Genomic DNA, 230,686 nt, shown 5'->3' with positions numbered 1-230,686 from the left:
AACAATGTCTGAGCGTTCAATCGCCCGCATTGCGCGCATGACGCTATATTTTTCAGTTGATTCGTATACTTTTCCACGTTTACGCATACCAGCTGTATCAATCATTAAGAACTTTTGACCTTCTTCAGATTCAAAATACGTATCGATTGCATCTCGCGTTGTTCCTTCAATATCTGAAACAATCACGCGATCTTCACCAAGAATAGCATTAATCAATGATGATTTACCGACATTTGGACGCCCGATTAAACTAAATTTAATTGTATCTTCGTCCTCTTCTTCTGAAGTGTTAGGAAAATGTTTAACTGCTTCGTCTAACACATCGCCAATGCCTAAACCATGACTACCAGAAACTGGGAAAGGATCCCCTAGTCCTAAAGCATAAAATTCATAAATATCATTACGCATTTCAGGATTGTCAACTTTATTAACAGCTAAGATCACTGGTTTATTACTACGATATAAAATTTTTGCTACTAACTCATCTGCATCAGTAATTCCTTCACGGCCACTAGCAACAAAGATAATCACATCTGCTTCATCAATCGCAATTTCTGCTTGGTGTTTGATTTGGTCCATAAATGGTTCGTCACCTAAATCAATCCCACCGGTATCAATAATACTAAATTCACGCCCTAACCATTCTCCAGTTGTATAAATACGGTCGCGTGTTACGCCAGGAGTATCTTCTACAATCGAGATACGCTCACCGGCAATGCGGTTAAAAATAGTCGATTTACCGACATTCGGTCTACCGACAATCGCAATAGTTGGATTTGCCATTTGATTCCCTCCTTGAGAATTTCAATCCTTACTAGTTTACCTAATCAAACCTTAAAGTGCAAGAAAAGTTTTAGTTTCTGCTGATTTTCTAACCAATTCAAGAAAAAATGAGTTTGACATAGCCGATCTGTTTACGGCTATGTCAAACTCATAAATTTCAAGAAGTAACGTGTTATTCCTCTTCTTTCGCATCAGATAAAGCGTCACCTAAAATATCGCCCATGGTAAAACCAGTATTTTCTTCAGGCAATTCATATTCCTGTTCTTCTTTTGGTTCTTCTTGAGACTCAGGTTTTGGTTCTAACGCTTTGATACTTAAAGCAATACGATGTTCCTCTGGATTAACTTCTAAAACTTTCACTTGTACTTGATCCCCTTCATGAAGAACTTCATGAGGCGTTGCAATATGCTTGTGAGAAATTTGAGAAATATGCACTAATCCTTCCACACCAGGGAAAACTTCCACAAAGGCACCGAAGCTTGTTAGGCGTTTTACTGTGCCATCTAAAACAGTCCCAGCGGCTGCTTTTGTTTCGATATCTGTCCATGGTCCAGGCAATGTTTCTTTGATAGATAAAGAAATACGTCCTTCTTCTGGATTAATTGAAAGAATTTTTACTTGAACGTCTTCGCCAACAGTTAACGCATCACTTGGTTTGCCCACATGCTGATGAGCAATTTCAGAAACATGAACTAAACCATCCACGCCACCTAAATCAATGAATGCGCCGAAATCTGTTAAACGAGCTACTTTCCCTTCAACAACGTCTCCGTCATGTAAAGAAGAAAGTAATTCTTCTTTTTTCGATTCTTTTTCAGCTTCAACAACTGCTTTATGTGAAAGAATTAAGCGGTTTTCTGAAGGTTCGATTTCAATAATTTTAAATGCTAGTGTTTGACCTTTATATTCAGAAAAATCTGCAACAAAATGATCTTCAACCATTGAGGCAGGAACAAATCCGCGAACACCAACATCAACAACCAAACCACCTTTAACAACATTTGTAACAGGTGCTTCGATTACTTTGCCCGCTTGGAAATCTTGTTCAATTTCTTCCCAAACTTTTTTAGCATCTAAACGGCGTTTTGACAGTAAATAACTGCCGTTTTCTTTATCTTTGCCAATTGATGTGATCACAACTAAATCTAACACATCACCGACTTTCACAAGTTCGTGTACATCTTCAACTGGTAAAGTCGATAATTCCTTTGCAGGAACAACGCCTTCAACGCCCGCTCCTTCAATGCCGACAACAACTTGTTTGTCTTCAATGGCTAAAACTTCGCCTTTAACAATATCGCCAACACTGACTTCTTGAACGCTGTTCATTGCATCTTCCATTGTTTCGTTGTTTGCTACTTGTTTGTCTTCAAAATCTGTCATGCCTCTTATCCTCCTATGCCAACAAAAATTCCAAAACTTAGCTATATATACTTACATAGTACGAGATTTTTGTAAAAAAATAAAGCGATTTCTTCTATTTTTCTTAAAATTCTTTAAAAAAGTTCAAAACCTTTTTGTTTAATCACATTTTGTATGGCGGCGACGACTTCTTCAATCGTCAACCCTGTTGTATCGATTTTCACAGCATCACTTGCTTGGACAAGGGGTGATACTTCTCTCGTTGAATCTAAATAATCCCGACGTTCAATCTCCGCCTTCAAGGTTTCAAAATCCGTCTCAATTCCTTTTTCTTGATTTTCTTTAAAACGACGTTCTGCACGTTCTTCAACGCTAGCCACCAAGAATATCTTTACTTCGGCCTTTGGTAGAACTGCAGTACCAATATCTCGACCATCCATGACAACTCCGCCAGCTTGACCAATTTTCTGTTGTAACGCCACCATTTCTTCTCTAACTTTTGCATGTTTTGAAACAGCTGAAACAGCATTCGTTACATCTGGCTGGCGAATCGCTTCGGTCACTTCATGACCGTCGATAAAAACACGTTGGCCATTCTCTGCTTGCTGAAAAGAAATAGTGTGGTTGACACAAAGCGCTACTAATGGTTCTTCCGCTTGAATGTCGATTTGATTTTGCAAGGCCAAATACGTAATCGCTCGGTACATGGCCCCCGTGTCACAATGCACATAATTCAATTGTTTTGCTAAAATTTTTGCAACTGTACTTTTGCCTGACGAAGCTGGTCCGTCAATAGCAATACTGATTTTCCCCATGAAAAAACTCCTTAACTGATATGCATCCTTTAAAATGCGCTTCTTCTTTTATATTAAAATCAGAAGAAAAGAACTTGGATTTAAACTGATGACGAGTTTCTAACGAAAAAGCAATAAGCCGAAATCCCTCGAAAGACGCAAACCATCTTTCGGAAATTTCTGCTTATTGGCATTCTCATGTAATCATCCGTCGCGGTTTAGCCCTTGAAAGTGCTGTCCAAACCTCTTTTTCTGGATTATTTAATACGTAATGGTTGTCCTGGATAAAACACAGATGTATCAATCCCAGGATTTAACGCTAAAATTTGTTCTAATGTCATTCCGTTACGTTCGGCAACTTGACGTGCCCCTTCGCCACTTTGAACGGTATCATAAACAGGTTGTTGGTTCTGCGCTTGTTGCTGTTGTTGATTTTGAGCTTCTTGTTGTTGTTGCTGCTCTTGTTGTTGCTGTTGCTGTTGTTGTGCTTGTTGGTCCTGTTGTTGCTGTGCAGCAGCATCAGAACTTGAAGGTGTTGTATTTTCAGCTGGTTGGCTGCTTGCTGGTTCTGAGCTTTCCACTGATTTTGACGTACTTTCTTTTTTCTTCTCTTTTGATGATGATTGGACTAATGAAGAAGATGGCTGGCTATTTTTACTAGCACTTTCGTTCGGTTTCTTGTCTTGCATCATCCATAAGAAAGTCCCAATTGGAATGGCAATAATTAATAATAGCAAAATAACTAAAACAGTTAGAAATAATGAATTTCCTCGTTGCTGTTGGCGTTTTGCTAAACGAGAACCACCACCATTTTGATCAGGTTCATAAATTGATTGTTCCCATGGCTCACGAGCTTGTTTTTTCTTTTTGTCCTTTTTACTCACTGCTAATTTCCTCCTAAACTTCTCTCGCTTGTTATTATATCATAGCTTTTGCCAACTGCCGACTAAAAAAATGAATTAATCACGTTCTTTAAATAATTTTAGAAATTTAGAACGCCAATCTTCTTCATTTTGATTGCTGGTCTTGTTCGATTTTACTATTGAATCTTGGTAAATGTCAAAGAATAACGCACAATTATCACAACAAGTTTCCGGTGATTGTTTTACAATTGGTTCTTGAAAATAGGTTTGAATCAACGTTCTTCGACAGGTTGTGGTTTCAATATACGTCAGCATCCCTCTTAATTGCGCTTGACGATCTTTTTCTTTCTCCTCTAAACGATGCTCTAGCTCTTCAAAAGAATAATCCTTGGCTAAATAGCCTTGAACCCATTTTTGTTGTAACTCGGTGGCATTTTCTAACAAACCTGCTTGTTCTTCTCCTTCAATCAGCGATTTTAAGGTCGCTCGATTCGCTCTTGTCTCTTCTAAGAAAAACCGATGAATAAATTCATCCCCTTTTTTATACAATAATAGCGCCCAACTTTTTTGACCATCACGTCCAGCTCGCCCGATTTCCTGCAGGTAATTTTCTAAGCTATCAGGCAAATCAAAATGAATCACTCCACGAACATCAGGTTTGTCGATTCCCATCCCAAAAGCATTCGTTGCACAAAGAATATCGATTTGATTATCAATAAATTGTTCTTGCAAGCGACTACGTTCACTAGCCTCCAAGCCCCCATGATAATAGGCCACCTTAAAACTGGTTTTCGCCTGAATAAGTTGACTAATTTGTTCTGTTTTGTTGCGCGTGGCGCAATAGATAATGATTTTACCAGCCGTTTTAGATAAGTAATCTAGTAACACTTCTTCTTTTTCTGACGTTTCCTTCACGAACAAGCCAATATTTTTTCGATTCACTGAAGAAAGAACTTCTTGATAGCTACCATGAGAAAATAATTGTTTTATAATTGCGTGCTGTACAACGGGTGTCGCCGTGGCAGTTAACGCCAAGGTCAAAGGAAAGTCTAGCTGTTTTTGGACCAGATCTAATTTACTATATTCAGGGCGAAAATCGACGCCCCACTGATAAACACAATGGGCTTCATCCACCACAAATAATGCAATTTTTTGGCGTTGTAACACACTAAGTACTTCTTGCTGCAAAAGCATTTCTGGGCTTAAAAACAGATAATCGTATTGGAACATTTTCGCTAAAATATAACGCTTTTCTGAATATTGTAACGTACTGTTTAAGGCAACCGCACCTTTAATTCCTTGTCTTTGTAATTGACGCACCTGATCTTCCATTAACGAAAGTAAAGGAGAAACAATTACCGTTAGTCCCTCTAACTTCTGGCCCACAAATTGATAACACAATGATTTACCGGTGCCTGTTGGCAAAACAGCCAATGTATTCATACCGTCAAGTAAGTTTGTAATCACTTCTTTTTGACCAGGCTTAAACGCTGCATAACCAAATCGAGTGAATAATTCTTGTTCTAATGTCAACAACACTCACTCCTTTTCTTGCCAAATTTGTTGGATTTGATATAAGCGGAAATCTAAATAAGAAAGCGTCTCTTCTTGCGCTCGCCAATCCCGATACACCCACAACCGCGGATCTTGTTCTATTTGAGCCAATTTTTGGAGCATTGCCTCCTTTTCAAGATAAACAGACGCCTGCAGCTGCCCTTGAATAGCCAACTCTAATAGATGATCATGAATGGTACTCAGTTTTATTTTTCGCTGCTCAGCAATTTCTTGAAGTGTCTTACCTTCCGTTAACAATCGTTGAGTTTCTTGCATACTTTGGTTTAGATTTTTTTCTAGATACGGCCATACAAGCGTTTGTAAAGCAGGATAGTTTCCTCCGTACATTATCAACTGCAGTAAATGATGAACCGCTTGCGTATGCCATAAACGCTGTTCAAGAACTGTCTTATGGCTTGTTAATTGCTGAGGAACTTTGCCAGTTTGCTGATAACCAGAAAGTTGCGCAACCAAATAGTCGCTTTCTGCTTCAGGTAGTAACTCAAACCCTCGCAACAGTTCTTCTTTGATTGATTGAATGCGCTGCTCTTTCTTGTCTTGTTGTAACCATCGTTTCAAATATAGTTGCGGAATCGGTGTTGATAAAAGTGGAATATACTGTTTTTCCTCAAATGATAAATACGAAGTCACTTGCACGGCAAATTGAATGAGTTGCCAACTTTCTCGATCACTTCTGCCAAAACGATAAAGATCAATTGCAGGATAATCCAGCAACGAAAAATGGTGCTCCTTTAAAAATAGTTGCCCTTCTTTTGTTAGTTGAATCTCATTTGTCTCTTTGTGATACTGAATTTGTTTCGCCTTCGAAAGTTTTTCAAGAAATTGAAAAAAGGCTTGTTCGGAAATCGTTGGCCACCAGCCAATGAACCGTAAACAATCATATAAAAAACCATAAATCAAAACAGAGCTAGTCCGTTTGCCTTTTAAAAGATGATACAAAGTTGATGCACGTACCTTGTATCCATGAGATAATAACGCTAAAATAAAAGTTGCTTCCATAGTAAACCTCTTTTAGATAGGATGTGTCACTGTTTATGCAATCACGTTTAGTTCCTGAAAAATGTATTGCTTGTGGACTTTGTCAAGTTTATGCGCCCAATATATTTGATTATGATGATCATGGGATTGTCCTTTTTAAAGACGAGCCGCATGCTCGACAACAATTTATTCCAGAAAACGAACGCGAGAATGTGTTAAAAGCGTACCGCAAATGTCCCACGCGTGCAATAGAAATAAGCAAAAATGAGTGCTAAATAATTTAGCACTCATTTTTGCTTAGAGTATTTTTTCGAGCCAAGCAAGTGTTTGTTCATCTATCGAAACAAACTGTAATTGTCCTTCTTTTAGCGGTTCTTTGACTAAATGAATTTGATCATTTAGGCCATTGATCCATTCATAACGAAGACCATTTTCTTTTGCTTTAGAATTTTTAGCTTCTAAATAATAATTGACATGGTAATTTTCTTTACCATCCAATTGTAGCGTATTAATGGTCACTTCAAAATCTGGTGAAACATCGGTCGATTTCTTTTCACGTAATCGTTCAAGTGCTTCAATAAAAGAAGGAAATTGAGGATTATTTTCCCCACCAACGAGATATTTTTTAGCAAATTCTGTACTATCCGTATGACTTTTCACTTGTTTGGCAAATGCTTGATAAAAGGTTTCTAGCGCTTTGCGGGCATCATAGTCGCTAGCTAACGGAAAATTCAATTGTAGCGTTGGATTATCGGAGAGCGCTTCGACAAAATCATTTTCACCAATCGTTTCTTTTGATGTTTGAATTTCTTCTCCATTAATCGTCTTTTTAAGTTGAATCGTCATCCCTTTGGACCAGAACAAAGGGCCAATCGTTTTGCTTCCATTCGTTAGCGTACCAACTTTCCGATCATTAATATAAATATCTGCGTCTGGCAGATTGCTCTCCACAACAAAATTCATTCGTTTAAAATCTAAAGGAATACTAGAAATATAATTTTCCTCTTCTAATAAACGATACTCTTCTGTGATAACAGGTTCACCGGTGCTATCTTTCACTGTGGCTGTAAAGGTATATTGTCCTGGCGCTAAGGGTCCCAACTCCTTTTGATAAGTGGTTGAGTCGGAAGTGCCCACTTCCCGCCCGTTCATTGCCAACGTAACACCGCGCTGATTCGTCGTTAACTGAACAGAAACAGGCGTTAAAATGAATTGATAACGGTGAAAGAAAAATGCTGTTTGACTTGTTTCACGAATAGTTAAACCATGTAGCTTTTTATCCTTTAATAGCGCTTTTTCTAATTTTTTTAGCTCAGTTGGATTTTTTTGATAATAAGTGATTAAAGGCTTAATGCTTTGCGGATTCACTTGAAATTCAGACTCGTTCGTCCTCATTTTTTTACTTAATTCTTGGGCATCACCATTCTCAATCGCTTCAATAAAATGAGAAATTTGTTGTTCCTTAGAAAAATAATGCGTCCCGAGAAAATAGCTACCCGCTCCAAGAACGATGAACACAAAAAGAAACACCCAGATCCAGCTTCTTTTTGATCTGAGAGGAGTAGATTCGTTCCCTTTATTCATTGATGGTTGTGCTTGGTTTTCCTCTTGATGCATTGATTCATTCATTAGCGGAGCGCCGCATTCTTCACAAAAGGACTCCGTATCACGATTCACATGACGACAATTTTTACACTTTTTCACTCAGGAAAACTCCTCTTTCTTTAATGATTTCTATCATACCAAGGGAAAGTTAAAATTACAATGCAGATGGTTTAGTATTTTTTAACAGAATGATGACAGATTATGACAACCTCTTTTCTTTTAGGCGTAAATTTTAAAAACCCACTGTCAAACATTGTTCAACAGCAGGTTTTTTATCATTTATTTTGTTAACGGTGTTTTTTTCTGAATAGTATGTTGTTTTTTTGATAGCCATGGCAATAACTTCGCATGTAGTACTAGAAAAACACCACTGACTAAGAGGCCTTTAATAAGGTTGAATGGCACAATACCAATCGCCACATAGCTTGCTAAAGATGTTCCTAAAAATTGTTGTGTGGTCACACCATATAATTGTAAGTAAATGGGTGTAATGACAAAATAATTCGCAATACTCATGAAAATTGTCAAGGCTAAGATCCCACTTACTAAGCCCACTATCCGATTTGTACGGATATTTTTCTTTTTACCAAAGAAATAAAAAATTGGCAAGGTGAAGATACTACTTGCTAAAAAGCTAGCGAAATCTCCCACCATATTTTGCGGTGCTAGTCCGGTTAAGAACAGGTGTAGCAACGAACGAACAAAAGCAGTAATTACTCCTGCTAACGGTCCGTACAAGAACATTCCGAGTAGAATCGGAATATCACTAAAATCGATTTTCAAAAAACTAAACGCCGGCATAATCGGAAATGCCACAAATTGTAATACTGTACCGATTGCGGCCAACATTGCAATGCTGACCATTTTTTGTACCTTGTTGTTCATCTGAAATCCTCCAATTAAGGACCCATCTTCAACGAACTTTTTGATTCGCTTCTTTGTCATACAAAAAAACCCTATTTTTCTGCAGGGAAAAATAGAGTAGGATTATCTGATGAAAAAGCGTCTCAAATAAGCCCTATCTTCTTTATCCAGACTATACTGTCGGTATTGGAATTACACCAATTCAATCGTTAAAAACGAGTCGTGGACTATAACCACCGGTCGGGAATTACACCCTGCCCCTGAAGACGAACCTTGTATTATATTTTTTTACTTACTTAGTGTAACCGATTTGAACAATGAATGCAACTAACTAAGCTTTTTTATTAAATTTCATTGATTGTTTCATTTCTCAAAAAAAAAACAATCCCTTCGCCATAAGCGCGAAGAGATCGAGTCATTTTATCTTATTTAGCTTGATTTAATAATTGACTGATTTCTTTTTTAGTTAAATCACGATATTGTCCTGGTCGCAAACCTTTTAAGGTCAACTCACCATAACGTTCACGTTTTAATTTTTGAACAGGGAAACCAACAGCTTGAAACATTTTCTTCACTTGATGATTACGTCCTTCATGAATCGTTAATTCCACGACACTGCTACCTGTTTTAATATCCGCTGAAAGAATTTGAAAATTGGCTGGTGCTGTGCGTTTGCCATCAATGCGAATGCCTTTGGCTAATGGCAATAGATCTCGTTTAGTTGGTACACCTTTAATTTTTGCTACGTAGACTTTATCTACTTCATGTTTAGGATGGGTTAATTTTTGTGAAAAACTTCCATCATTCGTTAAAAGTAACAACCCAGAAGTATCATAATCCAGACGACCGACTGGATAAATTCGCTCAGTAACATCTGTAAAATAATCCGTTACTACTTTACGGCCTTTATCGTCAGACACCGCAGAAATAACCCCTCTTGGTTTATAGAATAAATAATAACCATATTCTTCTTGATAAATTGGTACACCATCAACTTCAACGGTATCTTGTTTACTTACTTGTGTTCCTAATTCTTTGACCACTTGGCCGTTGACTTTTACGCGACCTTTGACAATTAATTCCTCTGCTTTGCGACGCGAAGTCACCCCAGCATGAGCAATTGCTTTTTGTAATCTTTCCATTGTTTAAGCTTCCTCGCCTTCTGTTGTTTCAGACATTGGGTTCGTTTCTTGATAACGATCAAAAAATAGATCCATTGGTAGTTCTTCTTCTAATTCATCTTCCATTTGTTGGATATCTGGTAATTCATCTAAACTTTTCAACCCAAAGTAATCCATAAAATACTTCGTTGTGCCATACAAAATTGCTCTACCAGGACCATCTACGCGGCCTTTTTCTTCTATCAACTGACGGGCAACTAACTTTTGGATAGAACCAGAAGTCTGTACGCCACGAATTTCATCAATTTCAATACGCGAAATTGGTTGCTTATAAGCAATAATGGATAATGTTTCTAGCGCCGCTTGTGATAAGGCGTTCGACATAGGCGATTGCGCATATTTTTTTAGTAATGAGGCATATTTTTTCTTAGTTGTTAAGACAAAATGATTGCCGACTTCTAAAATATTCAACGCCGATTTATTGTCAGAAGCATAATGTTCTTTCAATTTCGTTAATTCTTCATAGGTTTTTGCTGTTGACTTCTCTAATAAGTACGCAAGCTCTTCCAAGCCAATTCCTTCTTCGCCAACCACAAATAAAATTGCTTCAATTTGACTAACTAATGTCACTGTGTTTCCTCCACCTCTGTTGTATCTTCCTGCTGGGTTTCTGTATTAAATAACAAAATTTCACTATAATTATTTTCTTGTTCAGCATAAATCGCGCCCGTTTTCATTAATTCTAAAAGAGCCATGAATGTTGTCACAATTTCTTGTTTGGAATAAGAATCGAAGAAAGAATCAAACGACACTGCCTTCCCTTTCTGTACTTGACGCATACGCTCTGAAATAGCGGTGATTTTTTCTTCGATGGAAACATCGTCACTAGCAACAGTTGTTTCAACAGGCTGGCGATTTTTTTTCTTTTCTAACATGGCGTGAAAGGCTAGAAATAAATCAATTGTATTGATTTGATTAGGCGGTAGTGTTGTATCTTCCTCTTTATAATCATCCATATCCATTGGTTCTTTTGTATAATAGAGTTTACGTTCTTCTTCTTTTTCATGTAAAACAGTCGCTGCATATTTAAATTTCCGATACTCCAATAACTGAGCTACTAAAGCTTCCCGTGGGTCTTCCTCTTCAAAAAAATCTTCATCATCAATGATTTCAAGCTCTTGTTTTGGAAGCAACATCTGACTTTTAATAGCCATTAAGGTGGCAGCCATGACTAGATATTCTCCAGCGACTTCTAACTCTAAGGTTTGCATCGCATGAATATAAGACATGTATTGTTCAGTTACTGCTGTAATGGGAATGTCATAGATATCGATTTCTAATTTTTGAATTAAATGTAGTAGAAGATCCAGTGGTCCTTCAAAGACATCTAGTTTTAAATTAATTTCTTGCAAAAACGACACCTACTTTCTTTTCTCGACTTCCTAGTTTACCATAAATTTATTCGTTTGTGGGCATTCTCGCAAATTAAGCCCGAGGAAAATGTTCCTTATAAACATCTGCCATTCGTTGTTTGGTAATATGTGTATAAATTTGTGTCGTGGAGATATCTGCATGTCCTAATAATTCTTGCACGATTCTAAGGTCTGCGCCATTTTCCAACAAATGTGTCGCAAAACTATGCCGTAATGTATGCGGCGTAATATTTTTCTCTATCTGGGCTTCTCGGACAATCTGTTTTAAATTTTTCCAAATGCCCTGTCTAGATAACGGTTCGCCATGATGATTAACGAACAGGTGTGTTTCATTCGGATGGTTTTTAATCAATTGAGGTCTGGCTTCGTTCATATAGCGCTCAATCCATTGAATCGCATAATCGCCTAAAGGAATAATTCGTTCTTTGTCCCCTTTTCCGATTGTTTGCAATAAACCAATGGATAAATGCAGATCCCCTAATTTTATTTCAATTAGCTCACTAACTCGCAGGCCCGTTGCATACATCACTTCTAAAATAGCACGATTCCGCATACCTAGTGGTTTACTTGTATCAGGGGTTTCAATTAATCGAGTCACTTCGTCAACAGATAATGTACTTGGCAATTTTTGAACTTTCTTGGGGGAGTCAATATGTTGCATCGGATTATGTTCGCTTAAGCGTTCTTGACGTAAAAATTGATGAAATCCTCTCAAACTAGAAATCATCCGAATCACACTTGCTGAAGCTTGCTGTTCTTCGTGAAGGGATTGCAAAAATTCTGTAATCATGTAACGGTCAACTTCGTCCCAAGAATGCAGGCCTTGTTCTTGTAAAAAGGCTACGTATTTTTTTAAATCTCGTTCGTAACTCCGTCGTGTGTTATTTGATAAGCCCCGCTCTATTTGTAAATAGTGTAAATAATCGACTAATTGTTCTTCCATTATCCTTCCCTCATTTCTAGTACTATCCTATCAGATTATGCCCTAGATTGCATGGGTAAATTCCAACTTATTAAAAAAAATCAACTGACAACAAAAGACTTGTTCACTAAGTCGTTAACTTAAGAACAAGTCTTTTGTTGTTGCTACTATTAGTAAAGAATAAATTTGTTATTTTATATATTTATCTAGAAAAGCAGCTACTGTTTCCTTATATTTTTCTGGGTTTTTATTATAAGCTTTCGCATGCTCTGCTCCAGGCACGACATATTTTTCTTTAGGTCCTTGGGTTGCATTATAAACTTCGTCTAACATACTAAACGGCACAAACGTATCATTTTCACCATGAATAAAGAGCATTGGTAAATGATTCTTTTGTAATTGTTTAACAGCGCTTGCTTCCCCAAAGAAATAGCCAGCTCTAAGTTTCGTAATCCCGCTAGTAACATTAACTAATGGGAAACTTGGTAAATTGAAAAGCTCTTTCAATTGATATTGCAACTCCTGATTGACTGTAGAATAGCCACAATCTTCCACAATGGCTTTCACGTTATCTGGTAATTTTTCCCCGCTCGTCATCATGACTGTAGCAGCACCCATACTGACACCGTATAAAGTGATTTGTTCTTGCTGACCATTTTCGGTTAAAACTTTCTCAATCCATTGGACATAATCTTTACGATCGGGCCAGCCGAACCCAATATAATCTCCTTGACTTTTCCCGTGACCACGCGCATCTGGCGCTAACACATTGTAGCCCCAATCATGATACATTTTCGCAAAGACAGACATCGTTTCTGCCGAACCCATATAACCATGCGCCATAATAACGGTACGATTACTTTTTTTGTCGGCTGGTAAATAAATGGCCTTTAGACGTAGCCCATCTTCCGAAGTAATTGACCATTCTTGTCGATTTTTGTCATCTTTAAACCACGCGCCTTCAGGTGTCTGGACCACTTTTGACCCTGGGGTATTCTCATTTATAAAGTCTTTCTTTCCTGGAACTACTGCATAATTATAAAAATATAAGCCTGCCGCAATTAAACCAATTGCAATTACTACAATAAGCGCAATCAAAATTTTTAACCATCGATTCATCTACGTACTCCTTTTATTTAAACTGTATGATTCATTATAAGTTGTCGCCCTTTTTTTGACAACTACCATTCAAAGATTCAGCCATCTTTCTTTACCACTACAATGGGACAATTTTGTTGCGACAAAAAAAGCATAGCACAAAAATATTACCTTTTACGCTATGCTCCACTTATCTATTTATAGGAAACTAAAAATTATTTATTTTCAATAAGTTTAAAACTTGACCATGGTTTCAAAAATTCTAATAAGAAACGTTCGTCATCAGAAATACGACCAACCACATTTACACGGCCATCATTTTTCATTTCTTTTAAAGCAATTTGTGTTTCCCCTTTGTATTGTCCATAGCCAACGTTGTCAATCAAGACATCGCCTCGAACAATATCTCTCGTTGTATGAGCTGGGAAAGGACGATCTTTATAGTAAACACGTGTCATTGTTGAACGCAAAACGTAATCAGAACGATCTCCACGATAACTGTGTAAGTTATCGAACAATGCAATTCTTTCATCTTCTGTGATTTCTGGTTCTGTATCCACTTTGATCGAAGGATACGGTGCATGAAAGGCTTCTGCCATTGCTGCTAATTCTGCTTCTGAGGCATAAGCATTTCCGACAGAAATATCATCGATTAATCCTGTTAAAACTAAATGCTTAACTTGCGTTGCAATTTCTAAATCGCGGTGGTCTTCCAAAGAACATAACCCATCTTGTGTCGGCCATGGCCCAAATGTAGCATCGTGTGAGTTCACAAACGCCATCGTATTTAAATTATATTTTCTAAATTTTTCTGAACAATAAACAAAATGATCATAGCCTAAGCCTGTATAGCGATGTGGATAGAAATTATGTGAGCCTAGTAAATTTTCTGTATTTGGTGAGTAAGCCATAATATTATCTACATAACTTGTCCCTGAACTCATATTAATTTCAATTTTAATGCCATAAGGGTTTCTTGTCATATTCGCCTCTTCTTGCCCAGTAAAGCCAAGATCTAAACGAATACCGTAAGCGCCCATATCATGGAAAAATGATAAATCATCATAAGAGATGCCTAATTGTTCGAACAATGCAGGATTAATATCGACCATCACTTCCATACCTAATTGGTTGGCGTAATCTACGACTTTTTTAAACTCTGCTAATACCTTTTCCCGATCATCATTGATTTGCAATAAACTAGTAAAGACACGCTTAAAGCCGTATTTATGAGCCAAATCCAAATATGCTTTGTCCTTTTCAAATGTTGAACGTTCTGGATAAATTGAAATACCTAATTTTCCCATGTGATTGCCTCCTAAATTGTAAAACATAATAATGTATCTGCTTACATTGTAACAAAAAAAACAAAAGTGGTCTACACCTTTCCTATAGGAAATCTTATAAAAATTCCACTGGTTTGTTATCTTCTCTTTTGTTATGATAAAAAAGAACCTAATTGTCAGTGTGAAAGGAAGAGGAAAACAGATGAAACATAAGAAAATGCTTGCTGTTGCTTCAGTTGCAGCATTCACCTTGCTTTTAGCAGGCTGTAACACAACCAATAATAAAGGCACGACCGCAACGAGTGATTCTGTCGCTAAATCCAGTGAAAGCAAAACAAAGGATTCGGTCGACTTAAATTCACTAGATTTACCACAACTAGATGACAAAGTTGCCGAAGATCAAGACTTAGTCCAAATGGTTACTTCAATGGGAAATATTGAAATCAAACTATTTCCTAAACAGGCTCCAAAAACTGTTGAGAACTTTATGAAACATGCCAAAGATGGCTATTATGATGGCTTGACTTTCCACCGCGTCATCAATAACTTTATGATCCAAGGTGGCGATCCTAGCGGTGATGGAACTGGCGGAAACAGCATCTGGAATAAACCATTTGAAGATGAATTTTCAAACCAGTTATATAACATTCGTGGCGCATTATCAATGGCGAATGCAGGACCTAATACTAACGGCAGTCAGTTCTTTATTGTCCAAAATACAGATGATCAATCTGATGGTCTTTTATATGATGATTATCCAAAAGCAATCATTGATGCTTACAAAAAAGGCGGCTATCCTTCTCTTGATAAAAAACATACTGTTTTCGGTCAAGTAACCAAAGGAATGGATATTGTCGATAAAATTGCCAAAGTCGAAGTTGGTGCCAACGATAAACCAAAAACCGATGTTAAAATTGAAAAAATCAATATTCTTCAAGAAGCAAAAAAATAACAAAAAGTCAGAACGTATGCTGAAGATACGTTCTGACTTTTTGTTATTTTTGAATCGCTTGTAATGCCTTTTCTGGTACTTGGTCTTGATTGACCTCTTCATACGTATTGATGTGGGCCCCTTTATTTGAGACTTTTAGATAATGATCTGTTTTTAATTCATGGTCCGCTGTGAAAGTTATTTCTCGCGTTTTGCCTTCCTCATCTGCGGCTACTTGCGTATAACTAGCAATTCCATAGCCATTAACGCTATCGGCTTTCTTTGTTTTAACATACACATTTCCTTCTTTAACCAATGGATTTAATTGATCTAACACACCAGCTAATTCGCCAGAGTTCTTTTCTGCGTAAAACTTGGCCCCAAATAAACCACCACCAATAACAATTGCTGTCACCACTAAAAATTTAATAAATTTCATCACATAAATCCTCCCGAGTAATTATTCTCTGTTACTTCTTCCAAAGTATAACAAGATTTAAACAATCCTTCCTCGGGCGCAACGACCAGTTTTTTCTCAGACTTATGTCGTATTTTTGTTATTTTGAATAAATAACAAAACACTACTCTTCTATCAACAATTGACTTAATAATTGAATTTCTTGATTCTTAGTTAAGTCAATTGTCTTCATTGTAACCGCTGTGGCTAAACCTAAATAGATTACCACCATTTTAGGAAATAATTCGACAAATTTTCCTTTGTCCATTTGTACATATTTTTTATCCAATAATAAATGCTCTTCAAAAAAAGTTTGAAGCATTTGCTGCAATTCTTCTTCATAACCATGTGCTTTCATAAATAACGCCGTATAGATTTTTTGATGTTTTTGGGCAAATAATATAAAGTTCAGACCCAATGCAATCACTGGGTCTGAGGCACCGACATCTGCTTTATAAAATAATTGCATACGATGAAATAACGATTTAATTAAGGTTCGTTTTAAATCGTCCATGTTGACAAATTCTAAATAAATTGGCTGCGTAGAAATCCCCATAGCATCTGCAATATTTCTAGCAGTTAAATTAGAAAAACCTTTATCTACTAAAATTTTTTCAGCTACGTTTAAGATTTTTTCCTTTGTATATACCTTCGTTCTAACCATTTTCATACCCCTTTTCTCTTTTAGTTAACAATAACTTTATTATGTTCACACAAAAGAAAACCATTTTCATTATATATATAATATTTTACACTTTTTTATGCGTTTCTTTTCTCAAAATTTTCTATACATTTCAAAAAAATTGAGAATTTTCATCGCCTATAAACAAATAGGTCCAGAACAAAAGGTCATCACCTTTTGTTCTGGACACTAAACGGCTGCACTCTTTATTCTTCTATTTGTTTGCCTTGTTCTTTGGCAAGCTCATTTTTATCATAAGCTACAAAGAACGGATAGTAAATCAAGATGGCCACTAGAATTAAAACGATATTCAAAACAGCAGCACGCCAATCGCCGCCTGTCGCCATAAAGGCGCCAATTGGCCCTGGTAAGGTCCAAGGTGCGGTAAAGACAACTTCACTTACTAAACCTAATTTAGTGGCAAACCAAGCAATCGTTGCTAAAACCATTGGTGCAAAGATAAAAGGAATCATTAAAATCGGATTTAAGACAATCGGTACACCGAAAATAACTGGCTCATTAATATTAAAAATAGACGGTGCTAAAATAGCTTTTCCTAGTTTTGAACCATATTCTGATTTTGCCCGAAAGGCTAATAATATGGCTAAACCAATTGTGGCTCCGGCACCACCAATCCAAATGAACCATTGGTAAAAAGGTTCTGCCGCAATCCGAGGTAATGCTTCGCCAGCTGCTTTAGCAGTCGTGTTTTCCTCTAATAGTTGTAGCCATAGAGGACGCGCCAAAGATCCTACGATTGAAGCGCCGTGAATCCCAAAGAACCAGAAAAATGTGGTTAAAAAGACTAACAGCAAGACACTCAATAAAGAGTCTGCTGCTTGAACTAGTGGTCCCACCAAGTTCCCTACAAACGTGTGCCAATCAAAGCCTAAATAATAAGTGATTGAACCAATCAATAACATGACAATTAAAGTCGGAGTCAATGATTCAAATGAACGAGCAACAGCAGGTGGAACGTTATCAGGCATTGTAATTTTGAACTTAGACTTATCTGTTACTCGATAGATTTCGACAGCAATAATTGACGTCACAATCCCAACAAACATCCCTGCACCACCCAAATTAGCCATTGGTAAAACAAACCCAGAAACACCAGCTGCTTTACTGGCTTCTTCAGGAATCGCTACAGGTACTAATGTTAATAAAAAAGCAATCGTAGCCAAAATCCCTCCAGAGACTTGATCAAGATTATATGATTTCGCTAAACTAGCGCCAATGCCAAAAGTCGCATATAACGCCATAATGTACATTGTCATTCGGTAAGGCAATAAGATTGTAGCAGCATTACTTGTTAAAAATTGAGTAATGCCCCAAGATTCTGGTAACGGCGGAAACGCAATAATTAGAAAAAAAGAACCGACAATAATTAAAGGTAATGTCGCAATAATCCCATCCCGCACCGCACGTAAATGGCGCTGATTGGCAATTTTAGCCATTGGTCCAGCTAGATGATTTTCAATCCAAACAGTCAGTTTATCTAACATAAATAACACTCTCCTCTGTTTTTCTCTTAAAAAATAACTCCTTTAATCAGCCATAAATAAGAGATAAGCTCTAATAAAATAAGAGAAATTAAAAACAACCAAATAAAACGCTTACAAAAACCTGTTTTCGTTTCAATAAAATAATGACTATACGCTAACGCAAAAGCAATCCCAACAGGCAAAAAAATCATGGCACCAATATTAAACGGCAGACTGAAAGTCCATAATAAAACACTCGGCAACAGGACACCACATAAGAACCCCATACTAAAAAGAAAACCGGCACTTTTAACTGAAAACTTAGGAACCATTGCTTGATTGTTTTCCATTTCAATTTCGCTCCTTTCGTTTGTTATTTTGTTACATTTAAAATTATAAGCTATTAAAAATATTATTTCAATCTATTCGCTAATTTAATACTAATTTTAAAATAAAAAACCAGTTCACTGAGTGAACTGGTTTTATGCTTATTCGACAAATTCAAATTCAAAATTACCAATCCGAACAATGTCGCCATCTTTCGCGCCACGTGCTCGTAATGCCTCATCGACACCCATACCACGTAATTGACGTGCAAAACGCATTACTGTTTCATCATGATCGAAATTCGTCATTTCAAATAATTTTTCTAATTTTTCACCAGATAAAACCCATGAAGCATCTGGTTCACGATCAATCGTAAATTCTGGACCTTCTGGTTGGAAGCCATAACGAACGGTTTCTTCCTCTACCACTTCATCTTCATATAATGGGAATTCAGGCGTTACTTCCAACAAGTCAGCTGTTGCATTTAATAAAGGTTCAATACCTTTACGAGTAACCCCAGAGATTGGGAAAATAGGTAGCTCATCAGCATACTCATCGGTGCGTTCCTTCGCAAGTTGCTCTTTAAATTTCGCTAAATTCTCTTCTGCTTCAGGCATGTCCATTTTATTGGCAACAATAATTTGAGGTCGCTCCATCAAACGTAAATTGTGTGAAGCCAATTCTTTATTGATTGCCAAATAATCTTCATAAGGATCGCGTCCTTCCATGCCACTCATATCAATGACATGTAAAATAACACGCGTCCGTTCAATGTGGCGTAAGAACTGTGTTCCTAAGCCGACACCTTGAGAAGCTCCTTCAATTAAGCCTGGCAAATCTGCTGCAGCAAAGCTTCGACCATCACTAGTAGTCACCATCCCTAAGTTTGGAACTAACGTCGTAAAATGATAGGCACCAATTTTCGGACGAGCGGACGAGATAACAGAGAGTAATGTTGATTTTCCTACAGAAGGAAACCCAACTAACCCAACATCTGCTAAAACTTTTAATTCTAATTCGATTTTACGTTCTTGACCCGGTTCGCCGTTTTCGGCAATTTCTGGTGCAGGGTTTCTTGGGGAAGCAAAGCGAATATTCCCGCGACCACCGCGTCCGCCTTTTGCTACTACTAAGGTCTGACCATTCTCAATTAAATCCCCAATTAAAGCTCCAGTTTCTGCATCACGAACTGTTGTACCTGGTGGAACTTTGACAAGTAAATCTTCTGAACCACGACCGTGCATTCCTTTACTCATACCATTTTCTCCAGGTGTCGCCTTAAAATGACGATTAAACCGGAAATCCATTAATGTGCGTAATCCTTCTTCAACAACTAAAACAACGTCGCCACCGCGTCCGCCATCACCACCAGCGGGACCCCCGTCTGGTACATATTTTTCTCTACGGAAAGCAACCATTCCGTCGCCGCCTTTACCAGCTTTGACATCAATCGTCACTTGATCTAAAAACATGGACATATAATTTGTCCTCCTATTCTACTTCTACTATCTTTAATCACCTCAAAAAGCGTGATTCGAAAGTCTTTATTATTGTATCGGGAAAACAACCGTTTGTCTAGCAATTCTAGTTAGTTATCGTTGGAAAAAGCAAAATTTCTCATGAATCTTTCGCTTTCTTTTTGTCGCTTCGCTATCAGTCTTTTGACAAAAAAATTTTAGAGGTTCATACTATAGATAGTTGAAGAAAATCACTTTTTCAGCAAGGGTCCAAAGAAACACAAACATCTAAAGGAGGAATTTTTGTTATGACAGTCAAAGTAGGAATTAACGGTTTTGGAAGAATTGGTCGTTTAGCCTTTCGCCGAATAAAAGAAGTTTCTGATGATATTGAAGTTGTGGCTATCAATGATTTGACTAGCCCAACAATGTTGGCTCACTTATTACAATTTGACTCTACGCATGGCACCTATCCTGGCACCGTGACAGCCACTGAAAATGGCATTGTGGTTGACGGCGAAGAAACCCGTGTCTACGCAGAACCAGATGCAAGTAAAATCCCTTGGGTTAAAGAAAACGGAGTAGACATTGTGCTTGAATGTACAGGTTTTTATACCTCTGAAGAAAAAGCGCAAGCTCATTTAGATGCAGGTGTGAAACGTGTGGTTATCTCTGCTCCTGCAGGCGCAATGAAAACAATCGTTTATAACGTCAATGATGATACACTTGATGCCAACGATAAAATCATTTCTGCTGGTTCATGTACGACAAACTGTCTAGCACCGATGGCTTACTTCTTAAATAATGAATTTGGTATTGAAGTTGGTACCATGACAACTGTCCATGCCTACACATCAACACAAATGCTATTAGATGGCCCTGTTCGTGGCGGAAATCTTCGTGCGGCACGCTCTGCTGCAGACAATACTATTCCCCATTCAACTGGTGCTGCTAAAGCAATTGGCTTAGTTATTCCAGAACTTAATGGAAAATTACAAGGCCATGCCCAACGTGTTCCCGTTGTGGATGGATCCTTAACAGAATTAGTTAGCATTTTAAAAACAAAAGTAACAGCTGATCAAGTAAATGAAGCAATGAAAAAACACACCATTGATAACCCTTCTTTCGGTTATGATGATCGTGAAATTGTTTCTGGAGACATAATCGGCACGACAGAAGGTTCGATTTTTGACCCAACGCAAACAGAAGTAACGACAGCTGGCGATTTCCAATTAGTGAAAACTGTGGCTTGGTATGACAATGAATATGGTTTTACTTGCCAAATGATTCGCTTATTGGAAAAATTCGCTAATTTATAATTCCAATGAATAAAAAACTGCCTTGCATAAATTAATGCAAGGCAGTTTTTTTAATGTTTACTTTGACAACTTTGACAAATACCATGAAAAGTTAAGCGATGATCTTTGACTAAAAAATGATACCGACTTTCAACAATTTGCTCTACTTCACCAAGCAAGTCTTCTTCCACTTCCTCAATTGTGCCACATTCTAAGCATAACAAATGGTGGTGAAAGTGTTTGGCGCCTTCTTTTCTTAAATCATAGCGAGCTAAACCATCGTTAAAGCTCACTTTATCAACGACTTTTAAGTCTGTTAAAATTTCTAGCGTTCGATAGACTGTTGCTAGACCAATTTCCGGACTTTTTTGTTTTACCAAGAAGTAAATTTCTTCTGCTGATAAATGATCTTTTTCATTTTCCAATAATACAAGTACGGTTGCTTCCCGTTGTGGTGTTAATTTAAAGCCTGATTCATGTAATTGTTTTTTTGTCTTTTTTAAAGCAGCAGTCGAATCCATTATTACAGCTCCTTGTTTAGAATGATTACAAATTAAGAAACTTAATTTATCAATCAAATTAAAATAATTATAAAAGAAATAACTGTAATTTGCAAGATATTCTCAATTAGCTACCTTAATTTTTTTCTTTTGATTGTTCCAACGAGCCAATTAGAATTGTTTTACCATCTTCTTGTTTAATTAATTTTTGTTTCATTAAATGGCCTAAGGCGCGTTTAAATTGAGCTTTACTAATGCCAAAGGTTTGTTTAATTTCATCAGGGCTTGATTTATCGGTGAAAGGAATTTGGTGATCGTTTGCTCTTTCTAAGAAAGTTAGAATCATTAACGCATCATCGCTGATTACTTCATGACTTCTTGGTTTTAACGAAAGATTCAATACGCCGTCCGGCCGCACGCCAATCACACGCCCCACTACTTTTTCACCTAAACGTGGTTCCTGGAATCGTTCAGAAGGATGGATAAATCCAATGTATAAATCATCAGTTAAAATATACGTTCCTGCAAGTTTCAGACGATACACATGCCCAGTTAAGTTTTGGTTTTGCATTTCAGCATTCCCTCGTTTTGCCATGGCTTTAAAGACTTTTTCATCTGCTAATTCGCCCCAAATGCGGTCTTTACTGTCCACTTTTAAAGTAACCATTACTCGGTCTTCTTTTTTAGGCCAAAGTTCCCGCATAGTTGGTAATTCATCCAACGAAATAACGACATCTTTATCTGGTAAGCCAACATCCACAAAGACACCTAAATCACGTCTCGTTCCCGTGACAGTACCAAAGCCATAGCTACCAATGCGCACAGTAGGAATTGTAGTTGTCAGTGCTGGCTCTTGTTTTTGATTTAAATAACCAAACCCTTCTACAGCCTCTCCTATGGCATGCGTACCTTCTTCTTTTTTTAAACGGAATGTGATGCCATTTTTTTGAACAAAATAAAATTGTTCATTTTCATCGACCACAATGCCGGTAAATGTTGTTGCTAGTAATTCTCTCATTTATCATTAACTCCTCAAGGAAAATCAATCGAACAAAAGATTTCCGCTTTTGTTCGATTGTTTCTATTTTCTTTTATTGCCCTGCATTACGAGAAGCGTTCCCTTTGAACCAACCTGTTTTAGCATTGATTGTAACTAAATACATGTGAACATTTTTCTCTGTAGTGCCTTCTAATAATTTTGATTGATTGTTTGTTGCATAAAGATTGTAGTAACCTTCGCCATTCACAATTTTGGCAGGTTCTAAAGAATATCCGCCAGGAACCACATAGCCACGAGCAATCACTGTGTCTAAGACTTTTTCTTTCACACCTGGTGCCCATGTCCACGCTGGATTGCTACTATCAGCGATATCAGCAGCATCTGGCGCATAAAGCGGACTAGTGTAAACCCCGTCACTATTCGGCGCCGTGTAGCCATTCGCTTCTGTTTTTGCTGTTTCTTCCTTCTTAGCGTTCTCTTTTTTCGCGGCAGCAGCTTGTTTTGCTTGTTCTTCTGCTTGTTTTGCTTGCTCTGCGGCAGCTTGTTCTTCTGCAATTCTTTTCTGTTCTTCTTCAACCTTGGTTAACGCTTGGTCAGCTGTCGTGACTTGTTTGACCAGTTCTTTTTTCAGCTTATCACTTGTTACTTTACCTACTTCTGCCTTAGCAGCTTGATACGTGTCTCGATTCAGCTGATTGGTAGTTTTTCCATCTTTATAAATGACCTCAACCGCTTTTTTAGCTTTTTGTAATTGGTTGTATTGTTGGTTCGCTTGATCGATTGCTTGGTTCATCAATTGGTCAAATGGATCATTTCCTGTTAAATTCTTTACGGAAATTGGTTGATCAGCAGCTAAAATCGCCGGTTTCAACTCATTGCCATTGACAATCGGCGCCTCAAATAATTGGTTGATTTGTTGAATGGTTTGTTGCTTCTCTTTCAATGTTTGAATTTGTTTATTTAATTGAGAATACTCTTCTGAATCTTTAATTTCCGCGACTTGTTTTGAGAGTTTTTCTGGACTAACAGTCACCATATCGGGTTTAATAAAAACTTGCTCCTTCGTGGTATAAAAGGCTGCTAGTTCATCTTTCAGCGTATCTGTTTTCTTGGTTAGTGCCGCCGCCTCTTGCGCGGCAGCTTTTTGCGTTTGATCATGATACGCCCAAGCACTACCTCCAGCTAATAAAACAACCGCAAGCGCAACGAAAGCCACTTTTTTTGATGGTTTCTTCGGAGCAGGCGCTGGTTGAGCATTCCCAGTTTCATTCATCGGTGGTATCACACCTGAATCTGAAACTTTTTCCACGGTTGTATCAGCGTCGCTCGGTTCCTCTAGCGACGCTGCACTCGTTAACCCTTCTTCAGAATCTGAAATGGATTCAGTTGGTGTTTCGGCTTGGGTTAATACTGCCTCACCGCTGTTTTCTAACTCTTGGGTCTCTGCTGTTTCTTCTGATGGATTTTCAGACATTTCTGTATCTGCTCGATGCGCTTGAATATAAGCTTGCAAAGTTTCGTTTGGTGTTACATCTTGATCTTCTATCGGTGGTTGTGAAAAAATTTCTTCTTCAGAAGTAGTAGAGATAACTTCAGTTCCTGAAATCTCTGTTAAAGCTTCCTCTTCTGACTTCACCGTCTCAGATACCTCAGCTATTTCTGCTTCAACAGTAGTTGTTTCTTCTGTTGTTTCTTCTGTTGTTTCTTCTAAATTAACTGCTTCGTCCGTTGCTAGTTCTTCTTCTGTTGAATGAGTAGGCGTCTCTTCTGTCGCTGGTGTCGACTCCTCCACCAAATCATGAGTCTCCTCACTAGCCCCTTCTTGAAGCGATGTTTCTAGACCAGAAACATCCTCTGAATCAGAGACTATTAAGTTATCTTCTGTTGACTCTTCTTTTTTGTCATCATTACTTTCTTCTTCTGGTGATTCGCCAAACAGTTCCATCACATGGCCTAAGCTCATATCTTTTAACTCAGACCATTCAATATTCTCATTTAATTGATCTTCGTGTTGTTCATTTTCCTGTGTTTCAAAATCTATATTTGTTGAAGTCGTTTCCGCTTCTTCTTTATCAACTGTTGTGTCAGTTAGTGAATAGCCACATGTTGGGCAGGTCGTTAATTCTGCATCGAATTCGTTCCCGCACTTCGGACATTTTTTTGTCATTCTTCCGCCTCACATTCTGCTAATATTCCATTACTTCTAATTTACCACAACTTGCGCCTTCTTCCAATAACTAGCAATGACATTTAGAGACTTTTTAAAAATCAAAAGCGGCTCTTCTCGCATGCACGAAAAGAGCCGCTAAACGGTATGTTTATTCTAAAAAGTCTTTTAATTGTTTTGAACGAGAAGGATGTCTTAGTTTTCTTAACGCTTTTGCTTCAATTTGACGAATACGTTCACGAGTGACACCGAAAACTTTTCCGACTTCTTCTAGCGTACGTGTCCGACCATCATCTAAACCAAAACGTAAACGTAAAACATTTTCTTCACGGTCTGTTAAAGTATCCAGAACATCTTCTAGTTGTTCTTTTAACAATTCGTAAGCTGCATGTTCAGCAGGACTGGTAGCATCTTGGTCTTCAATGAAATCACCTAAATGTGAATCATCTTCTTCACCAATTGGTGTTTCTAAAGAGACTGGCTCTTGTGCGATTTTTAGGATTTCACGAACTTTTTCTGTTGGTAAATCCATTTCCGCACCAATTTCTTCTGGCGTTGGTTCTCTACCTAAATCTTGCAATAGTTGGCGTTGAATCCGAATCAATTTATTGATTGTTTCAACCATATGAACAGGAATTCGAATCGTTCTAGCTTGGTCCGCAATTGCCCGCGTAATCGCTTGACGAATCCACCAAGTAGCATACGTAGAGAATTTGAACCCTTTACGGTAGTCAAATTTTTCAACAGCTTTCATTAAGCCCATATTACCTTCTTGAATTAAATCCAAGAATTGCATACCACGACCTACATATCGTTTGGCAATTGAAACAACCAAACGTAAGTTGGCTTCTGCTAAACGTTGTTTTGCTTCTTGATCGCCTTCTTCAATTTTAAGTGCCAATTCAACTTCTTCTGCGGCAGTTAACAATTGAACGCGCCCAATTTCTTTTAGGTACATACGCACGGGATCATTAATTTTAACACCTGTTGGCGCAGATAAGTCTTCTGCTTGGGCCTTTTCCGCTTCTTTTTCATCTTTTTTCAAGCTATGTTCACTTGGGTCTCCATTTTCATCGACCACGCTGATACCAGCATCTTCAACTTTTTGGATCAATTTTTCCATAGCTTCTGCATCCAAAGTATACGGTGTGGCTAATTGATTCGCTAAATCATCATAAACCACTGTTCCTTTAGGCTTGTTTTCTTTGATAAATGCTGCCACTGCAGCTTCATATTTTTTACTTGTTTCTTTTTCCATGAAAGAAGGCCCCCTTCATTTTTCGGTTCACGCTTGAAATAACTGATAAATCACTGGGACTTATCAAAATAAAATGAACAAAACGCTTAGTTCTATTCATTATATTGCTTAAGTAAATGTTCGTTGAGCTTTAAGCTGTCGAGCCAATTGGATAATCTCCATTGTTAATTCGGCTTCAAGCTGTTGGTTGCCCACTCGTTTTGCTTCTTGCTGTTGAATCTTTTTCTGCTCAATTGCCTCTGCAATACTTGATAAGGCAATTACATGTAATAAATCGGCAACTTCTCGCTCAGAGCTTTCTTCCGATAAATTCTGATACGCAATTTCAATTGCTAATTGTTTGGTTTGATTATCTTGCAAGAAATTAATAAAATCGGCAATGTCGAAACTTTGATGCAGTGTCGCATAACTTTCTAGCAAGAAATATAATTCTTGGTATTCATCATGAGCGAATGAAAAATCTGGCAATTGTTGAATGGTTTGCCGTACTCCTTGTTCATTCATTAAACGAAATAATAAAGAACGTTCTGCTTTTTGAACTTGGGTTAACGGTAACTTGTTCTGGACGTGATTCTCTTCAAAAACAGGTTCTTCCATTGGTGGTGGCATCATTTCATCTTGATAAAATTGTTGCCTTTCTTGCCGTTGGACTGAACGTTGCTCTTGCTTCAATTGATTGAATTGTTCTTCTAAACTATGAACAGAAAGTTGAAATTCCTGAGCAATTTGGTTTAAATAACGATCACGTTCCAAGGGAGATTGAACATTGGTTAACTCCCGTAACAATTCGTTCACATAATCCAATTGTTCTTTTTCGTTATTCATGTTTCTAGTTAACCGATGATAGTTCATTTTAAAACTAAAAACTGTTTCTCGGCCATGATTGGCTAAATTTTGAAAAGCTTCTGCGCCATATTTCCGCACATATTCATCAGGATCCAGCTTTTCAGGGATGCTGACAATACTCAAGTCAAAATGACTGTTTTCTTGCAATAATTGAATCGCACGGTTTGTGGCTTGAACACCGGCATTATCGCCATCGTAACAAATAACTACTTCCTTAGCGACCCGTTCCAAACGCCGAATTTGTTCATTGGTCAAACTAGTCCCCATTGAAGCCACCCCACTTTTTACGCCTGATTGCCAAGCAGCGATAACATCCATGAATCCTTCAAAAAGCAAGACTGTATTTTCTTTACGAATTTCTTTTCTGGCTCTATCAAAGTTAAACAGCGTTTCTCGCTTATTAAAAAGTGTTGTTTCAGGACTATTCAAGTATTTAGGCATCTCATCCCCTGGAAAATCAGCTGTTTTTAACAAGCGACCAGAAAAGGCGATGACATTGCCTTGGGGATCATTAATTGGAAACATGATTCGTTGATAGAAACGATCCAAAAACGTACCGTTATCTCTTTGGACAAACAGCCCAGAAGGCTCAAAAAGAGTTTCATCCAGTTGTTCATTTTTAAAAACTTGACTTAAGAAATCACGTTTTTGCGGCGCAAATCCAATTTGAAAGGTCTCAATTAGTTCTTGTGTTAACCCCCGCTCTAATAAATAGTTTAATGCGGGTTCGCCAATTTTAGTATTCACTAAAATATGATGGTAAAGTTCTGCGGCTTTACTATGCAGTTGTAAAAAACTCCGTCTTTGTTGGTTTTCTGGGGTATCCGCTACTTCACGCGGCTCTGACCAATCAAAGTCCACAGATAAATGTTCCAAATCTGCAACACGTTTCACGGATTCTGGAAAACTAATGCCTTCAATTTCTTGCAAGAAATTAAAAACAGTTCCACCTTTCCCGCAGCCAAAACAGTGAAAAATTTGTTTGTCTTCTGCTACTGAAAATGAAGGGGAACGTTCTTCGTGAAACGGACATAAACCCATATAATTTTTACCGGATTTTTTTAACTGGACATACTGCCCAATAATATCTACTATATTCGTTCGGTGACGAACTTCCTCAATGACTTCCTGAGGAATGCGTTGTGCCATTGTCCTCACCTCCTAAGAATAGCATTGTGCTAACTCATGTGATTGACCGTTTAAAAAACGCACTGTCATTTCAGTGCGAATTCCAATGGACACATTTACACATGATTTATTGTATCACATAATCTCTGTTTTTCAAGTATCTTGTTTCAACTCAACAAAAAAAGAAAGTATCTAGGACAAAAGTCATCCTGACTCCTGCCCCAGACACTAACTCTTAAAATAATCAGTTAAACATCAAGCTTGCTCCGACTTCCTTCAAGATTTAAAGAAGAACTGCATTTCTGGAGACGAATGCTTTTAGCTCAACCTCTGCTTTTTATAAATCTTTAATTGTTTTTCCAGCACGTTTCATTTGTACGAAACCAATTGTTACACGCACTACAATATTAATGGCCATCATAATAAAGAAGAGACCCATTGTTTGCGAAGTTAAGAAACCAATTTCTAAAATGTTGTGGAATAACATAGCTGCTACATAAATACCAATAATGGTACTGAAAACCAAGAAAATGCGTAATGGATTTAAAGGCAGACATGCTCGAACAACAGCCATACAGCTAATTCCAACTAATAAATAATACATTAACGTCGTGGTGTCTAAAGAAGAAAATCCTTGATTTTGTCCAATCAGATAAACAGCAATGATATTCGCTACAACTAAAAGCGCATTAACAGACGCATTTTTCAAAGCCGTTGGTAAAAACTTCCCGACAACTTTTCGTTTGTCCCCTTCGAAAGATAAGAAGAAGGCTGGATATCCTTCAATTGCTAAATCAATCAAGGTCACTTGAATCGGAATGAACGGGAACGCAATGGCCGTTAAGGCACAAATGATTGAGAGAATAAACGAATAAATCGTTTTAATGAAGAAAACGCTGGAAACTCGGGTTACATTATTTACCACACGTCGTCCTTCAAACAAGACATCTGGTAACGTTGTAAAATCAGAATCTAGCAAAACTAGATTAGAAATTTGCCGAGTAGCGCCATCTCCCTCTGCCATGGCGATACTACAATCCGCTTCTCGTAACGCTAAAACATCGTTGACGCCATCGCCGGTCATCGCCACCACATGCTCTGTGTCTTTCAACTCACGCACAATGGTTCGTTTTTGCTGAGGCGATACACGTCCGAACACTGTGTATTGCTGAACCGCTTCTCGCACTTCTGCTTCTGTCGTTTTGGTCGACAAATCAATATAAGACTCATAACCGGGTAGCCCAGCACGACGAGCAATATTTGAAACAGTTACCGGATTATCACCAGAAATTACTTTTAAGTCGATTCCTTCTTCTTTTAGATAAGCCAGTGTTTCTTTGGCATTTTGGCGAATTGGATCATCAATTTCTAGAATCGCTAATGGCTCTAAATAAGGCATTTTGGTTTCGTTTAACGGTTGTTGTTCCGCAATGGCTAACATCAAGACGCGATAACCATTCTCTTGTGCTGTAAAAACAGCTTCTGGCAACCGACTATCGTCTACCAAACGCTCAGGAGCCCCTAAATAAACTGTCCCAATTTCTGGAAATTCAATAGCCCCCCATTTTCGTTCAGAAGAAAAAGCCAAGACTTCTTTTGCGCCAAATCGATTGGATACTTCATAATGATCACGAATTGCTTGCATTGTAATATTATTATCCGTACTTTCAGATAGGTAGCTTCCGATAATCTGTGGGAAGAGTTCTTCATATTTGTCATGCAAGATAATCGCCTTTTGCACTTTCATTTTACCTTCTGTAATCGTTCCAGTTTTATCTAAACACAAAGTGTCCACATGGGCCAATGTTTCAATTGAGTACATATCTTGTACTAGAATACGTTTTTTGGCTAACTTAATGACACCTGTTGTCAGCGCAATACTAATTAATAGTACTAATCCTTTTGGTAACATCCCTAACAAAGCAGCTGCAGAAGCAACAACAGATGTTTTAATGCCAGCATCTCTTAACCAAAAAGCTTCAACAAATAAAATAATCCCTAGAGGAATAATCACCCAACTTGTAAATTTAGAGACTTTACGAATCGAATTGACTAACTCTGATTGAATTGGTTTATGCACTTTGGCTTCTTGGGTGATTTTCACAGCATAGTTTTCGGCACCAACGTGGATAACACGGGCATAGGCTTGTCCGCTAACAATGAAACTTCCAGAAAGCAAGGTATCGCCGATTTCCTTTTCAATTAAATCTGATTCACCTGTTAACAACGCTTCATTCGCTTCGACTTTACCGTCAATAACTTCCATATCAGAAGGAACTTGTTCCCCTGCAGAGATAATAACAATATCTTCCATAACTAGTTCTTTTGTATCAATTTCTTGTTGTACGCCATTTCGAACAACATGAACATTTTCTTTTGCCACAATAGATAATTTTTGAACTAAATTACGGGCATGAATTTCTTGGAAAATCCCGATTGACATGTTCACAATAATAATCGCTAAGAAAGCCAGATTGGAATACGCTCCGACAAATAGTAAACAAACAGCGATTGCAAAGTTTAAAAAGTTGAATAACGTCATGACGTTATCAAAAATAATATCTTTTGTAGATTTCGCTACATTTTCCTCATAATTATTTTGAAGGCCTAACTCTTTCTGCTTGGCAACTTCTTCTGTACTTAACCCTTTTTTCAGGTCGACTTTATTCAACATCCAGCTCTTTCCCTACCTTTTCAATTAATCAGTTACATCCCTTCTAGTTTACTTGCATTTTCATGAAACTGCAAGAAAAGCCTAAAAAATTCCTGTAAGTTGAAAGAATTCTTTAGACTTTTCTCGTTTTAATTTAACTTTTCAATAAACCAACGATTCATTTTGACAATTTCCGCATAGAACATATTGCCACCATTTTGATAAAGGTAACCACCATTGTAAACTAACGCTTGCCAACGATAATAACGATATTTCGTATTTTGGTCATTCCCTAGCAACGGTGAAAGGACTTCTCTTGAATATTCTTCTGCTAACTCTGTCGTGTGTTTCCCGCCACGTTCTTTAACAAACTGAATATAATCCAGTCCATAATTATATGCTTGTACGCCTGTCCATTCATCACAGCCAGCTTCTTTTGCTTTCGCTAACGCTTCCGCGAGAAATTTGACGCCATGTGCGATACTTTCTTCTGGTGTTTCAATCACTTCTTGTTGTCCATAAACACTTTCACTGCTCTGCATAATATCGCCAGATTTTCCTTTAGATTCTGTATAGATAATCGCTAAAGCTAATGTTTTGTATTCAGGTATTTTATTTTTTTTGACTTCTGCTTCTACTTGTTTTTCAAAGGTCATTACCGTTTCAACATTTTGATGTATTTTATAGCCAAGATAGCCAAGACCAGCAACTAAACCAACAAACAAAAGTAGCATGATTTTATAAATTATTTTTCTTACTCTACGCATCGAATCATCCAAACTTTTTCTTTTAAGATACGTTCTATGTTACTTGAAATAACTGAAAAAAGCGAAGTTTTTGTTACTTCTTTAGTTTTATTTAATAAAAGTAACTTTTTTGTGAACAAACCGTAACTTCGCAAGATTGAACGTTTTCACCTAGAATAGAATAACAAGTAATTTTATCGAATTTCATCAAAAAAAGGGCTGCCTTACGGCTAGCCCTTTTTTACTTTTATTTTACGGTAACATTTCCGATTACATCATTCATTGAAGTCGTTTGACCTGCTTTTTGTAAATCGTATTGAGCAACGATGTCTTGATTTGTGAAAACAACAATTAAATCTGATTTTTTGCCAGCTTGTTCTAATGCGGCTAAATCAATGGTTGCAATTTTATCGCCTTGTTTTACAACTTGGCCTTCTTCAACATGTAATGTAAATGGTCCACCTTGTAACTCAACAGTATCTAGACCCATGTGTAATAATACTTCAATGCCTGAATCTGTTTGGATACCTAACGCATGTTTTGTTGGGAAAATGCTAGTAATTTTACCAGCAACGGGTGTTGAAACTTCGCCGTCTGTTGGTACGACAGCAAAACCGTCACCCATCATTTTTGCTGAGAAAACATCATCTGGTACTTCAGAAATAGGAATAACTTTCCCATTCGCTACAGAATATAATTCAGTTTCTTTTGTTGAAACCGGTGCTTTTTCTTCAACAACTGGTTGAGAAACAGGTGTTTCTTTGACTGGTGTTGCTGGCGCTTGGTGGTTATATAATCGTTGCATTTCGTCAGCAACAAATTGTACTTCCGTACCAACGATCACTTGGATATTGGTGTCATCAATGACTTTCACACCAGGAACCCCAGTTGCTTTAATTTTTGCTTGATCCACTTTGCCTGTATCTTTCACTGTTAAGCGTAAACGAGTTGTACAGTTATCAATAGAAGTTACATTAGCATCAGCGCCTAAACCATCATAAATACGACGAGCTAGAGAAGCAAATTTGTTGTCGCCTTCTGCAACATCTGGCGTTTCTTCGCCATCGCCTTCTTCACGTCCTGGTGTCATTAAGTTAAACTTAGTGATTGCAAAACGGAAACCGAAGTAGTAAATTGCTGCAAAGACAAGTCCTTGAACCACCAACATCATTGGATGATTCGCGACTGGGTTTTTCAAACTTAAGAAGAAGTCTACAAAACCTGCACTAAAGGCAAAGCCAGCTGTCCAATGCATAAACGCAGCGAATGCTAAAGAAATACCTGTAAAGACTGCATGTAAAACATATAAAGGCCAAGCAACGAACATAAATGAGAATTCTAAAGGTTCAGTTACGCCTGTAAAGAAAGCCGCAAAACCAGCAGCTAACATTAATGAAGCTGTAACTTTTTTCTTCTCAGGACGTGCACATTGATAAATAGCAAACGCGCCTGCTGGTAAACCAAACATCATTACTGGGAAGAAACCAGCTTGATACATCCCTGTTTGTCCTACAATTGCTTTACCAGTATCTAACGCTTGTTGACCAGCTAAAAAGTTCCCAATATCATTGATACCAGCAACATCAAACCAGAAAACAGAATTCAAGGCATGGTGTAAGCCTGTTGGAATTAATAGTCGGTTAAAGAAACCATACAAGCCAGCTCCTACGAAACCTAAGCTAGAGATTCCTTTACCAAAAGCAACTAATCCGTTATAAACAACTGGCCAGAAGAAGAATAAGACAGCTGAGATTGCTAACATCGAAATAGCTGACATAATAGGAACTAAACGTTTTCCACTAAAGAATGATAAAGCCATTGGCAATTTCACACCAGAGAAACGATTATACATTGCCGCAGCAACTAAACCAGCGACAATCCCGACAAAGACATTGTTGTCCATGCTGTTGAAGGCTGGGTTTACTTCAGCAATATCCTTGAAGCCTTTAATGGCTTGGATAGAAGCAGGCGCTAAAACAGTTTTTGGCACTAAATAAGCGACTAAACCAGCTAATGCTGCCGATCCATCTTTATCTTTTGACATTCCTAACGCTAAACCAACCGCAAATAATAATGCTAAGTTGTTTAAGATAGCCAAACCACCATTCATTAGAAAAGTTGTGGCTGGACTAGCGCCGATTGTTCCCACGATCCAGTTAGCAATACCGACTAATAAAGAAGCCGCCGGTAATACAGCAACTGGTAACATTAACGAACGTCCCATTCTTTGCATATACGCTTTCATTATACGTAACTCCTCACATAAACTATTTAATTTTTATTATTTGGTCATTCTTAATCGTTCAATGTGAATCGATAAATAACCAAGTTCTTCATTTGGTACTTGATAATGAAAATTTCTCATTAATAAGACTTGTACTTTTTTTGAGATTTCATAGCTTTCAGCATACTTTTTCTTTACGACTTCCAAAATTTCTTCATCTAAAACAGCGTATTGATTTTGTTGGAAGCGATGAATAAACAAACGTAAATGATTCACCAAACGTGAATAACTGAGACTATTTTTATCATCATGAATATCAATAGCCAATTCCTGCTCGATTAAATGAATAATTTCAGAAACGATTGTAACTTCACGGATACTTTTACTATTATCAGTACGCCCGCTGCGAGCACTATGGATATGAATTGCAATATACCCCGCTTCATCATAACTAAATGGAATCTCTAAGGTTTGTGTTAAATATTCTACAGCCCATTGAGCAATAGCAAATTCTTCACTATATAAAATCTCAATTTCACTTAAAAGCTTGTTCCGAACAATAATATTATTTTGAATATTTTCAGCTGCAAAAGCAATGTGATCACTCAACCCAATATTAATATGTTCATTCAACTTTTCACCCAATACCGTTTCAGCATGTTGGATAATTTCTTCACTCGCTAAAAAGTATTTGTCTTCAATTTGTGATAGCAGTACTTGAAGTTTTTTCAGTCCTTCTGGCTCCATCACAAACATCCGCTCCACCAATTGTCGAGATAAGACATCATTTTTAGTCTTATTAAACCCGACGCCTTTACCGACAGCTACTTTCTCCTGTCCTTCGTCAAGAACAAGTACAGCATTTTGATTTAGCACCTTTTTAATTTTCATAAATGACCCTCTTCTGCAGAAGTAATTCTAACATCTTCAGTGAAAACAACAAAAAAAGCATAGAACAATCCCGTTAAACATGTTGCGTAACCATTGTACACCACATTGTATTACGAAATTCTTCCATGCCTAGTATTATCTAGTCACATGAAAACGCTATTCATTTGTTAACAGTGCTTATTCTAACGAGTATCATTATTTTTGTCAACCTTTTTCAATTATTTTTTTATTAATTGTTGACTATTAACAAAAAAGAAGCTCTTATCGGGAAAAAAGTACCTTCAGCTAAAGGTACTTTTTTTCACTAATTTATTCTTTATAGGCATACTTATATGTGCTCGTTGCACCGAAGTTATGATACTGAATACCTTTGACACCTGGTCGTATAAGCTGACTACGAGCCTCTTGGTATAAAGGAATTAAAGCGGCATCTTCTTCCACCAATACTTTTTCAGCTTTAATTAATGTTTGCCAACGAGTTTCAGGATCATTTGCGTATTTAGTTGTTGACTCTTCAATTAGTTGATCAAACGTTGGGCTAGAATAGTTCATACGGTTACCACTAACTGAGCTTTCTAAGAAAGTCATTGGATCCTGATAATCGGGTCCCCACATGCCAACAGACAATTCATAATCCCCTTTTCTCATTAATTCAATCGCATTATTTAAAGGAACTGTTTTGACATTAATAGTGAGACCTGGCAACGTTTCTTGTAACTGGCCTTGGATAAATTCAGCAACTTTTCGGTCACTATCACCATCTCTTGAAAGAAGTTCAATGGCTACATCTCCGTTTAGCTCTGCTTTTGCTTTATCTAAATACTCTTTGGCTTTTTTGGCGTCTGTTTTGACAAGGGCGCCTGCTTCTTGACGAAAATCTTCATTCGTTTCTGGGTTATATACAAATTTTTCTGGAATGTACCCATAAATTTCTTTTGAACCATCTGCTAAAATATTGTCGACTAAACTTTTTTTATCCAAAGCATAAGCTAAAGCTTTGCGGACATTCTCATTTGCAAAAATGGATGGTTTTTCGTTTCTTTTTTGGTTTAAACGTAAGGAATAGACTTTTGATCGTTCGATTGCTTCATAGTCTGGGTTGTCTCGATTTTGTTTAGCAAAATCTCCTGTTAAGACAGCCACATCTAATTCACCTGATTCGTACAAATTGTAAACGGTATTTGTTTCTTTAAGAACTTCAAAATGAATCGTTTCTGATTTTACTTTTTCTTTATCGTAATAGTCGGGATTACGCACAAAATCCCACGACATCGCTGACTGATCCCAATTTTTCATTAAAAACGGACCATTAGATACAATCATTTCACTAGAAGTGCCATAGGCTTGTCCTTTTTCTTTCACGAATGCTTCGTTTTGTGGGAAAAATGGAGAAAATGCCAATAACGACGTAAAATATGGTACAGGCTTTTCTAAAGTAACCTCTAAAGTATAATCATCAAGCGCTTTGACACCCAATTCCTCTGGTGCTTTTTCCTCTTTTGTAATAGCTGTTCCGTTCAGAATCGTTCCTTCTAACAAGAAAAAGTAATTAGCTTGGTTTTTGGGATTCGCTAATTTACGCCAAGCAAAAACGAAATCATTGGCTGTTACAGCATCACCATTGGACCACTTGCCATCTTCTCTTAGTTTAATGGTATATCGTTTGCCATCCTCAGAAATTTCTGGCATCTCTTTAGCAGCAGCAGGTATTAGTTGATCTTTTTCATCCAATTGATATAACCCTTCAAAGACATTGGACTGTGCGTTAATACTGGCTTCATCTTGTGTAAAAATAGAATCCATTGAACCGATTTCCGAGTTCTCCATTAAATTTAAAACTTTTTTCGAGACACTGGTTTTATCAGTTGCTTTCTCGTCTATTTTTGTTTCTGCTGTTGTGCCACAACCTACCAAGACCGTACTAACAAATAACATAATCCCCATCATTTTTAACTTTTTCATACTATTCCCCCTATGTGTCAATCAAACGGCAACTCTTCCATGGAAAGCCGTTCTTGCGAAACTATCAAGCATGCGTAGGGCAAGCCCTCATTTTCGTACTCAAATTCTCCCCGCTGGTTGTCAATTGGGTCTGCACGCAATTGCATTTTTGACGGCTGAAAGTCTGCCTGGATCTCACTATTTGCGACCATTCTAAAAACATCTAAATTGCCGAAATAATGATTCCACCGCTGTCTATCCCCGTCTCGGTAAGCACCTCCGCCAAAAGACAAATCCGCAAAGAGCCAGCCGTACGGTTCTATATAAAATTGTGCCCAATCATGACAGCCTGTATAATGTGTAGAAACATATAATCCCGATTGCCATTTGGCTGGTATCCCTGCAATCCGACAAAGCGTGATAAACAAAATCGCTTGCACGCCGCAGTCACCTTTTAAATTAGTTGCAGCATACTCTGAAATATTGGAAATTGTAAAATATTCACGCATGAAAGAATAATGAATCTTTGTCGTCACAAAGTCATAAATCAAGCGTGCCTTTTTTAAGGGATTACTTTCATCGCCTACAATCTCATCTGCTAAATTTCTTAAATAAGGCGTGAATCGAATATGCGGTAACTGTTCCTCTAAATCAAAGCTTGGTTGCATTTTGTCTACGTTATTTTCTTCTAACTGTTGGTAAACCATCCGATTAACATAACAATATTCAACTGTAAACGTTTGATTTTCTTTTAAGATTGTTTCAAAACACAGTGTTCGTTGAGGCGCATCTTCTGCCGCAATATAGGTTGCTTCAGGTGACGTAGCTAGGATTTCAATTTCTGATTGTTGTTGACACGCTTTGGGCAGCGGCAAATGGACACGAACACGCTCACCTGGACGCTCAAATTCTTTTTTCACCTGAATGGTGGCTTTAATTGTTGTTCTCACTTTTCTACCACCGTTTTTTTGCATTTGTTCGATGTTCTCTTTTAGTTCTTTTTTGCGGAGAATTTCTAATTGATTGCTTTCTGCTTCCCGCAAACGTGCAACATATGCCGCATTTGTTTTAATTAAATTGGCCAAAAATCGAAGTTGGAAATACGGTTCACCATCAATATAAACCCAGTCCACTAATCCCGTTTCTTTTAAACGAATTAATTCCTCTGTTTGATAATCCTGAAAAGTGTCTCTCATCATTTGATCAGCTTTTGCAAAGCTATGAGGATACTCATTCATACGCATCATTTTAATGACATCTTTTTCAATTATCAAACGTTCTTTTAATGCCTGCGGAAGTTCTTTTGTCAACCAAAAATCAATGGCAATATCCGCACTTGCAAAATCGCCAAATTCTTTCACCCTTTGAATTTCCTCAGGCAAAGGGACACTAAGATACTTTAAATCATACTTCATTTGCTTTACTCCTTTTTTAATGAGAAATGCCTAATCCAGCTGCTTCTCCTAATTCCAATAATGGTTTTGCTTCTAAGGATACGCCCCCAGTTACGGGCGCAGTTTCTAAACCGAATGTCGCATCTAAATCTGCTCGTGTGATATTCTTTTGAGCAGCAGCTAAATGGGCAGCAGCCGTGATGCCAATGGTTGTTTCTTCCGCCATGCAACCAATCATGCATTCGATGCCTGCTGTTTCACAAATCTGATTAATTTTCAGCGCTTCATGAATGCCGCCACACTTCATTAATTTTATATTGATAACATCGACTGTGCCTTTTTTAACTAATTCCAACGCATCTTGAGCATCAAAACAGCTTTCATCAGCCATAATTGTCGTATTAACTTGTGAAGTAACGTATTTTAGACCTTCTAAATTGCGCCTTTTAACTGGCTGTTCCACTAATTCAATTTGATAATCTGCCAATTCTTGAATTGCTTTAACAGCATCTTTGGGCGTCCAAGCCTGATTTGCATCTAAGCGGAGCTTGATATCAAAGCCAACTGCTTCACGAATCGCTTTTACTCTTGCGATATCAGCTTCAATTCCTGTTCCGACTTTAATTTTTAATGTATCAAAACCTAGTTTGACTTTTTCGACGGCTTTTTGTGCCATCACATTTGGTTCATCAATACCTAGTGTAATATCCGTTATTACTTGGTTATCATAGCCGCCTAACAATTGATAAAGAGGCAGTTGAGCTTTCTGACCCATCAAATCATAACAAGCAATATCGATTGCTGCTTTTGCCGCTGGAGCGAAAGCAGATATTTTATCCATCACTTCATGAATTTTCTCAATATTAAAGGGGTTTAAGCCAATGATTGCTTGGCCAAATAATTCGATCGTTTCAATCGTGCCAGCCAACGTTTCACCGGTAATAAAAATGCCTGGCCCTCCTTCTCCATATCCAACTAATCCCTCTTCTGTTTCAATTTCCACAATTGCACTATCCGCTGATTCTATCGTCCCCAAAGCGATCGTAAATGTTTCTTTCAGTTTAATTTTCGATGCCCTAACATGTACCTGCTTAATTTTCATAAAATCCTCCCTTTGATATTTCCAATTGACTGAAAATTCAGTTTTTTAAAAATATCCAAAAATTAAATTTAGATTGTTATCGATCATTCTAAACTCATTGTTTTCTAATGTCAACAAAATAATGAGATTTCAATTAAAATAAAATGAATTTCTAATTTTATGAGCTTTTTTAATAAATCAGTAAATTCCATGACATGTGAGATACTTCTCATTTACAAACATTCTTAAAAAAGGTATGATAGTAAAGAGGCAACTTGCAAAGGAGTAGAAGACGAATGAGTGAACAACCTCAACAACGTTCAACCGAAGAAGTTGAAGCAATTAAAGAAGATATTTTAACTGCATTAGAAACAGTGATTGACCCTGAATTAGGCATCGATATTGTTAATTTAGGACTAATTTATGAAGTTGAATTTGCAGAAGAAACTGGTGATACTGTCATCAAAATGACCTTAACCACAATGGGTTGTCCGTTAGCAGATGTTTTAACAGAACAAATCCATGGTGTTTTAAAAGATATTCCTGAAGTGAATAATATCGAAGTAAAATTAGTCTGGTATCCTGCTTGGACAACGGATAAAATGAGCCGTTACGCACGAATTGCTTTGGGTATTCGCTAGTTATTTCGAGACTAATGATAAAAAACATATGAAAGAACCGATTGGTCCGTTCTTTCATATGTTTTTTTGTTTGTTTAATTTACTTATTTGAAAAAAACTACCTGATGCCATCAATACTTGGCTTTTTCCAAATTTTTGCTACTGGATGGAAGTCTAATAAAAACTGTAGCTGCGTTCCACCGAAGCCTGACGCTCCAGCAAACATGATATGAAAAGTGAGTCCTCTATCCATAATCAGATACCCTGTATCCTGCACGCCATTTCTTTCATAAAACTGATAACGTTTTTCTCTTTGGGCTTCATTCGCTGCATTTTTGCCAATTTCTTCACTCTCTAAAAGAACCCCCTTAGGATAACGTGTCTTCAATAACTCTAACACGGTTGAGCCTAATCGTTGGTTTCGGTGGTGCTGATCAATTGCAAAGAAAAAGACATAGGTTGCTTCAGGTGCAATTGGACTATTTAACAAAATCCCCACGTTCTCATCCGCCTCTTGAATAACAAACAAATGAAATTTTCCTGCTTGAGAAGACGTCAATAATTGATCAAATGGCAGTCTCTCTTCTTCTGGAAAAGCTTCTATGTAGGTTGCTTCCCAATAGGCTTGATTTTCTTGATTTAATAATGTGAATTGCATAAAAGCTCCTTTCTAAAATGATTGCTTCGTACTAATAACTTTTGTTACTTACATAAGACCGAAAAGGTATTTAAACATGCGACTGGTTAGCCCTATACGCAATTATTTTTTGATACTAATCTAGTAGTTTAATTGTTCTCTGTTTCTGAGTCAATAAAAGAGCACACGATTCGAGTCTTTCAACATTTAGCGAAAAGGCGATTCTTATTTCATTACAACCGATTCACTATTCGCTGCCCTCTTTTTTCTATTCGTTGATTTACTTGAACTAAATATTCATTTATCTCCTCTATATTCTGAGGTAAGATAAACGAGTCTTTTTTCAAATGATTTTTCCATAGCGCTACTGGTTGATACTGTTCATTTAAAAATGGTTGCATCTCATACGTATGAACGTAGCTTTCCCATGAATGAAATGAAGCTAAAAATATCGAAAGTTGTTCTAAGGAATAATCCCAATAATCTTTAAACGATAAGCTTCTTCCGCTGTTAAATCCTAGTGGAACTACTGTAATGTTTCCAATTGAATGGGTAAGTTCGGCAAAACGCTTTAATTGTGGGTCCTGATGAACTCGCTCAAAGTTAGTAAAATTGTCGAGAAGGAATTCATTCCATGTATATTTTTTGGGTACAGGATTTGGTAAATAGTCAGGAAAAGCTTGGTCAAAATAAGTTAAATATCGGTCCGAAATCACAGCCGATGTCCCGGAATCATGAGGCGGATACTTGCTATTTACTGCAAGCAAATTCTGTTCAGAAGGTTTTTCTAAATAGCTTTCTTGATTTTCCCCAATTACTTCCGCTGGTCTAAAGAAATTGGGATAAACAAGTTGTAACATAATTTTATACGTTGTCCAAAATGAGTTCATAATATCTTTGTGCTCGGTCGCCTTCCCAGTTAACTTTAAAAAAACATCCTCCACAACCTCGTACTTTTCAATATGGACATTCGATGTTCTAGCTTTTAAAATATTTTTAACTGGCTGCTGTTGGTCATACTCTTGACCCAAAAGCAACTTCTTTAAATCATCTTTCGCTGAAATTGTCTTAACTGTAATCTCCGCCACTTTGAATAACTCCCATCCTACGATTTTCTCTATATTCTTTTATATTATTATACTAGAAAAACGCTCCCTCCTGCCCTTTTTTAATCAACAAATCAGTAATTAGAAAACACCAACGAAACAGAAGTGCAACACTAGCATGCGAAAAAATGCGATCGGCAACTTATTTTTTAGACACTCTGTGTGTTTCGTATAGTCGAGGCTGGTTGCGTGTATTTTTTTCAAGAAAATTGAGAACAGCTATGGTATAGTCAAAACTACAATTATTTCAAACACGGAGCGACAGTTTATGGAAATGTACCAAGTAATTAGATATTTTTTAAATGAAATGGAGAAAAAGATTTGGCATGCCTTGTTAACATTAGTACTTTTTTGTCTTTATATTTCCATTTTTGATGTTCCTTTTACAATTAAAAATACATTCATCGGCAGACTACTTTTCCCGAAAGCTTTTATGAACGCAGGAAGTGCGAATCTGATTTTTTATTTGATTAGTTTTTTTGGTTTTTTATGGTCGATTTTCATTTTTGCTTATCTATTGAATAAGACACGCCTCAAATTATTAAATAAAACCTTTCCTTATCTTTTGGAAATATTAGAAGTCTGTATTTTGCCTTTAGTGATTCTTTTTGCTTACATTTATATTTATTTGCGGGTCCATGGCGAAGGTTTCAGCTATATACGAGAATCTCTTTTACAGCAAGAGTTAACTTATTCAATGAAATGGTTCCTTTGCCTTGGTAGTTTGGCGCCGTTATTTTTCTTTTTAAGCACTTTAAATTTAACTAAACGAGTCAGACAAAAAAAAGACATGGAATCATGAAAATCCATGTCTTTTTTAGTCGGATATTGTTTTTACCGCAGGACAGTTTTCTTCCAAAAATTCAAAAATACTACTGTAATAATTTTCAGGTTCGTAGACACTTGAAGATAAATGTGGTGCTTTAGCAACAATGAGGCCTTTTTTTATCCCCTGAGTTGCCGCTAAATTTTCTTCAAACATTGTCATTGGAACAAAGCGATCACCTGTACCGTGAATAAAGAATGTGGGCAACGTATTTTTGTGTAATTGTCTCACGGAAGAAGCGGTTTTCAATTGAAAGCCATAGTTATTTAATGCTAATTGATTAGCAATTGTTAAAATAGGAAAAGCGGGTAAATGAAAAGATTCATGTAGGACGTATTTAAATTCATCATAAACAGAAGTGTAGCCACAATCCACTATTAATCCGCGCACATTCGTTGGTAACTTTTCACCACTTGCCATCATGACAGTAGCCGCTCCCATGGAACCGCCCACTAAAATAATTTCTGCTTCCATATCAATGGCAAGAACTTCACTAAGCCAACTTAATAAATCTAACCGATCCAGCCATCCCATCCCAATTTTATTCCCTGAACTTTTCCCGTGCGCACGCAAATCGGGAACTAAAACATTGTAGCCTTCTTCTGCAAAACGTAATGCAGTATATGCCATATCGCGTTTTCCGTTTGAACGATAACCATGCACACAAATCGCCCAACGATGGTTATCTGGATAAGGAATAAAGCACCGTGCATACAATGTTTCATCTTTAATTTTCAACCAACGATCTTCAGCAAAAGACTCTGTCCAAAAAGCTTCGCCTTCTTGTTTTTGTTGTTCTTCTATTTTAGTATATCTTGTTTCTCGTTCTTGAAAATTATCAGGATTTAATAACCGATGCCCTTTTTTATGATACCAAGGGTTGTCTTTAAGCAACGCGATTTTCAAAAAATAATTGGCAATGTAAACAGAAAAAACAACGCCAATCATTGCAAAAATGATCAGTAACCCGAGGAGCCATTTCATCTGCAAATCACACCCTCTTCTAAAGTATTTCCTTCTTCATTTAATATACTATGGATTTTTCATTTCTGAAAGAAATCACCCTTACATTTTGTTATTTTTTGAAAAAAAGCAGCCGTCTCAAAAAGAGACGGCTACTTTTAATCTATCAACAATCCAACGTTGTCATATCTTCATATGTCTCACGGCGAGCAACTAATTTTGCTTGTCCATCTTCGACAAAAACCACCGCTGGTCGAGGATTTCGGTTGTAATTACTTGCCATTGAATAACCGTAAGCCCCCGTACTACTAATGGCCAATAAATCCCCTGCTTTAACTTCTGGCAATAAAATATCTCGAAGTAAGACATCTCCTGATTCGCAATATTTACCAACCACTGTGACTTTCTTGACTGAATCATGCCCCTCACGATTCGCTAGAAAACCATCATAAACTGCTTGATACAAAGCAGGCCGTATATTATCACCCATGCCACCATCTACGGAAACAAAATGACGAACACCAGGAACCTCTTTTTGCGCGCCAACTGTATATATCGTTGTGCCCGCTTCGGCAATTAAACTGCGGCCTGGTTCAATCCAAAGCTCAGGCAGTGGATACCCTAATTGTTCACAATGACCTTTCAAGGAATAAACAATTTTTTCAACAAATGTTGCTGGTGCTAATGGCTCATCTTGCTGCGTGTACTGCACACCAAAACCACCACCCATATTTAAAACACGTGCTGTAAATTGATGGACTTGCCGCCAGTCTTCTAAAATAGTGAACATTTTTTCAACAGCAGCTAAAAAGCCTTCCACAGCAAAAATTTGCGAGCCAATATGGCAATGGACCCCTTGCACATCAAAAGAGGGATTCGATAAAAGACGAACGAGCGCTTCTGTTGCCTGGCCACTTGCAACATCAAAACCAAATTTTGAATCTTCTTGACCTGTCAAAATGTAATCATGTGTTTCTGCATCCACGCCAGGACTCACTCGAAAAAGAACTTTTTGTGTTTGGTTTCGTGTAGCTAATAATTCTTCCAACAAGTCAATTTCGTAAAAATTATCAATGACAATTGTACCTATTTTGTTATCCAAAGCATAACGTAATTCTTCAGGGGTTTTATTATTTCCATGGAACTCAATTTCCGCTGGCTCCATGCCCCCTTTTAAAGCTGTGAATAGTTCTCCACCAGAGACAACATCGCAAGCAATATCTTCTTCCTTTAACACTTGATAAATAGCTAAACAACTAAATGCTTTACTTGCATAAACCACTTTATTTTTGATACCTAATTGATTTAACGTTTGTTTAAAACCACGTGCTTGTGCGCGAATATGAGCGACATCATAGACAAATAACGGCGTCCCGAATTTTTTCACCAACTTTACGATGTCACAACCACCGATTTCTAAATGATTTTCCCGATTCATTTTTGCTGTACCAAATAACATGTTTTCCCGCCCCTTCATTTTGTTTTATTAAAAATCATAGCATAAAACCCAGTAGCTTCCTATAATTTTCCACATTTTTCTCTGACTTTCTCCTGTTGCTTTTTTTAGCCAAATAGCCTACAATAATTGGCATACGAATAAAAAACCTTTATTATCAAGACTTTAATCTTTTAAATCAAAATTGGTATATACGAAAAAGAAAGAAGGCAGATGACTTGGCTACACTGAACCGCGATCAACAAATTGAAGAAATTATTAATTTGGAAGCAATTTTGAATTTACCGAAAGGAACAGAACATTTTGTCAGTGATTTACATGGTGAATTTGAAGCTTTTGACCATATTTTAAGAAATGGTTCTGGGCGAATCCGAGAAAAAGTTCAATTTTTATTTAAACAAGAATTAAATGCCCATCAGATGGACGAGCTTTGTTTTATTATCTACTATCCAGAAGAAAAATTAACACTTTTAGAAAATGAAAGCGCCCTCTCTTATGAATGGTGGCTATTAACGATTCGCCGTCTGGTTGAAATCGTCCGTTCTTCTTCGATGAAGTACACACGTTCTAAAGTTCGCAAAGCCCTTCCTGAAACCTATGGGTATATTCTCGAAGAATTGATTTATCAATATGATGAAACAACAACCAAAAACGGTTACTATCAACAAATTATTGAAAAAATTATTTTACTAGGTGAAGCCAAACGTTTCGTGACAGAATTAGCTTATCTAATCCAACGTCTGATTATTGATCACCTACATGTTATTGGTGATATCTATGATCGGGGGCCAGCACCAGATAAAATTATGGACCGATTAATGTCCTATCACTCCTTGGATATTCAACTAGGCAATCATGATATGATTTGGCTGGCTGCTTATAGTGGTTCACTGGCTTGTTTAGCCAATGTAGTACGTATTTGTGCTCGCTATGGAAATTTAGATTTGTTAGAAGAACGTTATGCTATCGATTTAACCGCCTTAAAAAAATTTAGTTTAGAAACGTATAAAGAAAATCCTGCTTTTGCACCCAAGAAAAATCCCTATCGTGCGTTAACTGAAGCTGAAAAACAAGTAGCGATGCGTGTGCAACAAGCCATTGCCATTATTCAAGAAAAACTAGAAGGCCAAATTATTGGTCGACGCCCTGATTTTAACTTGGCACATCGGCTACGCTTAGATAAGATTCAAGGGGAAACTATTACTTTTGACAAATGTCGTTATACATTAATTAACAGCTGTTTCCAAACCGTTTCTGAAGAGCAGCCTTACCAATTAACACGTGAGGAAAAACAGATAATTGATGATTTATTAACGCAATTTCAATCTTCACCGCGGTTAACAAAACACATGCACTTTCTAATGGAAAAAGCTTCTCTTTACCTTGTGTATAATCAAAATTTATTGATTCATGGCTGTCTGCCTCTGAATGCGGACGGTACTTTTCAAGCTTATACATTTAAAGGCCACTCCTATTCAGGAAAAGCTTTAGTTGACTTCTTTCAGGAAATGTTAGAAGAAGCTTATGCTCAGCCTGCTAGTACAGATGACTATGCAACAGATTGTTTATGGTATCTTTGGTGTGGCGAAGGTTCCTCATTATTTGGTAAACGAGCTATGAAAACCTTTGAGCGTTATTTTCTCGCTGAAAAAGAAACACATCATGAAGAAAAGAATCCTTACTACTCTTTGCGTGATACGGTTGAAGTTTGTGAAAGAATCCTAGATGAATTTGAAGTGACTGGTGAAAATCGACATATCATTAATGGCCATACACCAGTTAAACGAACAAAAGGCGAATCGCCAATCAAAGCAAATGGCACGCTTCTCGTAATTGACGGCGGCTTTTCAAAATCTTATCAGACAATTACTGGAATTGCTGGTTATACATTGTTGTACAACTCGTTTGGTTTACAACTGACCGCGCATAAATCTTTTTCTAGTAAAGAAACAGCCATTTTAAATAATCAAGACATTCATTCCATCAAACAAGTCATCGATCGTCCCTTACAGCGGCTATTGGTGAAAGATACCACTATCGGCAAAGAGCTATTAAAGCAATCGCAAGCACTCCAAAAACAAATGAAACAAAACCAGTAGTGCCGTTAAAAAGACGCTTGCGCTCTTATCCGAAAAATGATTAAATGGAGGAGTTGAGAAAAATATCTATTAGAGAAACGGAAAGGGTTTTACATTGAAGAAACAGCAACTCTCACTATACGGCACCATTTTCTTTCTTTGCTTTTTCCTAATTGTGGGCTTCTTCTTCTCAAGTCGTGGCGAAGATTATGCCAAAGAATCTGAACAAAAAGTTACAATTGATTCCGCCAAACATGAGAAGCATACGAAAGACAAGGAAGAAAATAATTCAGCAAATACAGTATTTTTTGATAAAATAAATGACCTGCTCGTCGCTTCTGTCAAAGAATTTGAAGGAACGGTCGGGATTAGTTATTTAGATTTGGAAACTGGCGAACAGCGTTCCGTGAATGGCCAACATGAATTTTATACAGCTAGTACTATTAAAGTGCCCCTGACGATGCTAGTCGCCGACACGGTTGCTTCTGGTCAAAAAAAATGGACAGACCTGATTCCCTATAACGCCGAAGAAGATTATGAAGAAGGAACTGGGATCATTGCCTATAATATCCAACCAGAATATCCATTAAAAACGTTACAAGAATATGCCATCACCTATTCTGATAATATCGCTAAAAATATGCTCTATGATACATTGGGTGGTGATGCAAAAGCAAAACGAGAAATGTATCAGCGTTATTTGCACAAGACACCTTCGATTGAAGAGCCACAATTTTCTTCGGAAGATGCGCTTGTTATTCTACAAAAATTATATACTGAAAAAGCAACAAAACCAGATTACCAAGCGATTTATGATTCTATGAAACAAAGTGTTTTCCATGAAAGAATGGATACTCCCACAACTCAAGGAAAAGTTGCTCATAAAATTGGTTCCTATGATGAATTTATTCATGATATGGGGATTTTAGAAACACCTCACCCCTTTGCTTTAGCAATTTTTACTAAAGGACCTGATAATGCTAAGAGTGCTGCGTTTATTGCTTCAGTGACAGATAAGTTATGGCAATTACAGGTGTCTGAATATCCTAATGATAACAGTTAAGAAAATACCCTTGGTTTATTAAGATGACTTAATAAACCAAGGGTATTTTTTTATTGTTTGTTATCATTATCCATTTGTACAGACAACAACTTCGTAAAACGTTCTGCCAACATTTGGTGGGCATCAATTTTTTTGGTTCCTTGTGCTTTTGTTGCAAAACTAGCAAAGTTTAAGCCAGCCCCAAATAGTTGTAACGCACCGTTGCCTAAATCTCCCTTTTTAAGAGCTTCAAGCCCATCTTCGATAAATTGGTTACTTTCATCTAAATGACACTCAGGAAGATATTTCACGCCGTGATGATATCGTTTTACATTCAGAATGATTTGCTTCGCGGCTTCTTCTGAAATAGCCGCTCCCAAGTTTAACAGTAGCTCATTGATTGGTTCCACCAAGTGAGCATAGTCACTTTCGTATTTTTGACAATTCAGTGCAATCGCTTTGCGGCGTTCTTCATTTTTCATTTTTTCCACTCCCTTTTTTATTAAAAACGAGCACGAAAGCTACCAACTGGCTTCGCACTCGTTCTTTCTAACCATTAATTTTCTTTGTTCATGCTTTTAATTTTAATTAGACGTGTAATTTCGCCACGTTCATTTTCTTCTAATTTCATTTGAATGTAGTAAATTGTTTCTTCTAATTGTGGAATCGTCATATACTCTAAGGCGTTGACACGACGACGCGTTTTTTCAATTTCTTTTGATAATAATTGGCACGTCTTTTCAACATTTGCAAGTGCTAATAATTTCGGTAAAATGCTTGAAATTTTAGCAAAAGCTTGATCAAGCTCGCTGTTTGAATTCACGTAGCCATAATCTAAGGGTGCTTCTTGAACCGATTCATCGTAATCAAAAATCATTTTAGGAACTGGCACACTTAAGATGTTCTGTTCAATAATTTCTAATTCAACTTTTTCGGCTGGAATTACCACTAACTCTTCAATAAAGGCTTCGTTCAACGTTGCGTTTGCCAATACAAAATTTGATAACGCATCCGTCACTTCTTGTTCAACCTGAATACGTAACTCATTGTTTTCTTTGACTAGCGCAATAAACCGTCGCATCAATTCATCTTGTTTGTCTTTCAGCAACTTATGACCTCTCGTGGCCGTAGTTAACTGTTTTTTCAATCGGGAAAGTTCCATACGGGTTGGATTAACATTTAATCGAGCCATTTTTCTACTTCCCTTCAGTTAAATATTGATCGAGCATATCCTCTTTAATTCGTTTTAGTTCTGTTCTCGGTAGCATACTTAATAGTTCCCACCCAAGATCTAACGTTTCTTCAATCGAACGGTTTGTATCGAATCCTTGATTGACATATTCTTCTTCAAAACGTTGGGCAAAAGCTGCGTAAATTTTATCGACATCGGAAAGAGCTGATTCTCCTAAAATGACAGCTAATTCTTTGGCTTGTTTCCCTTGTGCATAGGCTGAGAACAATTGATTCATCGTCGCTGCATGATCCCCGCGCGTTTTGCCTTCACCAGTTCCTTTGTCTTTAAGACGGGAAAGTGATGGCAAGACATCAATTGGTGGTTGGATACCGCTCTTATATAGTTCCCGGGACAAGATAATTTGCCCTTCTGTAATATAGCCAGTTAAATCGGGAATTGGATGTGTTTTATCCTCCTCTGGCATTGTTAAAATAGGAATCTGTGTTACGGAACCTTTTGAGCCACGAATTCGTCCTGCCCGTTCATACAACGTTGCTAAGTTCGTGTAAAGATAACCTGGGTAACCACGACGTCCTGGAACTTCACGGCGTGCTGCTGAAATTTCCCGTAACGCTTCGCAATAATTGGTCATATCCGTCATGATAACTAAGACATGCATGCCCTTTTCATAAGCTAAATATTCAGCGGCTGTCAAAGCCATTCTAGGCGTTGCAATCCGTTCAATGGCTGGATCATTCGCTAAGTTCATAAACAAGACTGAACGATCAATTGCGCCTGTTTGACGGAAATCTTCCATAAAATATTCCGCTTCTTCAAAGGTAATCCCAATGGCCGCAAAAACTACGGCAAATTCTTCTTCACTATTTAACACGTTGGCTTGTCTGGCAATTTGTGCTGCTAATTCTTTATGAGGTAAGCCAGAAGCTGAAAAAACAGGTAATTTTTGACCACGAACTAAGGTATTTAAATGGTCAATCGCTGAAATCCCTGTTTGGATGAACTCATCGGGATAATCACGAGCAACTGGATTGATAACTTCGCCGTTAATATCTAATTTTTTCTCAGGTAATAATTCTGGTCCATTATCTTTTAAGCGACCTAAGCCGTCAAAAACGCGCCCCATCATATCTGGCGAAACCCCTAATTCTAAAGGATGTCCCAGAAAGCGAACTTTTGAATCACGAATATTGATGTTACTCGTTCCTTCAAAAATTTGGACCATCGCTTTATCTCCATTGATTTCTAAAACTTGCCCTTGGCGAATTTCGCCATTTTGCATGCGTACTTCAATTAATTCTTCGTACTTTACGCCTGCCACTTTTTCAACAATCATCAGAGGACCAACGACTTCATTGATTGTGCGATATTCTTTAATCATTCGTCATTCCTCCTTCAGCAATGATTTCTTTTATCGTTGTTTTAATTTCTGCTTGTAAACGATCCAATTTTTCTAATTCTTCTTCTGGTAAATACTTGCTACGAGCAATGCGATCACGGATTTCAACTGTTCCCGCCATTAACTCAGAGAAATAAGTGCCTAAACTTAAGGCTTTTTGACCTTCTTTACCAAAAGTTAGAATCAATTGCAACATTTTCGCTTGTTTGGTTCGAGAAGTGAACGTATCCACGTCATCAAAAGCATTTTGTTGCAAATAGTCTTCCCGTAATGATTTGGCTGTTTCCAACGTTAAACGGTCTTTATCCGACAAGGAATCAATCCCAACCAAACGAACAATTTCTTCCAATTGAGATTCCTCTTGTAAAATCCGCATCCCTTCAGCTACCATAGCGGCCCAGTTTCCTTGCAATTCCAAGTCTAAATATTGCCCTACTTCTGTGGAGTAAAGAGAATAACTTTGCAACCAGTTAATAGAAGGAAAATGACGTTTTTGTGCTAATTGAGAATCTAAGCCCCAGAATACTTTAACAACGCGTAACGTATTTTGTGTGACAGGTTCTGATATGTCCCCACCAGATGGCGAAACCGCACTAATCGCCGTAATGCTTCCTTCACGATGATCTTTTCCTAACGCGATGACTTGTCCTGCTCGTTCATAATATTCAGCTAAGCGACTACCTAAATAGGCTGGATAGCCTTCATCACCAGGCATTTCTTCTAACCGACCACTCATTTCTCGTAACGCTTCTGCCCAACGAGAAGTAGAATCCGCCATAATTGCGACTGAGTAACCCATATCACGGAAATATTCTGCAATGGTAATCCCTGTATAAATCGAGGCTTCCCGTGCCGCTACCGGCATATTTGACGTATTCGCAATTAAAATCGTCCGATTCATCAAAGACTCACCAGTTGTTGGATCAATTAATTCTGGAAATTCATTTAAAACATCTGTCATTTCATTCCCGCGTTCTCCACAACCAACGTAAACGACTAAATCGACATCGGCCCACTTGGCAATTTGGTGCTGAACGACTGTTTTTCCAGCGCCAAATGGTCCTGGAACTGCTGCCGCTCCGCCTTTCGTAATTGGGAAAAAGGTATCAATTACGCGTTGTCCGGTCACCATCGGTACTTTGGGACTTAGTTTTTCTAAAATGGGACGTCCCCGCCGAACGGGCCATTTTTGCATCATGCTAAAACTTTCCGTTCCTTTAGCCGTTTTCACTGAGTAAACTGTTTCATCAATGGCAAAGTCACCTGCTTTAATTTCGACAATCGTTCCTGAAACGCCGAAAGGCACCATAATTTTATGTTGAATAATCGGTGTTTCTTGAACCACACCGACGATGTCACCTGCCGACACTTCTTCACCAACTGCCACAGTCGGTTCAAACGTCCATTTTTTCTCACGATCTAATGCATCAATTTTAACGCCACGGCCTAAAAAGTTACTGTGGGTTACTTCTTGAAATGTATCCAATGGTCGTTGAATACCATCAAACATTTCGGCAATTAAACCTGGGGCTAATTCAACAGATAATGGTTCTCCTGTTGAAATAACTGGTTCTCCTGGTCCAATGCCTGTTGTTTCTTCATATACTTGAATCGAAGCGACGTCGCCTCGCATTTCAATAATCTCTCCGATAACGCCTAAATCTCCTACATGACAAATGTCTTGGATACTAGCATCTGACATGTTTTCAGCTAAAATCAAAGGACCTGAAACTTTGACAATTTTTCCAATTTGCACGCTCATTCTCCTTTGCATTATAAAATATTTTGTCCAATTGCTTTTTCAACATTTTTTTCAATCTCACTTAAACCGATTCCGATTGTACCATTATGACTTGGGATCAAAATAATCGCTGGTGTCACTTGTTCTTTGTATCGTTCAATCGTTTCTTCTGCTAAAGTAGAGGCTTCTTCCGTTATGAAAATGACCCCAAACTTATTTTTCGCCATAGTTTCAATGGCTTCTCTAACTTGCATTTCTGAAATGGCATGATGGACCTCAAAGCCAAACAGTTTAAATGGTAAGATTGAATTTTTGTCTCCAATGACACCAATTTTATACCCCATTGACTTTTCGCATCCTTTCTCGAATTTTTTCATTTGAAAACCCACTATGTTTTCCGACCAAAATTAAACGCAAATTTTTCCATTCAACTTCTTTCGCATTCAAAAAGGCTAGTAATGGGAGCGGCCCAAAAGCAACCGTCCGACCGTTTTCATACATTGAGGTCAGGTAATCATCTTTGAGTTTTTCAAAAGCCAATAAATTTAATTCATTGGTTTCTTTATTGATAATCTTTTCTAATAGTTGTCCGTAATTCGTTGTTCTGACAAATGCTGTAAATTCTACAAGTGACTTTTCCGCATAGGTCAACAGCTCTTTCTTTGAGAGACTGCCAGCGCTAGAAATCACGGTTGATAAAAAGTTGCTGTTTTGATGTTGAACAATCCCTCTAGCCATCGTTGATAGATTAGTTAAATCAATAAAAGCGATGACTTCCTTCGTTAACTCTTCATACCCCAATTCATCCGCTAATTTTCGCTGTTGCTGTAAAAATGCTCGATCATAAAGGATATCAATTGCTTGCGGCAAACCGCCTTCTTCCAGATAGGCAAAAACATCACGGATCACTTCTAATAATGCTGGTTCAAGTTCGGAAGAGTTTTTTGTATGAATGGCACTTTTGACTGTGTTTAGAGAATAACGACCATCTTCTAAATAAAGATAATCAAAATCTTTACCTGTTCGCTCAGCTTTCGTCAAAATTTTCAAGTTATGGAAGGTAAAACGCATCGTATACAACGTTACTACAGCTGGTTCTGGAGCCATTTCATATAACCAGCGATAAAGACTTCCCAGCGCTTCAGAAGAATGGTAGTCAAATTTTTCTTCAAAAGTTTCGGTTAAATAAGGTTGATAAACCGTACTTTTTAACATATTTTTAACGTCTTCAACTGTTTCCGCTTCTAAAAGTTGTTGAAACTGTTGCTCAGAAAGCAGCTCCGTTTCTTTTAAACGAATCAGCGGATTAATTTGATGATACGTTGGTTTTCTCATGCTACGTCCTCCCTTCTTAACTGAAAAGTTTTTCTGCTACTTTAAAGCCTTCTGTTTTTTGAATCTCTTCAACTAATGCTGAAAAGAGAAAATTATAATCCAAACCGTCTTTTGCAACGATAAAGCCACTTTCTTTTGGAACAACTTCCTCTGAAAGCTCCCATTGAACAGTAGCATCAGAAAGGGCGGTCAGCCATTCTTGCGTCACTTTCGTTTGAGAATACTCGCCTAAAAGAATGGTTGCTTTTCCTGTTAATTCAAGTGAACCTAATTGTGCTTTCATGAATTGTTGAAATTCTTCCGCTGACCATTCACTCATCTTTAAGACCACTTCGTCAAATAATTGGTTAAGATATGCTTGTTTTTTATTTAATGCATCCTGACGAATTTCTAGTGTTTGCCGTTGTTGGCGTTGTTTAAATTCTTTTAATAATTGTTGTTGTCGTTTTTCTATTTCATGTTCTTGCTTCAGCAAAATTTCTTGTTGTGCTGCTTGGAATTCTTGATCGATGCGCGTTTGTTCACTGGTGACATAGGCTTCGACTTCTTGCTTTCCTTGCTGCTTAATTTCACTGATGATTTTTTCAATGGCATCCATCCATCTGCCTCCTCAATTATTTGACGTTCAATACAAGTAAGAAGGAAATTACGAACCCTAAGATGGCATAAGTTTCAACCATGGCAGCATAGATAATTCCTTTTGTTGCATGTTCTGGTTTCTTCGCTAAAATTTGGATCCCCGCAGCGGCTACACGACCTTGGGCAATCCCAGAGAACAATCCTGCAAAAGCAATTGGTAAAGCTGCTACAAAATAGTTCAATCCTTGAACCATACTCATATCGTTTCCTAAGTTAATATAAATTAAGAAAGCAATAACAAAACCATATAGTCCTTGTGTACCTGGTAATAACTGTAAAATTAACGCTTGACCAAATTTTTCTGGCTGCTCCGTCGTTAAAGCTGCTGCTGCTTCCCCAGTAAAGCCAACCCCTTTGGCTGATCCAATCCCAGCAAAAATTGTCGCCATTGCCATTCCTAATACTGCAAAAACAATTCCACCATTATTATTAATTAAGTAATCCATCATCTCTATTTTCCTCCAATAAATAATTTTCTATTTTTTCTCAACATTGACATACTTTTCTTTTGTTTTTAGCGGATTAAACGCCCGGCCACCGCCTGTGTAAAATTTTCCAAAGAACTCAACATATTGCAAACGTGCGCCATGAACATAAGCACCTAATAACGATAAGAATATGTTTAACGCATGTAAAACAATTAACAGCAAGATGCCCACGCTAAAACGGGCAACTGGCGGCATGAACTCTACGAGCATATTAAACGCTGAAGCAATACTTCCCCCAGCAATTCCTAACGCCATCAAACGTGTATAACTAACTAAATCACCGACATAACCTGTCACACCGTATAGTCCATACAGTCCTTTGGCTAAGCCTTTTAATTTGGCCTTCGATTGAATCATTGGAATCACAATAATTGCAATGGCAGAAAGGCTAGCTAAAATCGCACCTGCTGTAAATAAGCCTTCATTTTTAACCACTAATTTACCAACGACTAACAATGCTAAACCAAACAAAATCCCTAACCAAGCGTAACTTTCGTTAATACTATCTAAATAGCGCTTTTGTTTTGATAACTGAATCCCATTAATCATTAAACCGACAACCAATTGGATAAACCCAAAAATAACCGATAAAATAAGAATCGTATTTACATCTTCGGTCGTTGATAAAATCGGAAATGGTGATTTGATTCCAAACATTATTGGCGGTAATGCTGCACCGAAAAACGAACCGTAAATGAAGCCCCAAATAATTGTTGGAAATGATAAAATCAAGAAAAAGTCGGCAAAACGTTTCATGCCTCTCGGTAAAACAAATGCTTTCAAAGCAATAATAGACAAGAGTAGCATCAGTAAGCCATAGCCAATATCCGCTACCATCATACCAAAAAAGACTAGATAAAACGGCATCATCGCAGGTGTCGGATCAACTTCTTCATATTTTGGTAAGCTATACATCTCTGTTAACATTTCAAACGGCTGCACCAATTTATTATTCGCTAGTTTAACTGGTATATCCGTCTCAATTTCCGCCTTCGTAGGATTTTCAAAAGTAAGAGCTATTTCGTCCTTAGGAACTTTTTCTTCAATCGCTGTCAAAATCTCGGCTTTTTCTTCGACTGGAATCCACGTTTGCAAGATGAAAAATGATGAAGCATTTAACAAATGTTGACGTGCTTGTTCTCTTTGGATAACCGCCAATAAGACTTCTTCAGCCAAGCAAAACGTTTCATAGAAATCATGATAAGAAGCCAGTTGTTGCTTTAAGGCTTTTTCTTCTTTTTGTAAAATTTCATATCGTTCTTTGACTTGTTGATATGCCTCTTTAGGCGGAACATCATAACGGTATTGGAGTGGTTCAAAGCTATATTGGTTTAATAACTCGGTTACACTCTGCTGATGTTCCTTCAGGTAAACGAGTGTAAAGTAACTATGATGCATACTTTGATAAATTTCTTCAAAATAAACCGTTGGCCATTGAGACAAAGCGCTCAAGAAACTGGCTTTATTGGCTAGATTTATCGAACCATGAACGACATAACTACTTTTTAACTGCTGTTTGTGCGGTAGAACATCCAGATATTGCCAGCGGCCTAATAATTCTTCTTCAGCTTCTAATCCTTGACGATCCGTTTGAATTTGTTTCAAAGATTCTTGAATATTCTTTAATTCCGTCAAATAGCTTTGTAATGTTTCTTCATCAAAGGTTTGTTCCAACTCTTCTAAGGTATAGACTTTTCTTTTTATCTTTAACCCTTTTCCTGAAGAGCGTGTCAAAAATAAAAGAAGCTCTTGCAATTGTTGTAGCATCGTTTCATATTTACGTAGCTGTTCAGTTGACTGTTCTGCTTGTAAAAAAGAATATTGACTCTTTAAGGCTTGTTCTTCTTCAGGCGAATGAAAAATCCGTTTTACTTCGACAATTTGCAAGCCTTGAATGGCTTGTAGAATTGCTGCTTCTTTTTCGGCAGCGGCAATTATTGTCATTTTTTCCATTTTACTAACTGCCATAAACGTCTTTCACCCTCTCAATAATTGAATCAATGACTTGTTCTTTGTTCGCTTCATAACGTTCGTGAAGCGCTTGTTCAGTGCGCTTTGTTTCATCTAAAAGTTGTTCTTTTTCAAGTTGTAACATCTTTTCTTGCGTTGCTAGTGAATCCGTCAGCACTTTTTCAACAGCTTCTTCACTCTCTTGACGTAGTTCAGCTAAACGTTCTTGCTTCTGTTCTTCATATAAACGACAATTCATCTTAGCTTGTTGCCGATGCTCTTCCACCGCATCTTCCGCTGCCTTGATTTGCTCTAGTACTTCTTGTACCATTGTCTCCACCTCCTTAGTTTTTACACCTTTAGCATATAAGAAAAAGGACTAGCGAAATAGAGATACGCTCAGCCCTTTTGTTTTAGGTATGCAAAAAGGCGCAAACTCAAAAATTGTTCTTCTCACCCCTTGAAGAACTGAATCCTTGAAGCTTTCGCCCAACCATTCTTTATTCAATACTCTACCATCTTAGCAAAGTTTTTCGCAAAATTCAATACTTACCCAAATGAATTAAAATAACAAATTTTCACTTTTATAATAGGTAATAAAAAGGCATTATTTTTTCGCTTTATAATTATTGATCTTGAATTTTTTTCACATAGATGTGCTATACTTACGTAAACAATTAAATTTATTTGGAGGGATCTCTGATGAATATACGATATATTTCAATCTCTGGTAATACACGCTCATTTGTTCAACGTTTAACAACTTATTCTGAAGAGCAACATCAGCACAACGAAAAAAATCCTACGATTACTTTCAAAGAAATTTCGGAAAATTCTCCGTTAGAAGTAGAAACAGAACCATTTTTTACCTTTGTGCCTACCTATTTAGATGGTGGCGATGGCATCAACAATGGCAATACCGAAATTTTAACAGAAGTCATGCGAGAATATCTTGCTTTTGAAAATAATTATCGTTATTGCTCTGGCGTGGTGGGCAGCGGCAATAAAAACTTTAACCACCAATACTGCCTGACAGCTAAACAGTATGCGGAACAATTTAACTTCCCCTTCTTAGCTGATTATGAATTAAGAGGTACCCAAGCGGATATTGAACGAATTTATGCTATTTTAAAGGAAAACCAATAAGCAAGTTTCATTACTAAAAAGCTCACCTATGATAGACTACATTTTGAGGTGAAGAAAAATGAGAAATACATGGTTAGCAGAACAACTTCAGTCAATCAGTGAAGAACCCAATTCTTTTATTATCGAGGAAACCATCAAATATATTGAACAATTAGAAGATGATAATGAAAGTCTTCAAGTTGCATTGGAAGGAACTATTTGGAGTCCTAAAAAATGGAACGAACCATTGGAAAAATAATTTAAACAGAAGAAAAGAGCCAGAAACGTAAGTGTTTCTGGCTCTTTTCTTCTGTTATTTACAAATTATAGACGTGCATTTAAATCTTTTGCTAATTCTTCAAAACCTGGTTTACCTAATAAAGCGAACATGTTGCGTTTGTAAGCTTCAACACCTGGTTGGTCAAATGGATTAACCCCATTTAAGTAACCTGAGATGCCCACTGCAATTTCGAAGAAGTACATAACATAACCTAATGAATAAGCATCCATTGTTGGCACTTTAACGATCATGTTTGGCACACCACCATCTGTGTGAGCAAGCAACGTACCTTCGAACGCTTTTGTATTGACGAAGTCAATTTCTTTTCCTTGTAAATAGCCTAGGCCATCTAAGTCTTCATTTTGTTCTGGAATTGAAATGCTATGGCGTGGATTTTCAATTTTAACCACTGTTTCAAATAAGTTACGCATACCTTCTTGAACATATTGACCCATGGAATGTAAGTCAGTTGAAAAGTCTGCGGCTGCTGGGAAAATACCTTTGCCATCTTTTCCTTCTGATTCACCGTATAATTGTTTCCACCATTCAGAGAAATAGTGCATGCCAGGCTCATAGTTAATTAACATTTCAGTTGTTTTGCCTTTGCGATATAAAATGTTACGTAACGCAGCATATTGATAGGCTTGGTTTTCTTTTAAGTCGCTCGTTGCGCCGTATTCTTTACGGGCATCATTTGCACCTTCCATTAAACGATCAATATCCGCACCGCTAACAGCGATTGGTAAAAGACCTACTGGCGTTAAAACAGTGAAACGGCCGCCCACATCATCAGGAATCACAAATGTTTCCCAACCTTCCGCATCAGCTTCAACTTTTACTGCTCCTTTAGCACGGTCAGTTGTCGCATAAATACGTTTATTGGCTTCTTCTTTGCCATATTTATTAATTAATAACTCTTTAAAGACGCGGAAAGCAATCGCTGGTTCTGTCGTAGTTCCAGATTTTGAAATAACGTTCACAGAAAAATCACGATCACCAATCACATTGATTAAATCAGCTAAATAAGTTGAGCTGATGCTATTTCCAGCAAAGAAGATTTGTGGCGCTTTCCGTTCTTCTTTGGATAATAGATTATTAAATGAATGTGTCAAAAATTCAATTGCTGCACGGGCACCTAAATATGAACCACCGATACCAATGACTACTAATACCTCAGAGTCAGATTGAATTTTTGCTGCTGCTTTTTTAATGCGCGCGAATTCTTCTTTGTCATAGTTTTCTGGTAAATCAATCCAGCCAGTAAAATCATTACCAGCTCCTGTACCTTCACGTAATGCTTTGTCCACTGCAGTGACTTGTGTTTGCATGTATTCCAATTCATGGTCAGCAACAAATGGTGCTAATTTGGAATAATCTAATTGAATGTGTGACATTCCTTTTCCTCCTCGAAAGTAAACTTACTACATGTATACTTTACGTGTTTTTAGACATTTTTTCAAGCAAATTCTTTTGGATAGACCAATTGTTTAATTTTAACTATTTAATTAGAGATATTTATTCTCTTAATCAAACAAATCAATAAAAAATGCTAGGAAATCCTAGCATTTTTTGTTATTAAACGAGTCCTTGACTTAGCATCGCTGCCGCTACTTTTTCAAAGCCAGCAATATTCGCACCTAAAACAAAGTTATCTCGTGCCTGATATTCGTTAGCTGTATCACGACAAGTCTCATAAATGTTTTGCATAATTTGATCTAGCATACCGTCAACTTTTTCAAAGGACCAAGCTAAACGTTCAGCATTTTGGCTCATCTCTAATGCAGAAACCGCAACACCACCTGCATTAGCGGCTTTGCCTGGACAATAAATTACAGCTGATTTAGCAAAAACGGCGACTGCTTCTAGTGTACAAGGCATATTTGCGCCTTCTGCCACGACTTTCACTCCGTTTTTCACTAAAATAGCGGCTTGCTTTTCGTTGATTTCATTTTGTGTTGCACATGGTAACGCAATGTCATACGCTGTTTCGAAATTCCAAACAGATTCTTTATCATAATAAGTTGCGCCTTTACGTGTTTCAACATATTTTGAAATGCGCTCACGATTTTTTTCTTTTAGTTCTTTTACTAACGCCACATCAATTCCTTCTGGATCATAGACAAAACCAGACGAATCGGAACATGTGATTACTGTGGCGCCTAGCTCAGTTGCTTTTTCCATGGCATAAATTGCGACATTCCCACTACCAGAAACAGCGACTTTTTTGCCTTCAAACGTATCGTTTTTATCTGCTAATAAATGTTTAACAAAATAAACCGTTCCATAACCCGTCGCTTCTGTTCTTGCTTGGCTTCCCCAGTATCCTAAAGGTTTGCCAGTCAACACTCCTGCATCATAGTTGCGCAAGCGTTTATACATGCCAAACAAATAACCAATTTCACGAGCGCCTACGCCAATATCGCCTGCTGGAACATCTGTGCTTGGACCAATATGTTTTTGAAGTTCGGTCATGAAACTTTGACAAAAGCGCATCACTTCAGCATCTGACTTACCTTTTGGATCAAAATCACTACCGCCTTTGCCGCCACCGATTGGCAAACCAGTTAAACTATTTTTAAAAATTTGTTCAAAGGCCAAAAACTTCATCACACTTAAATTCACACTTGGATGAAACCGCAAACCACCTTTGTATGGTCCAATCGCTGAATTATATTGGACACGATAGCCTCTGTTCACATGCCAATTGCCCTGGTCATCTTGCCACGGCACACGAAATTGAAAAATACGTTCAGGTTCAATCAAGACACCTAAAACATTTGCTTCAATGTATTGAGGATTTTTTTCTAAAAAACCTTCTACGGTTGGTAAAAACTCATCGACTGCTTGTAAATATTCTGTTTGACCTTGGTCTAATTGGTGAATTTTTTCTTGAATATTTTTAACATATTGTTTTGCGTCCATTTAATCATCCTCTCATTGTTATAGGTTTATTTTAACTGAAAATTCAAAAATTACCATAGTCAAACGTTTATTTTTTTATTTATTTCTTTTTTGCATTTTTATTGCGCTAATGAAAGCGTTGACATATTTTTGTAAAGTATGTAATATAAAATTAGTAAGCAAAGATAAAAATTTGTTGATATTTTGCATTAAATACACTCTTATACATCAAGATGTATTTAAAGAAAAGAGGAATATTTATGGAAATGGAAAAATTTAAAGATGATTTAAAATCGTTAGGTAAAAGAGTAACAAAATTAAAGGAAAATATTGCTACCGAAGAAGCAACCAAAACTTCTTTAATTATGCCCTTCTTTCAAATACTGGGTTATGACATTTTTAATCCTTTGGAATTCGTTCCAGAATTTACTGCTGATGTAGGGATTAAGAAAGGGGAAAAAGTAGATTATGCGATAGTAATTGATAGTATTCCTACTATGTTAATTGAAGCAAAATCTGTCAACGAGCAATTAACAAAACATGATTCTCAATTATTTAGATATTTTGGGACTACGACATCAAAATTTGGAATATTAACAAATGGTAAAGAATATAAATTTTTTACCGATTTGGAAGAACCCAACAAAATGGACGTCTCTCCATTTTTAACTATTGATATAACTAATTTGAAGGATACACAAATACCAGAAATTGCTAAATTCCATAAAGACACATTTGATATTGATAAAATTACAAGTAGCGCTTCTGAATTGAAATATTTAAATAAATTTAAAGCTTTCTTATCAGATCAGCTTTTAGACCCTTCAGAAGATTTTGTAAAATATTTTGTTGGAGAAATTTATGGCGGAGTAAAAACTAAACAAACATTAGATAAGTTTACACCTATAATAAAAAAAGGAATAAATCAATTTATCAATGAAAAAGTAAATGAAAAGTTAAGTGCTGCATTAAATACTTCTGTTTCGGACAAAGAAGATGATTTGTCTGAACAGCCTGAAGATGAAATCGAGAATAATATAGTTACTACTCCTGAAGAATTAGAAGTTTACACAATTTCTAAACTCATTTTAAAAGATACAGTAGTGTTGGATAGGATATTTTACCGAGATAATAAAAGTTACTTTAATGTACTCCTAGATAATAATATCAGAAAATGGATTTTAAGATTTTACATGAATAATAATGGTATGAAAATAGAACTAAACAACGGATTAAAAGAATTAATTTCAATCGAATCACCATTAGATGTGTCTAATCATTCAGAAAAAATAATAAAAATTGTAAACGAGTTCTTATAAAACTAAGGAGCCAGTTAGTAAATTTTCAATTAGCTGGTTCCTTAGTTTTATTTATTTTTTTCCTTAAATCCAGAAAAAATCCCGTAATTATGGTACACTACCTATTGAATTGGAGGAGAACTATGAAGAAATTTGATGTAATTATTGTCGGTGCTGGGACGAGCGGTATGATGGCCACGATTGCGGCCGCAGAAGCAGGCGCTCAAGTATTATTGATTGAAAAAAATCGCCGTGTTGGGAAAAAATTATTAATGACTGGTGGCGGCCGCTGTAATGTAACTAATAATCGGCCCGCAGAAGAAATCATTTCATTTATTCCTGGGAATGGAAAATTTTTATACAGCGCATTTTCACAATTTGATAACTATGATATCATGAACTTTTTTGAATCCAATGGTATTCACTTAAAAGAAGAAGATCACGGACGCATGTTCCCTGTCACAGATAAATCGAAGTCAATTGTTGATGCGCTATTTAACCGCATTAACGAATTAGGAGTCACTGTTTTTACAAAAACACAGGTCACAAAATTACTACGAAAAGACGATCAAATAATTGGCGTTGAAACCGAACTGGAAAAAATTTATGCACCGTGTGTTGTATTAACAACTGGCGGCCGCACTTATCCTTCCACAGGAGCAACTGGTGATGGCTATAAACTAGCCAAAAAAATGGGGCATACCATCAGCCCGCTCTACCCTACCGAATCGCCTATTATTTCTGAAGAACCTTTTATCCTTGATAAAACGTTGCAAGGTCTCTCTTTACAAGATGTTAATTTAACTGTTTTGAACCAAAAAGGAAAACCTTTAGTTAATCATCAAATGGATATGCTGTTTACACATTTTGGCATTTCAGGACCTGCCGCGCTCCGCTGTTCTAGTTTTATTAACCAAGAATTAACTCGCAACGGCAATCAACCTGTCACGGTAGCCTTGGATGTGTTTCCGACAAAATCTTTTGAAGAAGTGCTGAAAAACGTTGATTACATGATTGAGGAACAGCCAAATAAAGTGGCAAAAAATGCCTTTCATTCTTTAGTACCAGAACGGCTGCTCACTTTTTATCTAGAGAAACTAGCAATTGAAGAAGTGCCTGCCAAACAACTAACAGAAAAGCAACGTCTTTCCTTTGTGGAACTACTGAAAGACTTTCAGTTCACTGTTACGAAAACATTGCCTTTGGAAAAATCTTTTGTCACAGGCGGTGGGATTTCCCTCAAAGAAGTGACCCCTAAAACAATGGAGAGCAAATTAGTCAATGGTTTATTTTTTGCTGGTGAACTTTTAGATATTAATGGCTATACTGGAGGCTACAATGTTACAGCTGCATTTGTCACTGGACATGTTGCTGGCTCCCATGCCGCAGAAATTGCAGAATACACCTATTTACCAATTGAAGAAGTCTAAACAAAAAGTCGCTAAAATAGCGACTTTTTGTTTACTTTTTTTATTTATCAATAATTTTCCCGTTTTCTAAATAAATAGTGCGGGTGGCTACTTTTTCCACAAACGTTTCATCATGCGAGGTGAAAATTACTGTTCCTTGATAGGCACTTATAAATTCTTCAAGTGCTTGGATTGTCTCTAAATCAAGAAAATTGGTGGGTTCATCCAATAAGATGATATTATTTGGTTCTATAAATAATTGCGCCAAAGTAATTTTTATGGCTTCGCCACCACTTAGAGAAGATATCTTTGTCTGTAAATTTTCTTGTTGAAAACCTAGCCGATATAAAAGTGAACGCACAACCTTTTCAGAATAATTTGTCCGCTTCAATAAATAAGTCAACAGTGGTTCATCATTTTTTAATCGATAATCTAATTGATGATATGTTCCTAACCGGACTTTGGGAGAAAAGTAAATGGCTGGGTGACGAGCTTCAATTTGTTGAAGGAAGGTACTCTTCCCAGCACCATTTTTTCCACAAAGTGCTATTTTTTCGTTTAAAGGAATTTGAACGTTCACTTGGTTAAGAATTGTTCGATTCTCATAAGCGAAAGTTAAATTTTCAATTCTAATTGGATATGGATTGTATAAAGAGAACTGATTATTAGTAGGAAAAATAATTTTTCGCTCTTGTTTTGCTTGCGCAACATTGGGTAATCTGTCAATTCTGGCATTAATCGCTTTCGCTTGTTTTTGGAGTGCTTTTTGTACGGTATCTTTTTGTTTAGAACCAGCTAAACGACTAGGTTTAATTTGCTTTTGTTTTTGTTTTTTTGAAACATGACTAGATTTTTGCGCTTGTGCTTGTTTCTTTGTGTAAGATTCCTGTAATTTTTTCTTTTCCTTTTGATACTGATGATAGACATTATATCGTGTTTGCTGTTCCAATTCTTTTTGACGACAATAGGCATCGTAGTTTCCTAAATATTCTTTGACATGTCCATCCGAAACTTCCCAAATTTTCTCTGCTAATTGATTCAAGAAAAAGCGATCATGACTAACAAACAAAACGGTCCCATAATAATACGTTAAATCTGCCACTAACAACTGACGATGTTCTTTATCTAAATGTGTGGTTGGTTCATCTAAAATAACCCCGGTTGGATACTCTGAAAATAATGTTGCTAAGCGTTTTTGGACTTTTTCGCCACCACTTAGTTTTTGATTTTTCTGATTTAGCAAACAGTTTTTGTCAGTTTTCTCTGGTTCATTCGTTATTTCTTCAGCTACTTGTACCAAGTAATGAAAGTCGTTCAATCTTTGAACTTTTCCTTTGTCTGATTGAATCTTACCCATAATTAAATTGAGCAGTGTTGATTTTCCTGCGCCATTTTTACCAATAATCCCAATTTTTTCATTTTCATATACAAATAATTCATCAATTTCTAGAATTGTTTTTCCCGAAAAGTGAATACTTACTTCTTTCAGATGAATACTTAATTTTTTCATTTCGCCCTCTTCTTTCATTTCTGAAACGAAAGAATCTTGGGTACGCAAAAAAGGACAGCCTAATCGCTATCCTTGTAGTTTCGTATAAAAGTACACACGTCACCCATGAATTTTAATTTCAGACTTTTTGATAAGATTTATTCAATTTATTTTGTCAAAAAGTCAATCCAAATTCTGATAGATGCCAACATACAATTATACCTCCTCGTTTAATTACTCCCACATTAACACCTCTGCTTTCTTTTGTCAATTCTGACCCTAATATCAGAGAATCGGACTTTAGTAGGATACAATTTTACCGAAACTATGGCAAAATAAAGACGGAGGTGAAAACCATGAAGATTACATTGACACGAAAAACATCAGCTTGGGGCGCGTTACGCTATTTTACATTTTATAAAAATGGTGTGCATCAAGGGAAACTTTTTACTAATGTACCTATTGAAATTGAGGCTGATCCTGGGGATGTTTTAACGTTCTATGAAGGCTGGTTCCAATTTTATCGGCGCATTGAAGTTACTGAAGATACCAAAGAAATCACGATTATCAATTCTAAAAAATTGCAACATGTTTTTTATACCTGTGTCGTCTTATTTTTAATTTTAACGCTATTATTCCTTTCCGCACAGAAACTTTCGACGTTTATTATTGCTGAAATTTTAATTTACTCTGGTATTCAGTGGCTGTTCCGGCAACAAACCTATCATTTTACTGTCAAGAAAAAAACGGAATCCTTTGCTTCCTATTCTAAAAAAAGTATCGCACACTAAACGAATCTTTAGCGTGCGATATTTTTTAATTACTTTTCATTAATTCGGCCACATATGTGACTGTTTCTGGTTGTGTTTCTTCAATTTTATTAATCGCATCTGCAAAATTCGGTAAATGCGCTTTGTGGGCAATTAATAATTCGTCCAACAAGGTCTTCGCCATGACGCCGCCAGGAACTAATGGATTAATAGTGAAAGCATGCAATGCTGCGCCGTAATCACCATTGATGGCTGCTCGAATAACCGTTTCTTCCATAGCTTTCATATTTTGAATAATTCCTCGTGCTGCTGGCGGAAAGGCCCCCCAGTTGTAAGGTTCATGGCCATGAGCTGTCACAGGTCCAGATACTTCTACAACACAATCATACGGTAAATCAGTAATTGTCCCATTATTTTCAGTAGAAACAACCATATCCGTTCGTTTATCATTATAAATTGATGCAATCATTTCACAAGCTGCATCGCTATAGTGTGTGCCGCCCCGTTCTTCTAATTCTTTTGGTTTGTAATCTAGTTTGGGATCTTTATACAATTCAAACAGACGACCTTCCGTTTCTTTAACCACTTGTGCTCTTGTTTCGCCCCGTTCATACTCTTCGATGGAATGCTTCAACATCTCATCTTCAATATAATAATAGCGATGATAACCACATGGTAACATTCCTAAATCTTTTAACTGTTCATAATGGAACGGCGCATCAAAAATATTTTTCAAATGACTTTCTTGCTCTTGCTTAGGTCCGTAAATTAAATCAATGAGTTCTTGTGTTCGCTCTTGTCCTTCTTTGTCCCAAACGCGGTGCCAATGGAAATGATTAATTCCAGCAAATTTAAAGAATAAGTCTTCTTCTGGAATTCCCAGCATTTCGGCCGCTTGTTTTCTATGACCAATCGGCACATTACATAAGCCAACTGTTTTTTTCCAACCACCATGTTTAATTGCAGCTTCCGTAACCATTCCAGCTGGATTAGTAAAATTCACTAACCAAGCATCTGGGCAAAGGCGTTTCATATCGTCAATAATAGCTAAAATGACAGGAATTGTTCGAAATGCTTTAAACATTCCTCCCGCGCCATTTGTTTCTTGGCCTAATACTCCATGGGACAAAGGAATCCGTTCATCTTTAATGCGAGCATCTAATAATCCTACACGGAACTGTGTTGAAACAAAATCCGCCCCTTTTAAGGCTGCTTCACGGTCCAATGTTAAATGAACTTCCCAATCTAAACCAGCAGCTTTAATCATGCGCTTCGCCATTGCCCCAACGATTTCCAATTTTTCTTTACCAGCTTCAATATCGACTAACCAAATTTCCTTAATTGGCAGTTCATCTTTTCTTTTAATGTATCCTTCAATTAATTCAGGTGTATAACTAGAACCGCCACCAATTGTTGCAATTTTTAATGCTCCTCTTGTCATCCGTCTTCTTCCTCCTTGATTAAATTGTTATCGTTTACATCTTTAGGATAAATTATGGGAATGTTCCCATGTCAAGCACTATTTTCAAAAAAATGTATGCTATACTTCTTATAAGAATACATTCCACTTTGGAGGTAAAAAATGACGTCTATCATTGATGTAGCAAAAGTTGCCGGTGTCTCGAAATCGACTGTTTCTCGCTTAATTTCTGGAAAAGGATATGTGAGTGCCGATAGTCAAGAAAAAATTCTCAAAGCAATGAAAGAATTAAATTATACCCCGAATTATGTGGCGCGGAATTTACGAGCAGGTGCCACAAAAACCATTGGCTTTTTAGCCCCTAGCTATTTAGGTTCCTTAGGTATTTTCTTGAATCGCTTTATTTCAATTGCCAAAAAATACAATTATTCCGTAACCTTATTTTTTACAGATGGCGATCAGCAAAAAGAAATTGATGCCTTGAACCAATTAAAATACAAACAATTAGATGGCTTGTTTTTATTGACACGAACAAATGAATGGTCGGTGATTGAGCCTTACAGCGCGTATGGTCCTTTAGCAACCTGGCATCGTATCGATTCACCTAATATATACTCTTCCTACATTGATCATTACTCTGGTTATTATCGTTCCTTAGAATATTTACAACAACAAGGATACCAAAAAATTGGTCATGTCCTCGGTAATCCCGAAAATTTAAACACGCACGCACGAAAACGTGCAATGAAAGATTTTTATGAAAACACTCAGGCACCTTGGCAAACTGAGTGGCTGATTAATGATCAGTATACTAACCATTCTGGTCGCAAAATTGCCCATTACTGGCAACAATTAACCGACAAGCCAGAAGCTTTGGCCTTTTATAATGATCACGTAGCAGCTGAGTTTATTTCAGAACTTGAAAATCTAAATTATGCCGTTCCTCGCGATGTCGCTGTCATTGGCTTTGATAATAGTTATGTCAGTGAGTTGATGCATATTACGACTGTTGATTATGCCATTCAGTATCAAGCCGAAAACTCATTTATTTACCTATACAACCAATTAAATCAGACGAATATTCCTGAAAAAAAATTAACCGTTCGTCTAGTTGAACGACGAACGGTGCCTAAAAAAGACCCGGCAGATCAGTCACTTTGACTGATTTACCGGGTCCTTTTATAGTTAAACAAGGATTATTTATGCTTTTGTTCATTTTTTAAAATAGAAATTGACTGTTTTAAAGATTGAATCATGCCGCCTTCACTGTATACAAGAACGTTTGATTTGTATAAACGAGCAGAGAAGATTGTTAAAATAATTCCAAAAACTGCCAAAATCACTAATGAGACAATTGCTTCCATTGTTGATGCCGTTTCGGTCGCCAAGCGTACTGGCATAATGTATGACGAAATCAGCGGAATAAAGGAAGTCACTTTCACCACGATATTTTGTGGATCATTCGTCCCAAACGTAATGCCGATCATATAACCGATTAAACCAATATACATGATGGGCTGAACTGCTTTTGCTGTATCCTCTGGTTTGGAAACAAGAGAACCACAAAGTGCTGCCAAAACAGCAAAAACGAGAATACCAATAATGAAAAAGCCTAATGTAAAAATAAAGGTTGATGAAAAAATACTTTGTGGTGAAATACCACTTAATAGACTTTTCATAAAATCAAGATTTTTCAATTGAGAATAGCCGAGAACAAACGCCACTCCGTAAATGAAAATTTGTGTTAAAGCTACTAGAATAACCCCAGTTAATTTGCCATAAAAATGGGTTTGCGCTTTTGTACTAGAGAGAATAACTTCCATGATTCTAGTGCCTTTTTCAGAAGCAATCTCTTGGGCAATAATTGAAGAATAACTGCTGATGAAGACAAATAACAAAATTGTTATCCCCATTGCTAACGCCATTTGAATCCCTGTGTTATCTTCTCCTGTTTTTATTTTGCCATTTTCATCAAAACTAATTTTGGCTTTTTTAAATGTTGCTTGTTGATTCAACATGGCAACTTGCTCAGCTGTTAGGTTTAAACGATTGGCATTCGCCATTGTTTGTAATTGGTTTAACATTTGAGGAATTAGCATCTCGGTTGCATTTCCTAAAGAGCGTTCAGAGTAAAGCTGACCAGAAATCTGATTATCTGTAGTGTCCAAAAGTAAATAGGCATCAATTTTCTCGTCTTTTAATTGTTCTTGGGCCTTTTTCTCAGAAGAAACAGCTTTGAAAGAAAAGTCCTCTGTTTTATTCTTTGTCAACTCTTTAACGAGCGCTTGATTTTCCGAAACCAGACCAATGGTAGTATCTCCTGAAAAACCGCTAGCTAGAGAGCCCGCTAAGTAAACAATTCCTACAAGAAGAAATGGCGCTAAAATCATGATTAAGAAAGACAGCGACTTCACATTTTTCTTATAGACATCAGTCGCAATAATCCAAAATTTACTCATCTTGCCCACCTACTTTCATTTTGAAAATTTCTTCCAATGTTGGTGGTTGTTGATTAAACATTGGAATGTAGCCGTTGGCTGTCGCTTTATCAAACAACACTTTGCCCACTTCAGCGTTTTCTAATGTCGCTTCTAAGACGCCATCTTGTCGCAAGTGTGCTTCTTTCACACCTGCTGTAGCAGCAACTTCCTCAACAGATAACGGTGATTCTAAGAATAATTTTGTTCGACCAAATTGTTGTCGAATTTCATGAACCTGACCATCTAAAACCATGCGTCCATTTTTTAACATGACTAAATGGTCACAGATTTTTTCCACATTGTCCATATTATGACTGGAAAAAATGACACAAGAACCTTGATTTTTCAATTCAATAATGCCGTCTTTTAATAATTCTGCATTAACTGGATCCAAGCCACTGAATGGTTCGTCTAAAATAATTAACTTCGGTTCATGAATAAGTGTCGCAATCAATTGAACTTTTTGTTGATTTCCTTTTGATAAAGATTTAACTTTATCTGTTTTTTTGCCTTTAACTTGAAATTTTTCCATCCAAAAGTCAATTTTAGGTTCAATTTCTTTTTTAGTTTTTCCCCGCAACGAAGCGAAATAAATTAGTTGGTCTTCAATCGTAATTTTAGGATATAAACCCCGTTCTTCTGGTAAATAACCAATAATATTGTACTCTTTTTCGTTTAATGGTTGACCATTCCATAAAACTGACCCGCTATCTTGTGTTAAAAAATTTAAAATCAAGCGAAACGTAGTTGTCTTCCCGGCACCATTTTGGCCAATTAATCCTAAAATTTTCCCGTCCGGTATCGTAAAGGATACATGATCAACTGCTTTAAAATCCCCAAAGGTTTTGACTAACTCTTTTACCTCTAACACATAAACGCCCCCTTCACTTTTTCTAAACCGCTGTTTAGTTACTCATATCGTATCTTTCCTGTGTTGGCTTGTCAATGACAATTGTTATGGAAAGATGTTGCACTTTAATCAGACGCTTTATTTTCTGCTAAGCGAAAAAGACCATCCGTCTCGGCAGAAATATGCACTTCATTTGCGGTCAAGCCTGTGCTTTCATAAAATGTATTTTTAAATTCCTTTGCCGATTTTGATGATTGGCAGGCCCAAATTCGACCTGTACGATTCAACCACGTACCCAATTCATTCATTAAACGCTCATCAATCAGTAATTGATTTGGTACTTTTTTAAATTTTATTTGATAAACGGGTGTTAGTATTTTCATGATCAGACGTCCTCTCTTTTAAGTTAGTATTAGTATATCACGAAAGAAATCGTTATCATATTTTCTTGAGAGTTCAACTTTTCATGAAAAAATTGAATAAAAAAAAAAACAGACAAATTAGGAAAAGCACCTAATTTGTCTGGTTCATTTTCATTTATTTTTCTATCTCAGAGGTTGTTTCTTGGTGCAAATGACGATACACATTCTTCGCGACAGTTTCAGGTAACCCAGCTTTTCTTAATTCTTCAACACTGGCTGCCGTAATATTTTTAAGCGATTTAAATTCTTTTAAAAGATTTTTTTTGCGTTTCGGTCCCAAGCCTTCAATGTTATCTAATTTGGAAGCAAAACTATTTTTACTACGTAATTGACGATGGAATGTGATGGCGAAACGATGGACTTCATCTTGGATTCGTTGCAACAAGAAAAATTCTTGTGAGTTTCTTTCCAATGGTACAACTTCTAAGTTTGGACCAAATAAAAGTTCACTCGTTTTGTGCTTGTCGTTCTTGGCTAATCCAGCTACAGGAATATCGACTCCTAGTTGATTGGCTAACACATCTTTAGCAACATCGACTTGGCCTTTACCACCATCGATTAAAATTAAATCAGGAAAAGGCAAGCCTTCTTTTAAAACTCGTGAATATCTGCGATAAATGACTTCTCTCATAGAAGCGTAATCATCAGGACCTTGGACAGTTTTTATTTTATATTTTCGATACTCATTTTTAGCTGGCCGTCCGTCAATAAACACAACCATCGCAGAAACAGGGTTTGTTCCCATAATATTTGAATTATCAAATGCTTCAATTCGAATGGGCGCAGGTATGTTCATCGCATTGCCTAATTTTTCAACTGCGCCAATTGTTCGTTCTTGTTTCCGTACAATCAAATCGAATTTTTCATTTAAAGCAACTGCAGCATTTTTACTGGCTAATTTAACCAGTTTTTTCTTTTCTCCCCGTTGCGGCTGCAAGACTTTCGTAGCTAATAAAGCTTCGACGCTTTCTTTATCAATGTCATCAGGAATCAAGACTTCTTTTGGCACAAAATGCTCATTCTCTTGATAAAATTGTCCAATAAAAGTTAAAAATGCTTCACTGGCATCATCATAAAATGGAAAAATCGATACATCACGTTCGATTAATTTTCCTTGTCTGACAAAGAATACTTGGACACACATCCAGCCTTTATCAACAGCATAACCAAACACATCACGATCAATTAAATCCACATTCGTCATTTTTTGGCGGGTCATAACTGTTTCAATCGCTTTAATTTGATCGCGAAATTCTGCAGCTTTTTCAAATTCCATATGTGCAGCTGCATAAGCCATTTTTTCTTGTAAGCGGTCCTGAATTTCTGTATGTCCACCAGAGAGAAACCCTTTAATCTCTTCCACCATATCTTTGTAGACTTGCGGATCCACATCAAAAGCATAGGGACACAGACATTGTCCTAAATGATAATACAAACAAGGTGTTTTTTGCGATGGATTACATTTTCGCAAAGGAAAAAGCCGATCTAACAGTTTCTTTGTTTCATTCGCTGCATTTACATCTGGATATGGCCCGAAATATAACGCTTTGTCTTTTAAAACCTTTCGAGTAATCATTAAACGAGGATATTTTTCGTTTGTGATTTTGATAAAAGGATAGGTTTTATCGTCTTTTAACATGATGTTATATTTGGGATTATTTTTATGGATTAAATTAATTTCTAATAAAAGTGCTTCAATATTCGATTCTGTCACAATATATTCAAAATCATCGATTTCACTGACTAATCGTTCTGTCTTAGTATCATGGCTACCACGAAAATAAGACCGGACACGGTTTTTCAAAATTTTGGCTTTCCCAACATAGATAATCGTGCCGTTTTTATCTTTCATTAAATAACAACCAGGTTGATCAGGAAGCAGTGCTAATTTATTTTTTATTCGTTCGTTCATACGATACTTCCTTTCTAACAAAATGCTTCGTCTATTATACACCTCTTTTTGTAATTAAACAAAAAAAGCCGCTACTTTATGTACGAAAGAAACAGCCTGAAAAGACAATCGCTAATGATTTCTCTTCAGACTGAATCAGACTATTCGTAATGACTAATCAACGTTTATAAGTGTTTGGCAATCATTGCTTGCAATTGGTCTTTTGTATGAACACCGACTGCTTTTTCAACAACTTCGCCATCTTTTTTCAATAGCAATGTTGGGATGCTCATGATTCCAAAACTTGCTGGTGTTGCAGGATTTTCATCCACATCCATTTTGACGATTTTTACTTCGTCTTCATCATATTCTTCAGATAATTGTTCTAAGATGGGTGCTTGCATACGACAAGGGCCACACCAAGTTGCCCAAAAGTCGATTAAGACTAATCCTTCATCTGTTTCTGTTGCAAAATCTTTATCGGTAATTGCTTGTGTCATTTCACAAACCTCCTACTCTTTACTCTTATTACATGCTTAGTATAACACGTCATCTCTAAGATAGCGAGTGTTCTGCTTACTTATTGTAAGTCCTTATTTATTGGAATTTTACGACAGTCGCACCATTACCACCTTGGTTTTGTGGCGCAAATTCATAGCTTTTCACACTGCGGTGATTTTTTAAAAATTCCGTTATTCCGGTTCTTAATGCACCTGTTCCTTTGCCGTGAACAATGGTTACTTGTGGATAGCCCGCTAGAATCGCAGCATCAATGTATTGGTCAACTTCTGCCAATGCTTCTTCGTAGCGTTTGCCACGTAAGTCTAGTTGTGTGCCAACATGACTGCTTTCTGCAGAACGAACCGTTGTAACTCTTGGTTTCGCTTCTTTTTGTGGAGCGACAGGCGTCATATCCTCTTCAGATACGTTCATTTTTAAAATGCCCAATTGGACTTGCCATTGTCCTTTGCCGTTGTCTTTTAATAAGGTCCCTCGTTGGCCGTAAGTATTGACAATTACTTCATCGCCAGCTTTTAATTTTTTCTGTTCTTTCGCCTTCTTCAGCACTTTGTTTTTAGCAAGCTTGGTTTCTTCATGGTGTAATTGAGAAAGTTGTGTTTTCGCATCAATTAACTGATGTTCTTTGACACCACCTTGTTGGCCACTTTCCAATTGCATTTTGCGAATATCAGAAATAATAGTTTCCGCATTTTCTTCCGCTTCTGCAATAATTTTATTCGCTTCTTTCCGCGCTTTTTGTAATTCTTTTTCTCGTTCTTCAAAAAACACTTGATAGGCTTCTTTCAGTTCTTTATGCAAAGCCGCCGATTCATCGACATAGTGGCGAGCTTCTAAATATTCAGTTTCGGCCATTTTGCGACGGTTTTCCAGGTCTTCAATCATTTCGTTTAAATCTTGACTTTCACCGTCCATTATTTGTTTTGCAGCTTCAATAATACTGTTGTCTAATCCAAGACGTTTCGAAATTTCAAAAGCATTACTTCGGCCAGGCACGCCAATTAATAAACGATAGGTTGGACTCAAGGTATCTACATCAAATTCCATACTGGCATTGATTGTTCCAGCTCGATTATAGCCATACACTTTTAATTCAGGATAATGGGTTGTTGCCATCACATAGGCTCCTTTAGCACCCAATGAATCTAAAATGGCAATCGCTAAAGCGGCCCCTTCTTGCGGATCTGTCCCAGCACCTAATTCATCAAATAGTACTAAACTTTGATGATCGACTTTCTTTAAGACAGACACGATATTCGTCATATGTGAAGAGAAAGTACTTAAACTTTGTTCAATCGATTGTTCATCCCCGATATCCGCAAATACTTCTGTAAAAATCCCCATTTTACTCTCTTCTTCAACTGGAATAGGTAATCCAGCTTGACCCATTAATTGTAAAAGACCTAACGTTTTCAGAGTAATGGTTTTCCCGCCGGTATTAGGCCCTGTAATCACAATTGCTTGATATTCTTCTCCAATCACAATGTCATTGGCTACAGCTTTTTCTGGATCCAATAGCGGGTGCCGGGCTTGTTTAAAAACTACATGATTTGCTTGACTAATTTCTGGAACAACTGCTTTTAGTTCTTTTCCTAGTCGTGCCTTAGCATTAATAAAATCAAGTTTACCGATGACATAGGCATTATGCGTAATTTCACGGCGATAAGGGACCAACTCGGCCGACAGTTCTGCCAAGATGCGAGTAATCTCATTTCTTTCGGCAATTTGTTGTTGTCGCAAGCGATTATTCATTTCTAAAATTTGTTTAGGTTCAATAAATAAGGTTTGTCCTGAAGCACTTTGGTCGTGAACCACGCCACCAAAAATATTTTTATATTCTTGTTTGACTGGAATCACGTAGCGTTCATTTCGCATAGTAACAAGGGCATCACTAAGGTAACGTGCGTTTTTCCCACGAATAATACTATCTAGTTCTTCTCGAATGGTCTGCTCACTACGTCGAATATTTTGCCGAATTGCCTTTAAGGCTGGCGAAGCTTCATCTGTGACGTAGCCATCATCATCAATGGCTTGTTTGAGTTGGCGATTTAATTCAGGCAAAACTTCTAGTTGCTCTCGCCACATATATAAACGTTCAAAATCAACTTCATTTTCACTTAACTCATCAAAAAAACGAGTCAGTTCTGAAGTAGTCGACAAGACACGGCCTACTTGTGCTAATTCTATGCCATTTAAATCCGCACCAATTTCAATCCGTTTCATGTGTGGTTGGATATTTTCTAATTTAGGAATGGGGATTCCACCACGTAATCGTTGAACTTTTAAACCATCCTGTGTTTCATTTAGCCATGATTGAATTTTATTTTCATCAGCAATCGGTAATAATTCCGAAACTTCGTTTGTCCCCTGAGCTGTCACAATAAATTGCAACAACTGTTGTTTTACTTTATCAAACCCTAATGTTGATAGAATACGCTGATTCATTTTTCCACCTACTTTTCTAACTTTTTCATTTGTTGAAAAGACTGAGACATAACATAAGAAGTTTCGCTTTGCTCACTTACTTCTTATCTCTATCTCAGTCCCATTCAGCTTTATTTCGTAATTGGTTCAACCCATAATTCATATGCTTGTTTTGTTAGAATTGGGGTATTTTTTACAATGCCTCGTGCCAAGCCACTTGACCGAAACTGATTTTGGACAATATCTGACGGAATCATTGACGCCGTAGCTAACACTAGAAAAAGACCCACGTATAACACAAGAACACTTAATACGCCACCTAATAGTCCATTTACCTGTTTCAAAACTGGAATAAATGTTAATCCATGTAAAAAGATAGCTAAAAAACGAACGACCAACCAGCCTGCAAACAGCAATAATAGAAACGCAACCGCTGAATAAAAGGCTTTGTCCAAGTCTAAAGAAATCTCTTGATTAAAAAAGACAAGCTTTGACGTTGGCGTAACCGATGGATATGGAATATACAATTCTAAATGAGAGGCGACCTCTTTGTAATAAGTTCGAGCAACAAAATATGAAATTAAGTAACCCACCGAATAGAGCACTTGTAAAATCAAGCCTCGTTTAGCTCCTGTATAAAATCCAAAGGCTAAAAGTAATAAAATAAGTATTGTTAACATCTTGTCATCCTTTCAGGAACTACTCCGAAACACCTTTATTTTGAATCTGCTGTTTTCGATTTTCATTCAAAATTTGTTGGGCTTCCACATGATTATGAATTTCTACATCTTCTTGTCCATTCTTTTTCAAAACATCCCGTGCTTCTTCTTCGATAATTTCCATTCGGCGCACACGATTCTCTAATTCAGCCAAACGAATGGTTTTCTGTTTTAAATCTGCTACTTGTTTTTCCAATTTTAAAGCATATTCTTGTTTTTTTAGTTGATCTGAAATTGCATTAATTGCTAATAAAACAGAAGCTTGTTCCGTATCAGTTTGCGGAGAAAGATGTTTAATTTCCGCCAGTTGTTCGTTGACAATTTTTGTGACTAAATCCATATGTTGTTTTGACTCTTGGCCAATAATTGTATACGTATGGTCTGCAATGATTGCTTTATATCGTGTTTTTTCATTTGATGCCATGTTGAGGTTCCCTCCTGTAAATCAATCCATTCTTGCTTATTGTACCATGAAAAAAAAGCGAAGCGCAATTTTCGTACAAATTCTCTCTTATTATATGCCACAAAGCGAAAAATTTAAAGATTTCTTTACAAGAACTCTGGCAATTTAAGAACGAATAGAAATTGTGTAGGAGAAAAAGCGTGGAACAAAAAGTCAAAGTGATTTTTGTCCCACGCTCAAACTCTGATAATCAGCTAAAAAGGTTTGTTTCAGCTGTACTTTTTAAGGCTTAGTTATTATCTTTCATCTTTTCTACACGTAAACAACGCATAGCATTTAAAACAGCGATAATAGTTACACCAACATCAGCAAACACTGCTGCTTGCATTGAAGCCAAGCCTAATGCACCTAGTACCAAAACAATGATTTTAACAGCAATCGCAAAGATAATGTTTTGTTTAACAATTCTCAATGTTTTTCTTGATAATTTAATCGCAGAGGCGATACGACTTGGTTCATCATTCATAATCACCACATCAGCAGCTTCAATTGCCGCGTCACTTCCTAAACCACCCATGGCAATCCCAACATCAGCCCGGGCTAAAACAGGTGCATCATTCATACCATCACCAACAAAGGCAACTTTGTTTTTAGGTGAAGATGCTTTTAACAACTCTTCTAAACGATCCACTTTGCCATCTGGTAAAAGTTCTGCATAAACTTTGTCAACACCAACTTCTTTTGCAATAGCTTCTGCAACTTGTTGATTGTCTCCAGTCAGCATAACAGTTTGTTTGACCCCTTCAGCTTTTAATTCTTTTATTGCTGAAATAGCGTCTGGTTTCAATTGATCCGCAATCACTAAATAGCCTGCAAATTGATTATCAATAGCGACAAAAATTAAAGTTCCCGCTTCCTTCACTTCTGGTGCTTCGATACCAAATTGTTTCATTAACTTCGCATTACCGACTAAAACTGTTTTGCCTTCAATTGTGGCTTTGATACCGTGTCCGGCAACCTCTTCAATTGCTGTTGCTGGAACTGTTTCTTTGCCATAGCTTTCTTTAATAGAAATAGCAATTGGATGAGTGGATAATTGTTCTGCTGTTGCTGTTAAACGTAACAACTCTTCTTCAGGTAAAACAACACTAGTTATGTTTTGAACCACAAAATTTCCTTTTGTTAGCGTACCAGTTTTATCAAAAACAATCGTTTCCGTATTCGCTAAAATTTCTAAATAGTTGCTCCCTTTAATTAAAACACCTAGTTTGCTGGCTCCGCCAATTCCACCGAAGAAACTTAAAGGAACAGAAATGACTAAGGCACATGGACAAGAAATAACCAAGAACGTTAATGCCCGATAAACCCATTCATTAATAGAAGTATCAGGGAAAATAAATGGTGGAATCACTGCCAATAAGACAGCTAAAACAACGACAACTGGTGTATAGTAACGAGCAAATTTAGAAATAAAGTTTTCTGCAGGGGCTTTTTTACTGCTAGCATTTTCAACTAAATCTAAAATTTTGCTAACTGTTGAATCCCCAAATTTTTTCGTAACATTAATGGTCAAGGCCCCATTTTTATTGATAAAACCACCTAAGATTTCATCGCCGACTTTGACCGTTCTTGGAACGGATTCACCAGTCAACGCAGAGGTATCTACCATACTTGAGCCATCAATAATTTGACCATCTAATGGAACTTTTTCACCTGGTTTCACTAATATTTGTTGTCCAATTTCAATTGTATCTGGAGCGACCGCTTTTATTTGTCCATTTACTAAAAGATTTGCTGAATCTGGACGAATATCCATTAATTTGGCAATTGATTTTCTGGATTGATCAACCGCAGCACTTTGGAACCATTCGCCGACCTGGTAGAACAACATTACTGCCACAGCTTCGGGATATTCCCCAATAAAGAATGCCCCGATCGTTGCCACAGACATTAAGAAATTTTCATCAAACACTTCCCCACGAAAAATATTCGTTACCGCTCGTTTGACAATGTCGCCACCAATTAAGACATAAACGACTAAATAAGACGCCAAAGCAACCCAATTATTACTTGGCTTAATGATAATAAGTGCTAAAAATAAAACAAATGCAATAATGATACGAATTAAGCGATTCTTATTTGGATTACGTCCCTCTTCTTCTTTGACATCTTTTAAAGAAATAACTTTGACATCTGGTTCTAACTTACCAATCACTGCACGCGCTTCATTTTCGACTTCTAAATCATGTCCTGATTCAACTTCCAGTGTCATCTTTTCAGCCATGAAGTCCACACGCGCTTTTTCTACTCCGTGAATTTTTTGGACAGATTTTTCAATTTTATCTGCACAACTTGCACAATCAAGTCCTTCTAGTTTATAACTCTTTTGCATTTAAACACCTTCACTCCCTATATAATAGCGATTATTCCGTTTACATGAATAACCTTTCATGAATCTATTATAAATGAAGATGCAATCATATGTCAACCGCTTCACGTAATCTTTTTCTATTTTATAGACATAATGGCATAATTGCTGTAGGTGGAATGGATAACTGAGTAATAACTTTCGGATTGAGTCTATTGCTGCCTTTCCACCAAATTTTGGTTTGTTGGTGTTGAAACCAAGCACTTTGTTCAAAAGGTGCTGACAATGTTTGTAAGTGATGCACTTCGATTTGATTGGTTGCCTGCGGTTCTGTTGTGAAATCATGGGCCCGAATACCTATAGAATGACAAGAAATAGGAACTTCTTGTGTAACCATTAGTGTTTGTTGCCAACCAATCACTTGGACTCTGTGCGTATCTATGCGTTTGACAGGCCAAATATTTTTACAACCAGTGAGTTTAGCTGCTTCAATCGTTTGAGGTTGGTTAAATAATTGATTTGTTGCACCAAAAAGTGTTTTGCTTTTTGTGATTATCACTAAACTCTGACATAACTTATACAGTTCATCTAAACTATGACTCACAATTAAGGCATGTTGATTTAAATTACTTAATCGCTGTTGAAGTTCAATTTGCAGCTCTTCCTTTAAGGGTGCATCTAATGCGGAAAATGGCTCATCTAATAACAGGTAAGCCGGCTGAGCCGCTAGCATTCGCGCAAAAGCCACTCGCTGTCTTTGTCCTCCAGAAAGTTGACTAGGATATTGTTCTTGGACTTTAGTTAAGTGAAAAGATGCAAGCAATTGAGTGACCAATTGTAAATCTTTTGTCACGCACGTCAGATTTTCTACTACCGACAAATGAGGAAACAACGCATACTGTTGAAATAAAAGACCAATTTTTCGTTGTTGCGGCGACAAATTGATCTTTTGTTCAGCATCGAATAAGACTTGATCATTTAAAACAATCTGACCTTTATCCGCAGTCTCAACACCCGCAATACATTTTAATAACATACTCTTGCCACAACCAGAAGCACCTAAAATTCCTGTTGTTTGAGTCTTTGTTTCAAACTGAATTTGCAAAGTATGACTTTTCAATTCTTTTTGAATATCAACAATTAATCTCATTCCGATCTTCTCCAAGCGCGCTGACTAAAAAATTCCGTAAAAAATAAAATAATCAGGCAAAGTAATAACATAATCACAACATATTGATTGGCTAAACGCCAATCCCCACTTGCTACAGCAGAGTAGATAGCTAAAGGAAGCGTTCTTGTTTTACCAGCAATATTCCCTGCTAACATTGTCGTCGCTCCAAATTCACCTAACCCGCGGGCAAAAGCTAACACGCCACCGGCCAAGAGACCGTTCATCGATAAAGGTAACGCAATTTTTCTAAAATATCGACTTTCCGAAAACCCGAGTGTCTGGGCTACCGCCAACAATTCACTATCCATTTGTTCAAACGCCGTTAAGGCTGAACGATACATTAAAGGAAATGAAACAGCAACGGCAGCAATAACCGTAGCTGGCCATGAAAAAACAACTTGAATGGCAAAAAAATCAAGTAAAAACTGACCAACTGGTTGCTGAACACCAAAAATAGTTAAGAGAAAAAAACCAAAAACAGTCGGCGGTAAAACTAATGGCAACGTAAATAAACTATTCAAAAGAATTTTTAATTTACGATTTTTCAAACGAAAAACAATATACGCAACGCCTGTTCCTAAAACAAAAGTAAATAAAATGGCGATTATTGCTGTCTGAAAAGATAAAAGAATTGGTCGAACATCCATTTTCCCACCTACTTTGTTAACTTAAAGCCAATATTTTCAAAATATTTTCTGCATTGTTGACTCTGTAAAAAATTTAAAAAAGCATCTGCTGATTTTTGTTTCTTAGAGGCGGCAACTTTACCAACTGGATAGATAATTGGCTTTTTCAAAGCAGCTTCAGGCATGGCCGCAACAATCGCTACTTTTGAATTGGTTGCTGCATCTGTCGCATAAACCAAGCCAGCTTCTGCACTTGCATTAGCCACCCATTCAAGGACTTCTGTTACATTCGTGCCAAAGCTTGCGTGTTTTTCTACATAAGACCAAGCGCCTAAAGCTTTTAAGCCTTCTTCGGCATATTGACCAGCTGGAACACTTGCAGGATCACCAATTGCTATCATTTGGGCTTTTTTTAAATCAGAAAAATCATGCCACTTTGCTTGATCTTGGTTAGGCACAATAAGAACGAGCTGGTTTTCCAATAAAGGAACGACACTTTTTTTATTAATTAGTTTTTCTGCAACCAATGCATTCATTTGTTTTGTCGAAGCCGAGAAAAATACATCGGCTTTTAGGCCTTTTTCAATTTGCATCTGTAATTTTCCAGAACTATCATAGGTTCCAGTTACCTGAATATCTGGATGCTCTTTTTCAAAGGCTGGAATAATTTTCTTCTCCATGACTGATTCTAAGCTAGCTGCTGCCGCAAGGGTTATTTCTTCTTTTTTTGTTGAAACTGTTTCTTTTTGCGGCTGATTTGTACATGCAGCAATTAGGGCAACTAAACTGAATAAACTAAGCAGGAACACAGCCTTTTTTTGTTTAGACATTTGAACGCCTCTTTTCTTTTATAAATACCCGCCATAACTCAAGTCAATAATTTCAGATTTTTTAATCACTTCTTTGGCCATTAATCTTGGTAACAACAAATCAAAAACCGTTTTTTCTGAAAATAAAACACCACCTGGTAAGCCAATGATCGTCTGCTCTCCTTTATAAGCCAGCAAAAACATTGAGCCTGGTAAGACTGGTGTCCCATGGGTTACGATTTCAGCACCTGTCTGCTTAATTGCTAACGGTGTCAAATCATCAGGATCTACACTCATACCACCTGTACAAACAATCAGATCAACCCCTTGTGCTAACATCTTTTTGATCGCAACAGTAATTTTTTGCGGCTGATCATCGACAATTTCTTGCTTGACAATCGTAACTAAAGGATACGCGGAGAACTTGGCTTTTAACACAGGGTAAAAAGCATCCTCAACCAATCCTGTGTAAACTTCACTGCCAGTAGTTACAATCCCGACCCGTATTTTTTTGAAAGGTTTCACAGAGATTAGTGGCTCAGACGTGCTGAGCTGGCGTGCCTTTTCTAATTGGCTTTTAGAAATTGTTAGTGGAATCACTCGAAAGGCTGCAACTTTTTCATCTTTCTGAACTTCTATATTGGTAACTTTAGTTGACAAGGCGAGACCTTCAATTTCATTTAAAGCAATTAATTTTTCTCGATTGACTTTTAAAAGACCTCTCGTACTAGCTTTAGCAACAATTTTTCCTTCATGGACTTCACTCGGCTGACATGAGTCATCTGTTAACAGGTTATACAAAAATGTCGTTGCCTCTTCTTCATGTATTTCTGCTGGATCCAAGGAAACAAACAGATGTTTTTTCCCTAATGATAAAAGAATTGGAATATCTTCTTGAACAACTATATGTCCTTTTTTAAAACACACTTCCTTGGTCTTCCCATAGTCAATTCGCGTAATATCATGACTCAATGGAAGGCCAACTGCCTCTTCTGTTCGAATTGTTTTCATGGTTTATTCCTCATCATGTATGATTTTTTTATTTGTGATTAAATCCAAAGCGTGGGGCAAAACAGGCAACAAAAAATGCAAATGTTCTGTTACACTTTTCGGGCTACCAGGCAAATTAACAATGAGCGTGCGTCCTCTTTGAACAGAAACGCCTCGACTTAACATAGCAAATGGTGTTTTTTCCAAGCTAAGTTGACGCAAGCCCTCACTGATCCCAGGAATGATTCGCTCTGCTACACGTAAGGTAGCTTCTGGGGTCCGATCCCGTTCACTCAACCCTGTGCCGCCTGTCGTTAAAATCAAATCACAGGTCTTAGACCACTCTTGCAATAGCTCTACTAATTGATTTTCTTCATCTGGTAAAATGGTTTGTTTGGTTACCTGGTAGAGCGCAGGTAACTGTTCACGAATCAAGGGCCCCGATTGGTCGACAGCAAGTCCTTGAAAGCAACGATCACTTAATGTTACAATGCCAACTTTAAACAACGTCTAACTGGTCTCCTTTTTTAATATGACCTTCTGTCACAACAACTGCAAAGATTCCTTCTCTAGGCATGATGCAATCGCCCACTCGCGCGTAAATCTGACAGTGTTTATGGCACTCTTTCCCAATTTGAGTAACCACCAATTCGGAATCGCCTATTTTCATTTTCGTTCCAACAGGTAATTGACGTAAATCAATCCCTGAGACGATTATGTTTTCCCCAAAAGCACCATTGCCAACCCGAGCTCCTTTTTCATTGAAAGCCGTTATTTCTTCAAAAGATAACAAACTGACTTGTCGATGCCAATTACCGCCGTGCGCATCATTTTCTAATCCGAAACCTTTAATTAAGTTGACTTCAGGAATTTCCTTTTTCTGTGTGCCTCTTCGCGGGCTAATATTTATTGCAATAATTTCTCCTGTTTTCATACTTACCCTCCTATTTGTGACATAAATCGTTGTTCTCCTTGTTGTTCCAAGAAAAGATGTTTTTCAGGCTTACAGGCAATGCCACTCTTGATAATCCCTAACAATTCTGCTGTTTGTTCCATAGCTAAAGCTTCCTTTAACGAGTAGCCGTCTGCAGAATGCAGGCACGTTTTTAAATGGCCGTCTGCAGTAATTCGGATTCGATTGCACGTCTCGCAAAAACAATGCCCTAATGCACTAATAAAACCTATTTTCCCTTTAAAATCTTTTAAGGCGTAATAACTAGCAGGGCCATTGCCCAATGGTTTTTGGTATGGTTGTAACGTTCCATAATATTTGGTTAAAATGGCTTCTACTTCTTCTTGTTGCTTACCTGGATGCTCCTTCCCTAATCCAATTGGCATCATTTCAATGAAACGAAGATGCACAGTCTCTTTCTTAGCGATTTCAGCCAGTTCTACAATTGTTGCTTCACTTAGCTCTTTCCTAGCTACAGTATTAATTTTGATATTAGGTAATCCCACATCAATCGCTTGTTCTAAGCCCGCCAGAACATTCCTTAACTGACCAACTCTTGTTATTTCACGAAATTCTTCTGGATCCAAAGTGTCTAAGCTAATATTAATGCCGTCCAAGCCCGCCTCTTTTAATCCTTGAGCCTCACGAGCTAACTTCATGCCATTAGTCGTTAAGGTTACTTTTTCGATGCCTGAGATTTGCTTTATCCTTTTAATTAAAGAGAGTAAATTCGGTCTAACAAGCGGTTCACCACCTGTTAATTTAACTTTTTTGATGTCTTCTTTCGCTAATATCCTCAATAAAAAAATAATCTCATCATCTGTTAGAAGCTGCTCTTTTTTTAAAAAGCAAAGACCTGTTGCTGGCATGCAATACGTGCAACGTAAGTCACAACGATCTGTTAAAGACAAACGAACATAATCAATTTCACGGTTAAATGCATCTTTCATGCTGTTCACTCATCACTTTCCTTTGATTTAATTGAAGAACGAATGAAATGACCACTACGTCCACCATTTTTCTCTAATAAACCAATGTTTGTCATTGTCATTCCTCGATCAATTGCTTTACACATGTCATAAATTGTTAAGAGTGCTGCCTGCACACCTGTTAGCGCTTCCATTTCAACGCCAGTTGAACCCACTGTTTTTGTAAAGCAACGTACTTCTAAACAAGTTTGATTGCGCCAATCAAACTGAATTTCACACTTTGTCAAAGCAACCAAATGACACAAAGGAATCCATTCAAACGTTCGTTTTGCGGCGGTAATCCCAGCTACTCTTGCTACCTGTAATACTTCACCTTTTTTAATCATTTGGGTCTGGATCGCTTCTGCTGTCGCTTCCAACATGTGAATTTCTCCATAAGCGAGGGCTGTTCTTTCAGTGTCATTTTTTTCCGAAATATCAACCATGTGCACTTCTCCTTGTGTATTCAAGTGCGTAAATTCCTTACTTTGAACCATTTCTCCACCTCACATTTGACATTTGTTAACGTTTACACAATACTTCTTTTTCAAGTGTATCACTCTTGCATCAAAAAAACAATCTGGCATCCATAATTTTTTTTAGTGAGAAATCGAAGTTAAAAATGTTAAGCGACAAAAATTACGTGATTCGCTTAGCCTGACCAGACTTTTGTCTAAGTCTTAAAACTTGATAAGTAATAAGAGGTCGGGACAGAAGTGCTTAACTCCGAGAACCAAGTAGGTACTGTTCAACATCTATTTGCTTTGCAAATAGTGTTTCTCAGCAATAAGAAGAAATTTCCGAAAATTGTCATAAAACACAACGAGGAACGAGTTGATGTTGCATGATACACTACACTCCGTTTCGTTCGCATCAATTTCTAAGCATGGAACATGCTAGAATTGAAGGACCCGGTGTTCTTTAATTTTTGGAGACCAAGTCCTTCAATTCTTAGTGATTTATCACTTAGAGATTGATGAGATCGGAGCTCTGCGAAGTAGGTATTGTTCATCATCGAATCACTACGTTCTTCGTGATTCTCAACAATTTCGGCTTATTTCCGAAGGACCTTCACCAAGTAGGTACGATGATTTCATCTGTTCATGCTTCACAGTGAAACATCGCAACTCTTAGAGCTGTAGCTCTTTTGAAGGCTGTACTGTGACGAGACGCATGTCGAGAAAACACCTTAGAAGTTGTTGAGATCGGAGCAACGCGTAGTGTTGCTTCTGTTCCCTCCGTTTATCAATTTTTAAGCCTGGAACAAAAATCCAAAGTGATTTTTGTTCCAGGCTTTTACTTTCATACTAATCTTAGGTCAGGTTGTCATCAAGTTTGCCAATAATAGACTTTTACAAGCGCGCCTTTTTTGAGTAGTACACCAGCTGGTTGTTCTAGTAGGCAATTTGTTTCTAAAGTATTTGATAAATTGGATGAAAGATGACTTTTTGTCACTAAATTTACTTTGCCATCTATTTCTTTCGCTCGGTAAAATCGACGTAGTCTACTGGGGGCTAATTCATGCGCTAAAATTACTGTTCGTTCCTTGAGATTTAACTCGACACAATTAAAAAAAGTAGCTAATAATGTCCAGTAAAAAAGATGTAAATTAACCATTGCCGCAAACGGATTGCCTGAAACGCTTAAAATGAGTGTTTCTTGAAATTGACTTCCCATAACTGGGGTTCCAGGTTTCATATTTACAAAATGAAACAACTCTGTTCCTCCGATACGTTTAATTGCTAAAGGTAAATTGTCCTTTTCACCTACCGAAACACCACCACAAGTAATTAATACATCAAGTTTTGGTGAAATCTCAATCAGCCTCTTCGCTAATTCTTCAGGGTCATCTGAACAATGGTCTAGGTGGATTACTTCATTGCCACTCGCTTTGACAAAAGCTGCTAACATGTAGAGATTACTATTATAAATTTTCCCAACTGACAGTGGTTCTTCCAAAGAAACTAACTCACTACCCGTCGCTAAAATCCCCACTTTCATGCGCTTCAAAACAACAACTTTATCAATCCCTTGCATTGCCAACAAACCAATCATGCGACTATTAATCTGTTGATGTTTTGCTAAAATTTTTTGCTGAAAAGCAATATCTTCTCCAATTTCCGCATAGTTTTGGCCCGCAGTGACAGAGCGAAAAATTTTAACATGGTCTTGCCCAAAATCCGTCCATTCTTGTGGCACTACAGCATCAAAATCGGTTGGAATAAAAGCACCTGTTGTTATTTTAATCGCACAGTTATTCGTCTGATTACAATAAAACATGGAATCCCCTGCCACTAAAGAACCGACGACTTTTAAACAACTTGGGCTTTCAGCAGTCGCACCTCGTGTTTCTACTGCCCGAACGGCATACCCATCCATCCCGGCACGAGGAAAATGAGGAATCGCTGTCTCTGCAAAAATGGTTTCTCCGCTAATCCGTCCCAAGGAATCAAGCAGCGCCACTTCTTCTGTTTCACATTGACTCTTCATATGTTGGGTCATTTTCTCTCGTGCTTCTTCCAACTCGATCATGTTTTAACCATCCTTTTTTATTTATTCACTGGTTTAATCGCAACGGCACAAACTTTATATTCAGGAATTGTGGCGATATCATCAAATACAGCATTGGTGATTTCGTTAACATTCCCATCTGGAAAGTGGAATGTCATAAAGACTTCTTGCGGAAATACTCGATTTCCGACAGCCGCATAGGTTTCGATTTTGCCACGTCGAGAATGAACTTCCACTTTGTCACCTTCTTGGATTCCCAGAGCTTGTGCATCGACTGCATTTATCTCAATATAAGAGTGATTCGCTATTTGGTTAATCCCTTCCGTTCGTCCTGTCATTGCTCGGGTATTGTAATGGTAAAGCATTCGGCCTGTCGACATTAAATACGGGTACTCTTCATCTGGTAATTCTTGTGCTTGCTTATACGGAATTGCTTTAAATAAACCTTTCCCACGAGCAAAACTGCCCACATGCATAATCGGCGTACCTGGATCTGTCAAGCTACGACAAGGCCATTGTAAGCTCTCCTTCTCTAATCGTTCATAATTAATTCCACCAAACGAAGGCGTCACAGCTGAAATTTCTTCCATAATTTCTTTTGCAGATTCATACGCACAAGGATAGCCCATTCGTGTCATGACTTCACAAAAAATTTCATAGTCTTCTCGCGCTTGTCCTCTTGGTTCAACAGCTTTACGGACTCTTTGCACGCGCCGTTCTGTATTTGTAAATGTCCCGTCTTTTTCTGCATAACTGATGCCTGGTAAAACGACATCTGCATAAGCAGCCGTTTCGGTCATAAATAATTCTTGAACAACTAAAAAGTCTAAACTTTCTAAAGCTTGACGAACATGTCCTGTGTCTGGATCCGTAACAATTGGATCTTCTCCAAAAATATAAAGGCCTTTGACGCTTCCTGCCGTTGCTGCTGGTAAGACTTTAGTAGAAGTTAAACCTGTGTTTCGATTTAACGGCACATGCCAAGCTTTTTCAAATTTGTCGATCACTTCTGGATTATTGACTTTTTGATAGCCTGGGAAATCATAAGGCATACAGCCCATATCGCAAGCACCTTGAACATTATTTTGACCTCGCAAAGGATTGACACCACAGCCTGGTTTTCCAACTTTACCAACCAACATTGCCAAATTAGACATACTCATAACACCCTCAGTTCCTGTCGAATGTTCCGTTACGCCTAAACAATAAATGATTGGTGCTTTCTCTGCTTTTGCATACATGCGTGCTGCTTGAATTAAATCTTCTGGATGAATATGACAAATTTCTGCGACTTTTTCCGGCGTATAATCAGCCACCATTTTTTCTAAATCTAAAAATCCTTCTGTCCGTTCTTCAATAAAATGGCGATCTGCTAAACCTTCTTTCAAAATCACATGCATCATGCCATTAGCAAATGCGACATTCGTTCCCGCCTGAACTTGTAAATGCAGTGCACTATCCTTCACTAAGTTAATTTTCCGCGGATCAACAACAACAACTTGCGTTCCTCTTTGGATGGCTTGGCGAATTTGCGCACCAATAACTGGATGAGCTTCTTCTGGATTGGAACCTACTAATAAAATCATGTCGACATCTTCAGTGATATCAGCAATAGGATTAGTCATCGCACCAGAGCCTAAGGTTTGGGCTAAACCATGGACCGAAGCCGAATGACAAACACGGGCACAGTTATCAACATTATTGGTACCAAAAGCAGCACGCACCATTTTTTGAAAGACATAATTATCTTCATTTGTCGCTCTAGAGCACGAAAAACCAGCAAGAGCATCCGGACCGTTTTCTGCTTTAATTTCGTTAAATTTTGACGAAACAAGCGTTAAGGCTTCTTCCCAAGAAGCAGGTTCAAAAATGCCATTCCGTTTAATTAATGGCTCCGTTAAGCGATCTCCTGACCCAACAAATTTATATGAAGCAAATTTTCCTTTCACACAAAGTAAATTTTTATTAGCTGGTCCATCCAGGGGTTCAACACCCACCAAACGATTATTTTTAACGAGTAAATTCATCTGACAGCCTGTCCCACAATGCGGACAAGTTGTAGGAATTTTCTGGGTTTCCCATTTGCGGTACTCTTTTGTATCTTTTGCTGTTAACGCTCCTGTAGGACAGGAAGAGACACAATTGCCACATGATTCACAGATAGATTGATCAAACGCCTGCCCATAACTCGGCATCATTTTTGTTTCAAAGCCACGATTAGCAATACTAAGTACATCTCTTCCCTGCCGCAATTGACAGACACGGGCACAACGACGACACATGATACACTTTTCTGGATCATAAGAGAAAAATGGATTACTGGTATCTTCTTGGTGGCAAGGCATTCTTTTCCCCTCGGTAAAGCTAGTGGCATCAATCCCATAATCTAGCGCATACTGTTGTAATTGACAATCTCCGTTTTTTCCACAAGAAAAACATTCTAATTTATGATTACTCAATAATAAATCAAGAATAAAACGTCTGGAATCAGCAACTTTTTCAGAATGTGTTGACACAACCATGTCCTCTTGACAATGTGCCGTACAAGCAGTTGTTAAGCCACCACGTCGGCCGCCTTCCACCTCAACCACGCACATCCGACAAGAACCATCAGGTGCTAATTCCTTTAAATGACAGAGCGTTGGAATTTCAACACCTAGCCCTTTCGCTGCTTCGAGAATAGTAGTCCCTTTAGGCACAGTTACTTCTTGGTTATCAATAGACAACGTAACTGTTTGCGTATGCAACTTAGTTTTCATTTTTACCAACCTCCTTTGCTGGTGGCATAGATTTCTGTTTCAGCAGTCGTTTCAAATTCTTCTGGAAACAAAGCCAATGCACTCTTCATTGGATTTGCGACGGATTGGCCCAAACCACAAGCTGATAATCGCGTGACATGCGTGAGCATCTTTTCCAATCGCGGCAAATCACTAGCTGTTGCCTCGTTCCGATTGAATTTACTCAATAATTCAAAAATCCTAGTTGTTCCCAATCGACAAGGGGTGCATTTACCACAGGACTCATGAGCAAAAAAGGCTGCCACGTGTACTAAATAGTCCACAACATTGACTGAATCATCCATTACTACAATTGCACCAGAGCCGACAGATAAGTCATGGGCCCATAAATCTTCGTAGGAATACAAACAATCCCTTAACGTTGCGACAGCACCAATTGGACCGGATTGTCCACCGAAGTGAATAAATTTTAATGATCGACCAGTTGCAGAGCCTCCGCCGTATTGCTCGCCATAAATTATTTCTTCTAATGGTGTTCCAAGGTTCACCTCGTATAAGCCCCGATTTTTAATATGTCCAGACAAACAAATTAGCTTTGTGCCGCCACCATCGGCAGTACCCATCTCTAAAAAGGCTTGTCCACCTTCTCGTAAAATTACGGGAACACTTGCAAATGATTCAACATTATTCACTAATGTTGGTTGCAAATATAAACCAACATCTGCTAAGTGTGGTGGTTTGACACGCGGCCGCCCCGTTTTTCCTTCAATTGAATTTAAAAGTGCTGAATTTTCCCCACAAATATAGGCGCCAGCACCAGAAATAATCGTAATATCATAATTGAATCCTTCAATTCCTAAAATGTTTTCCCCTAAAAAGCCAGCTTGTCGTACATTATCGAGTGCTTCTTGAAATGTTTTTTGGATTCTGCGATATTCTCCTCGCATATAAATATAACCAGCTTTTGCTGAAAATAAATAGCCAGCAATGATCATTCCTTCAATCACACTCAATGGATCTTCAGACAAAAGTACTTTATCCTTAAAGGTCCCTGGTTCGCCTTCATCAGCATTACAAACAATGTACTTTGTGGTTCCTTTTGCATGATAAAGATGGCGCCATTTTTTTCCTAAAGGATAGGCTGCTCCACCGCGACCTCTTAAGTGAGCAACATCCAGTTCGTTTAAAATTTCTTCATCCGATAGTGAAATTGCTCTTTTTAAACCATCAAATCCATCGTATTTACAATATTCAGCAACATCGGTCGCAGATTGCATTTTTCCCATTCTCTCTAATAACATTGGTTGGTTTCTCTTAAGCATTGACTCACCTCCTACAGTCCTTCATAGCAATCATTTTGTAAATGTTGAATTAATTGATAAATTTTCTCTTCTGTTAGTTGACTAAAAACGGTGTCCTTAATTTTAATTACTGGACCTAAATCACAAGCCCCGATACAAGGAATACTGTGATACATAAATAAGCCATCTGGTGTCGGCTGATTCTCTGGCACTTCTAAAATGGTTTCTAAAACTTCGGCAACCATCGCCCCACCAGTATAATGACACGGTGTGCTGTTACAAATCTTCAAGACATACTTCGCTTGCGGTTCCGTCTTTAAAATGGCATAAAAACTGACGATTTCATAGACTCGCGCTTCCGTTAAATGTAGATGCTCTGCAACTAATTGAGCTGTCTCCTGATCGATATACCCTTCTTCTGAAGCAAATTGTAATTCAATTAAAATATTTAAAATTCGTTGTGGATCAGCATCGTTTTCTAGAATAATCGCTTCTTTTTCAATTAAGCTTAATGCACACATTCCTTTTTATTCCCCCTTTTTAGTGAAACTTGAAGTTGTTCTCCTTGATAATAGATACGCAATTCTTTTGGTATTTCAGCAGATAGTAAACAAAAATCGGCTTTATCTATGACTTTTTTTGCTGATTCTTTTTGGCGATTCTGGTTATTCATCATAAGAAATAGTCCTGGCTGCACAACATTACGTAATGAATTTGATTCACAAATGATTAATGCTTGGGCCGGCACAGCTTTCAGAAATTGCTGAATGGCTTCCGCCAAATTTTCTTGAAAAACTTTCAATAGAAAAACTTTTTGACAGCCTGCAGCTAATAATTTCATGGTATCTTTATTGCCAATCGTCTCTTGCTCTTCTACTAATTCATAACCAGCTGTAATACTGGTACAAATTCCGCATCCTTTTGTGCCTCGTTGACACACCCCTCGTTGACCACTAATCGTAATAATCTTCAAGCCATAAATTGGATAGACTTCTTGGTACTGTTTAATAAGAGCTTCGGCTAATGTCGTTTTGCCACTATTCCGACCAGTAGATCCAATTTGAATCATGTTTGGTACCTCAATTGCCATAGAGCTCCTCCGTCTGAATCGTTTTCTCAACTCTTGGTTTGACAGTTGCTGGTTTTGTCATAAAGATCAATGGTACGGCCATAAAAAGACTGCCCCCTACTGCATTGCCTAAAAATACCCATAATGTATTCTGCAAATAATCCCACCAACTGATTGTGGTACTTTGTGAAAAAATTGCCGCTGGAATAATAAATGCATTGGCGACCACGTGTTGAAACCCACAAACAACGAAAACCATGACAGGAAACCATAAGCCAAACATTTTACCTAAATATGATTTTGCCAACGCTCCGAGATAAACCGCTAAACAAACAAAAATATTACAGCCAATCCCTGAAACAAAAGCAACTATCGGTGGATCAGCAATTTTCGCCTGAGCAACTGCGACTGTTTTATCCAGAAACGCACCTTCAGTTAACCCAACAATATGGCCAAATAAATACGCCACAAGAAATCCGCCTAGACAATTGGTCAATAAAACAACTAGCCAGTTATAACAAAGAGTGCCCACTCGAACCTTTTTCTGTAATACGCCTAATGTCATTACCATCATATTGCCTGTTGCTAACTCACCACCAACAAAAGTAAGCGCTATCAATCCAACTGGAAATAAAGCTCCACCCAGAAAGTTGTTAAAACTTCCCCATTCTGTGGGGGCGGTTCCAGTGATACGAATAAACGCCAAGTAACCCAGTGCAATACAAAAACCAGCCATGATGCCTAAAATACAGAGTCGAACAAACGATAATTTCCCTTTCATTTTTGCCTTATCACCTAAGCTTGCAACTATTTCTTCACTACTGAAAAAATCCATTACGATTCCTCCTTTTTATCGATACCACTGAGACAATTCTTCTTTTCGATTGACATTTTTAAGTTGATTCTCTTTTGATAGTTGCACCGTTTTTACAGATAGATGCTCAAATTCTTGCCGAATCTGATAGTTATTTTGCGCAAGTTGTTTTTGAAATGTTGGTAAACAAGAACATCGATAAAAGCCAAATAATGGTTCTTGACGACCTTCAAAGTCAAAGATTGTTACTTGATTTTGTCCACGCTTAGAGGCTAACTGATACACAAGTTTAGGAGAAAAAGTTGGTATGTCACAGGCAATTACAAACACTTCAGCTCTCTGAGTATAGTTCATTGCTGTCACAATCCCACCTAATGGCCCCTTTCCAAGATACATATCTTGAATGATTGTGCATTTTCTAAACGCCTTAGGAAATTTTTGACTATCATTCGTTACTAAAATAACCTCTTCGAACAGTTCCATTAACTTTTCAGCTGTTTGCAAGATCACGTATTGCCCTTGAATTTTCAATAATGCTTTATCAAATCCCATCCGTGAACTTTTCCCGCCGCATAACAGCACTGCTGTACAATCAGCAATAATTTTCGCCACCCCTTTACCATAATTTTTATTAGTTCAAAAAAATATTTTTTAGTCATGTATTAAGTCTATTATAAGACATCCCTCGTACAAGTCAATTCCTTTTAAAAAAAAAGAACGAGAAAAAGAGTCGCTCTTTTTCTCGTTCTAACTTATTCATCTGTTTGACGTTTTATTTCTTCAATCTCAATGCGTAATGATTTTCGTTTCTCAATGGCGACATAAACCAAGCCAATCAAAAAGGGTAACACAAAGCTACCAAATCGATACAGTAAAACAGATGCTACAGCATCAACATTGCCGACCAATGGTTTAAACAACAATAAGTAAACAAATTCAAATGGACCAATGCCAGCAGGTGTTGGAATAACTCCTGAAAGAATAACAGCAAAACTAGTAAAGGACATCACTAATAATAAATCAATATTCGGGTGATTTTCTACTAAAACAATGTAAGGAATAATGTACCAAAATAATAATTTAAATACATTCCATGAAAAGATTCGAAGCAACGCTGAGCGATCTTGTGTAATTGTTTGGACAGCCGCACGCAAGGAATAGATTTGTAAATTACAATTATCCACCCAATCTCTTAGTTTTGGTCGTTTAAACCAACGATTGGCAAACTTAACCAATAAAACTTGCAACTTTAAGCTACTAGATAAAATAAGTAATGCTGCAATTATTACTAATGTTAAAATAACACCTGCTAAAATGAATGGAATCATCTTAGGCGCATTTTCATAAAACAGGGAAAATTGAATAATCAAACCAATAATTGCTAAAAAAATCACGGCTGCTTTGTACATAATCATATGTAATGCCGTTATCCCCACACTTTTAGAAACAGGAATTCCCTTTTTCTTATAAAAATAAATTTCTGAAAGCAAGGTTCCCGTGCCAAACGAAATAATCCGATAAAATGCTACATAACAAGAAGTAAAAAAACCATCCACTGTCGTAAAGTCTTTGTTAAAATAACGAGCTATTTCCTTGATTGAGCGCCCTTCTGCAAATTGATAAACTACACCAAAAAAAATAACAGCAATCAGCACCAGCCAACTCGTTTCCATCAGTTGAGCAAAAATATCACTTAATGAATTATCCATGACATAAAAGATTACGCCTAAAACGATAATCATTAACAACATATTTAAGCCAATTTTTACTTTTCCTTTCATCGCTTCTCCTTTTTTGTTCTTACTTAAACGTTAGATAGATGCAACTAATCATCGCGATTACGCCAATTGAATAACACAATGCAAAAACTGGTTTTTGGGTTTTATGATGAAATTTCTTTTGTCCCATTAGCCCACCTAGACCGCCACCGACAAGTCCTATCGTCAATAAGCGGCGTTCTGGAATACGCCAGTTCCCACGTTTTGCTTGTTTTTTATCATAACCCATCATACTAAACAATACTAAATTAATGACGAGGAAATAAATGATTACTATCCACTGAAGCATCCTTTCTGGCCTCCTAACTAGTTACTGTACTAGGATACCTTGTTCTGATTCTAATTGCAAAAAAATTTTCAATGACTCATGAAACTACAACAGGAAAGTAAGTTCTCGGTTGCCCGTTTTCTTACTTTCCTATTGAGTGCCTCATTTATTTTGCATTTAATTCAGCAATTTTAATAATCACATTGGTCGCTTTTTCCATGGCTTGTAATGAAACAAATTCAAAACGGCCATGCATATTTTCGCCACCAGCAAAGATATTTGGTGTTGGAATCCCTAAATAAGAAATTTTTGAGCCATCCGTTCCACCGCGAACTGGTTCAATAATTGGTTGAATTGACAATTCTTCCATTGCTTGTTTAGCAATTTCGACAATGGACATATCTTTTTCAATCACTTCTCGCATATTATAGTATTGATCAAATAAATCAACTTTGATTCGTTCTTCATCAAATGGTGCATTCAATGTTTGCTGAATTTCTTTAATTTTAGCTTTACGTGCTTCAAAAATCTCGCGATTGTGATCGCGAATAATATACGTCATTGTAGCTTCTTCTGGCGTTCCAGCAAACGCTGCTAAATGATAAAAGCCTTCTTCACCTGCTGTTTTTTCTGGAACTTCGTCAGCAGGTAAGGCATTATGGAAATCAATTCCTAATTGTAACGCATTAATCATTGTATTTTTGGCTGTTCCTGGATGAACGTTTTTCCCTTGAATTGTAATTTCTGCTTGCGCCGCATTAAACGTTTCAAATTGTAATTCACCTACCGGTCCGCCATCCATTGTATAAGCAAAATCCACGTTAAATTGAGCGACATCAAATTTGTCGGCACCTACACCAATTTCTTCGTCAGGACCGAAAGCCACACGAATGGTGCCATGTTTAACTTCTGGGTGATTAATTAAATATTCCATGGCTGTCATTATTTCCGCAATACCTGATTTATCATCAGCCCCTAATAAAGTGGTACCATCGGTTGTGATAAGTGTTTCACCACGATAATTTTTTAAGTTAGGAAAGTCTTTCGTATTTAAAGTGAATTTGCCTTCTTTATCTAAAGGAATCGTTGATTCTCCGTCATAGTTCTCAACAATTTGCGGAGAAACATTCACTGCATTAAAATCAGCGGTATCCATATGAGCAATAAAGCCGATTGAACGAACGTCTTTCTCCACGTTACTAGGTAACGTAGCAATCACAAAACCATTTGTTTCGTTATAAATAACATCGCTCATCCCTAATTCTTCTAATTCTTTTTTTAAGGTTTGTGCAAAGGCTACTTGCGTTTGTGTTGATGGTGTCGTTGTGCTTGTTGCATCTGAGCGTGTTTCTGTTTTCACATAGCGTAAAAAACGAGGTAATAAATTTTCATACATAAAAGAACACTCCTTTAATCTTCATTTTTTTATTTAAAACGAAATGGGTTGGTATTCGCTTCTGATTCAAAAATGGATACAGCCCACTCATTTTCTTGTTTCCATTGATTCATTAATTCCACAAGTTTTGGCTTACAAAGCGCTTCAATGTAATGACCAGGATCGATGACTGGTAAATCTTCAGCAATCATGTCATGTGCCGTATGATAATACACATCACCAGTAATATAGACATCGGCTTGTTTACGTAATGCATCATGATAGAATTTTTCACCACTTCCACCACAAATGGCTACCCGTTGAATCATTTTAGTGTCATCTTTTGCAATGACCCGCAAGCCATCCAATTGGAAAGCTTCCTTGACTTGCTGTACAAAATCATAGAGTCTCACAGGCTTGTCTAATACTCCAACCCGACCTAAACCAAATTCTTTTGATTGATTTTCAATGGTATAAACATCATACGCCGGTTCTTCATAAGGATGCGCTTGTAACATAGCTGCAAGAACTTGTTCCTGCTTAGTTTCAGGGAAAATCACTTCGATTTTTGCTTCTTGGACGACACTTTCTTGACCAATTTCGCCAATCGTGGGATTTGCTCCTTGTGTTGGTGTAAAACGTCCTGTTCCAATTAAAGAGTAACTTGTTTTAGAATAATCACCTTGAGACCCGGCGCCAGCTAGACCTAAAGCTTCTCTCATTTGCGGAGCTTCATCAATTGGCACAAAAACGGCTAATTTTTTATAAGGAACAGTATGTGTTTTAGTTAAAAAGGTGGTCTGTTTAATTCCCAATAATTCACAAAACCAATCATTTAGCCCATTGTCAATAATATCCATGTTAGTATGCGCTGCATAAACAGCAATATCGTGTTTTAATAAATCAGCGTACATTTTTTCTTGAAAATTATCTGTGGTTAATCGCTTAACTGGGCGGAAAATAGGTGGGTGTTTCGCAATAATTAAATCAACCTGCTTCTCAATTGCTTCTGCAACGACCTCAGGACGAACATCTAAGGTAACCATCACATTTTCAATTGGTTTATCTAACGTACCAATGTGCAAGCCCACAGGATCTCCCGTTTCTGCTAACCATTCGGGACAATAGTCATTGAAGCGGCGAATCAATGTCTTACCGTTCACAGCCATTGGCCAGCACCTCCTCAATTAATTGTTGGTCTTGCTGTAGTTTCGCTTGTTTTTCAATATGTTCTCCACTTGCTTTTGCTAGTTGTGTAAGAACAGTTTTGCGCTGTTTTAATTCTCGTTGCCATTTTTTAGTAAAAACCGGTCCTTGTTTTTTAATTAAAACTGGCCCAAATAGTAATTCTTGGTCCGTATAAGAAACGGATTTCTCTGTTTTTTCGGCTACGATAATTTCATACAACTTACGGTTTTCTTCCACGATTGTTTCATCAATAATACTGTACTCGTTTGCCATTAACCAGCGGCGTAAAGTTGGTTCACCAATATTCGGTTGTAAAACAAGGCGTTCCTTCCCTGTTAAACGATTTTTTTTGCGTCCAGCTTCTAAAATATCTCGGATTAATGTGCCGCCCATTCCACAAATACTAATGACGTCTATTTGATCTTCAGGTTCAATTGCATCTAGCCCGTTCGCTAAACGTACGATAATTTTATCCGTCAAATTGGATTTACTGACTTGGGTTTTGGCAGATTGATAGGGGCCTTCCACCACTTCCCCAGCCACAGCAAAAGACAGTTTATTTTCTAACATTAAAGCAACTGGTAAATAAGCATGGTCTGAACCAATGTCTGCTAAGCGACTTCCTCTAGGGATTAAATCACCAACCGTTGCGAGACGTTTTGATAATTGATTTTCATTCATATTTTTGATTCCTCCGTTGCTTATTATACCATTGTCAATTGAAGATGAAAACTTACACATTCGTGCAATCTACTGTTTTCTCTCCTTAATCATTTAAAAAAAAGAACCCCCTTCAAAATCAATTTCATAACTTTGAAGAGGGCTGTCATTATTGCTATAAAGAGCATTCTCCTTATATTAATAATAGGGAAAACATTTTTAATTAGGCATTTGCCAACCAGTTTTCAACTTCTGCTAAGGCATCCGCAATCCCTGCTGGATTTTTCCCACCAGCTTGAGCCATATCAGGACGACCACCGCCGCCACCGCCAACTTTTGGCGCAATTGCTTTGATTAAGTCACCGGCTTTTAGGCCTTTTCCGTTCATGTCTTTTGTCATAGCCGCTAACAAGCTTACTTTTTCATCTTGTGCAGTTGCTAGAACTAGTACATCAGACAATTCTTTTTGTTTCCATTGGTCGGCCAATTGGCGTAATTGATTCATGTCTTTAACATTGACTTGAGCGGCAATATAACGAACACCGTTGACGTCTTTGACATCTTTAAAAATGTCACCAGCTTGTTGGTTCGCTAATTTGCCTGCCAATTGTTCGTTTTCTTTTTGTAGATCACGTAATTGTTGTTGCAATTGCTCTGTTTTCGTAACCACTTCTTTTAATTGAGGTGATTTAACTAATGTAGCAATCTCTTTCAATTGACGTTCTTCTTCTTGTAAAAGTTGATACGCTTCTTTACTCGTCACTGCTTCAATACGGCGTACTCCTGCACCAATCCCAGATTCAGAAACAATTTTGAAAATCCCGATATCTTCTGTATTAGCAACGTGTGTTCCACCACATAATTCGATAGAGTAATCCCCAATATTAACTACACGGACTTCTTTGCCATATTTTTCGCCAAATAACGCCATTGCGCCCATGTTTTTCGCTGTATCAATATCTGTTTCAATTGTGACAACAGGAATAGCTTCCCAGATTTTTTCGTTAACGATGGCTTCCATCCGCGCTAGTTCTTCTGATGTAACTTGCCCAAAATGAGTAAAGTCAAAACGTAGATGTCCTGGTGCAACTAATGAGCCTGCTTGGTTGGCATGCTCCCCTAACACATCTTTTAAAGCACGATGCAATAAATGGGTTGCCGTATGGTTTTTCAAAATACGTGTCCGCATCCGTTCGTCCACTTGCAATTGATAAATTTGACCTTCTGCTAATGGCGCCAAAACTTCTACTTTGTGTAAAAATTGACCGTTTGGTGCTTTTTTCACATCCACCACGTTGGCAACGACTTCCCCTGCGGTATTTTTTACATAGCCGCGGTCAGCAATTTGTCCACCCATTTCAGCATAAAATGGTGTTTCAGCAAAAATTAATTCGGCTGTTCCTGCAGATGCTTCATTTACTAGTGCGTCACCTTGAATAATAACAAATAATTCACTATCATGTGTTAATTCTGTATAGCCAACAAATTTACTTTCTACTTTAATATCTGTTAATAAAGCAGATTGAACACCCATTGAAGTTTCTTTACTGCGGGCAGAACGAGCGCGTTCACGCTGTGCTTCCATTTCTGTTTCAAACCCAGCATGATCGACTTTCAAGCCTTCATCTTCTGCAACTTCTTCCGTTAATTCTACTGGGAAGCCAAAAGTATCATAAAGTTTGAAGATAATTTTTCCATCTAATGTATCGCCTTTTGCATCTTTAACTTCTTTAATAACCTCATTTAACATGCTTAAACCTTCATTGATGGTTTCATGGAAACGTTCTTCCTCTGTCCGAACCACTTTTTCGATGAAGTCTTTTTGTTGTAATACTTCTGGATAGTAGCTTACCATGATTTCGCCAACAACAGGCACTAATTTGTATAAAAAGGCTTCATTAATGCCTAATTTTTTCCCGTGCATTACCGCACGACGTAATAAACGACGTAACACATAGCCACGACCTTCATTTGAAGGAAGCGCACCATCACCAATTGCAAAGGATAAGGCACGAATATGGTCAGCAATCACTTTAAAGGAAACATCCGTTTGTGGTGCATCTCCATATTTCACGTTGGTTCCTAAAGCTTCTACCGCATGAATGATTGGCATAAATAAATCAGTTTCAAAATTTGTTGGTGCATCTTGAATGATAGATACAACACGTTCCAAGCCCATGCCCGTATCAATGTTTTTATGTGGTAATGGTTCATACGTATCTTCTGGTGTATGGTTAAATTCAGAGAACACTAAGTTCCAAATTTCTAAATAGCGTTCATTTTCGCCACCAGGATAATTTTCTGGATCATCTTCTGGAATATCTAAAAATTCTTCGCCGCGATCATAAAAGATTTCCGTATCCGGACCACTTGGACCAGCACCGATATCCCAGAAGTTATCTTCTACATCAATAATATGATCTTCAGATAAACCAACTTCATCACGCCAAATGCGTTTTGCTTCTGTATCTTTCGGATAAACAGTCACATATAATTTTTCTGGGTCAAAAGCAAGCCATTCAGCACCAGTTAAAAATTCCCAAGCCCAGTGAATCGCTTCATTTTTAAAATAATCTCCAATTGAGAAGTTCCCTAACATTTCAAACATTGTATGATGACGAGCCGTTTTCCCAACATTCTCAATATCATTTGTACGAATAGATTTTTGAGCATTCGTAATTCTTGGATTTTCTGGCACAACAGAGCCATCAAAATATTTTTTCAAGGTTGCAACACCAGAGTTAATCCATAATAATGTTGGATCGTTTACTGGTACTAAAGAAGCACTTGGTTCTACTGAATGTCCTTTAGACTTAAAGAAGTCTAAATACATTTGACGAACTTGACTACTTGTTAATTCTTTCATTGATTTTCCTACTTTCTATTAATAATTAACTATTTATATTTTGTACCCTCTTAAGTGGCAGATTGTGAACACAAAAAACACCATTGCAGTCAAGGACGATTGCTCGCGGTACCACCTTGATTGCAATGATGTTGGATCATTACCTCTTAAGCTCTATAACGCAGAGTCGCGTTGATATTTCTATCAAGTCCATCTAAAGGGAGCAAGTAAATTTATCTGATGCCCTTCTCTCAGCAATGAACGGCTTTCTGTGATCAAAATAAGATTCCTCATATCCTTTAGCTTATAGTCAAAAGTATAAGAAAGATCTGCTAAAAAGTCAATTGTTTTCGTAGGAATCTTTCCTTACTGAGCTGTTTCAAATAACGTTTGCTCTAAATAAGGCAAAATTTGTTCATTTATTTGATACCCTTTTCCCCAAGAGGTTGTAATAATCTCTTCGTTCATACCTGCATCACTAAATTTTTGTTTCACTCGTTTACATACGAAAGACAGCTGCGATTTTGTAGAAGCATCTGGTTCTTTCTGCCAAAGCAAGCGACAAATTTGATCACGATCCAACCCTTCGTGGGCATGCTGATACAAGATTTTTAAAAAGCGTTGCTCGTTTTTTGTAAAGCGAATCTTTTTTACTTGGTCATCAAGTAGCTCGGCTGTGACTTCGGCAAAACTTTGATCGACAGTGTCAATTTTTTCACGAATATCTTCCAATGAATCTTTGAGGCCTAACCACCGGATAATACCTCTTTCCTGCCAAATCTCCGCTTCACGTTTATTACACATCGATTGTGAACGTCGATAAATCGGCTTCTCTAACGATGAAAGACTTCCTAATAATCTCAAGCAATCGTTCTGAGATAGTGTTTCGCTTAATACAATTGCATCAAAATAATTAAAAAAAGTTAACTCATGTTCTATAGTTTCTTCACAGCAGTTCGTACAAAAGACTTCATAATTTAAATGTTGTAATTGCTGCTGAAATGTTTGCTCAACTAAAATGTTCTTTGTTAATACCAAAATCCTTCTCATTTCTTCTTTCCTCCTAGAACTCTTTCTGCTACCAATAACTGAACGCACCAATCAAAATACGTTACCAAATCGCGTGTTTTCTCCATCGATTGGTTAATAAACACCTTTTTATCTTCATCTCTCTTCGCTCCTTTATTCTTTATTTTGGTGGTTATTTATATTATATTAGAAAATGATTTTTTTTGTGTGTAAAATTTTTTTATCCTCCGTAAAAAAAAATGAATTTCCTTTAATATCAACTAATAAAGCTGATTTTTTAACAAAAAAAGTGCCGAAACTTCCTACTTTTTGCTAAAACACGCCAAAAATTCTGTAATTTTATTATTTTTTTCTCGAGAAAACATCAAAATGTTGATGTTTAACACTAACATTTTGATGTTTTCGACAAAAATCTTTACAATTAATCGGTAATTTTCTCTACTTTTAACGATAACTACTTTTAAAAAAGAGTTATTTTAAAAGTGACTTAAATATTTATCATATAAAAAGTAAGGGACTAAAATCTTTACGATTCTAGTCCCTTACTTTCTATAATCCACAACGTTTTTAGTTAGAAGAATTCTTTTTTGCTTTTCTAGCAGAACGATCTTTTTGACGACGTTCAATTTTACGTTTTTTCTTATTGCTGTCTTCAATTGCCCAATTAATTTTTTTCTTGTATCCTGGTTTAATTTTTTTCTTTTTCTTTTTCACTAAACCAATTAACGTTGGGTCTAATTCTTCTCGAGATTTTTCTCGTTTTGTTCGACGATTGCGATCATACGTCTCTACAATCTCACCATTTTTAATTTCTTTTGGTTTGAAAGAAACACCTAACTGCTCAATCTGAGTAATCGCTTCATCATCCGCTGGTGAATATAATGTTATGGCAGTTCCATTCAATCCATTACGTCCTGTGCGGCCAACCCGATGGATAAAGAAGTCCAATTCATGTGGAACTTCTGCATTGATGACATGTGAAACCCCTTCAATATCAATCCCACGTGCGGCTAAATCAGTAGCTACCACATATTGGTAGTCAAGATTTTGAACTTGACGCATCACACGTTTTCTTTCGCGTGGTGTAATGTCTCCATGAATTTTGGCAACTTTTAGGCCCTGATCTTTTAAGTAATCGGTGATTTCATCAACTCTTTGTTTAGTATTTGCAAAAACAATCGCTAAATAAGGATGCCCGATAGTCAATAATTGATAAATTATTTGATTGCTGTTTTTTCCTTTGGTGGAAATCAACCAATTGTCAATTGTTTCTGAAATAACTGCTTTTGGTTTGATATGTTCAATCACTGGATTTTCTAAATATTTTTTTAAAAATGGTCGTAATTTTTCTGGAATGGTTGCAGAAAAAACGAGCATTTGTAATTTTTCTGGCAAACGACCAGCAATTTGATCGACTTCTGCTAAAAAGCCCATATCTAATGTCATGTCTGCTTCATCGACAACAAAGGCAAAAGCCGTATGCACTTTCAAGGCTTGTTCATTCATCATATCTAAAATCCGCCCTGGTGTACCAATCACCACATGAGGTTGTTGATGCTTTAATTTATTTAATTGACGTTGTTTATCTGTTCCGCCAACAAAATTTGACACGCGAATTTCTGGTTGACTGAAACGAGCCAGTTGCTGCGCTTCTTGATAAATTTGATTGGCTAATTCACGACTAGGCGCAGTAATCACAATTTGTACTTCGTCGATAGTTGGCTTAACTTTATCCATTAATGGAAGTAAAAAAGTATGCGTCTTTCCACTTCCTGTTTGCGATTGTCCAATGACACTTTTCCCTTTCTTAATGATTGGGATTAATTTTTCTTGGACTTCTGTTGGTTCTTCAAACCCTTTTTCTGCGAGTGCTTCGTTGATAAAAGGTTGAAATTGAAATTGTTTAAATGAAGGCACTTGCCTCACCTCTTCTCGTTAAATTCTTTATGCACTTTGGCATTATAACACAAAAACAACTTTTACTCACCTGCTGATTCCTTTGTTTTCGCAACTTCTAATGTACTGACTGTATAAGTGTGGCTGGCTTTTTCATAAAACAAACGCCGTTTTTTACGAATCAAGGTTAACAAAACGTTGATCAAAAATAGTAAATATAAAATTAAACAGAACAAATACAGAAGCAGTGACACCATTTGCAACATCCGATTAGAAGAATTCAATAAATCAGTGGCATTAGCTAGATAAATACTAATTAAACCATACACAAAATACAAATAACCATAGCGAACAAACAAGGCTTTTAAACGAATTTTTTCATGTCCTGTTTCAACCACCCGAATGCGAACAACTTTTTTACCTAACGTTTGACCATTTGTCAGTTTCATCATGATGATAAAGACCGCAAAAACCATGATAAAGAACCACATCCGATCTGAAAAAATCGGATAATTGGTTGCCCAATTTTTATAAGCTGGAATGAAATTTAGTCCAAAAACGAGCAGGCCTTGCACAAAGCCAATCACCAACCAATCAATCCCCCATGCAAAGAAACGTCTTAACAGGCTAACTGTCTGCCCTTTTTCATAAGAGGTGGCATCAATTTCTTCTCGTGTTGGCAATAAAAAGGTAAAGAGTGGCGTCAACCAATAACCGACCATGCCTCCGACGGTATTATTAATTAAATCATTGACATCCGCCAAGCGATACGAACGTGGATAAATAAAATAAAGGCCAGATAACTGTGTTAATTCAAAAAATAATGACAATAAAAAACTCGCAAGAACTGTTTTTAAAAATGAACATTTGAAATAATACCGTAAATACACACCAAAAGGTAAAACTAATAAAACATTAAACAGTGGTTCTAAAACGGCATGCTGTTTTAATGCTGGCAAATACGTACTAGGATCTTTGAGCGAAAAAACAGTTTCGTTTAAAATCCCTGAAATAAAATGAAAAGGCCGCAGTTCCATTGTCGGTCCTGTGTATTGAGCCACTTCTGCCCGAGATGGCAACGGTAAAATTACCAAGAAATAGGCACATAATAAATAAAAAACAAATGAATACAAAATCATTGCTCGTGTCCAAACAAATGAACCATATTTGCGGTATTCATAGATTAATAATGCCCCAGAAATAAAAAATGCTAGAAACGGGAAAATAATGATTGCCCATTTAATTGGTTCGCTATATACTGCCATAAAAATTCCTCCAAGATAAACAATTTCAAGTATAAATGCCTCAATAACACTATACTTGTTTCTAAAAAAATGTACCAACAATAAATTTTATTTTGCAAATCCTCTCCTTTGCAGTATCATTAAGAAAAAGGAGGACGTTCTCATGTTACAGCCATATTTTGCGTTTGGAGTGCCGCTATTTTTACTTGTGCTCTACTTACTCTTTGCACTGATTCACCGTCAAACAACGATTCATTATTTACGGTTTATTTTGTTACTTATTTCAACATTTCTCATGGTTTTTAGTTTCCAAGTATTGCAAGAATCATGGACCATCAACCCTGAAACGTTAAAAGATGCCGCTTATTCTCCGCAATGGTTATGGATTCCTTTAGGTATCGGGTTAATCCTCACACTTTACAACGCTTGGCACGGCCTTCGTACAATGATAAAATACAAGACCGATAAACATTAGTAAGAGTCTAGGACGATGGTTGTGTCCTAGACTCTTACTGTCTCATCATTCAAATGAAATTTAATTTTTCTTAACAAACTCTGATTTTAACTTCATTGGACCAAAGCCATCTACCTTACAATCGATGTTATGATCACCTTCCACTAAACGAATGTTTTTCACTTTTGTGCCTTGTTTAATTGCGCCACTGGCACCTTTAACTTTCAAATCTTTGATTACAGTAACACTGTCACCATCCACTAAAAGATTGCCATTTGAATCCTTAACTACTAAGCCTTCTTCTGCAACTTCTTCTGTTGGTGACCATTCATGACCGCATTCTGGACAAATAAATAATCCGCGATCTTCATAGGCATATGCCGACCCACATTCAGGGCAGTTTGGTAATTGCTCTGTCATTAACGTTCTCCTTTGTAAAAAATAATTCTTTTTCATTTTACCTTATTTTCTAGTGAATGAAAAGTAGTCCTAATGATTTATCAACGTCCGATAACTACTTTCTAATTACTTATTTATTTTTGCGCCCACTCTTGGCAAGCTGCTTGGATTTCTTGGTAAATCACTTCAATTTCAGCCGCATCACGTGCATTAGCGCCACTTGCCAAAGGATGGCCGCCGCCATGATGTTTTTTAGCAATTGTATTAATGATTGGCCCTTTGGAACGTAACCGAACGCGATAATAACCTTCCGGCTGTTCAACAAAGATTGCCCATGAGAGAACATCTTCAATTTTTCCTGGCATTGAAACAATGGCTGCCGTTTCAGAATCGACAATATCATAACTGTTTAAAATACTTTGTGGTAAAACGACACGAGCAGCGCCATTTGCGTCGATTTCTAAATTTTGATAAATATAACCCGCTAATTTAGCAACCTTTAAAGGCATTTGGTCTAACTCACGATTTAAGTCTGCGGCATTAAAGTTAAACGTACGCAATTGCGCAGCGACAGCGAGTGTATGCGCCGAAGTGGAAGGATAAAGAAAACGTCCTGTATCCCCCACAATCCCAGCATACAATAAACGAGCTGCATTATCTGTCATCGTTAATTCTGCTAAATGCTGTTGCCAAAAATCAACAATAATTTCACTACAACTACTTGCATTTGTATTCACCCAAACTAAATCTCCATAAGGTTCATCATTCGGATGATGATCGATTTTAATTAATTGATCGCCTAAAGAAAAACGCGCATCACTAATTCGTGGAGCATTTGCAGTATCTGTTACAATGACTAATGCACCTCGATAGACATCGTCAGTAATAACGTCCATTTCAGCTAAAAACTCTAAGCCTTCCACTGGTCCGCCTACTTGATAAATATTTTTTTCAGGAAAGCTCGCTCTTAAGAGTTCTGCTAACCCAACCTGTGAGCCAATTGCATCTGGATCCGGCCTTTGATGTCTATGAATAATAATTGTTTCATATTGTTTAATTGCTGCCATAATTTCTTTTACTACGTCCATTCTTTGTAGCCTCCTACGTTCTCTCCATCACTTGGCAAACAACAATTGCTTTTGCCACAATGACATTTTCTAAATAAACTTCAATATCTAATTTTGCAGAGCGACGACCAATTTCTAAAATCCGTGGACGAATGTCCAATTCACTTTCCAACTGGATTAGCCGCAAATAATGTAGATTCACTTGTTCAATTAGTACATTTCTTTTTTGATTCATCAACATTGTTCGTTGTGTCACGTTAGAAATAATTTCACTTAGGACACCGAACGAGATAGTACCAACACTGTTAACCATTTGGGGCGCAACCGAAAAACGAAAACGGGTTGTTTCTTTGCCATTTTCTTCAACAGGCATCACTTCCCCGGAAATTTGATCTGAAATTGTATCTGCAATTTGTGGTTGTCGTTGCACCAATTGCATAGCTTTCATCACATCTTGGCGAGAAACAATCCCAACAAGCGCTAAATCATCTTCCACCACCGGCATGACTTCTAGACCATCCCAAATCATTTGATGACTGACACTCGCTACACTCATCATCTTTTTCACAACATTGGGGTCCTTTGTCATGACTTTATCCACGGTTAAATGTTCACTTTTACCAATGACATCTTTGGCTGTGACAATCCCCACTAAACGTAATTTCTTATTTACTACTGGGAAACGAGAATGATGGGTACTTTCAGATAATGCCTGATAATCTGCAATCGTTTGAGTTGTCAACAAATAATTGGTTTTTTCAAGCGCTGTATAAATATCACTGACGAGTAAAATGTCTTTTTTAATCAGCTGATCACTTAAAGCACGGTTAATCATAGTAGCCACAGTAAATGTATCGTATGTGGTTCTCAAGACAGGCATACCCAGACGATCTGCTAACTGCGCAATCTCTTCAGATGTTTCAAATCCACCTGTAATTAAAACGGCTGCCCCATTTTCTAAAGCAAGCTTTTGCACGCCTTGGCGGTTACCAACAATCATTAAGGATCCGGGAGTAATATATCGCGTCATCGCGGTTTCTGTCATCGCACCAATTACAAATTTATTAAGGACTTTGTCTAGACCAGAGCTACCGCCTAACACATCCCCTTCAATAATCCGGACCACTTCACCAAATGTTAATTTTTCAATATGTTTTTTTAACTTCCGCTCAATTCGTATCGTACCAACACGTTGAATGGTGGAAACAAGCCCAATATTTTCTGCATCTTTGATGGCCCGATACGCTGTTCCTTCACTAACACTTAAACTTTTGGCAATGCTTCGAACAGAGATTCGATCGCCAATTGGTAATTCTTCAATATGTTTTAAAATTTGATCATGTTTCGTCGCCATAATTTCCTCCTAAACTAGGATCGTCTCTCCTGGGTTTAATACTTTCCCGCCAACTACTTGTTCTACGAATATTGCTGGATTTTGTTGGATAACAGGAAAGGTATTGTAATGAATTGGAATGGTTATTTTGGGATTTAAGTAAGAGACTGCTTGTAGCGCATCCTCTGGTCCCATCGTGTAATTATCGCCAATTGGTAAGAACGCTACATCAATGGATTGGTCTTTTGCAAAAAGGCGCATATCTGAAAACAACGCCGTATCACCAGCGTGATAAATTTTTTTATCTTCTGCTTCTAAAATAATCCCACTTGCTTCGCCCATGTAGGTCATTACGCCGTCTATTTCATAACCGGAACTATGCAAAGCTGGCACAAATTTAACCGAACCAAAAGGAAAGACATAACGCCCACCTAGATTCATTCCATGCGCTTTTACCCCTTGCGACTGTGCATACGTAGCCACTTCAGCTATCGCAATAATCGTTGCCTTGTTGGCTTGAGCAATTGCTAGCATATCGCCAATATGATCGCTGTGTCCGTGGGTGATTAAGATGTAATCAGGGTGTAAATCTTCAAGTGAAACGTCCGCTAAAGGGTTGCCATTAATAAAAGGATCAAATAAAAGGTTCGTGCCGTCGTTTAGACGAATTTCAATACATGAATGTCCATGTCCTATCAGTTCCATTTGTATTCCTCCTACGGTATTTTCTACACACTCTTATGATAATTAATCGTCAAATTCATTCTTAAAAGTAGTACAGTTTAGTACAGTTTACTTTCTTTATTGTAACAGAGAATTAGAAATATACAATCGCATTTGCTTATTTTCTTAGCTAGTAAAGAAACAGACGAGAAAAATCATGAATCTTTCTCGTCTGCTTCTTTTTACTTATTTGGTTGTTTTCCGAAAACGTAAAATCGTTAATATAAAGGCCGCCACACATAATAGAAAGGCGACAAAAAAGGTTTCACGCATTCCCACAATAAATATATCTGGGCGATTAGCCAGATACGTGGTTACTCGTTCACCATAGGCTTCGCTCATACCACGATATAAAATGGTCGTTGACAACGCAATCCCAATGACCATTCCTAAGTTTCTAGCAAAAGAATTCATACTTCCTGCTACACCTAAATCTTGCTTTTCAACACTGCTCATAACCATTGTATTGTTTGGAGACTGGAAAAGTGCATTTCCCAAGCCCATAATGGCTGTTGCAATCACATAATACCAGATAGGCGAATTCATATCTAAAAACATATACATTAACGACGTACAGCACAAGAGCAACAATCCGCCAAATGTTAAAATACCTGGGCCAATTTTATCCGTCAAATAGCCACTCAGAGGAGCCCCAACCACCATTAATAACGGAAATACCATCATTAATAGACCAGCATAACTAGCACTTAGTTTGCGTGCATCCTGCAAATAAAATGGAATGACAACATTTACAAAAAAGTTTGAGGCAAAAATTAAAACGGCGGACAATAAACTTAAAGTAAAAATTTTGTTTTTAAAAATTGCGAACTTAATAAGTGGGCTTTTTCTTTTTCGTTCAACCATTATAAATAATCCTAATGCGATTACTGCAATAATGAACAATAAATAGGATTGTAACGAGCCAAACCCGCTCTCTTGTCCGAGGAAAATCCCGCCGAAGAACGTCATAATCGCAATGGCAATACAAGCAAATCCTGAAAAATCGATTTTTTCTTTTGTTTTTGTAATATCTTTTGGTAGAAACTTTTCACCAATTAAAATTGTAACTAGCCCCACGGGAACATTAATCCAAAAAATATACGACCAAGAAAAGTTTGATAAGATCAATCCACCAATCCCAGGACCAGCAATCGCGCCTAAAGAGACAAAGGCACCTACTGCACCAAGCGCCCGCCCTCTTTCATTTAAAGGGAATACTTCCGTAATAATTCCTGAATTGGTCGCCATGGTCATGCTAGCACCAATACTTTGAACGACTCGCGCAAATAATAGAAAGCTCAGCGATTGATTAAAGCCACAAAGTAACGAACCAATCGTAAAAATAACCGTGCCAATTCGATAAACTTTTATTTTTCCAAAACTGTCGCCAATTTTTCCAAATAATAATAAACAAGCACAGACAACCATTAAATAAATAGATACGACCCATTCCGCTTGATTCATGGGTACGGACATTTCTTTTGAAATAGTCGGTAAAGCAATATTTACAATGCTGGAATCTAATGTAGACATGAAGGTAAACATAGCCACAGAAACTAAGATCCACCAACGATTTTTCTGCACTTCAGAATCCTCTTGGTAACTTTTAATTTTCTCCATTGATTCATCCCCTCTCGCTCCAAAACAGTTTACTTACTAATAATAACTCTATTTCTTCTTTTTTTCATCGGAAATTTTCTAAAAAATCACTCATGAGATGTTCACCTTCTTATTACACGCTCGCAATTGACAACCATTCGCTTTTACGCTAATTTAAAATTAGCAAACGGAAAACACAAGGAGGACTTGAAATGACCTTAATTTCTCGCATTAAACAATTAGCTCAGTCAAGGCAACTAACCCTCGCCCAATTAGAAAGAAACGTCGGCATTTCCAATGGACAAATTCGTCGTTGGGATACCTCTTCGCCTAAAGTAGAGAATCTTTTAAAAATAGCAGACTATTTTTCTGTCTCCTTGGACTATTTAATGGGCCGCACCCAACAAACAGAGATTAATCATCAGGCACCTATGACAAGCACACAAAAAGAGTTACATATTCACATTACTACGGAAGAGTTAACAGAAGAAGAAATTACTCAGTTAGAGGAAGAAGCAAATCGTTTCTTGCGGTTCCGTAAATTTGAAATGACAAATTCTTAAAGAACGTTCACTTCTCCTAGTCATTGATAGCAAAAACTAGAACCTAAACAAAAAAACCACCACGACCGTCGTCTGTGGTGGAAATGAAGGTTGTTATTTACTCTTGGTAGGAGTAAGTATGAAAAAACCAATTCGGGATAATTGGCATAACGTAAGTATAGTGGTTTGTGCCTTTTTTATCATGAGTTTCAGCTATATTTTTTATAAAACTTTTATTAGAACACCATTAACAGTCCTTTATTTAGATTATTTAAAGCGTTTTCTTTTATTGAACATATTGTTTTAAACATTCGATTTCCTGTGCTACACTTACTTTTAGAAGGGGGATTTTATTATGGCAAATCAAAAAAAAGATAGCTTATCAACATTATTTTCTGAAGAAGTTCATGGACCGTTTGTTACTTTCTTGTTTAACACCCATGTCGCTCATCAAAACGTAGAAAAAGATTCGCTTGTTTTGAAAAATTTTGCAAAAGCGGCAAAAACACGCTTTGAAAAAAAATTTCCTGAGGAAAAATGGGCTGTTTTCCAAGAAAAAATTGACGCACTTCTAGCTGATGCTTCCTTCTGGCGCAACGGCACAGCAAGTGTTTCAATCATCTTATCTCCAGAAAACACCTTTGTTCAACGATTAGATGTGCCCGTTGACGATCAATATTACGTGGACACGATCCCTTATTTACTTGGACTAGTCAAAGACAAACAATTTAACTACCATTATTACCTACTTGCTCTAAATCGCGATTCAATGAAACTTTACAAAGTCGATCATACGACTGTGACTCCTGTTGAATTGCCTAAAGACGCGCCAACAGACGTGGTCACAGCTTTAGGTGATGAATTAACGGGTGGTAATTTAAACTTTTCAACTCAAGGTAGTTCTAACGGTTCTAAAGAAGGTGTCGCTTATCATAGCATCAATACTAAAGATAAAGAAGTTGAAATTGATTGGGTGAACTACTATCAAGCAGTCGATACTTTCTTAAAAGATCAACTGGATAATCCTGAAAAATTACCGCTTTATCTTTATGCTTTACCAGAAAACCAAACACTCTTTAAAAAGATTGCTAAAAATCCTTATTATGATTGCTCAATTTCAGTTGCTGCTTCACCTGCACAAGCAACCATTCAAGATATCCGCAGCGCTAGTGAAAAAATAGCTGCAGAGTTAACAGAAAAAGAAACAGCTTCTTATAACAAATTACTAGATCGTAAATTCTTAGATCAATTTACAGATATTTCGCCAGCGGCAGCTGACGGCAAAATTTCCCATCTTTTTATTGCAACGTCACTCTTTGTTACTGAAAACAATGAAATGTCATCTGAAGAGTACGATCGCCGCAAACTTTTAAACACCATTGCTTACCAAGTCATTCAAAACGGCGGTCAAGTTTTTGTTTTAGACCAAAAAGCTGCACCAGATGAAAAGTCTTTAGCGGCTATCCTCCGTTATTAAAAACAGGCAAAAAGCCCATTGTAAGAAAGCGCCTTACAATGGGCTTTTTTTCTGAGACTTATTGAAACAGCACTATAACAGCCTTATCTTCACTTTCTAGTTTTTAAAAAACATCCGATAAAAAAGAAAATAAGGTTATCGCTATACAAAAACCAGTTAGTATGCTATAGTAATAGATGTAGTTTTTGTTCGGTAATATGGGTAGCTGTTTCAAATAAACATCTTCCACATTTTTCACCTTTCAAGTAATTGCAAAATATGAATGTGTTATAACACACATCTAGGAGGATATTTATTATGGAAACAGGTACAGTAAAATGGTTTAACTCAGACAAAGGCTTTGGCTTCATCACTGCAGAAAACGGAAACGATGTATTCGTACATTTCTCAGCTATCCAAGGTGACGGCTTCAAAACTTTAGAAGAAGGTCAAGCAGTAACTTTCGAAATCGAAGAAGGTCAACGTGGCCCTCAAGCAACTAACGTTACTAAAGCTTAATTAAACAATACTGACTCAAAAACCTGACGTTAATCGTCAGGTTTTTTTTATAAAAAAAAGAACAAGAAAACTTTCTGAAACTAAGTGCTTCCTCTATTTTTTTTGAAGAGTTTTCGTTATACTGAAGAGGAAAAATGTTTTAAAGGAGTTTATTTATGCAATTTTATGGTGATTTAACCTTTTTAGGTGTTTATTTATTGGGTCTCTTTTTCATTCCCTCGTGGCGGAAAAAGAAAAAAGAACACGATTGGTTGCCGTGGATGTTTGGCTGGACTGTCTTTATGTTCTTCTCATATGTTTTATATTTAGAAATCATTCGTGGCACAGCCTTCTTTTTAATTCCCATTGCTTTTTTTGGCTTGTTTGCGCTCTTCTACTTCAAAGAAAAAAGGCGTTTACTGAATGGAACATTATTTAATATTTTTCTTGTGGTTCTAGCGACTTATTTAGGGATTACTGCGATTCGTACAAACAACTACTTTCTAATCACCTTAGCAATTATTGCCCTGCTGGCAATTTTTATCGCTTTGGCTTTAGGACTCTATGCCTTAATTATTTTCCTCTATTGGAATGCGGTCGTTGTTATGAGAAAAGAAGGTCGGTCTCTAGGGAACTTGTTGACGTTGTTGCTGGCAATTGGCTTAACATTACTATTAATTTATAATTTCTTTTTTCAATCGTTGTTACCAACGTGGCTCTCCTTACCATTAACTATTGCGCCATTTATTTTGACTTATTTCGCGTTTGTTTTTTATAATTTTTTAACTGTTTCTACGTTGTATCAATTTAATCAGCCAAAATATACACAGGATTATATTGTTGTGTTAGGTTCGGGGTTAATCAATGGTGAGATTGTGCCGCCGTTATTGCAAGCCCGCATCAACAAAGCCATTCAATTTTACAAGGCTCAAAATCGCGCAACGTTAAACCCACCAAAAATCGTCATGTCTGGTGGCCAAGGCCCTGATGAATTACTTCCTGAAAGTGTCGCGATGAAAATGTATGCTTTGACACAAGGTATTCCTGATGATGATATTTTAGTAGAAGCTCATTCAAAAAACACACTAGAAAATATGCGTTTTTCCAAAGAAACAATGATTGAGGATTTTGGAAATGCTAATTTCCAAGCCATTTTTACTACAAACAATTATCACCTTTTCCGAGCGGGTCTTTTCGCTCGAATGGCTGGCTTAAAAGCTGATGGCATTGGTGCAAAAACCGCTTTTTATTTTTTACCTAACGCGTTTATTCGAGAGTTCATCGCCATTGTAGTGATGTACAAACGCCGCCATATTATTGTTTGCGGCCTAGCTGCCATCGGTATGGTTATGTTATTCTTAACAGGATTGATTATTCAGTAAAGAAGGAGTTTCCCCTATGAGTTTGTATCAAAAATTTATTCAAAATGAACGTTTGCGACGTTTTTGCGTCCTTGCTTTGATTATTTTTGTGCTTTATTTATCCAGAAGTATGATTACAACAATTCTTTTAACATTTATCTTTACCTATTTAGCTGTTCGTTTGGTCCATTTTGTTCAACGCTATATGAAAATCCCGACGATTGTCATCGTTCTCTTAACCTATGCATTGGTTGTTTTTCTAATCTATTTAGCGATTACTAAATATGTTCCCGTTCTAGTTAACCAAACGACTCAAATGATTAATTCTGTAGTTGATTTTTATCAAAGTCCACATACAGATACAAATCAAGTATTGCAATTTATTGATCAATACTTGGAAAAATCTAACTTACTCTCTCAACTCCAGAATGGTGCTTCAATGATTTTACGCTACATTCAAGATATTGGCGCTGTCGGCTTATCATTTGTCATGTCCTTTATTTTAAGTTTCTTCTTTATGATTGAGAAGAAGCAAATGGCTGATTTTTCTAAGTTATTTTTAAAAAGTGATTTTGATTGGTTTTTTCAGGATATCTATTATTTTGCCAACAAGTTCGTCAACACATTTGGTGTCGTAATGGAAGCTCAGTTTTTCATTGCTGTGGTGAATACAGTCATTACTACCTTGGCCTTGGCGATAATCGGCTTTACTCAGTTACCTAGTTTAGCCATTATGATCTTCATTTTGAGCTTAGTCCCAGTTGCTGGTGTGATTATTTCCTGCATTCCGCTAAGTTTCATCGCTTATTCCCAAGGTGGCTTGAACGATGTGATTTATATCTTAGCTTTAATTACAATCGTTCATTTATTTGAATCTTACGTGCTAAATCCTAAATTCATGTCTAGTAAAACAGAGTTACCAATCTTTTATACGTTTGTCATTTTATTAGTTAGTGAGCGTCTCTTTGGTGTATGGGGACTTATTGTAGGAATCCCTGTGTTCACTTTCTTCTTAGATGTCTTAAAAGTAAAACCAATTCGTGGCCTGAAACGTCTACCTAATGTGAAAAAAAATAGTTCAGCAGAATAATTTCTGCTGAACTATTTTTTTTATTGTTTTCTTAAATCATTTAAAATAGCCATGGCTCGGTCTTGGTTCATCGTTTTTTGACGTTTTAATTGTTGAGCGACTGCCTCAACTTCTTTACCAGTAGCTCCGACCGTCATCGCTAAAGAACGTGCTTGTAGAGCCATGTGTCCTTTTTGAATTCCTTCAGAGACTAAGGCCCGTAACGCCGCTAAATTTTGTGCCAAACCAACAGCCGCTACTACTCGACTTAGTTCTTTTGCATCCGTCACTGCTAACAAATCAGCGGCTGCTTGAGATTTAGGTAAGACTTTTGTGGCACCGCCAACCGTGGCTAAAGCAAGCGGAACTGAAATTTCACCAATTAGTTGTTCGCCATCCAGCGTCCAACTAGTCAAACCTTGGTAGCGACCTTCCTTCACCGCAAAAGCATGACAAGAAGCGCTAACAGCGCGTGTATCATTTCCTGTAGCTAAAACTACAGCTTCAATGCCATTCATGATCCCTTTGTTATGCGTGACTGCCCGATAAGGATCTAATGAAGCATAGCGTGAAGCTAAAACAATTTTTTCAGCAATTTCCCGGCCATTGCTCCCCTTACTTAAACGTGAAACTGGAATAGCCGTTTTCATCGTAACAACCGACTCCGTGGCATAATTACTTAAAATACTGAATAAAATCTTTTGCTCCGCAAACCATTCACGGAACAACTCGGCCACACCTTCCAACATAGCGTTAACGATATTTGCCCCCATTGCATCCTTAACATCTACTAAAAAGTCGACAGATACAAATGATTCATCAAAAGCACGATATTGCAAATCTCTTAAGCCGCCGCCGCGTTTAACGATAGATGGATAACTTAACTCTGCTTGTTGAAAAATTTCCGTTTCTCTTACTTGTAGTTCATCAATCAATGACTCGGCGTCTGCAACATCGTAAAAAACGATTTGTCCACGCATTAAACGTTGTTGATTCACTGTTTTAAATCCTTGTGCTATTTTTGCACCATTACTCAAAGCCGCAATCACTGAGGGCTCTTCTGTCGCCATTGGTACCAAATAATCAGTTTCGTCCACTGTTAAATGTAAGCCAACGCCCATCGGCACTTCTGTTTCACTGATTTGATTTTCAATCATATGATTGGCAATCTGCGAAGATAAAGCCGTATTTTCAAATTCTTTTTTTGTATCAGCAGAAATCTGGCCTTCATTAAGAAGAGAAGCCAGGCGTTCCTCAGGACTCATTTGATAAAATCGGCTGTTTTTTTTTTGCTGAGGTCTCTCTAGTAGCATAGCGAGTCCTAAGCCACCGCCGATACATAAAGAAGCCACTCCATATTTCTTTTCTTTTTGATTTAATTGATAACTTAAACTCGTTAATAAACGAGCACCTGTGGCACCAATCGCATGACCTAATGAAATACCGCCACCATAAATGTTGACCTTTTCCTCTGGTAAAGCCAGTTCTCTTTGGACCACGATTGAAGTTGCTGCAAATGCTTCGTTGATTTCATACAGATCAATTTCTTCCGTAGTAAGTTGATTGCGCGCTAACAGTTTTTGAATGGCTTTAATCGGCGAAATTCCCATATAGGCTGGATCAATACCGACTTCCACACTGTCTCGAATAATAGCTAAATAAGGAAGACCGTGTGCTTCGGCATATTCTTGTGAAGCAATAATCAAAGCAGAAGCCCCATCATTAATGGTTGATGCATTCCCTGCTGTTACAGTACCGTCTTCTTTAAAAACTGTTTTAAGCGTTCCTAGCTTCTCAACGCTCGAATTAGGGCGAATCCCTTCATCTTTCTCCACAAGCGTTCCTGATACTTCTAATGGGGCTATTTCGTCAGCGAATATCCCTTCTGCTTGTGCTTGAGCTGCTTTTAATTGTGAATGTACAGAAAATTGATCTTGCTCTTCTCTAGTTACATGATACTTTTCGGCCACATTTTCAGCAGTTAAGCCCATTGCTTGACCACTAAAGGCATCCGTTAACCCATCGTACATCATACTAGAAAAAGGCGCATCATAGCTTTCTGTTTCGTAATTAAAACGTTGTAATTTAGGTGCTTGGGACATATTCTCAATCCCGCCAGCAATTAAAACTTCCGCTTCTCCTAATTGAATCAATTGTTTCGCCAAAATAACGGCCTTCATTCCTGATCCGCAGACCTCATTAACCGTCATTGCGGGAATTTCATGAGACAAACCGCTGTTTATTGCTATTTGTCGTGCGGGATTTTGGCCATTTCCAGCTTGTAAAACATTTCCAAAGATTACTTGATCAATTTCTTCAGAAATAGTGGAATGTCTTTTTAAAAGTTGTGTTGTAACATGTGTTCCTAAGTCTACGGCACTTACTTGACTTAAGCTGCCTTTATATTTTCCAATTGGTGTTCGTAATGCATCAATAATAACTACTGTTTTCAACTAAATGCACCTCCATCTTGAAATATATCATAAAATCCCAGAATCACAAGTGCCAATTACTGAATGTTAACAGACTTATAAGATATTTTTTAATAATCTATGAAGTTAATACAAAAATTCCCCATTTTGGTTCATTTCGTGCTATTTTATATAATGAATCTATTTATCGTAAAGGAGTTAAAGAAATGACAATTGGGATTGATAAAATTAGTTTTTTTGTGCCCCCTTATTATATTGATATGACGGCACTGGCTGAAGCCAGAAATGTAGACCCTGGAAAATTTCATATTGGTATTGGGCAAGACCAAATGGCGGTGAACCCAATCAGCCAAGATATTGTGACATTTGCAGCCAATGCCGCAGAAGCGATCTTGACCAAAGAAGATAAAGAGGCCATTGATATGGTGATTGTCGGGACTGAGTCCAGTATCGATGAGTCAAAAGCGGCCGCAGTTGTCTTACATCGTTTAATGGGGATTCAACCTTTCGCTCGCTCTTTCGAAATCAAGGAAGCTTGTTACGGAGCAACAGCAGGCTTACAGTTAGCTAAGAATCACGTAGCCTTACATCCAGATAAAAAAGTCTTGGTTGTAGCAGCAGATATTGCAAAATATGGCTTAAATTCTGGCGGTGAGCCTACACAAGGAGCTGGGGCGGTTGCAATGTTAGTTGCTAGTGAACCGCGCATCTTGGCTTTAAAAGAGGATAATGTGATGCTGACGCAAGATATCTATGACTTTTGGCGTCCAACAGGCCATCCGTATCCTATGGTCGATGGTCCTTTGTCAAACGAAACCTACATCCAATCTTTTGCCCAAGTCTGGGATGAACATAAAAAAAGAACCGGTCTTGATTTTGCAGATTATGATGCTTTAGCGTTCCATATTCCTTACACAAAAATGGGCAAAAAAGCCTTATTAGCAAAAATCTCCGACCAAACTGAAGCAGAACAGGAACGAATTTTAGCCCGTTATGAAGAAAGCATCGTCTATAGTCGTCGCGTAGGAAACTTGTATACGGGTTCACTTTATCTGGGACTCATTTCCCTTTTAGAAAATGCAACGACTTTAACCGCAGGCAATCAAATTGGGTTATTCAGTTATGGTTCTGGTGCTGTCGCTGAATTTTTCACTGGTGAATTAGTAGCTGGTTATCAAAATCATTTACAAAAAGAAACTCATTTAGCACTCCTGGATAATCGGACAGAACTTTCTATCGCTGAATATGAAGCCATGTTTGCAGAAACTTTAGACACAGACATTGATCAAACGTTAGAAGATGAATTAAAATATAGTATTTCTGCTATTAATAATACCGTTCGTTCTTATCGAAACTAAGTATTTAAATCCCCCGATTCAATCAACAAAAGAGCTAGACATTCAAGCAAAAACTTGAATGTCTAGCTCTTTTTATGAAAGCCAAACTTCTTTGACCCCGTCTGTCACGGCGATACCATCTGTCAAAGCTAAACGTTGTGAATAAGAAACGTAGCCATAATAAACATCAACACCGCCGCCATTGTTCCAAGTAACAGTGATTTTAACATTTGGAGTAATCGATTTTGTAGCTGGTTGGGTCGTCGGGCGATAACTAGTCGTATCATAACTTAAAATAGTGCCCGAAGCTCCACTTATTTCGGCTTTTCCTGTGTAAATTTCGCCATTCGTATTCGTCTGCGTGACCGCTCCATTCGCTTCAATGATTAACCCCGCTTGCTTTTGATCTCCTCGTGGATAATAAAAAAGATACGTGGTTGCCCATTTAGCAAATTCATCTGGAATTGGTTTAAGTGATTCCGTTGGTGCCGGACTCGACTTCGTTTGCTTTTCAACCGCGACTTCTTCTTGTCTTTTTAAGCCTTCATTATTTTGATTATTTAGTTTCTCAACCGTTTCTTTAACGATCGAATAGTGTGGTTTCCCTAAATCGCTAACAGGGATCGTAGCTAATTTTTCTTCTGATTCTTTATATTGCCCCTCTGCCGTTAACTTTTTAGCTTCTGTAATAATGGCATCATACTTGGTTTGGTCTGCAGAAGAGGATGTGCTTTGTCCCGTAGCTTCGACTTGTTTTGTGACACTGGTTTTTTCCGTGGTCACGTCTGACGAACTTCCACAAGCACTTACAAACATTGAGCTAACGATTAATAAACATCCCACAATCACATGCTTTTTCATCTTTAAATCCCCCATTTGTTTATCTTTGTTATTTTTTGTTACTTAAATTATCCCATAGATGAACAAAAGAAACCATTATTTATAAAAAAGTTTAGCAAGCGCTTCAAGAGAGGCACTTGCTAAACTTTTTTCTCACTGTTATTGATTGATTACTTTGACTAGTTCTTCAAATAATAATGCACTAGATGCTGCTCCTGGATCAATATGACCAATTGCTCGTTCCCCTAAATAAGAGGCACGTCCTTTTTTCGCCACCCAATCTTTTGTTGCTTCAGCAAATTGTTCAATTTTTTCTTCATTAAATTGTTCCGTTCCAATTACTTCAGCAACAGGTGCCCAGACATCAACCATCGTTTTATCTCCTGGTTCAGCTTTGCCGCGCATCTGAATCCCAGCTAGACCTTGCTGAACAATTTCTTTTAATTGCTCTGGCGAACTGATGGTTTCCAAATCTTTTGTCGCTTTAGTCATATTCATAAACGCAGTACCATATAAAGGACCGGAAGCTCCGCCAACTTTTGAAATCAAAGCCATGGATAGGACTTTAAATGTCTCCGTGATTGTTGTTGGTACTTTTTTGTCAAACGCAATTTTGTATTCAGCCATACCACGAGCCATGTTGTTACCGTGATCCCCATCACCAATCGGCGTGTCTAATTCACTTAAATAGTCTTTTTTTTCTTCGATAACTTTTGAATAATTGTCTAACCATGTTTGAATGTCTTTTACTGTTAAGTCCATCTTTTATCACCCTTACCAAGAAATTGTTGTTACATTGCTTTCTAGCGCTGTTTGCCAGTCTTTTGTCGCCAAGTCAATCATCGTTAAAGATAATCCTTGCATGTCAATAGACGTCATATAGTTACCCACTTTATGGAAGGTCACTTGAACACCTTTATCTTCTAATAATGTTAGCACGTCGTTCATAAATACAAATTGTTCCATTAATGGCGTGCCGCCCATGCCATTGACAAGTACCCCCACTGTTTGTGGTTGTTGTTCATAGCTACTTAATATTTTTTCAACTAATTCTTTCGCTAACTCTTTCGATGGTTGGATTTTTTCACGACGATAGCCTGGTTCTCCGTGAATCCCTACGCCAAATTCAATTTCATCTTCTGGTAAAGTAAAACCTGGTTTGCCAACTTCAGGCACAGTGGCTGCTTTTAAAGCCACTCCAATTGTTTTCGTGGCTGCTACAATCTTTTCTCCTAAAGAAACGAGCTCTTCTAAAGAAGCACCTTGGCGGGCATGATGTCCTAAAATTTTATGGACAAGAACAGTCCCGGCAACGCCGCGTTTCCCAGCGGTATAGGTGCTATCTTCGACAGCAATATCGTCATCGACAACGACCATTTCTACATGGATGTCTTCCATATCAGCCATATCTTTGGCCATTTCAAAGTTCAAAATATCGCCTGTATAATTTTTTACGATTAACAGAACACCGGCCCCTTGGTCTGCCGCTTGGATCCCTGTTAAAATTTGATCTGGTGTTGGTGAAGTAAAGACATCACCTAAAACTGCGGCATTTAACATTCCATCACCAACAAACCCAGCATGTGCAGGCTCATGACCACTTCCACCACCAGATACTAACCCAACTTGTTTGTTTGAGTCGTTGCGAGCAATCACGCGAGAATCTTCGACTTGATGAACAAGGTTTCCATAGCTTTTCACAATTCCTTGGAGCATTTCTTCGACAATTTTACCAGGTTCATTAATAATTTTTTTCATTTAGTTCCACCCTTTCTTACCAGCATTTTGAGCTTCTGCTAAAATTTGCGTCAAATCATCTGAGACACCTGCAGTAATTGCTGCCGCAAAGGCACCTTCAACCAATGGTGCATCGACTAAATGATAATGTTTCTGTTGGTCTTCTTCTAGCATATCAAAAGCTAATTCTGAACTTAAAACGGCACTGCCTAAATCGGCAAAAATTAAAAATTCTCGGTCAGAGTCCGCTTCGTTAATCGTGTCAATGATTTTCATTGGATCTGAACCTAATGAACCATCTGATGTGCCACCAAGTGAATGAATCGTAATTTCTTCACTGGCATTCATCTGTTCAATCATCTCTTTAATACCATCTGTAATCATTTTGCTATGTGAAACGAGTAAAATATCTGCTTTCATGTGGACACTTCCTTAATCTAATTTATGTCTTGTTTTATATTCTTGTCCGACTTTATCTGCAACAATGATTGCATTCGCTACTTCTTCAACGACAATTGGGAATGGCATTGAATGAATTGATTCTTCTGGAATGCAAGCAATTTTGGCTACTTCCAACGCTTCTTCATAAGTGATTTCATCGACACCAATGTCTGAAAGCGTTAATGGTAAACCTACAGAAGCGCTAAAGTCTAAAACAGCTTCTAATTCGTCTTTTGCTGCATCTTCTAATACAAGTTGTGCAATCGTTGCAAAGGCTACTTTTTCACCATGTAAATAACTGTGCGCACCAGGTAAGACTGTCATACCGTTATGAATCGCATGCGCTGCAGCTAAACCACCACTTTCAAAACCTAAGCCTGAAAGTAAGATATTTGTTTCGATAATCTTATTCAATGATTCAGTAACCACGTTTGCATCACAAGCTAATTTCGCTTTTAACCCATCTTCCTGTAGGTTTTCCCAGCAAAGTTTTGCCATGGCCAAAGCTGCATATGTGCCGCTAGCAGCAGGCGTTAAGCCTTCTCTTGAACCCATTGGCAAACTAGCATTAACCCGAGAATATGAATTGTGTGTTGCGCGTGCTTCAAAATATGTGGATAAGGCATCCCCCATTCCAGCAACTAAAAATCTAGTTGGCGCTTTGGCAACCACTTTTGTATCAACCATCACGACGCTTGGACTTTGTTTAAAGTAAGCATAATCATCAAATGAGCCATCTTCATGATATAGTACAGCTGAATGCGAAGTTGGTGCATCTTGAGCCGCAATCGTTGGTACAATAATTAAGTTTTCACCTTCTGCTACGACTTTTGAAGCATCGATTGCTTTACCGCCACCTAAACCAATGATACAGTCTGCTTGTTCTTTTTGTCCAACGTTTTGCAATCGCTTTGTTTCTTCACGCGTTACTTCTCCACTAAAGCCACCCTCTACGAAGGTAATGTCAAACTTTTTCGCTGTTTCTTCCAATTGTGGACGTACACGATCAACGTCAGCAGGATTTGCAATTAGTAACGCTTTTTTTCCAAAAGTTGAAACGAAGTAACCTAAGTTTAGTAATTCATCTTCCCCTTGAACATATTTCGTTGGTAAAATCAATGCTTTTCTCATGTTGATAGCCTCCTATATTTTGTTTACATACATAGTATAAAACGCTTTCATCAAAAAAGCATTGAACTTTTGGTATCGTTTTCTTGCAAAAAATGATAGAATTATTTTGTGAAATAATAAAATATTATGATTTTTAAACTTTAGATTGAAGGATTGCCTTATGACTGTAGAATTAAAAAATATTTTAGATTTAGAAAAGTGGGAAAAATTGCAAGAATCATTGGCCTTAAGCACTCGTTTAGCCATTATTTTAGTCGATTATAAAGGTCGTCCTGTGACGAAACATAGTCAAGTTCAACCCTTTTGCCAACTGGTACGTCACTCCCCTGAGCTCTCGAAACTTTGTGAAAAATGTGATGCTCGTGGTGGCTTGGAAGCTGTTCGCACTGGTCAGCCTTTTATCTACCGTTGTCACTTTAACATCGTTGATATGGCCATCCCCATTATTGTTGATGACCAGTATGTAGGAGCCATTATGGCTGGTGAAGTTTTGCTCGAAGATCACCAAGAAGAGTTAGAACAGGTTTTAACCATGAATGATGCCTTCATTCAAGAATTTTTAGTAACACACCAAGAGCTGTATCAACAATACCCTGTTTTAGAACTAGCAGACTTAGAAAAGAGCGCGACATTAATCGCTGATCTAAGCCAATATATTATTTCTGAAGCCATCAAAAAAGATTATTTAATCAATACGTACAAACAATCCTTACAGATTAGTTCGCGAAAAGAAGAGCTGGAGCCATTGAATATGATCCAAAAAGATATTCAACAAACTTTATTAACTGCTCAATTAACTCCTTCAAGTGCCTATCAAACTAAAAATAAGCAATTACAACCGGTTTTAGATGCCCTTTGGGAAAACAAATCGCTGCGTTTAAATTTACAAGAACTGGCAGACCTTGTTCATTTGACGCCGACGTATTTAAGTCGTTTATTAAAAGAGGAGTTTGGTATTCCCTTTAGTCAATTTTATCGACAATTAAAAATCACATGGGCTAAACAGCTTCTTTTGGAGACAGATAAAACGATCGCCCAAATCAGTGAAGATTTAGGGTTTGTTGAAGATAGCTATTTTGTCCGGATCTTTAAACAAGAAACGGGTGAAACACCCCTTAAATACCGTAAAAGAAAGAACAGAGCATAAAAAAACAACGACTCCTAGAAGTCGTTGTTTTTTTACACCTTTTGCTCTTGCTGTGGCTAATGCAACAAGTGCAAAAGGCGCATTATATCTGTCGTGCGACAAAGTGATACTATTAAATATGAATTGGTAAACCTAAAGCCAATTCAGCTGTATCCATAGTAATTTCGCCCAATGATGGGTGTGGGTGGATTGTTAAAGCAATGTCTTCTGCATTCATGCCAGATTCAATAGCTAAAGCTAATTCAGAAATCATGTCACTTGCACCGACACCGGCAATTTGTGCACCGATGATGACATTGTCTTCTACAGTTGTAACTAAACGCATGAATCCTTCAGTTTTATCTAAAGAGATTGCACGGCCGTTACCAGCAAATGGGAATTTGTAGCCTTTTGCTTCGATTCCCGCTTCTTTTGCTTCTGCAACAGTCATACCAACGCTTGCCAATTCTGGATCAGTAAAGGCAACAGCTGGCATTGCTTTGTAATCAACTGCAACTTTCTTACCAGAAATTGCTTCAGCAGCAATTTTTGCTTCGTAGCTTGCTTTATGCGCTAACGCAGCACCTGGTACGATGTCGCCGATTGCGAAGATGTTTTTCACGTTAGTACGTCCTTGGTTGTCAACTGGGATTAAACCACGTTCGCCAATTTCAACGCCCGCTTGTTCTAAGCCTAAGTCGTCTGTGTTTGGACGACGTCCAACAGTGACCATTACGTAATCTGCTTCAACACTTTCTTCTTTTCCGTTAACTTCATATTTAACAGTGACGCTATCGCCATTGTCAACAGCTTCTTTAGCCATTGCAGAAGTCACGATTGTTACGTTTTTCTTCTTGAAGTCGTCTGTGACAACTTTAACCATATCTTTTTCATAAGTTGGTAAAATTGATGGGCTACCTTCTAAAATTGTTACTTCTGAACCTAAGTTAGCATAAGCGCCACCTAATTCAGCACCGATGACACCGCCACCGATAATAACGAATTTTTTAGGAACTTCTTTTAAGTTTAAACCGCCTGTAGAATCTAACACGCGTCCGCCAAATTTGAATCCTGGGATTTCAATTGGACGAGAACCTGTTGCTACAATAGCATTATTGAATGAGTAAGTTTGTGCTGAGTCTGGGTGAATAACACGCAATGTATTTTCGTCAACGAAGAATGCTTCGCCTTCAATAATTTCCACTTTGTGTTTTTTCAATAACATGCCAACGCCGCCTGTTAATGATTTTACAACTGTGTTATCTTTCCAGTCTTGTGTTTTTGCAAAGTCTAATTCGACTCCTTTAGCTGTTACACCAAAAGTTGAAGAATCTTGTGCTTCTTGGTAATGATGTCCAGCAGCAATTAAAGCTTTTGAAGGAATACATCCAACGTTTAAACAAACGCCTCCGATGTATTCACGTTCGATAATCGCAACTTTTTGACCCATTTCTGCGGCACGAATTGCAGCAACGTATCCTCCAGGACCAGCTCCGATTACGACTGTATCTAGTTCAATGGCGAAATCTCCTACTACCATTTGTTAATCATCCTTCCATTAATAGTAATTCTGGATCAGCTAATAAGCGTTTAATGTTGTTCATTGCTTTTTGAGCAGTTGCGCCGTCAACGATACGGTGGTCAAAGCTTAATGATAATTTCATCATGCGTCCCACAACGATTTCGCCGTCTGCATTAACAACTGGTTCTTGTGCAATTGTACCAACGCCTAAAATAGCAACTTCAGGGTAGTTGATTACTGGTGTAAACCAGCCGCCACCGACTGAACCAATGTTACTAATTGTGATTGTACCATCACGCATATCTTGTGCAGTTAATTTGCCTTCGATAGCCAATGCTGCTTTTTCGTTGATTTCATCAGCGATAGCAAACATGCTCTTCGTATTAGCATTTTTAACATTTGGTACATATAAGCCATGATCTGTATCAGTAGCGATACCAATGTTAAAGTAATTTTTGTAAACAATTTCTTGTGCTGCGTCATCAATTGATGCATTCAAGATTGGGAATTTTTGAACAGTTGAAGTCAATGCTTTTACAACGTATGGTAAGAATGTTAATTTTGTACCATTTGCAGCAGCAACATCTTTAAATTTCTTACGGTGATCCCATAATTTAGAAACTTCTACTTCATCATGTAATGTTACGTGAGGAGCAGTGTGTTTGCTGTTAACCATTGCTTTAGCAATTGCTTTACGTGTTGGTGTCATTTTTTCACGTGTTTCCATTTCGCCTAAATCAGAAGTAAAGGCTTTTGGCGCTGCTTTAGGTGCAGCTGCTTCCGCTTTAGGTGCTGCTTCTGTTGCGGCAGCTTCAGTAGCTGGTGCTGCTTGAGAGCCACCAGAAACAAAGGCATCAATATCCGCTTTAATGACACGGCCACCTTTACCAGTTGCAGTTACTTGTGTAATATCAACGTCTTTTTCACGCGCATACTGACGAACAGATGGCATTGCTAAAACGCGTTTGTTTGGATCAGCGGCTGCAACTACGCCTGTTGAAGCGGCTGGAGCTGATGCTTCCGCTTTAGGAGCGTCAGTAGCTGGTGCTGCGGCTGCCGGTGCTGCTGAATTATGACCAGGTGCGTCAATTTCAACTAACACGTCACCCACATTGGCAACTGTTCCTTCTGGTACAACGATATTTTTTACAGTACCTGTTACTGGTGATGGAATTTCTTCTACTGATTTGTCATTTTGTACTTCTAATAATGAATCATCTTCATTAATTGTGTCGCCCGCTTTAACGAACCATTTAACGATTTCGCCTTCGGCAATTCCTTCACCGATGTCTGGTAATTTGAATTGGAAAAATCCGCCAGCTGCTTCGGTTGTTGGTACAGCAGCAGGTTGTGCTGGTGTTTGTTCTTGTGCAGGAGCTGCTGGTGCTGCATCGTTATCTTCGTGACCAGGTGCGTCGATTTCGATTAACACGTCACCAACGTTTGCAACTGTTCCTTCTGGTACAACGATATTTTTTACAGTACCTGTTACTGGTGATGGAATTTCTTCCACTGATTTGTCATTTTGTACTTCTAATAACGTATCGTCTTCGTTGATTGTATCGCCAGGTTTCACAAACCATTTAACGATTTCGCCTTCGGCAATCCCTTCACCGATATCCGGTAATTTAAACTGATAAGCCATTTTTTAAGTCTTCCCTTCTTCGTTGGATCTGTCTATTTTCTTAGGAGCAAAACGCGGGGAAACGACTATAGTAGCTGAACATTTCATGCCTATAGCCGTAATCCACCTGTTTAATTCTTCGTTTATCTACTTCGAATAACTATTAAAATTCGACGATTTCTCTAGCTTTTGCTTCGATATCTTTCGCATTTGGTAACCAGATATTTTCTGCTTGTCCGAATGGGAAGATTGTATCTGGAGCAGATACACGTCCGATTGGTGCTTCTAATGATAATACGGCACGTTCAGAAATTTCAGAAACAACCATAGCGCCAACGCCAGCTTGTTTTTGTGCTTCTTGAACGACAACCACACGGCCAGTTTTTTCAACAGAGTTAATAATTGTTTCCACATCTAAAGGAGCCACTGTACGTAAGTCAATGATTTCTGCTGAAATATTGTCTTTCGCTAAGCTATCAGCTGCTTTAATCGCTTCACGAACCATAGCGCCGTAAGTGATGATTGATACGTCTGTTCCTTCACGAGTTACAGCCGCTTTATCTAAAGGCACTTCATAAGCTTCGTCTGGCACTTCCTCACGGAATGAACGGTATAATTTCATGTGCTCTAAGTAGACAACTGGATCGTTGCTACGAATAGATGAAATTAATAGTCCTTTTGCATCGTAAGGGTTTGATGGAATAACAACACGAACACCTGGTGATTGTGCGATTAATCCTTCTAAGTTATCTGAGTGAAGTTCTGGTGTATGAACACCACCACCAAATGGGGCACGAACAGTAATTGGCATATTACGAGTTCCACCCATACGGTAACGCGTACGAGCCATTTGACCAACGATTTCGTCAAATACTTCAAAAACGAAACCAAAGAATTGGATTTCAGGAACTGGACGGTAACCTTGCAAGGCAAGACCGAAAGCCAATCCACCGATACCAGATTCAGCTAAAGGTGTATCGAAGACGCGGTCTTCACCAAATTTTTCTTGTAAACCTTCAGTTGCACGGAAAACCCCACCGTTGTTACCAACGTCTTCACCGAAGATTAAGACATTTTCGTCTTTCTCTAATTCAAGAGCTAAGGCATCTGTAATTGCTTGGATCATAGTTTTTTGTGCCATTTTTATTTCGACTCCTTCGCTTCATAAAATGCAATTTGTTCTTTAATTGTTTGAGGTTGAACTTCAAACATATTTTTCAAGAAATCAGAAACTTTTTGTTTTGGCGCTTTATCCGCTTCTGCAATCGCTACTTTGATTTCTTCTTTTGTTTTTTCAATAATTTCTTCTTCTTTTGCTTCAGACCATAAGCCTTTATCTGTTAGATATTTACGGAAACGAGTCAATGGATCTTTTTGTACCCATTCGTCATCCATTTCTTTTGAACGGTAACGTGTTGGATCGTCTCCAGATAAAGTATGTGGACCATAACGATAAGTTAATGTTTCAATTAAAACTGGACCATTTCCTGCAGCTGACCAATCACGTGCTTCTTTTGCAATTGCGTAAACTGCTAATGGATCCATACCATCAACTTGAATACCAGGAATTCCTGCTGCAACAGCTTTTTGAGCTAAAGTTTTAGCCGCTGTTTGTTTTTCACGAGGTGTAGAAATCGCAAAACCATTGTTTTGGATAATGAAGACACCGTTTGCTTGGTAAGCACCAGCAAAGTTAATTGCTTCATAGAAGTCCCCTTGTGAAGAACCGCCGTCACCAGTATAAGTGAAGACAACATTTTCTTTTCCACGTTTTTTCAATCCTAAAGCAACACCAGCTGCTTGGATGTATTGAGCACCAATGATAATTTGTGGTGGTAATGCATTTAAATCTTCCGCGTAGTAGTTCCCTGCTACGTGACCACGAGACCATAAGAAAGCTTCTCTTAATGGTAAACCATGTTGTACTAATTGAGGTACATCACGGTAACCTGGTAGTAAGTAGTCTTCTTTTTCCATTGCAAATTGACTTGCCAATTGGCTTGCTTCTTGTCCAGCTGTTGGCGCGAAGAATCCTAAGCGTCCTTGACGGTTTAATGCAGTAGAACGTTGGTCTAACACACGAGACCAAACCATGCGTGTCATTAATTCAACTAATTCCTCATCCGATAAATCAGGTACTAAATCTTCATTCACAATTTTTCCATCTTGATCCAAGATTTGGAAAGTTGGGAAATCAGCGTCGACTTTAGCCATTAGCTCTTTAAAGTCAATAGGTTTTTGTTTCTTAGCCTTTGCCATTTTGTCACACAATCCTCTCTATTACGTTTCTTTAATTTCGATAAAAGTAAAACAGAGTGCGAAACTGTATTACTTTTTATCGACTACACTTAACAAATTATCACTAAATTCGAAAAAGCGCAAGAAAAAAACTCTAATTTCTTCATTTTTTCACAAAAGAGCAAAACCGCATGTTTTTGCGGTTTAGTGATAATTTTCACAAACAAGAAAACGGTTTCTGTTCCACACTTCTTCTGTACTATTTTTCTCCTAACTGTTATATTCTATTTTGAAAATATTATATAACAGTTCTATTAATTCGAGCCCCCTCATCCCCGAGCTGGCTAGTAATCTGATTTCCGAACTTTGCGTTTTCATGAAAATTATCTTGAAAAAACCAAAAAATAAAAACCGTCAGCCGAGTAACCTACTCAGCATGCGGTTTTTTATTTTTTAGAGAACAAAGTTTTTTTCGTTAATTTTTATTTTTTTTGGCTCGTTTTTTTGCCAAATACTTTACCTTAGGTTTTATCACGAACATTCATTGCTTAAAATCACCAAATTTTCGCAAAACGAGTAATACAGCTTAGCAAATTCTTTTCTCTTTCAGTAGATTTTACTAAATCCATTCCTTGGTAATTTTAATATATAAACGTTTAGCTACTTCAACAGTTAACATGTACGCAATGATGATTCCAAAGAACCATGGCCAGTAGTTAGCCGGAAGTTTCACAAAGTCAAAAACCTCTCTTATAGGCGTTGCTACAATCAAGAAACCGAGTAAAATTGCGCCTAAACTACTTAACATCACAGGCATTGATGCACGACTTTGAATGAATGGTATTTTCCGCGTCCGGACCATATGAACAACTAACGTTTGACTAACAAGTCCCACCATAAACCAACCTGTTTGGAATAAATGTTGAGTTGCCAAACTATTGGCGCTAAACACAAACCACATGACAAGATACGTTAGAATATCGAAAATACTACTTACCGGGCCAATACATACTGTAAATTTCGCTAGTCCGTTCGTTTCCCACCGAACAGGGCTTAATAACTCTTCTTCATCGACATTATCCCAAGGAATTGTCAACTGAGCCACATCATAAATCAAATTTTGAATCAAGAGTTGTAAGGAAAGCATTGGTAGAAATGGTAAAAAGGCACTGGCTACTAAAATTGAAAAGACATTCCCAAAATTAGAACTGATGGTAATTTTAATATATTTCATCATATTGCTAAATACTTTTCGTCCTTCAATCACACCAGATTCCAGTACATTTAAACTTTTTTCCAGTAAAATAATCGAGCTAGCATCTTTAGTAATATCAGCTGCAGTATCTACTGAAATGCCCACATCAGCTTTTCGTAATGCCGGTGCATCATTAATGCCATCCCCCATAAAACCAACCGTATGACCTTTTGCTTGTAGCAATTCAATAATTTTAGATTTTTGCATCGGATTTAATTTGGCAAATAAATTAGTTTCTTCTACTTGCGCCCGCAACTCTTCATCTGTCATTGCTTCAATTTGAGAACCTAATAACACATGGGAAACTTCAATGCCTACATCTTTACAGACTTTTTTGGCGACAATGTCATTATCGCCCGTTAGCACTTTCACGTTGACACCATGTTCATGTAAGGAGCGGATAGCGCTGACGGCTGACTCTTTTGCTGGATCAAGAAACCCCATAAACCCAATCAATGTCATCTCTTTTTCATCTTCAACTGAATAAACTGCTTCTTTATGGACATCTTTTTTTACAGCTACCGCTAACACACGCATCCCTTGTTTGTTCATTTGAACATTCACTCGGCGTAGTTCTTCTCGTACAGCACTGCTTAATGGTACAATTTCGCCATTAATTTGCGCATGCGTGCACACTTCTTCCATTTCTTCCACGGCGCCTTTCGTAATCATCAATTGATGATCATCTGCATTCACGACAACCGTTAAGCGGCGTCTGGAAAAATCAAAAGGAATTTCATCAATTTTAGTGACATTTTTAAACGGCGTTTTCCATTGATGCTCTTCATAAAAATTAATAACGGCAATATCCATTAAATTTTTCCAACCTGTTTGATAAGAAGAATTTAAGTAGGCTAAATTTAGAACTTCGTCACTCAAATCACCTAATGGATTCAAATGTTGAACCAAAACTACACGATCTTCGGTAATCGTTCCAGTTTTATCTGTACAGAGCACATCCATACCACCCAAATTTTGGATAGCCGCTAACTCTTTAACAATGACTTTATGTTTCGATAAGGATAATGCACCCTTGGCTAAGTTACTCGTAACAATCATTGGCAACATTTCTGGTGTCAAACCAACTGCAACGGCAATCGCGAAGAAAAACGCTTCGCCCCAAGCACCTTTAGTTAAACCATTAATCAAGAAAACGATTGGAAACAAAATCATTACCATTCGTAATAAAAACTTACTGACTTTTGCTAAGCCTAAGTCAAAACTAGTTTTTCCTCGTTGTGTTGTAGCATTTTTAGCAATATCACCAAAAAATGTATGTTGCCCAGTTTTTAAAATAATCGCTTTTCCTTGTCCACTCAAGACATCTGTGCCCATAAACACTAGGTCTTGCATATCTAATGCAGAAACCTCTGTTTGTTGACGATCCACACCTGCATCCACAAATTTTTCGACAGGCATGGATTCGCCTGTTAGCGACGATTGATTAACGAATAAATCTTTGGTCCAAATCAACACGGCATCTGCAGGAATCATGTCTCCTGTAGCTAAAGTTACAATGTCTCCTGGAACAATTTCGTCCATTGGAATTTCTTTCGTAATCCCTTCCCGTGTCACTGCAGCGGTATTTTCAATTAATTCTTTTAAATCCAAACTCGCTTTTTGAGAACGATACTCTTGTATAAAAGCAATCAAGACACTGGCTAAAATCATCACGCCCATCACGATAGCGGCTTCGAAATCTTTCGTTAAAGTTGAAACGACCATCAATAAGGCTAAGACATAGACAAACGGATCTTTGAATGCACTTAAAAATAAAATAATTGCTGGGGTTGGCTTTTGTGCAGAAACTTCGTTTGGTCCAAATTCCTCTAATCTTTTTTCGGCATCTTCATTCGAGAGTCCTTTTTCAGATGTCCGTAATTCCATCATTAATTCCCGTTCAGAAAGCAAAGCCAATTTACGTAATTCTTGATCTTTGGTTGCTTTTCTCATATCCATTGTTTTTTTGTTCATCATTTTCTTTTCCTCCAAGGTTGTGGTCACCTGCCGAAAAGAGCGCTAAAATCTTCTCCTTTCGTTGGTGACTGTATTTTGTTTCTCTGTTCACTTCCAGGGTCTTCCATGACAGTCATCCTTTCTTTTTCTTATTTATACTTCCAGTGAATAATTGCTTTTTTGCCAAACACACAAAAAAGGACCTACTCAACAATAGAGTACGTCCCAAAATACCATCTTTAAATAAGATTCTCTATCGTTGAGCTTTAGCACTATAGGGCGTAGATAACATGTATCAGCTACATTATGAATAACCTTCACGATTATTCCTGTTCAACCAACTAAGGGTCTCTCGATCCTTTCGCGGCAGCAGCATTTGTCCAAATAGGAGCCTCACCTAACAATTATTCAGTTTTTATCCACTTCTTATAATAGAGGAGTTTGACATTCTTGTCAAAAGATTTATGACTTTTTTGTTATAAATAAAAAATAACTACTTTAAAATTTCCTTTATTTCTGCTTTTCGCTCAGGAATAAACCACATGACTAAAACAATCGTATCAATAATCAGGACAGCGATTGGCGCTACCAGTTTGCCCACAATCAACGCAATAATATTCAACACAATCGAAAGCGTTAATTTTGGATAGTGGCCAAACAAACGTTGTACTTCGGATTTGGGCCCATTTGCCTGAATCAATGCCCGCACCACTAGATAATAAGCAACATCAGCTCCTAATACTACTAAGCCATACAAAGCTTGTGGCGGCCAAGAAAACGGATGTTCACCTACCCAACCAGTAACAAACGGGAAAAACGTCAACGTCAAAATTAATAAATTATTCATCCAAAGGACACGTCCATCAATTTTACGGACACTTTGAAATAAATGATGATGATTGTTCCAATAAATCAATAAAGTAACAAAACTAATTAAATAAATAATGATTTTGTGTCCAGATTGAGTCAGAGCAGACCAATCTGCTTTTTCAGGAATTTTTAATTCTAAAATTAATAACGTTAAAATAATCGCAATGACTGCATCTGTAAATGCTTCTACACGTGTTTTCGGCATCATTTCCCCCTACTTTCATAAAACTAAATAACTTACCCAAAGTAAGTATAACGCATTTCTGTAAAAATTCAATTATTTATGAAGTCTCTCGGTTGTTGAAGTTCCTAAAAACGAGTGCAAGAGCCCTACTTAAAAGTAAGCCTCTTGCACTCGTTATAGAACAAATCAGTTATTGGAAGACCCCTGCCTGATAAGGTGCTAACTGCATCCGTTTCTTCACCGTAAAATCTTGATTCCCTAACAATTGTTGCCACTTTCTGCCCAGTAATTTATTCGGCAAGTCAAATTGGCACTTTTCTCCACTTAAATTGACAATCACTAACGCTGTTGCCTCAGTTGTTTTTCTTAAAAAAGCAAAAACAGACGGATGATTGGGCGCTAATAGTTCAAACTGTCCATCTGTAAAGACTGGATTTTCTTTCCGCAACGCAATTAACTTTTTATAATAATTCAACACGGATTGCGCATCCGTTTCTTGGTCAGCCACATTTATTTCTTTGAAATTGGGATGAATTGCTAACCACGGATGCCCCGAGGTGAATGAACTTGCCTCTTGATTTGTCCACTGCATAGGCGTACGCGAATGGTCCCGCGTCCAATGCGCCACTTCTTTTAATGCTTGTTTCGCATCGTAGCCATTTTCTATAAGCAAACGATAATGGTTATGGGAATCTTTAGCATCTAACTCGTCAATCTGTTGAAACGGATAATTAACCATGCCGATTTCCTGTCCTTGATAAATAAACGGCGTTCCTCGCAAGAGCAAGGCGATTGTTCCAATCGCCTTAGCAGAATGAGAGGTTTCATTGCCTAAAATTGAATTGATTCTGGGATTATCATGATTTTCTACATATAATGCATTCCAGCCTTCTGTCCCTAAATGCTTTTGCCAGCGAGCCATTACTTTTTTATAGCCTAAAATATTTAACCGTTCTTCTCCTGGCTTCCCTTCTCGAACATTGTGCTCTAATTCAAAAATCATATTCAGATAGCCCGCATCATTGGTCCATTCCACCGCTTTTTTACTTGAAACGCCACTAGCTTCCCCCACTGTCATGATGTCATACTCAGCAAAAATAGCTTTCAAATCCAGCATATAGTCTTCAATGCCTTTTACATTCATAAAGGGAGCCCACGGATTCGTGGTAATTTTAAAATCCCAAGGTTCTTTTTGGATATGACTAATCGCATCCAATCGGAAACCATCAATTCCCAAATCTAACCACCAGCGAATCATCGCATAAATCTCTTCACGAACTTTAGGATTTTTCCAGTTCAAATCAGGTTGCTCTTTTGCAAACACATGAAAATATGCTTGCTTTGTACCCGCGTCATACGTCCAAGTCGAGCCACCAAAAAAGCTTTGCCATTCATTCGGCATACGATCTGGTGTCGCATCGGCCCATAAATAATACTCACGATACGGATTATCTAAACTTTTTTTCGCTTCAACAAACCACGGATGTTGATCACTTGTATGATTGACCACTAAATCAAGAATAATCTTCAAACCTAATTGATGCGCTTGGTCCAAAAGTTCTTGAAAATCTTCCATCGTACCAAATTCTGGCTGAATCCCTTGATAATCCGCAATATCATAACCATTGTCAACGTTTGGCGAAGTGTAAATCGGATTTAACCATAAAAAATCGACCCCTAGTTCTTTTAAATACGGTAATTTCTCAATAATTCCCTGCAAATCACCAATGCCATCCCCGTTGCTATCTTTAAAACTCCGAGGATAAATTTGATAACCGACAGCATTTTTCCACCATTGTTCCATCTTATTGACTCACTTTCACAACAAATGCTTGCCAAGGCGCTAACGAATAATCTGCTAAAGCAGTGACATCTGTCGGCATATTTTCAATCATTACTTGTTCTACATGAACGTCTGCAGAAAATGGCTGAATTTTGTCAGAAAAGTTCGTTACAACAAGCCAGCGTTCCTCACCATAGGTACGATAAAAACTGATCACTTCGTCCACTGTTTCTAGCAATTCAAAGTTGCCCCAAACAATTAAAGGATGTTCTTTTCTCAAACGAATCATTTCTTGGTACGTATAGAATAGTGAATTTTTATCTGCCAAAGCAGCAGCGACGTTAATCGTTTGATAATTGGGATTAACATCAATCCAAGGTGTACCAGTCGTAAAGCCCGCATTTTTTTCAGCGGTCCACTGCATAGGCCGGCGTGCATTATCACGACCTTTAGTATTAATTTTCAGCAAAATTTCTTCTTTAGAATATCCTTTTTCTAGATACTCATGGTACATGTTAATCGTTTCGATGTCCCGCGCTTCACGAATATCTGTAATCGGCGTATTGGTCATACCAATTTCTTCCCCTTGATAAATATAAGGTGTGCCTTTCATCATGTGCAGTAAAATAGCGAATAACTTACTACTTTCCAACCAATATTCTTGATCATTTCCCCAACGTGAAATCATTCTCGGTAAATCATGGTTATTCCAAAATAAAGAATTCCAGCCATCATTTCCTAATTCTGTTTGCCATTTTGCAAAAACCTGTTTCAACTTGGCAACTTCCATTGGCTGAAGGTCCCATTTTTCTTTACCTGGTTGTTGATCCAAGCTCATATGTTCAAACTGAAAAATCATGGATAATTCATGACGCTCTGGACTAGAGTACATTTTTGCAATTTCAGGTGTGGCCCCCCATGTTTCACCTACAGTTAACAGCTCTTTGCCTCCAAATGTCGCGGCGTTCATTTCTTGTAAATAACGATGTAAATGAGGTCCATTCGCGGTGATCTCTTCTCCTGGAATTTTACCCACTAAGTCAATTACATCTAAACGGAAACCGCCAATTCCTTTATCAATCCAAAAATTCATCATCTCGTAAACCGACTGACGCATTTGTTGGTTTTCCCAATTTAAATCTGGTTGTTTTTTACTAAACAAATGCAAATAGTATTGCCCACTCGCTTCATCAAACGTCCACGCCGAACCCGAAAAGGCAGATTTCAATCGGTTAGGCACACCGCCATCTGAAGCAGGATCAGCCCATACATAATAGTCTCGATAGGGGTTCTCCTTGCTTTTTTTTGCTTCAATAAACCAACGATGTTCATCTGAGGTATGGTTAACCACTAAGTCCATAATAATTTCAATCTTTCGCTTTTTCGCTTCCTCAATTAGACGATCCATATCCGCCATCGTACCAAACTCTGTCATAATCGCTTCATAATCAGAAATGTCATAACCATTGTCATCATTGGGTGATTGATAAACTGGTGATAACCAAATAGCCCCAATGCCTAACGTTTCCAAATAATCCAATTTTTCAATAATTCCTGGTAAATCTCCAATGCCATCTCCATTGCTATCCTTAAAACTGCGAGGATAAATCTGATAAACCACGACTTCTTGCCACCAATGTTTTTCCATTCTTCTTCACATTCCTTTGCTTAATTATTATGCTTCATATAAAAGAAAACCTTTTGGTAAAACCATTATCTGTTCTGAAGCAATTTCGATAGAAGAACTTAGCAAAACTTCTCGATCAGTTCTATCGACAAATTGTGTCTCTTGGCCAGTATTAAAAATCCCATAGATCGTCTGTTCCTCCAAACGACAAGCGAGTCTAATCAACCCCGTTTCAAAAGAAGTTCCTGTCCAATCGATTGTTCCACCAGAAAAAACAGCCGCATACTTTTTGCGAAGGGCAATCAATGATTTTACAAATTCCTTCAAATCCAAATCTTGCTGATTTTCCTCCCAAACCATACAACGACGACAATCAGGATCCATATCACCTGTCATACCAATTTCATCACCATAGTAAAGACAAGGGACACCTGGTTGAATATACGTAAACGCTAATACTTGGCGCATCAACTCTTTATCCTCTTTCGTTTCATGCAATAAGCGTGGTGTATCGTGGGAATCTAAAACATTAAACTGCATTTGATTCGTTTGTTGTCGATAGAGCATTAACTGGTTGTTCATTTCAGAAAGCATCTTTTCCAAGGACAGTTCTTGCTTGACAAAGTAGCCCATAATCGCATCTGTGTATGCATAATTCATCACTGCATGAAATTCGTCTCCTTGGAGCCAGCTTTGCGACGAGTGCCAAATTTCTCCTAAAATATAAAAATCTTCTTTTGCGTCATCACATGTTTGCCGGAATTTTTTCCAGAACGCATGATCCACTTCGTTTGCCACATCTAAACGCCAGGCATCAATATCATATTCCTCAATCCAATAACGAGCAATTTCTAAAAGATAGGCTTGCACCTCTGGATTTGCTGTATTTAATTTAGGCATATGCGGAGTGAATGCAAAAGTATCATAAGTAATGTTGCTTGCTTCTTCAAAATCAGCACTTTCTTCATAGCTAGCTGGAAACTCATTTACGTGGAACCAATCGGCATAAATTGAGTCCTGGCCATTTTTTAACACATCTTGCCATTGAGGCGAAGTGTCCCCCATATGATTAAAAACGGCGTCCAACATAATCTTAATGCCCCGTCGATGACACTCTTCGACTAAACGCTTAAAGGTAGCGCCATCACCAAAAGCTGGGTCAATTTTTAAATAATCAATCGTATCATATTTGTGATTAGAAAACGCTTCAAAAATTGGGCAAAAATATAAGCCGTTAACACCTAAATCTTCAATGTAATCAAGATGATCTAGCACCCCTTGCAAATCCCCACCAAAAAAATCTTGTCGATCTGGTCTTTTAGATCCCCACGGCAACGTCCCTTCAGGATCATTGGCGGGATCACCATTTGCAAAACGCTCTGGAAATATTTGATACCAAACCGTTTCTTTTACCCATTCAGGTGCTTTAAAACGATCGATTTCATGAAAATACGGCATCCGAAAATAATTATTCGCCATCTCTAAATACTTTTCTTCTAAAGGATAAATGCCGTGTTCGCCATAAAACGCCGTCAAGCCATCCGTCCCTACTAAAGTAAAAGCATATGAAAGGCGTTTAAATTTTGCACTTAATGCAATAAACCAGTAATCATATAACTCCGTAGATACTAACTTCTCCATGGTTAACGACTGTTGGTACCACTTTTCTTTCCCTAAAAGATAAGGATCTCCTTGCACTAATTGGACAGAGGCAATGTCGCCTTTTGCCGTACGCAAACGAATATGCATTGTTTCTTCTGTATAAAGATAAGCAAATTCACTTTCTGGACGATGGTAGATTGCAGCAGTGTTCATTTAATTCTCTCCTTTAATTGTCGCTTTTCGTGTATTTTCTAATACTCGAACACATTTTAGCGCAAACGATTGCATTTGTATAGCCTTTTTTATTTTTTTATTTAAAATGCTTAATTAGTGGTATACACCACTTTAAATAAACAGTATGTTATTTATAACAAAAAAACTTTTTTAACTTTCTCGATGAAAAACACTTGATTATTTCCGCAATCGGTTGCATAATAAGACTTGTAAAAAATAATTTTTGGAGGGTTCAAAAATGAAAGCGAATTGGAAAAAGATTTTAATGGGCGGTATCCTTTTAAGTGCTTCCGCGGTTTTACTTACTGCCTGTGGTGGCGCAGAAAAAACGAAAGCTGAAAATGAAAGCGGTTCAGCAAATAAAGCAGCTGGTGACGTAAAATTATGGGTTGATACTGAATATATGGGCGTCTTTAAAAAAGTTGTCGCCGATTTCGAAAAAGAAAACCCCGATATTAAAGTTAACTTAACTGCTGGAAATTCGGCAGATGCTAAAAAAGACATTGCAAAAGATCCTAAAGCTGCCGCAGATGTTTTCATGATGCCACATGATCAAATTGGTCAAATGGCAGAAGCTGGTCTGATTTACCCTAACACAAAATATGAAAAAGAAGTCAAAGAAAACAATATCGATTCGGCAGTCGCAGGAGTCACTTGGAAAGACAAAGTCTATGCCTACCCTTATGCCGTAGAGTCACAAGTTCTTTATTATAACAAAGATACGTATTCTCCAGAGGAAATCAAAACTTGGAAGTCTTTAACTGAAAAAGGCAAAATCGGTACCAATTTTGGCGAAGATGGCGCAAATTATATCTTCGGTCCTCTATTTATGAGTAACGGCGATTACTTATATGGTGAAAATGGCGAAGATCCAAAAGGTACCAACTTTAACAACCAACAAGGTATAGAAGTATTACAATGGATTGCCGATCAAAAAAATAATCCTGGTGTGATCCAATCAAATACAGAAGCATTGTCTAATCTAGGTTCTGGCAAAACGGATGCCTTCCTTTCTGGTCCTTGGTCTAAAAACGATGTAGAAAAAGCTCTTGGCGACAAAATGGGGGCTGCTGCCTATCCAACCATTGATTTTGGCAATGGAGAAAAACAAATGAAAGCTTTCTTGGGCGTTCGTAGTTTTGCTGTCAACCAACAAACACAAGCACCATTGGCCGCAATGACATTAGCAAACTATTTAACCAGTGAAAAATCACAAATGACTTACTTCAAAGAAATCGGTTTTGTCCCTTCAAACAAAAAATTACAAACAAACGAAGAAGTTACACAAGATACTGTTGCAAAAGCTATCTTAGAAATGGCGCAACCAACCCACTCTGTGGTAATGCCAAAAATCCCAGAAATCGTTTCATTCTGGCCTGCGATGGATGCAGTGATCAATGATACGTACAAAGGCAATATCAAACCTGCGGATTATCAAGCAAAATTAGATAAATTAGTCCAAGACACATCAAAAGAAGCAAAAGAATAAAAAGAGTAAAGAAATGGGACGAGCTTCAATCTGCTGTCCCATTTCCTCTATCTTTTTTATTTAAGTAGAAAGTGAGTGAACGAAGATGTTCAAGAAAAAGAAAGCCCAGACGTCATTTCGAGAGGTCTTTAAAAAAGGCGACTTCGCTACAAAACTATCTTTTTTAGTTATGGGTGCTGCAAACTTCGCCAACAAGCAGTGGTTAAAGGGAATCATCTTTTTAACAGCTGAAATTGGCTTTATCTATTGGTTAATCCGTAATGGTTTCCATGCATTAATGATGCTAGGAACACTAGGGACCCAACAGCAAGGATTAGTATATGATGATTCTTTAGGGATTGAAGTTCTAAAAGAAGGCGATAATTCAATGCTCTTATTATTATTCGGAATTGCAGCAATTTTAGTCTGTTTATCGCTAATCATTTTATATGTAATCAATTTAAAAAGCGCCCGTCACCTATATGAATTAAAGACAGCCGGCAAAAAAATTCCAACAACTATGGATGATTTACGCAGCTTGTTAAACGAACGTTTCCATGCAACTTTAATGACGATCCCCTTACTAGGCGTTCTTTTCTTTACCATCTTGCCGTTGTTATATATGATTTCAATTGCTTTTACCAACTACGACCATAACCATTTACCACCGAAAAACCTTTTTACTTGGGTTGGATTGGCAAATCTAGGTAATGTAATCACAGGCGATATGGCTTCAACGTTCTTTCCAGTACTTGGCTGGACCTTGATTTGGGCTGTTTTCGCAACCGCAACTTGTTTCTTTTTTGGAATCATTTTAGCCTTGCTTATCAATACAAAAGGCTTAAAATATAAAGCGTTTTGGCGGACTATTTTTGTTATCACGATGGCCGTACCTCCGTTTGTTTCACTTTTAATTATGCGAAACCTCTTAAATGGTTCCGGACCTATCAATGCTCTGTTGTTAAACTGGGGCTTAATCGATTCTTCTATCCCCTTCTTAACAGATCCGAATTGGGCAAAATTAACCATTATTGTTGTCAATATGTGGATTGGTATTCCTGCTACGATGTTAATCTCTACAGGGATTATCCAAAATCTTCCTGAAGATCAAATCGAAGCAGCTAGAATTGACGGTGCCAATAAATGGCAAATTTTTAAAAGTATTACATTTCCACAAATTCTATTTGTGATGACCCCGGCGCTGATTCAACAGTTTATTGGCAACATCAATAACTTCAATGTCATTTATCTATTAACAGGCGGTGGGCCAGCCAATTCTAACTTCTACGGTGCAGGCTCAACTGACCTTTTAGTTACCTGGCTATACAAATTGACTGTCGATACAATGGATTACAATTTAGCCTCTGTGATTGGTATTTTAATCTTCATTCTCTCCGCAGTCTTCAGTTTAATTGCCTATACACGGACGAATTCATTTAAGGAGGCGTAACTTATGGCTAAAGCAAAAAGTTACCAGAAAAAACAACGCACTGCACTTACCAGCGTTTACATCATTCTAACCATTTTAGCAGTTTTTTGGATGTTCCCCATTGTGTGGATTATCTTAACAAGTTTTCGTGGCGAAGGCGGTGCATTTGTTCCCTATATCATTCCCAAAACATTCACTTTAGAAAATTATAAAGTATTATTAACAAATCAGACTGGCAACTTCCCCTTTGTCCGTTGGTTTTTGAACACCTTGTTCGTCTCCATCGCAAGCTGTCTGTTATCAACTTTTATTACAATCGCAATGGCTTATGCGCTGTCACGGTTGCGTTTCCGCTTAAGAAAACCATTTTTAAAAGTGGCGCTCGTTTTAAATATGTTCCCTGGTTTTATGAGCATGATTGCCGTTTACTATATTTTAAAAGCCTTAAATTTAACTGAAAGTTTATTCGCTTTAATTCTGGTTTACTCTGCAGGCTCGGCGCTAGGTTTTTACATCGCCAAAGGTTTCTTCGATACCATTCCGATGGCTTTAGACGAATCGGCTATGATTGACGGTGCCAACAAGTGGCAAATTTTCACAAAAATTACGTTGCCATTGTCGAAACCAATTATTGTCTATACTTCTTTAACCGCCTTCATGGGCCCTTGGATGGATTTTATTTTCGCAAAAGTTATTATGGGTGATAAAGTTGAAAATTACACCGTTGCGATTGGTCTCTTTTCGATGATGACCAAATCAACAGCCAATTCACTATTCATGGCTTTTACAGCAGGATGTGTGCTGATTGCCATTCCAATTACTATTTTATTTATATTAATGCAACGTTTCTATGTAGAAGGCGTGACTTCTGGCTCTGTCAAAGGCTAGAAAAAACATCGTTTGGTTTATAGCCAAACGATGTTTTTTATTTTTTGGCGTTGTTTTCCTTACACGTTTTTCTTCGTAGCGCTTGATAATTGGACAAAATTTTCATGACCGCCAAAAAGTGTTGATTGACCTCTTGATAATCCTCTAAGGAAAGAACACTAAGCGTTTCAGATAGTTGCTGTTTTACTTGATTTTCTTTTTGCTTAAAGAGCTTCTCGCCTTCTTTTGTCGTATAAACATTAACCACGCGGCGATTTTCTTGATTATGGCGACGTTGAACAATCGCTCGTTCTTCTAACCCCGCAATAGAGCGACTCACTTGAACTTTCGACGTTCCTACTTGGTTGGCTAACTCCGTCATACTAATTCCTTCATTTGTTGCCACAATTAATAAAATTAACATGTCTAACTTGGTTAATTTTAGATCCTCCAAGTCTAGGTCTTTAAAAAGCAATTGGCTCATATATGAAAAAATTTCAGTAAAGACACTAATATCTAAATTTGATGAATGCTTCTCTTTATCCATATGTTCTCCCTCGTTTCCCACCTAGTGTATACTAAATTCACTTGATTATCAAATGGTAATGATTGATTTTTGTTAACTATTATGTTACGTTATACACTAACTTAAGGTTGTATTGTTGATAAATTGGAAGAAGGATGCGAAAAATATGCTAGAACTCAAAGAGATAAAAAAATATTATACTGTCGGCGGAACGACCACTAAAGCTTTAGATGGCGTCTCTGTCGCTTTTCGAAAACAAGAATTTGTAGCCATTCTGGGTCCCAGCGGCTCTGGTAAAACGACGATGTTGAATGTGATTGGCGGATTGGACAATTACGATTCTGGTGACTTAATCATTAACGGCAAATCAACAAAAAATTTTAAAGAAGCCGACTGGGATGCTTATCGGAATAACTCAATTGGTTTTATTTTTCAAAGTTACAACTTAATTAGTCATCAAGGGATTTTGGATAATGTCGAGCTTGGTATGACACTGAGTGGTATTTCAAAAGCAGAAAGACGCCAAAAAGCCGAAGATGCACTCATCCGTGTCGGTTTGAAGGACCATATCCATAAAAAACCTTCCCAATTATCTGGCGGTCAAATGCAACGGGTTGCCATTGCTCGCGCTTTAGCTAATGATCCCGATATTTTACTTTGCGATGAACCAACTGGTGCATTGGATTCAGAAACCAGTCTGCAAATTATGGCACTTATCCAAGAACTTTCGAAAGAAAAATTAGTTATTATGGTGACCCACAATCCTGAATTAGCTCACGAATACGCTGATCGAATTATTGAATTTTCAGATGGCCAAATTCGTCATGACTCGCGTCCTCATATTGAACATGAAAAAAAAGAACCTTTCGAATTGAAACGCACCAAAATGAAATTCACGACTGCGTTGCGTTTGTCTTTTAATAATATCCGCACTAAAAAAGGGCGAACTTTTTTAACCGCCTTTGCTTCAAGTATCGGAATTATCAGTATCGCGATTGTCCTTTCTCTTTCAACAGGATTCCAGAAACAAATTGATAAAACTCAGTCGGAAACGTTAGCGCAATTTCCGATTACCATTTCTAAAATAGCGACAGATCAAGATCCAGAAAGTTTCAATAATCAGGACAAAAAAGGCACCTTCCCGAAAGAAAAAGAAGTGACTGCTAAAATTAGCGATGCGGACCGTGCGCAACACACGAATTTAATTGATCAAAAGTTTATTGACTATGTCAATCACATTGATCCTGAATTAAGTAATAATATCGGCTATACTCGTCTAGTCAATATGAACTTATTAAGAGAAATCAACGGGAAAGCACAAGCTGTCAAATTTTCAAACGATGCACCCGACGGCCAATCAAACGCGATGGCTTCTATGATGGCTGCCCAAACTGGCGTCGGCGTTTCTGCTTTTCCTAAACAACTAGAAAATGGAAAAAACAATTTCTTAAAAGACAATTACTCGTTGCTTGAAGGAAATTATCCAGAAAAAGAAACCGATGTCGTTTTAATCGTCGATAGTAACAATACCACCAATATTAATGCTTTAAAAAATCTTGGCTTTGACGTGAAAGATAATCAAAAGATTGCCTTTTCAGACATTGTCGGCACAAAAATGAAGTTAGCCAATAATAATGCATTTTACACCAAATTACCGACAGGCAACTTCATTCCTAACCAAGATTTGCAAGCTGTTTACGATAACCCAGAAAATACTGAATTAACAATTTCAGGGATTTTGCGAATTAAAGATTCTTCAACAATGAATCTATTAGCACCTGGAATCGCTTATAGCGATGAACTTTCAACTAATATGATTGCCAAAAATAAAACCTCTGATATTGTTAAAGCGCAAGAAGCCAGCAACACTAACGTTATGACTAACGAAACATTAGATGCTTCCGCGAAAGAAAACCTGTTGTCTTATTTAGGAGCGAATGAAATCCCTTCAAGTATTATGATTTATCCAAACGATTTCAAATCAAAAGATAAAATTCTTGATTATTTAGATGCTTATAACAAAGGAAAAGATAAAAAAGACCAAATCATCTATTCTGATTTAGCTGGAACAATGACCCGCTTAACAGGTGGTTTAATGGATGCCATCACCTATGTGCTGATTGCATTTGCTGGGATTTCCCTTGTTACAAGTATGATTATGATTGGGATTATCACCTATACTTCTGTCATTGAGCGGACCAAAGAAATCGGTATCCTGAAAGCGTTAGGAGCTCGTAAAAAAGATATTACCCGGGTGTTTGATGCCGAAACTGCTATTTTAGGCGTTGCCTCTGGTATTCTTGGTGTTGTGATTGCCTTTCTCGCAACATTTCCGATCAATGCAGTGCTCTATAACCTGACTGATTTAGAAAATGTTGCCACCTTAAATCCAATTCACGGGATTATTTTGATTGTAATTAGCACAATCTTAACCATGATTGGTGGCCATATTCCTGCCCGAATGGCAGCGAAAAAAGATGCGGCAGTTGCTTTACGTGCAGAATAAATAACAAAAAATAATCCTTTAATTTCTCTTAAAGGATTATTTTTTGTTTGTAATTTTTATAAAACCTCCGTATACTAAATGATTGTGAATACTTAATAAAAGGAAACGAGGTAATTTCATGTTAAAAAAACCATTTTTACTATTTTTTTCACTTTTAGGAGCTATTTTTATTTTAGCTAGTTGTGGCATAGGAAAAGATGCTGTCACAGATACTAAGTACAAAGTTAGTTTGCAGCAAGCTGCTGAAATCTACGAAAAAGAAGCTGGCAACAGCAAACCATTAGTAAATGTCCAATTTGATACAAAACCAGAAAGTGACTACAGCTATATCTTTACCAACGATACAGAAACACTTTACGTGAATCCTGAAACAGGAAAAGTCACCAAAAATACTGAAGCAAATCAATTTGGCGAAAACGAGACAGCCTTTTCAGCTGCTGAAGTCAAAGAATTAGGCGCTGTTAACGACGTTTTAGCCAAAGCAAAAAAAGAAGTTGGAGGACTTTCTCCACGTATTTTGACTTGGAAGTTAACCAAAAATAACAATAAACTTGTTTATACAGTAGATGTTAAAACAACTACGGCAGATGAAAAAATTACCTTAGATGCCAATAAATAAGCACAAGCGTATAACTTATCACGAAATAACCAAATCTTAAAATACTCTTTGGGACAGAACCTACGCATTCGGAAACCTTAACATTTTCCGAAGCCGATCGTTCTGTCCCAATTTCATTCTTTTAAGTAATAATAATTGTTCGTTACCCCTGCTACCGTTATACTTAGTTTAAAAGAAAAGATGGGAGTATCAATTCATGGTTTATACAGTTGATTTTAAAGAAGTAGCCACTATTGGTTTAGAAAGTTCACCAGTGGCACCTGCCCTTGCTGGACTAAGAGCGAATGAAGCTCGCTATTTTTGGAATAAATACAAACATCGCTTTACGACCGTCTCTGCTTCTGAAGCTCCAGAAACATTGGCCTGGATTGAAAAAATTTTATTGGAACGAGCGTTACATTTCCCTTACAAGCCACTTGAAATTTCTTCTTTCACTTTAGATGGCATAAAAATGGCCTATGTATTTTATGAAAACGGCTTAGCAGTTAACGTGATGTACACATTAGCTGAGGAAGGCAAACGCGCCGTTGGGTTTAAACTTTCAGATGGTATGGCAATCCCTGCAGAATTTGAAGGAAAATTCAAATTTGCTCGTCAAAAATCAAAATTAGCTGGAACCATTCGTGGCTCTTATTTTGTCATTAAAGGAACCTATTAAAAAAATGCTTTTGCCCTTATTATTAAAGGCAAAAGCATTTTTTTATTTTAATTCTTCAATATAGTTAAATACTTGTTGTCCAGCAATACCGCCTTCACCGACCGCTGTCGTGATTTGACGCAATGTTTTTTCACGGACATCACCAATGGCATAAACACCAGGAATTTTTGTTCTCATTCCTTGGTCTGTTTCAATCCAACCAGCTTCATTCGTAATACCAGCTTTTTTAAATGGTTCTGTTAATGGATCTAGCCCCACGTAAATGAACACGCCGTTTGCTTCAATTTCAGAAACTTCATCTGTTTTGACATTCCGTGCTTTCACACCTGTCACGACCATTTCATTGCCAACAATTTCTTCGACAACTGTATCCCAAACAAAGGAAATCTTTTCATTTGCAAAGGCACGATCTTGAATGATTTTTTGCGCACGCAATTCATCACGACGGTGAACAATCACTACTTCAGAAGCAAATTGTGTTAAATAGATTGCTTCTTCAACTGCAGAATCGCCGCCACCAACAACTACTAAGCGTTTATTTTTAAAGAAGGCGCCGTCACAAACGGCACAATAAGAAACACCACGGCCAGCAAATTCTTCTTCGCCTTTTACACCCAATTTTCGGTGTTCACAGCCTGTTGCAATAATTACCGCTTTAGCTTCATAAGATTTGTCATCACAAATCACTTCTTTATAGGATCCGTGGTCTTCAATACCCATCACAATGCCATACGCATTTTCCGTACCAAATTTTTCTACATTTTCATACATTTTATAGGCCAATTCTGGACCCATAATAGAATCAAAGCCTGGGTAATTCTCTACCTCAGCAGTGTTGTTCATTTGCCCACCAGGCGCACCGCGTTCAATCATCAATACAGAAAGATTAGACCGTGATGCATAAAGTGCTGCCGTCATCCCAGCAGGACCGGCACCAATGATAATTACATCATACATTTTATTTCCCCCAAAATTTTAAGTAAGTTTACTTTACTCCTTAAACAATTTCTTGTCTACTTTTCTGCCCTTTTTTGACATTCGGAGTAGGTGTGTCTATTACGTAAGTTATTGTACCACGGTTTTGTGTTTTCTAGGAGGGGTAATGAAGATTAATTTAGCTATTGTATTTAAACCAGAATTCTTCAATTTTTTCTTTGAATGCTATCGTTGGATAATTCCCTCTTAAATCAAAAGTGTGTCTATCACCATCACTAAATTTTATTTGATAATTATAAATAACCTCACTTTCCATTTGTCTGAAAAGTCCTACATCAATGAGGTAATTTTGCAAATAAGTTAGCCATTCCGCCTCCTTGTGCCCAATAATTCATCGTTCCAGCAACAGCCCCAACAGGTACGCTATTTTAAGATTTCATTCGTTTTCATTCCCTCTTTCCTTTTATCCTTCGTACCATTCCTTTTTTGAAAATCCATAATCAAGGCGAAATTCCTCTGAATATTTTTTTAACAACATTGACGAAATAAAATTTGGATAAAACATTCGGATAGGTAAAATAATTAATATCAAAAAACATAGACTCCCAACGATTAATTGCCCTAATGCAATTATTGCATTGATTGCATTAGATTCATTACTTTCTATCCAGAATTTATTCATTCTATAAAATTGCATAACTCCTATTATTACAATAATTCCATACGAAGTAGTCTTTTCGATGACTTTACCCACTTTAGGAACCTTTATATCTTTTACAAACAAAGAAAGCTCTTGTTTTATTCTATATTTCATATAGTTATATATTATTAATAATATATAATAACACCCTGCTATATAAAATACAGTTTGTACTAACATCTGTAAATAAAACTCACTAGTCATTTTTCCAGAATAAGTTAATAACAACAACCAAATGCTACAACATACTATAAAAGAAGCAATACTAAAAACGATTGAACAGCATGAATAATATCTAATTAAATAACTTTTTGAGAAGCTTTTAAAATTTAATCTAAAAAAGTAGATTATAGTAATTAACACAATACTAGTTTCTATTAACGCAAACACAGGATTAAATAAATCTTTACTTAAAAAACTTGTAAACATTGCTATCTCTAGCAATATAACAATAATGAAAATACAGTATTTAACAACAATCAATCTTTTGCTAAATACTTGTTTTACATTAATCCCTTGTTTTGCTTTTTCGTAACTAATATTATTTATTTCATTTTCATATCTTTTAACAAAAAATTCATTCATTTTATTTCTCCAATAATTTTTATAATTTCAATCATTATTATAGTTTATATCTGGATTAAAACTTTTACTACCACTTCCTGGTTGCAGATCATGTCTGTAATTTTTGTCTGTTGTTCGAGCCGTTGGATTACCATAACTTTCATATTGCTTATCTAACCAGCTACGTTTTTCAGCATTAAAATTCCAACCAAAAGTTTCTCTCCCTCCAAGTACTAATTTAGGCAAGTTATTAATTATTTTATATTTGCTATAGAAATAAACTGTATTGAGTGTCCCAGCCAAAGCTCCAACAGGTCCCCCATATTGTGCTCCTTATAGTGGTCCGGCATTCCATAAGAATAAGTTTATTCCTCCATAAATGGCCTTACTTTCATCTCCGTAGGCCGGACTTTTGGGATTGGTGTATTCTTCATAGGCATAGGAAAGGAAGGTTAAACCATCTCCTATATATAATAGTCCTTCTTTCAGTACGAGATGTGCTTTTAAAAAATCAGAAATAGCTTGCATTTTTTTGAACTCTTTGAGGCTTATTTTAGATCTTACAGTAATTCTTTATTCTAGCGAAATTTTTGAAAAGATATCTGTGAAATACCACATTTAGTTGTTTATATTATATAAACGAGGTCAGGTTCAAACTTGACCTCTTTTGTTCTAACTATCTTCACCATACCATTCTTGCTTTGTAAAGCCATATTCTTGACGGAATTCCTCGGAAAATTTTTTCAAAACAATTCCTTCAACAAATATTTTTTTATTAAATATCATAGTTGGAAGTAGAGAAAAAACAAGAACAATGAGAAAAATAATGGCAATTATTATTAAAAATATCGCTGTTCATAGCCATTTATTTTCTATAACCAATAAACCAGTTTCATTTGTACTTTGACTCAACCAAGATTTATTTAATCGATAAAACTGTATTCCTGTCACAATTAGTACAATCATCAATGTAGATAATTTTAATATCAGACTATTAAAAAAAATTGTCTTTTTGGAAATTTCAACATTAATATTTTTTTGTCTTAGATACTCCAAAACCATGATTTTGCATCTCAAAAAACTAAGTATCCCTACAATAATTAAATAACATACAGAAATAAGTATATAAAAAGAGCCAAACAGAGGTTTTCCGTCTGATTGTATTCCTAGAATTATACTTAATGTCCAGCTTTGTACTAACAAATATATTGTAAAACTATCACTAGCTTGAATTAAGAACTGATATTTAACGTGACATAAACTATTTAAACTGTAACTACCACAAATTATTATTATTAAAATCAAAGTAGTCCATACAGAGTTATTTACTGTCAATAAAGATAAAAAAATACTAAATAGTCCTAAACAAAGTATTTTATATTTTTGCGTTTTGTATAATTGAGTACTAGTAGTTTCTATTAAATTCTTTGCATCATCAAAAGATATTTTATTTAAGATTTTATTCATATTATCCCTCTACATTCTATTAGTTTTAATCATTTGGATTAAAATTAGGTGTTCCACTTTGAGGTTTTACACCAGTTTTATACTCTTTGTCTGTTGGAATAGCTTCGTGCTTGCCGTAATTCTCATATTGTTTTCTTAACCACTCTATTTTCCACTTTTCTCTTTCCTTTGAATTTCCAGAAAATCCGACATAGTAATTTTTGGAATGAATAGATACTTTACCGAAAATAGTATTAACTTTGATTTCAGGTGTTGTATAATCAACTCCTTTTATTAGTGTATTAAGCATTCCAAACACAGCTCCAACAGGTTCTCCATATTGAGCTCCTTCTAACGGTCCCATATCCCAAGCAAATGAATTAATTCCTCCATAAATGGCTTTACTTGCATCTCCATACGCAGGACTTTCAGGATTAACATACTCTTCATATGCATAAGCTATAACAGAGATTCCATCACCACCTATTGATAACACTTCACCCAACAGTGGATTTGCCTTGATGCCTCGAGAATCCAATGACCTAGTTGACAAAATGTTCGTCAACTAGGTCATTACTACTGGTATTTTCCAATCGTTATTATTCTCCGTACCATTCCTCTTTACTAAATCCATATTCTTGACGGAATTCTTCAGAGTATTTTTTCATTAATTTTCCTTTTACATAATCTGCTGGCGAAAATAACAAATTAGGCAATAAAGTAAAACCAGCTAGCAATCCTAACAGCACCACCGACCATATTGTGTATTCCAAAATGCTCGGATCACCTGTAGTCAATTTAATATTTCTCATCCATGATTTATTCACTCGATAAATCATTGTAATTGCTATAATGGTTGATAGAAAAACAACTAATCCTTTTGTCAATTTCATATCGAAAAAATGGTTTATTCTAGACGTCGCTTTTTTTCCCACATGGTATTCCCTTTCTAAATAGCTATTTATCTGTATTTTCATAATAAAAAAAGAAATAGTATAAGAAAAAATAATGTAAAAAAGTGGTATTAGATTATATTTATCTCCTCTAACGACCAAAAAAACAATCAAGAAAAAAATGGCTGCTGTTTGCCATATGAAAAAAAGTAGTTTATTATAGTCTAATACTTTAAAAAGAGGACATAACAATGTATACCTGTAAAAAATTATACATAACGCACCAAATAATATAGCTGAAAAAATCCAAAAGTAATTAGTTGCAGGCAAACTTAGAACTATAGCTATAAAACAACTAATAAGTACAGCTCTTACATATCCTCCAGATTTTTCTTTCTTTTCCAGAATTTCTTTAATTTTTTTGATTGGAATTTTATTTTTTACTATTTCAAAACTGATATCATTCATAATTTTACCACCTTGGAAGTCCATTATTAAAATCTTCTATATTTACACGACCATCTTGTTTACCAAGCCAATCCTCTTTTATTTCACTTATATTTCCTTCATTCAAATTTTTTTTTGCGGCTTTCATAGAAAGCATATTGTTCTTCAAGCCACTTATCGGCATCTTCCTGCGTGCCTATTCCCATAATTCCATCCCAACCAATTTTTCCATCTTTACCTAACCATTTAAAAGGAGTTTGAAGTTCTATACCCTGAAAAATAGTATTTAGCATCCCTGCTATTGCTCCAGCAGGACCGCCATACTGAGCTCCTTCTAATGGTCCAACATTCAGAAAGAAAATATTTAAACCTCCATAAATAGCTTTACTTGCATCTCCATACGCAGGACTTTTAGGATCAGTATATTCTTCATACGCATAGGAAGCAACAGATACTACATCTCCACCCACAGATACTCCCTCTTTTAGAACTGGATGTGCTTTTAAAAAATCAGAAACAGCTTTCAATTTTTTAAACTCAGCTAAACCTACTTTGGAACCTGCAATGATTCGTGAACCTAATGAGCTTTTTGACAAAACACCCGTCAAGTGGCTCATTGGTGCTAAAACTTCCCAACCCTTTTCACTTAATTTAATTAATACCCCATATAATTGAGCTTGTTTATCTAGCGGCAACTTTTCTGCTAAAATAGCCAGCTCCGAACTTCTTAAAACCTTCAGCGCTTTTTCTTTAGGCCAATCATTCACATTTTCTTGAAAAATAAATATTTCTAATGCTGCCATTTTCAGTTTCTCTGGTACTTTATCTGAATCCAAGGCAGTAATAATATAGTTAAACAATCGTTTATCTTTTTTGACTTTTTCGATAGCTGCCGCTGGATTCTTCTTAAATAAGTCATTAATCATTTTTGCCATATTTTGTTGATTTTTCTTTGCTTCTTCTAAACTTTCAATCCCTTGAATTTTTGTAAACCATTCTTTACTCGTTCCTTCTGGCAATGTATAACTACCATCCGCATGAATTGTTGTTCCATTCAACACCATTATGCCTTGCATAGCCAGTTTAAATTCAGCTAAACTTTCTTGAAACAGCCCACTTATTTTGCCATTAAATTCTCTTAGCTTATTCAACTTTTTTTCAATCCGTTGAATATCCTTTTGACAGTCTTGCGCTCGCCTCGCGAAATCTCGCTGCATCCCTCTTATCATTTCTGATAGTAAGGGCTCTGGCAATGCATTGGCAATCATGTTGGCTGTACGTTCAGCGTTCTCCAAAGCTGTCTTTGAACTTTTACATAATGTTAATTGTTCATTTAAGTTGTCTTCTTCCAAATAACCTTCACTGGCAATAAAACTGTCCGCTGAAGAAAACGCATTCAAATCTCTTTGAACATTATCTACTGCACTCGAAACACGTTTGATTGTTGGAATCACTAACTCTGAAAATAACCCTTTCCCTGCGGTATACGCTGCTCCTGCTAATGTCTGGCCATCGATTGCTGCGATTAATTGCTGACTACCAGAGTTTAGATTACTGACTGCTGTCCGAGCAATAGAGAGATTCGTTGCTAATGAACTTTTGATGGCATCGCTGTCACTACTTGAATAGATTAATCCCATGGCAATTCATTCCTTTCTTTTTGATATTCAAGACGTTCTTCGTTTAATTGTTCATTTTTTCTGACACATTGTTGATAAAATTCCTGATGAACTTGTTGAAAAGTAGAGGTTTGCTTTTGCTGCTTCTGAAGATAATCTTCTTGTAGCCATCTTGCTTCTTGATTACCATTCTTAGCTAATTCATGATTCAGATTTTCTAACTTACGTATATTTCGCGTTAAATCTCCTTCTAATGTGTCAAATAAGTTTTGAACTTGTCTCTTTACACTAGAAATTGAAGATATTTCTTGCTCTTTTTCAATAATTTTTTGATTGTATTCCGCTCGTAACTGCTCATTATTTTTCATTTTATAATCCTCTTATTTAAATCTTGTCCTGCTATCACGTGCTGCGATGACTGCGGCTAATTTAGGAAACTTACTTGCTTGATTATTTACACATTCCACCATCTTTGATACGTTAGCTACAAGCTGATTACTGACTTGCGCACCTTTTTTCATACCAGAAAGATTACTCTTTCCTAATTGACATTTAGCGCCTCCACTCACCGATACATTACTAATCCCAGAAACCGCCGCTTGTGCGGCTCCTTGATTTGAGGCAATCTTTCCCATCTAGTCCTCTCCTCCTTTTCTAAAATAATAAAATGGGTCTCCATTTGTTTCCATTTCCGTTTTTTCTAGTTCACTACTTTTTTCAACCTCCGGTTCAGAATCCTTTGGAAACGATTCTGCACTCCCGTTCATTTGTGAAAGTAAATTTTCCAAAAACTCTTCATCCGTTTTATCAGAAAAACCTTCAAACAAAACCTCTATAATTTGCTCTACTTCAATTGAAAAGACTTCTTGTGTTGGTATATCCCCAAAAGGATGTGGTGCAACTTTATAACGAGAAACAATTTCTCCGTTACCATTTTTGGCAATCGCTCGAGCAACAATGAAATAATATAATGTATCATTGGTTGTATCTTTTAACTTCAACACACTCCCCAATGGTAAAAAAGGGGTAGTTAAATCTTCACTCATTTGTTCACCTCCATTGGCACAACAATTTTATCTAATACTTCTTCTTTTAAGCGATGTAACACATTTTTAGGGACAGGAAGATTTTGCTGATCATAAGGAACATTTTCAACAAATGATTGATTTTGCAATGTACCTCCGAAAAGAACTTGTTCTGTATTTTCTTTGATTGTCGAAATAAAACTACTGTAAGTAGATGTAAGCTTTGCTGAAGTATCCAATAAAATTAACTGTAGTTTGCCGATAGGACTATTTGTTATATAAGCCAGACTATCAATATCCAATGATAATTTATCGACCAAGTCTGCCAAGCCATTAATAATCACAATTCGTTGTGTCGTTTCATCAATTAACATTGCTTCTAACGCTTCTTTCAACTCCACGTTCTGTTGTACTACTTGTGTTCGTTGAATATAAAGGGATACTTTTTCAGACCATTCTTCTAAGTTCCCCGCTACATCAATCAAGACAACTTCATAATTGACAGTTAATTCACTGATTTGCTGCATAAACCATGGAAAGATTAGTTGGGATTGTTTAGTAGATTCTGGAAAAATACCTAGCGTTTTTCTTTGGAATAAGGGTAACGTTTCTGGTTCAGCACTTAATTTGTTTAATCCCAAATATAACTGATTCAATTCTTTTTCTGGCACAAATTGTTGGAATTGTTCATGTGATAATTTTTCAGGAACCATTGGAATTCTTTCAGGACGAATTCCCACCCAGTTATGATTCATCGTAGCCACTTTGGCTTCTAAATTTTCTAATAATTCTGCACTATTTTCACCCTCTGCTGGCAAGTAAAATTGAATCGCCGTTGGCGTATCCAACATGACTTGCCCACGTCCGCTGATTGCTTGAGCCATTAAAGCATCTCTACCTAACAAGTTACCTATTTCACTTTCATCATTTAAATAAAGAACGACTTTAGTTGCGATATTACTCATCATATTCATCCGAATACTGCCAGAACGGCTCGCAGTAAAAATTAAGTAAACGCCAAGACTAGCACCATCTCTTAAGAGTTGTAAAAGTAGCTCGTCAATCCCGTCTTTCCGTTGATCTTCTAATGAGTAAGTTCCATTACTATTGACAATTGTTTCATCCAATGCTATAAAACCTTGCATGGCAAGCTCCATCTCATTGAGACTATTGTTAAATAAGCCATTGGTTTGCATAGTAAAATCATTGAGCTTTTGCAATTTCTTTTAGAACTTGTCAATATCTTGATAGATACTATCCGCCTTTTGTTCTTCCAGACCAAAAGAAAGCTGTATTGGGTTCTGTTTTTTAATAAAGGACGTACTTGTTCAATATCAAATATATTTTTAGATACTACGTACAAATCATTTGTAGACTTTTGTCGTCCATTCTTCACCTTTCCAGCATCATCCAAGCCGTCTAGTCTTGATGCAGCTTTGTTCCCATAATATGAACCTAGCATTACATTGCCAACTTCTGTCAATGTTCCCACCCAACCAGCATATTAAAATTTATTGGCTTCTCTTTCTGAAATTTTTTCTCCTGTATAGGGGTTAATTCCTAGGTTTGCTAAGGCGATTGTTTTTTTAGTGATTTTTTCTATACTATCAGTTGGTTTGATTAGCTCAATTTTTTGTTTATCCGAATCAATAACTGTTGGCATATCCTTTTTAATTCAGTAAAGTAACTTTTATCGACATCACTTGGTAATTTGTCTGCTATATCTACCAAGCCAGATAACAATCTGTTGATATTAGTATAAAAAAACTATCATTTGTTATGTATTTCACTTATATATTTAAATAAGTAATTCTAACCATAATTACAGTTAGAATCACTTATCATTTTCTTTGGCTATTTCTTTCTATTCACAATTAGTTTCTTCATCGTTCTTCTTTGCATATTCACTTTTATTATATACCTTCGATACTTTCACTAGCCAATAGACAATTGCTAGAACCATTGCTAATGGAATGATTTTCATAAAAAGTTCCATGAGATTCCTCCTCCCTTTTAAAGTCTAAAACTATGTTTATCATCCAACAAATTGATAAGTTACCATTTTGTCTATGGATGGTTTCCATTCATATTTTACAGCAAGGTTATCTGTAACATATTCTACATCACTAATTGTATCTGTTAATATTCCAAACCTTCCCTGGTATTCTGTTCCTTGTCCAACAGATAAAGCCATTTCGAACTGATCCCTGGTTTGAGAATAGACTGCTTTGGTTGATAATTTTTCGGCCATGGAGATTGCTCTCTCACTAAACTGAAATAATCATCTATATTAGCTTAAGGATTATTTTTCATAAAATGGATTGTATTCTTTAGTAACGTTCCTCCCAAAATCACTGTTTAAAGAAATTATATCAAGTATATCTTCTTTCCCTAGATACTTTTGAACTTTATTGCTTATGCTTACATACGGTAGTATTTGATCTTCATCTTTTGAATCGATTACCAATAAATAGCTTTTTTGAAGATTTTTTCTTACCATTTGCAATAAAAAAGCTTTGTTTATTTTAGTTTCTTTTTTGAAAATTTTTTTACATTTATCCACAAAAAATTCTGGATACTCTCGTGGGATTCCGATTGACACTTGTTCATTTTTCTGATATTTCCACTATTTGATTTTATAAACTCTAAATTACCTCTATTTAAAACTAAATTTTGGCTGTAAGGATTGATTACTATACCAGTAATAGATAAATCTTCTTGAATAATTTTCAAATAATCATATATAGTAAAAACTACAGCGTTACTTTCTTCGCCTAATCGGAGATTTTCCCAGTCTGTAAACGCTGGTATATAATCATTGCCTACAGAATCCTCAATTTTAATAATATTAAGTTTATTTTTAGAATCGAAGTTAACTGGTAGTAACAGTTTTGAATCTTCTAATTTTTCGTAAAAGAATTGCTCATTCTTTTGCGTATAATCTTTTTTAATACGTTCAATTCTAGTTACTAATTCAGGATTTTTGACTTCTTCTTGTTCCATTCTTTCATCTCCTAATTTACGATAATAACCTATCTAATTTTTCTAATTCTGGAATAACAGGGCTAGAAAAATGTGTAGTTTCATCAACAAACTCTCTAATCAAACTGTTAAAATTTATCTTTTCTTTATAAGCTTCACCACTCAACACTGATGAATAAATATTTTCAACAATAGTTCGAATGTTCTTTACTACCCCTGCATAATATTGTTGATTCGGAAATTCCTTATCTAACAATATTAAAATTTTTTTGCATGTCTCTTTTAATTCTTCCATTTCATTTCACTCCTATTTGCTAGGTACTACTCTTATATCTATAATCCATTCTAATGGCCAATCTTGAGGTAACAATATTTGATCCGCGCCTCCTTTTAAAACTGTTCCAGTTTTGTCATTTATTTGAGGAGCCACTTTCCCAATATTAAGTTTTTCACCTTTAGGTATTGTTATTTCCGCTTCATACATTCTAGAATTTTTCCACTCTGGTAAAAGTGCAGTATCCATCTTGGCGTCTATTCTCGAAACGGCTGGCTCTGTTGTTGCAAATCCTCCACCAGCATCTGCATTTCCGCCAAAGGTTCTATAAGTTTTTAATTCATCTACGGATTCGACAGTTCTATAATAATTATCTGTATATGTTTTTTTCAACCCATCTGGTAAATTTGCTTTTTCTATTTCTATAACTTTAGAGTCTATTTTTGTACTATATTCACCATATACTCCATTGGCTTTCTTATAACTTACAGTTCCAGTACTTTTAGGCTTATCTAACACATAAGTTTTTCCGTTTTTACTTCCCCTTAAAGCAGCGTTATCTGTTCCTTTAACCTCGTTAGAAAAAGTCTGCGCATTCTTTACCGACGCAACGCCCATTCCTACCGACCACAAGGAATCCCAAACTCCTGATTCTTGAATACCTTCTATAAAGTCTTGTCCATGAGACAGCAGTCCTAATCCTCTTATTTTTTCGCTTTTGTCAAAATAATTGTATCCTTTTTTCTGCTGATTAATTGACTCGGGCGTTCAATTCCTTTGGCGTCAGTTCTACCACCTCTAAGTGGTATTTTTTTACTAAAGATGCAAGTTTTCCTGATAGTTTTTGCTCATCTAATTGGATTTTTCCATTTTTCACTTATTTCTTTAAAACATCAATTTGCAAAATATACTTCTAACAATAATTAAATTTAGAGCCAGTCGCTTTAATAAATATTGTCTATTACAATTTATACTAAGATAATTTCTTTTTTTCACTTATTAACCATTCTTTATGTTCTAAAATAACTTTAGACAAATGCTCTTCTGTATAAAAGTATTCAGGAGTCATATCATTATTAATTCCCTGATACTGATAAGGCATATCAAATGGAGATTGCAAATCCAGCCAAAACTCACTAATCTCTAATAAAGCATTGATGGTATCCATACATTTAATCTCGTTTAATAGGTTATTAACTAAAATCCATCGCCATTTGTAGTAAGCCTGCAAATCTTCATCAGAATTAGTAATTGAATCCAAAAGGTCATACACTTCCGTTTCATCATATGATAAAGATAAGCTTCCTAATTCCCATAAAAAAGAATTCTCCTCATTTTCATTCTTAGATAGATAATCTAACGTATATGCCATTACATAATCATCATTAATCCTTCCTTGCAGATAGAAATTATCATCTGAATAACCAAATCTACCGATTTTCAGTTCGCTCCAAGAAAAAGAAATAGCATTTTTTTTAAATTCGTCTATATAGTTCATCATTTTATAGGCACTCCGTTCAATTCTATATTTCTTACAAACATTCTATGAGTAACTTTTCCATTTTGGATTATCCATTCAAAACGCCCCATAACACCGTTTTGACTTCCTTGAATTTGATATAGTTTAGCATTCCCTAAATCAGTGACTTTTGCTAATCCAGCATAATTATCAACTATATCAGAGAATCCATGTGCTTTAGGAACATGAGGAAACTCATCTATAATAATTTGAATTTTTTTCGTAGGATGTTTTCCTGTCAATGGGTCAATATCGTAGATATATCCTTTTCCTTTAATTGGCTTAATATCATCTATCTTCAGCCCGCTCCCAGTTCTAGGAGATTTTATAATCGGATTAGAAACCTCCTCTAACACTTTCAAATTAGTTCCACTATCTTTTTTACTAAACGATTTTTGCTTCACATTCCCCACGTCATCAAGTCCGTCCAATCGTGAAGCGGCTTTGTTCCCATAATATGAACCTAGCACTACATTTCCCACGTCTGTTAATGTTCCCGACCATGCGGCATACTTAAATCGATTGGCTTGACTTTCATTTATCTTTTCACCTGTGTAGGGATTGATTCCAAGGTTGGCTAAAGCGATTGTTTTTCTGCTGACTTCTTCTATACTATCAGTTGGTTTGATTAGCTCAATTTTTTGTTTCTCTGAATCAATAACTGTTGAGGTGTCTTTTTTAATTTCCGTGAAATAACTTTTATCGACACCACTTGGTAGTGTATAGGTTCCGTTGCTCTTGACAGTTGTTTCATTCAATACCGTAACACCTTGCATGGCAAGTTCCATCTCGTTGAGGCTATTGTTAAATAAGCCATTGATTTGCATAGCGAAATCATTGAGTTTTTGCAATTTCTTTTGGATTTTGTCAATATCTTGTTGAAGGCTATCTGCCATTTGAATCAAGGTGCGTTGCGTGTCTTTTAACAGGTTATGAATCCCTGGGATTGGCGTGTTATAAGCAATCGTTGCTACTTGTTTAGCTGCTTCATGCAAGGATTTTTGACTGGCTTTCATGATTTTGATTTGTAATTTTAACTTATCTTCATTTAAATAGCCTTCACTGGAGATAAATGCGTTGGCTGCGCCATATTTGGTCAAATCACTTTGAACATGATCAATGGCAGCCGTCATTCGATGAATCGTTGGAATCACTAATTCTGAAAACAAGCCTTTTCCGGCGTTATAAGCCACTCCTGACAACGTATGTCCGTCAATGGCTGCGATTAGTTGTTGACAACCAGCTGTTAATTCACTGGTGGTCGTTCGTGCGACAGATAGATTACTAGCCAGAGCACTCATTAATTCTGAGGAGTCTGCACTAGAATAGATTAATCCCATGATAACGTACTCCTTTCTTTTTGGAGTTGATCACGTTCTTCACGCACTCTTTCTGTCGCCTTAGCATAATTCCGTGTAAATTCTTGATTTTGTTGTTGGAGAAATCCAGTAAGGTATCGTTGTTTACCGGATAATTCATCTTGTGCCCAACGAGCTGGTTTATTGCCTTTACTAATGTCCTCTCCATTCAATCGTTCTAGTTCTCGAAAATTTCTAGTTATCTCATAGTCTAGTGTACCAAATATAGCTTGGATTTTCTTCTGATCATTTGATAAATTATCCATTTGATGTTCTTTTTGAATAATTTTTTGACTATACTCATTGCTTAAACGCTTTTTATTTTCGGTCTCCATTTTTTCAACTCCTTATTTGAAACGTGTCTCACTATCTCTTGCGGCAATCGCCGCTGCTAATTTAGGGAATTTATTGGCTTGAGTATTGACACATTTCACTAGTTTAGACAAGTTATTCAGCATTTTATTATTAACTTTTACGCCTTTTTTCATTCCAGAAATGTTACTTTCTCCTAATGTACACTTTGTATTTTTACTAACGGACACATTTTTAATCCCAGAAACGGCTGCTTGAGCCGCTCCTTGATTTGATGCAACTTTAGTCATTGCTTATTTCCTCACTTTCTAAATTTGTAAAAGGGATCTTTTTTGAGTTTTTCTTTTTCATCGACAATTTCTTCTGATTCATTTGGAGCAACTACTTGAGCAGTTGGCTGAGCAACAGGTATGTCTTTGGCATTCGTCATTTTAGTGATTAAACTTTCGAGAAATTTATTGTCAATTTCATTTGTATATCCTTCGAAAACTACTTCAGAGATTTCATCATGTCTAATTGAAAAAACATTTTCCGTTGGAACATCTCCAAATGGATGCGGCGCTACTTTGTATCTAGAAATAATTTTGCCGTCATTATTTTTAGCAATTGCTCGAGCTACTATAAAAAATAACATTGCTCCGTGGATTCCCTCATTTAAACGAATCACACTACCCAGCGCTAAAAAAGGAGTTGATAATTCTTCACTCATTTTTTGGTCACCTCCGTCGGAATGGTAATAGCTTCTAATACATCATCTTTCAAACTATGCAAGACATTTCTAGAAACTGGCGCATTCTTTTGATCCAATGATAAATTCTCAATAAATAATTGTTTGTTGAGACTACCACCGAAAAGAAGATATTCTATATTTTCTTTAGCTAAGGCTGTCATACCGCCATAAGTTGCACCAACTTTACTTAAGGAATCAACACATAACACTTGCAAGTTTTGCTTACGGTTGTTTAGTAGCATTATTATTGCTTCTGGTTCTAAAGAAAGTTTTTCAACTAAATCAGCAATTCCATTTATAACCACCACTCGCTGCCTTTCTTTTTCTGCCACTATTGCTATTAGGGCTTCTTTAAGTTCAGCGCTTTGCTGTGCCACTTGTGTTCGTTCAATGTAAATTGCGACTTTGTCTATCATCATTTCCAAATTCCCTGCAACATCAATCAAGATAACTTCGTGATCAGCAGACAATTCTTCCAGTTGCTGCATAAACCAGGGCATTAATAACTGGAATTGTTTATTGGATTCGACAAAAATCCCCAATGTTTTTCCTCGGAATAACGGGAATGTTTCTGGTAAAGCACTTAATTTGTTTAATCCCAAATAGAATTGATTGGCTTCTTTTTCTGGGACAAATTGTTGGAATTTTTCAATAGTTAATTCTTCGGGAACCATCGGAATCGGTTCTGGGCGCGTGCCTGTCCAATCTTGATTCATTTTAGTGACTTCTGATTCTAAGTTTTCCAACAGCTCCGCACTAGTCGCTCCTTTTGTTGGCAAATAAAATTGAATCGCAGTTGGTACTTCTAATAGGACCTGCCCGCGACCATTGATGGCTTGGGCAGCTAAGACTTCCCTTCCTAGTAAAGAGTTTAATTCGCTTTCATCGTTTAAATACAATGCCATTTTTGTAGCAATGTTACTCATCATATTCATGCGAATGCTGCCAGATCGACTAGCTGTGAAAATCAAGTAAATTCCTAAACTGGCGCCATCTCTTAAGAGTTGAAGTAATAATTCATCGATGCCGTCTTTGCGTTTGTCTTCCAAACTTAATCCATCGTAGCTATCTAATAAGTTAATAATGATTGGCAATTTGCTTTGCGTTTTGGCTTCATACTGTGCCAAGCTGGCCACACCATTAGTTTTAAAAAGCTTTTTCCGTTGTGCTAGAAGTTGACTAATTTTATCCAACATTTTCTGTAATTTTTCTGCTTCTTCTAAAGTCACAATATCGGCTACATGAGGTAGATCTTTTAGTGGCAATAAGCCGTTATTTCCGAAATCAATTAAATTAAATTGAACTTGTTCAGGGGTATTCTTATGGGCAAGATTGATTGCTATCGTTTGTAAAATCGTCGATTTCCCATATCCTGGACTCGCAAAAATTGCTGTATGACTGGACTTCTCCAAATCATATTCATAGACTTCTTGAGCTTGCTTTGCAGGAATATCAAGTAAGCCTATTGGTACTTTAAGGCTACGATCATTTGATTTTCCAATACTTGGTGTTGCTATTTTTTCTTCAAGATTAGGTAACCACGGTTTATCTGGAATCGTCAGTGTTGATTGTTCAAAAATTTCGCCAATCGTAGTAATAACAGCTTCCAATTGGGTTGGTAAGTCGCTCTTATCTTTTCCTTGAACCACTTCTTCACCTGGATCATAAAGCAATTCAGTTTGACCTAAATCATTGATCCGATATAGCCGTTCATCCACCACTTCTTCCATCACTTGGTCAGGATCGTAAGGAACCCCCGCATAACCACTTTGGAACATTTCATAAACTTCATTTTCCCCAACTTTTAAATACCCCCGACCAGGATTGGTAATTTGAGCTGCATCTGGTGTTTTTAATAATTCATTAGAATCTTGGACACTAGCCATTTTCAAAGCAATTTTGCTGGTACTATTGGCTTCAATTTGATCATTTACCACACCACTTGGTTTTTGTGTCGCCAAAATTAAATGAACACCCAATGAACGGCCAATCCGCGCCACCGAAGTTAGCTCATCTAAAAATTCTGGAACATTCGCTTTTAATTCCGCAAATTCATCAGAAACCAAAATTAAATGAGGCAATGGTTTAGCAGGATAGATAATATCAGGTTTCGGTTCGTGTCGTTGTTTGTATAAACTCATATATCCGTTGATATTATTCACACCATATTTGGCGAATTCTCGTTTATGTAGTTTAAATAAAAAAAATAATCAATAAAGTAGATACTAAAAAGTATCTACTTCAAAACTCTAATCAGTTCAAAACTATTTAACACCAATCATCAAATCAGTGTATACCTTATTATCTATTACTTGCGGACAATAGAAAATTGGTGAAACAATTGTCAAATCTTCCTGAACAACTATAGTGATTAACTCTTCTAATGCTTTAGAGAATTCAGATAGCTTATCGCCTTTTGCTCTAGTTGCTAACATCTTATTCACCTGAAAATAAGATTGGAAACGATATTCTGCTGGAATATTCTCTTGGCATTCTTCATTGACAGGTAAAAAAACTTGAATCAGCAATTCTTCTTCACGAATGTCAGAATTCATTGAATAGAAAAAGCTGTCTGATAAAGAATAATCTGCTTCAAAAATTGTTTCCAAAGCATCTTCTAAACAACGACCCATCTCCTCTGAAGTCGTTACATAATAACGACTGATGACATTTTGATAATGTAATGATTGTTTATAGCCAATTGTTTTTCTCATTTTTTCACCTACTCTTTTGTTGGGATTAAAACATCTACCCAATATTCATCATAAACTAAGGTCATTACCAACAATAATTTATCGTCAAATTCAATCTTTTGTTCCAGCAAGTAATCCGTCATTTCCTCAATATTAGCACCAAGTTCATCATCAAAAGGAATTCTTTTACGAACTAGATGATCATAATGAATATTTTCTACAGTAAAAATCTCGCCACTTTCAACTGGCTCATTCACAGGAATATAAAATTTATACGTTTGTTGTTCTTCACTTAATTCAGTTGGTTTTAGTTCAATCATTGTTGGTCCATTTTTATAAAAACCTTCTTCATAAGTTAATTCTTCTGATTGTAAAATTAAATCCACTAATTGATCTGTTGTTGCTCGTTTTTCAATATACACTAAATTGTTCATTTCCAATGATACTTTTTCAATCATCTTCTTCCCTCTTTTCATTAAATTAATTTCCTAAAATCGATCTATTTTTAAATTTTTCAATACCTACCAATTCCTTTGACTGAATCTTAGAAGGCTGGTTTTAAGCCTCCTGAGGTGCTTAGCCGAGTAAAGTCTTTGCCTTTTCTCATATATTTATCAATTCCGGTTAGTTTATCAAACTTACTCAACCATTTCTCGGCTTTTTTGCTGACTAAAGTGCCGTCTGACATTCGTTTAATTCTGGAAGAAATGTTTTTATGTTTTTATTTTTTTGTTTTCTTGTTCTTCATCATTTCAATTGAATTTCCATATGCAGAAACATCTTCATTTTTTTTGGTTTTCCAATATTCATATACTCGTTGAAAATCAAAAGTTACGAAAAATAGAACAACCATTACAATTAAACATGCTGCAAGAAAAAATAAATTTTCTTTTTCTGTAACATAAGAGATTATTGCTAATGATATCCCCAAAATACCAATAACGTTCGAAAAATAATTAGTAGCTGCAGCTATCAATTTAAGGTTATTTCGTTTCAACGACCACCAAACCAAAAGAGCATGTACAAGTAGCTCTAAAATCCATCCAATAAATATCACAATCATACCTACAACAAAGTTATGAAGCGGTCTATCTGTTATTAGAGATAACAATGCTATCCCGCTAAAAATTCCTAAAACGCCTGAAAAGTATACAACGAGAACTAAATATTTTTGTAGTTTTATCTTTTTAAATTGTATATAACTTATTCCGTTGATAAGAATCACTATCACAGAATATATTATTTGAAAATATAAAAACCCTTTATTTTCTGTGAAATCATTTTTATTCCCAATCGTTCCGTAAATTATCAATAGAAAAGTTAACGATATTCCATAACCTATCATAACTTTAATGAAGGACGCGTTTGAAAATAATAATTCTTTTTGCTTTTTAAAGTTATTTGGGACAAAATGCTTTATGATAGATTTCATTTAAACCACCCTGAAATTCCTTTTATCATTGAGTTCACTCCCTTTTTTGCTATATTAATTGCATTTGTTTTTTTCAAAATGAATTCAGCTCCCATACTAACTCCTATTCCTACACCAACAACTGCAGTTAATGATGCAGTTGCTGGTAATGCAGCAACAAAAAAGCCGACAGTCGCTGTCACAACTGCAACCTTTCCGACATCCACCAATGCACCGCCAACTTTACTTGCGGTAATTTCATGCCCTTTCAATCCGTCTTTTCTGGCTTGTTTCTCACTCTTGCTTATTCCTTGCACAACCTCCACAGCACCTGCCGCTATGTTTAATCCGGGAATAATTTTTCCTGCACCTTTTGCATTGATTAATGCTTTGGCACCTTTCACAACACTGTTAATCTCAAAACTTATAGTAGTTACTGCTTTTTATTTTCCTTATTCTTCATCATCTCAATTGAATTTCCATATGCAGATTTGTTTAAATCAATCGATGGTATTTTCTTCCAATATCGTATTACACGAGGAAAATGGAAAATTCCAATATTCATAAGTATAGATATTGTGATAGAAAATGCTATAAAAAACAATGAGCTATTATCCAATATCTTTGCTAAAAGAAGAATTAATAATCCGAAAATGCCAATAAAGTTCATACAATAATTTGCGTATTTATCTCGAATGCTCAGATTATTTTTTTTCAAGGAGATGAAAGTTAAAACAAAATTATTAACAACCTGCAAAAATAGACAACTAAAAACAAGAATAAGCTCCCATATAAATACATTAGTTGTGTTATCTGATAATGATGCTGTAAATGCACACAAAATTATTAAAAATAACATATCTAACGCATAAATAAATACAGCTAAATATTTTTGCAGCTTTTTTATTTTAAATAACATTAAACATACAACATCTAATATTAGTAATTGCATAATTATCTTTAAAAAGTTTAAAATAAACTGATTGGTTTCATCTGTTATGGTTCCCGAAGATCTTCCAGACCACCTACCTAAAAGCCAAAATAAAAGCAAAAATATATATCCACTTCCTGACAGTAAAAATGATTTATTTGTATACTCCTTTAAACTATATTTTTTATAATTCATTGGAATAAAATTTTTAAAAATACTTTTTATTTGAACCATCCAGACACCCCTTTTACCATTGAATTTATTCCAGATTTTAAAGAATTAGTTACTTTCCATTTCTTATCTGCATAATTAATTGCTCCTGAGACCGCAATTCCAGTTAAAACCACACCCACAACAGGAGCGCCAAAAAATCCTGCTACAGCACCAGCCGCTCCTATCGCCGCCGTTGTCACCGCCACTTTCCCGACATCCACCAATGCACCGCCAACTTTACTTGCGGTAATTTCTTGCCCTTTCAATCCGTCTTTTCTGGCTTGTTTCTCACTCTTGCTTATTCCTTGCACAACCTCCACAGCACCTGCCGCTATGTTTAATCCGGGAATAATTTTTCCTGCACCTTTTGCATTGATTAATGCTTTGGCATCTTTCACAACACCGTTAACGCCAAAAGAAACCCCTTTCTTTAACGATTTACCCATTGATTTTAGAGTTCCCTTTGCGACTCCTTTAATACTTGCTTTACTAAAAGCTTCACCAGATTCTCTTAGAATAGACTTCTTATCTACTAAATCTAATTTGCCTAATAATTTATCTCCTAGTTTAGTAAATTCCTTTGCGGTCCCCGATGCAGTGATACTTAATGACCGGTGACCTTTTGGCACATAATCCTCAATATCTGCTAATTGATCTAATTTTTTTAGCCAGCCTTTTGCTCGTCTCATTACCAATTTTCCATTTGGCAGACGTTTGATACGACTAGAAATGTATAATTTTTTCATATGGTTTATATATTTTTTTCCTGAAACAACACCTTTTGCTATCGCATGATTAATTAATTTATCTAGTTCGTCTAACTTTTCTTCTGTTAAATTACCATCCATAGCCATTAAAATTGGATGGTCTTTTTCAAAAGCAAGTCTATCTTTTTCTTCTTCCTGGACTTTTTTATGCGCTTCTTTTATTTCATTTTTAAATGTTTTATCCGTAAATATTGCCAATGATTTGAGATTGCTATAGCTTAATCCTCCGAATTTCGTGATTTGACTAGATTGTTGGGCTAGTTTGTCTTTGACAGTACTGCCTGCTTTGTATTCGTTAAAGGTATCCATGCCTTTCAGTGTTTTCGTCAAGACTTTCTTAGCCTCTTCCATTTTTTTATTAAATTGATTGGATGGTGCGGAAATAGGGACGATATGTGCCACAGAACTGTAGATGTTGCTAATTTTCTTATCTAATTTCGCAAAATTTGATAACGGTGTTGAAAATTTTCCTTTCGCTTCATTTAAGGCATCTGTATCAATGATGGCTGATTCACTTAATTCTGGAAGAAATGTTTCTATTTTTTTGTTTTCTTGTTCTTCATCATTTCAATGGAATTGCCATATATAGAGGCATTTTCATTCTTTGGTTCTTTTTTCCAGTATCTAAGAACTCTTGGAAAGTGAAAGGTCGCAAGTATTTGTAGCGTTGCAATTAGAAACACCATGCCTGTATATGCATAAGTAAAATTATTAATCACTTTACTCACAAAGAAAAATATAATCCCTGCTATTGATAGGCTATTCATAAAGTAGTTTGCATATTTATCTCGTATTTTAAAATGTGAAGTTTTCACTGATTTCCATACTAAGACTGTATTTATAAGAACGCCAATAATCCATAGTAAGTTACTTCCAACCATCCCTAATTTTAAATCAGAAACTGGATTATTTGTCATTGATGCACCTATTGCCATAATTATATAGAACATTAAGATACAAGTAATATACGGAATTATAATTACAAATTTTTGTAGTTTCTCCTTTCTAAACAAAACCAAACCTACAAGATTAGCACATATAGTTCCATAGGATAAATATATGAGTTTATCATTCAAGCTAGTATTTAGTGTTTCTTTCATATCAAGTGAAATAGAGAAAAGAAATAAAATTCCTAATATAAAGACAAATGCACCTATAATGCTAAGGAAGGACTTACTGGTAAAGGATTTTCTTGATACCTTTTTGTAAGTACTCGGGATAAAATTTTTCAACATTTCTTTTATTTGAACCATGCAGATACTCCTTTTACCATTGAATTAATAGCTTTCTTAGCCATATTTGTAGCACCTGTTCTTTTATTTATCTCTTCTAATCCAGCAGAAATAGCAATTCCACCTAGAACTACAGCCCATACTGGGCCACCTGCCACCGCAATTGCACTTCCTACTGTTCCAATAACCGCCGTTGTCACCGCCACTTTCCCGACATCCACCAATGCACCGCCAACTTTACTTGCGGTAATTTCATGCCCTTTCAATCCGTCTTTTCTGGCTTGTTTTTCACTCTTGCTGATTCCTTGAACGACATCTACAGCTCCTAAAGCTATGTTCAACCCTGGCACAATTTTTCCTGCGCCTTTAGCCTTAACTAAGGCCTTGGCATCTTTCACGACACCGTTAATCCCAAAACTTACGCTTTTTTTCAACGCACCACCAGCACTCTTTAAAGTTCCTTTGCCAATTCCTTTAACTGATTCTTTGAATGCTTGTTTTGATCCTTTTAATACAACATTTTTATCCACTAACTTCAATTTATCTAGTAATGAATCACCTAAATCAGTAAACTGTTTTAAGCCTCCTGAGGTGCTTAGTCGAGTAAAGTCTTTGCCTTTTCTCATATATTTATCAATTCCGGTTAGTTTATCAAACTTACTCAACCATTTCCCGGCTTTTTTGATGACTAAAGTACCGTCTGACATTCGTTTAATTCTGGAAGAAATATAGCTATTTTTTTGTTTTCTTGTTCTTCATCATTTCAATGGAATTACCATATGCAGATTTGTTTAAGTCAATCTCTGGTGGTTTCTTCCAATATCGTATTACGCGAGGGAAATGGAAAATTCCAACACATAAAAAACTACTTATTGCCATTAACATTCCAGTATGAAGAAGATTTTCATTATTTATTTGAGTTGCTAAAACAATCAAAATACCACCTATTATTGTTATCAAATTTATATAGTAATTGGCTCCTTTATCTCGAATAGACAAATTTGATTTAGACAGCGAAATACTCACCAGTATAAAATTATATAGAACCTCTATAGTTACAAGAATGATTACAAAAAACAATTTAAAGATAAAAGTTTCATAAGACCCATTCACTAAAGAAGTTAATAAAGCGACTATACATACACAAAAGAACATTCCCGAAAAATACAAACCTAAAGCAAAATATTTCTGAAATTCAATTTTTTTATCAAATAAAAGAAAGCCAATGATATTAAATAAAATAATTAATATCATTAAGTACGAAAAAGTATTGATAAAACTATTAGATGCCTTAGATATAACTCCTTCTGAATTTCCTGCCCACTTACCCACTAACCAAAAAATAAGAAAGGAAAAATAAGATCCTACAACAATCAAAAAAGATTTTTTTGTATATATTTTTTTGCTAGTTTTTTTATAAAAGTTTGGAAGGAAGTCTTTAAAGATTTCTTTTATTTGAACCATCCAGACACTCCTTTTATCATTGAATTAACTCCTGATTTAAGTTTTTTAGTTACTTTCCATTTAGAATCTACATAATTAACTAGTGAACCCGCAACTATGCCTGCTACTACAACACCCCATACTGGTGCTGTAGCCAAAGCTGCCCCAGCCGCTCCTATCGCCGCCGTTGTCACCGCCACTTTCCCGACATCCACCAATGCACCGCCAACTTTACTTGCGGTAATTTCTTGCCCTTTCAATCCGTCTTTTCTGGCTTGCTTCTCACTCTTGCTTATTCCTTGCACAACCTCCACAGCACCTGCCGCTATGTTTAATCCGGGAATAATTTTTCCTGCACCTTTTGCATTGATTAATGCTTTGGCATCTTTCACAACACCGTTAACGCCAAAAGAAACCCCTTTCTTTAACGATTTACCCATTGATTTTAGAGTTCCCTTTGCGACTCCTTTAATACTTGCTTTACTAAAAGCTTCACCAGATTCTCTTAGAATAGACTTCTTATCTACTAAATCTAATTTGCCTAATAATTTATCTCCTAGTTTAGTAAATTCCTTTGCGGTCCCCGATGCAGTGATACTTAATGACCGGTGACCTTTTGGCACATAATCCTCAATATCTGCTAATTGATCTAATTTTTTTAGCCAGCCTTTTGCTCGTCTCATTACCAATTTTCCATTTGGCAGACGTTTGATACGACTAGAAATGTATAATTTTTTCATATGGTTTATATATTTTTTTCCTGAAACAACACCTTTTGCTATCGCATGATTAATTAATTTATCTAGTTCGTCTAACTTTTCTTCTGTTAAATTACCATCCATAGCCATTAAAATTGGATGGTCTTTTTCAAAAGCAAGTCTATCTTTTTCTTCTTCCTGGACTTTTTTATGCGCTTCTTTTATTTCATTTTTAAATGTTTTATCCGTAAATATTTCCAATGATTTAGGATTGGTATAGCTTAATCCTCCGACGTTCGTGATTTGGCTGGATTGTTTGGCTAGTTTGTCTTTGACAGTACTGCCTGCTTTGCGTCCATTAAAAGTGTCCATGCCTTTCAGCGTTTCCGTCAAGACTTTCTTAGCCTCTTCCATTTTTTTATTAAATTGATTGGATGGTGCGGAAATAGGGACGATATGTGCCACAGAACTGTAGATGTTGCTAATTTTCTTATCTAATTTCGCAAAATTTGATAACGGTGTTGAAAATTTTCCTTTTGCTTCATTTAAGGCGTCTGTATCAATGATGGCTGAGTCACTATTTTCCTTCACACTAGCTTTAAAATCACTAATTGTTTTTTCCATTTCTTGTGCTATTGTATGTAAAAGATCATAATAATTGGTTAGCATCGGTAGTTGGTAATTACCAATTTCACCATTAATAGCTGTTTTGACTTTTCCAGATAAAGCATCACTTCCTTGGACTGTTTTCCAATCTCTTTTGGCACGATTGATTTCTGCTTGTAGTTTATTTCTGGAAGAAGTAATTTTGTTTTTAGCTTCCATTACTTCACGCATATTAATTTTCATTTGCCCACCTCCTCATTAGACATACGTACACGAATATTTTTCATCTTGCGCCAATTGTTTTCTCAAAACTTCAAAAGTAAACTTTTCCCCGTACGCATTAGTAGGCCCTTCTGAAATAACTCGTTTTACCATGACCGAGTTAAAATAAATTGGCTCCACCTCTGCTTGTAATCCAAATGGCCATAAAGTTCCTACGTAATCAATCATCATTTGCGTTTCTGGAATGGTTAATTTTCTCCCTTGAACAGAAACAAATAAACCTAATTCATCTGTAGTAAAAAGCGCTTTAACATCTTCGGTTAATAATTCTTCATCTAATTCGACAATGGTTCCAATTGGATAGATTTCTGTAAAAATTGTATCAACGAAACCCATAAATCGTTTAAATTGTGGCACGGTCAATACAACTTGTTTTTTTAACCAAGCAAAAGTGACTCTTTCCTCTTCATAATCAAAACTAATATGAATAATCGCGCCAATTCTTGGTTTATGTTCATAACTTGTGGTTTGATTGAGGAAACTTTGATAAATATTTTGAGCTAATTGGGGTTGACCGCCCAAAATTAAACCGAGTTCGTTTATAGTGTCCTTTGTTATTTCTCCAGTCAGGTTACTACTTTCTAAAGTAGCCACCCACAACTCCTTTTGTTGTTGATTCATTTTTCTTCACTCCTTATTGACTAATTTTCATAGTAGCAGCTCCCGCTTTATCATCATTGGCTTTATTTTTTCCGGCAGCAATCATTTTATTGGTGCTTCCTTTTGCAAATTCTTTGTAACTTTCTAGAGAAGAATTGATTTGCTCTATCATTGTTTTGAATTCTGTAAAAGGTCGAGCATTTGTTTGAGAAAAAGATACAGTTTTCATTTTGCCAATTCCCGAAATTGTGCTGTTTGCTTTATTGACAGATTGCATCCATTCCGATAAATTTACACCGCTTTTCATTATTTTTTTCACTCCTTTATTAAGAATCCAAACTCATTGCTATTGATAATAGTGCCGAAATTTGTGAATTTAATGAACTGATTGTCATGGCTTCACGTTGCGCTTCTTCTTGTAAGTTAGACAATTTCCGTTGAAACGTTTGTAAATTTTCTTGATTTTTTGTGGCATATTTTGATAAATCACTATCTACTTTTCTAACTTTTTCATTATACTTATTCCGTCGTGTGCCTTTAAAATTACTTCCAGAAATACTCTTTAACTGACTAGAAACGGTTGATTTCAATTGATGAATACTAAGAATCTCTCGACTTAATTCACGAATTGCTTTTTCTAATTCTCGAATTTTCTGATCAATTTGATTTTTGTTGGCTTGTGCCGTGTTGACCTGACTACTTAAATGACTGGCTTCAGCACGCTTTCCGGCTGCCAGTGCTCTTTTTTGCGCTTTTATTGCTTCATCACTCATGAGGTTCCTCCTTTACCGAATCCCTAAAATCGTTGAAATCACTTGAGCCAATACACCACTAGCGGTATTTAAAAATAGATTAGACGTAAAAATTTTCCGATTCATTTTAATGATTGTCTCAAATTGTTTTGCGTCTTTTTCTTCAACAGCTTTTAGCACTTGCCTGTTGACTTGTTTTGTTTCGTCTTCATTTTTCAATGAAGTGATGACTGCTTTAAAATTAGCTTCAAGTACCGGCCAATCATAAACAGGTTGTTCATTTTTTTGATGATTCTGGTTGCCAAATGTCGAATGATGAATAGTACTATCTGTGATATCCCCAACAGTAGTTGACGAATGTTCTTCATGATTATTCGAATGCATTGTATTGCCTTGTTGAATCCCTGTGTTTAGGTTGGCCTGGTTGCCATGAATCACATGGTGATTTCCTTGAATAATTTTTTGTTCCGCAATATTGATTTCTGAATACATATTTTTGTGATTGAATGCTGCTTCAACTGCATTACGGACTTTGTTTAAAAATTCAGCATCTTGAAAATAAAGGGAGTAATTATCTCCAGAATTTAGTTGAAAGATTAAATATTCTTTATTACTTTGATGTCTTTGATAAACCATATAGATATACAATCCTGTCAATCCCATAATAATTAAACTAATCCAACGTAATCCTTCAAACCGAATAGTTCCAAAAGCTAAAACAAAAATGCTTATCGCCATCACAGGAATTCTCATCCGCTTAGTTCCAGCATATATTCTGGAAATGTTACTTAATTGTAAAGTTAGATGATCAAACCTTAAAATGTTATCTTTGATAATAAAATTATTTGTTTCAATTTCTTCTTCGCTCTTTTTCATATCAATTAATTTTGACAATTCATTATTCATAATTCCACTCCTTTTTATTCACTTACTAACTTCACCCGCATTGCTGTTCGACCTTCAAAGAAATGAGATTCATCCAATTCCACGGCAGGTTCATTATAATCACTTTTCGTTTTAACAAAGCTTTGGTCTGCGAGTCTGGTACCAACCATACCCGCTGGGATATTAGCACGTAATAATTTATCGGCATCATTAAAACTGTTTTCCAATAATTTTTGATTGGTTTGGAAAATAAAATACATCGCGACTTGGCTACCTTTTTTCAGTAGGATATTTAGGTTTTCAGCACTAATAAAGGATTTTTCGACAAATTGTTGCGCTTCGGGAATATAAATCAACATCGGTTCATACTCACTAATCATTTGTCGTTGTTCAATTTCCTGTAATAATTCATTGACAAAGCTTCCATATTCAGTTCCTGCGATCACTGTATCAAAGCTATCTGCATAACCGCCAAAACGGTCACTATGGTTAAAGATAATCCGTTCGGCACGCCCTCTAAAATGCTTCATGTCTTCGATAATCACTTTTTCAACAGATTCATTTTGTTGTGGTGTATCATCACCAATCACAAAATAACCATGTTCCGTTGGTTTGAAGCCCACTATGTTAGTCGTTTCTTTATCAAAGGCAATAGGGAACTCCATATTTTCCAGCATTTGTTGAGCGTGTGGATGATTGTATAGATTCGCCATAGCGATTGTTTTCGGTAACATTGGAATTGGTAGTGGTCGTTCACCGCCCCATTTTTGGTTCATCTTTTCAATTTCTTGTTCTAAACGGTTTAAACGAGCGATATCATTTTCCCCTTCTGTTGGTAGATAGATTTGAATTTCTTGCGGCTGTTCCAATTTCACTTGTGCACGTCCCATAATTTCTTGTGGAATCAAAGCTTCTCGTCCAACAACATCACAAATCGCATCTTCTTCTACTAAATACAAACCGATATGTGTTGGGATATTACTTGTCATACTCATTTTAAAGCTATTTGTTCTTAAGACCGTAATAATGGTATACAAGCCAACACTTGCTCCTTCTCGTAGCAATTGATTTAAAACAGATTCAATTGGATCTTCTAATGGGCTTTCTTTGACTGCATCAAACCCATCTACAATCGTAACAATCACTGGTAATTTCTGTCCTGATTTTTCTTCGTATTGATTTAAACTAGCAACACCGTATTCAGTAAAGGCATCTTTACGCTCTTGAATTTCTTTACGAATTCGTTTTAAGAATTTAACCAATTTTTCCTCTTCTTCCAAACGGACTAAATCAGCAACGTGTGGTAATTTTTTCAATGGTAACAACCCATTTGTACCAAAATCAAACAAATTAAATTGAACTTGTTCTGGTGTATTTTTACGAGCAAGGTTCATTACTAGGGTTTGCAAAGCTGTTGATTTACCGAACCCCGGTGAACCATATAAGGCAGTATGATTTAATTCGTGCAAACCGAAATTGAAATTGACTTGTTCTTGTTTTGCTGGAATATCCATAAAACCAAAAGGAACAGAAAGTTCTCGTTGTTCTTGCCATTGCGTTTTAAAAAGTGGTGAAACAATTTCTGTTGCTAATGGAGGTAACCAAGGTTTCTCTGGTAAAGTTGCTTGACTTTCTTCCGCATGCTTGGCAATTTCTTCAACAATTGCGTCTAATTGTGTTAACTCTTCCTCCGTTTTAATAGAAATCTCTTCTTCTTCGGAAAGGTCGGCAGTTAATAATTCGTATTGTCCTAATTGATTAATTGACCAAATCCTTTCATCCACTTTTTCTTCCTTGGTAGCGAATGGATCATAGTTAGCACCACTCCAAGCAGATTGGAATAATTCGTAAATTTCATTATTCCCTACTTGCAAATAAGCACGACCCGGTTGAGTAATACTAGCAGCATCTGGGGTTTTAATAATCTCATTGGAATCATTGGCGTCAGCAACTTTTAATGCCAGCTTAAACCGTGAGTTTGACCAGATTTGGTCATCCACTACGCCGCTTGGTTTTTGTGTCGCTAAAATTAAATGTACACCTAACGAACGACCAATCCGTGCAGTAGAGACAAGTTCTGCCATAAAATCTGGTTCATTGGCTTTTAATTCAGCAAATTCATCACTGATTAAAAATAAATGGGGTAAGGGCTCACTTGGATAGTTTTTCTTTTCTTCTGGGTCAGTAATTTCTTTTCCTTGTTTATATAATTTCGTATAACCATTGATGTGGTTAACCCCGTATTCTCCAAATTTTCGTTGCCGTTTTTGTAGTTCTGCACGAATACTTTGTAATGCTCTAGCTGAACTAGCTCCATCTAAGTTAGTAATCGAACCCAACAAATGAGGTAATTTTGCAAATAAGTTAGCCATTCCGCCTCCTTTAAAATCAATAGGTAAAAAACCTACATCTTCTGGAGCAAAATTAACAGCTAATGACAACATATAACTTTGAACGATTTCAGACTTACCAGAGCCAGTCGTTCCTGCGACAAGTCCATGCGGTCCATGGGCACGTTCATGTAAGTTCAAGTAAACAATGTCATCTTTGCCACGAACGCCAAGAGGAACTGCTAAAGACTTAGAAGTATCGGCTCTTTGCCAACGGTCTGTTACATTTAAATCCTTTATTTCCTTTACATCATATAATTCTAAAAAGTCAATTGCTTCAGGAATAGCATTTTTCTCCACTTCCACATGCTGCAAATTCGCCAAGCGCTGAATCGCATAAGCAAGCGGATATGCACTCGGTAAATGATTAGGAACGAAGTTTTGGTTCACATATTTATTATTTTGATTAATTAAAGTCGCCGCTTCACTACTTTGATACTCAATCAGTGTAGTTGTCGTTTCTGGTAACATATTTAAAGCATCTTTTCCCCAAATAACTGTCACACCATATTGACTCATATCTTCAGCTAAAAATTCATTTAAGCCATGCCCTGACAACCAGCTTTCCTCTAAAATCGACAGAATATACTGTGGTTGAAAGTGAACTTTTTCATTGCCGGCTTCGCGCACTTGTTGTCGACGTTTCGTAATCATTTGATAGAAAGAATTTAAAACCATATCCCTTGTTTGAGGATCATGAACAATCCCACGCAAATTCAGGCTGCGGATTTTGACGTGTGGCAACCAACGCCAAGAATGCCAATCTTTCTGATAATCTTCCTCTGGTACTAAAGTAACAAACTCTACGTCACGATAGGAATGTAAAACAGACACTTGAAATAACAACGTTTGAATGGCTGTCCTTAAAACAGCAGGTGTTCCCGCCAATCCTAAGGTTTGTCCCATTAGTGGTACAACAATCGGCGCCTTTTCTAATTGTTTATATGGCCATACTAATTGTTCTTCAGCTTCTTGACTTAGTGAATCATCTTCCGTTGACTGATAATTTGTCGTAAAACTTGAAGAAATTTCACCAACCCCTAAGCGAACTGTCAAAAAATCTTCATTAGTCATCATGCGTTCATATATTCGCGCATGATACTCTTTTGTCATTAAGGCTAATTCGTTCATGGCAGGATTCATATATTCCAAGGCCTCTTTTTGTTCTTGTTGCAGTATACTTAAATGAGCTTTCTCTTGTATTAAATATTGTTCGTAGCTATTTGTCCGTTCGATATTCTTTTGCTTTGTTTCTTTTTTATTGGTGAAATAACTAGAGACTGAAAAACCAGCCGTCAATAAACTCGCTCCGCCCATACTAAGCATCATAATTGGATTGCCCCCACTTAAAAAGCTTGTTGCGCCACTCAAAACGACCATTCCTAAAGGTGGGACAATCGTCCGTAACAGTTCATTTTTACCTTCTGTTTGCTTGGCTTTTGGGGCAGCAATTTCTATTTGTTTTTTTGGCTCCTTCAAGTGAATCCGTGGACTTCGTCGAAATGACGGGAAATCGACAGGATATTCTGGAATAACCTCCTCTTCTACAATTTGCCAAGGATTCAGGGAATATGTAGCTCCTAGACTTGTTAACTTTAATTGTTTTTCCCGAACTTCAATGATTAAGCCATTGACAACTAATTGATCACCGACTGCAAAAGCATAGCTTCCTTTTTCAACTAAATAATGATTGTAGTAAATCGTATCTTCTCCGGGATAAATCGTTGCTGTATATTCCCCAGTTTCTGATGTTAGTGTAATATTGATGATGGCATCTGTTTCTAATGAAATCGCAGCATTTTTGGCAGAGGCAATTAAAAAATCTTTCTGTGGTTTATTGGTGGTGACAGTAATCAATTCTTCGTGGGGAAAAACAGAAAAATTTTCAGCAGAATCAAAGGTTTCACCATTACAGAATAATTCTTCATTTTCGTAAAAAAATAATTGTTGATTGATTGAAACACTTGGGTTTTTAGCCGTAATTTGACGGTGAAGAAGTTGGGGACCAAAATAAAAAATGTCAAAATAAATCATGCTAGATGTATGAATTTGATCATTCACAGAGACCAATTTTTTACTGATTTTCGTTGTCATCCGTTTTTCCTCCCAAGATTTTCATGTATTTATCAATGGCTTCTTCATATTTTTTTAACAATGCTTGTTTTTTCTCGCCGTTCATTTTGTTATTGGCTTTGGTTGCATCATATAATTTTGTATAGGCATGTAATATATATTGGTTATCGCCTAAATTTTGGGCAATATCTAATGATTTTTCAAAGTCTCCTTTGCCAATATAAATCCAATAAAGTAAGGTATTTTCACTAGATTTTTGAGATAAATTATTTAAAATTGCTGTTTTTTGTTCATTTGATAAATTATCTAGTTGGACAGAACTAACAGCAGCAACATACTTAGCTCCTATCGGTAATTCTTCTGGTGTATCTTCTTTTAATGTTTTTGTAACACTTGCATAGTCATTAGAAATATACTGCGCTTCTGCCAAACTCACTCGCTCTTGGGCTGGTAATTTTTTTAAGACATAAATCCCTGTTGTAGTTGCAAAAAGTAGCGTTAAAGCCAATAACACTAAGCTGGCCCATTTAAAGGTTAAATAACTTTTTTTACTCACTAATTTGGTTTCTGCTTCACGCTTGGCTTTTTGACGAATGATTTGTTCACCAATGATTTGCTCAATTTCATTGATTGTTTTCGCCTCTTGTAATTGTTTAGATAGCGTATCTTTCAGGGTGCCATTCCCTTGAATCAATTGTTCATACTCATACTTTGGATGTAAGATTGCTAAAATCAGCGCTCGATATTGTTTAAAAAATTCTCTTTCATCTGCTGAATAAGGCACAATGACCTGCATAAAACCACGATGAGCAATTAATAATTCTTCTCCCAAGATATAGATGTTTTCTGGATGAATAAAGGGTTGGACCGGCGTACCTAAGAAATCAACCAAATAATGAACTCTTTGCGCTAACAATAATCGCTCATATTGATCCATTTTTTTTATCGCTTGTAAAATGGATTGCATATATTGATCCTTATGGTATTGAATCACTAACGCTTCTTCCGTTGCTTGTATTATTTTTCCCGATAAAAATCCACGACTTGATTTTAAAAATTGTTGAAACTGTTCTAGTCTTTCTAACTGATATTGATTTGCTTGTAATGTCACTTGAACATATTCTTTTGTTGCTTCTAACGTGATTGTCTCTGAAATATCCTTTAACTCGCTCATCCATGTGTCTCCTTTATAATTTCTTTTACTACTAGTTGGTCGCCATTCCCTAATGGATAATCTGCAATTAATTGATTATCAGCTAAATGAATTGGTTTATTCAAAACAACCAATTCAAATGATGCTGGCAAACGGTTTGGCAACAGCTCAAACGATTCGAGTAACAATTCTTTTAAACGTGCAACTGATACCTGATTAGGGATTTGCAAATCAATAATTTGATTCGACACATGTAAGCCGATACCAATCGATGTTCTTTTGTTCATGTTTCTTTCACTCCTTAATTTCCGCTTTGTGCACGATGATATGAAAAACGGTTTCCTAGAAAAACACCAACGAATAAAATAACTATACTTCCTAAAAAAATACCACTGTACAACCAAAAGTTTATGGATATTTCTCGGTGAACCTCAAGAGATTCAACGCTTTCAGGAGAAGTGACCGTTGCCGTCTCTTTGAACAGAAAAGGCCTTACCTTTTTATCAACTGCTAATGTTTTTGCATTCTGTTCTGTCCTAAATACATCATTTTTTGCTTCGTTGACAACCCTCGCTTTACTTTGATTGACTTCTTTTTCTTTCTCTTCTTTTATCGGCAAAAACAAATCTGGAATAATGAAATTCACTTCTACGTTTTTTTTCTGCTGATTGTCTTGGTAGATCACTTGATTATTTATTTTTAAAGCGCCTACTTCTTCTGCTTTTGTTTTTGTTGATGACAATGACAAATAGAGCATATTAACACTTAAAACAATCACTATTTTTATTAATTTTCTCATGGCTATTCCTCCGGTCGTACAAACAAGTTAAGGACAACACCTAAAACAAGTAAAACGATTAAAATAAGGTAACTAACCCAACTAATTTGTATCCCATTTACTAAAGCAGTAAAGCCATTTTGGATATTTTGAAGCGGCGATAAACGATAGAGCCAATTGCTTAATGAGCCTACCTTTGTTGCAATGCCTAATAAAGGTGTCAACATGAAAAATAACCCCAGCATAGCTCCATAAACATATAAAGTAAGTTTTTTAAATTGGCGCAAACAAGCACAAACCAAAAGTGCACCGCTAGCAAATACTAAGAAACTATAGATAAACCAAGCGAATCGATTTATTTGAGATACATTGAACACCAGTAGAAGTGAAAAGACACTTCCAAACAAAATAACCGTAATCAAGAGTAATAACAGATTTGGTATATTTTGCCAAACTCTGGTTGGTTCAACCAACGCATCCGCTACAGTAACTGTTCTTTTCTTCATAAAGCCTTGGAAAGTTAGCGCAATAACGAATGTTAAAATACTAACAATCAAGGTAGCGTAATAGGGAATTAAAGAGACTTGTCGTGTTTCGCCAAAGATTCCTTCTCCTTGAATTGGGCTCGCAAGGAAACTAAATACCCGTGGATTATCAGCACCGCCGTCTCTTGTATTAGCCAATACTTTTTCAAATGTTTTGGCATACTCTTCATTTTCTTTGGTTGTTTTCTTTGACTCATCAATTGAATCATTTAAGTTTGCTAAAATATTTTGCGCATGATCTTGAACTTTGGTTGTTGAGGCTTTCAATTCTTTGATAGTCGGGGCAACATCTTTGACTTTGGCTGCTGAATCAGCTGTTGTTAGACTAGTTTCTTTCGTTGTTTGCATTAACGTTTGCATCATTTTAACTAAATTTTCTGTTTCTACATCTAAAGTGCTGGTTTGATTTTCTTCTGGATGTGGATTTCTTTCATCAATTACAGAAGTAGCTCCCACTTTTCCAGCTTCTTGCCAAGTAGCATATGTCGCATTGACTTGTTTTGTTGCTTCATCAAACCATGTATTTAATTTCTCTGCTTCTCGTAATAATTTTTCAGGGACCGTCATTAAATTTAATGTTCCGTAAAGTGTTGTAGGTCGTCCGTCTGTATTTTGACCTGTCTCAGTACCAATTAATTGTTTTAATTGATTAATTTGTTCATCTGTTTCTCGATATAATTGATTTCCTGTTTTTTTATATTCGTCTAATAATTTATCTGTAATCATCATGGTTTGCTCGTTTTCAGTGATATTGTCGTACATCCAGTAAATGGATGTCTCACCTGCTAACTCTTCAATTGTTTTATCCTGATTTTCAGGAGCGGTTAACATTGCTGCATACTCTTGAATAGATAGACTTTGATTAGGCGTACCATATAAAGTCACAATTTGTTGTGATACAGTATCTAAAAGTTGAAATTGCTTCATAATTTCAGGAATATCGGTTACTAATGGTTGGTCCATTGCAATATACACAGCAAACGAACGTGCATTTTGAAGCTCATTATTTACCCGCCAAGAATAATTGATCTGATTAAATGCTGTTTTTTGTTGTTCTGGTGTCAGTTGCCAAACCATTGGTAAGTCAATTGTTAAAGAAAGTTTTTCTGGAAGTGGGGGCAAATCATTTGCTGGCTCAGTTACTTTTTCAGATTCATCTTCGGATTCTTCTGCCAACTCTTCTTGCGTATTTTCTTCGTCCACTTCATCATTCTCAGGAATCTCAGCTTGTATTTTCACTGGTTTGGTAATTGTTAGCTGTGTTGGGGTAATTGCTGAAATATCAATGCTGTAACCTGCACCTGCTAACTGCTGATTCAAAGATGTTTTAATTGTTTGAACTTTTGAATCATCTAAAATAAATGACAATTCGCAATTTTGTGTATTGGTTTGTCGTAATGAAATAACCGACTCTTGATTTGTCGCTAGTGAAAAAGTTACTTTTTCTTGTGGAATCGCTATAGTATCTTCATGAAGTTGTTTAGGTTCCAAATACATAAAGCGGCTTGAATTGGTGAAATCAAGTTCATGTTGTTCTGCATATCGCTGAATAATTTGTAACTCATCACGGAAAAGATTGCCTTGTTCAACTGAAATCCTATTATTCATTTCTAATTCACTAACGAGTCTTTCTAAACTTACAAAAGAAATTTCACTTAGTGATTCTTCCAATCTTTCCTGATAATTTTTATCTAAGTTAGGTATATTTTCTTTTTCGTTCGTAATTAACTGAATAATCGCTTGCTTAATTTGAGTGTCTGTTGCTATCTCAGGTGTTGCTTCAAGATCATTATAATATGTAGCCGCAATTTGCTTTTTTAACGCAGTTAATTGTTCTACTTGCATATGTAGTTCTGCGATTTCTTTTTGTAGTTCGCCAATGCGATTGCTTTGTGTTTCTTGAAATAATTTAGATTCTGATAAAAAGTCAGCATAAATCCCTGAGCCTCCTTGTTCACTTGGTGTGTAGAAGGAGCTAAACTGATTGATTACCGTTCCATTTAGTTGATCGAATTGTTGTTTGTATACTGTCGTGTCACTTTCCCATTGATTAGTCAATTCTTGTTTTTGTCTCTCAAACTGTTCATTAAATTGTGCAATTGATTTTTTTATTTTTTCATTTGCTTCTTTCGAATACTCACCCACTGATTTTTTCGTATCTTCCGTTGTCTTACTAGTTGATTCTAAGCTCTGATTATTGCTTTCTAATAAGGTTTGTACTGATTTTACAAACGCTTCTTGCTCGTTTGTAAATAATTTATTGTCCTCATCTAAAATACTAGCCGTACTTAATACTGTCGTATAATTCATGGGAATTTCTTTAAATGGTTGCTGAATTGTTTCTTCTAATTGATTTTGATACAGCAACTGCGTATCAGTAATTTGGTTAACGTTTTGTTGTGCGATAACTAAATTTCCAACAATACTGGAAAAATACATCTGAATTACGCGTTGGTTAAAATCTTTCAAAATAGTATTTACTTTGTCTTGAATTGCTTGATTGGTCAATTCATTTTGTCCGTCTCGCACTTGGTATTCAACAGAAGCCTGCTCTGGACTAACAGCTTGTAGTGACAATAATTTCTCCGAAAAATCTTGCGGAATAATAATTTGGGCATCGAATTGTCCATTTTCAACCCCAGATGTTGCGATATTCCGAGTCGTTGTTTCCCATCGATTAGCTGTATCTTTGTTAATTAATGTGACAAAATCAGAACCTAATGCATAACGTTTTCCTTCAAAACTTGCGCCTTTATCTTCATTAACTAATGCGTACTGCATCTTTGTTGTCTGATCTTTGCTACTTCGAGTCACGTTCTCATCTTTAAACCCTAAATGAATGAAAAAAAGTAATAACAAGAAAGTTGCTCCAATTGCTAAGGCAAAAGGGATACCTTTTTTTATTTTCCCTTCCATTATCTTCTCTCCTTTAGAAAAAGCGCTAGTGCAATTCATTGCGCTAGCGCTTCAATCTTTGATCAATTAAAAGCCAAATGATCCTGCATCTTGACGGTCACGTTCTGCGACAGTGTCTGCATATTTGTTTAATTGTTGATTAATACTAATCAATAATTCTTCCATCTGTTTGACATTACCTTCCAATTGATTGTACTGTTCCAGATACGCTTGAAATGCTTGCCCTTTCCATTGTTGTGAAATTTGTTGGTTCATTGAATTCACTTTACGAATTGCATCTTGAATTTGAGACGATGCTTGCGAATATACTTTCGCTTGTGATTTCAGTTGTTCTGGTGTTACAGCAATTGATCCTGCCATAAGTAATCCCTCCACATTTTTTATAGTTTTATTACCTGTTACAAATATTATAACTATATATAAAAAATATAGTCAACAACTATTTAAAAATATACGTATTCGCATAAAAATAATTATAACAATAAAATAAACAAATAAAAATACTTAAAAACAACATTTAAAAACCACCCAAATCAATATTTACCAAAATAAAAACAAAAATAACCAATAAATAAAAATTATTTAAAAAATATTTAAATAAAATTTTAAAAAATAAATAAATTCCACTAAATCGTTATTTTTTAACGTCAGATAAATTAATAAGTAAATATGCATTTTATTAAAAAAACAATTTATTTCTTTAGAAAAAAATTAAAAGATAGGAAAACTTATCACATTGATAAGTTTTCCTATCTTTTATTCATTCTTTTTCTCTACTTCTCTAAATAAAACTCAAATCGACTTCCTGCATACTGCGTACGAACATATTCAAAAGGTAGTCCGTTTTCAAAATAGGATACTTGGCGCACACGCAGAATCGCATCGCCTCGTTTAATCTCTAAATATTCTGCGATCTGTTCCGATGCTTGAACAGCAGAGATTGTTTGGTTAGAATGGCCAATTTTGTGGCCAGATTTGGCTTCAAGTGTTTTATAAAAAGAGTTCGTGATTTCAGATTTGCCATATTGCGAGACCAATGAATAAGGAATACTCGCCACCTCAAAACAAATCGGAATGTCATCCGCAAAACGAATTCTTTCCATTCGTAAAATTGAATCTTCTGGACCTAGTTGTAATTTTTCCATCTCACTAGAACTAGGTTTCGCTACAAAATAAGACACCGTCCGACTAGAAGGAACGCGATTTTGAGACAAGGTAATTTCTGTAAAACTAGTGGTACCTGTCATTGTTTCTTGAACTTTCTTACGTGCTACATATGTTCCTGAACCAATTTTTCGTTCTAAAATCCCTTCGTCTGCTAAAGTCTGGATGGCTTGGCGTAAGGTCATTCGACTAACATCAAATTTCAAGGCTAATTCTCGCTCAGAGGGCAAACGATCCCCGATACTCCAGACACCTTTTTCAATATCTTCTTTGATTTTATCGTGAATTTGAATATAAATTGGTATATTTTGAACCATTTACGCTTCCTCCTCTTCGTTCATCTCCTCTTCTATTATAACTGGTATAGACCGTGTAAACAACCAAAAAATGATAAATAAAAGAGGAATTGGAATTTTTATCAAAGTTGGTCTAGTTGCATGCTTTCTTTTTATAACAAAAACATTTGGCTTAGTCAGTAAAAAGTGACCAAGTCAAATGTTTTTAAACGAATTTCTATTAGTTATTATCTTTTTACATTTTCTTCTTTCAACAACTTGTTCGCTGTGGCCATCATCAAACGGATTCGGTTCAACTGATTAACCAAAGATACCCCTGGATCATAATCCACCGCCGCAATGTTTGCTTGCGGATATTGACGTCGTAGCTCTTTCACGACCCCTTTTCCAACAATATGGTTTGGTAAACATCCAAACGGCTGCATACAAACGATGTTATTCACCTCGTGTTTTAAGAGCTCAATCATTTCAGCTGTTAAAAACCAACCTTCACCCGTATGATTGCCAATTGATAAAATTTTACTTGCGTCTGCTGCCATATCATAAATGGAATGAATACCATCAAAACGGACCGATTTTCTCAATGCCTTATCCATTGGTTTTTCTACCAATTCAATGATTTTTATCGCAAATTCTGCTAAACGTTTGCTTTGTTTTGACATGCCCATATTTTCGTATTTCCAAATTTGATTGTACAAAGAATAGTTCATAAAGCCAACAATATCTGGCACAACTGCTTCAGCACCTTCTTCTTCTAGCAAACGCACAATATCATTATTCGCTGTCGGCGAATATTTCACTAAAATTTCCCCGACCACACCGACTTTTGGTTTTTTTATCTCTTGTAAAGGAATTTCATCAAACGTCCGAATAATTTTTTTCATGAAGTGATTAAATTGTGTCAGCGAACCATTCCGGACATTGGCTTCCACTCTTTTTAGCCAATCTTGGTGCAGTTGATCCACCATTCCTTTTTCTGTTTCATAAGGTCTTGTTCGATAAACTACTCGTTCGAATAAGTCACCATATAAAAAGGCAACCACTAAGCGTTTGATCATTGGCAACGTAAATTTAAATCCTGGATTGGATTCGACCCCTTTATTGCCCATCGAAACTGAAACTACAGGAACTTGAGAAAAACCAGCATCATTTAAGGCTTTTCGTAATAAGGGAATGTAATTCGTTGCGCGACAACCGCCCCCTGTTTGCGTCATTAAGACACTGACATTATCCAAATCATATTGACCACTTTCCAAAGCTTCGACTAGTTGTCCGATAGAAATAATTGCTGGGTAACACGCATCATTATTGACATATTTTAACCCGACATTCACGGCTTCTTTATCCTGCGCAGGCAAACAGACGACATGATACCCAGAAGCTTGTAATGCTACATCGACTAATCCAGATTGATGAATCGGGCTAAGCATTGGTAACAGTAAGGTATGTGTTTTTTTCATTTGTTTTGTAAACACAATTTTCTCCGGCTCTTCCATTTGCATATGCGGAACAAACTGTTGCTTCTCCCGCTCATTGACAGCCGCTTTCAAGGAGCGCAACCGAATACGAATTGCGCCCAAATTCGCACCTTCATCGATTTTGAGGACTGTATAAATTTTGCCAGACCGATCCATGATTTCTTCTACTTGATCGGTTGTCACAGCATCTAAGCCGCAACCAAAGGAATTCAGTTGGACAAGTTCTAAATTTTTCGTCTTAGCCACTACTTTAGCCGCCGCATATAAGCGAGAATGATAAACCCATTGATTCACCACACGTAAATTCTGCACGTCTCCAAGATGCGAGATACTGTCTTCTGTCAAGACATGGAATCCTTCCTGTGTAATGACTTCGGCAATGCCGTGATTAATTTCTGGATCCAAGTGATACGGTCGTCCCGATAAGACAATTCCTCTCTGGCCTTTTTCAGTTAACATGGCTAACGTTTCTTCGCCTTTTTCTTGAATTTCTTTTTTAAAGGCTGCTAATTCTTGATAACCATGATGCAGCGCTGTTTGAATTTCTTCTAGGGAAATCCCTAAATCAGCAAAATTTTCAGCTAAAACTTTGGCAACTGCAGCTTCATTCGCTAAATTAAGATAGGGATTTCGATAATCCACTTGGCCCTCTCTGATGGCATCCACATTATTTCGAATAACATCTGGGTAGCTTTGCACAATTGGACAATTAAAATGATTATCTGCTTCCACTGTTTCTTGCTGTTCAAAAACAACACCAGGATAAAAGATAATTGGCACTTGCGCATCAATTAATGCTTGAATATGTCCATGCGCCATTTTCGCTGGGTAACAAACCGTATCACTGGGAATCGTTTCAAGGCCTTGTTCATAGATTTGTTTATTAGAACGTGGCGATAATTCAACCCGAAAGCCTAAGTCAGTAAAAAATGTATGCCACAAAGGATAATTTTCATACATGTTTAGGACTCTAGGGATACCCAAGCGCCCACGAAACGCTTTATTTTCCCGCAAAGGTCGGTACTTAAATAACTTGCGGTACTTATAATCAACCAAATTCACTTTGCGTTCTTCTCGTTTAATTTTAATTCGCGCACCACGTTCACAGCGATTTCCCGTAATAAATTGGCGCCCATCCGAAAACACTGTGACCGTTAATTGACAATTGTTTTCACACAAGCCGCAATGAGTAAATTCCTTTTCAGAGGTAAATGCCGCTAACTCTTCTAAAGAAAGAAGCGTGGTTTCTTCCCCAATTTCATAAGCATCCAAAGCAATCAGCGCTGCCCCATAGGCCCCCATCAAACCAGCAATAGATGGACGAACCACTTCACGACCGCTAATTTTTTCAAAAGCTCTCAAGACCGCTTCATTGTAAAATGTTCCTCCCTGGCAGACAATCTTTTCTCCCAACTCTTCAGGTCGGCGAACCTTAATGACTTTATAAATGGCATTTTTGATGACTGAATAAGATAGTCCAGCAGAAATATCGCCGACAGAGGCCCCTTCTTTTTGAACTTGTTTCACTTTTGAGTTCATAAAAACAGTACACCGAGAACCTAAATCAACAGGCGCTTGCGATTCTAAAGCCGCCAAAGCAAAATCCTTCACATTATATTTTAAAGATTGCGCAAAGGTTTCGATAAAGGAACCGCACCCAGAAGAACAAGCTTCATTTAATTGAATCGAGGAAAGCACGCCATTTTTAATGGTCATCGCTTTCATATCTTGTCCTCCGATATCCAAAATAAAATCCACACCTGGCTGAAAATGGTTGGCTGCTTTGTAATGGGCCATCGTTTCAACTTCACCAATATCGACTTTTAACGCATTTTTTATTAGCTGTTCTCCATATCCTGTAACAGCCGCTTTTCCGATAAAAACTTCTTCAGGCAGTTGTTGATAAAGTGATTTCAGTACTGTCATGGTGGTTTCTAAAGGTTGCCCTTGGTTATTACCATAAAAAGAAAACAACAAATGACCATCTTCATCAATCAATGTGACTTTTGTCGTTGTAGAGCCTGCATCAATCCCTAAAAAGGTCACGCCAGTATGTTGAGATAAAGGTTTCTCCGTTGCTTGAGCTTGCGCGTGTCTTTCTCGAAAATCTGCCAAATCTTCTGCGCTGTTAAATAACGGTGGTAACGTGTCGCTCGGCTGTAAATCAGTAGCCTGGCTGTTCACTAAGCGCTGAATTAATTCTTCCAATGTACATTCGGCTGCATCTTCTGAATAAAGTGCTGCACCCATTGCTACAAACAGTTGCGGTTGTTCTGGAAAAATAACATCTTCTGGCTGAATTGCTAAGGTTTCAATAAACCGTTTTCTCAATTCTGACATGAAAAATAAGGGTCCCCCTAAAAACGCTACTTTACCTTTAATTTTGCGACCAGCAGCTAACCCAGCGATTGTTTGATTAACTACCGCTTGAAAAATACTCGCCGCGATATCTTCTTTCGCTGCTCCTTCATTGATTAAAGGTTGAACATCCGTTTTGGCAAAAACCCCACAGCGGGAAGCAATCGGATAAATAGTTTGATAATTCTTCGCCAATTCATTCACTCCATTGGCATCCGTTTTAAGTAAAACAGCCATTTGATCGATGAAGGCGCCTGTCCCACCTGCACAACTACCATTCATTCGTTGCTCTAAAGCACCATCAAAAAAAGTGATTTTTGCATCTTCTCCGCCAAGTTCAATAGCAACATCCGTTTCTGGGATTATTGTTTCAACAGTTCGTGTACACGCGATAACCTCTTGAACAAAAGGAATCCCTAATACCTCAGCCAGCCCCATACCACCAGAGCCAGTTATGCTCATTGTCACAGGTTGGTCTGCACCGATCCTTGATAGTCCTTCTTTTAAAATGCGTTCCGTTGCTGCTTTGACATCTGAAAAATGGCGTTCATATTTTGTAAAAATAGGCTGATTTTGTTTATTTAAAAATACTAATTTTACTGTCGTTGACCCAACATCAATCCCTGCTCTCATAACCATCAATTAAAATACCCCTTCATTTCCCAACAGTTTGTTGATTATTATACAAACTGTTTGTTATAATAGATATACCTATTTTAGAAAGGTTCTAAATGATTTGCAACAAGCAATTTACCCTATTTTGTGAGATAAACAACAAAGTTTCCGCGAATGTTGACTATCTCGAAAGGAATTTATGATGGCAAAGAAAACAGACCTTAGAGTACAACGAACCAGAAAAATGATTATTGAAGCTTTTTTTAAACTTGTAGAAACGAAAGGCTACGAAGCGGTGACGATTCAGGATATTGCTGATGAAGCTATGATTAATCGTGCGACTTTTTATGCTCATTTTAAAGACAAACAGCATTTATATGATGCAATCTTCACCTTTACGCTTAGTGCTTTTACCGCTATTCTTGATTCGCAACAACTGGTTAATGGCAACCGTGTCCGCGTGAAGCACATTGAAGAACTTCTGACGCAACTCTACATCAACATTCAAGAGAACAAATCTTTCTTCTTAACTATCATGGACAATAATTTCAACGAACACTTTCGAAAACGCTTAGCTGAAATTATCGAAGAAAAATATGCGACGATTTTTTCGCAGTTGCGTATTACCGAAAATGATATTGATGTACCGATAGATTTTGTTATTGAATACATGACCTCTATCTTCATCGGTACCCTTCATTGGTGGATTACTAGCGAGACGGATATGACACCCAACCACTTAGCCCAATTAGTTATCAAATTAGTTGGTAATGGGCATTTAACTGTCTTAGGCATCGAATTAGAAAAATAAAAACACCGGAGCAGACAACATTATTGTCTACTCCGGTGTTTCTGTTAAAGACGAGTTAGTTTTTTGAACGCCATTTGATATTGTGGGCTGTATTTCTTGAAGAAGTGACTTTAACACCACTTTTGATGTTGCCTTTTTTACGAGGAATTAAGTCAACTTTGACATCATACTTACCATCGCGTGCTAAATCGTAAACATTTTCAACCATTTCTGTAATTTTTTCTTTAAAGTTCATTCTTATCAACTCCAGACTATTCTTTCTTAATACTTTAGCATATTCTTATATAAATGAAAACTTTTCTAGCCTGTACATGAGGAAAATCTTACCTCATTTTTGTTATATAATTATACAAAAAAAGAACATCTCTCTACCAGAAATGTTCTGAAAACTGGGGTAGCTGGATTCGAACCAACGCATGACGGAGTCAAAGTCCGTTGCCTTACCGCTTGGCTATACCCCAAAAAGAAAATGGAGGAAAGTGGATTCGAACCACTGAACCCTAAGGAACGGATTTACAGTCCGTCGCGTTTAGCCACTTCGCTATTCCTCCAAAAAGTCATTGTCGCTGTAACGACCTGACTTAGTTATAATACAATCTTTTCCAGAAAAAAGCAACCCTTTTTTTAAAAAAATTGTTATTTATTTTTTATTCACTTAAATTCCATTGACGAATAATTGTTTCAAAGGCTTCGTCCAGATTTTTTGCTGTACCTTCTTGCTTGCCATCAATTTCAATGATGAATTTTTTATCATTTTGCGGAATGACACGACCGATTTCTTTTTTACCAATAAATAATTTGTTCATTAAAACATTTGCTCCATTGTATTGGGCTTTTTCTTCTTCAACACGTACTTCAATATCTTTATTCTTTTTTGACATCTCTATCCCTCCAAGAACTCTATGTTATCAGAATCTTTGAAACAAAACAAGCACTCGCTATTTCTCTGTCAGATTGTTCGTTTATCGTTTCAATGCAGCATTAAGGAGTAACGAAATGCGATTCGCTACTCCTTAAAGGCTGATTTCTATTCTTTTTCTGAACCTTCTGCTGCATGATAGTTCACGCTATTTGAGGTACCTTTTTTAGAAAAGTTTTCAATTAGCTCTTTCACGTCGAGACCCGTTGTTTCTTTTAGTGTTTCTTGTGTACCAGCCAACAAGTTTGTTGCATAATTGGTAATACGGTTAGCGCCAGAATTTTCGCCACCTGCGCCTGTATCTACCACTGAAATCTTGTCGATGTTGCCCAATGGTTGTGCTGCTTCTTTCATTAATTGTGGTAACATTTCCATCACCATACTTAACACAGCTGCTTCACCATATTCTTTAAAGGCATCAGCAATCTTTTGTTTGGCTTCGGCTTCCGCTGCACCACGAGCTAAAATAGCTTCGGCTTGCGCTTGACCTGTTAAACGCGTTTTATTGGCTTCCGCTTCGGCTAATGCTTCAACTTTGAAGCGTTCTGCTTCGGCTTCTGCTACTTCGCGTGCTTTTTGAGCAAGAGCTTCTTGTTCGCGTGCGTAACGATCTGCATCGGCTTTTTTCTTCACTTCTGAGTCGTATTGTTTTTCACGACGCGTAATTTCTTTTTCTTCTAACTCAATTTGTTTTTGACGTTCAACGACTTTGACTTCCATTTCTTGTTCCACCACGTGTTGTTGTGCACGGGCGCTTTCCAAGTTATAGGCTTGGTCTGCTTTGGCTTTGGCAATGTCTTGTTCTTGTTTGTATAACGCTAATTTCAATTCTTTTTCTTTTGAAGCTTCTGCAATTTCTGTTTGACGTTGCAATTCCGCTTGTTGTGATTCTTTTTCTGCTTCCGCTTTTTTGATGCGGGTTTCTTTCAAGGCTTCTGCTTCAGCAATATCTGCATCACGTTTAACTTGAGCGATTCTTGGTTTCCCTAATGAATCCAAGTATCCATTTTTATCACGAACTTCTTTAATTGTGAACGACACAATAACTAAGCCCATTTTAGCTAAGTCAACACTGGCAACTTCTTGTACACTTTGGCTAAATTTATCACGGTTTTGGTAAATTTCTTCCACTGTCATTGAACCTAAAATCGAACGTAAATGTCCTTCTAATACTTCACGTGCTTCATTTTCTAATTCTTCTGTTGTTTTTCCTAAAAATTGTTCCGCTGCTGTCGCAATTTCTTCAACTGACGAACCAATTTTAATGATTGATGTCCCATCACACATCACAGGAACCCCTTGTTCTGTGTACACTTCTGGTGTAGAAACATCTAATTTACTTGAAAGCAAACTAATTCGATTTGAACGTTGGAACACTGGTAAGACAAACGCACCACCGCCACGAACGATTTTAATTTTGTTGCCACCTTCGTCTACATGAACATTTTTAGAGCCTAGATAGCTCCCGCTGATAATTAACGCTTCATCAGGTTTGGCTGTCTGATATTTAGAAACAAACACAATTAATAACATTAATAATACTAAAACTGCAATAATAATCGGTAACAAAATCCCCATTTTCTTCTCTCCTACTCTATATTTTTAGACTGCCTTCGTAAGGAATGACATAACAAACCCGTTCTTTCAATTCAATAATCAATACCTCACTACCTCTTGGCGCAGCCACTTCTTGTGGCACATAAAATGCTGCTGGTCGACTTAACGAACCTGTGACACTCTTCAATTGAATCTCGCCCATTCCTTGGACAGGAATTGGGGTAATCACAGTAGCAACACGACCCTCCATGTCTTTTTCCGAAATAGAAATTGTGGCCTCCGAATTTTTCAAAGGGACCAACACATAAAAATTTAGGAAGAAAACAATAATGGTTGAAAGAATACCACTGACAATTAAAATAAGCCAACTATTCACCGCTGTTAATTCTTCCCCAAGGTACCCAAACAGCGAGGTAAAAGCAATCCATGGAATAATCAGCATTGGGTCCACCGGTCCATCAAAATTAAAAACATCCCCAAAAATAATTAGTAAAAAAGCGAGGACCGCGCTCCCCACTAATGCATAAAAATAAACCGTTTCCAATGGTAGACCTTCTAACACTTTTCCCACACTCCTTTCTGTGCTATAACCTAGTAATAGTGTACCAATTTTTAAATAAAAAGAGTAGTAATTTCCAAATAAATCTCAAAAGATACATCTTAAGACCTATTTTTTCTTAATAAAAGAAGCAGCAATAAACGAGCAGTCCTAGAATTATCGAACTTCTACGGACTCCTCGTTTTTAAAATGTGCTATTCATTTGATTTTAACGCTTCAATCATATTGATTTTCTTCAATTTCCGATGCATAATGACCATCACAAACAACGTGAAACACATGGTGATGACTGCGGAATACAGATAACTTGGCCAATGAATAATTGGCGAAAACATAATTAAATCAACTTCAACGGTTGCTAAAATATACTGATGCAAAATTTTCCCAAAGAAGCAGCCAACAATAATACCAATGAACGTTAAAATAATGTTTTCACGGTAAACATAGGTGGTGACTTCACGATCGTAAAACCCTAAAACCTTAATCGTGGAAAGTTCTCGAATCCGTTCAGAAACATTAATGTTGGTTAAATTATATAACACAATTAACGCTAAAGAACCAGAAACAGCAATTAGTACCCAAATGACAATATCAAGGCTTTTCAGCATATCATCAAACGAACCTTTCATCGCAGTTAAAAACGTAACGTTCAACACTTTCGGCTGTTTTGTCAACGCCTCTCCGATTGAGGTTTCTTGTTTTGAGGATAACTTTTTGTCAAAAAGTAGGAATTCTGTATTATACTCCGGCTTCTGTTTCGTCATCGTCTGGTAGAGTTTCGGCGTCATATAGACAAAATGACCCGTGTAGTTCTCTGCAATCGCGGCAATTTTCACGTGATAGGTTTGATTATCACTATTTTCTAAATTTAATTGATCTCCGACTTTATAGCCAAATAATTTAGCTAATTTTTCATTAATGATTACACCGTCATCGTTGAGGGAATATTTTTCTCCAGTGACTCGATCATTAAATAATTGAAACTCAGCCATTTTCGAAGGATCTTGTGGCACATAAAGAGTAATATTTTGAGTTGGTGCGCCTTTGCCCTTCGTTTTAAAGATTTCTGAATATAACGGAATTGTTTTATTCAAACCATCCAGTTTGCGCAACGTTTCTTGATACTCTTTTGTCTCTTCAGCTGTTGTTTGCTCTTTAAAAGTCACGACTGCTTGGTAATGCCAGATTTTATTAAATTGAATTGTAGCGACATCCACAATTGAATCGCGTAAACCAAAACCAACAATTAACAGCCCCATACAACCAGCTATTCCGATAACGGTCATCAGCATCCGTCGTTTATAACGGAACAGATTTCTAGCGGTCACTTTTTGAATAAAGCTCATGCGTTGCCATAAAGGGCGGATTCGTTCTAATAAAATCCGTTGGCCTGCTTTCGGCGCTTTGGGTCTTAGCAAGGTAGCTGGGGTACTTAATAAATCGATTCTTAATGTCACTAAGGCCGCTCCCACAGTACAAGCTAAGGCTACAATGATGCCCCATAAACTGTAATTTAAGTACCACGGTGTAACTAAATCAGGAATATTGTACATTTGACCGTAGGCATCAAAAATTATTTTAGGGAATAGATAATAGCCAACTGCCAATCCTAATAATGCACCTGTTAGGCTAGCAACCGTTGCATAGGTAATAAAAATCGAAGCAATTTCACGATTACGATAACCTAAAGCTTTCAAACTACCAATTTCCATTCTTTTTTCTTCCACCATACGTGTCATGGTAGTTAAGCTGACTAATGCCGCAATTAGGAAAAAGAACAACGGGAACAGCGTGGCTAAAGAAGAAATCCGATCAGCGTTATCTTGATATTCAGAAAATCCTGGATTGTCTTCCCTGGTAAAATAATAATACGTTGGGGCTTTCAAATTGGCTAGCTCTGTTTCTTTTTCAGCCAACAGTTGTTCCTGTTTAGCCAATTCGTCTTTTTGCTTTTCAAGCATCTCAGCTGGAATTCCTGGCTGTTGCTCCAATTGCGCAAGCGCTTGTTTTCCCGTTTCCAGCGCTTGCCGACCTTGATTAATGTCCGGCTGAGCCGAATCACGCAGAGCCGCAATCTGTTCTTCTGGCCGATTTTTCAGTGCCTCTTTTACCTGATTTAAGGCCTGCTCTCTTTTCTTTTCATAATCAGAGGAATACGTATTTTGATGTTTTAATGAACGAAATGAGATTAGCAATTCTGGATACCGTTGACTGTCAAAGGCTTTTTCCGAGACCACGCCAAAAAAGTTTAACGTTCCAGACCCGACCGTTGTGGTTCCCCTGGATGTATTATCAATATATTCTGGTGAATTGATAAATCCAACAACAGTAAAATGAGTTTGTTTCAGCCCTTTTTCTTTAATCGCTGCATCGTTTAAAGTGATTTTATCACCCATTTTATAGTCATATCTAGTTTTCGCTAATGTATCTAATGCAATTTCATTTGTTTGTTTAGGTAACCGACCGTCAACTACTTGATAGTTAACCGATCCTGCTTGATTTTTTCGATAGCCAAACAATTTTACTGCATTATTTTGCGGCCCAATCGTGGCATCTATTGTATACCGCGGCACAACTGTTTCGACATCTTTTAAAGACTGTAGTGTTGTTAAATCTTTCTTTTCCAGTCCCATTGTAGAAATTATTCGCGCATCTGGAAGCTGCTCTTTCTGGTAATAATTATTCGCGGTTTTAATCATATCTGGTCCAGTAGCTTTCAAACCAACAAAGACCATTACACCAAGGAAAATAATCCCCATAATCGATAAAAATCGTGTAGTAGATTGTCTAATTTCACGTAAGCTTGTTTTAATTAGCGCTGTTTTCTTCATTTTAGGCACCTACCATTCAATTTCAGCAACCAATTTAGGCTGATCATTCACAGTCATTTCGCGAACTTTCGCATCATTAATTCGAATTACCCGATCGGCCATTTCTGCAATGGCTGAATTGTGGGTAATAATTAAGACGGTCGTTCCAGTTTCACGAGCAGTATTTTGCAAAATAGTTAAAATTTGTTTCCCTGTTTCATAATCCAGTGCTCCTGTCGGTTCATCACATAAAAGTAACTTGGGCTTTTTAGCAATCGCACGGGCGATGGTTACTCGTTGTTGTTCACCACCAGAAAGTTGCGCTGGAAAATTATCTAAACGTTCCCCTAAACCCACCGATTGTAAAACATTGGTCGAATCCAACGCATCCGCAACGATTTGCGAAGCCAATTCGACATTTTCTTTTGCCGTTAAATTTGGGACTAAATTGTAAAATTGGAAAACAAACCCGACATCATTGCGTCGATAAGTGGTTAATTGTTTCTCTGAAAACTGAGCGATATCTGTGCCATCAATAATAATTTCCCCTTCATCACAGCTGTCCATTCCACCAAGAATATTTAAAACAGTTGATTTTCCAGCACCGCTGGGGCCTAAAATAACCGCTACTTCTCCTTTTTCCACTTCAAAAGAAATGCCGTCATTCGCAGTAATAGTTGTCTCTCCCATTTGGTAACGCTTGTATTCATTTTTGACTTCAATATAGGCCATCCACTATCCCTTCCCTTCTACATTAAAATAGTAACATATCTGAGAAAACAAGTCTTTCAAAGAAAAGCCTTTTTTGATTTTTTAGCAAATTTACGTATAATAGAAAAGATGGTCCACTTAAATTTGGACTATTGCAAGTATAAAATTAGAGGAGCACGTTATGGCAAACAGAAAGAAGAAACCACCATTTAATTCAACCATCATGCTGATTGGCGCATTAATCATTTTAATTTTAGGCGCGGTTGGCGTTAAAGTTCCTGATGCTTTACAAGATTTATTTAATGTTCAACCACAAACAACCACCCCTTCAAGCACACCAGCACCAAAAGGAGATAATCCCGGACCAATTGAAAATGGTAAAGCCACATTTTCAGCAGAGGAATTAAAGGATAACTCAAACGGCTGGATTACTTATCATTCTCTAGATCGTCTAAAACGAGCGACAGGCGCTGATGCGCTATTAAAACCCGCAATGGTCAATACAGGAACTTCCGCTAATAAAGATATTCGACCAGCTGGTTTCATTTCAGGAAAAGCTAATCATTCGCGTGGCCACCTAATCGGCCGTCAAATGGGAGGCAGTGGTGATGATCCACGTAACTTAACCACCTTGTATCAGAATCCTGTCAACACTCCTTATATGACGAAATATGAAAATCAGATTCGGGCAGCTCTTGATCGCGGCGAAACCGTTCGTTATCGCGTGACACCTGTATATAACGGAAACGATTTGTTGGCTGAAAAAATCATCTTAGAAGCCAAAAGCCTTAAAACAAATTCACCCATTGATTTTTCAGTAACTATTTTAAACAAACAATAAGGAGGAACTTTCATTGGATTTTGAACAGCTAAAAGAAACATTACCCGATGCAAAACCACAAACATTTTTGCAAGCAATCCTCTCTCAACCTCAAGAAGAGGATGCTGAATTAACTTTCAGTGAAGAAATTGATGAACAGTTTGTCGAAAATTGTAAATTTTTAGCCTCTCCAGAAACCATTTCTGAAACAGATGTGGAACATTGGCGCAAACAAGAATTTTTAGTTGTCGCCCAAAGTTTAGATGGCGATTATCTAGCAGGTACTCTAGAGCAAACCTTTGTGATTCCTAGCTCCCTTTACAAAGAGGATATTGAGCAATTTGACAAGCAATTAATCGATTTTTTTATTGCCTACGAGAACAAAGAAATCACTTCTGCGATTTTACCAAAAGAATTATAAAAAAAGCTTGCGGATAAATTTCCGCAAGCTTTTTCTTGTGTCTTATGCTCGATAACGTTCAACGCCATCTAAATAAGTGGCTGCTAATTCCATGGTTGGTTCTAATACGATAAAGTCAGCATCGCGACCATTTGCAATCATGCCGCATTGATCATCAATTTTACAGCTGATCGCAGGAACTAATGAAGCCATCATAATTGCTTGTGCTGGTGTTGCAATACCCCAATCAACTACATTTTTAATTGCTTCTTTTAGTTTTAAAATACTACCTGCTAAGTTCCCAGTATCCAAACGAGCCGTTCCTTCTGCTACCACAACAGGAAATTCACCTAAATTGTAGTTGCCATCTGGCATACCGCCAGCCATCATGCAGTCTGTAATTAACGCAACGTGATCATGGCCCGCTTTTTCCATCAATACTTCAGCCGCTTGCGGATGTACATGGTGTCCATCACAAATTAATTCAGAGAAAACGTGTTGTAACGTTAATAATGCACCAACCATTCCTGGTTCACGGTGATTTAAGCCGCGCATCCCATTATATGCATGAACAAAAACGCTAGCGCCTGCTTCAATTGCCACATCAGCTTCTTCTAAGGTCGCATTACTATGGCCTAAAGCAACAACAACACCTTCATCTGTAACGGTTTCAACAAATTCTTTCACACCATTACGTTCTGGTGCCAACGCAATTTTCTTAATAATTCCGCCTGAAGCTTCTTGCCATTCGTGGAATGTATCAAGGTCTGGATCTCCAAAATAACTTGGATTTTGTGCGCCTTTATGTTCCTCAGTAAAGAAAGGTCCTTCAAAGTAAATCCCTTGAATTTTTGCACCAGGTACTTCTTGGTAGACTTGACCAATCGTACGTGCAACATCTGTTAAACGTTCTTTACTTGAAGTTAACGTTGTTGGTAAAAATGAAGTTACACCACAAGATAATAAGCCTTCAGACATCACTTTAATGCCTTCTGCATCGTTATCCATTACGTCATGATTCATGTAACCATGAATATGAGTATCCACTAAACCTGGGGCAATCCATTTGCCTTCCTCACGAATAATTTTTACGTCCCCTTGCGGTTCATCTTTTGTATAATTACCAAAGATACCATCCGTGATTTCTAAATAACCAGGTCCTTTAACATCGCTTTTTAAAAAGAACTTGTCTGCAAAGATAAATGTTTTCATCTTCATCCTTCTTTCTTTATTTTACTTACTTCAAAAGTACTCTTAATCAGTACAAAAGTCAAGAAATGGTGTAGACCTTTTAAGCAATTCTGAGGATTTTTTAAAGATTGCCACTTTCCACATTTTTCATTTGTTGTGCTAAGTTCAGATAACGTTCTGCTTCTTCATGTTTATTCTTTCTCATTAAAACTAAATATTTTAGATTTAATAATTCACTTAAATAATAATAACTATTTTTTTTGCGGGCCCAAGTAATTCCTTGATCCACATAAATTTCGGCATCTTTTTCTGTATAATTTTTAAATAAGAAATCAGCATAATTAAAAAATATTTTCGTTAACTCTGCATTACTGCGTTCATTTGGCAATTGATTAAAATAATGAATACTCAAACTTAAAAATCGTTCTGCTTCTACTCGATTGCCCATGTAACCATAAGTGGCACCTAGACAACTAATTAATTGAATCTCTAAATCAGAAACATTTAACTTATCGGCTTTATAGGTGAAAGATAATCCTTTACGCAAACTAGCAATAGCTTTTTCGTAATCATTTAGAACAAACAATTCACAACTACCTAAATAATAATAATATTTTTGCCAGTCCGTATCTAAATACAATTGTTCTTCAATACGATTTTCCTTTAAATAATTTAATAATAATTGATATTTTTTATGGCGAAAATATTCAGCCATTTTTTCAAATGAATACGTAACAACGTGCACATCACCAGATTTATAACGCATAATCTGGTCAACCGTCACACCTAAACGATCACAAAGTTGTTGCATTACGAGGACATTCGGCAACTCTTCATTGTTTTCAATGCGGCTTAAAACACTTTGCGAACAGATGTCTTCTGATAACATTTTCTGTGTCAATTTTCTATTTTTTCTAATTTCTTTAATAACTGCACCTAAAGAATTCATCACAATAGCTCCTATTTATATCGGCCATTTTCCTTGCAAAATGGGGATTTTGTCAAAATATGCGAATTCGCATTATGCTTTTATTGTACTTTATTGCATAATATACTGCAAGAACATTATCTAAGGTTTTCTTAGAAAATAAATAGGTTCATTTTTATTAAAAAGGAGTGTTATTGTATGGCCGAAGAGAAAAAGGTTCACTTCATTTGGGAAAAAACAAATTATTCAGGCTTTGTGGAGAAGGAGTATGAAAATTCTTATCTCATCGTAGTAGCAAATCCTAGTCCTGATATGGAAGAAAAATATACCAACCGAATGATTATTAGTAAAAAAGCATGTGAAACCGCAGAATAGTATTGTTGATAAAACAAGAACTACCAAAAAATAGCTTCGTTAGAGGCTATTTTTTGGTAGTTCTTTTATTTTTGTTTGTAGGTACTTAAAAATTCACGCATTTTATCTGCTGTAGTTTTTAAGTCTTCCATTTTCGGTAAATAAACAATACGGAAGTGATCTGGTTGTTGCCAGTTGAACCCACCACCATGGACTAATAAAATATGATGTTTGTGTAAGAAATCTAAAACAAATTTTTCATCATCATAAATGTCAAATTTGGCCGTATCAATTTTCGGGAAAATATAGAAAGCTGCTTTAGGCTTCACGGCTGATAAACCAGGAATATCATTTATCGCATTGTAAATAAATTCTCGTTGTTCGTAAATTCTGCCACCTGGTAAAAGTAAATCATCGACACTTTGATAGCCGCCTAATGCGGTTTGAATGATTTGTTGTGACAACACATTCGAGCATAACCGCATGGAAGCAAGCATATTTAGCCCTTCGATATACCCTTTTACTCGTGATTTATCTCCACTTAACACCATCCAACCGCATCGGAAGCCTGCCACTCGATGTGATTTTGACAAACCATTCAATGTTACGACAAATAAATCAGGAGCTAATGTAGCAATCGGTACATGAACCAAACCGTCCATGACCAAGCGATCATAAATTTCATCGGAGTAAATAATTAAATCATTTTGACGTGCCACTTCGACAATTTCTAGTAATAACTCTTTCGGATATAAAGCACCAGTCGGATTATTGGGATTGATAATAACGATTGCTTTTGTATTCGAAGTTATTTTTGATTTTATATCATCAATGTCTGGATACCATTCTGCTTGCTCATCACAAATATAATGAACGGGTGTACCGCCCGCCAAAGAAACAGAAGCAGTCCATAAAGGATAGTCTGGCATTGGCACAAGTACTTCATCGCCGTTATTTAACAAGCCTTGCATACACATGGTAATTAGTTCACTCACGCCATTACCAGTGTAAATATCATTAATCGTTACATTAGGAAATTTTTTTAATTGGCAATATTGTTCAATCGCTTTTCTTGCAGAAAAAATACCTTTTGAATCGGAATAACCTTCTGAATCGCGAACATTTACAATCATGTCGCGCACAATTTCATTTGGGGCATCAAAACCAAATGGCGCTGGATTCCCTGTATTTAATTTCAAAATACGTATGCCCTCTTCTTGCATGCGTTCTGCTTCTTCTAAAACAGGACCACGGACATCGTAACTTACGTTATTTAATTTATCAGATTTTTTAAAATTTCTCACACGGACTCCCTCGCTTCACAAATTTATACTCTAAAGTTACGCCAACTATAATGAAAAAGCAATAATAAATATCAGAATTTAATAAAAAATTGATGGTTTTTCCGTAATAAACAAGAGCGTGGGACAAAAATCACTTTGGATTTTCGCTCCACGCTCAAAAACTGATAAACGGCGGGAACAGAAGCAACTCCTTCTTATTTCTCGGAGTTAAACACTTCTGTCCCGACCTCTTGTTATACTAGTTGATGCAGATGATGGGACTCGAACCCACACGGACATCTGTCCACATGACCCTCAATCATGCTTGTCTGCCAATTCCAACACATCTGCATTTTAAGAGCACTTATTTATCCTAAAATAATTACTGGTCTTTGTCAAGATAACAAAGACCAGAATTGTTAGATTTGTTCTTTTTTCGCTTGCCAGGACAAACGCCCATGACATTTTCCGCAGACATATCGTGTCGTATCAATTCGTCGTTTTCTGAGGATGACTTCTCCACAAGACTGACATTGGTACTGATGGAAAACTGCTTTTTTCCGTTCTACTAGAGGCGGTGCATAACGGGCACCGCCAATCTTAGCCAATAACTCTTTAAAGTCCTTATCTTTATGCTGATAGCCTTTGCCAGCTAAATGTAAATGATAGTGACATAACTCATGCTTAATGACTTTTTCCAGTTCCTCTTGTCCATACTTTAAAAAGACAGTTGGATTAAAATCCAGGTGATGCGAAGCTAAATGATAGCGACCGCCCGTAGTTTTTAACCGCCGATTAAATGTAGCTTGATGCAGAAAAGGTTTCTGAAAAAATACGATTGAAATTTTTTCCACTAGCGTTTGAAGCGCTTGATCTGTCATCAAGACTGGTTGAGACTCTTTCATTGTTACTCTTTTCTATCAGCATGAGGCAACATGGTTAAACTAATACGCCCCTTTTTCAAGTCAACATCTTCTACCCAAACTGTGACTACATCACCCACCGCAACAACATCCGTTGGGTGCTTAACAAATTTAGGACTTAACTTAGAAATGTGGACTAAGCCATCTTGCTTCACACCAATATCGACAAACGCGCCAAAGTCAATTACGTTTCGAACAGTCCCTTGCATTTCCATTCCTGGTTTCAAATCTTCCATTGTCAACACGTCTTTACGTAAAAGTGGCGCGGACATCTCATCGCGCATATCACGACCTGGTTGGATTAAACTAGCAATAATATCTGTGAGTGTTTCTGAACCTACTTCTAACTCAGTAGCTAATTGATTCACTGGTAACTGTTTCAATTTTTCGATAGCTTCTGCTGTCCCTAATTCTTTAGAAGCAATCTCTGCTTTTTCTAAAATTGCTTGTGCTACTGGATAACTTTCTGGGTGAATGCCAGTGTTATCTAACACATTTTTGCCATTAGGAATTCGTAAAAAGCCAATTGCTTGTTCAAATGCTTTTGGTCCTAAACGAGGTACTTTTTTTACTTGATTTCGTGCTGTGAAGACACCATTTTCATCACGATAAGTGACTAAGTTTTGCGCCGTTGTTTTATTTAAGCCAGAAATATGTTGTAAAAGTTGAGCACTCGCTGTATTCACATCAACACCAACTTGGTTTACCGCAGTTTCTACAACAAAATCCAATTGCTCGGCAAGACGTTTTTGCGATACGTCATGCTGATATTGACCGACCCCGACTGCTTTGGGATCAATTTTTACTAATTCTGCCAACGGATCTTGTAAACGACGTGCAATGCTGACCGCACTTCGTTCTTCGACTTGTAAATCAGGAAACTCTTTACGAGCCACTTCACTCGCAGAGTAAACGGAAGCCCCTGCTTCATTAACAATCACGTAAAAGACGTCCCGTTTCACCGCTTTTAATTGCTCTGCCACAAACAATTCAGATTCACGACTTGCCGTTCCGTTTCCAATAGCTACCATGTCCACTTGATAGTCTTCAATGATCTTTTTAAAGGCTGGACCAGCGGCTTCACGTTTCGCAGCAGTCGCTGGTTTATGTGGATAAATCACTTGAATTGCTAAAACTTTACCAGTTTCATCGACAACTGCTAATTTACAGCCTGTCCGATAAGCCGGGTCAAATCCTAGAACAACTTTTCCTTTAAGTGGTGACTGTAATAATAAATTACGTAAATTTTCACCGAAAATTGCAATCGCTTGTTCATCAGCTTTTTCTGTTAATTCATTGCGGATCTCCCGTTCAATCGCTGGTCCAATAAATCGTTTATAGCTATCTAAATAAGCAGCCTCAATGTATGGAGCAGCAAAACTTGTTGCTTGTTTGCCGATTAGTTGACGTTGGAAATAATCATTAATTTTTGTTTCATCAGCGACAAGGGAAACCTTTAAAATGTCTTCTTTTTCACCACGATTCGTTGCTAAGACACGGTGCGGCACCATTTTGCTAACTGGTTCTGCAAAATCGTAATACATTTCATAGGTCCGCTTTTCGTCTTTTTCTTCGTCCTTAACTACGCTAACGTATTGCGCATGTTTAACCATATAATCACGTAACCATGTTCGGTATTTTGGTTCATCGCTAATACGTTCTGCTAAAATTTCATGAGCACCTTGCAAGGCTATCTCGGCGGTTGCAACTTCTTTTTCTTCATTAATAAAAGTAGCCGCTTTAGCTAAGATATCCGCGTTTTCAGGTAAAGAGAGCAACCAATCTGCTAATGGTTCCAACCCTTTTTCTTTCGCGATAGTCGCTTTGGTCCGACGTTTTTGTTTATATGGTCGATATAAATCTTCCACTTGTTGCATTTTTACTGCTTTTTGAATATCTGTTTTGAGTTCTTTTGTTAGTTTTCCTTGCTCTTCAATTAAACGGAGAACTTCTTCTTTCCGCTTTTTCAAGTTTTGTAAATAATGATAACGTTCTTCTATTTCACGGATTTGGACTTCATCTAAACTTCCAGTCATTTCTTTCCGGTAACGGGCAATAAAAGGAACTGTATTTCCTTCATTTAATAAAGTTAAAACCGTTGTTATTTGTTTTGAACGATACGTTGTCAATTCTTTTTGAAGTAGCGCTACTACTTCTTCGTTATAAGCTTCTGCCATTAACTAGATACCTCTTTTCTTATGCATACTTATCTATTTTAGCATATTTTTGCTTCTAAATATAGAAGTGAGGTAACTGATTCGTGCGATTAAGGAATCAAAATTCTGGTTGCCACGCAGGGGTGCGTTTTTGATATTCGATATCTTGGACAATGCCTTTTTCATTAAAAATCACACCATGTACAGAGCCGCCAAAAATAGCACCACCATCTATCCCAATTTTTCCATCACTTTGCCAAAGGTCCGTGGTCTGCATATCACCATGTAACATCGGAGTAATGGTATGACCAAAAACAATGGTCTTGCCTGTATTATTTTTCCCTTGATGAAAGGGTTCGCGAATCCACAAAAAATCCTTAGGTGCTGTTTGCCGCCAATCTTCCATCGTTAAATCAACCCCAGCATGCACAAATAAGTAATGCTGCCATTCAAAATAAAGCGGTCGTTTTGTTAAAAAATCAATTAACTCTGGATAGCGACTACGGATCATTAAGGCCATTTCTGTTGGTGAGTATTCTGCAGTAGCTCCTGGATGCAAGAGGCTTTCAATTGTTTCCTTGCCACCATTGCGAACATATCCTGTAAACCAGTCCTCTGGATTTTGAAGAAACTGCAAAAAATATTCTTCATGATTGCCTCGTAAATAAACAGCGTCGTGTTGCTCGACAAGTTCTTTTCCTTTGAGAAAACAGGCTTTAGAATGCGGACCACGGTCGTTTAAATCACCAATTAAAACTAGCTGATGCTCGACTGGGTCATAGTCTGTGAGTAAGGCATCAAACAAATCTGCTTGTCCATGAATATCACTGATTACATAAACATATGGTTTCATAAATAAGCCCTCCTAACTTGCTTATATTAAGTATACGCTAAATTTTAAAATATTCTCGTAAAATGTTTGGAAATAAAAAACGAAAATAGGACATAAGTCAAAACGACTTATGTCCCACTCTCTAAATCTTAAAATAATCAGTTGAACAAAAGCAGCACCTACAATTACTCGTTGCAATTTAGCCTTCGAGAGTGATGAACACTTGGAGCTAACTGCTTTTGTCTCTGACTCGTTTGGTTTATTTTTTCTTCTTACCGCCAAACGCATCTTTCATTTTATCAAAGAAGCCTTCTTCTTGTTGTTCAGTTACATTTTGTCCGCCAGCTTTTGCAAAAGCTCGTAGGGCATCCTTTTGTTCTTCATTAAGATTTTTTGGTGTTATTAATTTCACTTTCACGTGTTGATCACCATTGCCCCCACCACGTAAACGTGGCGCACCTTTGCCTCTTAAGCGGAAGTTTGTGCCAGTTTGTGTTCCAGCCGGAATTTTTAATTTAACGTCACCATGAACAGTTGGTACAGTTACTTCGTCCCCTAGAGCCGCTTGGACAAAACTTACTGGTAAATCATAGTAGATTTCTGCGCCATCTCGATCGAAAATATCACTATCTTCAACACGAAAGACTACATATAAATCACCATATGGTCCACCATTGGTACCCGCTTCTCCTTGGTTAGCTAAGCGCATTTGTTGGCCGTCTTCTACTCCAGCAGGCACATTTACTTTGACAGTATGTGCTTTTTTCTCATGACCTGTGCCATGACAAGTTGGACATGGTTCTTTGATTTCTTTCCCTGTGCCATGACACACATCACAAGTTTGACGACTCATCATACGACCTAATGGCGTTTGACGTTCAACATTGATTGTTCCAGAGCCATGACATTTATGACAAGTTTCTGGGTGTGTGCCTGGTTTGGCGCCATTACCGCCACAGGTTGCACAAGTATCTTCTCGATTGTACTTAATCTCTTTTTCGACACCGAAAATAGCTTCTTCAAATTTCAATTGAATTGTATATTGTAAATCGGCGCCTTGTCTTGGTGCATTTGGATCAACAGAACGGCCACCACCGCCGCCAAAGAATGAATCGAAAATATCTTCGAATCCACCAAAACCACTACTGCTAAATCCGCCGCCACCGAAACCGCCAAAGCCACCAGTGCCGCCACCGTAATTAGGATCAGTTCCTGCATGGCCATATTGGTCATAGGCCGCTTTTTTCTGTGGATCACTTAATACTTCATACGCTTCAGAAACTTCTTTAAATTTTTCTTCCGCATCGGCTTCTTTGTTAATATCTGGATGGTACTTTTTGGAAAGTTTGCGGTATGCTTTTTTAATTTCATCATCTGAAGCACCTTTTGCTAATCCTAGCACTTCATAATAATCTCGTTTCGTCGCCATTGACTTCCCTCCAACTTTCTTCAAACTTTACAATGTGTTTAGAACCAGCCAAATTCATCGATTGCTTTCGGTCTCTCTGGTTGGATTATCTGTCACACCTTGAATCAGTGTTACTAGCTGTGAATAGGTATTTTCAGCTTGTTTAACATCGTTGTAATCATACCACAGTTCTTTCAAAACCTAAATAGTTTCTTGCTAACTTGATTGTGGTTGATTTTCTCACAAAAGACAAGGGACTGGGACATTAGTCATTGTACTAATGATCCAGTCCCTAAAATCAATTGTTATTGATTATTTGTCATCACCATTTACTTCTTCAAAATCAGCATCAACAACATCATCAGCGCCACCTTGGGCAGCTTCAGGATTTTCTTGTGCTTGTTGTTGCGCAGCTTGTTCGTAAAGTTTTACTGTTAAGTTTTGGACGATTTCATTCAATGAATCACGTTTTGCTTTCATTTGTTCGATATCGTTTGCTTCGATGGCTGCTTTTAATTCATCACGCGCATCTTCTGCTTTTTTCACTTCTTCAGCGTCTACTTTGCCTTCTAATTCTTTCAATGTTTTATCAACAGTGAATAATAAAGCATCTGCATCGTTACGTAAGTCAACTTCTTCTTTACGTTGTTTATCTGCTTCAGCGTTTGCTTCAGCATCTTTCACCATACGTTCGATTTCATCATCAGATAAACCTGAAGAAGATTTAATCGTGATTGTTTGTTCTTTTTGAGTGCCTAAGTCTTTCGCACGAACATTTACAATCCCGTTTTTATCAATGTCAAAGCTTACTTCAATTTGTGGCACACCACGAGGAGCCGCAGGAATATCTGTTAATTGGAAACGACCTAATGTTTTATTATCAGCGGCCATTGGACGTTCACCTTGTAAAACGTGAATATCAACAGCTGGTTGATTGTCAGCAGCAGTTGAGAAGACTTGTGATTTACTTGTTGGAATCGTAGTGTTACGATCAATTAATTTTGTAAATACGCCACCCATTGTTTCAATCCCTAATGACAACGGTGTTACGTCTAATAAGACAACGTCTTTAACATCACCAGTGATTACGCCACCTTGGATGGCAGCACCCATTGCTACTACTTCGTCAGGGTTAACTGATTTGTTTGGTTCTTTGTTTGTTTCTTTGCGAACAGCTTCAACTACAGCTGGAATACGTGTTGAACCACCAACTAGGATAACTTCGTCGATTTCAGAAGGATTTAAACCAGCATCTTTCAAGGCTTGACGTACTGGTACTTTTGTACGTTCAACTAAATCACTTGTTAATTCATCAAATTTTGCACGAGTTAAGTTCATTTCTAAGTGCAATGGTCCTGCTTCGCCAGCAGTAATAAATGGCAAGCTGATTTGTGTGCTTGTTACACCTGATAAGTCTTTTTTCGCTTTTTCAGCAGCATCTTTCAAACGTTGTAATGCCATTTTATCGTTAGCTAAGTCAATGCCATTTTCTTTTTTGAATTCTGCAACCATGTAGTCAATGATCTTATTATCAAAGTCATCCCCACCTAGGTTGTTATCACCGGCTGTTGATAATACATCGAAAACGCCATCGCCTAATTCAAGGATTGACACGTCGAATGTACCACCACCAAGGTCAAAGACAAGAATTTTTTCATCTTTGTCTGTTTTATCTAAACCATAAGCTAAAGCTGCTGCTGTTGGTTCGTTAACGATCCGTTCTACTTCTAAACCAGCAATTTTACCAGCATCTTTTGTTGCTTGACGTTGCGCATCGTTGAAATATGCAGGAACTGTAATAACTGCTTTTTCAACTTTTTCACCTAAATAGTCTTCAGCAAAACCTTTTAAATATTGTAAGATCATTGCAGAAACTTCTTGTGGTGTATATGATTTTCCTTCAACATCAACTTTGTAGCCAGCTTCACCCATGTGACGTTTAATAGATGAAATCGTGTTAGGATTTGTAACAGCTTGACGTTTTGCTACTTCGCCCACTTGAATTTCACCGTTTTTGAATGAAACGACCGAAGGAGTTGTGCGGTTACCTTCTGGGTTTGCAATAATTTTTGCTTCGCCGCCTTCTAGTACTGCGACAGCTGAGTTTGTTGTTCCTAAGTCAATACCAATAATTTTACTCATAGTGAATATCTCCAATCTGTATTAGTTTTCTATAATAATATATTTTTAATTAACGTTTGTTATTGTGCGACAATGACCATTGATGGTCGTAACACACGATCTTGTAATTTGTACCCTTTTTGTAGAACTTCAACAATGGTATCTGCTGGGGTTTCTTCAGAAGCAGAGACTGTTTGAACGGCTTGATGTAAATTTGGATCAAAGGTTTCGCCCATTGCTGGGATTTCTTCAATTCCTTCTTCTTTTAAAGCCACAGTAATACTTTCTAGCACCATCGAAATACCTTTTTTCAAGCTTTCGCCTTGTTCATCTGATACTTCAATGGCCATTGCTCGTTCTAAATTATCAATGGATGGTAAAATCTTTTTACCTAAATCTTGTGAGCGGTAACGAACTAATAATTCTCGTTCGTTTTTATTTCGATTGCTCATATTAGCAATTTCGGCTCTTGCCCGCAAGAACTTGTCTTCCATTTCGGAAAGCTCTGCTTTAAGATTTTCAATCTCTGTTGCTTCAACTTCTACTTCAGAAACGCCTGCAGCATCAACAGCTTCCATTTCTTCTTGTAATTCTTCTTGCTTCTCTTCTTTTTTACTCACTTCAGCAACTTCCTTTCTCTTTATGCATCTACTTCTTATCCTAACAAGGTTTGCTTAATTACCTAAAAAACGGTAATAGTCACCTAGTTGTGAAGCTAGCTCATGTCGAAACGTGTCTACCAAACCGAATATTTTTGAATACGGCATACTGGTTGGTCCTAGCAGGGCAATTGTTCCTTTGCCATGTCCTGATACTTCATACGTAGCAGTGATCATGCTCATATCTTCTAAGAGATTGTTGCCAATTTCTGAGCCGATACGAAAAACAATTGGATTTTCTGTTGTTGCAGAACCATTTAATAAATGCGTCAGCTCATCAGAATTTTGCATAAAGGAATAGACAGATTTCAATTGTTCAATATCTTGTTTGATGCCAAAATCTAACAAATTCATGCGACCACCGACAAAGACTTTTTCTTCAAAGGCATGTCCTAACATCTCATCGAATAAGTTCATCATTCCTTCTGGCGTTTGGAAATAGCGATGTAAAATCATCGGAATCTCCGTCCGCAAACGATGATAAACGGTCAACAAAGGTTGTCCAACCAACTTATCATTGATGATTTGTGTCATTTTTTCAAGATCTTGGCTAGAAACAGCGGCAGGAATGGCAAATACTTGGTTTTCAACATTGCCTTTATCTGTCACTATAATAGCAAGGACTTGCCGATCATTCAAAGGAACCATTCGAAAGCCGGTTAATTTCCGTTCTTTCACTTCAGGTCCTAATGAAAAAGCAGTATAACTTGTCAATTCTGATAGAATTTCAGCTGATTGTCGAATAATATCATTAATCTCATGAAATTCTTTTCCAAAAGATTGACGGATTCTTCTAAGTTCGTTCTCTTCTACTTGTGTTGGTTGTAAAAGATGATCCACGTAGTAACGATAACCAGCCATTGAGGGAATTCGCCCTGAAGAAGAATGAGTCTTAGCTAATAAGCCGTATTCTTCTAATGCTTTCATATCATTACGAATTGTGGCAGAACTAGAGGCAATGCCATCCTCCATCAATTTCTTAGAACCGACAGGTAAGCCCGTGTTCGTGTAATTTTGGATGATAAGTCTCAAGATATTTTGTTGTCTTTCTGTAATCATCGTTATTACCACCCTTCATTAGCACTCTTAACATCTAAGTGCTAACTACATATACTAATATAACAAGTCCTTACCTTTTTGTCAAGGGAAATACGCAACTTTTTAGCACTCTTCACGCAAGAGTGCTAATCGCTGCAAATCACCTTCAAAAACCATTAATACCAACTTTTGCAATAAAAAAATCATCGAAATGCTTTGTCACACTTCGATGATTTTTTTATTTTTTTACTCTTTTTCACTTAACAAAAATGCTTCAAAAACATTATTCCCCACAAATAGTCCTTTTTTCGTTAAACGTAAGATATCTGCTTCTTCAATTAATAATTCTTCTTTGATTAAGCGTTGAATGACCTCTCCATAAATTGCTTCAATTGGTTCATGAAATTTTTGTTGGAATTTTTGTTTAGAAATGCCTACTTTTTTACGTAAGCCTAAAAATAGCTCTTCTTCTATTTGATTTAGACGAGTTAATTCTTCGGTCTCCACAATTGGCAATTGATTTTCTCGCAAGGGTTTTAAATAATGTTGGATTGGGCCGTGATTTTTGTAACGAGTTTGTCCAAGATAGCCGCTGGCACCTGCACCAAATCCATAGTAGTGGTCATTATTCCAATAAGCCAGATTATGCTGGCTTTCTTTTCCTGTTAAAGCAAAATTACTGACTTCATATTGATGACGTCCTTTTTTCTCCATTGCTTCAATCGTTTCGTCAAACATTTGTGCTTCGATTTCTTCTTCAGGCAGCTGTAACCGTCCTTGACGAACCCAGTTCATGAACATTGTTTTATTTTCAAGAATTAATGAATAAAGCGAATAGTGCGGCAAGTCCAATGCTAAGGCTCTTGTCAAAGTATCGCGAAAACTTTCCAATGTTTGTCCAGGTAAAGCATAGATTAAGTCAATACTGACATTGGTAAAATTTTCTTTCTCTAAAAATTTCATTGTTTCATAAACATCTGCGGCGGTATGCTTGCGACCGATTTTTTTGAGCAAACGATCATCAAATGTCTGAACGCCCATCGAAAGACGATTGACGCCATAGTTTTTCATGACTTGTAATTTTTCTTGGGTTAAATCACCAGGGTTTGCTTCCACCGTAAATTCATTTCGGTCATCAAATGTTAACTGTTCGCGAACCCCTTTTAGTAGCACATCTAACTGTTTCGCTGATAATGAAGTTGGCGTGCCTCCGCCAATATAGATGGTTTTCATTTCTTGTTCTGGATACAATTCTTGCGTAAGTTGAATTTCTTTTAATAAACTCTGAATATATTCATCAACTGGTTGTCCTTCTAAAAAGACCTTGTTAAAATCGCAATAATAACAAATATGCTCACAAAATGGAATATGAATATAGGCCGACCGATCGAACATCGGCGTTGAAGTTGAAAGTTGGTTTGTTTTGGTCATTAGCTCGTTTTATCTCCTTATTACCAAAAAGCTCGTTCTTTTTGGAAAGTCTCTACTAGCCATACTAACTGTAAATGACAAATAAATCCATAAAAAAATTCGCACAGTCACTTAAAACAACAAAGAGGAGCTGTCATAAAAACCGACACCTCCTCAACCTTAAAAGAAAAGTAAAAAAATTTTTCTATATATAATAGTACAAATCAGTTACAGTAATTGACCGTAACGTTTGACGTATAAAACTTTAATGAACGCAACCAGTGCTAAATAAGCAACAATTGTCGGGATTAAATACAAGAAATAGCTTGGTGATAAACCGACAAATCCTAGTTCTGCACCGAAAGCGGTAAAGGGTAAAACAGTTCCGAGAACAATCCCTGCTGTAGTGACTAACGTCATAATTCCAGAAGCACTACTTTGAAGGAAAGGCATTTTTTCTGTTCGTAGGAAATGCAAGACGAGCATTTGGGACCATAAGGACTCAATGAACCACCCTGCATGGAAAATACCGATAAAGAGCAATTGATCTGCTCCATTTAATTCAAAGAATGAGCCACCTAGGATAGCCGGACACACAATGAAATACATAAATAAATAGGTAACAATATCAAAAATAGAACTCGTTGGGCCAAACCAACGCATAAAATTACCAATTGATTTTGGTTCCCATTTTTTTGGTTTTTCTACGTATTCTTCATCTACTTTGTCCCAAGGAACTGACATACACGAAGTATCGTAAATTAGATTTAATAATAGCGATTGAATCGGAGCAATCGGTAAAAATGGTAAAAAGATACTTGCTGGGATCACGGAAAAAACATTGCCAAAATTAGAACTTGCTGTTAATTTGACGTACTTCATCGTGTTCGTAAACACGCGCCGTCCAGATAAAATTCCTTTTTCTAAAACCATTAAATCTTTTCTCAATAAAATTACATCCGCCGATTCTTTCGCCACATCGACAGCTGTATCAACAGAGATTCCTACATCAGCAGCACGCATTGCTCCAGCATCATTTATTCCATCACCTAAAAAGCCAACAGTTTGACCATTTTCAGTTAACGCATTTACAATACGAACTTTTTGGTCAGGCGTAATTTTGGCGAAAATATTATACGCTTGAACGGTTTTTCTTAATTCTTCTTGGTTTAATTGTTGAAGTTCATTTCCTGTAATAATTTTTTCGCCAGCCAGACCAACTTCTTTACAAACAGAATGCGTCACATACTGATTGTCCCCCGTTAATACTTTCACAGCTACATTATGTTGATGCAAGGCGTGAATAGCTGCCGCTGCTGTTTCTTTTGGCGGATCCAAGAAGGCAAGATAACCTTGTAAAATCAACTCTGATTCATCTTTAGTTGTATACTCCCATTCAGCCGCTTCGACTTTTTTATCGGCAATTGCTAGAACGCGCAAACCATCTCGATTTAAAGCTTCAACGTCTTTGGTAATTTTTTGACGCAGCGTCTCTGTTAAGGGCACAATTTCGCCATCTAAAAGTACCTGTGTGCAGACCAAGAGCATTTCTTCAACCGCACCTTTGGTAATTAAGCGTGTTTCTCGCGTTTTAAACTCTTTGATAATCACACTCATTCGACGTCGATTGAAATCGAAAGGAATTTCATCTACTTTATAAAAATCATCTGATTGTATATCACTTTCTTGTGTCGCCGCTTGAATAACGGCGTTATCCATTAAATTACGCAAACCTGTTTGAAAATAACTGTTTAGAAATGCTAAATCCAAGACTTTTTGATCTTCTTGGCAACCAATATTATAGTGGTATTCTAAAATTACTTTATCTTGTGTTAAGGTACCTGTTTTATCCGTACAAAGTACATCCATCCCGCCAAAATTTTGAATGGCATTTACATTTTTCATAATCGTGCCTTCTTTAGCCATTTCTCGAGAACCTTTGACTAAATTGGTTGTTACAATCATAGGTAACATTTCTGGTGTCAAGCCGACAGCTGTGGCAATCGCAAACATTAACGCTTCCACCCAATCACCTTTTGTTAACCCATTAATTAGAAAAACAGTTGGCGTAATGACCAACATAAAGCGAATCAGCACCCACGTTGTTTTATTAATTCCTGTTTCAAAACTCGTCTGCTGCTGCTCTTCTCCGTTATCAGAAGCCATCCGTCCGAATAAAGTTTGATTACCAACTTTAATGACAATGCCCAAACCAGTGCCACTAATGACATTTGTTCCTAAAAACAAAAGATTGTCGTATTCTGTATCAATTTGATCACTATCTTTTTGATGAGTCGCGTGTTTTTCAATGGGAAAACTCTCTCCAGTCAAGGATGATTGGGAAACAAATAAGTCCTTAGATTGGATTAAACGTAAATCGGCTGGAATCATATCGCCAGCGGATAGTTGGACCAAGTCGCCACACACAACTTCCTCAATAGGAATTTCCATTTGCTTCTTGTCACGAATGACTGTCGCTGTAACTTTAATCATATTTTGTAATTTTTCAACTGCATTGCTTGATTTGACTGATTGTACAAAACTCATCGTGCCGCTTAAGATGACCATCGCTAACATAATTAACACGCCAGTAACATCTTTTTCCTCTGGCGCAGCATAGACATATTCTGTAAAAAATGAAATCGTGGCTAGTGCTAATAACACCAAAGTAAACGGCGTGATATACGATTTTATAAAAAGTCGCAGCCGTGAAGCTTTTTTTTCATTCATAATTTTGTTGCGGCCATAACGTTCTTGTAATTCTTCAATATCTTGGTGTTTAATGCCATCCCAAGTTGAGCCGAAACGTTGTAAAACTTTTTCTACTTCTGAATGGGCAAACTTTTTGTAACTATAGTCATGGCCCAAGTGACGCATTTTCTTTTCCATTTTCTTTCACCTCATTTATCTGTTGTTGACTTGAATTGACGATCGGTTCATCTTCCATTTTCCTCACCCTTTCCACAAAAAAGACACGCTGAAAACTCAACGTGTCAAAGAATAATCGTTCTTATCGTTGAGCTTTAGCACTATACAACGTAAAAAGCGATTGCTTTTAGCTACCTTAAGAAAAGCCTTCATTCGACAGTTCCTGTTCTACCCATTGGCGTCTCTCGACATTTTTGGGCAGTAGCCTATGTTTGTATAGGAGCCTCACCTAACAAATCTTATTTAATTACAACAGCAAGTATAATTCTTCCTTGAAAAAATAACGATATAGAAAAAGTTTTTAGCAGATAACTTTTTGTCCATTCAGTAACAAAAAGAAAAATAATCCGCTTATTTACTATGGTTTTCTGGTATGATTCGTATTTATTCATAGAATCATAACTGGTTAAATTAATCTAAAGACCGTCAGATAGCCTTGTCGAGAAGCTTTTCTTCTGCTATTTTTTGTATAGTTAAAGAAACGGCGGTGAGGAAAATGAAATTACAACAACTAGAATATTTTATGGCAGTTTCAAAGTATGCGAGTTTTACTTTAGCTTCTCAAAAGCTCCATACGAGTCAACCTTATTTAAGTACCCAGCTCAAGGAGTTGGAACGTGAATTAGGTGCTTCATTAATTTTAAGAGACAAGAAACATTGTCGGCTTTCTCCAGCAGGCGAAGTCGTCGCCAAGCGAACAGAGATGATTTTTGCACTCATTAAGGAAGCGCAAGAAGAGATTAATGAATTAGTGACCCAAGGATCGACAACGACCATTCGGATTGGAACAAACTTAATTGATATAGATAAAGCATTTGGAGAAGTCTTGTTGTTATTTAATCAATCCTATCCGTATGTAAGTATTGATTTTAAGTATTATTACGATCTTGAAACAGCCTTGGAAACAGATTTAATTGACATTGGGATTGGGATATTTTTGGATACCTCGATTCCATTAGAGAAAGAATTAATTTATACAGAAAGCTATCTCCTTTGTGTCAATAAAAATCATCCTTTAGCCCATGCCGATAGCGTGACGATTGACGAAATTCGTTCTTTACCTTTTGCTGCATATTCCGATCAAGTATATGAAAAAAAAGTGTTTAAACGTTGGGAACGTAAAATCAATTGGGAAAATCGGCAAATCGTCATCGAACTCCCTTCTCTTCATTTAGTCTTAGACATGGTCCAACGAGAAAAAGCCTGTAGCATCCTTCCCTATTCACTCACTGATGAACTAAACAGACGTAACTTAGTTGGTATTCCTCTGGAAGATAGTCCAGAACGAGCCATCTATTTAGTTCAGAATAATCATCACGGACATTGTGAAGCACACCGTTATTTATTCGAACAATTACGTTATTTATTCTAGGAATAGAAAAAGGAGGAATTCCCATGGAACTATTTCGTTTACATTATTTTTTAGAGTTATGCAAAGTGAAACAATTTACTAAAGCAGCCGAAAATTTAGCAATTTCTCAAGCTGCATTAAGTAAGCAAATAAAAATTCTTGAAGCAACGTTAGGCGCTGAACTTTTTAATCGCCAAGGTCAAACTACCACCTTAACGCCGGCTGGATTAATTTTAGAAAAATATTGTTGGCGCATCACCAATGAGTTGGTCTCGATTGAAGAAGAGCTAAAAGAAATTAATCATTCTTCCAACCATATTTATGTAGCCACTTATCTCTGTGATTTAGAATATAAATTGAATGACTTACTAATGACAACATTAACGGATCGTTCATCCAACTTACAAGTCCACACCATTATTACAGAAAATATTCTTCAATCCTTGGAAACAATGGATGCAGATTTTGGTATTTCCTTTGCTGACTTACCATTACCTGAACATATTGGTAAAATTGATTTATTTACAGCAAATTATCAATTCATTTTAAGAAACGATCATCCAGCTTTGGCCAAAGCCACGACGGAAGAAATTTTAAAAGAACTAACAATGTACCCCTTCGTCCGTTTAAATACCGAATTTTCCGAACAAAACAAATTAACCAATTGGCTAGATACTACGTTTTCTAATTTTTCTCCAGAGAAAGTCATTCAAGTGGATACTCTTTCACTTATTACTCACTTGGTGTCTCATTCCGATAGTTTCGCTATTGTCCCCGAATACACAAATATTCAACTTTTAGACAATTCGATCCATACACTAACTTACCAAGAACTACCTAAACGAAACATGGCAGTTTATTATTTAAAAGAACGTTACATGAGTCGACAACTTCAACAACTTTTGGCTGAATGCCAAAAACAATTTCAATAGTAAAAACCAAGACTAGAGCTTGTCGGCAAGCGAGTTCCAGTCTTGGTTTTTATTTGTGTTTTCAGGTAGCGGCTTCTCTTCCTTTGACAAATCCTAAAGAAGTGATAGCCATCACTAACGAAGTGCCTCCTTGACTTAAAAACGGAAGCGGAATACCTTTTAACGGCAACAGTCCAATCACCGCACCGATATTCTCCACCGTTTGAAAGACCAGCGAAAAAATAAGGGCGACACAGATGTACATACAGAAACGCGAATTGCTCCGCAAGCCAGCTACTAAAACTTGATAAAACAAGTAAAAATAGAGAAAAACAACGGTGGCACTGCCCACAAAGCCCCAGGCTTCCCCGATAAAAGTAAAAACCATATCAGACTCACGAACAGGGACATACACTTCAATCCCATGCACACCCTTGCCAAATAAACCACCCGAACCGATTGCCAATAAGCCTTGCACTTGTTGATAGGAGATTTTATCGACATAATCATAGGGATGAATCCATGCTAAAATTCGATCCAATTGATATTGTTTAAAATGTAAAAAGAAGAGTACTTTGTGCCCCCACTCTGTAAAGACTAACAGAATCAAGACCACGCCTAACGTTGCTAAAGCACTGAAAATAATGATTAAAATTTTGCGATCAATTCCTGAAATAACTAAAAGAGATAGAATAATCGTTACGAAAACAAGGGATGTTCCAAAATCTTTTTGTACCGCCATCAAGAAAAAAACAGGGATACTAACCGCAACGATTTTTTTTAGAAGTTGCTTGTCTGAACGCCATTTATCAGACCAGTCTTGTTGCTCATGTTGGACAATAATTTTTGCCAACATTAAAATAAACGCAATTTTCGCAATTTCTGATGGCTGAAATTTAATAAACCCTAAATCTAACCAGCGCTTTGTGCCCGTCAATAAATACATTCCTTTGTCATAGGAAAAATACAAAGCACTCATTAAGATTAATGAAAACCCATAGAAAAAAGGAGCTACTTTCCAAATAAACTTCTGTGACAGCCGACTAGCTAAAAACATGCCTGCATAGCCAACAAAAATAAAGAAGAGTTGTTTTAATGCTGGCACAGTTCCGTCTTTTCCTTCATTAACGGCAATCCAATATTGCACACCAGAAGATAAAAGTGTGAGTAAAAAAATGGGCAATAATAAATCATAATTAAGATGTAAGTTGAATTTTTTTGTATTGACCATTTAACTGCCGCCTTTCGTTTGCAATAATTTTAATGACGATTCCTAATGCCACTGAAAAGATTAAATAACTTGTTCCACCGTAACTAACAAACGGTAAAGGAATTCCCGTCATTGGAATCAAACCCAAAACGCCACCAATGTTAATCGCCGTTTGAGCTAAAATCAAGGTCCCGACCCCTAACAAAAACAAGCCGTAACAATGATTTTTTATTACACAACTACTCCGCAAAATCGAGGCCGCTAAAAATAACAAAAGAAATAGCAATAGTAAGCCGCCAATCAAACCAAGTTCTTCCACAATCACCGCAAAGATAAAATCGGTTTGACCTTCTGGCAAGCCACCTTTTTTTACCATACCATTGGCTAGTCCGGTGCCCCAAAACCCACCGTTATACATCGCCAAATAGGCCATTGAAGGCTGAAATCCGCGATCATGAAAGGATAAAAACGGATTTTTCAAAACAACTAAGCGGTCATACACATGCGCAAAAAAATGTGGTAAGTACTGGTGATCCCCTAGAAAAATAATTATTTTAGAAAGAAGCGCCGCGCTAGCAACGACAATCCCCGCAGCAATTACACTAAATTTTGCATGAATACTTGCTGAGAAAATCAAGACACTGCCAATAACTAAAATAAGAATAGCCCCGCCAACTTTGGGTTGGATCAAAACTAAAAATGCAACGACCAAAACAAACAGCCATTGTTTCCTTAACTGCTTCGTTGTCATGCCATTTTCTTTTTCACCTAAATAACAGCTCAAGTAATAAATAATCGCAAAATTACAAAGTTCTGATGGCTGAAATTGGATTCCAAAGAGAGAAATCCAACGTTGTGCGCCATTCGCTGCTACACCAAAAAAAGGTAGTCGAACCATTAACAGTAATAGTACCGAAACTAAAAGCAGTCCAATCGCAATTTTTTTTTTAAATAACACTTCTAGTCGAACTTTGTAGATCACGAACATTAGCACCCAGCTGAGACACATAATAATACCTTGTTTAATAAACACAGCAGTGGGCTTCACGCCTTGCATCAGCAAGTCATAGCTACTGGCGCTATAAATCATTAACGCGCCAATAATACTTAATATAATAAAGGTCAAAAGAATTTTTGTTAGACCTAAAGTACGTAGATTCATTCTCTCACCTCTATCTTTTTCTAATTAAATCAATCTTACCAGTCTGAGTTAGAAAACAAATAGAGAGTTTTTTATAGAACTATTACTAAGCTTACATAACAAAAAGTAGCTAGACTTGGTTCATTTCACCCAGTTTCGCTACTTTTAAAAAAAGCCATTTATATAATTTTTGTGTGTTGCTCACATTTCTGATAAATTTTTCCAAACTTATCTCTTTCTAAATACTGATAATCTACTAAATACCGTCTCAAAAGTGCATAATCTTTATAGATTTCTCTAAGTCGCTGATTGACTTCTTTTTCCGTATATTCTTTCCCAAATTCAAATTGGTTGGCCACACGTTGAAACACTTGGACTTTTTTCGCATTTTTCTTGGGAATAACCAGCAACTTTCCTTCTTTAAAAAAATTTTCAACCATGTTTATTCTCCTTTTTTTGTTTTGACTATTGTTTAGAAAATTGATGATTCAGTTTTTCTTTCTGTTTATCGGTCCATTTGCCAGCGACTTCATTGACAATTGTTTCAGCAAAATCGCCTACTTTTTCTCCCGTAATATTTTTGATAGGTGTTCCGTTAGCAGCTCCTTCTTCAAACAAATCAAGTAAATCAGTCAACGCATTGAACATATTGGCTCCGCTATGATCTGAAAAATGCCATGCATATTTTTCAATTTCTTGAAATACTTGTCGATACTCTGCTCGTAATGCTGCAATCCGTCGTTTATATTCTTTGTACTCTTTTTTATCCCCAATAACTTTTTTGATCAACGCTTTAAAATCTGACATGCTCTATCCCTCCATTTTTTTCATCTTGTTTACTTGTTTTGAAAGCAACGTCCAACGCTGCCAAAAATCAGCGAGTTCTGCTTCTCCTGATGAGGTTAAGCGATAGAACTTCCGCATTGGTCCTTTTTCTGAAGGCTTTTTTTCAGCTATAACCCATTGATTTTTTTCTAAACGCAGTAAAATCGTATAAACGGTTCCTTCAACAATTTCAGTAAAACCTTGGTCATTTAAAATTTTTGTAATTTCATAACCATATGTTTCTTTCCTTTGGATGATGGCTAAAACTAAACCTTCTAAAATGCCTTTTAGCAACTCTGTCTGCTTCACTGCTTTTCCTCCCCAAACTACTATTTAGTACTATGTACCACTACATAATAATACTGAGTACCGGTTCTGTCAACTACTTTGTAATAAAAAGTAGTAAAGACACGACAACCACCAGTACTTAACTAGTGGTTGGCGTGTCTTATTATTCTTTATTCATTTATTCCGAGTTCTGCTTCAAAGGCTTCTAATTCTGCAAGGTGTGTTTCTGGATAAGCAAAGCATGTTGAAAAATGCCACTCCCCACCACTTGTGCCAAAATAACCTGGCAGTAATTCCAAAGCCAATAATGCTTCTGATGTTTCTTTTTCCGGTAACGTAATCTGAAAAGTAGTCGCTGGAACAAAACCGAACTTCGTATAGTAAGTTGGATGGCCCAGGATAATCAATCCGCCGACGCCTAATTCTTTGGCCTTCTGCACAGAATGCTTAATTAACGCTGAGCCTACGCCCGTGTTCTGTGCTTCTGGATGGACACTTAGCGGCCCAACGGTCAAAACAGCCTTCTCTGTATGATCAGGTAATCGTAGTTTGGCTTTTGAAGACATAATATGACCCGTTAATTTTCCTTGATCAGTTTCTGAAACTAAGGACAACTCCGGAATAAAGTCGGCACTTTCTCTTAATAAATGCACGATAAAATGCTCTGTGGGACGCCAGTTTTCGGTCAAGTTTAATTCCTTGAACGCTTGATACGTTAAACGTTCTACAGCTTGATACTCTGCAGGTTTTTCTTGACGAATCTTCATTATTTATCCTCAGATTGTTGGAAATAGTCAGCCGTATCTCGTTCATCTTGTTTTAATTGGTCGATCAAGGCTTCAGCCCCATTGAATTTCACTTGGTCACGTAAATAATGATTCCAACGAACCACCACTTGCTCACCATAGATGTCTTGATGGAAGTCCAAAATATAGACTTCCACGGTTAAATCGCGTCCTTCTCCAAAGGTGTCATTATGACCAATTGAGCCCATGCCGACATACCATTTGCCACCAACTTCGATTTGCACAGCATAGACGCCAATTCTTGGTAAGCGCACAGTGCTTTTCACTTTGACATTAGCGGTCGGGAAACCCAATAAACGGCCACGAGCATCGCCATGGACAACTGTTCCTTCTGTTTCATAAATATATCCTAACAACTCCGTGACCTCCTCCATTTCGCCGGCTTCCATTTTTTCGCGAATTCTTGTTGAGCTAATTTTGGCACCAGTCATTTCTTCTTTTGGTACTGTCACCACTTCAAAACGGCCTTGCGCATAAGTTGGTAACTGTTTGACTCCAGCGATTTCTTTAGGACCATACGTATAATCAAACCCAGAGACTGCTACTGCACTATTTAAATTAACGATATACTGATCGACAAAATCTTGCGGTTTTAATTGAGCAAACGCTGAAGTAAATTCGACAATATATAAAATATCAACGCCCAAGTTGGCCATTAGGCGTTCTTTTTGTTCCAAGCTAGTTAAATATTTCATATTTTCTGGTAAAACTTTTTGAAAAACGATTGATGGGTGTTGGTTGAAGGTCATCACAGCTAACTTCAAGCCTTTTTCCTCCGCAATCTTTTTACCTGTTTCAATTACTTTTTGGTGGCCTTTGTGAACACCGTCAAAGAAGCCTAGGACCATCACGACTTCTTCATTAGGAATTTGATTGGGTTCATAGGGATGATGTAGTTGAATAACTTGCATGTGCAAAAACTTCCTTCTTTTTTATTTAATTGTTCCGTAGAACTTTACTTGGTTTCAATAATTTATCATGCGTTGGGTGTGGCATGTATAAACTAACCACTTGATTTTGGTAAAATAAGGCAACTAAGGATTCTGGCATTGCCTTTATTCCTAATTCTTTTTTGTGCAAACGCATGCCATTTTTTACTTTTTGATACAATTCATCTGATAAATCAATTCGTGGGAATTGTTCTACTGCTGTCTCAATGGGCAACAGGCATTGATCGATTGTTTCAGCAGCCATTTGTTTGGCTACTTCTTCTAACGTTAAGCATTGCGCAGCTTGCAAACCGCCACTTGCCGTTCTCGTTAAATCCGACATATGGGCAGGATAGCCTAATTTTTTGCCAGTATCCACGGATAGTGTCCGCACATAGGTTCCTTTGCCACAGACCACTTTAAACCGCCAACTTTGTGTTTGAGCAGATTCATTAAAAATTGGTTCACTAGTGCGTTCAAATGAATAAATCATTGCTTTTCGTTGGGGCCGTTCAACTTCTTCCCCGTTCCGCGCATATTCATATAAACGTTTACCATTGACTTTCACCGCAGAAAACATCGGTGGGATTTGTGTGATTTCACCTGTCATTTCGGCCATTGCTTGATCAATTTGTTCAGTTGACAGAGGTGTTGTAACTGGTTTTTTTTCAACAATTTCACCACTAACATCTTCGGTTGTCGTAGCAAATCCAAGTGTAATTTCACCTTCATAGGTTTTGCCAGAATCTACCATGTATTCGATCACTTTCGTTCCTTTGCCAACGCAGATGGGTAAGACCCCTTCGACATCTGGATCTAACGTACCACCATGACCAATTTTTTTGGTATGTAAAATTTTTCTCAATTTAAATACGCAGTCATGACTTGTCATGCCACGTTCCTTCCATAACGGTAAAATGCCGTCCATTATAGTTCCTCCAGTTCCGATAATACTAACTTTGTCATTATAGCATAAAAGTACCTAGCTTCGCAGTCTCCATTGCTTATTCCCTTTGGCAAAATCTCTGCTAAATGCACAAAAAGCCACAAACTCTGCTTTTATCAGAGTTTGTGGCTTTTTTTTAGCTAGTAAATGATCCCCATGTATTCTGTGCGTTGCCATCGTTTGGTCCGATTGGCAAATAAATTCTCGCGCCTGTCGTATCTGTTCCACCAATAAAAACATACCCATCTGCAATATAAAACGCATCGTAATAAAAGCGAGTATTTTTGGGCCAGATACCATAAATTGGGGCTGACAGGCTAGGTTGTCCTGCTCTTAAAACAATGCCTTCGTCCACACCAATTAGAAATGATTTCTTCTTTTGCGGGCGCCAAAGTTCAGCAATGTCGCCGTCGTTCACATAACCTAACAAATGTCCGCTATTTTCAATACGGTAAAGGTTTTGTCGGTCCGGTAATTTCGCTGTAATTGTTCCTACCTGTGTCCAAAGTGCCTCTGCTGATAGATGTTCATTGATTAAAGCATCTGGTGTTGAATAGATTGAAGTGAAACGAATTGCTTGTCCTACTTGATATTTTGGCGCATTAGGTTTACCCGGCTGAATAATGACAGTCTCACCTGTTTCAGAAACGCCCGTTTGTAAATCTTGTGCCAACTGCGCTTTACTAATCCCCCAACGCGCTAAATAACCATAAGGATCTGTATGATCTCCCCACCAATTTTTTGTAATCCAATCATGAGTGACTATGCCATAACCTGTTCCATCGTCCAGCGAAAAATCAGCACCAATGTTCTGAGCCAAATCACGGGCCAAATTAACATAGGCAGCATAATCTTTTTTAAATGTCGCCGCATTATTCGTTCGAGCCAATTCGATTTGCGCATAGGCTTTTTGATTAGCTAAAGAACCTGCGCCATATTGAATTTGGCCAGCAGGAGCTAATTGTTTCACTCGTCCACCAGATCCGACAAAATATGAGACATAAGCATTTGACCAATTTCGTTTCATATAGGCTACTTCATTGTCTAAACTGTGTGGTCCTAGGTTCCGCTCGTTTCCTGATTCATGTAAAACAATTAATTCATTGCTTGCAGAGCCTGGAAAATAAGTAAAGTTGATTGGATCCGCTTCGATGGTGTAAGCACAAGCCATCATCGGAATCGTTAAACTTAAGCCAATCACTAAAGCAAGTTGAATCATTAATTTTTTAAACATAGCATGCTCCTTTCTTAAAAAAGCCATGAAAGGAAAGTCAAAATAACTTCCCTTTCATGGCTTAAACCTGCAGATAAATGGCGGGACAGAAGTAATTTCTTCGGCGATCAGCCGAAAGTTCTACGTTTGTCCCGACCACTTCTACTTAATCATCTTTATTTTTTAACTGAATAAATAACTCTTTTAACTTTTTCGGCATAGGAATAAAGGTCGCAATATTTTCAAAAAAAGAAAGTCCTTCGTTCGCAATGTAAAAAATCAGAACCATTTCCCGAATTGGCAAATTGTTCCCCACAACTTTTTCAACACGAACCGCTACAGCAACCACAAATAACATCGTCACTTTTTTCGCAATTCCGAGCATACCAATCCGACTGGACAATTCTTTTGTGGCGATTGCCTTAATCCAACCTGTGATGAAATCGACAATAATTAAAAAGAGGAAGACATCCAACAATTGATCTAATCCACCTAATAAACGTACGACAATCCCACCGAAAATGCTTAAAAGCATTGTTATTGTGTTGAGATAACGTTCCATCTAAATCACCCTATTTTGATTAGCGTAGCAGATTTAATTCCTGTACTGTTTACTTCACCCGTATAATTTGTCTCGATTAGTGCAGAAAGTTGGTCTCCTTTCTTAAAATTACGTATGACCATTCCAAGTCCATCTTGACGATTTTTCCAACTGGTACCTCCGAGTCCCCAAAAACGATCTGTTGGACCACCAGCTCGTACACCATTAATAGCAAAATTAAAGTACCAATAGCCATTTACCGTTGTTATAGGCTGTACCCAAAAGTGCACAATTAAAATATACATTCCATCTTCTTCAATAACTAAACGGTTGTTATTTTTATTTAAATTAGCAAGTTTTGCTCGTTCGTCAATGTAAGAAAAATCACTACCAAATCCTACTTCTTTATTATTCATATTTCCAATGACTTTTGTAAAACTACCTTCTGTTCCGTTTATACCTACGAGGTTAAATTTGCCTAGACTAACTAAGGGAAGATTTTTGAATAGAGGAGCTTCGGAAAAATTCTTCACCCCAGCAATCTCTTGATCACCTGTTTGTGTCACAGCTTGACCTTTAATCGCTTCCGCAACGTTTTTCGGGTGCATATATTTACTCGTTAAAGTTCCCGCGACTGCTTCGCTGTCTGATGCGAAGCCATAATTTTCTACATTGCCTAGCCCCACTTGTTCAGCGTTTACTTGGTGCGGATTATCTTGATTTTCCACATGGGTCTTGAGTTGCTCTGCTTGAACAAAACCACTCTTCGCTAAAACCGCTTGGGCATCAACAGACAGACCAATATGAAGCCCCACGTAATCAACTTCTACGCTGGCTGGCGTTACCCCATTTGATGAATCTGTATAGCTCATTAAATAAATGAAACCTTCATCTGTGATAAAATTCTGATCATTGATTTGAATTGAAAAATCGCCGAACTCTTTTGCTGATTCTTGGATTTGAGTTACCCAATTATCCGTAGTTGGTAAATACGTAGCGATTTTAATCGTTTGATTATTGGGCGCAGCGGCTTTCACACGTTGATTAATCGTAAAAAATTGAACGTTCTGGCGAATAAACGCCACCGCCTCGTCAGTTGTGAATGTTTCAAACATTTGTGGAATTAATTTTTTAGCGGCTTCAACGAGATTGAAGGCCGCTAATTGTTGCGGAATCACACCGCTTTGGGTGGAACCTGTTTTCACACCCTCATCATCACGGCTGGCCATTTTATTGTAGTCCGCTTGGGAAACTTCCTCCCAAACGTCTGTTGGCTTCTTAAGAATTTTAGCCGTAAAATCAGTGGAATAACTGTTTGCATTGGTGGCTGTATTGCCGGCCGTTTTACCGTTAAAGTCTAACTTCAATTTGACAGTGGTTGGCTTAGCCAATAAAGAAATACCATCTGCTTTTGTCATACGGTCATTCAAATCAATTTGAAGACGATTCGCTAAGGTAGCTTGTTTGATGCCTTGTGTATCTGTGCGTGCTTGGACAATTTCTGGATTACTATCACCTGCTTCTGCTACTAATTGATCGAAATCATTTCGTAAAGTATCAAATTCTTGTTTATTATTATTTGCCGTTGAAACTGCATTTCCTGCCATCGTGATGGCTGTTTTGGCATTGTTCATCGCTTGGTTGGCTGTTTCATTTGCTTGATTGCCTGCATCGGTGGCAATTTGTACGGCTTCTTTGCCAGCTTCATCTGCGATGTTTTTCGCTTCAGAAATTCCATTCGTTAACTGGACTTGGTAAGCATCAACTTTCTCAGCTGATGCATTCGACTGATCCAAGATTGCATTGATTTTAAGGCGACCTTGATTCAGGGTATCTAATTCTTCAATATGTTCTACTGACATTTCGTCACACTCCTCTAGTTTTCATTATTTTATTAAAACTGGCCACCCAATTGGGATTGAATATACACACGACAGATGACCGAAGCATCCAACCATAGTGGCTGATGAGAGAAAAATTGAAGCGTGTGATTGCCGCGTTCGATTTTTCCATCTGTTGTTTTTCGTAAATAACTCAAAATATTTAGCCGTTGTTGTTGCAATGATAGTTGGGGTAATTTTTTGCCATCCACTACCAAATCAATATTCGTTACAGAATGCGAAGGTCCTTTAGCAGTTGCCTTGAACGTTAATTCTGCGGTGTTTATATAAAGAATGTCCTCGTCAAAGTATAAATTCAGCTCCACTGGCTGTGTCTTGCTAAGTTCTCCTTGTATTGAACGATTTAAAAGTGTCGTCGCCCCTTGTGCGTAAGTTTCGCTAATCTCTTGTTTCCGACTGAAAGCTGTCATGGTACTATGAATTGTTTCTTGCAGATTTCCCAACTCTAGCTGAATGTCTTGGGGGGCACCAAAGACATCTTTTTTACTTTCTTTTTTGATACGAAGGTTGACACTCCCAAATTCATTCGTATTAATCATGATAACCGTCCCCAACCGCAAACGATCGATTGCCAAAGGTTGATCTGTTAATTTAATTAAATCAGCTGCAGTCACTACCCAAGAAACTTGTGGTTTGGTCCATTCTTCTAACATTCGCAAAGCATTTTCCTTTAATGCCTTGGGATCAGAAAAACGCTGTTCCACCCAAATTGACTCCAATAAACCATAGCGGTCAATTGCAGCCTTATTCTCTAAATACGGAACCCCTTGATTGACCGAGCGAATATTGACTTTGTTAACACCTTCGCCTGAACCTAATGGATAAATCCGATTGATTAGCATCTTGGGATTACGTTCTATTTCAAATCCTTGCATGTTGTAACCTTCTTGAATTCGCGCAACTGGTTCTGTTGGCGGTTTGACTAATGAAAGTTCAAAAGGATAGACCTCTGTATTCCATTGCCAAAGATATTCTTCTTCGAAATCGGCTGGGATGCTAAATAAAGGCTCGACTAGCCCATTTTCATTCTCCCATTTATAGGTTAATTTCCTTGAAAAATCACATTTTTTTAGGACCCAATGCTTTGTTTTTTGTTTATTCAATAGAAATTGAATGGCCTCTTTCGTTGTTTTGTTTTTAATTTCGTGACAACCAAAAAGGACAGTATCACCTAAGGTACATAATGCTTCTGTGGCAGAGTAGTGAATTTGATTATTGTTCGCATCTTTCTTAATTGTGGTTGGCATCACGCGATATAAACCAATATATTCATTCTCATTGTCGGTCAGTTCCACCCATTGCATTTCTGCAATAAATTCATTTTTAGGATCATCTAGCGGCATGGTAAAATCTAAACTCCCAATTTTATTCTCTATTTTTTCATAACTGACTTGATAGGCATTGTCCAAAATTGCCGTATATGTTCTTTTCAAATCCAACGCCATTAACATTTAATCACCCTCCTACACAAATCGGTTAGGATAGCGAATCGTCAAGCGGAAGTCGCTATCTTTGGCTTGAATATACAGCGGTTCATTAGGATATAGATAAAAATCGTTCATTGGTCGAATCATCGGTGCACCATTT

212 protein-coding genes, 3 tRNA genes, 3 pseudogenes, 3 riboswitches and 1 other annotated feature (2 of these 222 cut by a window edge) are annotated in these 230,686 nt (G+C 37.0%); of the genes and pseudogenes, 33 read left to right on the top strand and 185 right to left on the bottom strand.

Features of this window, described 5'->3' with window-relative positions; genetic code table 11:
- The 6 genes from der to IGL90_RS06280 all read right to left on the bottom strand — a co-directional run.
- A protein-coding gene (gene der, locus IGL90_RS06305; RefSeq protein WP_002360340.1) for a ribosome biogenesis GTPase Der crosses the window boundary here: on the bottom strand, positions 1 to 783 show its 5' portion. 528 nt of this gene lie to the left of the window's left edge; the window shows 783 of its 1,311 coding nt (coding positions 1–783); its start codon is at positions 781 to 783; the stop codon falls past the left edge of the window.
- Between the two features lie 172 nt (positions 784 to 955).
- The gene (rpsA, locus tag IGL90_RS06300; protein ID WP_002360341.1) at positions 956 to 2,167 is read right to left on the bottom strand and encodes a 30S ribosomal protein S1; all 1,212 of its coding nucleotides are present in this window, start codon (positions 2,165 to 2,167) and stop codon (positions 956 to 958) included.
- 113 nt (positions 2,168 to 2,280) lie between these two features.
- On the bottom strand, positions 2,281 to 2,961 hold the full coding sequence (cmk, locus tag IGL90_RS06295) for a (d)CMP kinase (RefSeq protein WP_002425877.1): 681 nt from the start codon (positions 2,959 to 2,961) through the stop codon (positions 2,281 to 2,283).
- A 236-nt stretch (positions 2,962 to 3,197) separates the two neighbouring features.
- Entirely contained in the window at positions 3,198 to 3,824 is a 627-nt protein-coding gene (locus IGL90_RS06290; RefSeq protein ID WP_048737213.1) for a LysM peptidoglycan-binding domain-containing protein, read from the bottom strand.
- A 75-nt stretch (positions 3,825 to 3,899) separates the two neighbouring features.
- Complete coding sequence (locus IGL90_RS06285; RefSeq protein ID WP_016618860.1) at positions 3,900 to 5,342, bottom strand: RecQ family ATP-dependent DNA helicase; 1,443 nt, start codon at positions 5,340 to 5,342, stop codon at positions 3,900 to 3,902.
- Complete coding sequence (locus IGL90_RS06280) at positions 5,343 to 6,377, bottom strand: helix-turn-helix domain-containing protein (protein ID WP_048737216.1); 1,035 nt, start codon at positions 6,375 to 6,377, stop codon at positions 5,343 to 5,345.
- A 35-nt stretch (positions 6,378 to 6,412) separates the two neighbouring features.
- Between IGL90_RS06280 and IGL90_RS06275 the strand changes: the two genes are divergently transcribed.
- A complete protein-coding gene (locus IGL90_RS06275; RefSeq protein WP_002357617.1) occupies positions 6,413 to 6,631 on the top strand; it encodes a ferredoxin in 219 nt (72 codons plus the stop codon).
- Between the two features lie 22 nt (positions 6,632 to 6,653).
- On the opposite strand, the gene IGL90_RS06270 is transcribed toward IGL90_RS06275, so the two are convergent.
- From IGL90_RS06270 to IGL90_RS06235, 8 genes are all read right to left on the bottom strand, one after another.
- Positions 6,654 to 7,985, bottom strand: a complete 1,332-nt coding sequence (locus tag IGL90_RS06270) for a zinc ribbon domain-containing protein (RefSeq protein WP_002398998.1) — start codon at positions 7,983 to 7,985, stop codon at positions 6,654 to 6,656.
- A 255-nt stretch (positions 7,986 to 8,240) separates the two neighbouring features.
- Positions 8,241 to 8,906, bottom strand: coding sequence for an ECF transporter S component (locus tag IGL90_RS06265; protein WP_002382314.1), 666 nt, complete (start codon positions 8,904 to 8,906; stop codon positions 8,241 to 8,243).
- A 71-nt stretch (positions 8,907 to 8,977) separates the two neighbouring features.
- Positions 8,978 to 9,097: riboswitch (FMN riboswitch) on the bottom strand.
- Between the two features lie 153 nt (positions 9,098 to 9,250).
- The gene (locus IGL90_RS06260) at positions 9,251 to 9,967 is read right to left on the bottom strand and encodes a pseudouridine synthase (RefSeq protein WP_048737219.1); all 717 of its coding nucleotides are present in this window, start codon (positions 9,965 to 9,967) and stop codon (positions 9,251 to 9,253) included.
- Positions 9,968 to 9,970: 3 nt separating this feature from the next.
- Positions 9,971 to 10,576, bottom strand: a complete 606-nt coding sequence (scpB, locus tag IGL90_RS06255; RefSeq protein ID WP_002357625.1) for an SMC-Scp complex subunit ScpB — start codon at positions 10,574 to 10,576, stop codon at positions 9,971 to 9,973.
- Positions 10,573 to 11,367 carry a segregation/condensation protein A gene (locus IGL90_RS06250; protein WP_002396363.1) on the bottom strand — a complete coding sequence of 265 codons (795 nt, stop codon included), beginning with the start codon at positions 11,365 to 11,367 and terminating at the stop codon, positions 10,573 to 10,575. The genes scpB and IGL90_RS06250 overlap by 4 nt, the downstream gene beginning before the upstream one ends.
- A 64-nt stretch (positions 11,368 to 11,431) precedes the next feature.
- A complete protein-coding gene (gene xerD / locus IGL90_RS06245) occupies positions 11,432 to 12,322 on the bottom strand; it encodes a site-specific tyrosine recombinase XerD (RefSeq protein WP_002360354.1) in 891 nt (296 codons plus the stop codon).
- A gap of 168 nt (positions 12,323 to 12,490) precedes the next feature.
- Positions 12,491 to 13,420 (bottom strand): alpha/beta hydrolase, encoded by a 930-nt coding sequence (locus IGL90_RS06240; protein WP_002357629.1) that lies wholly within the window; start codon positions 13,418 to 13,420, stop codon positions 12,491 to 12,493.
- A gap of 194 nt (positions 13,421 to 13,614) precedes the next feature.
- Complete coding sequence (locus IGL90_RS06235) at positions 13,615 to 14,706, bottom strand: DUF871 domain-containing protein (protein WP_002357630.1); 1,092 nt, start codon at positions 14,704 to 14,706, stop codon at positions 13,615 to 13,617.
- A gap of 181 nt (positions 14,707 to 14,887) precedes the next feature.
- On the opposite strand from IGL90_RS06235, the gene IGL90_RS06230 reads away from it, so the two are divergent.
- Positions 14,888 to 15,637, top strand: coding sequence for a peptidylprolyl isomerase (locus tag IGL90_RS06230; protein WP_002374887.1), 750 nt, complete (start codon positions 14,888 to 14,890; stop codon positions 15,635 to 15,637).
- 43 nt (positions 15,638 to 15,680) lie between these two features.
- Here IGL90_RS06230 and IGL90_RS06225 read toward each other — a convergent pair whose 3' ends face one another.
- The 5 genes from IGL90_RS06225 to obgE all read right to left on the bottom strand — a co-directional run bounded on the left by IGL90_RS06225 (position 15,681) and on the right by obgE (position 20,044).
- Positions 15,681 to 16,055, bottom strand: a complete 375-nt coding sequence (locus IGL90_RS06225) for a YxeA family protein (RefSeq protein ID WP_002357632.1) — start codon at positions 16,053 to 16,055, stop codon at positions 15,681 to 15,683.
- Positions 16,056 to 16,197: 142 nt separating this feature from the next.
- Complete coding sequence (locus IGL90_RS06220) at positions 16,198 to 16,743, bottom strand: TetR/AcrR family transcriptional regulator (protein WP_002369419.1); 546 nt, start codon at positions 16,741 to 16,743, stop codon at positions 16,198 to 16,200.
- A gap of 218 nt (positions 16,744 to 16,961) precedes the next feature.
- Positions 16,962 to 18,260: a PTS sugar transporter subunit IIC gene (locus tag IGL90_RS06215; RefSeq protein ID WP_002363934.1), complete on the bottom strand. Its 1,299-nt coding sequence runs from the start codon at positions 18,258 to 18,260 to the stop codon at positions 16,962 to 16,964.
- 26 nt (positions 18,261 to 18,286) lie between these two features.
- Positions 18,287 to 18,589 (bottom strand): hypothetical protein, encoded by a 303-nt coding sequence (locus tag IGL90_RS06210; protein WP_002374891.1) that lies wholly within the window; start codon positions 18,587 to 18,589, stop codon positions 18,287 to 18,289.
- A 138-nt stretch (positions 18,590 to 18,727) separates the two neighbouring features.
- Positions 18,728 to 20,044, bottom strand: coding sequence for a GTPase ObgE (obgE, locus tag IGL90_RS06205; protein ID WP_002384537.1), 1,317 nt, complete (start codon positions 20,042 to 20,044; stop codon positions 18,728 to 18,730).
- A 287-nt stretch (positions 20,045 to 20,331) separates the two neighbouring features.
- Here obgE and gap point away from each other — a divergent pair, with 287 nt between their 5' ends.
- Positions 20,332 to 21,342 carry a type I glyceraldehyde-3-phosphate dehydrogenase gene (gap, locus tag IGL90_RS06200; protein ID WP_002357638.1) on the top strand — a complete coding sequence of 337 codons (1,011 nt, stop codon included), beginning with the start codon at positions 20,332 to 20,334 and terminating at the stop codon, positions 21,340 to 21,342.
- Between the two features lie 50 nt (positions 21,343 to 21,392).
- On the opposite strand, the gene IGL90_RS06195 is transcribed toward gap, so the two are convergent.
- The 12 genes from IGL90_RS06195 to IGL90_RS06140 all read right to left on the bottom strand — a co-directional run bounded on the left by IGL90_RS06195 (position 21,393) and on the right by IGL90_RS06140 (position 39,171).
- Positions 21,393 to 21,842, bottom strand: coding sequence for a Fur family transcriptional regulator (locus IGL90_RS06195; protein ID WP_002357640.1), 450 nt, complete (start codon positions 21,840 to 21,842; stop codon positions 21,393 to 21,395).
- A gap of 115 nt (positions 21,843 to 21,957) precedes the next feature.
- Positions 21,958 to 22,839 (bottom strand): CvfB family protein, encoded by an 882-nt coding sequence (locus IGL90_RS06190; RefSeq protein ID WP_002361792.1) that lies wholly within the window; start codon positions 22,837 to 22,839, stop codon positions 21,958 to 21,960.
- 73 nt (positions 22,840 to 22,912) lie between these two features.
- A complete protein-coding gene (locus tag IGL90_RS06185) occupies positions 22,913 to 24,988 on the bottom strand; it encodes a cell division site-positioning protein MapZ family protein (RefSeq protein WP_048737223.1) in 2,076 nt (691 codons plus the stop codon).
- A 151-nt stretch (positions 24,989 to 25,139) separates the two neighbouring features.
- Positions 25,140 to 26,246 carry an RNA polymerase sigma factor RpoD gene (rpoD, locus tag IGL90_RS06180; protein ID WP_002360364.1) on the bottom strand — a complete coding sequence of 369 codons (1,107 nt, stop codon included), beginning with the start codon at positions 26,244 to 26,246 and terminating at the stop codon, positions 25,140 to 25,142.
- Positions 26,247 to 26,354: 108 nt separating this feature from the next.
- Positions 26,355 to 28,241 carry a DNA primase gene (dnaG, locus tag IGL90_RS06175; protein ID WP_048737225.1) on the bottom strand — a complete coding sequence of 629 codons (1,887 nt, stop codon included), beginning with the start codon at positions 28,239 to 28,241 and terminating at the stop codon, positions 26,355 to 26,357.
- A gap of 316 nt (positions 28,242 to 28,557) precedes the next feature.
- Positions 28,558 to 30,894, bottom strand: a complete 2,337-nt coding sequence (locus IGL90_RS06170; RefSeq protein WP_002357645.1) for a cation-translocating P-type ATPase — start codon at positions 30,892 to 30,894, stop codon at positions 28,558 to 28,560.
- A gap of 128 nt (positions 30,895 to 31,022) precedes the next feature.
- Positions 31,023 to 31,640, bottom strand: coding sequence for a lysozyme family protein (locus tag IGL90_RS06165; protein WP_002357646.1), 618 nt, complete (start codon positions 31,638 to 31,640; stop codon positions 31,023 to 31,025).
- Between the two features lie 226 nt (positions 31,641 to 31,866).
- Positions 31,867 to 33,864: an N-acetylglucosamine-specific PTS transporter subunit IIBC gene (gene nagE, locus IGL90_RS06160; RefSeq protein ID WP_002374894.1), complete on the bottom strand. Its 1,998-nt coding sequence runs from the start codon at positions 33,862 to 33,864 to the stop codon at positions 31,867 to 31,869.
- A 36-nt stretch (positions 33,865 to 33,900) separates the two neighbouring features.
- Positions 33,901 to 34,734: a PRD domain-containing protein gene (locus tag IGL90_RS06155; RefSeq protein ID WP_002357655.1), complete on the bottom strand. Its 834-nt coding sequence runs from the start codon at positions 34,732 to 34,734 to the stop codon at positions 33,901 to 33,903.
- Between the two features lie 309 nt (positions 34,735 to 35,043).
- Positions 35,044 to 36,696 carry a peptide ABC transporter substrate-binding protein gene (locus tag IGL90_RS06150; protein ID WP_048737228.1) on the bottom strand — a complete coding sequence of 551 codons (1,653 nt, stop codon included), beginning with the start codon at positions 36,694 to 36,696 and terminating at the stop codon, positions 35,044 to 35,046.
- A 17-nt stretch (positions 36,697 to 36,713) separates the two neighbouring features.
- The gene (locus tag IGL90_RS06145) at positions 36,714 to 38,090 is read right to left on the bottom strand and encodes a transglutaminase-like domain-containing protein (protein ID WP_002369433.1); all 1,377 of its coding nucleotides are present in this window, start codon (positions 38,088 to 38,090) and stop codon (positions 36,714 to 36,716) included.
- Between the two features lie 16 nt (positions 38,091 to 38,106).
- Positions 38,107 to 39,171 (bottom strand): dipeptide epimerase, encoded by a 1,065-nt coding sequence (locus IGL90_RS06140; protein ID WP_048737230.1) that lies wholly within the window; start codon positions 39,169 to 39,171, stop codon positions 38,107 to 38,109.
- A 275-nt stretch (positions 39,172 to 39,446) separates the two neighbouring features.
- On the opposite strand from IGL90_RS06140, the gene IGL90_RS06135 reads away from it, so the two are divergent.
- Positions 39,447 to 39,791 carry a metal-sulfur cluster assembly factor gene (locus IGL90_RS06135; RefSeq protein WP_002357660.1) on the top strand — a complete coding sequence of 115 codons (345 nt, stop codon included), beginning with the start codon at positions 39,447 to 39,449 and terminating at the stop codon, positions 39,789 to 39,791.
- Positions 39,792 to 39,888: 97 nt separating this feature from the next.
- Here IGL90_RS06135 and IGL90_RS06130 read toward each other — a convergent pair whose 3' ends face one another.
- Together IGL90_RS06130 and IGL90_RS06125 are read right to left on the bottom strand one after the other, a co-directional pair.
- The gene (locus IGL90_RS06130) at positions 39,889 to 40,428 is read right to left on the bottom strand and encodes a GNAT family N-acetyltransferase (RefSeq protein ID WP_048737232.1); all 540 of its coding nucleotides are present in this window, start codon (positions 40,426 to 40,428) and stop codon (positions 39,889 to 39,891) included.
- 212 nt (positions 40,429 to 40,640) lie between these two features.
- The gene (locus IGL90_RS06125; RefSeq protein ID WP_048737233.1) at positions 40,641 to 41,495 is read right to left on the bottom strand and encodes a hypothetical protein; all 855 of its coding nucleotides are present in this window, start codon (positions 41,493 to 41,495) and stop codon (positions 40,641 to 40,643) included.
- A 286-nt stretch (positions 41,496 to 41,781) separates the two neighbouring features.
- Here IGL90_RS06125 and IGL90_RS06120 point away from each other — a divergent pair, with 286 nt between their 5' ends.
- Positions 41,782 to 42,315 carry a hypothetical protein gene (locus IGL90_RS06120; protein ID WP_002360384.1) on the top strand — a complete coding sequence of 178 codons (534 nt, stop codon included), beginning with the start codon at positions 41,782 to 41,784 and terminating at the stop codon, positions 42,313 to 42,315.
- A 15-nt stretch (positions 42,316 to 42,330) separates the two neighbouring features.
- On the opposite strand, the gene IGL90_RS06115 is transcribed toward IGL90_RS06120, so the two are convergent.
- Together IGL90_RS06115 and lysA are read right to left on the bottom strand one after the other, a co-directional pair.
- Positions 42,331 to 43,323, bottom strand: coding sequence for an alpha/beta hydrolase (locus tag IGL90_RS06115; RefSeq protein ID WP_016617300.1), 993 nt, complete (start codon positions 43,321 to 43,323; stop codon positions 42,331 to 42,333).
- A gap of 145 nt (positions 43,324 to 43,468) precedes the next feature.
- On the bottom strand, positions 43,469 to 44,779 hold the full coding sequence (gene lysA, locus IGL90_RS06110; RefSeq protein WP_048737237.1) for a diaminopimelate decarboxylase: 1,311 nt from the start codon (positions 44,777 to 44,779) through the stop codon (positions 43,469 to 43,471).
- Positions 44,780 to 44,976: 197 nt separating this feature from the next.
- Here lysA and IGL90_RS06105 point away from each other — a divergent pair, with 197 nt between their 5' ends.
- Together IGL90_RS06105 and IGL90_RS06100 are read left to right on the top strand one after the other, a co-directional pair.
- Entirely contained in the window at positions 44,977 to 46,857 is a 1,881-nt protein-coding gene (locus tag IGL90_RS06105; RefSeq protein WP_048737239.1) for a fructose-1,6-bisphosphatase, read from the top strand.
- A gap of 154 nt (positions 46,858 to 47,011) precedes the next feature.
- Positions 47,012 to 47,899 (top strand): serine hydrolase, encoded by an 888-nt coding sequence (locus tag IGL90_RS06100; protein ID WP_048737255.1) that lies wholly within the window; start codon positions 47,012 to 47,014, stop codon positions 47,897 to 47,899.
- Positions 47,900 to 47,949: 50 nt separating this feature from the next.
- Here the strand turns inward: IGL90_RS06100 and IGL90_RS06095 are convergent, their stop codons facing one another.
- The 10 genes from IGL90_RS06095 to IGL90_RS06050 form a co-directional block, all read right to left on the bottom strand.
- The gene (locus IGL90_RS06095; protein WP_048737241.1) at positions 47,950 to 48,360 is read right to left on the bottom strand and encodes a hypothetical protein; all 411 of its coding nucleotides are present in this window, start codon (positions 48,358 to 48,360) and stop codon (positions 47,950 to 47,952) included.
- 74 nt (positions 48,361 to 48,434) lie between these two features.
- The gene (locus IGL90_RS06090) at positions 48,435 to 49,070 is read right to left on the bottom strand and encodes a V-type ATP synthase subunit D (protein WP_048737243.1); all 636 of its coding nucleotides are present in this window, start codon (positions 49,068 to 49,070) and stop codon (positions 48,435 to 48,437) included.
- Positions 49,071 to 49,074: 4 nt separating this feature from the next.
- The gene (locus IGL90_RS06085) at positions 49,075 to 50,451 is read right to left on the bottom strand and encodes a V-type ATP synthase subunit B (protein WP_002357674.1); all 1,377 of its coding nucleotides are present in this window, start codon (positions 50,449 to 50,451) and stop codon (positions 49,075 to 49,077) included.
- Positions 50,444 to 52,225, bottom strand: a complete 1,782-nt coding sequence (locus IGL90_RS06080) for a V-type ATP synthase subunit A (RefSeq protein ID WP_048737245.1) — start codon at positions 52,223 to 52,225, stop codon at positions 50,444 to 50,446. Before IGL90_RS06080 ends, IGL90_RS06085 begins: the two co-directional genes overlap by 8 nt.
- A 17-nt stretch (positions 52,226 to 52,242) precedes the next feature.
- Positions 52,243 to 52,554, bottom strand: a complete 312-nt coding sequence (locus IGL90_RS06075; protein WP_002357676.1) for a V-type ATP synthase subunit F — start codon at positions 52,552 to 52,554, stop codon at positions 52,243 to 52,245.
- Complete coding sequence (locus IGL90_RS06070) at positions 52,544 to 53,545, bottom strand: V-type ATPase subunit (RefSeq protein WP_002369446.1); 1,002 nt, start codon at positions 53,543 to 53,545, stop codon at positions 52,544 to 52,546. Before IGL90_RS06070 ends, IGL90_RS06075 begins: the two co-directional genes overlap by 11 nt.
- Positions 53,546 to 53,561: 16 nt before the next feature.
- Complete coding sequence (locus IGL90_RS06065) at positions 53,562 to 54,143, bottom strand: V-type ATP synthase subunit E (RefSeq protein WP_002365627.1); 582 nt, start codon at positions 54,141 to 54,143, stop codon at positions 53,562 to 53,564.
- A 16-nt stretch (positions 54,144 to 54,159) separates the two neighbouring features.
- The gene (locus tag IGL90_RS06060; RefSeq protein ID WP_002363905.1) at positions 54,160 to 54,633 is read right to left on the bottom strand and encodes a V-type ATP synthase subunit K; all 474 of its coding nucleotides are present in this window, start codon (positions 54,631 to 54,633) and stop codon (positions 54,160 to 54,162) included.
- A 27-nt stretch (positions 54,634 to 54,660) separates the two neighbouring features.
- The gene (locus IGL90_RS06055) at positions 54,661 to 56,640 is read right to left on the bottom strand and encodes a V-type ATP synthase subunit I (RefSeq protein WP_002379422.1); all 1,980 of its coding nucleotides are present in this window, start codon (positions 56,638 to 56,640) and stop codon (positions 54,661 to 54,663) included.
- Positions 56,630 to 56,953 carry a V-type ATPase subunit F gene (locus tag IGL90_RS06050; RefSeq protein ID WP_002381927.1) on the bottom strand — a complete coding sequence of 108 codons (324 nt, stop codon included), beginning with the start codon at positions 56,951 to 56,953 and terminating at the stop codon, positions 56,630 to 56,632. The genes IGL90_RS06055 and IGL90_RS06050 overlap by 11 nt, the downstream gene beginning before the upstream one ends.
- A gap of 116 nt (positions 56,954 to 57,069) precedes the next feature.
- Positions 57,070 to 57,117 (bottom strand) — a sequence feature (sodium ion sensor (DUF1646 type); this cis-regulatory element may regulate processes involved in with the transportation of sodium ions).
- Between the two features lie 207 nt (positions 57,118 to 57,324).
- Between IGL90_RS06050 and nrdI the strand changes: the two genes are divergently transcribed.
- Positions 57,325 to 57,768 carry a class Ib ribonucleoside-diphosphate reductase assembly flavoprotein NrdI gene (gene nrdI / locus IGL90_RS06045; RefSeq protein WP_002382293.1) on the top strand — a complete coding sequence of 148 codons (444 nt, stop codon included), beginning with the start codon at positions 57,325 to 57,327 and terminating at the stop codon, positions 57,766 to 57,768.
- A 58-nt stretch (positions 57,769 to 57,826) separates the two neighbouring features.
- On the top strand, positions 57,827 to 58,006 hold the full coding sequence (locus tag IGL90_RS06040; protein WP_002357684.1) for a hypothetical protein: 180 nt from the start codon (positions 57,827 to 57,829) through the stop codon (positions 58,004 to 58,006).
- 65 nt (positions 58,007 to 58,071) lie between these two features.
- Here the strand turns inward: IGL90_RS06040 and IGL90_RS06035 are convergent, their stop codons facing one another.
- Together IGL90_RS06035 and gdhA are read right to left on the bottom strand one after the other, a co-directional pair.
- A complete protein-coding gene (locus IGL90_RS06035; protein WP_002357685.1) occupies positions 58,072 to 59,421 on the bottom strand; it encodes a glucose-6-phosphate isomerase in 1,350 nt (449 codons plus the stop codon).
- Positions 59,422 to 59,602: 181 nt separating this feature from the next.
- On the bottom strand, positions 59,603 to 60,949 hold the full coding sequence (gene gdhA / locus IGL90_RS06030; protein WP_002379420.1) for an NADP-specific glutamate dehydrogenase: 1,347 nt from the start codon (positions 60,947 to 60,949) through the stop codon (positions 59,603 to 59,605).
- A gap of 239 nt (positions 60,950 to 61,188) precedes the next feature.
- On the opposite strand from gdhA, the gene IGL90_RS06025 reads away from it, so the two are divergent.
- Both IGL90_RS06025 and IGL90_RS06020 read left to right on the top strand, forming a co-directional pair.
- Positions 61,189 to 62,247 (top strand): type I restriction endonuclease, encoded by a 1,059-nt coding sequence (locus tag IGL90_RS06025; RefSeq protein WP_002357690.1) that lies wholly within the window; start codon positions 61,189 to 61,191, stop codon positions 62,245 to 62,247.
- Between the two features lie 122 nt (positions 62,248 to 62,369).
- A complete protein-coding gene (locus IGL90_RS06020; RefSeq protein ID WP_002374922.1) occupies positions 62,370 to 63,656 on the top strand; it encodes an NAD(P)/FAD-dependent oxidoreductase in 1,287 nt (428 codons plus the stop codon).
- A 40-nt stretch (positions 63,657 to 63,696) separates the two neighbouring features.
- Here the strand turns inward: IGL90_RS06020 and abc-f are convergent, their stop codons facing one another.
- Entirely contained in the window at positions 63,697 to 65,163 is a 1,467-nt protein-coding gene (gene abc-f / locus IGL90_RS06015; RefSeq protein WP_048737257.1) for a ribosomal protection-like ABC-F family protein, read from the bottom strand.
- A gap of 245 nt (positions 65,164 to 65,408) precedes the next feature.
- Here abc-f and IGL90_RS06010 point away from each other — a divergent pair, with 245 nt between their 5' ends.
- Positions 65,409 to 65,915 (top strand): hypothetical protein, encoded by a 507-nt coding sequence (locus tag IGL90_RS06010; protein WP_002357693.1) that lies wholly within the window; start codon positions 65,409 to 65,411, stop codon positions 65,913 to 65,915.
- A gap of 25 nt (positions 65,916 to 65,940) precedes the next feature.
- Here IGL90_RS06010 and IGL90_RS06005 read toward each other — a convergent pair whose 3' ends face one another.
- Positions 65,941 to 67,335 carry a 6-phospho-beta-glucosidase gene (locus IGL90_RS06005; protein ID WP_002357694.1) on the bottom strand — a complete coding sequence of 465 codons (1,395 nt, stop codon included), beginning with the start codon at positions 67,333 to 67,335 and terminating at the stop codon, positions 65,941 to 65,943.
- 141 nt (positions 67,336 to 67,476) lie between these two features.
- Here IGL90_RS06005 and IGL90_RS06000 point away from each other — a divergent pair, with 141 nt between their 5' ends.
- A complete protein-coding gene (locus IGL90_RS06000; RefSeq protein WP_002379419.1) occupies positions 67,477 to 68,475 on the top strand; it encodes a LacI family DNA-binding transcriptional regulator in 999 nt (332 codons plus the stop codon).
- A 35-nt stretch (positions 68,476 to 68,510) separates the two neighbouring features.
- On the opposite strand, the gene IGL90_RS05995 is transcribed toward IGL90_RS06000, so the two are convergent.
- The 33 genes from IGL90_RS05995 to IGL90_RS05835 form a co-directional block, all read right to left on the bottom strand.
- Positions 68,511 to 69,773: an ABC transporter permease gene (locus tag IGL90_RS05995; protein WP_002357698.1), complete on the bottom strand. Its 1,263-nt coding sequence runs from the start codon at positions 69,771 to 69,773 to the stop codon at positions 68,511 to 68,513.
- Complete coding sequence (locus tag IGL90_RS05990; protein WP_002357699.1) at positions 69,766 to 70,665, bottom strand: ABC transporter ATP-binding protein; 900 nt, start codon at positions 70,663 to 70,665, stop codon at positions 69,766 to 69,768. Before IGL90_RS05990 ends, IGL90_RS05995 begins: the two co-directional genes overlap by 8 nt.
- Positions 70,666 to 70,769: 104 nt before the next feature.
- Positions 70,770 to 71,027 (bottom strand): DUF3884 family protein, encoded by a 258-nt coding sequence (locus IGL90_RS05985; protein WP_002369461.1) that lies wholly within the window; start codon positions 71,025 to 71,027, stop codon positions 70,770 to 70,772.
- A 154-nt stretch (positions 71,028 to 71,181) separates the two neighbouring features.
- Positions 71,182 to 72,978 (bottom strand): excinuclease ABC subunit UvrC, encoded by a 1,797-nt coding sequence (uvrC, locus tag IGL90_RS05980; RefSeq protein WP_002357701.1) that lies wholly within the window; start codon positions 72,976 to 72,978, stop codon positions 71,182 to 71,184.
- A gap of 164 nt (positions 72,979 to 73,142) precedes the next feature.
- Positions 73,143 to 73,457: a thioredoxin gene (gene trxA / locus IGL90_RS05975; RefSeq protein WP_002357703.1), complete on the bottom strand. Its 315-nt coding sequence runs from the start codon at positions 73,455 to 73,457 to the stop codon at positions 73,143 to 73,145.
- Positions 73,458 to 73,554: 97 nt separating this feature from the next.
- A complete protein-coding gene (locus IGL90_RS05970; RefSeq protein ID WP_002369462.1) occupies positions 73,555 to 75,921 on the bottom strand; it encodes an endonuclease MutS2 in 2,367 nt (788 codons plus the stop codon).
- A 110-nt stretch (positions 75,922 to 76,031) separates the two neighbouring features.
- Entirely contained in the window at positions 76,032 to 76,580 is a 549-nt protein-coding gene (locus IGL90_RS05965) for a CvpA family protein (protein WP_002357705.1), read from the bottom strand.
- Between the two features lie 19 nt (positions 76,581 to 76,599).
- The gene (gene zapA, locus IGL90_RS05960; RefSeq protein ID WP_002357706.1) at positions 76,600 to 77,043 is read right to left on the bottom strand and encodes a cell division protein ZapA; all 444 of its coding nucleotides are present in this window, start codon (positions 77,041 to 77,043) and stop codon (positions 76,600 to 76,602) included.
- Between the two features lie 268 nt (positions 77,044 to 77,311).
- Positions 77,312 to 79,414, bottom strand: a complete 2,103-nt coding sequence (locus tag IGL90_RS05955) for a heavy metal translocating P-type ATPase (RefSeq protein WP_002357707.1) — start codon at positions 79,412 to 79,414, stop codon at positions 77,312 to 77,314.
- Positions 79,415 to 79,535: 121 nt separating this feature from the next.
- Positions 79,536 to 80,540: an ATP-binding cassette domain-containing protein gene (locus IGL90_RS05950; RefSeq protein WP_002425862.1), complete on the bottom strand. Its 1,005-nt coding sequence runs from the start codon at positions 80,538 to 80,540 to the stop codon at positions 79,536 to 79,538.
- Positions 80,537 to 81,208: a molybdate ABC transporter permease subunit gene (modB, locus tag IGL90_RS05945; protein WP_002357709.1), complete on the bottom strand. Its 672-nt coding sequence runs from the start codon at positions 81,206 to 81,208 to the stop codon at positions 80,537 to 80,539. The genes IGL90_RS05950 and modB overlap by 4 nt, the downstream gene beginning before the upstream one ends.
- A gap of 8 nt (positions 81,209 to 81,216) precedes the next feature.
- Positions 81,217 to 82,017: a molybdate ABC transporter substrate-binding protein gene (modA, locus tag IGL90_RS05940; protein ID WP_002360416.1), complete on the bottom strand. Its 801-nt coding sequence runs from the start codon at positions 82,015 to 82,017 to the stop codon at positions 81,217 to 81,219.
- Positions 82,018 to 82,035: 18 nt separating this feature from the next.
- Positions 82,036 to 83,007, bottom strand: a complete 972-nt coding sequence (locus IGL90_RS05935; RefSeq protein ID WP_048737250.1) for a molybdopterin-binding protein — start codon at positions 83,005 to 83,007, stop codon at positions 82,036 to 82,038.
- A gap of 3 nt (positions 83,008 to 83,010) precedes the next feature.
- Entirely contained in the window at positions 83,011 to 83,493 is a 483-nt protein-coding gene (locus IGL90_RS05930; RefSeq protein WP_002361756.1) for a MogA/MoaB family molybdenum cofactor biosynthesis protein, read from the bottom strand.
- Positions 83,486 to 83,920, bottom strand: coding sequence for an MOSC domain-containing protein (locus tag IGL90_RS05925; protein WP_002357714.1), 435 nt, complete (start codon positions 83,918 to 83,920; stop codon positions 83,486 to 83,488). Before IGL90_RS05925 ends, IGL90_RS05930 begins: the two co-directional genes overlap by 8 nt.
- Before the next feature lie 2 nt (positions 83,921 to 83,922).
- Positions 83,923 to 84,897, bottom strand: a complete 975-nt coding sequence (gene moaA / locus IGL90_RS05920) for a GTP 3',8-cyclase MoaA (protein WP_002371204.1) — start codon at positions 84,895 to 84,897, stop codon at positions 83,923 to 83,925.
- Positions 84,894 to 85,403 carry a cyclic pyranopterin monophosphate synthase MoaC gene (gene moaC, locus IGL90_RS05915; protein WP_002366623.1) on the bottom strand — a complete coding sequence of 170 codons (510 nt, stop codon included), beginning with the start codon at positions 85,401 to 85,403 and terminating at the stop codon, positions 84,894 to 84,896. The genes moaA and moaC overlap by 4 nt, the downstream gene beginning before the upstream one ends.
- Before the next feature lie 832 nt (positions 85,404 to 86,235).
- Positions 86,236 to 87,438, bottom strand: a complete 1,203-nt coding sequence (locus tag IGL90_RS05910) for a molybdopterin molybdotransferase MoeA (protein WP_002360421.1) — start codon at positions 87,436 to 87,438, stop codon at positions 86,236 to 86,238.
- Positions 87,439 to 87,455: 17 nt separating this feature from the next.
- Positions 87,456 to 90,176: a formate dehydrogenase subunit alpha gene (gene fdhF, locus IGL90_RS05905; protein WP_048737692.1), complete on the bottom strand. Its 2,721-nt coding sequence runs from the start codon at positions 90,174 to 90,176 to the stop codon at positions 87,456 to 87,458.
- Between the two features lie 2 nt (positions 90,177 to 90,178).
- Positions 90,179 to 91,477 (bottom strand): complex I 51 kDa subunit family protein, encoded by a 1,299-nt coding sequence (locus tag IGL90_RS05900; protein ID WP_048737694.1) that lies wholly within the window; start codon positions 91,475 to 91,477, stop codon positions 90,179 to 90,181.
- Positions 91,478 to 91,488: 11 nt separating this feature from the next.
- Positions 91,489 to 91,977 (bottom strand): NAD(P)H-dependent oxidoreductase subunit E, encoded by a 489-nt coding sequence (locus IGL90_RS05895; RefSeq protein WP_002357722.1) that lies wholly within the window; start codon positions 91,975 to 91,977, stop codon positions 91,489 to 91,491.
- The gene (locus tag IGL90_RS05890) at positions 91,965 to 92,546 is read right to left on the bottom strand and encodes a hypothetical protein (RefSeq protein ID WP_002363879.1); all 582 of its coding nucleotides are present in this window, start codon (positions 92,544 to 92,546) and stop codon (positions 91,965 to 91,967) included. Before IGL90_RS05890 ends, IGL90_RS05895 begins: the two co-directional genes overlap by 13 nt.
- A complete protein-coding gene (locus IGL90_RS05885; RefSeq protein ID WP_048737696.1) occupies positions 92,536 to 93,360 on the bottom strand; it encodes a formate/nitrite transporter family protein in 825 nt (274 codons plus the stop codon). Before IGL90_RS05885 ends, IGL90_RS05890 begins: the two co-directional genes overlap by 11 nt.
- Positions 93,361 to 93,375: 15 nt before the next feature.
- The gene (gene mobA / locus IGL90_RS05880) at positions 93,376 to 93,951 is read right to left on the bottom strand and encodes a molybdenum cofactor guanylyltransferase (RefSeq protein ID WP_002374948.1); all 576 of its coding nucleotides are present in this window, start codon (positions 93,949 to 93,951) and stop codon (positions 93,376 to 93,378) included.
- A gap of 140 nt (positions 93,952 to 94,091) precedes the next feature.
- On the bottom strand, positions 94,092 to 95,120 hold the full coding sequence (locus IGL90_RS05875) for a lysylphosphatidylglycerol synthase transmembrane domain-containing protein (protein ID WP_002360426.1): 1,029 nt from the start codon (positions 95,118 to 95,120) through the stop codon (positions 94,092 to 94,094).
- A 19-nt stretch (positions 95,121 to 95,139) separates the two neighbouring features.
- On the bottom strand, positions 95,140 to 95,406 hold the full coding sequence (locus IGL90_RS05870) for a DUF1294 domain-containing protein (RefSeq protein WP_002360427.1): 267 nt from the start codon (positions 95,404 to 95,406) through the stop codon (positions 95,140 to 95,142).
- A 145-nt stretch (positions 95,407 to 95,551) separates the two neighbouring features.
- On the bottom strand, positions 95,552 to 96,781 hold the full coding sequence (gene pepT / locus IGL90_RS05865; RefSeq protein ID WP_002374952.1) for a peptidase T: 1,230 nt from the start codon (positions 96,779 to 96,781) through the stop codon (positions 95,552 to 95,554).
- A gap of 29 nt (positions 96,782 to 96,810) precedes the next feature.
- The gene (locus IGL90_RS05860) at positions 96,811 to 97,929 is read right to left on the bottom strand and encodes a Nif3-like dinuclear metal center hexameric protein (protein WP_048737702.1); all 1,119 of its coding nucleotides are present in this window, start codon (positions 97,927 to 97,929) and stop codon (positions 96,811 to 96,813) included.
- Complete coding sequence (locus IGL90_RS05855; protein ID WP_048737705.1) at positions 97,913 to 98,629, bottom strand: tRNA (adenine(22)-N(1))-methyltransferase; 717 nt, start codon at positions 98,627 to 98,629, stop codon at positions 97,913 to 97,915. The genes IGL90_RS05860 and IGL90_RS05855 overlap by 17 nt, the downstream gene beginning before the upstream one ends.
- Before the next feature lie 202 nt (positions 98,630 to 98,831).
- Complete coding sequence (gene alaS / locus IGL90_RS05850; RefSeq protein WP_002366615.1) at positions 98,832 to 101,474, bottom strand: alanine--tRNA ligase; 2,643 nt, start codon at positions 101,472 to 101,474, stop codon at positions 98,832 to 98,834.
- Between the two features lie 345 nt (positions 101,475 to 101,819).
- Entirely contained in the window at positions 101,820 to 102,503 is a 684-nt protein-coding gene (locus IGL90_RS05845) for a helix-turn-helix domain-containing protein (RefSeq protein ID WP_002381934.1), read from the bottom strand.
- 546 nt (positions 102,504 to 103,049) lie between these two features.
- Positions 103,050 to 104,408, bottom strand: a complete 1,359-nt coding sequence (locus IGL90_RS05840) for a DEAD/DEAH box helicase (protein ID WP_002385937.1) — start codon at positions 104,406 to 104,408, stop codon at positions 103,050 to 103,052.
- 53 nt (positions 104,409 to 104,461) lie between these two features.
- Complete coding sequence (locus tag IGL90_RS05835; protein WP_010712400.1) at positions 104,462 to 105,643, bottom strand: VanZ family protein; 1,182 nt, start codon at positions 105,641 to 105,643, stop codon at positions 104,462 to 104,464.
- 55 nt (positions 105,644 to 105,698) lie between these two features.
- Here IGL90_RS05835 and IGL90_RS05830 point away from each other — a divergent pair, with 55 nt between their 5' ends.
- Complete coding sequence (locus IGL90_RS05830; protein ID WP_002382283.1) at positions 105,699 to 106,097, top strand: hypothetical protein; 399 nt, start codon at positions 105,699 to 105,701, stop codon at positions 106,095 to 106,097.
- A 60-nt stretch (positions 106,098 to 106,157) separates the two neighbouring features.
- Here IGL90_RS05830 and IGL90_RS05825 read toward each other — a convergent pair whose 3' ends face one another.
- The 5 genes from IGL90_RS05825 to IGL90_RS05805 all read right to left on the bottom strand — a co-directional run bounded on the left by IGL90_RS05825 (position 106,158) and on the right by IGL90_RS05805 (position 111,218).
- The gene (locus IGL90_RS05825; protein WP_048737707.1) at positions 106,158 to 106,496 is read right to left on the bottom strand and encodes a zinc ribbon domain-containing protein YjdM; all 339 of its coding nucleotides are present in this window, start codon (positions 106,494 to 106,496) and stop codon (positions 106,158 to 106,160) included.
- A 113-nt stretch (positions 106,497 to 106,609) separates the two neighbouring features.
- Positions 106,610 to 107,563 (bottom strand): DHH family phosphoesterase, encoded by a 954-nt coding sequence (locus tag IGL90_RS05820; RefSeq protein ID WP_002357742.1) that lies wholly within the window; start codon positions 107,561 to 107,563, stop codon positions 106,610 to 106,612.
- Positions 107,564 to 107,576: 13 nt separating this feature from the next.
- On the bottom strand, positions 107,577 to 108,896 hold the full coding sequence (locus IGL90_RS05815) for a DRTGG domain-containing protein (RefSeq protein ID WP_002357743.1): 1,320 nt from the start codon (positions 108,894 to 108,896) through the stop codon (positions 107,577 to 107,579).
- A gap of 9 nt (positions 108,897 to 108,905) precedes the next feature.
- Positions 108,906 to 109,580: a metal-dependent hydrolase gene (locus IGL90_RS05810; protein ID WP_002410711.1), complete on the bottom strand. Its 675-nt coding sequence runs from the start codon at positions 109,578 to 109,580 to the stop codon at positions 108,906 to 108,908.
- Positions 109,581 to 109,784: 204 nt separating this feature from the next.
- Positions 109,785 to 111,218, bottom strand: a complete 1,434-nt coding sequence (locus tag IGL90_RS05805; RefSeq protein WP_002357746.1) for an MFS transporter — start codon at positions 111,216 to 111,218, stop codon at positions 109,785 to 109,787.
- Positions 111,219 to 111,409: 191 nt separating this feature from the next.
- Between IGL90_RS05805 and IGL90_RS05800 the strand changes: the two genes are divergently transcribed.
- From IGL90_RS05800 to IGL90_RS05780, 5 genes are all read left to right on the top strand, one after another.
- Positions 111,410 to 111,760, top strand: a complete 351-nt coding sequence (locus IGL90_RS05800) for a helix-turn-helix domain-containing protein (RefSeq protein WP_002365589.1) — start codon at positions 111,410 to 111,412, stop codon at positions 111,758 to 111,760.
- A 334-nt stretch (positions 111,761 to 112,094) separates the two neighbouring features.
- The gene (locus IGL90_RS05795; RefSeq protein ID WP_002357749.1) at positions 112,095 to 113,216 is read left to right on the top strand and encodes a hypothetical protein; all 1,122 of its coding nucleotides are present in this window, start codon (positions 112,095 to 112,097) and stop codon (positions 113,214 to 113,216) included.
- A gap of 297 nt (positions 113,217 to 113,513) precedes the next feature.
- The gene (locus tag IGL90_RS05790; protein ID WP_002357750.1) at positions 113,514 to 113,714 is read left to right on the top strand and encodes a cold-shock protein; all 201 of its coding nucleotides are present in this window, start codon (positions 113,514 to 113,516) and stop codon (positions 113,712 to 113,714) included.
- A gap of 155 nt (positions 113,715 to 113,869) precedes the next feature.
- Positions 113,870 to 115,075 (top strand): YdcF family protein, encoded by a 1,206-nt coding sequence (locus IGL90_RS05785; RefSeq protein ID WP_002382277.1) that lies wholly within the window; start codon positions 113,870 to 113,872, stop codon positions 115,073 to 115,075.
- Positions 115,076 to 115,091: 16 nt separating this feature from the next.
- On the top strand, positions 115,092 to 116,144 hold the full coding sequence (locus IGL90_RS05780) for an AI-2E family transporter (protein WP_002357754.1): 1,053 nt from the start codon (positions 115,092 to 115,094) through the stop codon (positions 116,142 to 116,144).
- A 20-nt stretch (positions 116,145 to 116,164) separates the two neighbouring features.
- Here IGL90_RS05780 and IGL90_RS05775 read toward each other — a convergent pair whose 3' ends face one another.
- Entirely contained in the window at positions 116,165 to 118,576 is a 2,412-nt protein-coding gene (locus IGL90_RS05775) for a hydroxymethylglutaryl-CoA reductase, degradative (RefSeq protein ID WP_002397247.1), read from the bottom strand.
- A 185-nt stretch (positions 118,577 to 118,761) separates the two neighbouring features.
- Here IGL90_RS05775 and IGL90_RS05770 point away from each other — a divergent pair, with 185 nt between their 5' ends.
- The gene (locus IGL90_RS05770) at positions 118,762 to 119,913 is read left to right on the top strand and encodes a hydroxymethylglutaryl-CoA synthase (RefSeq protein ID WP_002361740.1); all 1,152 of its coding nucleotides are present in this window, start codon (positions 118,762 to 118,764) and stop codon (positions 119,911 to 119,913) included.
- 72 nt (positions 119,914 to 119,985) lie between these two features.
- Here IGL90_RS05770 and IGL90_RS05765 read toward each other — a convergent pair whose 3' ends face one another.
- From IGL90_RS05765 to IGL90_RS05745, 5 genes are all read right to left on the bottom strand, one after another.
- The gene (locus tag IGL90_RS05765; RefSeq protein WP_048737712.1) at positions 119,986 to 120,768 is read right to left on the bottom strand and encodes a hypothetical protein; all 783 of its coding nucleotides are present in this window, start codon (positions 120,766 to 120,768) and stop codon (positions 119,986 to 119,988) included.
- Between the two features lie 123 nt (positions 120,769 to 120,891).
- A complete protein-coding gene (dhaL, locus tag IGL90_RS05760) occupies positions 120,892 to 121,494 on the bottom strand; it encodes a dihydroxyacetone kinase subunit DhaL (protein ID WP_010707623.1) in 603 nt (200 codons plus the stop codon).
- Between the two features lie 12 nt (positions 121,495 to 121,506).
- On the bottom strand, positions 121,507 to 122,490 hold the full coding sequence (gene dhaK, locus IGL90_RS05755) for a dihydroxyacetone kinase subunit DhaK (protein ID WP_016627135.1): 984 nt from the start codon (positions 122,488 to 122,490) through the stop codon (positions 121,507 to 121,509).
- Entirely contained in the window at positions 122,491 to 122,889 is a 399-nt protein-coding gene (gene dhaM / locus IGL90_RS05750; protein WP_002357762.1) for a dihydroxyacetone kinase phosphoryl donor subunit DhaM, read from the bottom strand. It lies immediately after the preceding gene.
- Between the two features lie 12 nt (positions 122,890 to 122,901).
- A complete protein-coding gene (locus tag IGL90_RS05745; protein ID WP_002363858.1) occupies positions 122,902 to 124,041 on the bottom strand; it encodes a glycerol dehydrogenase in 1,140 nt (379 codons plus the stop codon).
- A gap of 160 nt (positions 124,042 to 124,201) precedes the next feature.
- Between IGL90_RS05745 and IGL90_RS05740 the strand changes: the two genes are divergently transcribed.
- On the top strand, positions 124,202 to 125,188 hold the full coding sequence (locus IGL90_RS05740) for a PocR ligand-binding domain-containing protein (protein ID WP_002382271.1): 987 nt from the start codon (positions 124,202 to 124,204) through the stop codon (positions 125,186 to 125,188).
- A gap of 112 nt (positions 125,189 to 125,300) precedes the next feature.
- Here IGL90_RS05740 and lpdA read toward each other — a convergent pair whose 3' ends face one another.
- The 9 genes from lpdA to IGL90_RS05695 form a co-directional block, all read right to left on the bottom strand.
- A complete protein-coding gene (lpdA, locus tag IGL90_RS05735) occupies positions 125,301 to 126,707 on the bottom strand; it encodes a dihydrolipoyl dehydrogenase (RefSeq protein WP_002357765.1) in 1,407 nt (468 codons plus the stop codon).
- Between the two features lie 7 nt (positions 126,708 to 126,714).
- Positions 126,715 to 128,334 carry a dihydrolipoyllysine-residue acetyltransferase gene (locus tag IGL90_RS05730; protein ID WP_002357766.1) on the bottom strand — a complete coding sequence of 540 codons (1,620 nt, stop codon included), beginning with the start codon at positions 128,332 to 128,334 and terminating at the stop codon, positions 126,715 to 126,717.
- 142 nt (positions 128,335 to 128,476) lie between these two features.
- Positions 128,477 to 129,454: an alpha-ketoacid dehydrogenase subunit beta gene (locus tag IGL90_RS05725; RefSeq protein WP_002357767.1), complete on the bottom strand. Its 978-nt coding sequence runs from the start codon at positions 129,452 to 129,454 to the stop codon at positions 128,477 to 128,479.
- 2 nt (positions 129,455 to 129,456) lie between these two features.
- Positions 129,457 to 130,572 (bottom strand): pyruvate dehydrogenase (acetyl-transferring) E1 component subunit alpha, encoded by a 1,116-nt coding sequence (gene pdhA / locus IGL90_RS05720; RefSeq protein ID WP_002357768.1) that lies wholly within the window; start codon positions 130,570 to 130,572, stop codon positions 129,457 to 129,459.
- Positions 130,573 to 131,170: 598 nt separating this feature from the next.
- Positions 131,171 to 133,783 carry a magnesium-translocating P-type ATPase gene (mgtA, locus tag IGL90_RS05715; RefSeq protein ID WP_002413922.1) on the bottom strand — a complete coding sequence of 871 codons (2,613 nt, stop codon included), beginning with the start codon at positions 133,781 to 133,783 and terminating at the stop codon, positions 131,171 to 131,173.
- A gap of 223 nt (positions 133,784 to 134,006) precedes the next feature.
- Positions 134,007 to 134,174, bottom strand: a riboswitch (M-box (ykoK) riboswitch).
- Positions 134,175 to 134,255: 81 nt separating this feature from the next.
- Positions 134,256 to 134,837: a TMEM175 family protein gene (locus IGL90_RS05710; RefSeq protein WP_002392546.1), complete on the bottom strand. Its 582-nt coding sequence runs from the start codon at positions 134,835 to 134,837 to the stop codon at positions 134,256 to 134,258.
- 169 nt (positions 134,838 to 135,006) lie between these two features.
- Positions 135,007 to 136,620, bottom strand: a complete 1,614-nt coding sequence (locus IGL90_RS05705) for a glycoside hydrolase family 13 protein (protein ID WP_048736993.1) — start codon at positions 136,618 to 136,620, stop codon at positions 135,007 to 135,009.
- Between the two features lies 1 nt (position 136,621).
- Complete coding sequence (locus IGL90_RS05700) at positions 136,622 to 138,247, bottom strand: glycoside hydrolase family 13 protein (protein WP_048736995.1); 1,626 nt, start codon at positions 138,245 to 138,247, stop codon at positions 136,622 to 136,624.
- Positions 138,248 to 138,274: 27 nt separating this feature from the next.
- Positions 138,275 to 140,041 (bottom strand): glycoside hydrolase family 13 protein, encoded by a 1,767-nt coding sequence (locus tag IGL90_RS05695; RefSeq protein ID WP_048736997.1) that lies wholly within the window; start codon positions 140,039 to 140,041, stop codon positions 138,275 to 138,277.
- A 259-nt stretch (positions 140,042 to 140,300) separates the two neighbouring features.
- Here IGL90_RS05695 and IGL90_RS05690 point away from each other — a divergent pair, with 259 nt between their 5' ends.
- The 3 genes from IGL90_RS05690 (at position 140,301) to IGL90_RS05680 (ending at position 143,847) form a co-directional block, all read left to right on the top strand.
- A complete protein-coding gene (locus IGL90_RS05690; RefSeq protein WP_048736998.1) occupies positions 140,301 to 141,551 on the top strand; it encodes an extracellular solute-binding protein in 1,251 nt (416 codons plus the stop codon).
- A gap of 85 nt (positions 141,552 to 141,636) precedes the next feature.
- A complete protein-coding gene (locus tag IGL90_RS05685) occupies positions 141,637 to 142,980 on the top strand; it encodes a carbohydrate ABC transporter permease (protein WP_002357775.1) in 1,344 nt (447 codons plus the stop codon).
- Positions 142,981 to 142,983: 3 nt separating this feature from the next.
- Positions 142,984 to 143,847 (top strand): sugar ABC transporter permease, encoded by an 864-nt coding sequence (locus IGL90_RS05680; RefSeq protein ID WP_002360454.1) that lies wholly within the window; start codon positions 142,984 to 142,986, stop codon positions 143,845 to 143,847.
- A gap of 37 nt (positions 143,848 to 143,884) precedes the next feature.
- On the opposite strand, the gene IGL90_RS05675 is transcribed toward IGL90_RS05680, so the two are convergent.
- A complete protein-coding gene (locus IGL90_RS05675) occupies positions 143,885 to 144,394 on the bottom strand; it encodes a MarR family winged helix-turn-helix transcriptional regulator (RefSeq protein WP_002365578.1) in 510 nt (169 codons plus the stop codon).
- 124 nt (positions 144,395 to 144,518) lie between these two features.
- On the opposite strand from IGL90_RS05675, the gene IGL90_RS05670 reads away from it, so the two are divergent.
- The 3 genes from IGL90_RS05670 (at position 144,519) to IGL90_RS05660 (ending at position 148,135) form a co-directional block, all read left to right on the top strand.
- Positions 144,519 to 146,858 carry an ATP-binding cassette domain-containing protein gene (locus IGL90_RS05670; RefSeq protein ID WP_048737000.1) on the top strand — a complete coding sequence of 780 codons (2,340 nt, stop codon included), beginning with the start codon at positions 144,519 to 144,521 and terminating at the stop codon, positions 146,856 to 146,858.
- 118 nt (positions 146,859 to 146,976) lie between these two features.
- Positions 146,977 to 147,477 (top strand): plasmid sex pheromone cAM373 precursor, encoded by a 501-nt coding sequence (camE, locus tag IGL90_RS05665; protein ID WP_065420462.1) that lies wholly within the window; start codon positions 146,977 to 146,979, stop codon positions 147,475 to 147,477.
- A 196-nt stretch (positions 147,478 to 147,673) separates the two neighbouring features.
- Positions 147,674 to 148,135 carry a hypothetical protein gene (locus tag IGL90_RS05660; RefSeq protein ID WP_048737004.1) on the top strand — a complete coding sequence of 154 codons (462 nt, stop codon included), beginning with the start codon at positions 147,674 to 147,676 and terminating at the stop codon, positions 148,133 to 148,135.
- A 42-nt stretch (positions 148,136 to 148,177) separates the two neighbouring features.
- Here the strand turns inward: IGL90_RS05660 and trxB are convergent, their stop codons facing one another.
- From trxB to IGL90_RS05425, 47 genes and pseudogenes are all read right to left on the bottom strand, one after another.
- Positions 148,178 to 149,092 carry a thioredoxin-disulfide reductase gene (trxB, locus tag IGL90_RS05655; RefSeq protein WP_048737006.1) on the bottom strand — a complete coding sequence of 305 codons (915 nt, stop codon included), beginning with the start codon at positions 149,090 to 149,092 and terminating at the stop codon, positions 148,178 to 148,180.
- Between the two features lie 442 nt (positions 149,093 to 149,534).
- Positions 149,535 to 150,356, bottom strand: a complete 822-nt coding sequence (locus IGL90_RS05650; RefSeq protein WP_048737008.1) for a hypothetical protein — start codon at positions 150,354 to 150,356, stop codon at positions 149,535 to 149,537.
- A 27-nt stretch (positions 150,357 to 150,383) separates the two neighbouring features.
- On the bottom strand, positions 150,384 to 150,638 hold the full coding sequence (locus IGL90_RS05645; RefSeq protein ID WP_239660067.1) for a hypothetical protein: 255 nt from the start codon (positions 150,636 to 150,638) through the stop codon (positions 150,384 to 150,386).
- 30 nt (positions 150,639 to 150,668) lie between these two features.
- Positions 150,669 to 150,863, bottom strand: a complete 195-nt coding sequence (locus IGL90_RS05640) for a hypothetical protein (RefSeq protein ID WP_239660068.1) — start codon at positions 150,861 to 150,863, stop codon at positions 150,669 to 150,671.
- Between the two features lie 327 nt (positions 150,864 to 151,190).
- A complete protein-coding gene (locus IGL90_RS05635) occupies positions 151,191 to 151,802 on the bottom strand; it encodes a hypothetical protein (RefSeq protein WP_239660069.1) in 612 nt (203 codons plus the stop codon).
- 25 nt (positions 151,803 to 151,827) lie between these two features.
- Positions 151,828 to 152,277, bottom strand: coding sequence for a hypothetical protein (locus IGL90_RS05630; RefSeq protein WP_231434690.1), 450 nt, complete (start codon positions 152,275 to 152,277; stop codon positions 151,828 to 151,830).
- Between the two features lie 103 nt (positions 152,278 to 152,380).
- Complete coding sequence (locus tag IGL90_RS05625) at positions 152,381 to 153,142, bottom strand: hypothetical protein (RefSeq protein WP_225620857.1); 762 nt, start codon at positions 153,140 to 153,142, stop codon at positions 152,381 to 152,383.
- A gap of 98 nt (positions 153,143 to 153,240) precedes the next feature.
- Positions 153,241 to 154,761 carry an LXG domain-containing protein gene (locus IGL90_RS05620; RefSeq protein ID WP_239660070.1) on the bottom strand — a complete coding sequence of 507 codons (1,521 nt, stop codon included), beginning with the start codon at positions 154,759 to 154,761 and terminating at the stop codon, positions 153,241 to 153,243.
- The gene (locus IGL90_RS05615; protein WP_002394401.1) at positions 154,752 to 155,108 is read right to left on the bottom strand and encodes a hypothetical protein; all 357 of its coding nucleotides are present in this window, start codon (positions 155,106 to 155,108) and stop codon (positions 154,752 to 154,754) included. The genes IGL90_RS05620 and IGL90_RS05615 overlap by 10 nt, the downstream gene beginning before the upstream one ends.
- A 12-nt stretch (positions 155,109 to 155,120) precedes the next feature.
- Positions 155,121 to 155,375 carry a hypothetical protein gene (locus tag IGL90_RS05610; protein ID WP_002394400.1) on the bottom strand — a complete coding sequence of 85 codons (255 nt, stop codon included), beginning with the start codon at positions 155,373 to 155,375 and terminating at the stop codon, positions 155,121 to 155,123.
- Positions 155,376 to 155,786 (bottom strand): DUF4176 domain-containing protein, encoded by a 411-nt coding sequence (locus IGL90_RS05605; RefSeq protein ID WP_016617253.1) that lies wholly within the window; start codon positions 155,784 to 155,786, stop codon positions 155,376 to 155,378. It abuts the gene before it with no gap.
- A complete protein-coding gene (locus IGL90_RS05600) occupies positions 155,783 to 156,910 on the bottom strand; it encodes a hypothetical protein (RefSeq protein ID WP_048737011.1) in 1,128 nt (375 codons plus the stop codon). The genes IGL90_RS05605 and IGL90_RS05600 overlap by 4 nt, the downstream gene beginning before the upstream one ends.
- A 359-nt stretch (positions 156,911 to 157,269) precedes the next feature.
- Complete coding sequence (locus IGL90_RS05595) at positions 157,270 to 157,428, bottom strand: hypothetical protein (RefSeq protein ID WP_161796734.1); 159 nt, start codon at positions 157,426 to 157,428, stop codon at positions 157,270 to 157,272.
- Positions 157,429 to 157,629: 201 nt separating this feature from the next.
- Positions 157,630 to 157,761, bottom strand: coding sequence for a hypothetical protein (locus IGL90_RS05590; protein WP_258080186.1), 132 nt, complete (start codon positions 157,759 to 157,761; stop codon positions 157,630 to 157,632).
- A gap of 39 nt (positions 157,762 to 157,800) precedes the next feature.
- Positions 157,801 to 158,016, bottom strand: a complete 216-nt coding sequence (locus IGL90_RS05585; protein WP_048737014.1) for a hypothetical protein — start codon at positions 158,014 to 158,016, stop codon at positions 157,801 to 157,803.
- 51 nt (positions 158,017 to 158,067) lie between these two features.
- Positions 158,068 to 158,328 (bottom strand): enhanced serine sensitivity protein SseB C-terminal domain-containing protein, encoded by a 261-nt coding sequence (locus IGL90_RS05580; RefSeq protein WP_048737017.1) that lies wholly within the window; start codon positions 158,326 to 158,328, stop codon positions 158,068 to 158,070.
- Positions 158,286 to 158,768 (bottom strand): SseB family protein, encoded by a 483-nt coding sequence (locus tag IGL90_RS05575; protein ID WP_048737019.1) that lies wholly within the window; start codon positions 158,766 to 158,768, stop codon positions 158,286 to 158,288. Before IGL90_RS05575 ends, IGL90_RS05580 begins: the two co-directional genes overlap by 43 nt.
- A gap of 16 nt (positions 158,769 to 158,784) precedes the next feature.
- Positions 158,785 to 159,042 carry a hypothetical protein gene (locus tag IGL90_RS05570; protein ID WP_048737021.1) on the bottom strand — a complete coding sequence of 86 codons (258 nt, stop codon included), beginning with the start codon at positions 159,040 to 159,042 and terminating at the stop codon, positions 158,785 to 158,787.
- A gap of 12 nt (positions 159,043 to 159,054) precedes the next feature.
- Positions 159,055 to 159,639 carry a hypothetical protein gene (locus tag IGL90_RS05565; RefSeq protein ID WP_239660071.1) on the bottom strand — a complete coding sequence of 195 codons (585 nt, stop codon included), beginning with the start codon at positions 159,637 to 159,639 and terminating at the stop codon, positions 159,055 to 159,057.
- 355 nt (positions 159,640 to 159,994) lie between these two features.
- Positions 159,995 to 160,522, bottom strand: coding sequence for a DUF2247 family protein (locus tag IGL90_RS05560; RefSeq protein WP_202250930.1), 528 nt, complete (start codon positions 160,520 to 160,522; stop codon positions 159,995 to 159,997).
- A complete protein-coding gene (locus IGL90_RS05555; protein ID WP_082153250.1) occupies positions 160,519 to 161,880 on the bottom strand; it encodes a T7SS effector LXG polymorphic toxin in 1,362 nt (453 codons plus the stop codon). The genes IGL90_RS05560 and IGL90_RS05555 overlap by 4 nt, the downstream gene beginning before the upstream one ends.
- Complete coding sequence (locus tag IGL90_RS05550) at positions 161,871 to 162,233, bottom strand: hypothetical protein (RefSeq protein WP_048737022.1); 363 nt, start codon at positions 162,231 to 162,233, stop codon at positions 161,871 to 161,873. The genes IGL90_RS05555 and IGL90_RS05550 overlap by 10 nt, the downstream gene beginning before the upstream one ends.
- Positions 162,234 to 162,245: 12 nt before the next feature.
- Entirely contained in the window at positions 162,246 to 162,500 is a 255-nt protein-coding gene (locus IGL90_RS05545; RefSeq protein WP_048737024.1) for a hypothetical protein, read from the bottom strand.
- An 11-nt stretch (positions 162,501 to 162,511) separates the two neighbouring features.
- Positions 162,512 to 162,919: a DUF4176 domain-containing protein gene (locus IGL90_RS05540; RefSeq protein ID WP_033625593.1), complete on the bottom strand. Its 408-nt coding sequence runs from the start codon at positions 162,917 to 162,919 to the stop codon at positions 162,512 to 162,514.
- Positions 162,916 to 165,126: pseudogene (locus IGL90_RS05535) on the bottom strand (FtsK/SpoIIIE domain-containing protein); the annotation flags it as partial. The pseudogene IGL90_RS05535 and the gene IGL90_RS05540, both read right to left, overlap by 4 nt.
- Before the next feature lie 78 nt (positions 165,127 to 165,204).
- Positions 165,205 to 165,654, bottom strand: a complete 450-nt coding sequence (locus tag IGL90_RS05530) for a DUF5085 family protein (protein ID WP_048737027.1) — start codon at positions 165,652 to 165,654, stop codon at positions 165,205 to 165,207.
- Between the two features lie 8 nt (positions 165,655 to 165,662).
- Positions 165,663 to 166,109: a hypothetical protein gene (locus IGL90_RS05525; protein ID WP_025189366.1), complete on the bottom strand. Its 447-nt coding sequence runs from the start codon at positions 166,107 to 166,109 to the stop codon at positions 165,663 to 165,665.
- A 245-nt stretch (positions 166,110 to 166,354) separates the two neighbouring features.
- Positions 166,355 to 167,065, bottom strand: coding sequence for a hypothetical protein (locus IGL90_RS05520; protein WP_048737029.1), 711 nt, complete (start codon positions 167,063 to 167,065; stop codon positions 166,355 to 166,357).
- A pseudogene (locus tag IGL90_RS05515) lies at positions 167,062 to 167,472 on the bottom strand (T7SS effector LXG polymorphic toxin); the annotation flags it as partial. The pseudogene IGL90_RS05515 and the gene IGL90_RS05520, both read right to left, overlap by 4 nt.
- 5 nt (positions 167,473 to 167,477) lie before the next feature.
- Positions 167,478 to 168,209: a hypothetical protein gene (locus tag IGL90_RS05510; protein ID WP_048737479.1), complete on the bottom strand. Its 732-nt coding sequence runs from the start codon at positions 168,207 to 168,209 to the stop codon at positions 167,478 to 167,480.
- Positions 168,197 to 169,477, bottom strand: a pseudogene (locus IGL90_RS05505) (T7SS effector LXG polymorphic toxin); the annotation flags it as partial. The gene IGL90_RS05510 and the pseudogene IGL90_RS05505, both read right to left, overlap by 13 nt.
- Positions 169,478 to 169,491: 14 nt before the next feature.
- Positions 169,492 to 170,208, bottom strand: a complete 717-nt coding sequence (locus tag IGL90_RS05500; RefSeq protein ID WP_174078471.1) for a hypothetical protein — start codon at positions 170,206 to 170,208, stop codon at positions 169,492 to 169,494.
- Positions 170,196 to 170,894: a hypothetical protein gene (locus IGL90_RS05495; RefSeq protein ID WP_174078469.1), complete on the bottom strand. Its 699-nt coding sequence runs from the start codon at positions 170,892 to 170,894 to the stop codon at positions 170,196 to 170,198. The genes IGL90_RS05500 and IGL90_RS05495 overlap by 13 nt, the downstream gene beginning before the upstream one ends.
- Positions 170,895 to 170,919: 25 nt before the next feature.
- Positions 170,920 to 171,651 carry a hypothetical protein gene (locus tag IGL90_RS05490; RefSeq protein WP_174078467.1) on the bottom strand — a complete coding sequence of 244 codons (732 nt, stop codon included), beginning with the start codon at positions 171,649 to 171,651 and terminating at the stop codon, positions 170,920 to 170,922.
- A complete protein-coding gene (locus tag IGL90_RS05485; RefSeq protein ID WP_202250929.1) occupies positions 171,639 to 173,177 on the bottom strand; it encodes a T7SS effector LXG polymorphic toxin in 1,539 nt (512 codons plus the stop codon). The genes IGL90_RS05490 and IGL90_RS05485 overlap by 13 nt, the downstream gene beginning before the upstream one ends.
- 15 nt (positions 173,178 to 173,192) lie before the next feature.
- A complete protein-coding gene (locus IGL90_RS05480; protein ID WP_048736899.1) occupies positions 173,193 to 173,837 on the bottom strand; it encodes a DUF4176 domain-containing protein in 645 nt (214 codons plus the stop codon).
- 13 nt (positions 173,838 to 173,850) lie between these two features.
- Positions 173,851 to 174,123, bottom strand: a complete 273-nt coding sequence (locus IGL90_RS05475; protein ID WP_002407019.1) for a hypothetical protein — start codon at positions 174,121 to 174,123, stop codon at positions 173,851 to 173,853.
- A 19-nt stretch (positions 174,124 to 174,142) separates the two neighbouring features.
- A complete protein-coding gene (locus IGL90_RS05470; protein WP_002361714.1) occupies positions 174,143 to 174,589 on the bottom strand; it encodes a YwqH-like family protein in 447 nt (148 codons plus the stop codon).
- A gap of 12 nt (positions 174,590 to 174,601) precedes the next feature.
- A complete protein-coding gene (locus IGL90_RS05465; RefSeq protein ID WP_048736901.1) occupies positions 174,602 to 175,474 on the bottom strand; it encodes a DUF6232 family protein in 873 nt (290 codons plus the stop codon).
- A gap of 14 nt (positions 175,475 to 175,488) precedes the next feature.
- Positions 175,489 to 179,937, bottom strand: a complete 4,449-nt coding sequence (gene essC / locus IGL90_RS05460; protein WP_048736903.1) for a type VII secretion protein EssC — start codon at positions 179,935 to 179,937, stop codon at positions 175,489 to 175,491.
- Positions 179,918 to 181,090: a type VII secretion protein EssB gene (gene essB, locus IGL90_RS05455; protein ID WP_048736905.1), complete on the bottom strand. Its 1,173-nt coding sequence runs from the start codon at positions 181,088 to 181,090 to the stop codon at positions 179,918 to 179,920. The genes essC and essB overlap by 20 nt, the downstream gene beginning before the upstream one ends.
- Positions 181,087 to 181,356 (bottom strand): EsaB/YukD family protein, encoded by a 270-nt coding sequence (locus IGL90_RS05450; RefSeq protein ID WP_010712367.1) that lies wholly within the window; start codon positions 181,354 to 181,356, stop codon positions 181,087 to 181,089. Before IGL90_RS05450 ends, essB begins: the two co-directional genes overlap by 4 nt.
- A gap of 14 nt (positions 181,357 to 181,370) precedes the next feature.
- Positions 181,371 to 181,868: a hypothetical protein gene (locus IGL90_RS05445; protein ID WP_016617250.1), complete on the bottom strand. Its 498-nt coding sequence runs from the start codon at positions 181,866 to 181,868 to the stop codon at positions 181,371 to 181,373.
- Positions 181,869 to 181,870: 2 nt separating this feature from the next.
- Positions 181,871 to 185,347 (bottom strand): type VII secretion protein EsaA, encoded by a 3,477-nt coding sequence (gene esaA, locus IGL90_RS05440; RefSeq protein ID WP_048736907.1) that lies wholly within the window; start codon positions 185,345 to 185,347, stop codon positions 181,871 to 181,873.
- Positions 185,348 to 185,374: 27 nt separating this feature from the next.
- Complete coding sequence (locus IGL90_RS05435) at positions 185,375 to 185,668, bottom strand: WXG100 family type VII secretion target (protein ID WP_002357798.1); 294 nt, start codon at positions 185,666 to 185,668, stop codon at positions 185,375 to 185,377.
- A 413-nt stretch (positions 185,669 to 186,081) separates the two neighbouring features.
- A complete protein-coding gene (locus tag IGL90_RS05430; RefSeq protein WP_002357800.1) occupies positions 186,082 to 186,789 on the bottom strand; it encodes a GntR family transcriptional regulator in 708 nt (235 codons plus the stop codon).
- 206 nt (positions 186,790 to 186,995) lie between these two features.
- Complete coding sequence (locus IGL90_RS05425; RefSeq protein WP_048736908.1) at positions 186,996 to 191,243, bottom strand: 2-hydroxyacyl-CoA dehydratase; 4,248 nt, start codon at positions 191,241 to 191,243, stop codon at positions 186,996 to 186,998.
- 175 nt (positions 191,244 to 191,418) lie between these two features.
- Between IGL90_RS05425 and IGL90_RS05420 the strand changes: the two genes are divergently transcribed.
- Positions 191,419 to 192,030, top strand: coding sequence for a TetR/AcrR family transcriptional regulator (locus tag IGL90_RS05420; protein WP_002357803.1), 612 nt, complete (start codon positions 191,419 to 191,421; stop codon positions 192,028 to 192,030).
- A 55-nt stretch (positions 192,031 to 192,085) separates the two neighbouring features.
- Here IGL90_RS05420 and IGL90_RS05415 read toward each other — a convergent pair whose 3' ends face one another.
- From IGL90_RS05415 to IGL90_RS05380, 8 genes are all read right to left on the bottom strand, one after another.
- Positions 192,086 to 192,265, bottom strand: coding sequence for a hypothetical protein (locus IGL90_RS05415; protein WP_002357804.1), 180 nt, complete (start codon positions 192,263 to 192,265; stop codon positions 192,086 to 192,088).
- 154 nt (positions 192,266 to 192,419) lie between these two features.
- A tRNA-Gln gene (locus IGL90_RS05410) sits at positions 192,420 to 192,491 on the bottom strand.
- Between the two features lie 9 nt (positions 192,492 to 192,500).
- Positions 192,501 to 192,581: transfer RNA gene (locus tag IGL90_RS05405), tRNA-Tyr, on the bottom strand.
- Positions 192,582 to 192,677: 96 nt separating this feature from the next.
- Complete coding sequence (locus IGL90_RS05400; protein WP_002357806.1) at positions 192,678 to 192,911, bottom strand: DUF2969 domain-containing protein; 234 nt, start codon at positions 192,909 to 192,911, stop codon at positions 192,678 to 192,680.
- 146 nt (positions 192,912 to 193,057) lie between these two features.
- Positions 193,058 to 194,527, bottom strand: a complete 1,470-nt coding sequence (locus tag IGL90_RS05395; RefSeq protein ID WP_002365565.1) for a flotillin family protein — start codon at positions 194,525 to 194,527, stop codon at positions 193,058 to 193,060.
- A 16-nt stretch (positions 194,528 to 194,543) separates the two neighbouring features.
- A complete protein-coding gene (locus IGL90_RS05390; RefSeq protein ID WP_002369505.1) occupies positions 194,544 to 195,077 on the bottom strand; it encodes a hypothetical protein in 534 nt (177 codons plus the stop codon).
- 182 nt (positions 195,078 to 195,259) lie between these two features.
- Positions 195,260 to 197,896, bottom strand: coding sequence for an FtsX-like permease family protein (locus IGL90_RS05385; protein ID WP_048736894.1), 2,637 nt, complete (start codon positions 197,894 to 197,896; stop codon positions 195,260 to 195,262).
- A 9-nt stretch (positions 197,897 to 197,905) separates the two neighbouring features.
- A complete protein-coding gene (locus IGL90_RS05380; RefSeq protein ID WP_002363831.1) occupies positions 197,906 to 198,607 on the bottom strand; it encodes an ABC transporter ATP-binding protein in 702 nt (233 codons plus the stop codon).
- Between the two features lie 160 nt (positions 198,608 to 198,767).
- On the opposite strand from IGL90_RS05380, the gene IGL90_RS05375 reads away from it, so the two are divergent.
- Together IGL90_RS05375 and IGL90_RS05370 are read left to right on the top strand one after the other, a co-directional pair.
- Positions 198,768 to 199,427 carry a DNA/RNA non-specific endonuclease gene (locus tag IGL90_RS05375; protein WP_002357812.1) on the top strand — a complete coding sequence of 220 codons (660 nt, stop codon included), beginning with the start codon at positions 198,768 to 198,770 and terminating at the stop codon, positions 199,425 to 199,427.
- Between the two features lie 13 nt (positions 199,428 to 199,440).
- Positions 199,441 to 199,827, top strand: coding sequence for a hypothetical protein (locus IGL90_RS05370; RefSeq protein ID WP_002360464.1), 387 nt, complete (start codon positions 199,441 to 199,443; stop codon positions 199,825 to 199,827).
- Positions 199,828 to 199,869: 42 nt separating this feature from the next.
- Here IGL90_RS05370 and nagA read toward each other — a convergent pair whose 3' ends face one another.
- On the bottom strand, positions 199,870 to 201,018 hold the full coding sequence (gene nagA, locus IGL90_RS05365; protein WP_048736896.1) for an N-acetylglucosamine-6-phosphate deacetylase: 1,149 nt from the start codon (positions 201,016 to 201,018) through the stop codon (positions 199,870 to 199,872).
- A gap of 100 nt (positions 201,019 to 201,118) precedes the next feature.
- The gene (locus IGL90_RS05360) at positions 201,119 to 201,946 is read right to left on the bottom strand and encodes a helix-turn-helix domain-containing protein (protein WP_002381942.1); all 828 of its coding nucleotides are present in this window, start codon (positions 201,944 to 201,946) and stop codon (positions 201,119 to 201,121) included.
- 177 nt (positions 201,947 to 202,123) lie between these two features.
- Between IGL90_RS05360 and IGL90_RS05355 the strand changes: the two genes are divergently transcribed.
- Positions 202,124 to 202,300 (top strand): hypothetical protein, encoded by a 177-nt coding sequence (locus tag IGL90_RS05355; protein WP_002357816.1) that lies wholly within the window; start codon positions 202,124 to 202,126, stop codon positions 202,298 to 202,300.
- A gap of 65 nt (positions 202,301 to 202,365) precedes the next feature.
- Here the strand turns inward: IGL90_RS05355 and IGL90_RS05350 are convergent, their stop codons facing one another.
- The 12 genes from IGL90_RS05350 to mgtA (IGL90_RS05295) all read right to left on the bottom strand — a co-directional run bounded on the left by IGL90_RS05350 (position 202,366) and on the right by mgtA (IGL90_RS05295) (position 216,998).
- Complete coding sequence (locus tag IGL90_RS05350) at positions 202,366 to 203,583, bottom strand: pyridoxal phosphate-dependent aminotransferase (RefSeq protein WP_002357817.1); 1,218 nt, start codon at positions 203,581 to 203,583, stop codon at positions 202,366 to 202,368.
- A gap of 246 nt (positions 203,584 to 203,829) precedes the next feature.
- Positions 203,830 to 203,913 (bottom strand) — tRNA-Leu (locus IGL90_RS05345).
- Between the two features lie 68 nt (positions 203,914 to 203,981).
- Positions 203,982 to 204,443, bottom strand: a complete 462-nt coding sequence (locus IGL90_RS05340; protein ID WP_002369510.1) for a SprT family protein — start codon at positions 204,441 to 204,443, stop codon at positions 203,982 to 203,984.
- 26 nt (positions 204,444 to 204,469) lie between these two features.
- Positions 204,470 to 206,662 carry a Tex family protein gene (locus IGL90_RS05335; RefSeq protein WP_048737824.1) on the bottom strand — a complete coding sequence of 731 codons (2,193 nt, stop codon included), beginning with the start codon at positions 206,660 to 206,662 and terminating at the stop codon, positions 204,470 to 204,472.
- Between the two features lie 97 nt (positions 206,663 to 206,759).
- Complete coding sequence (locus IGL90_RS05330) at positions 206,760 to 207,494, bottom strand: metallophosphoesterase family protein (protein WP_048737822.1); 735 nt, start codon at positions 207,492 to 207,494, stop codon at positions 206,760 to 206,762.
- 238 nt (positions 207,495 to 207,732) lie between these two features.
- On the bottom strand, positions 207,733 to 208,902 hold the full coding sequence (dnaJ, locus tag IGL90_RS05325) for a molecular chaperone DnaJ (RefSeq protein ID WP_048737821.1): 1,170 nt from the start codon (positions 208,900 to 208,902) through the stop codon (positions 207,733 to 207,735).
- Between the two features lie 54 nt (positions 208,903 to 208,956).
- Entirely contained in the window at positions 208,957 to 209,079 is a 123-nt protein-coding gene (locus IGL90_RS05320) for a hypothetical protein (RefSeq protein WP_002357824.1), read from the bottom strand.
- A gap of 114 nt (positions 209,080 to 209,193) precedes the next feature.
- Complete coding sequence (gene dnaK, locus IGL90_RS05315) at positions 209,194 to 211,023, bottom strand: molecular chaperone DnaK (protein ID WP_002357825.1); 1,830 nt, start codon at positions 211,021 to 211,023, stop codon at positions 209,194 to 209,196.
- Positions 211,024 to 211,082: 59 nt separating this feature from the next.
- Positions 211,083 to 211,622, bottom strand: coding sequence for a nucleotide exchange factor GrpE (grpE, locus tag IGL90_RS05310; protein ID WP_082153367.1), 540 nt, complete (start codon positions 211,620 to 211,622; stop codon positions 211,083 to 211,085).
- A 54-nt stretch (positions 211,623 to 211,676) separates the two neighbouring features.
- On the bottom strand, positions 211,677 to 212,720 hold the full coding sequence (gene hrcA / locus IGL90_RS05305) for a heat-inducible transcriptional repressor HrcA (RefSeq protein ID WP_002357828.1): 1,044 nt from the start codon (positions 212,718 to 212,720) through the stop codon (positions 211,677 to 211,679).
- A 225-nt stretch (positions 212,721 to 212,945) separates the two neighbouring features.
- Positions 212,946 to 214,094 (bottom strand): radical SAM family heme chaperone HemW, encoded by a 1,149-nt coding sequence (gene hemW, locus IGL90_RS05300; RefSeq protein ID WP_016615757.1) that lies wholly within the window; start codon positions 214,092 to 214,094, stop codon positions 212,946 to 212,948.
- 243 nt (positions 214,095 to 214,337) lie between these two features.
- Entirely contained in the window at positions 214,338 to 216,998 is a 2,661-nt protein-coding gene (gene mgtA / locus IGL90_RS05295; protein ID WP_002357830.1) for a magnesium-translocating P-type ATPase, read from the bottom strand.
- Between the two features lie 112 nt (positions 216,999 to 217,110).
- A riboswitch (M-box (ykoK) riboswitch) is annotated at positions 217,111 to 217,281 on the bottom strand.
- Positions 217,282 to 217,533: 252 nt separating this feature from the next.
- On the opposite strand from mgtA (IGL90_RS05295), the gene IGL90_RS05290 reads away from it, so the two are divergent.
- Positions 217,534 to 218,409, top strand: a complete 876-nt coding sequence (locus IGL90_RS05290) for a LysR family transcriptional regulator (protein ID WP_002382245.1) — start codon at positions 217,534 to 217,536, stop codon at positions 218,407 to 218,409.
- 23 nt (positions 218,410 to 218,432) lie between these two features.
- Positions 218,433 to 219,320 carry a LysR family transcriptional regulator gene (locus tag IGL90_RS05285; protein ID WP_002357832.1) on the top strand — a complete coding sequence of 296 codons (888 nt, stop codon included), beginning with the start codon at positions 218,433 to 218,435 and terminating at the stop codon, positions 219,318 to 219,320.
- Positions 219,321 to 219,381: 61 nt separating this feature from the next.
- Here the strand turns inward: IGL90_RS05285 and IGL90_RS05280 are convergent, their stop codons facing one another.
- From IGL90_RS05280 to IGL90_RS05220, 13 genes are all read right to left on the bottom strand, one after another.
- Entirely contained in the window at positions 219,382 to 220,530 is a 1,149-nt protein-coding gene (locus IGL90_RS05280; RefSeq protein ID WP_002371241.1) for an FtsW/RodA/SpoVE family cell cycle protein, read from the bottom strand.
- Entirely contained in the window at positions 220,496 to 221,671 is a 1,176-nt protein-coding gene (locus IGL90_RS05275; RefSeq protein ID WP_048737819.1) for an FtsW/RodA/SpoVE family cell cycle protein, read from the bottom strand. Before IGL90_RS05275 ends, IGL90_RS05280 begins: the two co-directional genes overlap by 35 nt.
- A gap of 158 nt (positions 221,672 to 221,829) precedes the next feature.
- Positions 221,830 to 222,090 (bottom strand): DUF2087 domain-containing protein, encoded by a 261-nt coding sequence (locus IGL90_RS05270; RefSeq protein ID WP_048737817.1) that lies wholly within the window; start codon positions 222,088 to 222,090, stop codon positions 221,830 to 221,832.
- Positions 222,091 to 222,115: 25 nt separating this feature from the next.
- On the bottom strand, positions 222,116 to 222,457 hold the full coding sequence (locus tag IGL90_RS05265) for a DUF1048 domain-containing protein (RefSeq protein WP_002369519.1): 342 nt from the start codon (positions 222,455 to 222,457) through the stop codon (positions 222,116 to 222,118).
- Between the two features lie 3 nt (positions 222,458 to 222,460).
- Positions 222,461 to 222,784, bottom strand: a complete 324-nt coding sequence (locus tag IGL90_RS05260) for a PadR family transcriptional regulator (RefSeq protein ID WP_002357837.1) — start codon at positions 222,782 to 222,784, stop codon at positions 222,461 to 222,463.
- Between the two features lie 149 nt (positions 222,785 to 222,933).
- Positions 222,934 to 223,530: a GNAT family N-acetyltransferase gene (locus IGL90_RS05255; RefSeq protein ID WP_010777585.1), complete on the bottom strand. Its 597-nt coding sequence runs from the start codon at positions 223,528 to 223,530 to the stop codon at positions 222,934 to 222,936.
- Positions 223,530 to 224,480 carry a riboflavin biosynthesis protein RibF gene (gene ribF, locus IGL90_RS05250; protein ID WP_002363808.1) on the bottom strand — a complete coding sequence of 317 codons (951 nt, stop codon included), beginning with the start codon at positions 224,478 to 224,480 and terminating at the stop codon, positions 223,530 to 223,532. The genes IGL90_RS05255 and ribF overlap by 1 nt, the downstream gene beginning before the upstream one ends.
- Before the next feature lie 25 nt (positions 224,481 to 224,505).
- On the bottom strand, positions 224,506 to 225,426 hold the full coding sequence (truB, locus tag IGL90_RS05245; protein WP_002357840.1) for a tRNA pseudouridine(55) synthase TruB: 921 nt from the start codon (positions 225,424 to 225,426) through the stop codon (positions 224,506 to 224,508).
- Positions 225,427 to 225,580: 154 nt separating this feature from the next.
- Complete coding sequence (locus IGL90_RS05240) at positions 225,581 to 226,705, bottom strand: SH3 domain-containing protein (RefSeq protein ID WP_025192804.1); 1,125 nt, start codon at positions 226,703 to 226,705, stop codon at positions 225,581 to 225,583.
- A 118-nt stretch (positions 226,706 to 226,823) separates the two neighbouring features.
- Complete coding sequence (locus IGL90_RS05235) at positions 226,824 to 227,219, bottom strand: phage holin family protein (RefSeq protein ID WP_002357842.1); 396 nt, start codon at positions 227,217 to 227,219, stop codon at positions 226,824 to 226,826.
- Positions 227,220 to 227,224: 5 nt separating this feature from the next.
- Positions 227,225 to 229,060, bottom strand: a complete 1,836-nt coding sequence (locus tag IGL90_RS05230; protein ID WP_010777583.1) for a hypothetical protein — start codon at positions 229,058 to 229,060, stop codon at positions 227,225 to 227,227.
- Between the two features lie 32 nt (positions 229,061 to 229,092).
- Positions 229,093 to 230,550, bottom strand: coding sequence for a phage tail protein (locus IGL90_RS05225; protein WP_002397217.1), 1,458 nt, complete (start codon positions 230,548 to 230,550; stop codon positions 229,093 to 229,095).
- A 12-nt stretch (positions 230,551 to 230,562) separates the two neighbouring features.
- Positions 230,563 to 230,686 carry the final stretch of a distal tail protein Dit gene (locus IGL90_RS05220; protein ID WP_010777582.1) on the bottom strand. Its footprint extends 803 nt past the window's final position, so only the last 124 of its 927 coding nucleotides appear in the window; its start codon lies beyond the right edge, outside the window; it ends in the stop codon at positions 230,563 to 230,565.

It is taken from the genome of Enterococcus sp. DIV1307a (assembly GCF_050537425.1).
Taxonomy (GTDB): Bacteria; Bacillota; Bacilli; order Lactobacillales; family Enterococcaceae; genus Enterococcus; species Enterococcus faecalis.
Note: the sequence above shows the minus strand (reverse complement) of the source record. Positions and strands in the feature narration are given on the sequence as shown.

Excerpts from the sequence above, each read along its gene's own strand:
- essC (WP_048736903.1), bottom strand. The coding sequence starts at position 179,937 with ATGACAACGAAAATCAGTAAAAAATTGGTCTCTGTGAATGATCAAATT.
- IGL90_RS05845 (WP_002381934.1), bottom strand. The coding sequence starts at position 102,503 with ATGAGAAGGATTTTGGTATTAACAAAGAACATTTTAGTTGAGCAAACA.
- IGL90_RS05815 (WP_002357743.1), bottom strand. The coding sequence starts at position 108,896 with ATGGCGACGAAACATGATCAAATTTTAAAACATATTGAAGAATTACCA.
- IGL90_RS05955 (WP_002357707.1), bottom strand. The coding sequence starts at position 79,414 with ATGCAAAAGAGTTATAAACTAGAAGGACTTGATTGTGCAAGTTGTGCA.
- IGL90_RS05885 (WP_048737696.1), bottom strand. The coding sequence starts at position 93,360 with ATGGATTTTTTCAGTAGTGAAGAAATAGTTGCAAGCTTAGGTGATAAG.
- abc-f (WP_048737257.1), bottom strand. The coding sequence starts at position 65,163 with ATGAAAGAAGAGGGCGAAATGAAAAAATTAAGTATTCATCTGAAAGAA.
- IGL90_RS06005 (WP_002357694.1), bottom strand. The coding sequence starts at position 67,335 with ATGACAAGAGGAGCATTAAAAATTGCAACAATTGGTGGCGGTTCTAGT.
- hrcA (WP_002357828.1), bottom strand. The coding sequence starts at position 212,720 with ATGATTACAGAAAGACAACAAAATATCTTGAGACTTATCATCCAAAAT.
- IGL90_RS05700 (WP_048736995.1), bottom strand. The coding sequence starts at position 138,247 with ATGGAAAAACATTGGTGGCAAGAAGTCGTGGTTTATCAGATTTATCCT.
- IGL90_RS05265 (WP_002369519.1), bottom strand. The coding sequence starts at position 222,457 with ATGTCAGATTTTAAAGCGTTGATCAAAAAAGTTATTGGGGATAAAAAA.
- IGL90_RS06190 (WP_002361792.1), bottom strand. The coding sequence starts at position 22,839 with ATGAGAGAATTACTAGCAACAACATTTACCGGCATTGTGGTCGATGAA.
- IGL90_RS06260 (WP_048737219.1), bottom strand. The coding sequence starts at position 9,967 with ATGGAAAGATTACAAAAAGCAATTGCTCATGCTGGGGTGACTTCGCGT.
- IGL90_RS05340 (WP_002369510.1), bottom strand. The coding sequence starts at position 204,443 with ATGACAGATCAAGCGCTTCAAACGCTAGTGGAAAAAATTTCAATCGTA.
- IGL90_RS06075 (WP_002357676.1), bottom strand. The coding sequence starts at position 52,554 with ATGGGGTATAAAATTGGTGTCATTGGAGACAAAAATTCAATCTTACCA.
- IGL90_RS06140 (WP_048737230.1), bottom strand. The coding sequence starts at position 39,171 with ATGAAAATTAAGCAGGTACATGTTAGGGCATCGAAAATTAAACTGAAA.
- IGL90_RS06165 (WP_002357646.1), bottom strand. The coding sequence starts at position 31,640 with ATGCGTAGAGTAAGAAAAATAATTTATAAAATCATGCTACTTTTGTTT.
- nagE (WP_002374894.1), bottom strand. The coding sequence starts at position 33,864 with ATGAAAGCGTATATGCAAAGAATGGGACGTTCGTTAATGTTACCAGTT.
- IGL90_RS06050 (WP_002381927.1), bottom strand. The coding sequence starts at position 56,953 with ATGGTACAAGAAGTACTAGAGCAAATCAAGGCAGCGGAAGATGCGGTG.
- rpoD (WP_002360364.1), bottom strand. The coding sequence starts at position 26,246 with ATGGAAAAAGAAACAAGTAAAAAATATGAAGCTGCAGTGGCAGCATTT.
- pdhA (WP_002357768.1), bottom strand. The coding sequence starts at position 130,572 with ATGGCAAAGGCTAAGAAACAAAAACCTATTGACTTTAAAGAGCTAATG.
- IGL90_RS05855 (WP_048737705.1), bottom strand. The coding sequence starts at position 98,629 with ATGAATGAAAATCAATTATCAAAACGTCTCGCAACGGTTGGTGATTTA.
- cmk (WP_002425877.1), bottom strand. The coding sequence starts at position 2,961 with ATGGGGAAAATCAGTATTGCTATTGACGGACCAGCTTCGTCAGGCAAA.
- IGL90_RS05380 (WP_002363831.1), bottom strand. The coding sequence starts at position 198,607 with ATGGCCTATATTGAAGTCAAAAATGAATACAAGCGTTACCAAATGGGA.
- IGL90_RS06270 (WP_002398998.1), bottom strand. The coding sequence starts at position 7,985 with ATGAATGAATCAATGCATCAAGAGGAAAACCAAGCACAACCATCAATG.
- IGL90_RS05800 (WP_002365589.1), top strand. The coding sequence starts at position 111,410 with ATGACCTTAATTTCTCGCATTAAACAATTAGCTCAGTCAAGGCAACTA.
- IGL90_RS05570 (WP_048737021.1), bottom strand. The coding sequence starts at position 159,042 with ATGGAAGAATTAAAAGAGACATGCAAAAAAATTTTAATATTGTTAGAT.
- IGL90_RS05740 (WP_002382271.1), top strand. The coding sequence starts at position 124,202 with ATGACTGTAGAATTAAAAAATATTTTAGATTTAGAAAAGTGGGAAAAA.
- IGL90_RS05450 (WP_010712367.1), bottom strand. The coding sequence starts at position 181,356 with ATGAACAAAAGAACATCGATTGGTATCGGCTTACATGTGTCGAATCAA.
- IGL90_RS05395 (WP_002365565.1), bottom strand. The coding sequence starts at position 194,527 with ATGGGGATTTTGTTACCGATTATTATTGCAGTTTTAGTATTATTAATG.
- IGL90_RS05560 (WP_202250930.1), bottom strand. The coding sequence starts at position 160,522 with ATGATGAACTATATAGACGAATTTAAAAAAAATGCTATTTCTTTTTCT.
- IGL90_RS06055 (WP_002379422.1), bottom strand. The coding sequence starts at position 56,640 with ATGGCAGTTAGTAAAATGGAAAAAATGACAATAATTGCCGCTGCCGAA.
- IGL90_RS05485 (WP_202250929.1), bottom strand. The coding sequence starts at position 173,177 with ATGAAAATTAATATGCGTGAAGTAATGGAAGCTAAAAACAAAATTACT.
- IGL90_RS05550 (WP_048737022.1), bottom strand. The coding sequence starts at position 162,233 with ATGGAGACCGAAAATAAAAAGCGTTTAAGCAATGAGTATAGTCAAAAA.
- IGL90_RS06265 (WP_002382314.1), bottom strand. The coding sequence starts at position 8,906 with ATGACAAAGAAGCGAATCAAAAAGTTCGTTGAAGATGGGTCCTTAATT.
- fdhF (WP_048737692.1), bottom strand. The coding sequence starts at position 90,176 with ATGAAAACTAAGTTGCATACGCAAACAGTTACGTTGTCTATTGATAAC.
- IGL90_RS05355 (WP_002357816.1), top strand. The coding sequence starts at position 202,124 with ATGGCCGAAGAGAAAAAGGTTCACTTCATTTGGGAAAAAACAAATTAT.
- IGL90_RS06220 (WP_002369419.1), bottom strand. The coding sequence starts at position 16,743 with ATGAAAATGGTTAGAACGAAGGTATATACAAAGGAAAAAATCTTAAAC.
- IGL90_RS05240 (WP_025192804.1), bottom strand. The coding sequence starts at position 226,705 with ATGGCTTTTTTAAGAAAGGAGCATGCTATGTTTAAAAAATTAATGATT.
- alaS (WP_002366615.1), bottom strand. The coding sequence starts at position 101,474 with ATGAAAGAATTAACAAGTAGTCAAGTTCGTCAAATGTATTTAGACTTC.
- IGL90_RS05870 (WP_002360427.1), bottom strand. The coding sequence starts at position 95,406 with ATGCTTCAGTGGATAGTAATCATTTATTTCCTCGTCATTAATTTAGTA.
- IGL90_RS06185 (WP_048737223.1), bottom strand. The coding sequence starts at position 24,988 with ATGACAAAAAAATGTCCGAAGTGCGGGAACGAATTCGATGCAGAATTA.
- IGL90_RS06115 (WP_016617300.1), bottom strand. The coding sequence starts at position 43,323 with ATGAAATGGCTCCTCGGGTTACTGATCATTTTTGCAATGATTGGCGTT.
- IGL90_RS05235 (WP_002357842.1), bottom strand. The coding sequence starts at position 227,219 with ATGGAACGTTATCTCAACACAATAACAATGCTTTTAAGCATTTTCGGT.
- IGL90_RS05950 (WP_002425862.1), bottom strand. The coding sequence starts at position 80,540 with ATGAGATTAATTGTTGATATTCAAAAAGAATTGAAAAGTCATACTTTG.
- zapA (WP_002357706.1), bottom strand. The coding sequence starts at position 77,043 with ATGGCATCAAATGAAAAAACACGATATAAAGCAATCATTGCAGACCAT.
- IGL90_RS05695 (WP_048736997.1), bottom strand. The coding sequence starts at position 140,041 with ATGAACACTGCTGCAATCTACCATCGTCCAGAAAGTGAATTTGCTTAT.
- IGL90_RS05545 (WP_048737024.1), bottom strand. The coding sequence starts at position 162,500 with ATGACTAAAGTTGCATCAAATCAAGGAGCGGCTCAAGCAGCCGTTTCT.
- IGL90_RS05620 (WP_239660070.1), bottom strand. The coding sequence starts at position 154,761 with ATGGGATTAATCTATTCAAGTAGTGACAGCGATGCCATCAAAAGTTCA.
- IGL90_RS06090 (WP_048737243.1), bottom strand. The coding sequence starts at position 49,070 with ATGGCTCGATTAAATGTTAATCCAACCCGTATGGAACTTTCCCGATTG.
- nrdI (WP_002382293.1), top strand. The coding sequence starts at position 57,325 with ATGAATATACGATATATTTCAATCTCTGGTAATACACGCTCATTTGTT.
- IGL90_RS06000 (WP_002379419.1), top strand. The coding sequence starts at position 67,477 with ATGACGTCTATCATTGATGTAGCAAAAGTTGCCGGTGTCTCGAAATCG.
- IGL90_RS05540 (WP_033625593.1), bottom strand. The coding sequence starts at position 162,919 with ATGAGTGAAGAATTATCAACTCCTTTTTTAGCGCTGGGTAGTGTGATT.
- IGL90_RS05565 (WP_239660071.1), bottom strand. The coding sequence starts at position 159,639 with ATGGGCGTTGCGTCGGTAAAGAATGCGCAGACTTTTTCTAACGAGGTT.
- IGL90_RS05660 (WP_048737004.1), top strand. The coding sequence starts at position 147,674 with ATGGTTTATACAGTTGATTTTAAAGAAGTAGCCACTATTGGTTTAGAA.
- IGL90_RS05730 (WP_002357766.1), bottom strand. The coding sequence starts at position 128,334 with ATGGCTTATCAGTTTAAATTACCGGATATCGGTGAAGGGATTGCCGAA.
- hemW (WP_016615757.1), bottom strand. The coding sequence starts at position 214,094 with ATGTTCGATCGGTCGGCCTATATTCATATTCCATTTTGTGAGCATATT.
- IGL90_RS05770 (WP_002361740.1), top strand. The coding sequence starts at position 118,762 with ATGACAATTGGGATTGATAAAATTAGTTTTTTTGTGCCCCCTTATTAT.
- camE (WP_065420462.1), top strand. The coding sequence starts at position 146,977 with ATGTTAAAAAAACCATTTTTACTATTTTTTTCACTTTTAGGAGCTATT.
- IGL90_RS06135 (WP_002357660.1), top strand. The coding sequence starts at position 39,447 with ATGAGTGAACAACCTCAACAACGTTCAACCGAAGAAGTTGAAGCAATT.
- IGL90_RS06230 (WP_002374887.1), top strand. The coding sequence starts at position 14,888 with ATGAAACATAAGAAAATGCTTGCTGTTGCTTCAGTTGCAGCATTCACC.
- IGL90_RS05925 (WP_002357714.1), bottom strand. The coding sequence starts at position 83,920 with ATGAAAACAGGAGAAATTATTGCAATAAATATTAGCCCGCGAAGAGGC.
- IGL90_RS05520 (WP_048737029.1), bottom strand. The coding sequence starts at position 167,065 with ATGAAATCTATCATAAAGCATTTTGTCCCAAATAACTTTAAAAAGCAA.
- IGL90_RS05415 (WP_002357804.1), bottom strand. The coding sequence starts at position 192,265 with ATGAACTTTAAAGAAAAAATTACAGAAATGGTTGAAAATGTTTACGAT.
- IGL90_RS06060 (WP_002363905.1), bottom strand. The coding sequence starts at position 54,633 with ATGATGGATTACTTAATTAATAATAATGGTGGAATTGTTTTTGCAGTA.
- IGL90_RS05500 (WP_174078471.1), bottom strand. The coding sequence starts at position 170,208 with ATGGTTCAAATAAAAGAAATGTTGAAAAATTTTATCCCGAGTACTTAC.
- ribF (WP_002363808.1), bottom strand. The coding sequence starts at position 224,480 with ATGCAAGTTATTCAACTACATCATCCCTATGAACCCAATCAAATTCCT.
- dnaK (WP_002357825.1), bottom strand. The coding sequence starts at position 211,023 with ATGAGTAAAATTATTGGTATTGACTTAGGAACAACAAACTCAGCTGTC.
- IGL90_RS06040 (WP_002357684.1), top strand. The coding sequence starts at position 57,827 with ATGAGAAATACATGGTTAGCAGAACAACTTCAGTCAATCAGTGAAGAA.
- mgtA (WP_002413922.1), bottom strand. The coding sequence starts at position 133,783 with ATGATGAACAAAAAAACAATGGATATGAGAAAAGCAACCAAAGATCAA.
- IGL90_RS05835 (WP_010712400.1), bottom strand. The coding sequence starts at position 105,643 with ATGGCAGTATATAGCGAACCAATTAAATGGGCAATCATTATTTTCCCG.
- IGL90_RS05820 (WP_002357742.1), bottom strand. The coding sequence starts at position 107,563 with ATGGACGTAGTAAAAGAAATTATGGCAGCAATTAAACAATATGAAACA.
- IGL90_RS05330 (WP_048737822.1), bottom strand. The coding sequence starts at position 207,494 with ATGAAACCATATGTTTATGTAATCAGTGATATTCATGGACAAGCAGAT.
- IGL90_RS05995 (WP_002357698.1), bottom strand. The coding sequence starts at position 69,773 with ATGAGTAAATTTTGGATTATTGCGACTGATGTCTATAAGAAAAATGTG.
- IGL90_RS06170 (WP_002357645.1), bottom strand. The coding sequence starts at position 30,894 with ATGTTGAATAAAGTCGACCTGAAAAAAGGGTTAAGTACAGAAGAAGTT.
- IGL90_RS05650 (WP_048737008.1), bottom strand. The coding sequence starts at position 150,356 with ATGAATGAATTTTTTGTTAAAAGATATGAAAATGAAATAAATAATATT.
- IGL90_RS05785 (WP_002382277.1), top strand. The coding sequence starts at position 113,870 with ATGCAATTTTATGGTGATTTAACCTTTTTAGGTGTTTATTTATTGGGT.
- IGL90_RS05790 (WP_002357750.1), top strand. The coding sequence starts at position 113,514 with ATGGAAACAGGTACAGTAAAATGGTTTAACTCAGACAAAGGCTTTGGC.
- IGL90_RS05765 (WP_048737712.1), bottom strand. The coding sequence starts at position 120,768 with ATGGGGGATTTAAAGATGAAAAAGCATGTGATTGTGGGATGTTTATTA.
- IGL90_RS05465 (WP_048736901.1), bottom strand. The coding sequence starts at position 175,474 with ATGAATAATGAATTGTCAAAATTAATTGATATGAAAAAGAGCGAAGAA.
- IGL90_RS06025 (WP_002357690.1), top strand. The coding sequence starts at position 61,189 with ATGGAAATGGAAAAATTTAAAGATGATTTAAAATCGTTAGGTAAAAGA.
- IGL90_RS06085 (WP_002357674.1), bottom strand. The coding sequence starts at position 50,451 with ATGATTAAAGAATATCGCACAATCAATGAAGTCGTTGGTCCTCTGATG.
- dnaJ (WP_048737821.1), bottom strand. The coding sequence starts at position 208,902 with ATGGCGACGAAACGAGATTATTATGAAGTGCTAGGATTAGCAAAAGGT.
- IGL90_RS05400 (WP_002357806.1), bottom strand. The coding sequence starts at position 192,911 with ATGTCAAAAAAGAATAAAGATATTGAAGTACGTGTTGAAGAAGAAAAA.
- modA (WP_002360416.1), bottom strand. The coding sequence starts at position 82,017 with ATGTCTAAACAAAAAAAGGCTGTGTTCCTGCTTAGTTTATTCAGTTTA.
- IGL90_RS05495 (WP_174078469.1), bottom strand. The coding sequence starts at position 170,894 with ATGTCAGACGGTACTTTAGTCATCAAAAAAGCCGGGAAATGGTTGAGT.
- IGL90_RS05575 (WP_048737019.1), bottom strand. The coding sequence starts at position 158,768 with ATGGAACAAGAAGAAGTCAAAAATCCTGAATTAGTAACTAGAATTGAA.
- lpdA (WP_002357765.1), bottom strand. The coding sequence starts at position 126,707 with ATGGTAGTAGGAGATTTCGCCATTGAACTAGATACAGTCGTAATCGGA.
- IGL90_RS05615 (WP_002394401.1), bottom strand. The coding sequence starts at position 155,108 with ATGAAAAATAATGAGCAGTTACGAGCGGAATACAATCAAAAAATTATT.
- IGL90_RS06095 (WP_048737241.1), bottom strand. The coding sequence starts at position 48,360 with ATGAAAAATGAAGAACGCCGCAAAGCGATTGCACTGAATTGTCAAAAA.
- IGL90_RS05590 (WP_258080186.1), bottom strand. The coding sequence starts at position 157,761 with ATGGAACTTTTTATGAAAATCATTCCATTAGCAATGGTTCTAGCAATT.
- trxA (WP_002357703.1), bottom strand. The coding sequence starts at position 73,457 with ATGACACAAGCAATTACCGATAAAGATTTTGCAACAGAAACAGATGAA.
- nagA (WP_048736896.1), bottom strand. The coding sequence starts at position 201,018 with ATGAAAACATTTATCTTTGCAGACAAGTTCTTTTTAAAAAGCGATGTT.
- dhaK (WP_016627135.1), bottom strand. The coding sequence starts at position 122,490 with ATGAAAAAAATTATTAATGAACCTGGTAAAATTGTCGAAGAAATGCTC.
- IGL90_RS05290 (WP_002382245.1), top strand. The coding sequence starts at position 217,534 with ATGAAATTACAACAACTAGAATATTTTATGGCAGTTTCAAAGTATGCG.
- IGL90_RS05935 (WP_048737250.1), bottom strand. The coding sequence starts at position 83,007 with ATGAAAACAATTCGAACAGAAGAGGCAGTTGGCCTTCCATTGAGTCAT.
- IGL90_RS06235 (WP_002357630.1), bottom strand. The coding sequence starts at position 14,706 with ATGGGAAAATTAGGTATTTCAATTTATCCAGAACGTTCAACATTTGAA.
- IGL90_RS05685 (WP_002357775.1), top strand. The coding sequence starts at position 141,637 with ATGTTCAAGAAAAAGAAAGCCCAGACGTCATTTCGAGAGGTCTTTAAA.
- IGL90_RS05605 (WP_016617253.1), bottom strand. The coding sequence starts at position 155,786 with ATGAGTGAAGATTTAACTACCCCTTTTTTACCATTGGGGAGTGTGTTG.
- uvrC (WP_002357701.1), bottom strand. The coding sequence starts at position 72,978 with ATGAACGAACGAATAAAAAATAAATTAGCACTGCTTCCTGATCAACCT.
- truB (WP_002357840.1), bottom strand. The coding sequence starts at position 225,426 with ATGGACGGCATTTTACCGTTATGGAAGGAACGTGGCATGACAAGTCAT.
- trxB (WP_048737006.1), bottom strand. The coding sequence starts at position 149,092 with ATGTATGATGTAATTATCATTGGTGCCGGTCCTGCTGGGATGACGGCA.
- IGL90_RS05285 (WP_002357832.1), top strand. The coding sequence starts at position 218,433 with ATGGAACTATTTCGTTTACATTATTTTTTAGAGTTATGCAAAGTGAAA.
- IGL90_RS05805 (WP_002357746.1), bottom strand. The coding sequence starts at position 111,218 with ATGGAGAAAATTAAAAGTTACCAAGAGGATTCTGAAGTGCAGAAAAAT.
- IGL90_RS06210 (WP_002374891.1), bottom strand. The coding sequence starts at position 18,589 with ATGGAAAACAATCAAGCAATGGTTCCTAAGTTTTCAGTTAAAAGTGCC.
- IGL90_RS05825 (WP_048737707.1), bottom strand. The coding sequence starts at position 106,496 with ATGACAGAGCAATTACCAAACTGCCCTGAATGTGGGTCGGCATATGCC.
- IGL90_RS05725 (WP_002357767.1), bottom strand. The coding sequence starts at position 129,454 with ATGGCACAAAAAACTATGATCCAAGCAATTACAGATGCCTTAGCTCTT.
- mgtA (WP_002357830.1), bottom strand. The coding sequence starts at position 216,998 with ATGGAAAAGAAAATGCGTCACTTGGGCCATGACTATAGTTACAAAAAG.
- IGL90_RS06195 (WP_002357640.1), bottom strand. The coding sequence starts at position 21,842 with ATGGATTCGACTGCTGCTTTAAAAAAGACAAAAAAACAATTACATGAA.
- dhaM (WP_002357762.1), bottom strand. The coding sequence starts at position 122,889 with ATGAAAGCAGATATTTTACTCGTTTCACATAGCAAAATGATTACAGAT.
- IGL90_RS05430 (WP_002357800.1), bottom strand. The coding sequence starts at position 186,789 with ATGGTTCAAAATATACCAATTTATATTCAAATTCACGATAAAATCAAA.
- IGL90_RS05705 (WP_048736993.1), bottom strand. The coding sequence starts at position 136,620 with ATGGAACAATGGTGGAAAAATGCTGTCGGTTATCAAATTTATCCTCGG.
- IGL90_RS05810 (WP_002410711.1), bottom strand. The coding sequence starts at position 109,580 with ATGGAACTGATAGGACATGGACATTCATGTATTGAAATTCGTCTAAAC.
- IGL90_RS06155 (WP_002357655.1), bottom strand. The coding sequence starts at position 34,734 with ATGAAAATTAAAAAGGTGCTAAATCAAAATGCTGTACTTGTTCTTGAC.
- IGL90_RS06215 (WP_002363934.1), bottom strand. The coding sequence starts at position 18,260 with ATGTTAGATAAACTGACTGTTTGGATTGAAAATCATCTAGCTGGACCA.
- IGL90_RS05965 (WP_002357705.1), bottom strand. The coding sequence starts at position 76,580 with ATGTTAACAATACTTATTTTATTACTTTTAGCCTTTGGATTTTATACA.
- IGL90_RS05875 (WP_002360426.1), bottom strand. The coding sequence starts at position 95,120 with ATGAAAGGAAAAGTAAAAATTGGCTTAAATATGTTGTTAATGATTATC.
- IGL90_RS05270 (WP_048737817.1), bottom strand. The coding sequence starts at position 222,090 with ATGGTTGAAAATTTTTTTAAAGAAGGAAAGTTGCTGGTTATTCCCAAG.
- IGL90_RS05595 (WP_161796734.1), bottom strand. The coding sequence starts at position 157,428 with ATGCCAACAGTTATTGATTCGGATAAACAAAAAATTGAGCTAATCAAA.
- xerD (WP_002360354.1), bottom strand. The coding sequence starts at position 12,322 with ATGGAAGAACAATTAGTCGATTATTTACACTATTTACAAATAGAGCGG.
- IGL90_RS05600 (WP_048737011.1), bottom strand. The coding sequence starts at position 156,910 with ATGCAAGGTTTTATAGCATTGGATGAAACAATTGTCAATAGTAATGGA.
- IGL90_RS05780 (WP_002357754.1), top strand. The coding sequence starts at position 115,092 with ATGAGTTTGTATCAAAAATTTATTCAAAATGAACGTTTGCGACGTTTT.
- IGL90_RS06070 (WP_002369446.1), bottom strand. The coding sequence starts at position 53,545 with ATGAGAAAACCAACGTATCATCAAATTAATCCGCTGATTCGTTTAAAA.
- IGL90_RS06225 (WP_002357632.1), bottom strand. The coding sequence starts at position 16,055 with ATGAAATTTATTAAATTTTTAGTGGTGACAGCAATTGTTATTGGTGGT.
- IGL90_RS06120 (WP_002360384.1), top strand. The coding sequence starts at position 41,782 with ATGGAAATGTACCAAGTAATTAGATATTTTTTAAATGAAATGGAGAAA.
- IGL90_RS05690 (WP_048736998.1), top strand. The coding sequence starts at position 140,301 with ATGAAAGCGAATTGGAAAAAGATTTTAATGGGCGGTATCCTTTTAAGT.
- moaC (WP_002366623.1), bottom strand. The coding sequence starts at position 85,403 with ATGGTTCAAAGTAAGGAATTTACGCACTTGAATACACAAGGAGAAGTG.
- dnaG (WP_048737225.1), bottom strand. The coding sequence starts at position 28,241 with ATGGCACAACGCATTCCTCAGGAAGTCATTGAGGAAGTTCGTCACCGA.
- IGL90_RS05420 (WP_002357803.1), top strand. The coding sequence starts at position 191,419 with ATGATGGCAAAGAAAACAGACCTTAGAGTACAACGAACCAGAAAAATG.
- IGL90_RS05910 (WP_002360421.1), bottom strand. The coding sequence starts at position 87,438 with ATGATCGAGTTGGAAGAAGCACGAGAGAAAATGACCCAACATATGAAG.
- IGL90_RS06280 (WP_048737216.1), bottom strand. The coding sequence starts at position 6,377 with ATGGAAGCAACTTTTATTTTAGCGTTATTATCTCATGGATACAAGGTA.
- IGL90_RS05475 (WP_002407019.1), bottom strand. The coding sequence starts at position 174,123 with ATGAAAAGCGGTGTAAATTTATCGGAATGGATGCAATCTGTCAATAAA.
- IGL90_RS05360 (WP_002381942.1), bottom strand. The coding sequence starts at position 201,946 with ATGAATTCTTTAGGTGCAGTTATTAAAGAAATTAGAAAAAATAGAAAA.
- IGL90_RS05680 (WP_002360454.1), top strand. The coding sequence starts at position 142,984 with ATGGCTAAAGCAAAAAGTTACCAGAAAAAACAACGCACTGCACTTACC.
- IGL90_RS05435 (WP_002357798.1), bottom strand. The coding sequence starts at position 185,668 with ATGGCAGGATCAATTGCTGTAACACCAGAACAACTGAAATCACAAGCG.
- lysA (WP_048737237.1), bottom strand. The coding sequence starts at position 44,779 with ATGAAGGGGCGGGAAAACATGTTATTTGGTACAGCAAAAATGAATCGG.
- IGL90_RS05795 (WP_002357749.1), top strand. The coding sequence starts at position 112,095 with ATGGCAAATCAAAAAAAAGATAGCTTATCAACATTATTTTCTGAAGAA.
- IGL90_RS05635 (WP_239660069.1), bottom strand. The coding sequence starts at position 151,802 with ATGAATAAAATCTTAAATAAAATATCTTTTGATGATGCAAAGAATTTA.
- IGL90_RS06065 (WP_002365627.1), bottom strand. The coding sequence starts at position 54,143 with ATGGATGCCATTGAAAAAATCATCAGTGAAATTAAGCAGCAAGGAAAG.
- IGL90_RS06130 (WP_048737232.1), bottom strand. The coding sequence starts at position 40,428 with ATGCAATTCACATTATTAAATCAAGAAAATCAAGCCTATTGGGAAGCA.
- IGL90_RS06145 (WP_002369433.1), bottom strand. The coding sequence starts at position 38,090 with ATGAAGTATGATTTAAAGTATCTTAGTGTCCCTTTGCCTGAGGAAATT.
- IGL90_RS05375 (WP_002357812.1), top strand. The coding sequence starts at position 198,768 with ATGGCAAACAGAAAGAAGAAACCACCATTTAATTCAACCATCATGCTG.
- IGL90_RS05710 (WP_002392546.1), bottom strand. The coding sequence starts at position 134,837 with ATGCCGAAAACACGTGTAGAAGCATTTACAGATGCAGTCATTGCGATT.
- esaA (WP_048736907.1), bottom strand. The coding sequence starts at position 185,347 with ATGAATTGCACTAGCGCTTTTTCTAAAGGAGAGAAGATAATGGAAGGG.
- IGL90_RS05280 (WP_002371241.1), bottom strand. The coding sequence starts at position 220,530 with ATGGTCAATACAAAAAAATTCAACTTACATCTTAATTATGATTTATTA.
- IGL90_RS06150 (WP_048737228.1), bottom strand. The coding sequence starts at position 36,696 with ATGAAAAAGTTAAAAATGATGGGGATTATGTTATTTGTTAGTACGGTC.
- IGL90_RS05335 (WP_048737824.1), bottom strand. The coding sequence starts at position 206,662 with ATGGCAGAAGCTTATAACGAAGAAGTAGTAGCGCTACTTCAAAAAGAA.
- IGL90_RS05555 (WP_082153250.1), bottom strand. The coding sequence starts at position 161,880 with ATGGGATTAATCTATTCTAGTGCAGACTCCTCAGAATTAATGAGTGCT.
- IGL90_RS05985 (WP_002369461.1), bottom strand. The coding sequence starts at position 71,027 with ATGAAAATACTAACACCCGTTTATCAAATAAAATTTAAAAAAGTACCA.
- IGL90_RS05625 (WP_225620857.1), bottom strand. The coding sequence starts at position 153,142 with ATGAATGATATCAGTTTTGAAATAGTAAAAAATAAAATTCCAATCAAA.
- gdhA (WP_002379420.1), bottom strand. The coding sequence starts at position 60,949 with ATGGACGCAAAACAATATGTTAAAAATATTCAAGAAAAAATTCACCAA.
- IGL90_RS05860 (WP_048737702.1), bottom strand. The coding sequence starts at position 97,929 with ATGGCTGTGAACGGTAAGACATTGATTCGCCGCTTCAATGACTATTGT.
- gap (WP_002357638.1), top strand. The coding sequence starts at position 20,332 with ATGACAGTCAAAGTAGGAATTAACGGTTTTGGAAGAATTGGTCGTTTA.
- IGL90_RS05510 (WP_048737479.1), bottom strand. The coding sequence starts at position 168,209 with ATGGTTCAAATAAAAAGTATTTTTAAAAATTTTATTCCAATGAATTAT.
- IGL90_RS05445 (WP_016617250.1), bottom strand. The coding sequence starts at position 181,868 with ATGAGAAAATTAATAAAAATAGTGATTGTTTTAAGTGTTAATATGCTC.
- IGL90_RS05745 (WP_002363858.1), bottom strand. The coding sequence starts at position 124,041 with ATGAGAAAAGCATTGATTTTACCAACGAAATATGTTCAAGGGGAAGAT.
- IGL90_RS06240 (WP_002357629.1), bottom strand. The coding sequence starts at position 13,420 with ATGAATCGATGGTTAAAAATTTTGATTGCGCTTATTGTAGTAATTGCA.
- dhaL (WP_010707623.1), bottom strand. The coding sequence starts at position 121,494 with ATGGACTTAACAGTAAAAGACATTCAAACATGGTTAGACAATTATTCA.
- IGL90_RS05385 (WP_048736894.1), bottom strand. The coding sequence starts at position 197,896 with ATGAAGAAAACAGCGCTAATTAAAACAAGCTTACGTGAAATTAGACAA.
- IGL90_RS05490 (WP_174078467.1), bottom strand. The coding sequence starts at position 171,651 with ATGGTTCAAATAAAAGAAATCTTTAAAGACTTCCTTCCAAACTTTTAT.
- IGL90_RS06275 (WP_002357617.1), top strand. The coding sequence starts at position 6,413 with ATGCAATCACGTTTAGTTCCTGAAAAATGTATTGCTTGTGGACTTTGT.
- IGL90_RS05530 (WP_048737027.1), bottom strand. The coding sequence starts at position 165,654 with ATGAGAAAAACAATTGGCTATAAACAATCATTACATTATCAAAATGTC.
- IGL90_RS05895 (WP_002357722.1), bottom strand. The coding sequence starts at position 91,977 with ATGTGTGCATTAAGCTTAATTGAAAAAGAAGCGATTATTCTAGAAAAC.
- IGL90_RS05640 (WP_239660068.1), bottom strand. The coding sequence starts at position 150,863 with ATGCAAGCTATTTCTGATTTTTTAAAAGCACATCTCGTACTGAAAGAA.
- IGL90_RS05225 (WP_002397217.1), bottom strand. The coding sequence starts at position 230,550 with ATGTTAATGGCGTTGGATTTGAAAAGAACATATACGGCAATTTTGGAC.
- IGL90_RS06035 (WP_002357685.1), bottom strand. The coding sequence starts at position 59,421 with ATGTCACACATTCAATTAGATTATTCCAAATTAGCACCATTTGTTGCT.
- IGL90_RS05275 (WP_048737819.1), bottom strand. The coding sequence starts at position 221,671 with ATGAATCTACGTACTTTAGGTCTAACAAAAATTCTTTTGACCTTTATT.
- IGL90_RS05525 (WP_025189366.1), bottom strand. The coding sequence starts at position 166,109 with ATGAAAAGAGGGAAGAAGATGATTGAAAAAGTATCATTGGAAATGAAC.
- IGL90_RS05670 (WP_048737000.1), top strand. The coding sequence starts at position 144,519 with ATGCTAGAACTCAAAGAGATAAAAAAATATTATACTGTCGGCGGAACG.
- essB (WP_048736905.1), bottom strand. The coding sequence starts at position 181,090 with ATGAGCGAGTTAAAGGATATTTCAGAGACAATCACGTTAGAAGCAACA.
- obgE (WP_002384537.1), bottom strand. The coding sequence starts at position 20,044 with ATGTCCATGTTTTTAGATCAAGTGACGATTGATGTCAAAGCTGGTAAA.
- pepT (WP_002374952.1), bottom strand. The coding sequence starts at position 96,781 with ATGTATGAAAATTTATTACCTCGTTTTTTACGCTATGTGAAAACAGAA.
- IGL90_RS05900 (WP_048737694.1), bottom strand. The coding sequence starts at position 91,477 with ATGCTTAAGAGAAACCAACCAATGTTATTAGAGAGAATGGGAAAAATG.
- IGL90_RS05890 (WP_002363879.1), bottom strand. The coding sequence starts at position 92,546 with ATGGCAATTGAGGTACCAAACATGATTCAAATTGGATCTACTGGTCGG.
- IGL90_RS05585 (WP_048737014.1), bottom strand. The coding sequence starts at position 158,016 with ATGGCCGAAAAATTATCAACCAAAGCAGTCTATTCTCAAACCAGGGAT.
- IGL90_RS05480 (WP_048736899.1), bottom strand. The coding sequence starts at position 173,837 with ATGAATCAACAACAAAAGGAGTTGTGGGTGGCTACTTTAGAAAGTAGT.
- IGL90_RS06020 (WP_002374922.1), top strand. The coding sequence starts at position 62,370 with ATGAAGAAATTTGATGTAATTATTGTCGGTGCTGGGACGAGCGGTATG.
- IGL90_RS05610 (WP_002394400.1), bottom strand. The coding sequence starts at position 155,375 with ATGGGAAAGATTGCCTCAAATCAAGGAGCCGCACAAGCGGCGGTTTCT.
- rpsA (WP_002360341.1), bottom strand. The coding sequence starts at position 2,167 with ATGACAGATTTTGAAGACAAACAAGTAGCAAACAACGAAACAATGGAA.
- IGL90_RS05425 (WP_048736908.1), bottom strand. The coding sequence starts at position 191,243 with ATGGTTATGAGAGCAGGGATTGATGTTGGGTCAACGACAGTAAAATTA.
- modB (WP_002357709.1), bottom strand. The coding sequence starts at position 81,208 with ATGGATGTTCGACCAATTCTTTTATCTTTTCAGACAGCAATAATCGCC.
- IGL90_RS05230 (WP_010777583.1), bottom strand. The coding sequence starts at position 229,060 with ATGTCAGTAGAACATATTGAAGAATTAGATACCCTGAATCAAGGTCGC.
- IGL90_RS05470 (WP_002361714.1), bottom strand. The coding sequence starts at position 174,589 with ATGAGTGATGAAGCAATAAAAGCGCAAAAAAGAGCACTGGCAGCCGGA.
- IGL90_RS05970 (WP_002369462.1), bottom strand. The coding sequence starts at position 75,921 with ATGAATCAGCGTATTCTATCAACATTAGGGTTTGATAAAGTAAAACAA.
- IGL90_RS05255 (WP_010777585.1), bottom strand. The coding sequence starts at position 223,530 with ATGAAGATTCGTCAAGAAAAACCTGCAGAGTATCAAGCTGTAGAACGT.